The organism is Pseudomonas brassicacearum (genome assembly GCF_000585995.1).
GTDB classification, from domain to species: Bacteria; Pseudomonadota; Gammaproteobacteria; order Pseudomonadales; family Pseudomonadaceae; genus Aquipseudomonas; species Aquipseudomonas brassicacearum_A.
Window position 1 is genome coordinate 572,117 of the sequence record NZ_CP007410.1, and the last position, 222,884, is coordinate 795,000.

Annotated in this window: 184 protein-coding genes, 2 tRNA genes, 4 pseudogenes and 1 riboswitch (1 of these 191 cut by a window edge); of the genes and pseudogenes, 102 read left to right on the plus strand and 88 right to left on the minus strand. The window is 61.7% G+C overall.

What is annotated here, in order from left to right:
- The first annotated feature begins 83 nt into the window (after positions 1-83).
- The 7 genes from CD58_RS02425 to CD58_RS02455 are packed head-to-tail and all read left to right on the plus strand — an operon-like array spanning position 84 to position 8,258.
- On the plus strand, positions 84-1,841 hold the full coding sequence (locus CD58_RS02425; protein ID WP_025211497.1) for a carbamoyltransferase: 1,758 nt from the start codon (positions 84-86) through the stop codon (positions 1,839-1,841).
- A complete protein-coding gene (locus tag CD58_RS02430) occupies positions 1,825-2,955 on the plus strand; it encodes a glycosyltransferase (RefSeq protein WP_025211498.1) in 1,131 nt (376 codons plus the stop codon). The genes CD58_RS02425 and CD58_RS02430 overlap by 17 nt, the downstream gene beginning before the upstream one ends.
- The gene (locus CD58_RS02435; RefSeq protein WP_025211499.1) at positions 2,955-3,851 is read left to right on the plus strand and encodes an antimicrobial resistance protein Mig-14; all 897 of its coding nucleotides are present in this window, start codon (positions 2,955-2,957) and stop codon (positions 3,849-3,851) included. The genes CD58_RS02430 and CD58_RS02435 overlap by 1 nt, the downstream gene beginning before the upstream one ends.
- 8 nt (positions 3,852-3,859) lie before the next feature.
- Positions 3,860-5,293 (plus strand): PIG-L deacetylase family protein, encoded by a 1,434-nt coding sequence (locus tag CD58_RS02440; protein ID WP_025211500.1) that lies wholly within the window; start codon positions 3,860-3,862, stop codon positions 5,291-5,293.
- A gap of 48 nt (positions 5,294-5,341) precedes the next feature.
- Positions 5,342-6,226, plus strand: a complete 885-nt coding sequence (locus CD58_RS02445; protein WP_025211501.1) for a DUF6625 family protein — start codon at positions 5,342-5,344, stop codon at positions 6,224-6,226.
- A complete protein-coding gene (locus CD58_RS02450) occupies positions 6,223-7,377 on the plus strand; it encodes a glycosyltransferase (RefSeq protein WP_025211502.1) in 1,155 nt (384 codons plus the stop codon). Before CD58_RS02445 ends, CD58_RS02450 begins: the two co-directional genes overlap by 4 nt.
- Positions 7,374-8,258 (plus strand): glycosyltransferase, encoded by an 885-nt coding sequence (locus CD58_RS02455; RefSeq protein ID WP_025211503.1) that lies wholly within the window; start codon positions 7,374-7,376, stop codon positions 8,256-8,258. The genes CD58_RS02450 and CD58_RS02455 overlap by 4 nt, the downstream gene beginning before the upstream one ends.
- A gap of 71 nt (positions 8,259-8,329) precedes the next feature.
- On the opposite strand, the gene CD58_RS02460 is transcribed toward CD58_RS02455, so the two are convergent.
- Positions 8,330-10,186: a bifunctional O-antigen ligase/aminoglycoside phosphotransferase family protein gene (locus CD58_RS02460; protein WP_025211504.1), complete on the minus strand. Its 1,857-nt coding sequence runs from the start codon at positions 10,184-10,186 to the stop codon at positions 8,330-8,332.
- Positions 10,187-10,339: 153 nt separating this feature from the next.
- On the opposite strand from CD58_RS02460, the gene msbA reads away from it, so the two are divergent.
- The 7 genes from msbA to CD58_RS02495 all read left to right on the plus strand — a co-directional run bounded on the left by msbA (position 10,340) and on the right by CD58_RS02495 (position 17,826).
- The gene (gene msbA / locus CD58_RS02465; protein WP_025211505.1) at positions 10,340-12,142 is read left to right on the plus strand and encodes a lipid A export permease/ATP-binding protein MsbA; all 1,803 of its coding nucleotides are present in this window, start codon (positions 10,340-10,342) and stop codon (positions 12,140-12,142) included.
- A gap of 182 nt (positions 12,143-12,324) precedes the next feature.
- Entirely contained in the window at positions 12,325-13,029 is a 705-nt protein-coding gene (locus tag CD58_RS02470) for a sulfotransferase family 2 domain-containing protein (RefSeq protein ID WP_025211506.1), read from the plus strand.
- Between the two features lie 16 nt (positions 13,030-13,045).
- Complete coding sequence (gene cysC / locus CD58_RS02475) at positions 13,046-13,630, plus strand: adenylyl-sulfate kinase (protein WP_080712492.1); 585 nt, start codon at positions 13,046-13,048, stop codon at positions 13,628-13,630.
- A 99-nt stretch (positions 13,631-13,729) separates the two neighbouring features.
- Complete coding sequence (gene hldE, locus CD58_RS02480; RefSeq protein ID WP_025211508.1) at positions 13,730-15,151, plus strand: bifunctional D-glycero-beta-D-manno-heptose-7-phosphate kinase/D-glycero-beta-D-manno-heptose 1-phosphate adenylyltransferase HldE; 1,422 nt, start codon at positions 13,730-13,732, stop codon at positions 15,149-15,151.
- 108 nt (positions 15,152-15,259) lie between these two features.
- A complete protein-coding gene (locus CD58_RS02485) occupies positions 15,260-16,234 on the plus strand; it encodes a glycosyltransferase (RefSeq protein ID WP_025211509.1) in 975 nt (324 codons plus the stop codon).
- 5 nt (positions 16,235-16,239) lie between these two features.
- A complete protein-coding gene (locus CD58_RS02490; protein ID WP_025211510.1) occupies positions 16,240-16,944 on the plus strand; it encodes a hypothetical protein in 705 nt (234 codons plus the stop codon).
- Positions 16,945-17,019: 75 nt separating this feature from the next.
- Entirely contained in the window at positions 17,020-17,826 is an 807-nt protein-coding gene (locus CD58_RS02495; protein ID WP_025211511.1) for a hypothetical protein, read from the plus strand.
- 2 nt (positions 17,827-17,828) lie between these two features.
- Here CD58_RS02495 and CD58_RS02500 read toward each other — a convergent pair whose 3' ends face one another.
- The 4 genes from CD58_RS02500 to CD58_RS02515 all read right to left on the minus strand — a co-directional run bounded on the left by CD58_RS02500 (position 17,829) and on the right by CD58_RS02515 (position 21,232).
- A complete protein-coding gene (locus CD58_RS02500; protein WP_025211512.1) occupies positions 17,829-18,794 on the minus strand; it encodes a hypothetical protein in 966 nt (321 codons plus the stop codon).
- Between the two features lie 34 nt (positions 18,795-18,828).
- Complete coding sequence (locus CD58_RS02505) at positions 18,829-19,641, minus strand: aldo/keto reductase (RefSeq protein WP_025211513.1); 813 nt, start codon at positions 19,639-19,641, stop codon at positions 18,829-18,831.
- Positions 19,638-20,813: an NAD(P)/FAD-dependent oxidoreductase gene (locus tag CD58_RS02510; protein WP_025211514.1), complete on the minus strand. Its 1,176-nt coding sequence runs from the start codon at positions 20,811-20,813 to the stop codon at positions 19,638-19,640. The genes CD58_RS02505 and CD58_RS02510 overlap by 4 nt, the downstream gene beginning before the upstream one ends.
- Positions 20,814-20,899: 86 nt before the next feature.
- Positions 20,900-21,232: a DMT family transporter gene (locus CD58_RS02515; RefSeq protein WP_025211515.1), complete on the minus strand. Its 333-nt coding sequence runs from the start codon at positions 21,230-21,232 to the stop codon at positions 20,900-20,902.
- Positions 21,233-21,335: 103 nt separating this feature from the next.
- Between CD58_RS02515 and CD58_RS02520 the strand changes: the two genes are divergently transcribed.
- Positions 21,336-22,226, plus strand: a complete 891-nt coding sequence (locus tag CD58_RS02520) for a LysR family transcriptional regulator (protein WP_025211516.1) — start codon at positions 21,336-21,338, stop codon at positions 22,224-22,226.
- A 22-nt stretch (positions 22,227-22,248) separates the two neighbouring features.
- Positions 22,249-23,523: a lipid IV(A) 3-deoxy-D-manno-octulosonic acid transferase gene (waaA, locus tag CD58_RS02525; RefSeq protein ID WP_025211517.1), complete on the plus strand. Its 1,275-nt coding sequence runs from the start codon at positions 22,249-22,251 to the stop codon at positions 23,521-23,523.
- A 194-nt stretch (positions 23,524-23,717) separates the two neighbouring features.
- Here the strand turns inward: waaA and CD58_RS02530 are convergent, their stop codons facing one another.
- Positions 23,718-25,157 (minus strand): TolC family outer membrane protein, encoded by a 1,440-nt coding sequence (locus CD58_RS02530; protein WP_025211518.1) that lies wholly within the window; start codon positions 25,155-25,157, stop codon positions 23,718-23,720.
- A gap of 174 nt (positions 25,158-25,331) precedes the next feature.
- Positions 25,332-25,437: riboswitch (TPP riboswitch) on the plus strand.
- Positions 25,438-25,598: 161 nt separating this feature from the next.
- On the opposite strand from CD58_RS02530, the gene thiC reads away from it, so the two are divergent.
- Together thiC and cytX are read left to right on the plus strand one after the other, a co-directional pair.
- Positions 25,599-27,488 carry a phosphomethylpyrimidine synthase ThiC gene (gene thiC / locus CD58_RS02535; RefSeq protein ID WP_025211519.1) on the plus strand — a complete coding sequence of 630 codons (1,890 nt, stop codon included), beginning with the start codon at positions 25,599-25,601 and terminating at the stop codon, positions 27,486-27,488.
- A gap of 170 nt (positions 27,489-27,658) precedes the next feature.
- Complete coding sequence (gene cytX / locus CD58_RS02540) at positions 27,659-28,951, plus strand: putative hydroxymethylpyrimidine transporter CytX (RefSeq protein ID WP_025211520.1); 1,293 nt, start codon at positions 27,659-27,661, stop codon at positions 28,949-28,951.
- On the opposite strand, the gene CD58_RS02545 is transcribed toward cytX, so the two are convergent.
- Entirely contained in the window at positions 28,920-29,666 is a 747-nt protein-coding gene (locus CD58_RS02545; protein WP_025211521.1) for a DUF3298 domain-containing protein, read from the minus strand. The two genes, cytX and CD58_RS02545, sit on opposite strands and share 32 nt — an antisense overlap.
- 214 nt (positions 29,667-29,880) lie before the next feature.
- On the opposite strand from CD58_RS02545, the gene CD58_RS02550 reads away from it, so the two are divergent.
- The 10 genes and pseudogenes from CD58_RS02550 to CD58_RS02595 all read left to right on the plus strand — a co-directional run bounded on the left by CD58_RS02550 (position 29,881) and on the right by CD58_RS02595 (position 40,871).
- Positions 29,881-30,498 (plus strand): NUDIX domain-containing protein, encoded by a 618-nt coding sequence (locus tag CD58_RS02550; protein WP_025211522.1) that lies wholly within the window; start codon positions 29,881-29,883, stop codon positions 30,496-30,498.
- Positions 30,489-30,941, plus strand: coding sequence for a DUF1249 domain-containing protein (locus tag CD58_RS02555; protein ID WP_003186471.1), 453 nt, complete (start codon positions 30,489-30,491; stop codon positions 30,939-30,941). The genes CD58_RS02550 and CD58_RS02555 overlap by 10 nt, the downstream gene beginning before the upstream one ends.
- A gap of 123 nt (positions 30,942-31,064) precedes the next feature.
- Positions 31,065-31,879 (plus strand): annotated as a pseudogene (gene cpdA / locus CD58_RS02560) (3',5'-cyclic-AMP phosphodiesterase).
- Between the two features lie 896 nt (positions 31,880-32,775).
- Positions 32,776-33,135 (plus strand): DUF6124 family protein, encoded by a 360-nt coding sequence (locus tag CD58_RS02565; protein ID WP_025211523.1) that lies wholly within the window; start codon positions 32,776-32,778, stop codon positions 33,133-33,135.
- Between the two features lie 515 nt (positions 33,136-33,650).
- Complete coding sequence (locus tag CD58_RS02570; protein ID WP_025211524.1) at positions 33,651-34,259, plus strand: YqiA/YcfP family alpha/beta fold hydrolase; 609 nt, start codon at positions 33,651-33,653, stop codon at positions 34,257-34,259.
- A gap of 41 nt (positions 34,260-34,300) precedes the next feature.
- On the plus strand, positions 34,301-36,205 hold the full coding sequence (gene parE, locus CD58_RS02575; protein ID WP_025211525.1) for a DNA topoisomerase IV subunit B: 1,905 nt from the start codon (positions 34,301-34,303) through the stop codon (positions 36,203-36,205).
- Positions 36,205-37,191, plus strand: coding sequence for an esterase-like activity of phytase family protein (locus CD58_RS02580; protein ID WP_025211526.1), 987 nt, complete (start codon positions 36,205-36,207; stop codon positions 37,189-37,191). Before parE ends, CD58_RS02580 begins: the two co-directional genes overlap by 1 nt.
- Positions 37,188-37,709 (plus strand): retropepsin-like aspartic protease family protein, encoded by a 522-nt coding sequence (locus tag CD58_RS02585; RefSeq protein ID WP_025211527.1) that lies wholly within the window; start codon positions 37,188-37,190, stop codon positions 37,707-37,709. Before CD58_RS02580 ends, CD58_RS02585 begins: the two co-directional genes overlap by 4 nt.
- A 10-nt stretch (positions 37,710-37,719) precedes the next feature.
- Positions 37,720-39,984, plus strand: a complete 2,265-nt coding sequence (parC, locus tag CD58_RS02590; RefSeq protein WP_025211528.1) for a DNA topoisomerase IV subunit A — start codon at positions 37,720-37,722, stop codon at positions 39,982-39,984.
- Between the two features lie 179 nt (positions 39,985-40,163).
- Positions 40,164-40,871 (plus strand): PqiC family protein, encoded by a 708-nt coding sequence (locus CD58_RS02595; RefSeq protein WP_025211529.1) that lies wholly within the window; start codon positions 40,164-40,166, stop codon positions 40,869-40,871.
- Positions 40,872-41,247: 376 nt separating this feature from the next.
- Here CD58_RS02595 and CD58_RS02600 read toward each other — a convergent pair whose 3' ends face one another.
- A complete protein-coding gene (locus tag CD58_RS02600; protein WP_025211530.1) occupies positions 41,248-42,762 on the minus strand; it encodes an AhpA/YtjB family protein in 1,515 nt (504 codons plus the stop codon).
- Between the two features lie 133 nt (positions 42,763-42,895).
- Between CD58_RS02600 and serB the strand changes: the two genes are divergently transcribed.
- A complete protein-coding gene (gene serB, locus CD58_RS02605; RefSeq protein ID WP_025211531.1) occupies positions 42,896-44,110 on the plus strand; it encodes a phosphoserine phosphatase SerB in 1,215 nt (404 codons plus the stop codon).
- 170 nt (positions 44,111-44,280) lie between these two features.
- Here serB and CD58_RS02610 read toward each other — a convergent pair whose 3' ends face one another.
- The 4 genes from CD58_RS02610 to CD58_RS02625 all read right to left on the minus strand — a co-directional run bounded on the left by CD58_RS02610 (position 44,281) and on the right by CD58_RS02625 (position 49,513).
- Positions 44,281-46,041 carry a hypothetical protein gene (locus tag CD58_RS02610; RefSeq protein WP_025211532.1) on the minus strand — a complete coding sequence of 587 codons (1,761 nt, stop codon included), beginning with the start codon at positions 46,039-46,041 and terminating at the stop codon, positions 44,281-44,283.
- Between the two features lie 195 nt (positions 46,042-46,236).
- The gene (gene asd / locus CD58_RS02615; RefSeq protein WP_025211533.1) at positions 46,237-47,097 is read right to left on the minus strand and encodes an archaetidylserine decarboxylase; all 861 of its coding nucleotides are present in this window, start codon (positions 47,095-47,097) and stop codon (positions 46,237-46,239) included.
- A gap of 19 nt (positions 47,098-47,116) precedes the next feature.
- A complete protein-coding gene (locus CD58_RS02620; protein WP_025211534.1) occupies positions 47,117-47,932 on the minus strand; it encodes a rhodanese-like domain-containing protein in 816 nt (271 codons plus the stop codon).
- A gap of 42 nt (positions 47,933-47,974) precedes the next feature.
- Positions 47,975-49,513, minus strand: coding sequence for an HDOD domain-containing protein (locus tag CD58_RS02625; RefSeq protein WP_025211535.1), 1,539 nt, complete (start codon positions 49,511-49,513; stop codon positions 47,975-47,977).
- 167 nt (positions 49,514-49,680) lie between these two features.
- On the opposite strand from CD58_RS02625, the gene motA reads away from it, so the two are divergent.
- Positions 49,681-50,532 carry a flagellar motor stator protein MotA gene (motA, locus tag CD58_RS02630; RefSeq protein ID WP_025211536.1) on the plus strand — a complete coding sequence of 284 codons (852 nt, stop codon included), beginning with the start codon at positions 49,681-49,683 and terminating at the stop codon, positions 50,530-50,532.
- A 3-nt stretch (positions 50,533-50,535) separates the two neighbouring features.
- A complete protein-coding gene (motB, locus tag CD58_RS02635) occupies positions 50,536-51,573 on the plus strand; it encodes a flagellar motor protein MotB (RefSeq protein WP_025211537.1) in 1,038 nt (345 codons plus the stop codon).
- Between the two features lie 87 nt (positions 51,574-51,660).
- On the opposite strand, the gene rsgA is transcribed toward motB, so the two are convergent.
- Positions 51,661-52,692, minus strand: coding sequence for a small ribosomal subunit biogenesis GTPase RsgA (gene rsgA / locus CD58_RS02640; protein WP_014336294.1), 1,032 nt, complete (start codon positions 52,690-52,692; stop codon positions 51,661-51,663).
- Between the two features lie 109 nt (positions 52,693-52,801).
- Here rsgA and orn point away from each other — a divergent pair, with 109 nt between their 5' ends.
- Positions 52,802-53,344, plus strand: a complete 543-nt coding sequence (gene orn, locus CD58_RS02645; RefSeq protein ID WP_024780809.1) for an oligoribonuclease — start codon at positions 52,802-52,804, stop codon at positions 53,342-53,344.
- Positions 53,345-53,572: 228 nt separating this feature from the next.
- Positions 53,573-54,184, plus strand: a complete 612-nt coding sequence (locus CD58_RS02650; RefSeq protein ID WP_003186433.1) for a trimeric intracellular cation channel family protein — start codon at positions 53,573-53,575, stop codon at positions 54,182-54,184.
- On the opposite strand, the gene queG is transcribed toward CD58_RS02650, so the two are convergent.
- Complete coding sequence (gene queG / locus CD58_RS02655; RefSeq protein ID WP_025211538.1) at positions 54,166-55,245, minus strand: tRNA epoxyqueuosine(34) reductase QueG; 1,080 nt, start codon at positions 55,243-55,245, stop codon at positions 54,166-54,168. The two genes, CD58_RS02650 and queG, sit on opposite strands and share 19 nt — an antisense overlap.
- A gap of 63 nt (positions 55,246-55,308) precedes the next feature.
- Here queG and CD58_RS02660 point away from each other — a divergent pair, with 63 nt between their 5' ends.
- The 12 genes from CD58_RS02660 to CD58_RS02715 all read left to right on the plus strand — a co-directional run bounded on the left by CD58_RS02660 (position 55,309) and on the right by CD58_RS02715 (position 70,303).
- Complete coding sequence (locus CD58_RS02660; protein WP_025211539.1) at positions 55,309-56,808, plus strand: bifunctional ADP-dependent NAD(P)H-hydrate dehydratase/NAD(P)H-hydrate epimerase; 1,500 nt, start codon at positions 55,309-55,311, stop codon at positions 56,806-56,808.
- Positions 56,796-57,266: a tRNA (adenosine(37)-N6)-threonylcarbamoyltransferase complex ATPase subunit type 1 TsaE gene (gene tsaE, locus CD58_RS02665; protein ID WP_025211540.1), complete on the plus strand. Its 471-nt coding sequence runs from the start codon at positions 56,796-56,798 to the stop codon at positions 57,264-57,266. The genes CD58_RS02660 and tsaE overlap by 13 nt, the downstream gene beginning before the upstream one ends.
- The gene (locus CD58_RS02670; protein WP_025211541.1) at positions 57,266-58,696 is read left to right on the plus strand and encodes an N-acetylmuramoyl-L-alanine amidase; all 1,431 of its coding nucleotides are present in this window, start codon (positions 57,266-57,268) and stop codon (positions 58,694-58,696) included. The genes tsaE and CD58_RS02670 overlap by 1 nt, the downstream gene beginning before the upstream one ends.
- Positions 58,693-60,606 (plus strand): DNA mismatch repair endonuclease MutL, encoded by a 1,914-nt coding sequence (gene mutL, locus CD58_RS02675; protein WP_025211542.1) that lies wholly within the window; start codon positions 58,693-58,695, stop codon positions 60,604-60,606. The genes CD58_RS02670 and mutL overlap by 4 nt, the downstream gene beginning before the upstream one ends.
- Positions 60,606-61,577 (plus strand): tRNA (adenosine(37)-N6)-dimethylallyltransferase MiaA, encoded by a 972-nt coding sequence (gene miaA / locus CD58_RS02680; protein WP_025211543.1) that lies wholly within the window; start codon positions 60,606-60,608, stop codon positions 61,575-61,577. The genes mutL and miaA overlap by 1 nt, the downstream gene beginning before the upstream one ends.
- A gap of 91 nt (positions 61,578-61,668) precedes the next feature.
- Entirely contained in the window at positions 61,669-61,929 is a 261-nt protein-coding gene (hfq, locus tag CD58_RS02685) for an RNA chaperone Hfq (protein ID WP_025211544.1), read from the plus strand.
- A gap of 12 nt (positions 61,930-61,941) precedes the next feature.
- On the plus strand, positions 61,942-63,243 hold the full coding sequence (hflX, locus tag CD58_RS02690; RefSeq protein ID WP_025211545.1) for a ribosome rescue GTPase HflX: 1,302 nt from the start codon (positions 61,942-61,944) through the stop codon (positions 63,241-63,243).
- A gap of 85 nt (positions 63,244-63,328) precedes the next feature.
- On the plus strand, positions 63,329-64,501 hold the full coding sequence (gene hflK, locus CD58_RS02695; protein WP_025211546.1) for an FtsH protease activity modulator HflK: 1,173 nt from the start codon (positions 63,329-63,331) through the stop codon (positions 64,499-64,501).
- A complete protein-coding gene (gene hflC, locus CD58_RS02700) occupies positions 64,501-65,370 on the plus strand; it encodes a protease modulator HflC (RefSeq protein ID WP_025211547.1) in 870 nt (289 codons plus the stop codon). Before hflK ends, hflC begins: the two co-directional genes overlap by 1 nt.
- 313 nt (positions 65,371-65,683) lie before the next feature.
- The gene (locus tag CD58_RS02705; protein ID WP_025211548.1) at positions 65,684-66,871 is read left to right on the plus strand and encodes an ATP phosphoribosyltransferase regulatory subunit; all 1,188 of its coding nucleotides are present in this window, start codon (positions 65,684-65,686) and stop codon (positions 66,869-66,871) included.
- Positions 66,872-66,925: 54 nt separating this feature from the next.
- Complete coding sequence (locus CD58_RS02710; protein ID WP_003186407.1) at positions 66,926-68,218, plus strand: adenylosuccinate synthase; 1,293 nt, start codon at positions 66,926-66,928, stop codon at positions 68,216-68,218.
- 150 nt (positions 68,219-68,368) lie between these two features.
- Entirely contained in the window at positions 68,369-70,303 is a 1,935-nt protein-coding gene (locus CD58_RS02715) for a methyl-accepting chemotaxis protein (RefSeq protein WP_025211549.1), read from the plus strand.
- A gap of 526 nt (positions 70,304-70,829) precedes the next feature.
- Here CD58_RS02715 and CD58_RS02720 read toward each other — a convergent pair.
- The 4 genes from CD58_RS02720 to CD58_RS02735 form a co-directional block, all read right to left on the minus strand.
- Positions 70,830-72,395, minus strand: a complete 1,566-nt coding sequence (locus CD58_RS02720) for an ABC transporter permease (RefSeq protein WP_025211550.1) — start codon at positions 72,393-72,395, stop codon at positions 70,830-70,832.
- The gene (locus tag CD58_RS02725; RefSeq protein WP_025211551.1) at positions 72,395-73,405 is read right to left on the minus strand and encodes an extracellular solute-binding protein; all 1,011 of its coding nucleotides are present in this window, start codon (positions 73,403-73,405) and stop codon (positions 72,395-72,397) included. Before CD58_RS02725 ends, CD58_RS02720 begins: the two co-directional genes overlap by 1 nt.
- Positions 73,406-73,580: 175 nt before the next feature.
- Positions 73,581-73,667, minus strand: a tRNA-Leu gene (locus CD58_RS02730).
- 175 nt (positions 73,668-73,842) lie between these two features.
- A tRNA-Leu gene (locus CD58_RS02735) sits at positions 73,843-73,929 on the minus strand.
- Between the two features lie 227 nt (positions 73,930-74,156).
- Here CD58_RS02735 and rnr point away from each other — a divergent pair.
- From rnr to CD58_RS02805, 14 genes and pseudogenes are all read left to right on the plus strand, one after another.
- Positions 74,157-76,775: a ribonuclease R gene (gene rnr, locus CD58_RS02740; RefSeq protein WP_025211552.1), complete on the plus strand. Its 2,619-nt coding sequence runs from the start codon at positions 74,157-74,159 to the stop codon at positions 76,773-76,775.
- Positions 76,772-77,533: a 23S rRNA (guanosine(2251)-2'-O)-methyltransferase RlmB gene (rlmB, locus tag CD58_RS02745; RefSeq protein ID WP_025211553.1), complete on the plus strand. Its 762-nt coding sequence runs from the start codon at positions 76,772-76,774 to the stop codon at positions 77,531-77,533. Before rnr ends, rlmB begins: the two co-directional genes overlap by 4 nt.
- 306 nt (positions 77,534-77,839) lie before the next feature.
- The gene (rpsF, locus tag CD58_RS02750; RefSeq protein ID WP_025211554.1) at positions 77,840-78,268 is read left to right on the plus strand and encodes a 30S ribosomal protein S6; all 429 of its coding nucleotides are present in this window, start codon (positions 77,840-77,842) and stop codon (positions 78,266-78,268) included.
- Between the two features lie 28 nt (positions 78,269-78,296).
- Positions 78,297-78,527: a 30S ribosomal protein S18 gene (rpsR, locus tag CD58_RS02755; protein WP_002551829.1), complete on the plus strand. Its 231-nt coding sequence runs from the start codon at positions 78,297-78,299 to the stop codon at positions 78,525-78,527.
- Between the two features lie 36 nt (positions 78,528-78,563).
- Positions 78,564-79,457, plus strand: a complete 894-nt coding sequence (locus CD58_RS02760; protein ID WP_025211555.1) for a hypothetical protein — start codon at positions 78,564-78,566, stop codon at positions 79,455-79,457.
- An 18-nt stretch (positions 79,458-79,475) separates the two neighbouring features.
- Entirely contained in the window at positions 79,476-79,922 is a 447-nt protein-coding gene (gene rplI, locus CD58_RS02765) for a 50S ribosomal protein L9 (RefSeq protein ID WP_003186385.1), read from the plus strand.
- A gap of 137 nt (positions 79,923-80,059) precedes the next feature.
- Positions 80,060-81,457 (plus strand): replicative DNA helicase, encoded by a 1,398-nt coding sequence (dnaB, locus tag CD58_RS02770; RefSeq protein ID WP_003186384.1) that lies wholly within the window; start codon positions 80,060-80,062, stop codon positions 81,455-81,457.
- Positions 81,458-81,707: 250 nt separating this feature from the next.
- Complete coding sequence (locus CD58_RS02775; protein WP_025211556.1) at positions 81,708-84,008, plus strand: YgiQ family radical SAM protein; 2,301 nt, start codon at positions 81,708-81,710, stop codon at positions 84,006-84,008.
- Positions 84,009-84,326: 318 nt separating this feature from the next.
- Positions 84,327-85,247 carry a hypothetical protein gene (locus CD58_RS02780; RefSeq protein ID WP_025211557.1) on the plus strand — a complete coding sequence of 307 codons (921 nt, stop codon included), beginning with the start codon at positions 84,327-84,329 and terminating at the stop codon, positions 85,245-85,247.
- Positions 85,247-85,705, plus strand: a complete 459-nt coding sequence (locus CD58_RS02785) for a DUF1614 domain-containing protein (protein ID WP_025211558.1) — start codon at positions 85,247-85,249, stop codon at positions 85,703-85,705. The genes CD58_RS02780 and CD58_RS02785 overlap by 1 nt, the downstream gene beginning before the upstream one ends.
- A 174-nt stretch (positions 85,706-85,879) precedes the next feature.
- Positions 85,880-89,173 (plus strand): DUF2126 domain-containing protein, encoded by a 3,294-nt coding sequence (locus CD58_RS02790; RefSeq protein WP_025211559.1) that lies wholly within the window; start codon positions 85,880-85,882, stop codon positions 89,171-89,173.
- A 226-nt stretch (positions 89,174-89,399) separates the two neighbouring features.
- A pseudogene (locus tag CD58_RS02795) lies at positions 89,400-91,885 on the plus strand (circularly permuted type 2 ATP-grasp protein).
- On the plus strand, positions 91,885-92,778 hold the full coding sequence (locus CD58_RS02800) for a transglutaminase family protein (RefSeq protein ID WP_025211560.1): 894 nt from the start codon (positions 91,885-91,887) through the stop codon (positions 92,776-92,778). Before CD58_RS02795 ends, CD58_RS02800 begins: the two are co-directional and overlap by 1 nt.
- Before the next feature lie 142 nt (positions 92,779-92,920).
- The gene (locus CD58_RS02805; RefSeq protein WP_025211561.1) at positions 92,921-93,298 is read left to right on the plus strand and encodes an NUDIX hydrolase; all 378 of its coding nucleotides are present in this window, start codon (positions 92,921-92,923) and stop codon (positions 93,296-93,298) included.
- 72 nt (positions 93,299-93,370) lie between these two features.
- On the opposite strand, the gene CD58_RS02810 is transcribed toward CD58_RS02805, so the two are convergent.
- The gene (locus CD58_RS02810) at positions 93,371-93,562 is read right to left on the minus strand and encodes a hypothetical protein (RefSeq protein ID WP_025211562.1); all 192 of its coding nucleotides are present in this window, start codon (positions 93,560-93,562) and stop codon (positions 93,371-93,373) included.
- A 68-nt stretch (positions 93,563-93,630) separates the two neighbouring features.
- Complete coding sequence (locus tag CD58_RS02815) at positions 93,631-94,218, minus strand: TIGR00730 family Rossman fold protein (RefSeq protein ID WP_025211563.1); 588 nt, start codon at positions 94,216-94,218, stop codon at positions 93,631-93,633.
- A 341-nt stretch (positions 94,219-94,559) separates the two neighbouring features.
- On the opposite strand from CD58_RS02815, the gene azu reads away from it, so the two are divergent.
- Positions 94,560-95,006, plus strand: a complete 447-nt coding sequence (gene azu / locus CD58_RS02820) for an azurin (protein WP_025211564.1) — start codon at positions 94,560-94,562, stop codon at positions 95,004-95,006.
- A gap of 166 nt (positions 95,007-95,172) precedes the next feature.
- On the opposite strand, the gene nadE is transcribed toward azu, so the two are convergent.
- The 3 genes from nadE to CD58_RS02835 all read right to left on the minus strand — a co-directional run bounded on the left by nadE (position 95,173) and on the right by CD58_RS02835 (position 98,373).
- Positions 95,173-96,000, minus strand: a complete 828-nt coding sequence (nadE, locus tag CD58_RS02825) for an ammonia-dependent NAD(+) synthetase (protein WP_025211565.1) — start codon at positions 95,998-96,000, stop codon at positions 95,173-95,175.
- 4 nt (positions 96,001-96,004) lie between these two features.
- Positions 96,005-97,231 carry a nicotinate phosphoribosyltransferase gene (gene pncB / locus CD58_RS02830; protein WP_025211566.1) on the minus strand — a complete coding sequence of 409 codons (1,227 nt, stop codon included), beginning with the start codon at positions 97,229-97,231 and terminating at the stop codon, positions 96,005-96,007.
- A gap of 233 nt (positions 97,232-97,464) precedes the next feature.
- Entirely contained in the window at positions 97,465-98,373 is a 909-nt protein-coding gene (locus CD58_RS02835) for a LysR family transcriptional regulator (protein WP_025211567.1), read from the minus strand.
- A gap of 178 nt (positions 98,374-98,551) precedes the next feature.
- On the opposite strand from CD58_RS02835, the gene CD58_RS02840 reads away from it, so the two are divergent.
- From CD58_RS02840 to CD58_RS02875, 8 genes are all read left to right on the plus strand, one after another.
- Positions 98,552-100,042 (plus strand): aldehyde dehydrogenase family protein, encoded by a 1,491-nt coding sequence (locus CD58_RS02840; protein WP_025211568.1) that lies wholly within the window; start codon positions 98,552-98,554, stop codon positions 100,040-100,042.
- Between the two features lie 156 nt (positions 100,043-100,198).
- Positions 100,199-101,482, plus strand: a complete 1,284-nt coding sequence (locus CD58_RS02845) for an NAD(P)/FAD-dependent oxidoreductase (protein ID WP_025211569.1) — start codon at positions 100,199-100,201, stop codon at positions 101,480-101,482.
- Between the two features lie 371 nt (positions 101,483-101,853).
- A complete protein-coding gene (locus CD58_RS02850; RefSeq protein WP_025211570.1) occupies positions 101,854-102,987 on the plus strand; it encodes a branched-chain amino acid ABC transporter substrate-binding protein in 1,134 nt (377 codons plus the stop codon).
- A 225-nt stretch (positions 102,988-103,212) separates the two neighbouring features.
- On the plus strand, positions 103,213-104,127 hold the full coding sequence (locus tag CD58_RS02855) for an ABC transporter permease subunit (RefSeq protein WP_025211571.1): 915 nt from the start codon (positions 103,213-103,215) through the stop codon (positions 104,125-104,127).
- Between the two features lie 3 nt (positions 104,128-104,130).
- Positions 104,131-105,414: a high-affinity branched-chain amino acid ABC transporter permease LivM gene (gene livM, locus CD58_RS02860; protein WP_025211572.1), complete on the plus strand. Its 1,284-nt coding sequence runs from the start codon at positions 104,131-104,133 to the stop codon at positions 105,412-105,414.
- A complete protein-coding gene (locus CD58_RS02865; protein WP_025211573.1) occupies positions 105,411-106,283 on the plus strand; it encodes an ABC transporter ATP-binding protein in 873 nt (290 codons plus the stop codon). Before livM ends, CD58_RS02865 begins: the two co-directional genes overlap by 4 nt.
- Positions 106,280-106,996 (plus strand): ABC transporter ATP-binding protein, encoded by a 717-nt coding sequence (locus CD58_RS02870; protein ID WP_025211574.1) that lies wholly within the window; start codon positions 106,280-106,282, stop codon positions 106,994-106,996. Before CD58_RS02865 ends, CD58_RS02870 begins: the two co-directional genes overlap by 4 nt.
- Before the next feature lie 857 nt (positions 106,997-107,853).
- Positions 107,854-108,618 carry an SDR family oxidoreductase gene (locus CD58_RS02875; protein WP_025211575.1) on the plus strand — a complete coding sequence of 255 codons (765 nt, stop codon included), beginning with the start codon at positions 107,854-107,856 and terminating at the stop codon, positions 108,616-108,618.
- A 121-nt stretch (positions 108,619-108,739) separates the two neighbouring features.
- Here CD58_RS02875 and CD58_RS02880 read toward each other — a convergent pair whose 3' ends face one another.
- From CD58_RS02880 to CD58_RS02910, 7 genes are all read right to left on the minus strand, one after another.
- Positions 108,740-109,873: an AGE family epimerase/isomerase gene (locus CD58_RS02880; RefSeq protein WP_025211576.1), complete on the minus strand. Its 1,134-nt coding sequence runs from the start codon at positions 109,871-109,873 to the stop codon at positions 108,740-108,742.
- A gap of 180 nt (positions 109,874-110,053) precedes the next feature.
- Positions 110,054-110,626 (minus strand): HupE/UreJ family protein, encoded by a 573-nt coding sequence (locus CD58_RS02885; RefSeq protein ID WP_025211577.1) that lies wholly within the window; start codon positions 110,624-110,626, stop codon positions 110,054-110,056.
- A 31-nt stretch (positions 110,627-110,657) separates the two neighbouring features.
- Positions 110,658-111,272, minus strand: coding sequence for an urease accessory protein UreG (gene ureG, locus CD58_RS02890; RefSeq protein WP_025211578.1), 615 nt, complete (start codon positions 111,270-111,272; stop codon positions 110,658-110,660).
- A 9-nt stretch (positions 111,273-111,281) separates the two neighbouring features.
- Positions 111,282-111,956 carry an urease accessory protein UreF gene (locus CD58_RS02895; RefSeq protein WP_025211579.1) on the minus strand — a complete coding sequence of 225 codons (675 nt, stop codon included), beginning with the start codon at positions 111,954-111,956 and terminating at the stop codon, positions 111,282-111,284.
- Positions 111,953-112,453, minus strand: coding sequence for an urease accessory protein UreE (gene ureE / locus CD58_RS02900; RefSeq protein WP_025211580.1), 501 nt, complete (start codon positions 112,451-112,453; stop codon positions 111,953-111,955). The genes CD58_RS02895 and ureE overlap by 4 nt, the downstream gene beginning before the upstream one ends.
- 280 nt (positions 112,454-112,733) lie before the next feature.
- On the minus strand, positions 112,734-113,366 hold the full coding sequence (locus CD58_RS02905) for a TetR family transcriptional regulator (RefSeq protein WP_025211581.1): 633 nt from the start codon (positions 113,364-113,366) through the stop codon (positions 112,734-112,736).
- A 156-nt stretch (positions 113,367-113,522) separates the two neighbouring features.
- Positions 113,523-113,990 (minus strand): hypothetical protein, encoded by a 468-nt coding sequence (locus CD58_RS02910; RefSeq protein WP_025211582.1) that lies wholly within the window; start codon positions 113,988-113,990, stop codon positions 113,523-113,525.
- A 387-nt stretch (positions 113,991-114,377) separates the two neighbouring features.
- Between CD58_RS02910 and CD58_RS02915 the strand changes: the two genes are divergently transcribed.
- The gene (locus CD58_RS02915) at positions 114,378-116,453 is read left to right on the plus strand and encodes an AsmA family protein (RefSeq protein WP_025211583.1); all 2,076 of its coding nucleotides are present in this window, start codon (positions 114,378-114,380) and stop codon (positions 116,451-116,453) included.
- A 129-nt stretch (positions 116,454-116,582) separates the two neighbouring features.
- Here CD58_RS02915 and CD58_RS02920 read toward each other — a convergent pair whose 3' ends face one another.
- Positions 116,583-117,113: a ferritin-like domain-containing protein gene (locus tag CD58_RS02920; protein ID WP_025211584.1), complete on the minus strand. Its 531-nt coding sequence runs from the start codon at positions 117,111-117,113 to the stop codon at positions 116,583-116,585.
- Positions 117,114-117,307: 194 nt separating this feature from the next.
- On the opposite strand from CD58_RS02920, the gene CD58_RS02925 reads away from it, so the two are divergent.
- From CD58_RS02925 to CD58_RS02935, 3 genes are all read left to right on the plus strand, one after another.
- Positions 117,308-118,198, plus strand: a complete 891-nt coding sequence (locus tag CD58_RS02925; protein ID WP_025211585.1) for an esterase/lipase family protein — start codon at positions 117,308-117,310, stop codon at positions 118,196-118,198.
- Positions 118,199-118,407: 209 nt separating this feature from the next.
- On the plus strand, positions 118,408-118,689 hold the full coding sequence (locus CD58_RS02930) for a PsiF family protein (RefSeq protein ID WP_025211586.1): 282 nt from the start codon (positions 118,408-118,410) through the stop codon (positions 118,687-118,689).
- Positions 118,690-118,921: 232 nt separating this feature from the next.
- Complete coding sequence (locus CD58_RS02935) at positions 118,922-119,935, plus strand: AI-2E family transporter (RefSeq protein WP_003197331.1); 1,014 nt, start codon at positions 118,922-118,924, stop codon at positions 119,933-119,935.
- Between the two features lie 133 nt (positions 119,936-120,068).
- On the opposite strand, the gene CD58_RS02940 is transcribed toward CD58_RS02935, so the two are convergent.
- Positions 120,069-121,343, minus strand: coding sequence for an Hsp70 family protein (locus tag CD58_RS02940; RefSeq protein WP_025211587.1), 1,275 nt, complete (start codon positions 121,341-121,343; stop codon positions 120,069-120,071).
- Between the two features lie 297 nt (positions 121,344-121,640).
- Between CD58_RS02940 and CD58_RS02945 the strand changes: the two genes are divergently transcribed.
- Together CD58_RS02945 and CD58_RS02950 are read left to right on the plus strand one after the other, a co-directional pair.
- Positions 121,641-122,582, plus strand: a complete 942-nt coding sequence (locus CD58_RS02945) for a DnaJ C-terminal domain-containing protein (protein ID WP_025211588.1) — start codon at positions 121,641-121,643, stop codon at positions 122,580-122,582.
- A 60-nt stretch (positions 122,583-122,642) separates the two neighbouring features.
- Positions 122,643-122,942 (plus strand): chaperone modulator CbpM, encoded by a 300-nt coding sequence (locus CD58_RS02950; RefSeq protein WP_025211589.1) that lies wholly within the window; start codon positions 122,643-122,645, stop codon positions 122,940-122,942.
- 177 nt (positions 122,943-123,119) lie between these two features.
- On the opposite strand, the gene ureC is transcribed toward CD58_RS02950, so the two are convergent.
- From ureC to CD58_RS03050, 20 genes and pseudogenes are all read right to left on the minus strand, one after another.
- Positions 123,120-124,820 (minus strand): urease subunit alpha, encoded by a 1,701-nt coding sequence (ureC, locus tag CD58_RS02955; protein WP_025211590.1) that lies wholly within the window; start codon positions 124,818-124,820, stop codon positions 123,120-123,122.
- 142 nt (positions 124,821-124,962) lie between these two features.
- Positions 124,963-125,271, minus strand: a complete 309-nt coding sequence (locus CD58_RS02960; RefSeq protein WP_025211591.1) for an urease subunit beta — start codon at positions 125,269-125,271, stop codon at positions 124,963-124,965.
- On the minus strand, positions 125,268-125,801 hold the full coding sequence (locus tag CD58_RS02965; protein ID WP_025211592.1) for a GNAT family N-acetyltransferase: 534 nt from the start codon (positions 125,799-125,801) through the stop codon (positions 125,268-125,270). The genes CD58_RS02960 and CD58_RS02965 overlap by 4 nt, the downstream gene beginning before the upstream one ends.
- A gap of 5 nt (positions 125,802-125,806) precedes the next feature.
- Positions 125,807-126,340 carry a GNAT family N-acetyltransferase gene (locus CD58_RS02970; protein WP_025211593.1) on the minus strand — a complete coding sequence of 178 codons (534 nt, stop codon included), beginning with the start codon at positions 126,338-126,340 and terminating at the stop codon, positions 125,807-125,809.
- 9 nt (positions 126,341-126,349) lie between these two features.
- Entirely contained in the window at positions 126,350-126,652 is a 303-nt protein-coding gene (ureA, locus tag CD58_RS02975) for an urease subunit gamma (RefSeq protein ID WP_007937143.1), read from the minus strand.
- Between the two features lie 151 nt (positions 126,653-126,803).
- A complete protein-coding gene (locus CD58_RS02980; RefSeq protein ID WP_025211594.1) occupies positions 126,804-127,655 on the minus strand; it encodes an urease accessory protein UreD in 852 nt (283 codons plus the stop codon).
- A 30-nt stretch (positions 127,656-127,685) separates the two neighbouring features.
- Positions 127,686-128,384, minus strand: coding sequence for an urea ABC transporter ATP-binding subunit UrtE (gene urtE / locus CD58_RS02985; protein ID WP_025211595.1), 699 nt, complete (start codon positions 128,382-128,384; stop codon positions 127,686-127,688).
- 132 nt (positions 128,385-128,516) lie between these two features.
- Complete coding sequence (gene urtD, locus CD58_RS02990; protein ID WP_025211596.1) at positions 128,517-129,386, minus strand: urea ABC transporter ATP-binding protein UrtD; 870 nt, start codon at positions 129,384-129,386, stop codon at positions 128,517-128,519.
- On the minus strand, positions 129,383-130,462 hold the full coding sequence (gene urtC, locus CD58_RS02995) for an urea ABC transporter permease subunit UrtC (RefSeq protein WP_025211597.1): 1,080 nt from the start codon (positions 130,460-130,462) through the stop codon (positions 129,383-129,385). The genes urtD and urtC overlap by 4 nt, the downstream gene beginning before the upstream one ends.
- Entirely contained in the window at positions 130,462-131,964 is a 1,503-nt protein-coding gene (gene urtB / locus CD58_RS03000; protein WP_025211598.1) for an urea ABC transporter permease subunit UrtB, read from the minus strand. The genes urtC and urtB overlap by 1 nt, the downstream gene beginning before the upstream one ends.
- Positions 131,965-132,122: 158 nt before the next feature.
- Positions 132,123-133,388 (minus strand): urea ABC transporter substrate-binding protein, encoded by a 1,266-nt coding sequence (gene urtA, locus CD58_RS03005; protein ID WP_025211599.1) that lies wholly within the window; start codon positions 133,386-133,388, stop codon positions 132,123-132,125.
- 381 nt (positions 133,389-133,769) lie between these two features.
- On the minus strand, positions 133,770-135,149 hold the full coding sequence (locus tag CD58_RS03010; protein WP_025211600.1) for a PepSY-associated TM helix domain-containing protein: 1,380 nt from the start codon (positions 135,147-135,149) through the stop codon (positions 133,770-133,772).
- Positions 135,150-135,353: 204 nt separating this feature from the next.
- The gene (locus tag CD58_RS03015) at positions 135,354-137,480 is read right to left on the minus strand and encodes a TonB-dependent copper receptor (protein ID WP_025211601.1); all 2,127 of its coding nucleotides are present in this window, start codon (positions 137,478-137,480) and stop codon (positions 135,354-135,356) included.
- Between the two features lie 83 nt (positions 137,481-137,563).
- A complete protein-coding gene (locus CD58_RS03020) occupies positions 137,564-137,980 on the minus strand; it encodes a DUF2946 domain-containing protein (RefSeq protein WP_200868902.1) in 417 nt (138 codons plus the stop codon).
- A gap of 39 nt (positions 137,981-138,019) precedes the next feature.
- On the minus strand, positions 138,020-138,499 hold the full coding sequence (locus CD58_RS03025; protein WP_025211603.1) for a copper chaperone PCu(A)C: 480 nt from the start codon (positions 138,497-138,499) through the stop codon (positions 138,020-138,022).
- Between the two features lie 46 nt (positions 138,500-138,545).
- A complete protein-coding gene (locus CD58_RS03030) occupies positions 138,546-138,950 on the minus strand; it encodes a DUF2946 domain-containing protein (protein WP_025211604.1) in 405 nt (134 codons plus the stop codon).
- Positions 138,951-139,269: 319 nt separating this feature from the next.
- A pseudogene (locus tag CD58_RS31635) lies at positions 139,270-139,506 on the minus strand (DNA-binding protein); the annotation flags it as partial.
- A 499-nt stretch (positions 139,507-140,005) separates the two neighbouring features.
- Positions 140,006-140,728 (minus strand): cobalt-precorrin-6A reductase, encoded by a 723-nt coding sequence (locus tag CD58_RS03040; RefSeq protein WP_025211605.1) that lies wholly within the window; start codon positions 140,726-140,728, stop codon positions 140,006-140,008.
- Positions 140,729-140,739: 11 nt separating this feature from the next.
- Positions 140,740-141,837: a cobalt-precorrin-5B (C(1))-methyltransferase gene (locus CD58_RS03045; RefSeq protein ID WP_025211606.1), complete on the minus strand. Its 1,098-nt coding sequence runs from the start codon at positions 141,835-141,837 to the stop codon at positions 140,740-140,742.
- Complete coding sequence (locus CD58_RS03050) at positions 141,830-143,041, minus strand: bifunctional cobalt-precorrin-7 (C(5))-methyltransferase/cobalt-precorrin-6B (C(15))-methyltransferase (protein WP_025211607.1); 1,212 nt, start codon at positions 143,039-143,041, stop codon at positions 141,830-141,832. The genes CD58_RS03045 and CD58_RS03050 overlap by 8 nt, the downstream gene beginning before the upstream one ends.
- A 365-nt stretch (positions 143,042-143,406) precedes the next feature.
- Here CD58_RS03050 and cobG point away from each other — a divergent pair, with 365 nt between their 5' ends.
- The 5 genes and pseudogenes from cobG to CD58_RS03075 all read left to right on the plus strand — a co-directional run bounded on the left by cobG (position 143,407) and on the right by CD58_RS03075 (position 155,263).
- A complete protein-coding gene (cobG, locus tag CD58_RS03055) occupies positions 143,407-144,726 on the plus strand; it encodes a precorrin-3B synthase (protein ID WP_025211608.1) in 1,320 nt (439 codons plus the stop codon).
- Positions 144,719-145,345, plus strand: coding sequence for a precorrin-8X methylmutase (locus CD58_RS03060; RefSeq protein WP_025211609.1), 627 nt, complete (start codon positions 144,719-144,721; stop codon positions 145,343-145,345). The genes cobG and CD58_RS03060 overlap by 8 nt, the downstream gene beginning before the upstream one ends.
- On the plus strand, positions 145,345-146,076 hold the full coding sequence (locus CD58_RS03065; RefSeq protein WP_025211610.1) for a precorrin-2 C(20)-methyltransferase: 732 nt from the start codon (positions 145,345-145,347) through the stop codon (positions 146,074-146,076). The genes CD58_RS03060 and CD58_RS03065 overlap by 1 nt, the downstream gene beginning before the upstream one ends.
- Complete coding sequence (cobJ, locus tag CD58_RS03070; RefSeq protein ID WP_025211611.1) at positions 146,073-147,764, plus strand: precorrin-3B C(17)-methyltransferase; 1,692 nt, start codon at positions 146,073-146,075, stop codon at positions 147,762-147,764. Before CD58_RS03065 ends, cobJ begins: the two co-directional genes overlap by 4 nt.
- Positions 147,765-148,190: 426 nt before the next feature.
- A pseudogene (locus CD58_RS03075) lies at positions 148,191-155,263 on the plus strand (TcdA/TcdB pore-forming domain-containing protein).
- 129 nt (positions 155,264-155,392) lie between these two features.
- Here CD58_RS03075 and CD58_RS03080 read toward each other — a convergent pair.
- On the minus strand, positions 155,393-156,052 hold the full coding sequence (locus tag CD58_RS03080; protein WP_025211612.1) for a hypothetical protein: 660 nt from the start codon (positions 156,050-156,052) through the stop codon (positions 155,393-155,395).
- 220 nt (positions 156,053-156,272) lie between these two features.
- Between CD58_RS03080 and CD58_RS03085 the strand changes: the two genes are divergently transcribed.
- Positions 156,273-157,094: a hypothetical protein gene (locus tag CD58_RS03085; RefSeq protein WP_025211613.1), complete on the plus strand. Its 822-nt coding sequence runs from the start codon at positions 156,273-156,275 to the stop codon at positions 157,092-157,094.
- Between the two features lie 20 nt (positions 157,095-157,114).
- On the opposite strand, the gene CD58_RS03090 is transcribed toward CD58_RS03085, so the two are convergent.
- The 8 genes from CD58_RS03090 to prmA all read right to left on the minus strand — a co-directional run bounded on the left by CD58_RS03090 (position 157,115) and on the right by prmA (position 167,448).
- Positions 157,115-157,711 carry a MarC family protein gene (locus tag CD58_RS03090; RefSeq protein ID WP_003186248.1) on the minus strand — a complete coding sequence of 199 codons (597 nt, stop codon included), beginning with the start codon at positions 157,709-157,711 and terminating at the stop codon, positions 157,115-157,117.
- Positions 157,712-157,772: 61 nt separating this feature from the next.
- The gene (locus CD58_RS03095; protein WP_025211614.1) at positions 157,773-160,547 is read right to left on the minus strand and encodes a hybrid sensor histidine kinase/response regulator; all 2,775 of its coding nucleotides are present in this window, start codon (positions 160,545-160,547) and stop codon (positions 157,773-157,775) included.
- Between the two features lie 99 nt (positions 160,548-160,646).
- Complete coding sequence (gene purD, locus CD58_RS03100) at positions 160,647-161,942, minus strand: phosphoribosylamine--glycine ligase (RefSeq protein WP_025211615.1); 1,296 nt, start codon at positions 161,940-161,942, stop codon at positions 160,647-160,649.
- A 158-nt stretch (positions 161,943-162,100) separates the two neighbouring features.
- Positions 162,101-163,708, minus strand: a complete 1,608-nt coding sequence (purH, locus tag CD58_RS03105; protein ID WP_025211616.1) for a bifunctional phosphoribosylaminoimidazolecarboxamide formyltransferase/IMP cyclohydrolase — start codon at positions 163,706-163,708, stop codon at positions 162,101-162,103.
- A gap of 83 nt (positions 163,709-163,791) precedes the next feature.
- Positions 163,792-164,112: a DNA-binding transcriptional regulator Fis gene (gene fis / locus CD58_RS03110; RefSeq protein ID WP_025211617.1), complete on the minus strand. Its 321-nt coding sequence runs from the start codon at positions 164,110-164,112 to the stop codon at positions 163,792-163,794.
- Positions 164,109-165,116, minus strand: coding sequence for a tRNA dihydrouridine synthase DusB (dusB, locus tag CD58_RS03115; protein ID WP_025211618.1), 1,008 nt, complete (start codon positions 165,114-165,116; stop codon positions 164,109-164,111). The genes fis and dusB overlap by 4 nt, the downstream gene beginning before the upstream one ends.
- Positions 165,117-165,300: 184 nt before the next feature.
- A complete protein-coding gene (locus tag CD58_RS03120; protein ID WP_025211619.1) occupies positions 165,301-166,539 on the minus strand; it encodes a DUF3426 domain-containing protein in 1,239 nt (412 codons plus the stop codon).
- Positions 166,540-166,569: 30 nt separating this feature from the next.
- Complete coding sequence (gene prmA, locus CD58_RS03125) at positions 166,570-167,448, minus strand: 50S ribosomal protein L11 methyltransferase (RefSeq protein ID WP_025211620.1); 879 nt, start codon at positions 167,446-167,448, stop codon at positions 166,570-166,572.
- A gap of 190 nt (positions 167,449-167,638) precedes the next feature.
- Between prmA and CD58_RS03130 the strand changes: the two genes are divergently transcribed.
- Positions 167,639-171,604, plus strand: a complete 3,966-nt coding sequence (locus CD58_RS03130; protein WP_025211621.1) for a dermonecrotic toxin domain-containing protein — start codon at positions 167,639-167,641, stop codon at positions 171,602-171,604.
- A gap of 82 nt (positions 171,605-171,686) precedes the next feature.
- Here CD58_RS03130 and accC read toward each other — a convergent pair whose 3' ends face one another.
- The 5 genes from accC to gcbA all read right to left on the minus strand — a co-directional run bounded on the left by accC (position 171,687) and on the right by gcbA (position 178,282).
- Positions 171,687-173,048 (minus strand): acetyl-CoA carboxylase biotin carboxylase subunit, encoded by a 1,362-nt coding sequence (gene accC, locus CD58_RS03135; RefSeq protein WP_025211622.1) that lies wholly within the window; start codon positions 173,046-173,048, stop codon positions 171,687-171,689.
- Between the two features lie 17 nt (positions 173,049-173,065).
- Complete coding sequence (accB, locus tag CD58_RS03140; RefSeq protein WP_025211623.1) at positions 173,066-173,530, minus strand: acetyl-CoA carboxylase biotin carboxyl carrier protein; 465 nt, start codon at positions 173,528-173,530, stop codon at positions 173,066-173,068.
- A 48-nt stretch (positions 173,531-173,578) separates the two neighbouring features.
- Positions 173,579-174,031, minus strand: a complete 453-nt coding sequence (aroQ, locus tag CD58_RS03145) for a type II 3-dehydroquinate dehydratase (RefSeq protein ID WP_003197425.1) — start codon at positions 174,029-174,031, stop codon at positions 173,579-173,581.
- Positions 174,032-174,612: 581 nt separating this feature from the next.
- Positions 174,613-176,559 carry a methyl-accepting chemotaxis protein gene (locus CD58_RS03150; protein WP_025211624.1) on the minus strand — a complete coding sequence of 649 codons (1,947 nt, stop codon included), beginning with the start codon at positions 176,557-176,559 and terminating at the stop codon, positions 174,613-174,615.
- Positions 176,560-176,611: 52 nt separating this feature from the next.
- The gene (gene gcbA, locus CD58_RS03155; RefSeq protein ID WP_025211625.1) at positions 176,612-178,282 is read right to left on the minus strand and encodes a diguanylate cyclase GcbA; all 1,671 of its coding nucleotides are present in this window, start codon (positions 178,280-178,282) and stop codon (positions 176,612-176,614) included.
- 286 nt (positions 178,283-178,568) lie between these two features.
- Here gcbA and CD58_RS03160 point away from each other — a divergent pair, with 286 nt between their 5' ends.
- The 6 genes from CD58_RS03160 (at position 178,569) to CD58_RS03185 (ending at position 185,250) form a co-directional block, all read left to right on the plus strand.
- Complete coding sequence (locus CD58_RS03160; RefSeq protein WP_025211626.1) at positions 178,569-179,636, plus strand: DUF2333 family protein; 1,068 nt, start codon at positions 178,569-178,571, stop codon at positions 179,634-179,636.
- Positions 179,637-179,639: 3 nt separating this feature from the next.
- Positions 179,640-180,197, plus strand: coding sequence for an NUDIX hydrolase (locus CD58_RS03165; protein ID WP_025211627.1), 558 nt, complete (start codon positions 179,640-179,642; stop codon positions 180,195-180,197).
- Between the two features lie 168 nt (positions 180,198-180,365).
- Positions 180,366-180,737, plus strand: a complete 372-nt coding sequence (locus tag CD58_RS03170; RefSeq protein WP_025211628.1) for a translation initiation factor Sui1 — start codon at positions 180,366-180,368, stop codon at positions 180,735-180,737.
- A gap of 211 nt (positions 180,738-180,948) precedes the next feature.
- A complete protein-coding gene (gene speA / locus CD58_RS03175; protein WP_025211629.1) occupies positions 180,949-182,862 on the plus strand; it encodes an arginine decarboxylase in 1,914 nt (637 codons plus the stop codon).
- A gap of 271 nt (positions 182,863-183,133) precedes the next feature.
- Positions 183,134-184,456 carry a type VI secretion system Vgr family protein gene (locus CD58_RS03180; protein ID WP_025211630.1) on the plus strand — a complete coding sequence of 441 codons (1,323 nt, stop codon included), beginning with the start codon at positions 183,134-183,136 and terminating at the stop codon, positions 184,454-184,456.
- Entirely contained in the window at positions 184,453-185,250 is a 798-nt protein-coding gene (locus CD58_RS03185; protein ID WP_025211631.1) for a DUF4123 domain-containing protein, read from the plus strand. The genes CD58_RS03180 and CD58_RS03185 overlap by 4 nt, the downstream gene beginning before the upstream one ends.
- Positions 185,251-185,254: 4 nt before the next feature.
- Here CD58_RS03185 and CD58_RS03190 read toward each other — a convergent pair whose 3' ends face one another.
- Together CD58_RS03190 and CD58_RS03195 are read right to left on the minus strand one after the other, a co-directional pair.
- Positions 185,255-186,604 (minus strand): MATE family efflux transporter, encoded by a 1,350-nt coding sequence (locus CD58_RS03190; protein WP_025211632.1) that lies wholly within the window; start codon positions 186,602-186,604, stop codon positions 185,255-185,257.
- Between the two features lie 235 nt (positions 186,605-186,839).
- On the minus strand, positions 186,840-187,133 hold the full coding sequence (locus CD58_RS03195) for a hypothetical protein (protein ID WP_025211633.1): 294 nt from the start codon (positions 187,131-187,133) through the stop codon (positions 186,840-186,842).
- 164 nt (positions 187,134-187,297) lie between these two features.
- Here CD58_RS03195 and CD58_RS03200 point away from each other — a divergent pair, with 164 nt between their 5' ends.
- From CD58_RS03200 to CD58_RS03215, 4 genes are read left to right on the plus strand one after another with little or no spacing between them, the layout of a single operon-like run.
- On the plus strand, positions 187,298-187,603 hold the full coding sequence (locus tag CD58_RS03200) for a MazG-like family protein (protein ID WP_003186192.1): 306 nt from the start codon (positions 187,298-187,300) through the stop codon (positions 187,601-187,603).
- A complete protein-coding gene (locus CD58_RS03205; RefSeq protein WP_025211634.1) occupies positions 187,600-188,349 on the plus strand; it encodes a methyltransferase in 750 nt (249 codons plus the stop codon). The genes CD58_RS03200 and CD58_RS03205 overlap by 4 nt, the downstream gene beginning before the upstream one ends.
- A 12-nt stretch (positions 188,350-188,361) precedes the next feature.
- Positions 188,362-188,979, plus strand: a complete 618-nt coding sequence (locus tag CD58_RS03210; protein WP_025211635.1) for a DUF4136 domain-containing protein — start codon at positions 188,362-188,364, stop codon at positions 188,977-188,979.
- A gap of 20 nt (positions 188,980-188,999) precedes the next feature.
- Positions 189,000-189,557 (plus strand): DUF4136 domain-containing protein, encoded by a 558-nt coding sequence (locus CD58_RS03215; protein WP_025211636.1) that lies wholly within the window; start codon positions 189,000-189,002, stop codon positions 189,555-189,557.
- A 127-nt stretch (positions 189,558-189,684) separates the two neighbouring features.
- On the opposite strand, the gene CD58_RS03220 is transcribed toward CD58_RS03215, so the two are convergent.
- Positions 189,685-190,539 carry a MaoC family dehydratase gene (locus CD58_RS03220; RefSeq protein WP_025211637.1) on the minus strand — a complete coding sequence of 285 codons (855 nt, stop codon included), beginning with the start codon at positions 190,537-190,539 and terminating at the stop codon, positions 189,685-189,687.
- A gap of 2 nt (positions 190,540-190,541) precedes the next feature.
- The gene (locus CD58_RS03225; protein WP_025211638.1) at positions 190,542-191,894 is read right to left on the minus strand and encodes a 3-oxoacyl-ACP reductase; all 1,353 of its coding nucleotides are present in this window, start codon (positions 191,892-191,894) and stop codon (positions 190,542-190,544) included.
- Between the two features lie 143 nt (positions 191,895-192,037).
- Here CD58_RS03225 and CD58_RS03230 point away from each other — a divergent pair, with 143 nt between their 5' ends.
- Complete coding sequence (locus tag CD58_RS03230; RefSeq protein WP_025211639.1) at positions 192,038-193,315, plus strand: acetyl-CoA C-acetyltransferase; 1,278 nt, start codon at positions 192,038-192,040, stop codon at positions 193,313-193,315.
- Here CD58_RS03230 and CD58_RS03235 read toward each other — a convergent pair.
- Positions 193,302-194,330, minus strand: a complete 1,029-nt coding sequence (locus CD58_RS03235) for a bile acid:sodium symporter family protein (RefSeq protein ID WP_025211640.1) — start codon at positions 194,328-194,330, stop codon at positions 193,302-193,304. The two genes, CD58_RS03230 and CD58_RS03235, sit on opposite strands and share 14 nt — an antisense overlap.
- Positions 194,331-194,409: 79 nt before the next feature.
- On the opposite strand from CD58_RS03235, the gene CD58_RS03240 reads away from it, so the two are divergent.
- Both CD58_RS03240 and CD58_RS03245 read left to right on the plus strand, forming a co-directional pair.
- Complete coding sequence (locus CD58_RS03240; protein ID WP_025211641.1) at positions 194,410-195,201, plus strand: AraC family transcriptional regulator; 792 nt, start codon at positions 194,410-194,412, stop codon at positions 195,199-195,201.
- Positions 195,202-195,426: 225 nt separating this feature from the next.
- Positions 195,427-196,320: a PA4780 family RIO1-like protein kinase gene (locus CD58_RS03245; RefSeq protein WP_025211642.1), complete on the plus strand. Its 894-nt coding sequence runs from the start codon at positions 195,427-195,429 to the stop codon at positions 196,318-196,320.
- An 820-nt stretch (positions 196,321-197,140) separates the two neighbouring features.
- On the opposite strand, the gene cueR is transcribed toward CD58_RS03245, so the two are convergent.
- From cueR to CD58_RS03260, 3 genes are all read right to left on the minus strand, one after another.
- Positions 197,141-197,554: a Cu(I)-responsive transcriptional regulator gene (gene cueR, locus CD58_RS03250; protein WP_025211643.1), complete on the minus strand. Its 414-nt coding sequence runs from the start codon at positions 197,552-197,554 to the stop codon at positions 197,141-197,143.
- Complete coding sequence (locus tag CD58_RS03255; protein WP_025211644.1) at positions 197,551-199,944, minus strand: heavy metal translocating P-type ATPase; 2,394 nt, start codon at positions 199,942-199,944, stop codon at positions 197,551-197,553. Before CD58_RS03255 ends, cueR begins: the two co-directional genes overlap by 4 nt.
- A 109-nt stretch (positions 199,945-200,053) precedes the next feature.
- Positions 200,054-200,437 (minus strand): hypothetical protein, encoded by a 384-nt coding sequence (locus tag CD58_RS03260; protein ID WP_025211645.1) that lies wholly within the window; start codon positions 200,435-200,437, stop codon positions 200,054-200,056.
- Positions 200,438-200,585: 148 nt separating this feature from the next.
- Between CD58_RS03260 and CD58_RS03265 the strand changes: the two genes are divergently transcribed.
- Entirely contained in the window at positions 200,586-200,783 is a 198-nt protein-coding gene (locus CD58_RS03265) for a heavy-metal-associated domain-containing protein (RefSeq protein WP_025211646.1), read from the plus strand.
- A gap of 95 nt (positions 200,784-200,878) precedes the next feature.
- Positions 200,879-202,081 carry a multidrug effflux MFS transporter gene (locus CD58_RS03270; RefSeq protein WP_025211647.1) on the plus strand — a complete coding sequence of 401 codons (1,203 nt, stop codon included), beginning with the start codon at positions 200,879-200,881 and terminating at the stop codon, positions 202,079-202,081.
- A 1-nt stretch (position 202,082) separates the two neighbouring features.
- Here the strand turns inward: CD58_RS03270 and CD58_RS31180 are convergent, their stop codons facing one another.
- Both CD58_RS31180 and CD58_RS03275 read right to left on the minus strand, forming a co-directional pair.
- Positions 202,083-202,253 carry a hypothetical protein gene (locus CD58_RS31180; protein WP_200868903.1) on the minus strand — a complete coding sequence of 57 codons (171 nt, stop codon included), beginning with the start codon at positions 202,251-202,253 and terminating at the stop codon, positions 202,083-202,085.
- A gap of 253 nt (positions 202,254-202,506) precedes the next feature.
- Positions 202,507-203,520, minus strand: coding sequence for a zinc-binding alcohol dehydrogenase family protein (locus CD58_RS03275; RefSeq protein ID WP_025211648.1), 1,014 nt, complete (start codon positions 203,518-203,520; stop codon positions 202,507-202,509).
- Between the two features lie 113 nt (positions 203,521-203,633).
- On the opposite strand from CD58_RS03275, the gene CD58_RS03280 reads away from it, so the two are divergent.
- From CD58_RS03280 to CD58_RS03290, 3 genes are all read left to right on the plus strand, one after another.
- A complete protein-coding gene (locus tag CD58_RS03280) occupies positions 203,634-204,563 on the plus strand; it encodes a LysR family transcriptional regulator (protein WP_025211649.1) in 930 nt (309 codons plus the stop codon).
- Positions 204,564-204,785: 222 nt separating this feature from the next.
- Entirely contained in the window at positions 204,786-205,517 is a 732-nt protein-coding gene (locus tag CD58_RS03285; protein WP_025211650.1) for an ArsR/SmtB family transcription factor, read from the plus strand.
- Between the two features lie 97 nt (positions 205,518-205,614).
- Positions 205,615-206,997, plus strand: a complete 1,383-nt coding sequence (locus CD58_RS03290) for an MFS transporter (protein WP_025211651.1) — start codon at positions 205,615-205,617, stop codon at positions 206,995-206,997.
- 118 nt (positions 206,998-207,115) lie between these two features.
- Here the strand turns inward: CD58_RS03290 and CD58_RS03295 are convergent, their stop codons facing one another.
- From CD58_RS03295 to CD58_RS03305, 3 genes are all read right to left on the minus strand, one after another.
- Complete coding sequence (locus tag CD58_RS03295) at positions 207,116-208,069, minus strand: adenosine deaminase (protein ID WP_025211652.1); 954 nt, start codon at positions 208,067-208,069, stop codon at positions 207,116-207,118.
- Between the two features lie 83 nt (positions 208,070-208,152).
- Positions 208,153-209,118 (minus strand): 2-oxoglutarate and iron-dependent oxygenase domain-containing protein, encoded by a 966-nt coding sequence (locus tag CD58_RS03300; RefSeq protein ID WP_025211653.1) that lies wholly within the window; start codon positions 209,116-209,118, stop codon positions 208,153-208,155.
- A 146-nt stretch (positions 209,119-209,264) separates the two neighbouring features.
- The gene (locus tag CD58_RS03305) at positions 209,265-210,347 is read right to left on the minus strand and encodes a BMP family ABC transporter substrate-binding protein (RefSeq protein WP_025211654.1); all 1,083 of its coding nucleotides are present in this window, start codon (positions 210,345-210,347) and stop codon (positions 209,265-209,267) included.
- Positions 210,348-210,639: 292 nt separating this feature from the next.
- Here CD58_RS03305 and CD58_RS03310 point away from each other — a divergent pair, with 292 nt between their 5' ends.
- A complete protein-coding gene (locus CD58_RS03310) occupies positions 210,640-211,731 on the plus strand; it encodes a calcium:proton antiporter (protein ID WP_025211655.1) in 1,092 nt (363 codons plus the stop codon).
- Positions 211,732-211,856: 125 nt separating this feature from the next.
- Here CD58_RS03310 and CD58_RS03315 read toward each other — a convergent pair whose 3' ends face one another.
- The 3 genes from CD58_RS03315 to CD58_RS03325 form a co-directional block, all read right to left on the minus strand.
- Positions 211,857-213,215, minus strand: a complete 1,359-nt coding sequence (locus tag CD58_RS03315; protein ID WP_025211656.1) for an 8-oxoguanine deaminase — start codon at positions 213,213-213,215, stop codon at positions 211,857-211,859.
- 249 nt (positions 213,216-213,464) lie between these two features.
- Positions 213,465-214,151, minus strand: a complete 687-nt coding sequence (locus tag CD58_RS03320; protein ID WP_025211657.1) for an SDR family oxidoreductase — start codon at positions 214,149-214,151, stop codon at positions 213,465-213,467.
- Positions 214,152-214,175: 24 nt separating this feature from the next.
- Positions 214,176-214,526 (minus strand): MerR family transcriptional regulator, encoded by a 351-nt coding sequence (locus CD58_RS03325; RefSeq protein ID WP_025211658.1) that lies wholly within the window; start codon positions 214,524-214,526, stop codon positions 214,176-214,178.
- A gap of 80 nt (positions 214,527-214,606) precedes the next feature.
- Between CD58_RS03325 and CD58_RS03330 the strand changes: the two genes are divergently transcribed.
- A complete protein-coding gene (locus CD58_RS03330) occupies positions 214,607-215,044 on the plus strand; it encodes a hypothetical protein (RefSeq protein WP_025211659.1) in 438 nt (145 codons plus the stop codon).
- Positions 215,045-215,096: 52 nt separating this feature from the next.
- Here CD58_RS03330 and CD58_RS03335 read toward each other — a convergent pair whose 3' ends face one another.
- From CD58_RS03335 to CD58_RS03360, 6 genes are all read right to left on the minus strand, one after another.
- Positions 215,097-216,023, minus strand: coding sequence for an ABC transporter permease (locus CD58_RS03335; protein WP_025211660.1), 927 nt, complete (start codon positions 216,021-216,023; stop codon positions 215,097-215,099).
- Complete coding sequence (locus CD58_RS03340; RefSeq protein WP_025211661.1) at positions 216,023-217,129, minus strand: ABC transporter permease; 1,107 nt, start codon at positions 217,127-217,129, stop codon at positions 216,023-216,025. The genes CD58_RS03335 and CD58_RS03340 overlap by 1 nt, the downstream gene beginning before the upstream one ends.
- A gap of 12 nt (positions 217,130-217,141) precedes the next feature.
- Positions 217,142-218,695, minus strand: a complete 1,554-nt coding sequence (locus CD58_RS03345; RefSeq protein ID WP_025211662.1) for an ABC transporter ATP-binding protein — start codon at positions 218,693-218,695, stop codon at positions 217,142-217,144.
- Positions 218,696-219,229: 534 nt separating this feature from the next.
- The gene (locus CD58_RS03350; protein WP_025211663.1) at positions 219,230-219,811 is read right to left on the minus strand and encodes an IMPACT family protein; all 582 of its coding nucleotides are present in this window, start codon (positions 219,809-219,811) and stop codon (positions 219,230-219,232) included.
- Positions 219,812-219,818: 7 nt separating this feature from the next.
- Complete coding sequence (locus tag CD58_RS03355; RefSeq protein WP_025211664.1) at positions 219,819-220,469, minus strand: TetR/AcrR family transcriptional regulator; 651 nt, start codon at positions 220,467-220,469, stop codon at positions 219,819-219,821.
- A 127-nt stretch (positions 220,470-220,596) separates the two neighbouring features.
- Entirely contained in the window at positions 220,597-221,517 is a 921-nt protein-coding gene (locus tag CD58_RS03360) for a LysR family transcriptional regulator (RefSeq protein ID WP_025211665.1), read from the minus strand.
- A 186-nt stretch (positions 221,518-221,703) separates the two neighbouring features.
- On the opposite strand from CD58_RS03360, the gene CD58_RS03365 reads away from it, so the two are divergent.
- Positions 221,704-222,884: the 5' portion of an aspartate aminotransferase family protein gene (locus CD58_RS03365; protein ID WP_025211666.1), read on the plus strand. Its footprint extends 106 nt past the window's final position; the window shows 1,181 of its 1,287 coding nt (coding positions 1-1,181); it begins with the start codon at positions 221,704-221,706; the stop codon falls past the right edge of the window.

The window sequence follows — 222,884 nt, forward strand, 5'->3', positions numbered from 1 at the left end:
CTGCCCAGCGCCCCCGGCGAGTGGCACATCAATTTTTCGAGGCGCCTTGTCGCCCGTATGCAGACATAAGAGGCTAGACCCCTGTGGCATTGACGATTCTTGGCCTGTCCGGCGCCCTTAGCCATGATCCTTCCGCAGCGCTGTACATAGACGGCAAGCTGATCGCGGCGGCGGAGGAAGAGCGCTTCGTACGCGATAAACATGCAAAGAACCGCATGCCCTATGAGTCGGCGAAGTTCTGCCTGGAGCAGGCCGGCATCAAGCCGTCCGACGTCGACGTGGTGGCGATCCCGTTCGCCCCGATCAGCCTGTTCGGTGAAGCGCGCTGGCATTACGCCAAACGTTACTGGTACGCCCCGGACCGCGCTCTTGACGCGATCCTGATGGGCAACCGTCGCTACAAGCGCTATCGCCGCAAGATCGTCTGGTGCCTGGAGCAACTGGGCTTCGATCCGAAGAAAATCAAGATCGAGCCGGTCGAGCACCACCTGGCTCACGCCTCCAGTGCCTACCACTGCTCGGGCTTCCAGGAGAAAACCGCGATCCTGGGCATCGACGGCAAGGGCGAATACGCCACGACCTTCTTTGGCTATGGCGAAAACGGCAAGATCCACAAGATCAAGGAGTTCTTCGATCCGGACTCCCTGGGTGGCCTGTACGGCGCGATCACCGAGTTCCTGGGCTTTGAAATGCTCGACGGCGAGTTCAAGGTCATGGGCATGGCGCCCTACGGCGATGCCACCAAGTACGATTTCTCACGCCTGGCCTCGTTCGAAAACGGCGAGCTGGTGATCAATACCGACTACGCCAACGTGATCGGCCTGCGTCGCTATAAAGAGAAGGGCAAGGGCTTCTACTTCTCGCCGAAGCTGATCGAATGGCTCGGCCCGAAACGCGAAGGCGACATCGCCGACGAGCCGTACATCCACTACGCGGCCAGCATGCAGGCGCTGTTCGAGAAGCTCGCGCTGCAAATGATCGACCACTACCTGGGCGACGTGCTCAAGGAAACCGGCAAGCTGGCCTTCGCCGGCGGCTGCGCCTTGAACGTCAAGCTGAACCAGAAAATCATTGCCCGTGATGACGTCAAGGAACTGTTCGTGCAACCGGCGTCCGGCGACGCCGGCACTGCGGTGGGCGCGGCGGCTTATGTGTCCCACGCCCGTGGCGTGCCAGTGGAGAAGATGGAACACGTCTACCTCGGCCCGGCCTACAGCAACGAAGACGTGATTGCAGCCTGCGCCCGTCATCCGAGCAAGCCGGCGTGGCGCAAGATCGAAAACACCCCCGAGCGCATTGCCAAGATCATGGTCGACGGCAACCCGGTGGCCTGGTTCCAGGGGCGCATGGAGTTTGGCCCGCGGGCCTTGGGTGGTCGCTCGATCATCGGTTGCCCGAGCGCCAGCGGCGTGGCCGATCGCATCAACGAACAGATCAAGTTCCGCGAGCGCTGGAGGCCTTTCTGCCCGTCCATGCTCGACACCGTTGCGCCGCAGATGATCAAGGTCGATCACCCGGCGCCGTTCATGACCTTCACCTTCGAAGTGGCTGAAGAGTGGAAGACCCGCGTGCCGGAAGTCGTCCATGAAGACGGTACTTCCCGGGCCCAGGTGCTCAAGCGTGAGTACAACCCGCGTTACTACGACATGATGAAGGCCCTGGAAGTCCTGACCGGCAACGGTGTGTCCTTGAACACCTCGCTCAACCGTCGTGGCGAACCGATGATCTGCTCGCCGACCGACGCGCTGAATATGTTTTTTGGTTCCGACCTGCAGTATTTGATCATGGAAGACATCCTGGTGGTCAAAGACGGCGTGGATGCTTATGACACGCTCGGCTGAGCGACATGTGCTGCAGTTCTGCCACGGTTATGACGGGCCGTTCCTGGACTGTGCCCGTCAATACGCCAGCCTGTTCGCGGGTACTGGCTACCGTGTGACCACGGTGTTTCTCACCGGGGTGGCGGATGCGCAAGTCGCAGCCAGTTGTGCCTCGGACGAGGTGCTGTTCATGGAATACAGCTCCAGTGCCATACGTGGCCTGAAGCTGGGCGCCATCAGTGATCTGCGCAAGATCGCCGCTTCGCGCAATTTCAGTTTTTGTATCGCCCACCGCTTCAAGCCGATCTATATCGCCTTGCTTGGCACTGGCCTGCCGGTGATCGGCGTGCATCATGCTTTTGATGACTACCAACGAAGCTCCCGTCGACTGTTCGTCCATGTGTTTCGCAAGCGCCTGAGCTTGCTCGGGGTTTCCGATGCGGTACGTGACGACATGCGTCGCTGCCTGCCGAAATGGCCAGTCACCCGGATACAGACCCTCTACAACCGTATCGACCTGGATGCCGTGCAGGCCAGCCTCGTCTCCCGGGACGTGGCGCGGCACACCCTGGGGTTGGATTCGGATGCCTGGATCGTCGGCAACGTCGGTCGCCTGCACCCGGACAAGGACCAGGCCACACTGTTGCGCGGGTTTGCCGAGGCGCTGGCGTATCTGCCGGCTAACAGCCAACTGGCGATTCTCGGCACGGGCCGTCTGGAACAGGACCTTCGAGAGCAGGCACTGGAGTTGGGCATTGCCGACCGCGTGTTGCTCCTCGGCCAAGTGCCCGATGCGCGCCGCTACTTTCGCGCCTTTGATGTGTTTGCCCTGAGTTCCGACCACGAGCCGTTCGGCATGGTCCTGCTTGAAGCCATGGCCGCCGGCGTACCGCTGCTGGCGACGGCCTGCGGTGGGGCGAAGGAAGTAGTCGAAGGCGTGGGCATCCTGTTTCCGCAGGGCGACGCCGAGCACATGGCACAGGCGCTACGTCACCTGGCGGCCATGGACGATTTGCAGCGTCGCCAATGCGCCGAGCTGATGCTCGACCGCCTGCGCGAACGCTTCTCGGATCGCGCCGTACGCGAGGCATTCTGGCGTTTGCCTCAAGTTATCGAACTGGCGCCGAGGGCCTGATGCTCAACCGATTCCAAGGCTGGCGTGAACGCGGCTGGACAGCCGTAGATGCGTCGATTTATGCCCAGGCCTGGCAGCGTTTTGGTGGCAGTGTCGCCACTCACCCGGCAGTGGTCGAGCGTCTGGCGGCCCTGGCCGGGATTCCCGTGCGGTACTTGGCATTTGAACAGGGGGGCGAGCTCAAGGCGGCGATCCCAACCTGGGGGCGCGACCTGGCGCTGTCCAAAGACGTGCTCAAGCGCAGTGGTAAAAAAGGCTTGTTCGACCTGGGCAATGCCGAACTGATTCTGCCGGCCGCGCCCGATGCACTGGCACCGTTGCGTCATCGCGGGCGTTACCTGTCGGCCCTCAACGAGGGACGTTTCAGTGGCTTGAAGTTGCAGCAGGAGCAACTGGCCATGGCCCGCACGCCGGAAGAACTGTCCAAGAAGTTTCGCTACAACCAGCGCCGTGAGCTACGGTTGCTGGAAGAGGCGGGCGGGCTGGTGCGACCGGTCGGCGAGTTTTCCAGCGCGGAACTGGCCTCGATCTACTGCGACCTGTTCCTGCGCCGTTGGGGCTTTGCGGCCACCGGTGCCGAGCGCATGGGCGAGGTGATCGAGCTGCTGCGCGAATGGCTGATCGGTTCGGTGATCTTTCTCAACGATGCGCCGATTGCCATTCAACTGGTGTATCGGGTCGAAGCGCCCGAGTGGATCAGCGTCGAGTACATCAACGGCGGCGTCGATCCGCAGACCCGCGAATTCAGCCCTGGTAGCGTATTGAGCTTTCTCAACACCCAAAGCGCCTGGGAGCAGGCCCGTGCCGCCGGCAAACCGTTGCGTTTTTCCTTCGGTCGGGCGGACCGGGAGTACAAGGACCGTTGGTGCAACCCCGTGCCGGTGTTTACCGTATGAATTCGCCCGTGAGTCGCAAGCAACAGTTGCTCAAGCGTCACCGTCGCAACAAGCGCATGGGGCTGTTGTTCGCCCTCGTTGTGCTGGTCATGCTGGGTGTCGCGGTGGCCTGGTGGCTGCCCCTGGTGCTTGCGGTCCTGGGCTGGGTCGCCCACGAGGCGTGGTTCGCCGATCATCTGTTCTATTCGCCCAAGGACGACTATCAATACAGCTTCCCGCCGTTCACTCAGCAACCCAAGGTGCATTTGCATGCCGGGCGACTGCGATTGGACGAAGGCGTGATGGTGGACGATGGCGCTACGCTGATCCTCGCGCTGCGGGTCAAAAGTACCTGGCTAGGGCGTTTCATCGATCCACTCGTCGAGTTGTCGGGCGGTGAACATCTGGATCGACAAACTTTCGAGCGTGGCGTCAACGGCCTGCGCTATCTCAATCTCAGCGAGCAGGGCGACGTGCTGTCCCGGGGTGACCTGCACCTGCGCGGGCGCTTCTGTCGCTTGCTGGGCGAGCCGATGCTTTGGTCGTTCGCGCCCGTGGAGGTGCAGCGTCAGCGGGTGATGGTCATCGCACCCCATGCCGACGATGCGGAGCTGGCCGCCTACGGGTTATACAGCCAGGCCGATGAAGCCTGGATCGTGACGTTGACGGCGGGTGAAATTGAAGCCGAGCATTATCGGCGGATGGGCCTGGACGGCGTCGAAGCCGCGCGGCTCAAGGGGCGTTTGCGAGCGTGGGACAGTATCGCCGTGCCACGCTGGGCTGGGGTACCTGAAGCCCATTGTGTTCAGCTGGGGTACTTCTGCCTGCAATTGGCTGCCATGCAAGCCGCGCCCAGCCAGCCACAGGGTTCTCGCGAGGCGGACCTGAGCGATACCCGGCTGTTTCGCCAGATGAATCCGTTTGCCCTGCCCGGTGACGTCGACGGTGCGCCGACCTGGAACAACCTGCTGGCAGACCTGCGCGAGCTGCTGCTCAAGGCGCGCCCCGAGGTGATTGTCCTGCCGCACCCGACGCTTGACCCGCACCCCGATCATGTCTGTGCACATCGCGCAGTCATGCAAGCTCTCGCGGGCCTGGAGTGGCAGCCCACCACGCTGCTGGGTTATGCCAATCACCTACACGACAATGACCGCTGGCCCATGGGCGATGCGGGAGAGGGTGTCGCGTTGCCACCGGTTTTCGATCCGGATCGGTCGATGCACCCTCTGAGCCTGCCACTGTCGTTGACGATCCAGCGGGACAAGGCCATGGCGCTGGGGATGATGCATGATCTGCAACCGCCTGCGCCATTGAAGCGGCGGTTGAGGCGATTGATACAGTGCCTTATGACCAGTAGAGTGAGGTCCGTCTACGGCGAGAACGATTTTTTCCGCAAGGCAGTCAGGCGGCACGAACTTCTCTGGCAATTGAAACCTTCTGAAGCACAAATAAAACATAAATGACGCATAACGGGCCCCAGCGTCCTCGTCCTTAGTGAATGTGAGCTTGTTGTGATCAATCCTTGCCCGCGTATTCTTTTTGTCATTCCCTATTTCGGACGTTGGCCTTTCTGGATGCCGTTGTTTCTCGAAAGCTGTCGGCGTAACGCCGATATCGATTGGCTGTTATTCAGTGATTGTGGCGTACCGGAAAATCTCCCGCCTAACGTGACTGTCGAAACCACGACGTTCGAAGCCTATTGCCAGCTGGTTTCCCAGCGGCTGGGCATCGATTTCAAGCCAACCCAGGCCTACAAGCTGTGTGATATCAAACCTGCCCTAGGGTACATTCATGCCGACCGTCTCGAAGGCTACGATTTTTGGGCCTTTGGCGATATTGACCTGGTGTATGGCGATCTTCGGCAATATTTCACCGCCGAACGCCTGGCCCGTTATGACTTGTTTTCAACCCACGAACGACGTGTCGCCGGGCATTTGTGCTTGATGCGCAACACCGCGCGCACGCGTGAAGTGTTCAAGCTGATCAAGAACTGGAAAGATCGATTTACCGACGATCAGCATCACGCCCTGGACGAAGGGGCGTTCAGCCGTATTTTCATGTGGCGCAAGAATTTTCCAGAACCGCTGTTTTCCCTGGTTGGAAAATTCAATCCGTGGCGTCGACGCAGCGAGTTCACCGAAGCGTTCAGCACGCCGGGCGGTTGCATAAAGTGGCATGACGGTTCGGAGAACTTCCCCCTTCGCTGGTACTGGCGCAATGGCTGCCTGACCAATGATCGGGATGGAGAGCGTGCTTTTCCGTATTTCCATTTTGTCTGTTGGAAGCGCAACGACTGGTCGGCATTGCCTGAGCCAGATCCTGCCTGGATACAACGGCTGGCGACGACGCCTGCCTGGATGATCGATGCGGCAGGTTTCCACCAAGGAGAGTTATGAGTCAGCGGTTGAAGGTGCTGCAGCTGCAGCCCGACTACAACGTCAAGCAGCATGATTTCGCCGATCTGGCGGAACAGATCGTCAAGGCGCTGCCCAGTGAACGCTACGAGGTGACGGCGGCTTTCTTGCGAGGCCGCCCGGGCCCTGGCGAGGCCGTAAGCCGGGCTGACCGTTCGGTATATTTCGAGTTTTCTGACAAGGCGCTCAAGGGGTTGCGTCTTCGCGCGATGTGGCGGTTATACCAGTTCTGCCGCGAAGAAAAATTCGATGTGGTCGTGTGCAATCGTTTCAAGCCCGTCAACATGATGCTGCAGCTCAATCGATGGCTGAAAATTCCGTTGTGCATCGGTATCTCACACGGGTTCGGAGAATATGACCGGTTCTATCGTCGCCGCCAGACGCAGCGACAGGTGGATCGTCACTGGCGATTCGTCGGTGTATCGCCGGCCGTCAAACAGTACCTGCTGGATTGCCGTTGCGGCTTTACCGAGTCCAATACTTACGCCATCACCAACGCCATCGACATCCAACAGGCCGAAGCCTTGCAGCACCCGCGCGAGCGCGCTCGTGAAATGCTGGGGATCAGCCCTTCGGTAAGGCTGATTGGCGCCCTGGGCCGATTGGTGCCGGTCAAGGGACATACGTACCTTTTGCAGGCTTTTGCCGCGCTCAAGGACAAATACCCCACGGCCCAACTGGCGATTATCGGTGCCGGGCGTGAAGAGTCCCGCTTGGCAGCGCAGATCAAGCAGTTGGGGTTGAGCGATCGTGCACATCTGCTGGGCTTCAAGGAAAACGCTTTGCAGTATGTGCGGGCATTCGATATCTGGACCATGCCTTCCCTGGCCGAAGGCCTGGGCCTGGCACTGCTGGAAGGCATGAGTGGACACCTGCCCGTGATCGCTACGGATGTACCGGCAATGCTGCCATTGATCCAAGGTGCCGGAGGCTTGGCGGTAACGCCTGCCGATGTACCGAGCCTGATAGCGGCACTTGACACCTACTTGGGGCTCTCGGACGCCGAGCTCAAGGCTTGTGGCGAGCGCGCCTATCGTTACCTGGTCGAGCAGCACGACATCGAAGTGTTCCGTCGGCAATACCTTGAGTTGATCGAGACCGGCCTGAGCGAAGCCCACAAGGAGCAGCCATGAGCGCCGCGCAACCTGTCGTCACCGTGATCATCGCATCCTATAACCACAGTCGTTATATTGAGGAATGCATCCTCAGTGTGCTGGGGCAGACCTACCCGAACATAGAGCTGCTGGTCATCGATGATGGTTCTACCGACGACAGCGTCGAACGTATCCAGCGCTTGCAGGCGGCGCACGGTTTCGACTTCCGGGTTCAGCAGAACCAGGGGCTGACCAATACGCTTAACGGAGCGATTGCCCGTGCCACCGGCAGCTTGATTGTGCCGTTTGGCTCCGACGACATTATGCTGCCCGAGCGGATTGCCGTGCAGGTGGCCTACATGGACGGCAAGCCTGAGGTCGGTATTTGCGCGGGTAATATCGAGCTGATCGATGCCGACGGGAATCTTTATCCCGAGAGTCGTCAGAATCGGGGTGTACCCTTTCGGCGCCTGGATTTCGAAGACATGTTCATGGAACGCAAACCCTACCCACCGGCGCCAACCCTGATGATTCGTCGCGAGGCGCTGGAGAAGGTGGGCGGATTCGATCCCCAGATTCGCCTGGAAGATCTGTTGATCGAGCTGAAAGTGACCCACGCCGGTTACTTTATCGACGGCCTGAGCGTATTGATGGCGCGCTATCGTAAGCACGCGACCAACTCCTACAAAAACCATCGGTTCATGACCGACAGCATTCTGCGTACCTATGCCTTGTTCAGCGATCATCCGCTCTATGATCAGGTGCGCTACAAGTTCCTCAATTCCATGTTCCTGAAAACGTCCAATCGCGACCATAAGTTCGCCCGTGAACTGTTGGCGCAGATCCCCTTCAGGGCGTGGAACAAGAAAACCTGGCGAGGCCTGGGTCGCCTGTTTTTTTGTCCGCTGGAAAAAAGCTGAGCCTCGACCAAGGGATCAGCCCACTCGTGACCGCTGCATTCAATGTTGAAGAGCGGTCGGCGAGCGGAGCGTCATGCCTGGGCTGGGTTGCTTCCCGACAAGATACGTTTGTGCAGGTTATCGACGGCCGGCTTCGAGGCAACCATGGCGTAACCGTTCAGCAGCGCATCAAGGTGCTGCTCGAAGAGCCAGCCTTGGTCTTCTGGATAGCGCTGCAGGTGGCGCAGGTTGCGTTGGCGAAGGGCGAGCCTGAGGGCCGATGGATAGAGGTACAGGTCGGCTATATCGATCAGGCCGAACTCGCCGTTATCCAGCACCAGCACATTACCCAGGTGCAGTGAGCGGAAGTAAACGCCTCGCTCATGCAATTGCGCCATGAACTTACCAAAACCCTCGACCAGGGCGTGGCGCTGCGCAGGCGTAGACGTGCTTTGCAGCGCCTGGCGCAGGGTCATCCCCGGCAGAGGAACGTAGTGCACCGCGCTGCTGCCGTCGTTCAGATAGTACAGGTTGAGAATCGTCGGGCTCGGTATGCCCAGGTTGCGTAGCTGCTGGCTGTTGACGGCAAAACGCTCGGAATAAGGATTGAACCCCCCCGAGGTGTACCAGCGACGTGCTCGAAACAGTTTGAGGAAATCACCCCCGGCCAGGCGCAGGACTTTTGGTCCGAGCCCGTCGGATTCAATCACCTGTGCGTCGCAGGTAAGGCCTTCCAAGGCTTGGGGTGACAGTTTTTGCACGGGAATGTTCAGCAAGCGCCTGGCGCGGTAATTGATGCTCAGGGCGGCGATCAGGGCCAGTGGAATCCACAACAGAAACCAATGCTCCTTCGGTCTGGACAGGATGCCGCCACCTTCTGTCAGCCCTGCTCCCATGCCGTATATCAGCCACGTGGAGGCCATGACCAGGAAGGGTTGGACGCGATACCGCCAGCTGCTCAGCAACCCCCAGGCCTGGAAAAAAAGCCACGGAAGAAAGCCGATAATGCCGACGTAATACAACACGCCGAGGGCAAAGTTATGGGGCTCAGCCAACATGAAGCCTATGCCTGGATCAACAGCCAGGTCTGCGCCATAGCCGTGCCCGAGCCAGGGGTGTTGGGCAATTTCGCGCAATACGATCTGCCAGATCTCGAAACGGTATGAGTTCCCACGGGCGAGAATCATCCCGCTGAACAATACGCCTACGGCGACCCCTCCACCGATCAGAAGTCCGAACAGGGCAATCGAGCGGCGATTCCAGCAAAGGATACCGATCCAGATGGCTGCGGCGGCCAATGCGACCAGGGGCGTCCTTGAGCCGGTGGCGACGACGGCTGTGAACATGACCAAGGCTGCGGGTACCGTCAGCCAAAGGATCTGGCGATTCTTCCAGAGCATGCTCAGGCTTAACCAGTAAACGCAGAAGAACCCGTACAGGTGGGAGCTGAGCAGCGGGTTATCGAGGGCCCCCGCGCCGATCAGGCGCATTCCCGGTTGGTAAACCTGGCCAAACCTATACAGGTTATAGAGCGAGGCGAGCAGGGCGACGCTCGCCGCGCCGAACAGCAGCGGGTGAAGAAGGTCGCTGCGATAGCGCACCAGCAGATAGCAGCCGGCAAACAAGAAAGTGGTATGCAGTACGACTTTGACCTGGCGCGCGATACTTTCGGTCTCGGGTGCCCACGACACGCTGATCAGGGCCCAGCCCGCGAACAGCGCAAAGGCGATGAAAATGGGCTCGCGGATCAGCTCCTTCAGCGTGCTCGGCCTCAGGCACAGAGCTATCAGGGTGGGTATGCTGAAGAGCCCGTAGAACAATTTATGGTGCTGGCTGCGCCCGGGCAGAAAGAACAAGGCGCACAGCAGCAGTACGAAGCCAAGCGGAAGAATCCACTGGCAGATGAAGTCGAAAACTCGATTGGGCGTGGCGAGGTGCTTGGATAGCATGCTTAGGAATTCATTCCTGGAATCGGTGGACCATTCATGGTGATGGTATTTCAGGGTTTTGCAGGCGCGTAACAATAACAGTCTTATAGGTTTGCCAGAACACCGAAGAAGCTGTGTTAAAGTCAGCGTCCTTTTTATCGACATTCGCGTGATATGGCCGACTCCAGTCTTCCTGCAAGCCCTTCGAGCTTGAAAGTCTATTTCCGCCTGCTTGGCTACGTGAAGCCCTACGTTGGCTTGTTCGCGCTGAGCATTGTCGGGTTCCTGATCTTCGCTTCTACCCAGCCGATGCTTGGCTACATCCTCAAGTACTTCGTCGACGGCCTCTCCAATCCAAACGCCGTGCTGTTTCCGTCGGTGCCTTACCTGCGCGACCTGCAGTTATTACAGGCCGTGCCGTTGCTGATCATTGTCATTGCTGCCTGGCAGGGGTTGGGATCGTATCTGGGCAATTATTTCCTGGCCAAGGTTTCGTTGGGGCTGGTACATGATTTGCGGGTGCAGTTGTTCAACAACCTGCTGACCCTGCCCAACCGCTATTTCGACAAACATAACTCGGGTCATCTGATTTCCCGTATCACTTTTAACGTGACTATGGTGACCGGGGCGGCAACGGATGCGATCAAGGTCGTTATCCGTGAAGGCATGACCGTGATCTTCCTGTTCGCCTCACTGCTATTCATGAATTGGCGCCTGACCCTGGTGATGGTGGCGATCCTGCCGCTGATCGCGCTCATGGTCCGCACCGCGAGCAAGAAATTTCGCAAGCAGAGCAAAAAAATCCAGGCTGCGATGGGGGATGTGACCCATGTTGCCTCCGAGACCATCCAGAGTTATCGCGTTGTGCGCAGTTTCGGCGGCGAGGTCTATGAGCAGAAGCGCTTTCTCGAGGCCAGCCAGGGGAATACCGACAAGCAGTTGCGCATGACACGCACCGGAGCGATCTACACGCCAGTGCTGCAACTGGTGATTTACAGCGCCATGGCCGTGCTGATGTTTCTTGTCCTGTTTCTGCGTGGCGATGCCTCGGCGGGCGACATGGTGGCCTACATTACCTTGGCCGGTTTGCTGCCCAAGCCGATCCGCCAGCTATCGGAAGTCAGTTCCACCATCCAGAAAGGCGTGGCGGGGGCGGAGAGTATCTTCGAGCAACTGGATGTCAAGCCGGAAACCGACAGCGGTACCGTCGAGCGTGATGCTGTCAGTGGGCGGCTGGACGTGCGCCATCTGAGCTTCACCTACCCGGACACGGAGCGGCAGGTGTTGAACGACATCAGTTTTTCGGTCGAGCCTGGGCAAATGGTTGCACTAGTGGGGCGTTCGGGTAGCGGCAAATCCACCCTGGCTAACCTGATACCGCGTTTCTATCACCACGACGATGGCGAGATTCTGCTCGATGGCGTTGAAATCGAACAGTACAAGCTATTGAACCTGCGCCGGCACATTGCCCAGGTGACTCAGCATGTAACGCTGTTCAGTGACACGGTTGCCAACAACATCGCTTACGGCGACCTGGCCGGTGCGCCGCGAGTCGATATCGAGAAGGCCGCTCAAGACGCCTATGCCATGGACTTCATCAGGCAGTTGCCTCAAGGCCTGGACACCCAGGTCGGTGAAAACGGCGTGCTGCTGTCCGGCGGCCAGCGCCAGCGTCTGGCCATTGCCAGGGCCCTGTTGAAAAACGCCCCGCTGTTGATTCTCGACGAGGCCACCTCGGCGCTGGACACCGAGTCGGAACGGCATATCCAGGCCGCGTTGGACCAGGTGATGAAAGGTCGTACGACTCTGGTTATCGCCCACCGTCTGTCGACGATCGAGAAAGCCGACCTGATTCTGGTCATGGACCAGGGGCGCATCGTCGAGCGCGGGACCCATGGCGAACTCCTGGCGCAGAACGGTTACTACGCGCGCCTGAATGCCATGGGCCTGGACGCTCCGGCCCAGGACATTGCCTGAATAGATGAAACCGGTGGCGCTGGGCACACTTGGCTTCCACCGGAATCTGTATCGAAACTGATACGTCTACTGACCAACCCACAATAAATCTGCGACCCACGCTTGGTAAGGTTCTGGCCACAGGACTTTCCTGAACGAACTTTAATGATCGAGGGGGCCATCCCCTTCGCGTGGGTACTGCAATGCTGCAACGTTATCTCTGGAAGCTGTTGCCCAAGTCGCAACGCGCTTTCCTGTTGGGACGCCTGTCGGTTGTCGATCGACAGGTCGTCAACAAATCGATGTCGGCCAACCGCCATTTCCCCGAAGCGTTCTCTCAGCTCGCCTGCCTGTTCATCCATGTGCCCAAATGCGCCGGTAGCAGCGTTTGCGTAGGCATGTTTGAAGGCTACAGCCCGGGGCATCTGCCGCTGTACTGGTACGAAGAGCAGTTTCCAGAGCAGTACGCCGCCAGTTTCAAATTTGCTTTTGTCCGCGACCCACTGGAACGTGCGTATTCGGCCTATGCTTTTCTGCGGGGCAACCAATTGGGGGCGCGCGACCAAGCGGCGCAGAAACTGGTGAGCTGTTACCGCGACTTCGATGATTTCATCCTCCGCTGGCTGCACCCTGAGAACATTACGCGGCAGATGCATTTTGCCGCCCAGACGGACTTCCTCACCGACTCCCTCGGCCACCTGGCGATGGACTTCATCGGTTACCAGGAGCATTTGGAGCGTGACTATCAGCGGATATGCCAACATCTGGGCCTGAGTGCGACGTTGCCCCATGTGAATTTATCCCAGCAACGCGCTTCGGCGCCTGTGCGGGAAATCTGCTCCGTGCGAACCCGTCGATTGGTGCGGCGGGTGTATCAACGTGACTACGAGATGCTCGGTTATGAATGAGACGTCAAAAATATCGATGCAGCAGGTACAAATTCGCCCTTGCGCGCCGGCTCTTACGCCCCAGGATCGGGCCGCCATCAAGGCCCAGCGACCGCGCTGTATCTGGTTGACCGGGTTGTCGGGAGCGGGCAAGTCGACGCTGGCCAATGCCTTGGAAGTGCAGCTCAACCAGCGAGGCTTGCATACGGCCCTGCTCGACGGTGACAACCTGCGCCAGGGGCTGTGCCGAGGCCTGGGAATGGATGCCGAAGCCCGTAAGGAAAATATCCGGCGCATTGCCGAGGTGGCGCGCTTGATGGTCGATGCCGGCCTGATCGTCATCGTTGCGGCCATCTCACCGTTTCGTGCCGACCGGGAAGCCGCCCGACAGTTATTTTCCCAGGGTACCTTCATCGAGGTTTATGTGAGCACGCCTTTCGACGTTTGCGCCCAGCGCGACCCCAAGGGCTTGTACCGCGAAGCCCGCGCCGGGCGGATCAAGCATTTCACCGGGCTCGACAGCCCCTACGAAGCGCCCCTGGCTCCGGACTGTGAGATCAATACCTGCGAAGTGGAGCTGGACCAGGCTTGTGAGCGACTATCCGCATTGCTGCAAAACTAATCGAGAACGCCCTCTAGCATCCCGTTACAGCCATGGACTAGCCTTCGCCAACCCTGTGCTAATATCCCCGCCCTGTTCATTTTGTATGTGGGATGCTCCATGAAGTTGTCCATGCCGCGATTCGATCAAGCCCCTGTATTGGTGGTCGGCGATGTCATGCTCGACCGCTATTGGCATGGCGGTACCTCACGGATTTCCCCTGAGGCGCCGGTTCCGGTGGTCAAGGTCGAGCACATCGAGGACCGCCCCGGTGGCGCCGCCAACGTTGCCCTGAACATCGCTGCCCTCGGCGCGCCGGCCTCTCTGGTGGGCGTGACCGGTGACGATGAAGCCGCCGACAGCCTGACCAACAGCCTCAAGGGCGCGGGCGTGCGAGCGATATTCCAGCGTATCGCGCACCAGCCGACCATCGTCAAGCTGCGGGTCATGAGTCGTCACCAGCAACTGCTGCGGATCGACTTCGAAGAACCTTTCGCCACCGATCCCCTGGCCCTCGGTGCCGAGGTTGATCGCCTGCTCGAAGGCATCAAGGTGTTGGTGTTGTCGGACTATGGCAAAGGTGCGTTGAAAAACCATCAAGAGCTGATCCAGGCCGCCCGCGCCCGTGGCATTCCGGTAGTGGCCGATCCCAAGGGCAAGGATTTTTCCATCTATCGTGGGGCGAGCCTGATCACGCCGAACCTCAGCGAGTTCGAAACCATCGTTGGTGGTTGTGTCGATGAGCACGACCTGGTGAGCAAAGGCGCGCAGTTGATGCATGACCTGGAGCTCGGTGCCTTGCTGGTGACGCGTGGCGAGCACGGCATGACCCTGTTGCGTCCCGATCACCCCGCGTTGCACCTGCCGGCGCGTGCCCGTGAAGTGTTCGACGTGACGGGTGCCGGCGACACGGTGATTTCCACCCTGGCCGCAGCGATTGCCGCGGGCGAGGAATTGCCCCATGCGGTGGCCCTGGCGAACCTTGCGGCGGGCATTGTCGTCGGCAAGCTCGGTACGGCGGCCATCAGCGCCCCGGAACTGCGGCGTGCCATCCAGCGCGAAGAAGGTTCCGAACGAGGCGTCCTGGGCCTGGAGCAATTGCTGCTGGCCGTTGACGATGCCCGTGCCCACAACGAGAGCATCGTCTTTACCAACGGTTGCTTCGACATTCTGCATGCTGGCCATGTGACCTACCTCGAGCAGGCCAGGGCCCAGGGCGATCGCCTGATCGTCGCGGTCAATGACGACGCCTCCGTGAGTCGTCTTAAAGGGCCGGGCCGCCCGATCAACAGCGTCGACCGGCGCATGGCGGTCCTGGCCGGCCTTGGCGCGGTGGACTGGGTGATCAGCTTCAGTGAAGGCACGCCGGAGAACCTGCTGCGCCAGGTCAAGCCGGATGTGCTGGTCAAGGGCGGCGACTACGGGATCGACCAGGTCGTGGGGGCGGACATCGTCGCGGCCTACGGCGGCACCGTGAAAGTATTGGGGTTAGTAGAGAACAGTTCTACGACAGCCATTGTCGAAAAGATCCGCAGCCGTTGATGGGCTCACTCCATATCCTGGGGAAGGTTTGCACCGCTAGCGTCTACCTTTTCCGGGCCGAACCCGTTCCTTGGCCCCGCTTTCTTTCGTTTCGTGGTTAATTAATTTATGAAAGTCATGCTCCTGGTGATGGATGAACAGCGTGTGATCCTTGATCGACTGTATGCAGTCGTGCAGGAGAACTGTGACGACTGCGCGATCTATCGCCTGAGCAAGCAGCAGCAGAAGAACCTCGGCCGGTTCCTGTCGTCGGTCAATTACGAAGATTTCGACCGGGTGGTGATTTTTACTCGGGTCAAGCGCCTGGTCCCGCAATTAAGCGTGTTGAAGTGCATTCCGGGGTTGGTCTTCCTTGAACACGACGCTTATCAGAACTACATGCGCGAAAGTAAGTACAAAGGTGTCTACTCGCGTTTATACCGCCGTCTTCCCAGTTGCCGCGCTTTGGTGTCGGGGGCCGTTGTGGCCCGTCGGATGCAAGCCGAGAACATCGATGCTGTGTTCGTTTCCAAGGGGTATGACGAACAGATGCTGCGCAACACCGACAGTGCCCGTGATATTCCCGTGGGTTTTCTCGGTAGCCTCAAGAGCACCGAATACGCTCAGCGCAAAGCGTTGCTTGAAGCCCTGGTTCGACGCACCGGCATGCTTGTGACGCGGACCCAATCGGGTAGCGAATACCTGGAAACACTTAATCGCATCAAAATCTTCGTCAGCGCCGACCTGGGCATGGGGGAGTTCATGATCAAGAACTTCGAGGCCATGGCCTGCGGATGCGTGCTGTTGGCCTGGAGTCAGGGCGAGGAAGATCAATTGCTGGGCTTTGCGGACATGGAAAACACCGTGTTCTATCGCTCTGAGGATGAGGCGGTGCAGAAGCTTGAGCTGCTGCAGCGTGACCCGGAGCTGGCCGCGCGGATCGCCCGTAACGGCCAGGCCTTCGCCGAGAGCCGGTATTCCTTTGCGCGTGTCGGACAGACCCTGGCCGAGGAAATCCAGCGGGAGATGCGGCCCTGGCAAGCACCTTCGGCGTTCACTCGTTGGTGGGTCAAGCTGCGCTACGGCATGAACGTGCCGGAATAGACGACATGAATGATCGCGTGCCTCAAGTCGGTGACGAAATGGCGCTGGATGAACTGCCTGGCGGTCATCAATCGCTATTCGGTGCGTTGCCCCAAGCCTTGAAGGACTGCTTGGAAAGGGCGTCGCGGGTGGTGCTGGTGGCGAACAATCCGGCGATCACGGCAGCCGACTTCCAGGCGCTCGATATCGGTAGCGATGATGTGGTCGTGACGTTCAACACCTGTGTGAAATCGGCGCTGCTCAGCCCGCAGAGCGTTAATGTGTTCGTGCACGGTTTCAATGCCCCCGATGCCTATTTCTTCGGCCTGCCTTGCAACCCCGAGGTGCAGCGATTGTTCGAGCTGCCCGGCGCGCGATGTTTCACCATGCTGGTGGGGTGCACCGGGGAAATGTCGCCGCTGCCGGGGGTGGTCCTGTATCGGGAACGCATGCCGTTGCCGCCCTTGTGGAACTATCCGGTCGATAGACCAGGTGGCAAGCGCTATGTCGGTCCCTCCACCGGTTTCAATGCGCTGGTGCTGTTCGATTGGCTGCGCGCTCATGCAGGTTATACCTATCAAATCATGACCCTGGGCTTTTCCAACGAGGCGGGCAAGTTCTGGAGTGGGCACGCCTGGGATTATGAGCGGCAGTGGCTGCTCAAGGCCGATGTGACCGTCGTACCGTTGCAGCGCAGGCGTTGGTGGCAAGGTTGGTTTCGTCGCCGTTGAGTCAGGTTGGCAAGGTCGGCTAGCCTGATACGATGCCGTCAGGGGCAAGTTCTTTTTACGACAGGGGCAGGATGCGTGTTGAAAGTTGCGGTGGCATTTTTTGGTATCCCGAGAAACTCGGAGATCTGCTTTCCCTCTATTCGAGAAAACGTCCTGGCGCAAATCCCGGCGGGCAGCGAGGTGCAGTGTTTTTACCACCTGTACAAAATCGACGAGATCCACAACACTCGCTCGGGTGAGGAAGGTGAGCTGAACGCGGACAACTATGCACCGTTCAGCACCATGACCGGTCGGCTCGATCCTACCAATGGGGTTCTGGAGCGTTGGGACTTCGAACGGGTCAAGGCCTTGGGCGATACCTGGGCAGATGAACACGCTTCGCTCAGAAACCTGATCTACCAGCTCAACTCCTTGCACATCGTGACGGCCATGATGGAACCGTTTGATCCGGATTTCGTCGTGTTTGTGCGTCCCGATAATTTCTACCACACAGCGCTTCCCGCTTATGTGTTTGCTCACTCTGATGCTCGCAGATTGAATGCCTACATTCCGGATTGGCAATGGTGGGGTGGTTTGAACGATCGTTTTGCGATCTGCGGACGGGGCGCCTACCGGGCCTATGGCAAGCGTATCGAACGTATTTTCGACTTTTGCGAGGCGACGGGCAGGAAACTGCATTCCGAGCGGCTGCTCAAATACGCTTTGCAGCAGGCGCGGGTCAGGGTTTGCACCCTGCCGACGACTGCGTCACGGGTACGGATCAATGGCGCTTTCGCAGAAGAGTCGTTCTCGCCCAAACGCGGCATGGGAAAGCGCGAGAACCGTTACTTCCATCTGTTCGCGCGGTGGCGCACCTACGTAGATAAACGACGTTCCAGCTGACGCTATTTGTGCAGCGTTCCGCGAACCATGCGCATCAGCCCCATGGCCTTTTTGTGCAAGCTGGTCAGGCCTTGGCGACGAGGCGGGTGCACGACCAGGCCCTGTTTCACGAGCCAATCCTTCCAGCGGATGCGTTCGTCGCGAACCACCCAGCCTTCTTGGCTGGCGAAGCTTTCAGCCAAATGCAGGCCTCGTGTGCTGGCCGGAACCAGCTGATCGCGTTTGAGCGTATACAGCTCACCTATCGGTTTGCCGTCTTCAAGCGGCATCAAGTACAAGTCCGGTCGTTTGCGGTCCAGGCGCGCCACCAGTTGATCGCCCTCCAGTCGTTCATCGACGTGAAACAGGCTCAGGGACTTGGCCTCCTTGGGCACATCCAGACGCAAATCGTAAATCAGCTGCAACGACGCCGTCGGCAGATGCACGTAGGCCCGTGGCCGTTCGATCAGCTGCAGGTTGGCGCTGCGCACCGGACGGGCCGAGCCCGACAGCGGCGTCAGGCGAAACGGCAAGGCTTCGCGGTAATGCAGGGCCGTGGCGTAGGGGGCGGGTAGCCAGGTGTCGTTGAAGCGCCCGCCGAGCCAGCCTTCCGGGGTTTCCAGCAGGCACTCTTCGGCAATCTCATTGATGGCGGTGAGCAGCGGCAGGTTCAGCTCGTGGGCCGGGACATAACCGGAAATCAGCTTGAGTACCACGTCGCCGCGATCCTGCCGCCGCTGGCGTACCAGCACCCAATAGTCGCGATTCTGCCAATGCAGGGTCAGGCGCACCGAGACGCCCAGGTTCGCCAGCTCCAGGGAAAAACGCTCGGCATCGTCCACCGTCACCGGGCGACGACGTTGCAAGGTCTGGGAGAAATTCAAAGGCATCCCGACGCTTTGGTACGTCAGGCCTTCGGGTGTCGCTTCGACGAGCAGGGGCAGGGTTTTGAAGTTGCTTGGGTTCTTTCTGATGAGCGTACGCGGCATGTCGGCTCCTTCCTTAATGCCGCGCGGAGCGGCGTCAATTTTTACGTAGGACCTTGGCGACGGTCGAGACGTTATGGGCGAGGTGCAGCGGATTGATGGTGCCGACAATAGCACTGGCGACCCCAGGATGCTCAAACAACAGTTCGAAGCTGGCACGGACCGGGTCCACACCCGGGCTCAGGCAGACGTGACCGCTGGCCAGGGCCTTCTTCACCAGGATCGCTTTGCCGTGCTCGGCTGCGTAGTCAATGACAGCCTTCTCGTTTCGTTCGTTCAGATTGTAGGTGACCATCGCACAATCGCCTTGCTCCAAGGCTTTCAAACCGCCGTCGACGGTCTTGCCGGAAAATCCGAAGCCGCCGATCTTGCCCTCGCGCTTGAGCGCCGCCAGCGTTGGATAGACCTCGCTGTCGTTGAGGATTGCCAGGTCATTGCCGTCGGAGTGCACCAGCACCAGGTCGATATAGTCCGTTTCCAGGCGCTTGAGGCTGCGTTCCACCGAGAGTCGGGTATGGGCGGCACTGAAGTCGTGGCGCGACTGGCCGTCGCTGAATTCTTCGCCGACCTTGCTGACGATCACCCAGTCGTGTCGCTGGCCGCGCAACAGCGGGCCGAGGCGTTCCTCGCTGCTGCCATAGGCCGGCGCGGTGTCGATCAGGTTGATGCCCAGGTCGCGCGCCAGCTTGAGCAGCCTGCGCGCTTCGTCGTCATCGGGAATCTGGAAGCCGTTGGGGTACTTGACGCCTTGGTCGCGACCGAGCTTGACCGTGCCCAGGCCTAGGGGGGAAACCATCGGGCCGGTCTGGCCCAGCGGGCGATAGAAATCGTGCAGGGTCGGTTGGCTCATGGCAGCAATTGCTCCCAGGCAGGCACGCCCATGGGCGGTTTTGGCAGGTCCGGCAGTGGGGCTGGGTGGCTTGGCTTCAGACCATCGCGTTGCAGCGCGCTGATCACCCGATCGGCGAAATCCGGGGCCAGGGCCAGTTTGGTCGGCCAACCCACCAGCAGGCGATCCTGCTCGGCGAGGAAGGCGTTGTCCGGACGGGTCAGGCCCGATTGCAGCGGTTCGGCGCGATCGACCCGCAACGCGGCCCATTGCGCGGTGCTGAGATCGACCCAGGGCAGCAACTGGCCGAGTTCTTTCTGGGCGACGGCGATCTGCGCGGCGGGCTCGCGGGCCACGGCGTCGCCTTCAGCGAGATCGCCACCCAGGTACCAGACCCATTGGCCGTCGGCGGCCGGGTGGGTGGTCACGGTGACCCGTGGTTTTGGTCCACCGCCCAGGCAGTGGGCGTAGAGAGGCTTGAGGCTTGGGCCCTTGACCAACACCATGTGCAGCGGCCGGCGCTGCATGGCCGGTTGATCCAGGCCGAGGGCCTTGAGCAGGTCGGCGGTACCGCCCCCGGCGCTGAGGACAATGCGCTGGGCGCGAATCTCGCGGCCATCCACCTTCAGGCCTACCAGCTCGTCACCGTCGCGCAGCGGTTCGATGTGTTGTCCGGCCAGCAAACTGTCGCCGGCCAGTTCCGCCAGGCGGGCGATCAGGCTGGGAACGTCCACCACCAGTTCGGCCAGGCGATAGACCTTGCCCTTGAAGCGCTTGTCTTGCAGGGCTGGCGGCAGCTGCTCGCCCTTGACCTGATCGACGCGACCGCGCACGGCCTTGCTGGCAAAGAAGCTGGTGAGATTGCCGGCCAGGGTGCCCGGGGACCAGAGGTAATGGGCCTCGGACAGCAGGCGCACGCCGGACAGGTCCAGTTCACCTTCGCCCTTCAGGGCTTCGCGCCAGCGCCGTGGCATGTCGGCGATGGCTTCCGAGGCGCCGGTCAGGGCTCCGTGCAAGGCGTACTTGGCACCGCCATGAATGATGCCCTGGGATTTGACGCTCTGCCCGCCGCCGAGGCTGGCGCTTTCCACCAACACGGTCGAAAAGCCCTGGCGGCGCAGGCGCGCATTCAGCCAGAGGCCGGCGACTCCGGCGCCGACAATCAGAACGTCGGTGGAAATAACGGATGGCATGCGGCGACCTCGGAGGAAATGAAGCGGCAAGTTTCAAGCTTCAAGCTGCAAGTTACAAGCGAGAGGGGGTGCCTTCTCTTGCAGCTTCAGTGTCCGGCAGTCTTGGAAAACAACTGGATCACCACCACCCCCAACACAATCAACGCCATCCCCAGTATCGCCGGCACATCCAGCTTCTGCCCGTAGATGAACAACGCCGCCACACTGACCATGACGATCCCCATTCCGGCCCAGACCGCATACGCCACGCCCACCGGGACGGTGCGAACGACAAGGGTGAGCATCCAGAACGCAATGCCGTACCCGGCGATGACCAGCAACAGAGGCAGGGGTGTGCTCAAGCCTTTGATCGCTTTCATCGAAACGGTGGCGATCACTTCGGCGCAGATCGCGATAGCCAGGTAGTAGTAAGCGTTCATGGGCGACTCCTTTTTGAAGGTTGCGTCTTTCGATGTCGTCATTTTAGAGCGGCGTCAGATGGGGTAAAGTCATTACCTATCTGTATGCGAGATAGGTTGAGCCATGAATGTTCAGTGGAATCTGGAGCAACTGCGGCTGTTCGTCGGCGTCGCCGACAAGCGTTCGTTTTCCGCCGTGGCCCGGGACCAGCGCAAGGCGCAGTCGGCCATCAGCAGCGCAATTGCCCTGCTGGAAGCCGACCTGGGGGTTTGCCTGTTCGAGCGCAGCAGTGGCCGCCAGCCGAAGCTCACCGACGCCGGCCAGGCGTTGCTGGAAGAGGCGCGGGAAGTGTTGCGCCAGTGCGAGCGTCTCAATGGTCGGGCCCTGGCCCTGATGCGAGGGCAGGAAGCGTCGCTGCGACTGGCCCAGGACGAAGCCATGCCCTATCAACCCGTCATCGACAGCCTGGCGGCGCTGGCCGAACGATTCCCGACCCTCGAAGTGCAACTGGCCAGCGCCGCCCAGGGCGATGTTGCGCGCAAACTGGTGGAGCGTCGCGCCGACCTCGGGTTGTTGTTCTACCACGACCAGATCCCCGAGGCGCTGGAGCGCCGGGTGCTGGGCAGCGTCGAGATGGTGACGGTGTGCGGCCGGCAGCATCCCCTGGCCAATCATGCGTACGTAACCTGCCTGGAAATGGCCCGGCATCGCCAGTTGTTGATGGCGACCCAGTCCAGCGTCTACCCCGGCAGCGAGCAGGCCAGCCCACAGGTCTGGCGGGCTGACAGCTTCTATGTGTTGGCCGAATGGCTCAGGTGCGGACTGGGCTGGGCTTGGCTGCCACGGCATGTGGTGCAGTATCCGGCGTACCTGGGGGATATGGTCGAACTCAAGAGCGAATGGACCCCGCCGGCCCTCGTGGTGGAATTGGTCTGGCGCCGCGACGAACCCCTGGGCCCGGCCGCACGCTGGCTGGCGGAACGTTTTGCCGTGCAGTTGCAGGCGATCGGCTGAAAAACCGATAAACTCCGCCGCCATGAACAGAACTCTCTATAGCGCGTTGTTTTATCTGGGGCTGCCACTGGTAGCGATTCGGCTGTGGCTGCGGGCCCGCAAGGCGCCGGCTTATGCCCGGCGCATCGGCGAGCGTTTCTCCTGGGGTCTGCCGGTCATGGTGCCGGGCGGCATCTGGGTCCACGCGGTGTCGGTGGGCGAAAGCATCGCCGCCGCGCCGATGATCCGGGCCTTGTTGCAACGTTATCCGCAGTTGCCGATCACGGTCACTTGCATGACGCCCACTGGTTCGGAGCGGATCCAGGCCATGTTCGCCAACGAGCCGCGCATCCAGCATTGCTATCTGCCCTACGACTTGCCCTGCGCCGCCAAGCGTTTTCTCGACCGGGTCCGGCCGTCGCTGGCGGTGATCATGGAAACCGAGCTGTGGCCCAACCACATTCACCAGTGCGCCAGGCGCGGCATTCCCGTGGCCCTGGCCAACGCGCGGTTGTCGGAGCGCTCGGCGCGCGGCTATGGGCGTTTCCCCAAGCTCACTCGGCCGATGCTCGCCGAGATGAGCCTGTTCGCCGTCCAGACCGACGCCGAAGCCGAGCGTTTCCGTCAGTTGGGCGCCCGGGCGGAAACCGTCGAGGTCACCGGCTCGATCAAGTTCGACCTGACCATCGACCCGCAACTGTTGGAAAGCGCCAGCGCCTTGCGCCGCCAGTGGCTAGCCACGGAGCGCCCGGTCTGGATCGCCGCCAGTACCCATGAAGGCGAGGATGAAGTGGTGCTGGCCGCCCACCGTCGGCTGCTCGACAGCTATCCCGATGCGTTGCTGATCCTGGTGCCGCGTCATCCCGAGCGTTTCGACGCCGTGCACCAGTTGTGCGAAAGCCAAGGCTTCGCCACGGTCCGGCGCTCCAGTGCACAACCGGTCACCGCCCAGACGTCAGTGTTGCTGGGCGACACCATGGGCGAACTGCTGTTTCTCTACGCGTTGGCCGACAGTGCGTTCGTCGGTGGCAGCCTGGTGCCCAACGGCGGGCACAACTTGCTGGAGCCGGCGGCGTTACAGAAGCCGGTACTCAGTGGCCCGCACCTGTTCAACTTCCTTGAAATCGCCGCGCAACTGCGTGCCGCCGGGGCGTTGCAGGAAGTCGACGATGCCCAGAGCCTGGCCTTGGCGGTACAGCGTCTGTTCGAGCTGCCCCGCGATGCCCAGCGCATGGCCGAGGCGGGGTTGAAGGTGATGCGCACCAATCAGGGCGCATTGCAGCGGTTGCTGGAGGGGTTGGGGCGGTTGATCGATTGATCGCGAGCAGACCACCTGTCTTGGACTGGGAGCGTGCCTTTGTGGCGAGGGGATTTATCCCCGTTGGGGTGCGAAGCGCCCCCACTCTCAAACAACTGACACACCGCGCTGTCAGGTTTTAGGGCTGCTGCGCACCCCAGCGGGGATAAATCCCCTCACCACAAAAGCTCATTGCCACACACTATATCTCTACGTTATTGCGCCGGCCGCGAGCGCAACTGCTGCGCCGCTGCCTGGGCCAGGTCCGGTGGCAGGAAGTCCCGGTCCGGGTTGTAGTCAGGCTTGAGATAACGTGACAGATCCTGCAGATCCGCCGGGCTCAACGTCCCGGCGGCCTGCTTGAGCCGCAGGTTGTCGAGGATGTAGTCGTAGCGGGCGTTGTTGTAGTTGCGCACCGAGGTGTACAGCTGGCGCTGGGCATCGAGCACATCGACGATGTTGCGAGTGCCCACCTGGTAGCCGATTTCCGTGGCTTCCACCGCGCTCTGGTTGGAGATGATCGACTGGCGCCTGGCCTGGACCTGTTCCACGTCGGTGTTCACCGCGCGGTGCAGGTTACGGGTGTTTTCCACCACCTGCCGGCGCAGGCCTTCGCGCTGCTGTTCGGTCTGGGTGAGCTGCGAGTAGGACTCGCGCACCTGGGAGCTGGTCAGGCCGCCGCTATAGATCGGGATACTCAACTGCAAACCGATGGTACGTTGCTCGGCATCACTGCCATAGCGCTGTCCGGTAGGGCTCGGGTTGGTGAAGCCGAGGCCGTCGTTGTCGCCTTTTTTGTACTGGGCGATCGCATCGAGGGTCGGCGCATGACCAGCCTTGCGTTGGCGCAGGGTGTCTTCGGCGGCATCAACGGCGTAGTTGCTGGCCAGCAGGTTCAGGTTCTGCTTGGCTGCCGTGTCGACCCAGGCCTTGGCGTCGTTCGGTGCCGGCGGCAGGATCGGCAGGGTGTGGACGATGCCCTGGAGCGAGTTGTACTGGCGGTTGGTCAGGGTGATCAAGGCTTCGAAGGCGTCATCGACCTGGCGCTGGGCGAGGATCCGGTTGGCCCGTGCCGTATCGTAGCTGGCCTGGGATTGCAGCACGTCGGTCTTGTCCGACAGGCCCACGTCGAAGCGCTCGTTGGACTGGTCGAGCTGGCGCTTGAGCGCCGCTTCCTCAGCCTTGGTCGAGGCCAGGTTGTCCTGGCTGCGCAGCACATTGAAATAGCTCTCGGCGCTTTGCAGGATCATGTTCTGTTCGGTGGCCGACAGTTGCAGCGAGGCTTGTTCGTTGACGGACTTTGCCGCCTGGAGTTGGAACCAGCGGTCGGCACGGAAAATCGGTTGGGACAGCGTGGCTTGGTAGACCGTGGCGCTGCGGGTGGCGGTCAGCGCCGGCTGGTCGAGCTCGGTACGGGTGTTGTTCAGGTCGGCCCCGGCCGAAAGGTTGGGCAACAACCCGGCGCGCGCCTGGGGTACCACTTCCTTCTGGGCGCCGTATTGAGCGCGGGCGGCGGCCAGGTCGGCGTTGTTGTCCACGGCCTCCTGGTACACGCTCACCAGATCGGTTTTGGTGGTCAGGGGCGCTTCGGCAGCCCAGGCCATTCCATTGAACGCACAAGACACGGCGAGGGCCAGTGAAAGTTTGCGCAGCATGAGGCAATCCCTGCTTTATAAAATGAGAGTTCACGAATGAGAGTGCGCATGTTGATGTGCGCGGCGTAGCGAGTGTAGTTGCGCGCACGCGCCGCAACAATCCTGTATATGCGCCATTCATCACGCCTTTTACCCGGGTGATGGCGTTCTCTCGTGGTTGTGTCTAGACTGGCCGGGTTCTTGTCGGGGTGCCTTGCTATGAGGCTGAGATCGAATAATTTCGGATCCCGTTGAACCTGATCAGGTTAGCGCCTGCGTAGGGAACAAGATTTCTCGTCACCCGGCGAGTCCTCTTGTGCTTCGTCCGGGATGTCGTTCGACCATTGAACGCACTCGAGCAGCAAGCACAGCGTCCGCACTTTCGTGCAGGGATGCGTCCATTCGTTACAGGTTCGCTCCGACAAAAATCCACTGCCTGGATGTGTGTCTGGAGAGCCCGTGATGACGACAAAAGCAAAAAACGCGACCAACCTCAGCGATTCGGCCAAGGTCGATGAGCAATCGGTCCAGCCCTTTACCCGCTCGCAAAAAATCTATGTCCAGGGCAGTCGCCCGGACATCCGCGTGCCCATGCGCGAAATCAGCCTCGACGTGACCCCCACCGACTTCGGCGGCGAAATCAACGCGCCAGTGGTGGTGTATGACACGTCGGGCCCGTACACCGACCCGAACGTGATCATCGACGTGCGCAAAGGCCTGGCCGATGTGCGTTCTTCGTGGATCGAAGCCCGTGGCGACACCGAACGCCTGGCGGGCCTGAGTTCCAACTTCGGTCAGGAACGCCTGGCCGATCCCGAACTGACCAAGCTGCGCTTCGCCCATGTGAATAACCCACGTCGTGCCAAGCCGGGCGCCAACGTCAGCCAGATGCACTACGCGCGCAAAGGCATCATCACCGCCGAGATGGAATACGTTGCCATCCGCGAAAACATGAAGCTGGAAGTGGCCCGCGCCGCCGGCCTGCTGGACCAGCAACACGCCGGCCACAGCTTCGGCGCCAGCGTGCCGAAAGTCATCACCCCGGAATTCGTACGCGATGAAATCGCCCGTGGCCGCGCGATCATCCCGGCCAACATCAACCACACCGAACTGGAACCGATGATCATCGGCCGTAACTTCCTGGTGAAGATCAACGGCAACATTGGCAACAGTGCCCTGGGTTCGTCCATCGAAGAAGAAGTGGCGAAATTGACCTGGGGCATCCGCTGGGGCTCGGACACGGTCATGGACCTGTCCACCGGCAAGCACATCCATGAAACCCGCGAATGGATCATCCGCAACTCGCCAGTGCCGATTGGCACCGTGCCGATCTACCAGGCCCTGGAAAAAGTCGGCGGCGCGGCCGAAGACCTGACCTGGGAGCTGTTCCGCGACACGCTGATCGAACAGGCCGAACAGGGCGTCGACTACTTCACCATCCACGCCGGCGTGCTGCTGCGCTACGTGCCGCTGACCGCCAAGCGCGTCACCGGTATCGTCAGCCGGGGTGGTTCGATCATGGCCAAGTGGTGCCTGGCGCACCATAAAGAAAACTTCCTCTACACTCACTTCGAAGACATCTGCGAAATCATGAAGGCCTACGACGTCAGCTTCTCGCTGGGCGATGGCCTGCGTCCCGGCTCGATTGCCGACGCCAACGACGAAGCGCAGTTCGGTGAGCTGGAAACCCTCGGCGAGTTGACCAAGATTGCCTGGAAGCACGACGTGCAATGCATGATCGAAGGCCCGGGCCACGTGCCGATGCAGTTGATCAAAGAGAACATGGACAAGCAGCTCGAGTGCTGCGACGAAGCGCCGTTCTACACCCTGGGCCCACTGACCACCGACATCGCGCCGGGCTACGACCACATCACCTCCGGTATCGGTGCGGCGATGATCGGCTGGTTCGGTTGCGCCATGCTCTGCTACGTGACCCCGAAAGAACACTTGGGGCTGCCGAACAAGGATGACGTCAAGACCGGGATCATCACCTACAAGATCGCCGCCCACGCGGCCGACTTGGCCAAAGGTCACCCCGGCGCGCAGATCCGCGACAACGCCTTGAGCAAGGCGCGCTTCGAGTTCCGCTGGGAAGACCAGTTCAACCTTGGCCTGGACCCGGACACCGCCCGTTCGTACCACGACGAAACCCTGCCGAAGGACTCGGCCAAGGTCGCGCATTTCTGCTCGATGTGCGGGCCGAAATTCTGCTCGATGAAAATCACCCAGGAAGTGCGCGAGTACGCGGCCAACCAGCGCATTGAAGCGGTGGATGTCGATGTCGCCCAGGGCTTGGCGGAGCAGGCTGAGCGGTTCAAGCAGGAAGGTAGTCAGCTTTACAAGAAAGTGTGATGTGAGCCCAAGGTGGCGGTGATTTCACCGCCGCCTTCGCGAGCAAGCCCGCTCCCACAGTAGATCGTTGGTGTACGCAGCTTTTGTGTTCACAGCAGATCCATTGTGGGAGCGGGCTTGCTCGCGAAGGCGATCATCAGAACAACAAATATTCCTCTGAGATAACACTCTTGAACATCCAACCCAGCACCTACTCCCCAGACACCGCCGTCCCCCTGGACAAACGCGTCTTCGGCGCCCGCGATCTGTTTTCCCTGTGGTTCTCCCTCGGCATCGGTTTGATGGTCTTGCAGGTCGGCGCCTTGCTCGCGCCGGGTCTGGGCCTGAGTGGTTCGTTGCTGGCAATTTTCCTCGGTACGCTGGTGGGCGTCCTGCTGCTGGCGGCGGTCGGCGTGATCGGCAGCGACACCGGCCTGTCGGCCATGGCCGCCCTCAAGCTCAGCCTCGGCGGCAAGGGCGCGAGCGTGCCAGCGGTACTGAACCTGTTGCAACTGATCGGCTGGGGCTCGTTCGAAATCATCGTCATGCGCGATGCGGCGAGCCTGCTCGGCGCGCGGGCCTTCAGTGAAGGCAGCCTGGGGGCGAATCCGTTGCTATGGACACTGTTCTTCGGTGCCCTGGCGACCCTGCTCGCGGTGAGCGGCCCACTGACTTTCGTGCGTAAAATCCTGCGTAAGTGGGGCATCTGGCTGCTGCTGGCGGCGTGTATCTGGTTGACCTGGAACCTGTTCGCCAAGGCTGACCTGGCGGCGTTGTGGGCCCAGGCGGGCGACGGTTCGATGCCGCTGGCGGTGGGATTCGATATTGCGATTGCCATGCCGTTGTCCTGGCTGCCGCTGATCGCCGACTACTCACGTTTCGGCCAGCGCGCCAAAAACGTCTTCGGCGGCACTGCCGTGGGTTTCTTTATCGGTAATTTCTGGCTGATGAGCCTGGGCGTGGCCTACACCCTGGCGTTCGCGCCGAGCGGTGAAGTCAACGCGTTGCTGCTGGCCCTGGCCGGTGCCGGGCTGGGCATTCCGTTACTGCTGATTCTGCTGGACGAGTCGGAAAACGCCTTTGCCGATATTCATTCGGCGGCGGTGTCCAGCGGCATGTTGTCGGGGCTGAAGGTCGAGCACCTGGCGTTGGCGATTGGCGTCATCTGTACCTTGATCGCCTGCTTCGCACCGTTGGCGCAGTACCAGAACTTCCTGTTGCTGATCGGCTCGGTGTTCGCGCCGCTGTTCGGCGTGGTGCTGGTGGACCACTTCATCCTGCGCAAGCGCAGCAGCCAGGTGGTGTCAGCCGCGTTGCGCTGGCCGGCCCTGTTGGCGTGGCTGGGTGGGGTGAGCACTTATCATTTGCTGGCCAACCTCTATCCGGATGTCGGTGCAACCCTGCCGTCACTGATTCTGGCAGGTTTGCTGCAACTGTTGCTGGGCCGAGCCTTCAGCTACGGCCGGGGAACAGCTCGGGCTTGAGGATGCCATTGAGGCGAGGATAGGCGATCTTCAGTTCGATATGACCCAAGGCGTATGGCGCGATGGTGCTCACTTCGTACTTGAGGATCACCCCGCCGTAGGTCAGTGCCACGTTCGGGGTTTTCTGGAACGACCACTGTTTCAGGAACTCCGGTTCCTGATCCAGTTTGGTGCTGATCAGCCAGCTGTTGTGCGCAACCTGGGCGGCTTTCCAGAAGGCCTCTTCCTGGCCTGGCAGCAGCATGTCCGACAACGTCAGTACCTTGTGCTGTGGGCGCGAATAGTTGATGAAACCGCGCCCCGGCGTACCGTGGGGTCCACCGGTGTCCAGGTAGCTGGACAGTTCGATGATCACCAAGCCGTCATGCTGCTCACGTACCTTGGCTTGTAAATAGCTGCTGTTGCCCGGTGCGGCGCTGCGCAAAAACTGTTCGCGATAGGCGGACAGCGTTGGCGCCACTGGGGCGCCCGGGGTGGAACGGGCCAATTCCAGCAGGCGTTTTTCGACAATGCCGTCCAGGGTCGGCTCGGCGGGAAAGCGCAGGGTGTCGATGTTCACTAAGGGGCAGTCGGCGCTGGCGCAGCCGGGTTGCAATTGCTCCGAGGCATCGCGGGTGGTTTCCAGCGGTGCGCGGTAGTTGGGTGCGAACAGACTTTGGCAGGCGCCCAGGGTCAGGGCAATGGCGGCCACGGAGGCAGTTTTGAAAAGCGACATGGGCGTCCTTCATGAAACAGGGAAAGGCGAAAAGTTACCCGCTTCGACTGTCAGCAGGACAATCAGTTCGCCACTAAGCTCATTAGAGTTCTTTCACCTTCTGCCGTCCATCTCGATGAGTGGAAAGGGGCTGCATCAAAGGGTATCGCCGCGTTAGGATGGCGCGAAGCCGAGGTTGGAACCTCGTATTGATCGACTGTAAACGAGGATTGTCATGACCGATTTCGCCAACGCCACACCGAGCACCGTGGACATCGTCAAGCGCGAGAGCTGCTACCAGGGCTTCTACAAGCTCGATCGCGTCCACTTGCGCCACGAGTTGTTCGCCGGTGGCATGAGCCGTGAAATCAGCCGGGAATTGTTCGTGCGTCATGACGCGGTGTGCGTGTTGCCCTACGATCCGCAACGCGATGAAGTGGTGTTGATCGAACAGTTTCGTGTCGGCGCCATTGGCAAGGCCACCAACCCTTGGCTGGTGGAGTTGGTGGCCGGCCTGATCGACAAGGACGAACAACCGGAAGAAGTTGCTCATCGCGAAGCGCAGGAGGAAGCTGGGCTTGTCTTCGCCGCCCTTTGGCCGATGACCAAGTATTTTCCATCGCCGGGCGGCAGCGATGAATTCGTACATTTGTATCTGGGGCGTTGCGACAGCACAGGGGCAGGCGGGCTGCATGGCCTGCTGGAGGAAGCCGAGGATATCCGCGTCAAGGTCTGGTCCTTCGAGGATGCCCTGCAAGCTGTGCGCGACGGAAAAATCTGCAATGCACCGAGCATCATCGCCCTGCAATGGCTGGCCTTGAATCGCGAGGAAGTGAGGGGGCTATGGTCCTGAACAAGCTGCGCGATCGCTATCGTGTCGATCTGGTGGGGTTGCAGGCGGCCTGCGAGGCCAACTACGCCCGCCTGATGCGCCTGTTGCCGGACATGCGCAACGACCCGGCACCACGGCGCATCGCCGTGACCCACGGCGACCAGATGCTCGGCGTGCTGGCCCTCGAAGTGCTGCAGACTTGCCCCTACACCACGACCTTGCAGGTGCGCCAAGAGCACAGCCTGCCCTGGTTGCCGGTGCCGCAGCTGGAGGTCCAGGTCTATCACGATGCGCGCATGGCCGAAGTCGTGAGCGCCGAACATGCACGACGCTTTCGCGGCATCTATCCTTATCCCAATGCGTCAATGCACCAGCCGGACGAAAAGGCCCAGTTGAATCTGTTCCTGGGTGAATGGCTGAGTCATTGCCTGGCGCTGGGCCACGAGTTCGAAGTCGTTCGGTAGTTGTCTTTCAAATACTGGACACTGGTTGTGAACCGGTTCCGGTTCGCGGGTTTCCCCTTTCGATCTTCCCCAGCATAATTGCGGCGTCATCCAACGGCGTGAGTGCGCCTGGGAGAGAGCGATTTGCCGAACGTATCCATCCTGACCACCGCCGATGCTGCGTTGCTGGTCCAGCTGTCCGACAGTCACCTGTTTGCCGAGGCCGAGGGTTCGTTGCTGGGCATGAATACCCGTGACAGCCTGCGGGCGGTCGTCGACCTGGTGCTCAAGCAGCAGCCGAAGATCGACCTGATGCTGGCTACGGGGATTTGTCCCAGGACGGAACGCTGGAGTCCTATGAGGCGTTTCGGCAGATGAGTGGGCGAATCGAAGCGCCGGCGCGCTGGATTCCAGGTAATCATGATGAGCCGCAGGTCATGCTGGAGGCGGCGGTCCAGAGTACGCTGCTCGATCCGGTGGTGGATGTTGGCAACTGGCGCATCACCCTGTTGGATTCCGCCGTGCCGGGGTCGGTGCCGGGGTTTTTGGCTGAGGAGCAATTGATTCTGTTGGCGAATGCCTTGAGTGAGGCGCCGGAGCGGCATCATCTGGTTTGTCTGCATCATCATCCGGTGTCGATTGGGTGTGAGTGGATGGAGCCTATTGGGTTGCGTAATCCGGAAGCTTTGTTTGCGGTGTTGGATCGGTTTCCTCAGGTGCGCGCTGTTCTGTGGGGGCATGTGCATCAGGAGGTTGACCGGGTGCGTGAGGGGGTTCGGTTGTTGGCTTCGCCTTCGACCTGCATTCAGTTTGAGCCGGGGAGTGAGGATTTTGCGGTGGGCTCGCAGGCGCCGGGGTATCGGTGGTTGCGGCTTTGGCCGGATGGGCGGTTGGAGACGGGGGTTGAGCGGGTGGTTGGGTTTGCTTTTACTCCGGACTATGAGTCCGACGGGTATTGAGTTCGGCCCAACTGTGGGAGCGAGCTTGCTCGCGATGGCGGTCTGATTGAGTACATATCCATTTCTGCGGTAACGGCTACTGGCGGTTCCGCTCTTACAGCGGCTCACTTTTGAGAAGCGCAAAAGTAAGCAAAACGCTTTTGCCCCACCACTCGGTGCCTCGCCTAGGCTCGGCATGCCCGAACGAAGGCATTGCTCCGTGGGCCCGCCGCGAAGGGCCATCCATGGCCCAGCGCAGCTATCCCGGCATCCATGCCGGGATGCCCACTGCGCAATACCTGCGTTCGGCCAGCGTGGTTAAAGGGGCGCCGAGATCAACGTCCACCGCGAGGCGGCCTTATAGCCGACCTGGCTCTTTTGTCGTACTCCGATCCAATTGTGGGAGCGGGCTTGCTCGCGAAGACGGCGGCACATGCAATGCTGATGCAAGCTGACCCACCGCTTTCGCGAGCAAGCCCGCTCCCACAGTGGATCGCAGGTGTACACAGATCTTGTGGCACAGCAGGTCCATTGTGGGAGCGAGCTTGCTCGCGATGGCGGCCTGACAGCCGACCAGGGTTTGTGGGAATGGTCGGACACACTTTCTGATTCAAGTAGATTTTTCCGACGAGTTCTGGCGGTTGCCGGGTGGGAAGGGCTGTCGCTAACCTTTTCCCGTCGCTGCCAATTCAGCGGCCGGGCCTGGAAACCCGATAAGTGAGCATGCAACAGCGCGCCACATGAGATACTGCATCGCTTTTTTGCGTGTGCAGTTCTGCGTTATGGCGGCTGTGCGCGGGAGACTTTCGAGTCTGCCGGGTTTGCTCCTTACTCCGGTTTTCCAGCCCGCGCATAGCTGCCACCTTCTCGCCTGGAAACGGGAAGTGGCGGCTCCATTACGCCAAAGGAGCTGCACTATGTTCAAAGCCACACCCAATCCCCCCGAAACCGATCCCACCTCAGCCCACGCCGGGCTCGATCCCCTAAAACTCGATGAAGCCGCCAAACGCGCCATCGACCACTATCTCGACCCCAAACCTCAAGCCAAAAAGAAACAGCCCCCAGGTCAACTGTTCACCGTCGTGGACGGCATCGACACCGAAAGCCTGCTGGCCAACCTCAGCGAAACCCTGGCCTCAGCCAATGCCATGGTCAGCGACCTTGCCTTCGACCTGGAAGGCTCGCGACGCCATGTTGCCCTTGGCATTCAGCAACTGATCGAGCTGGGCGCTTTATTGGCAAATCGGATGCTGGACAACGTCAATACACAACCCTGACCACACCGCGCGCAAAAGCGAGCAAGCTCGCTCCCACTGGAGAAACGCGATCACCCAAAACCAGGCCGGCTCTCAGGCCGCCTCGCGTCGGACGTTGATCTCGGCGCCCCATTAACCACGCTGGCCGAACGCAGGCATTGCGCAGTGGGCATCCCGGCATGGATGCCGGGATAGCTGCGCTGGGCCATGGATGGCCCTTCGCAGCGGGCCCACGGAGCAATGCCGGAGTGAGGGCACACCGAGCCTAGGCGAGGTGCCGAGTGGTGGGGCAAAAGCGCTTTGGTTACTTTCGCGCTTTTTCGAAAGTGACCCGCCGTCAGGGCGGAACCCTAAGTGGCCGTTACCGCAGAAATGGATATGTACCCAATCCAGCTGAAGGGGGCCGCTTCGCGCCCCAGCGGGGATAAATCCCCTCGCCACAGGGTTTTGTGTTGTCTTGGATGCACAGATCACCCCCAAACCCCCACAAACTCCCTGTAAACTCCGGCCTTTGCCCAACACCCAGGGAGTCGGCAATGTCGGGTTCTATCCTTTATATCCACGGCTTCAACAGCGCCCCAGCATCGACCAAAGCCAGTCAGCTGATCAAAGTAATGGCGCAATTGGGCCTGAGCGACCACCTACAAGTCCCAGCCCTGCACCACCACCCCCGCCAAGCCATCGGTCAGCTGGAACAGGCGATTGCACAACAGGGCCGGCCGCTGCTGGTCGGCAGCTCGCTCGGCGGCTACTATGCGACTCACTTGGCCGAACGCCACGGCCTCAAGGCGCTGTTGATCAACCCTGCCGTCAGCCCGCATCGGATGTTTGACGGTTACCTGGGCACGCAGAAGAATTTGTACACCGACGAAACCTGGGAATTGACCCACGACCACGTCACGGCCCTGGCCGAACTGGACGTGCCGGCGCCCCAGGATCCGCAGCGGTTTCAGGTGTGGTTGCAAACCGGTGACGAAACGCTGGATTATCGCCACGCCCAACAGTATTACCGCGCCTGTGCCTTGCGCATCCAGGCCGGCGGCGACCACAGTTTCCAAGGGTTTGCCCAGCAGTTGCCGGCGCTGTTGAGTTTTGCCGGCATTGGCGCCGATTTGTACCAGGCGATCGACTTCACGTCGCTGTGAGCCATCGCCCCTTTTTCATTGAACACTGACGACGAGACCCCATGGCCACTCCCAGCGCTAGCTCTTATAACGCAGACGCCATCGAAGTCCTCTCGGGCCTCGACCCGGTGCGCAAGCGCCCCGGCATGTACACCGACACCAGTCGGCCGAACCACCTTGCCCAGGAAGTCATCGACAACAGTGTCGACGAAGCCTTGGCCGGGCATGCGAAGTCGGTGCAGGTCATCCTGCACGCCGATCACTCGCTGGAAGTCAGCGATGACGGCCGCGGCATGCCGGTGGACATACACCCTGAAGAAGGCGTGTCGGGCGTCGAGCTGATCCTCACCAAGCTCCACGCGGGCGGCAAGTTTTCCAACAAGAACTACCAGTTCTCCGGCGGTTTGCATGGGGTGGGTATTTCCGTGGTCAACGCCTTGTCGAACCAGGTGCGGGTGCGGGTCAAGCGTGACGGCAACGAATACCAGATGACCTTTGCCGATGGCTACAAGGCCACCGAGCTGGAAGTGATCGGCACCGTCGGCAAGCGCAACACCGGCACCAGCGTGTATTTCGCGCCGGACCCGAAGTATTTCGATTCGCCGAAGTTTTCCGTCAGCCGCCTCAAGCACGTGCTCAAGGCCAAGGCCGTGTTGTGCCCGGGGTTGTTGGTCAGTTTCGAGGACAAGGCCACTGGCGAGAAAGTCGAGTGGCATTACGAAGACGGGCTGCGCTCTTACCTGGTGGACGCGGTCAGCGGTTTCGAACGCCTGCCCGACGAGCCGTTCTGCGGCAGTCTGGCCGGTAACAAGGAAGCGGTGGACTGGGCGCTGTTGTGGCTGCCCGAAGGGGGCGAAAGCGTCCAGGAAAGCTACGTCAACCTGATCCCTACGGCCCAGGGCGGTACCCACGTCAACGGCTTGCGCCAGGGCCTGCTCGATGCCATGCGTGAGTTCTGCGAATTCCGCAACCTGCTGCCTCGTGGCGTGAAGCTGGCGCCGGAAGACGTTTGGGAACGCATCGCCTTCGTGCTGTCGATGAAGATGCAGGAACCGCAATTCTCCGGCCAGACCAAGGAACGCCTGTCGTCCCGTGAGGCGGCGGCGTTTGTTTCCGGGGTGGTCAAGGACGCGTTCAGCCTGTGGCTCAACGCCAACCCGGAGACTGGCCTGGCCCTGGCGGAACTGGCGATCAACAACGCCGGCCGTCGTCTCAAGGCGAGCAAGAAGGTCGAGCGCAAGCGCATCACCCAGGGGCCGGCCTTGCCGGGCAAGCTCGCCGATTGCGCCGGGCAGGACCCGATGCGTTCCGAGCTGTTCCTGGTGGAGGGTGACTCCGCCGGTGGTTCGGCCAAGCAGGCGCGGGATAAAGAGTTCCAGGCGATCCTGCCGCTGCGGGGCAAGATCCTCAACACCTGGGAAGTGGACGGCAGCGAAGTGCTGGCCAGCCAGGAAGTGCATAACATCGCCGTGGCCATCGGGGTCGACCCGGGCGCCGCCGACATGAGCCAGTTGCGCTACGGCAAGATCTGCATCCTCGCCGACGCCGACTCCGACGGCCTGCACATCGCTACTTTGCTCTGCGCCTTGTTCGTCCAGCATTTCCGCCCGTTGGTGGACGCTGGTCACGTCTACGTCGCGATGCCGCCGCTGTACCGGATCGACTTGGGCAAAGAGATCTACTACGCCCTGGACGAAGCCGAGCGTGATGGCATCCTCGATCGTCTGGTGGCCGAGAAGAAACGCGGCAAGCCACAGGTCACCCGATTCAAGGGCCTGGGTGAAATGAACCCGCCGCAACTGCGCGAAACCACCATGGACCCGAACACCCGTCGCCTGGTGCAACTGACCCTGGATGATTTCGAAGCGACGTCGGAAATGATGGACATGCTGTTGGCGAAGAAACGTGCCGGCGATCGCAAGTCCTGGCTCGAATCCAAAGGGGACCTGGCCGAGGTGCTGGCCTGATGCGCAACGGTTTCGCCCTGGCGTTGTGGCTGTGGGCGGGGGTGGTTGTCGCCGGGCCGGCGCCGGAACTGAAGTTGCTGTCCGAACACGCCGTCGATGGCATGCGCGGTGGCAATCTGTCCGGGCTGGCCTTGTGCGGCAGCGAAATGTGGACGGTCTCTGATCGCGACGATGATCGGATCTACCGCCTCACGCCTTCTGATGCACGGGTCTGGCCGGCAGAAGCGGTGGATATCGACGTGCCTGAGGTGCCCGACAGCGGTTTGCCCTGGGGCTTGCGTTCCCGGACCTGGGCGATGTCGTTCCTGCGTGGCGGAGAACTGGATTTCGAAGGCATCAGTTGCGACAGCGCCGGCAACCGTTATGTGGTCAGTGAGTCCCATGCCGCGGTGTTGCAGGTGCCGCCGTCGGGCCCCGTGTCCTGGTTGAAAATCGCCCCGACCATGATCCGCCAGGCCCGGGGCAGCGGCATGTTGTTGCATTTCAATGCCTTGTTCGAAGGCCTGGCGATCAACCCGGCCGGCGATCAGCTGTGGCTGGCGGCGGAGCGCGAGCGTCGCGGTCTGTTGCAGATCAAGCGCCAGCAGACGGTGTGGGACTGCGATGGCAATTGTGTGTTGCTGAGCGAAGCCGGGCGGGAGATGCAGCCGGCGCAGTTCCCCAAGGCCAAGGCGGTTTCGCGGGATTTCGCTGACCTGTCATTGTTCAATGGCAAGCTGTTTACCCTGGAACGCAACGCCTATCAGATCTGCCGGCGTGACCTGCAGACTGCCCAGGTCGAGCGTTGCTGGTCGTTCGCCGCCGAGGCGTTGCAAGACAATCGGCGTTATTCACAGGACTATGGCCTGGCCGAGGCGTTGATCGTGAACGCCGAGGGCGCCTGGATCGGCCTGGACAACAACGACGGTGCGCGCGCCGACGGCGAACGGCGGCCGATCATTTGGCGCTTCGCCACGCCGGACGGTGGTTGGAGCGCCTCGCCATGAGCCAGTCGCCGCCGGGCAAGCGCGCCGGCCGGGTGCTGATGATCGTGGCCTGGTGCGCGGCGCTATTCCTGGCAACGCGGTTTTTTGCCCAATGGGAGCAGCGTCAGCAGAACCCCAACACCGAGGTGTATTCGCAAAGAGGCGAAGGGTTTATCGAGGTGAAGCTGGTCGACAATACACAGGGGCATTTCGTCGCCAGCGGCCAGATCAATGGCCAGCCGGTGGACTTCATGCTCGATACGGGCGCCACCGACGTGGCTATCCCGGTTGAGCTAGCCGAGCGCCTCAAGCTGGAAAAAGGTTTCGGCGTGACATTGAGTACCGCCAACGGTTTGAGCGAGGGCTATCGCACCCGCATCGACCGGCTGCAATTGGGCGATATCGTCTTGCGCGATGTGCGTGCCCTGGTGGCGCCAGGCCTGGGTGGCACGCAAGTGCTGCTGGGCATGAGCGCCCTGAACAAACTTGAATTTACCCAGCGCGACGGCACCATGCTGCTGCGCCAGACAACGAACTGATGAGGCCCGCATGAGCGACATTCTTGCAGACAGCTTAGACGGCGTAGAACGCCGATCGCTGGCTGACTTCACCGAAAATGCCTACCTCAATTACTCCATGTACGTGATCATGGACCGTGCCTTGCCGCACATTGGCGACGGTTTGAAGCCGGTCCAGCGACGGATCATCTATGCCATGAGTGAGCTGGGGCTGGACGCCGACTCCAAGCACAAGAAATCGGCGCGCACCGTCGGTGACGTGCTCGGTAAGTTCCACCCCCACGGCGACTCGGCCTGCTACGAAGCCATGGTGCTGATGGCCCAGCCCTTCAGCTACCGCTACACCCTGGTGGACGGGCAGGGGAACTGGGGTGCGCCGGACGATCCCAAGTCCTTTGCGGCCATGCGTTATACCGAGGCACGTCTGTCGCGCTATTCCGAAGTGCTGCTCAGCGAACTGGGCCAGGGCACCGCGGACTGGGGGCCGAACTTCGACGGCACTCTCGACGAACCCCTGGTGTTGCCGGCACGTTTGCCGAATATTCTCCTCAATGGCACCACCGGCATCGCCGTGGGCATGGCCACTGACGTGCCGCCTCACAACCTGCGGGAGGTGGCCACGGCGTGCGTGCGGCTGCTGGACGAGCCGAAAGCCACGGTGGAACAGCTCTGCGAACATATCCAGGGCCCGGACTACCCGACCGAAGCAGAAATCATCACGCCGCGCGCCGACCTGCTGAAAATCTACGAGACCGGCCGTGGTTCGGTGCGCATGCGCGCCGTGTATCACATCGAAGACGGCGACATCATCGTCACGGCGCTGCCGCACCAGGTGTCCGGAGCCAAGGTGATGGAACAAATTGCCGCGATGATGCAGGCAAAGCCGTCGAAAGCCCCGCAAGTTGCCGACTTGCGCGATGAATCCGATCACGAAAACCCGTGCCGCCTCGTGATCATCCCGGTCAACAGCCGGGTCGACCATGACGCGTTGATGCAGCACCTGTTCGCCAGCACCGACCTGGAGTCCAGCTACCGGGTCAACATCAATATCATCGGCCTGGACGGCAAGCCGCAGCTGAAAAACCTGCGGGCATTGCTGGTGGAATGGCTGGAGTTCCGAGTCAAAACAGTGCGCCGGCGCCTGCAGTTCCGCCTGGACAAGGTCGAGCGTCGCCTGCACCTGTTGGACGGCTTGCTGATTGCCTACCTCAACCTGGATGAAGTAATCCATATCATCCGGACCGAGGAACACCCCAAGGCCAGCCTGATCGCACGCTTTGCCCTGAGCGAAATCCAGGCCGACTACATCCTCGACACCCGCCTGCGACAGTTGGCGCGGTTGGAAGAGATGAAGCTGCGGGCCGAGCAGGATGAATTGCTTAAAGAGCAGGCCAAGCTGCAAGCCCTGCTGGGCAGCGAAGCCAAGCTCAAGAAGCTGGTGCGCACTGAATTGCTCAAGGACGCCGAAACCTACGGCGACGACCGTCGCTCGCCAATCGTCGAGCGCGCCGAAGCCAAGGCCCTGACTGAGCACGATCTGCTGCCGAACGAGAAAGTCACCGTCGTACTGTCGGAAAAAGGTTGGGTGCGCTCGGCCAAGGGTCATGATATTGACGCGACGGGGCTTTCCTACAAGGCCGGGGACGGCTTCAAGGCCCTGGCGGCTGGGCGTTCCAACCAGTTTGCGGTGTTCGTCGACTCCACCGGGCGCAGCTATTCGGTACCGGCCCACACCTTGCCATCGGCACGCGGCCAGGGCGAGCCGCTGACCGGTCGATTAACTCCGCCACCGGGTGCAACTTTTGAATGCGTGCTGATGCCTGATGATGATGGGCTGTACGTTATTGCATCGGATGCGGGTTACGGCTTCGTGGTCAAGGGTGAGGATCTGCAAGCCAAGAACAAGGCGGGCAAGGCGTTGTTGAGCCTGCCGAACAACGCCAAGGTCATTGCGCCGCGGCCGGTCAGTGATCGCGAGAGCAATTGGCTGGCGTCGGTAACCACCGAAGGCCGGTTGCTGGTCTTCAAGATCAGCGACTTGCCGCAGTTGGGTAAAGGCAAGGGCAACAAGATTATTGGTATTTCCGGCGAACGGGTGGCCAGTCGTGAGGAATATGTCACGGATATTGCAGTGATACCGGAAGGCGCCACGCTTGTGCTACAGGCAGGCAAGCGTACGCTTTCGTTGAAGGCAGACGATCTTGAACATTACAAAGGTGAACGCGGTCGGCGGGGTAATAAGCTTCCAAGGGGTTTTCAGCGGGTCGATGCACTGCTCGTCGAAAACTTGAATTAGGCGTGCTAGAGGGCTTGGTCTGCGATTAAAAGCCGCAGGCCGATGCTTTCGCGCTGGAGTCGCGGCGCATATTCACGGATGATAGGCCCTTTCAAGCGCCGGCGTGGCCGAGCGTTCTTCATAATGACCAAGTTTTTTTTCACTGTGGTAAGCCTTGTGGCCGCCACCTGGACGGGACGATGACTGCTCTGCGCCTTCCTATTTTGTGGCTCGCTGGCCTGCTTGGCCTGGCGGGCTGCAGCGTCAATCAGCCTGTGTCGCTGTATCAACTCGACAGCGGCACCCCGGCCCAGCCTGCGCAAAGCGCTGGCATGGCGGTTTTGCTGGGCCCGGTGTTGATCGCCGACTACCTGCAACGCGAAACTTTATTGCAACGCCAGCCGGACGGCAGCCTGCAGGCTGCTGCTGACGGCCGTTGGGCCGGCAGCCTGTCCTCGGACATCGACCAGTTGCTGCTGCGTCAGGTGGCGGGGCATCTGGACAGCCAGCGCGTCGTATTGGCGCCGGCCACCCAAGGCTTTACGCCGGATGTCCAGGTACTGCTGTCGATCACCCGGCTGGACTCGGGCAAATCGCAACCGGCGGTGCTCGATGCGCAATGGCGACTGATCGATCGCCGCGGCAAGGTGCGTGAGAACCGCATCGTGCACCTGCAAGAGCAGCATGCCGGCACTACTGCGGCGCAGGTCCAGGCCCAAGGCGTGCTGCTGCAACGCCTGGCCGAGCAGCTGTCCGTGTCGCTCAAACCACTCGCCAACCAGCCTCCAGTGGCCGAAGCTCCGCGTAAGGCGGCTCCGAGCCAGGCTAAGCCCGCTGAGCCGGAAAAGTCCCCGAAGATCCCGATGGCCTTGCCGATTCGTACGGATATGGAAGTGTTCAGGTTCTGACGGTTGGACTGCAAACAAGACAAAGCCCGCGCTGATGCGGGCTTTGTTGTTTCTGCCAGTTGGATCTCTGGTGCCTGGACCGGCCCTATCGCGAGCAAGCTCGCTCCCACATTCAATCTCCAGTGAACCCAGATATTCTGTAGACCATGAAGATCTCCTGTGGGAGCGAGCTTGCTCGCGATGAGGCCAGTGCAGGCAACAAAAAGCCCGCAGACAATCACTCATCTCCCACATTCAATCTCCAGTGAACCCAGATTCTGTAGACCATGAAGATCTCCTGTGGGAGCGAGCTTGCTCGCGATGAGGCCAGTGCAGGCAACAAAAAGCCCGCAGACAATCACTCATCTGCGGGCTTCGTTATTTCAGGCCCCGGGACTCAGGCCTGGCGCTCATGCATCCGGGCCAGTTGTCGTTCCAGCATCGACGGATAAGGCTCCATCAGGCGCTCCACGCAGCACGCACCTTCGGGGCTGGCGATGGGGCGGATGCGGGCGCGTTGGCGGATCAGCGCATTGTCGTTGATCTTGCGCTCCACCAGCAGCAGGTTGCGGCTGTGTTGCGACAGGGCCAGGGCGTCCTGGGCGGTTTCGGTCAGCAACAGGTCGATCTGGCTCAGGCCGAACAGCCCATCGCCCAGGGTCAGCCCCAGCTGCAATTGCAGGGTGATGCCGCTGTCGGCGACTTCGATCTGCAACTGATGGCCCAGGGCTCGCAGCAATTCACCGCAGCAAATGGCGTTGGTCAGGTAGTCGTCACCGCTGTCCTCGGTGTGGAACAACATCAGGGTGCTACCGTCATTCAGGGTGTGCAATTCGCCTTGATAAAGCGATGCGGCCTGGTCGAGGCAGTCGCGGTAGCGTTCGAGCAGTTCCTTCAGGCGCGCTTGAGGCAGGCGACGCAATTGCTCCTGGGCGCCCAATTGCACCGCCAGCACGGCGCTGTGCTGTGGCTGGTCAGAGGCGACGGGCCTGGCGATCGGTTGCGGCTCCCCGGCAATCGACTCGTCCCGCAGGTCGGCAAAGGCGTCGTCGTCTTCATCGTCTTCAGCCGTGCGCACCACGTGGCGAGGCGCCGGTTTGGAGGCGGGCATCGGCTGGCTTTCGTCGAAGCCCGGATCGCGCAGGTTGCGTACTTCGAAGCCTGGCTCGGCATCGTCGTCTGCGTAGTCGATGTCTTCAGGCTCCGGCACGGGCTCGGGTTCCGGCGCGAAGCTGGCGTGCAGTTGCCGGGCCAGATCGCCGATTTCGTCCTGGCGCTGGGTGGCCGGGGTGTGTTCGTCGATGTCCCGCAGCCAGACGCGCAGTTGCAACAGCGGCGTGGAGATGTGCCGGCCCAGGCGCAGGCTCAGGGCCAATGCCAGCGCCAGCAGGATCGCGCTGAGGATGCCCATGCTTTGCAGGCTGATGGTCATCGGTTGCTGGAACTGGTCCATGTCCAGGCTGATGCGCAGTTGCCCGGCGGTCACGTCCTGGAAGGTGATCTTGCTCTGGTACATGCCGCCGGACTCGCCCAGCAGGCCGGGCTTGGGACGCTGGCCGGCCTCGGCGAGGATGCGGTTGTCCACGCTGTAGATGGCGGCGTGGGCCACCAGCTTGTTCTTGGTCAGGTTGTTGAGCAGCACGTTGAGGCTGAGGATGTCGTTGGACACCAACAGCTCGGTGGCGGACGTGGCGGTCTGGGTGGTCAGGCTCTCACCCAGGGCATCGGCCTGCTCATGCATGGCCTGCTTGAACTGCAGGCCCATCACGCAGGCATAGATGACCAGGGCCAGTGCGACCAGGATCACGTTATGGCTGGCAATGCGCAATGCAATCGGCACACGACGGTGGCGCAGTGCACGGAAGATCAGCAGGAAGAAGTTGTCGGTTTTGACTGGCGTGGGCCGGTTCACTGAGCTCGGCTCTTTGTCCGTGAAATTGACGCGCAGTATAGCGACAGCCCCATGACCGGCAAAGCACTGGCGGTGCCCGATGGTCACTGAATGTGGGTAGAATGCGGTTTTTTTCCACCTGCGGGGGTGCGCCTTGCGCGAAATCGTCCTGATAAACATCACTGGCAGTGACCGTCCGGGTCTGACTGCGGCCATTACCGGCGTTCTGGCCCAGGGTGGTGTGAACATTCTCGACATCGGTCAGGCGGTGATCCACGACACGCTGTCGTTCGGCATCCTGGTCGAGATCCCGGACGCCGAACAAGGCAAGTCGGTGCTCAAGGACATCCTGTTCACGGCCTACAAGCTCGACCAGCAGGTGCGTTTCACCCCGGTGTCCGAAGCCGATTACCAGCAGTGGGTGGCCGGCCAAGGCAAGAAGCGTCATATCGTTACCCTGTTGACCCGCAAGGTCACCGCCGAGCAATTGCAGCGCGTCAGTTCGATCACCGCCAAATATGACCTGAACATCGATCACATCGATCGCTTGTCCGGGCGCATGCCGTTGGATACCCCGGATGACAAGGGCAAGGGCTGCATCGAGTTTTCCGTGCGTGGCGAGCCGGCGGATCCCCAGGCGTTGCGCGCCGAATTCCTGAGCGTGGCCCAGGAGCTGAACGTCGACATCGCGTTCCAGGAAGACTCGCTGTTCCGTCGCAACCGTCGACTGGCGGTGTTCGACATGGATTCGACGCTGATCGAAGCCGAAGTCATCGACGAACTGGCCAAGGCTGCTGGCGTCGGCGACAAGGTATCGGCCATCACTGAGCGAGCCATGGCCGGTGAACTGGACTTTCGCGCCAGCTTCAAGGAGCGCCTGGCGCTGCTCAAGGGGCTGGACGTCAGCGTGCTGGACTCGATCGGCGCCTCCCTGCGCCTGACCGAAGGCGCCGAGACGCTGTTCGCCGAACTCAAGCGCCTGGGTTACAAGACCGCCATCCTGTCTGGCGGCTTCACCTACTTCGCCAAGCAACTGCAGGCAAAGCTCGGCATCGACTACGTGTTCGCCAATGAACTGGAAGTGGTGGACGGCAAGGTGACCGGCGTGGCCGTCGAGCCGATCGTCGATGCCCAGCGCAAGGCCGACCTGCTGCGTGAACTGGCCGAGAAGGAAGGCTTGCGCCTGGAGCAGACCATTGCCGTGGGCGACGGTGCGAACGACTTGCCGATGCTGGCCATCGCCGGTTTGGGCGTGGCGTTCCGGGCCAAGCCGTTGGTCAAGCAGTCGGCCAGGCAGGCGATTTCAACCCTGGGGTTGGATGGGGTGTTGTATCTGTTGGGGTTCAGGGATCGGGACGGGCAGCTCTGAGCCCTCCATCGATTTGAAGTGAGCGCTCTTGTGGCGAGGGAGCTTGCTCCCGCTGGCCTGCGCAGCAGGCCCGATGCGGTCAGCCTGACACACCTGGGTGGCAGGTTTTAGGGCCGCTTCGCGGCCCAGCGGGAGCAAGCTCCCTCGCCACAAAGGTTGTATGTTGCTGTCTAGAGCGACTTCCACAACGAATCGAAATTCCCCTCTTGGTCGCCGCCATCCTCGGTGGTACCTGCATCCTCCGGGTGATAAGCGAACTGATTGAAGCTGTGGGTGCTGGTGACCCGCCGGTCCAGGCCTGCTCGCCGCTCCTGGCCGTTGGTATTGATCAACACACGCTGGCCCTCCTGGAAAGGCATGCGGGGGGCGATCATGGTGGCAGGCAGGTCAATGGCGCTGATCTCGGGAAGTAACAGCCCGCGCAAGTAGTGACCGGGCCCAGTCTCTTCCCGGACCAGTTGCAGCCCGCAAGGCTGGGCATGGGGGGCAACCAGTTCGATGCCCATTTGCATGGCGCCATTGCGCACTTGGCGGATCCAGCGCACCACGGCGATGCTCCACGCTTGATCGCTGGTGTCCCGAATGCCGACCATTTCCCCGGCTTGCAGCTGTTCCGGCACCTCTTTCGGCCAGCCGAGGCAGTAACCTCCCGGGCTGTGGTTGATGATCGGCAAATCGTAGGTGGGGAAGTGGTGTTGGTTGTCGGAACTGCTGCCGTCGTCATCGGCCGGGTTGACCGGATACTCGATTTCTTCATAGGGCAACAGATCGCTGTCGCCAGCCGGGGCAGCGTCGAAGGCCTGGCTCCAGGTGTCGCCGGCCTTGGTGGGCGAAGCTTCGAAGCGGGCCTTGCGCGTGGTGGGGTTTTTCAGGATCTCGCTGAAAGAGCGCTCGCCGCCGAGGTAGTAGTGCAGCGCGCTCATGCCCACGCACAGCGTCAGCGTGCCGTTGCCTTCGGTACGCTGGAAACTGCGTTCGGCCGCTTCGCCCCAGGCGGCTTGCAGGTGATGCAAGGTATCGGTGCTCATGCCACCCGGTACCGGCAGGGGGTTATCGGCCGGTTTTTCCAGGTGGGTGGCGATCGCCTGCACCAGCGGCTGCGGATCAAACCCTTGCAGGGTCGGCTGTTGCTCGGCCCTGAATTTTGAGCGATAGCGTGGCCCGACATCCAGTTCCGGCGCGACAGCGAACAGGCCGGTGGCGGTTGCGACCGGGTCCAGCTTGACCCACTGGCTCCAGGATTCCAGGACTTCGGCCAACCGGGCGATCTGGCCCTGGCGCAGTTGATTGCTACGAGAGGCGCCCAGCAGCAGGGCAACGACATAAGTCTGTTCAGCGTTCAACTGATGAACCTGGCTGGCCAGTTCATCGCTGACGCTTTGGTGCTGTAGCCGGTGTTGGCAGGCGATCCGGTACAGCTGATGCAAATCGAGCCACAGCCCTTCGGGGACAGGACTGTACAACTGGGTGACCCGCAGCAGCGTACCGTCGAGGGCATGCATTGCCCGTTGCAACGCGGTGCTCAGCAGTCGGGCCTGGTCCTTGGTGTATTTCGGCGCGATCCGCGCCACGATTTGTTTATAGCCCACGGCCAGATGGGTTTGCAGGGCCTGGCACAGGTTGACGATTTTGCGTGAGCGCTCATCCAGCACGATGGCCTGTTGCAGGAAGTGACGCTCCAGGTGCTTGCAGACGTAATACACCTCGGGTCGCAGCAGTTCGAGCAACTGCAGGCGGTTATCGCTGGGTGTGAGCAACTGGTTGAGTTCGCCAAGGGCCTGATACAGCAAGCGGGCGGTTTCGCCGATGTTGGCCTTGGGCAGGTTGGCGATCCAGCGCTTGAGGTCGCGTGGCGTCGCATCGCAGAACGACAGGCGTGACTGCGTCGGGGTCGGGACGCGCAGTAGCTGGAGAGGGCTGGTCTCATTCATGCCGTGGACGGGCTCCGGCCGAAAATGAAGGGGATGTTTCCAACTCTAGCAGTTGTAGCCGAAAAGAAGTGCCCTATCTATGCTGGATACCCTGTGGGAGCGAGCTTGCTCGCGATGACGCCAGGACAGTCGGTATTGCTGTGACTGTTACATCGCCATCGCGAGCAAGCTCGCTCCCACACGGATGATTTTTACTCAGGCCTTTGGCAGTGCCAGCCCCTGGCCCATCTGCACTGGCGAGCCGGCCACTAGCGTTTCGGCCCATTTCACCTGGTCCGGCCCAAACAGCACGATGGCGGTCGAGCCCAGCTTGAAGCGACCCAGTTCGGCACCTTTTTCCAGGTGGATCGGCGCACGGGCGGCTTCGTCGTAACGGAAGGTCTTGAGTTCACGTTTAGGGGGCGTCACCAGGCCGGCCCAGACGGTTTCGATGGACGCGACGATCATCGCGCCCACCAGCACCACGGCCATCGGCCCGCGCTCGGTGTCGAAAATGCACGCCACGCGCTCGTTACGGGCGAACAGCTCCGGAACGTTTTCAGCGGTGGTCTGGTTGACCGAGAAAATCCGCCCGGGAATATAGACCATTTCCCGCAGGGTGCCGGCCAGCGGCATGTGTACGCGGTGGTAGTCCTTGGGGGAGAGGTAGATGGTGGCGAAGTCACCGCCCATGAACGGCGCCGCGTTGGCCGCGTCACCACCCAGCAGTTCCAGCACGCTGAAGCTGTGGCCCTTGGCCTGGAATACCCGACCGTGCTCGATCGGGCCGAGCTGGCTGACGGCGCCGTCGGCGGGGCTGAGGATCGCGCCCGGGGTTTCGTCCAGCGGGCGGGCGCCGTCTTTCAAGGCCCGGGTGAAGAATGCGTTGAAGTGCTCGTAGGCTGTCAGGTCCTCCACCAGGGCCTGGGACATGTCTACTTGGTAGCGCTTGGCGAACCACTGGGTGAAGGCATTCTTGAACCAGCGCACGCGGCATTCGGCAATGCAGCCGGCCAGCCGCGACAGCAGGTGGTGGGGCAATAGGTACTGAGAGAGGATGAACAAACGGTTTTTCATTAACTGTCCTTAAGAACCTTCAGAGCTCGATAGGGGTGTCGGGGTGGTTGCCCCATTCGCCCCAGGAACCGGCATAGCCTTTGACCCGCGGATAACCGAGTGCCTTGGCCACCAGGTAGGTGAAGCCAGAGCGGTGGTGAGTCTGGCAGTGGGTGATGATTTCTTTGTCCGGCGTGATGCCCAGTTGTTCGAGGATCTGCGGCATATCTTTGCGGATGCGCAGGTTGCGCGCCTGGTCCATGCCGGCCGTCCATTCGAAATTGACCGCGCCGGGAATATGCCCGCCCCTGGCTGCGACCACTTTCTCGCCGGAATATTCCAACGGGCCGCGCGCGTCCCAGATCGCCAGGTCGGCAGCACCGAGACGGCTTTGCAGGTATTCGCGGGTGGCGGTGGGAGCTTCGTGCAACGTCAGGCTCACCGGGCCTGCGACGGGGGCCGGTACCTCAACGGACACCGGCAGGCCTTCGTCCAGCCACGACAGCAGGCCGCCGTCGAGGTAGTGATAGTTCGAGTGACCGATCACGTCCAGCAACCAGATAAAACGCCCGGCCCAGCCGCCGCCTTCATCGTCATAGACCACGTAGACCGCATCCCGGTGATGCCCGAGTTCGCCGAACAGTGCTTCCAGGTCGGCTTTGGCCGGCAACAGGCCCGGTGCCGGCGGCTGGCCGAGCTGGGTGCGCTTGGGGTCGACGAATCGTGCGCCAGGGATGTGCCCGGTGCTGTAGCGGGCGGCGCTGGTCAGGTCTACCAGGATCAGTTCGCGGGCGTCGAGACGCGGCAGCAGCTCGCTCGGCTCGATCACCAGTGGCAAGCCAGAGAAGTCAGGCATGTGAGGTCTCCAGGAGCACAAAGGGAAAGGATTGTACCAAGTTCAGCGGCCGCGGTTGGTAAAGGTATGCAGGGCCCTTTCGATGCATTGCACGGTTTTGCCGAACGCTTGCACGGTCACGTCCGAGAACGGTCCGCCGCCCTGGTCCACCACCACCAGCATGATCACTCGACCGTTGCAGGTCAGCGAGCGCAGCAGCAGGTGCTCGCCCCGGAACAGGCTGCGCAGGCCCGGCGGCAGCAACGCCGAGAATTGGGCATTGTTGTCCGGGTTCAGGCGAACCTGGGCCTGCTGGGCCAGCAGCCGCTGCAAGACCTTGCTCTGATTGATGGGAAAGCTGGTGGCTGCTGCCTCCTTGGGCAGGCCGGCGGTCTGGTGCACGCGCATGCTGGTCTGGCTGCGGTCAGCCATCAGGATCATTACCCGGCGCATCCCGCACGCCACCAGCGCATCCCGTGCCGAGGTGGTCAGGTGCATGGCATTGCTGAAGGGACTCGGTTCCACCAGCAGCGCAGAGCATTGCTTGCGCCACTGGGTCAGGTCTTCGGCACTCGGCGGGGCGGCGGGCAGCAGTCCGGGGTGGATGCGGCGGCTGCCCCAGGGCCAGATCAGCGCCACGGCCGGATGCCAGAGATCGGGCATGGCATCGTGGCGGGCACTGGTGACGGCTTGTTGGTGCAGTTGCTGTTGGACGTCATCCATCGACATCTGCAGATACAAACTGGTGAGATATTGCCAGCGGGCGCTGTTGGGGGAGTCCCAGGCTTGTTGCGCTGAAAGGGCCAGGCCGTTGGCCAGCAGCACGGTATTGGCGGGCTGATTGAGCCAGCGCCGCAGGGTCGGGTCATCGTCCAGGCGATTCTGCTGACGCAGCGGGTGCTCGCTGTCCCGGGCGATGCGGAGCACTTGCACCAGTTCGCGGCGTTCGTTGAGCAGCAGGCGGTAGCCTTGCATTATCCAGATTGGCAGGCGCCAGGTTTCCACCAGCGCCAGGCAGATTTTCAGCAGGCTGACGCCGAACAGTTCGCGCTCGACCTCGCTGGCTGACTGGCCTTTATGGATGACCCGCAGTTCCCACTCTCCCAGCAAGCGCGGGTGAGTCAGGGCCAGTGGCCAGAGCGGTGAGAGAAACAACAGGCTGCCCCAGTGGATGTCTTGCCAAAGCCGCGCCAGACGGCTGGCAAAAAAACCATTGGCCTGTTGCGTCGCGTGTTGGCTGATCAACTGCAGCTGGCGCAGGGCAATGGGTATTTCATGCCCCGGCAACGACGGCAGGCGGGCGAGCAGTTCTTCGGTGCGTTTAAGGCCGAGGCGGTTGATGGCCACTTCGAGATTTTCGGCCGGTTCCGCGAGGCTGCCATGGGTGTGATGGTTGGCTTCGCGAATGACGCTCAGGGCCAGGGCGGGGCTGTCCTGCATCAGTTCGGCGATGTCACGCAACGACCGGCGGCTGTCGGCAAGGGCCTTGCAGACCAGGTCATGACTGGCATGGGGCACAGGCAGGTGCACGCCGTCGAGCAGCTTGACCCAGCCTTCGAGCGTGGTCGGTCGTGGAGTTGGAACCTTCGTTTCGTTAGCCATGGTTGGACGTGATCATCGCAAAGGGTATCTACGCCCGGAACGGGGCAAAATTGGCTTTTCGCCGGAACTGACTATAGTCTGGCGCAGTTTTGCCGATAAGTAGAAGAAGAGATTTTTCAGCTTCCGAATATGACCTTGAACCCGACTTAAATAAGTACTTTCTATCTATGGCTAAAATTATCGGCATCATTGTCGTGTTCGCGAGCGTACTCGGCGGATACGTGCTCTCCCATGGCAAGATTGCCGCCCTGATCCAACCTTTCGAGGTATTGATCATCGGTGGCGCGGCCCTCGGCGCATTCTTGCAGGCCAACCCTGGCTATATGACCATGCACGTGCTCAAGAAATCCCTGGGCATGTTCAGTTCGCGCTTCAGCCACACCTTCTACCTCGAGGTGCTGGGGCTGATCTACGAGATCCTCAACAAGAGCCGCCGCGAAGGCATGATGGCGATCGAAGGCGATATCGAAGACGCCTCCGCCAGCCCGATTTTCGCCAAGTACCCTTCGGTGCTCAAAGACGCCCGCATGACGGCGTTCATCTGCGATTACCTGCGCATCATGTCGTCCGGCAACATGGCTCCCCATGAGCTTGAAGGCCTGTTCGACATGGAGCTGTACAGTCTCAAGGAAGACCTGGAGCACCCCTCCCATGCGGTCACCGGTATCGCCGACGCCATGCCTGGTTTCGGTATCGTCGCGGCGGTATTGGGCATCGTGGTGACCATGGCGTCCCTGGGCGACGGCGACCAGAAGTCCATCGGCCTGCACGTGGGTGCGGCCCTGGTGGGTACCTTCTTCGGTATCTTGGCCGCGTATGGTTTCTTCGGGCCGCTGGCCACCTCCCTGGCCCATGACGCCAAGGAAGAGCTCAATATCTACGAAGCCATCAAGGCTTCCCTGGTGGCCTCGGCCTCGGGCATGCCGCCATCGCTGGCGGTGGAGTTCGGCCGTAAGGTCCTGTACCCGGCGCACCGTCCAAGCTTCGCCGAGCTGGAACAAGCGGTTCGCGGTCGCTAATTTATGGAAAATAACCAGCCGATCATCATCAAGCGCGTCAAGCGCATAGCGGCAGGGCACCACGGGGGCGCCTGGAAAATCGCCTTCGCCGACTTCGCGACGGCGATGATGGCGTTCTTCCTGGTGCTGTGGCTGCTGTCTACCGCGACCCCGGAACAGAAGATCGCCATCGCCGGTTACTTCAAGGACCCGGTCGGTTTTACTGAAAGCGGCACGCCGTACATCATCGACCTGGGTGGTTCACCGACCCTGGCGCCGGACACGACCCTCAACCCTGAAGTCAAATCCGAGCCCCAGCCTGACAAGGTGACGGTGGACTCCGAGCAGGTCGAAGGGATGGCCGAGCAGGTCGAGCGCGAGCGTCTGGAATTGCTGCTGCAAGAGTTGCAGAACAAGGTCGAAGAGAACCCGCAACTGCAGAAATTCAAGGACCAGATCCTGTTCGAAATCACGCCGAACGGCTTGCGCATCCAGATCATGGACGCCGAGAACCGGCCGATGTTCGACTCGGGCAGCGCGCGCCTGAAACCTTATTTCGAAGACATTCTGCTGGCCATGGCCGACACCATCAAAGCGGTGCCGAACAAAATCAGCATCAGCGGTCATACCGATGCCAAGCCCTACGTCGGCAAAGGTGATTTCGGTAACTGGGAACTGTCCGCCAACCGCGCCAATGCGGCCCGTCGCGCCTTGGTGGCCGGCAGTTATCCGGATGAGCAGGTGGCGCGGGTGGTCGGTTATGCGTCCTCGGCGTTGTTCGACCGCAAGGACCCGTTCAATCCGGTCAACCGGCGTATCGATATCGTGGTGTTGACCAAGAAGGCCCAGCAAGCCATCGAAGGTTCGCAAACCGATGATCCGCCGCCGGATCCGGCCCAGGGGCAGGGCGCGCCGGGTGAGGTGCCTGAGACGCCTGGCGCTGCGGCAGATCCGAACGCCTTGCCGGCGGACCAGCAGCCCGTGCCGGCCCATGAGCTGCGCGAACGTCTGAACCTGTTCGATAACGCCGCGCCGAAGCCTCCCGGAACGCCGGCGCAGTGACCCACAAAAAAGCCGACATCATTGTCGGCTTTTTTGTGAGGCACTGTTCACCTGAGGCTTGCTTGTCTGTGTGGCTCACATTCCGGGTCAGTAACTGCTTTCCGGCAAGCTGGCGATGATCGAGCGGTAGCTGTTCATCCGTTGCTGATGCACGCGACCTTCTTCCAGCGCCTTGAGCAGCGCGCATCCAGGTTCGCGGTCGTGCTTGCAGTCGCGGAAGCGGCAGGTGCCGATCAGTTCGTTGAATTCGATGAACCCGGCTTCGACATCGGCCCGACTGACATGGCCCAGGCCGAATTCACGGATGCCCGGCGAGTCGATCAATTCACCGCCGCCGGGAAAATGGAACAACCGCGCGGTGGTGGTGGTATGGGTGCCCTGGCCGGACAACTCGGACAACGGCCCGACGCGAGTCTCGACTTCTGGCAGCAGGCTGTTGACCAGTGATGACTTGCCAACGCCGGACTGACCGACGAACACGCTGATGCGCCCATCCAACTGCTGTTGCAATTGCTCCATGCCGTTGCCGTGATGGGCCGAGACTTCCAGCACCGGGTAACCCAAATCCCGATAGACCGACAGCAAGGCGTTCAGCGCCGGGGCGTTGTGCTCGTCGATCAGGTCGAACTTGTTGAGCAGCAACAACGGGCGGATGCCGGCGTGCTCGGCTGCCACCAGGTAACGGTCGATCAGGTTGGCGTGGGGCTCGGGCAGGGGGGCGAACACAATGACGATCATGTCGACGTTGGCCGCTACCGGCTTGAGCTGGCCACGGCTGTCCGGACGGCACAGCTCGGTGTGGCGTGGCAATTGCGCCACGATCACGCCGATGCCCTGGTTGCCGGCACGCCAGACCACCTGGTCGCCAGTCACCAGCGCCGGCAGGTTGGCGCGCAAGTGACAACGGAACACTTGGCCGGCCAGTTCGCCTTCCCGGGCCTCGACCTCGACCTGCACACCGAAGTGGGCGATTACCAGGCCGGTCTGTTCCGGGCCCAGGTCGCCACCTTCCAAGGCTTCGACAGCACTGGATTCGCGTTTGGCGGCGCGGGCAGCGCGCTCGCCCTGGATCTTTTCGATGCGCCAGTTCTGGCGACGATTGAGTTGGCGTTTGGCCATGGGTGTTCCGTATGAAGAAATGCAGCGAATAGGGTAAAACGGCCGCGAGTTTAGCACGCCCAAGGGCCGGCCTAAGCTAAACTGCGTGGCTACGCCGAGGAGCTTCCCTATGCAAAACCCGCAGAACCTGATCTGGATCGACCTGGAAATGACCGGTCTGAACCCCGACACCGACGTCATCATCGAAATGGCCACCATCGTCACCGACAGCGACCTCAACACCCTGGCCGAAGGCCCGGTGATCGCGATCCATCACAGCGACGAGATCCTGGCCGGCATGGACGAATGGAACACCCGCCAGCACGGCGGCTCGGGCCTGACCCAGCGGGTGCGCGAGAGCAAGATCAGCATGGCCGAAGCCGAGGCCCAGACCATCGCGTTCCTGGAACAATGGGTGCCGAAGGGCAAGTCGCCGATCTGCGGCAACAGCATCTGCCAGGACCGTCGCTTCCTCTATACCCACATGAAATCCCTGGAAAGCTATTTCCACTACCGCAACCTGGACGTCTCCACCCTCAAGGAGCTGGCCGCCCGCTGGGCTCCAGAAGTGCGTGACAGCTTCCAAAAGGGTGGCAGCCACCTGGCCCTGGACGACATTCGCGAGTCCATTGCCGAGCTGCAGCATTACCGCAAGCATTTCATCAAGTTCTGAGTGAGGCGCGCGGAGCTCTTGTGGCGAGGAAGCTTGCTCCCGCTGGCCTGCGAAGCAGGCCCTGACAGTCCTTCAGGTAGACCACATTGTCCGGTTTGCGACTGCTGCGCAGCCGAGCGGGAGCAAGCTCCCTCGCCACGGGTCCTGTGTTGGACTTGTCGGAGCTGCCCTCTTTTGGTGCCTGCCCGAAATGGCTAGACTGCGCGCCTTCCTGCAAGGACCGCCACCATGTTGCTGATGCTTTATCTGATCGCCATCACCGCCGAAGCCATGACCGGCGCCTTGTCTGCCGGGCGTCGTGGCATGGACTGGTTCGGCGTGGTGCTGATCGCCTGTATCACGGCGCTGGGTGGCGGCTCGGTGCGCGACGTATTGCTTGGCCATTACCCGCTGACCTGGGTCAAGCACCCGGAATACCTGGTGCTGACCACTGCGGCGGCGATGCTGACGGTGTTCCTGGCGCGCTGGATGCGCCATCTGCGCTCGCTGTTCCTGGTGCTCGACGCCGTGGGGCTGGTGGCGTTCACGCTGATTGGCTGCATGACCGCCCTGGAAATGGGTCATGGCATGCTGGTGGCATCGGTCAGTGGGGTCATCACCGGGGTGTTCGGCGGCATCCTGCGGGACATCTTCTGCAACGATATTCCGCTGATCTTTCGCCGCGAACTCTATGCCAGCGTCTCATTTGCCGCGGCGTGGTGCTACCTGTTGTGCGTCTACCTGCAGTTGCCGAATGAACAGGCGATTCTCATCACCTTGTTCGGCGGTTTCCTGCTGCGGCTCCTGGCGATTCGCTTTCACTGGGAAATGCCGAAGTTCGTTTATAACGACGAGGTCTGACGCTCGGCGTGTTGGCGCAACGCCCACTCGACATGCTCGCGTACCAGTTCCGAAGGATAATCGCGTCGCGCCTCCAGCGCTTGCAGCACCGCAATGGTTGAGGGTGCATTGCCAAGGCCCACCGCCAGGTTGCGCAGCCAACGTTCGTAACCGGCGCGGCGCAGTGGCGAGCCTTCGGTGCTGCGCAGAAACGTGTCCTCGTCCCACATGAACAGCTCGGCCAGCCCGGCGTTGTCCAGGTTGTGTCGCGGCTTGAAGTCGCTTTCCCCGGACGGTCGGGCGAAGCGGTTCCACGGGCAGACGATCTGGCAGTCATCACACCCGAACACCCGATTGCCAATCAATGGCCGCAGTTCTTCGGGGATGGCACTTTTCAGTTCGATGGTCAGGTAGGAGATGCACCGACGGGCATCCAACACGTAGGGCCCGACGAAGGCATTCGTAGGACAGATGTCCAGGCACGCCGTGCATTTTCCACAATGTTCGCTGGCGTGGGGCGGGTCCACCGGCAGGGGCAAGTCGACGAACAGCTCGCTCAAAAAGAAATAACTGCCCGCCTTGCGGTTCAACACCAAGGTGTTTTTACCGATCCAGCCCAGGCCGGCCTGTTCCGCGATGGCCTTCTCCAGCACCGGCGCGCTGTCGACGAAGGCGCGATAGCCAAAGGGGCCGATGACCGCCTGGATTTTTTCTGCCAGTTGCTGCACACGTTTACGGATCAATTTGTGGTAATCGCGGCCCAATGCATAACGCGAGACGTAGGCCTTTTCCGGTTGGCCGAGCAATTGCGCCATTTGCGTGTCGCCCGGCAGGTAATCCATGCGCAGGGAAACCACCCGCAGCGTGCCCGGCACCAGCTCGTCGGGGTGCGAGCGTTTGCTGCCATGGGCCGCCATGTAATCCATCTCGCCGTGATAGCCCGCGTCGAGCCAGCGCTGCAAATGTTGCTCATGCTCGGCAAGGTCCAGGCCGCTGATGCCGACTTGCTGGAAACCCAGCTCACGGCCCCAGTCCTTGATGGATTGGGCGAGGGCGGGGAGGTCTGTGGGAATGACAGGCATGAGGCGAGAGAAACCGGAGCTGAGATGCGTATAATTCTGCCAGACATCGGAGCCCGAAGACGCATGCCGCACACTAAAGATGATTTTCCCGACGCGCTGTACAGTGCCGCGCAGGTTCGGGCCCTCGACGCACAATTGATCGCGGCGGGCACCGCCGGCTTCGAATTGATGCAGCGCGCGGCCCGCGCCATGTGGCGTGCGATCGTTCGGCACTGGCCTGACGCCAGCGAGCTGACCGTACTGGCTGGCCACGGCAACAACGCGGGCGATGGTTACCTGGTGGCAACCCTGGCCCGGCGCGCCGGTTGGTCGGTGCGGGTGCTGACGGTGGGCGAGCCCCGGCGTCTGCAGGGCGACGCCGCCAATGCCCACGCTGAGGCTGTGGCGGTGGGTGTCCCGGTGGAACCGTGGTCGGACGAATCCGAATTGCGTGGCGTGCTGCTGGACGCGTTGCTCGGCACCGGGTTGAGCGGCGATGTACGCGAGCCCTATGTGCGTGCTATCGACACGATCAATGTCAGTGGTCTGCCGGTCGCCGCGGTGGATATTCCCTCCGGGCTGTGTGCCGACACCGGTCGGGTTCTCGGTACGGCGGTGGTGGCCGACCTGACTGTGACGTTCATTGGCCTGAAGCTCGGCCTGTTCACGGGGGATGCGGCGGATCGGGTAGGCGAACTGGTGTTCAACGATCTACACGCCGACCCTGACATCGTTGAAGCGACACCGGCCAGTGCCCGACTGCTCTCACCGCATAATCTGCCGCGTCTGACGCCGCGCATGCCCACGTCCCACAAAGGCCGGTTTGGTCATGTGCTGTTGATTGGCGGCGACCGAGGTTTTGGCGGCGCCATCCAGATGAGCGCCGAAAGCGCCCTGCGTTGCGGCGCGGGCATGGTGTCCATGGCGACCCGCAGCGAGCATGTGTCCGCGGCGCTGACGCGTTTGCCCGAGGTCATGGTGCAGGGCACTCATTCGGCCAACCAATTGATGGGCTTGCTCAAGCAGGCCAGTGTGCTGGTGGTCGGGCCAGGGCTGGGCCAGGCCGCGTGGGGACGCAGCCTGTTGTCGGCGGCGGCCAATGCGCCGCTGCCGCAAGTGTGGGATGCCGATGCGCTGAACCTGCTGAGTAGCGGCGACGTCAGTCTGCCCGAGCACTGTGTCATCAGCCCGCATCCGGGCGAGGCGGCGCGGCTGCTGGACATCTCCACGGCTCAGGTGCAGGCCGATCGTCCGGCGGCGGCCCATGCATTGAGCAAAAAATACACCGCCACAGTGATTCTCAAGGGCGCCGGCAGCCTGATCGCCAGCCCGGACGGTCGTCTGGCCGTTTGCAGCCAGGGCCATCCGGCTATGGCCACGGCCGGCCTGGGGGACGTGTTGGCCGGCGTGGTCGGCGCTTTGTTGGCCCAGGGCATGGAAGATTTTGATGCGGCGTGCCTGGCGGTCTGGTTGCACGCCAATGCCGGTGCCCAAGCCGGTCGGTCGGGTCGGGGAGTGGCGGCGACCGATCTGATCCCGGCCATTCGTCAGTTGTTGGAGGAGCATTCACCGTGTCTGAAGTAACCCTGTTCATGGCGGACGAACACGCCATGACGGAATTCGGGGCGCGTATCGCGCGCACCACTGGGGGCCATGGCCTGATTTTTCTCGAAGGTGACCTTGGCGCGGGGAAAACCACCCTGTCCCGGGGCATCATTCGCGGCCTTGGGCACGTCGGCGCGGTAAAAAGCCCTACGTTCACGTTGGTCGAGCCCTACGAGATCGGTGATGTTCGCGCCTTCCATTTCGACCTGTATCGACTGGTGGATCCCGAGGAGCTGGAATTTCTCGGTATCCGCGATTATTTCGAAGATGATGCCTTGTGCCTGATCGAATGGCCCCAGAAGGGTGCAGGCTTTTTGCCAAAGCCGGACCTGACCATTACCATTGGCGCGCAGAACGGCGGGCGTTCGCTGAAACTGACGCCGCAAGGCTCGCGTGGCGAGTCGTGGTGTGCCGCTTTGGCATTGGAAATTAATTGATGATGGGGTTTGGTATGCGCTTTCGCGCGGTGGTTGCTGTCGTAGGACTGTTGCTTACGGCACTGGCCGTCGATGCTGTGGCCGAGACAAAGGTCAACAGCGTTCGCCTCTGGCGAGCGCCGGACAACACACGGCTGGTCTTCGACCTGACGGGCCCGGTGCAGCACAGCGTATTCACCCTGACGGCCCCGGATCGCCTGGTGATCGACATCAATGGCGCGTCCCTGGGGGCGCCGTTGAACGTGGCCACCGCCAACACCCCCATTACCTCGATGCGCTCGGCCCAACGGACGCCGACCGACCTGCGGGTGGTCATCGACCTGAAAAAAGCCGTGACCCCGAAAAGCTTCACCCTGGCGCCGAACGCCCAGTATGGCAACCGGTTGGTGGTGGACCTGTTCGACAACCCGGCCGATGCCGCGCCGCCACCACCGCCGCCCACCAATGTCGCAACGTTGCCGGCGGTACCGGTGACGCCGACCGAGCCGGCGATCAAGCTGCCACCGGCCCCGGCTGGCAAGCGCGACATCATCGTGGTGATCGACGCCGGCCACGGCGGTGAAGACCCGGGTGCCTCGGGTTCGCGCGGGCAGCGTGAAAAAGACGTGGTGCTGTCCATCGCCCGTGAGTTGCAGCGTCAGGTCAACGGCATGAAAGGCTTCCGTGCCGAACTGACCCGTACCGGCGACTACTTCATTCCTTTGCGCGGGCGTACCGAGATCGCCCGCAAGAAAGGCGCCGACCTGTTCGTTTCCATCCACGCCGACGCCGCGCCTTCGGCGGCAGCGTTCGGGGCTTCGGTGTTTGCCCTGTCTGACCGCGGTGCCACGTCCGAGACTGCTCGTTGGCTGGCCGACAGCGAAAACCGTTCCGACCTGATCGGCGGTGCCGGCAACGTCAGCCTCGACGACAAGGACCGCATGCTCGCCGGTGTGTTGCTCGATTTGTCGATGACCGCCTCGTTGACCTCCAGCCTGAACGTCGGCCAGAAAGTCCTGAGCAACATCGGTCGGGTCACGCCGCTGCACAAGCAGCGCGTCGAGCAGGCCGGATTCATGGTGCTCAAGTCGCCGGACATCCCCTCGATCCTGGTGGAGACCGGGTTCATCTCCAACGCCAACGAAGCGTCCAAGCTGTCGTCTGCCAATCACCAGCAGGCACTGGCCCGCTCCATCAGCAGCGGCGTGCGGCAGTTCTTCCAGCAGAACCCACCGCCAGGCACCTATATCGCCTGGCTGCGCGACTCCGGCAAGATCGCCCAAGGCCCGCGGGACCATCGGGTCAGCCCCGGCGAGACCCTGGCGATGATCGCCGTGCGCTATCAGGTGTCACCCGCCACCTTGCGCAGTGCCAACAATCTCAAGAGCGACGAGCTCAAGATTGGCCAGACCCTGACCATTCCCGGCAATGAAGTGGCGGTCCAGCAATGAGTGATGAAGTGATCGGCGGCAACGCTCGCATTGAACTGCTCAGCCCACGGCTGGCGAACCAGATCGCCGCCGGGGAAGTGGTCGAGCGTCCAGCGTCGGTCATCAAGGAGTTGCTGGAAAACAGCCTCGACTCCGGGGCTAAACGCATCGACGTGGATGTCGAACAGGGCGGCGTGAAGTTGCTGCGGGTGCGCGATGACGGTGGCGGTATTTCTGCCGATGACCTGCCGCTGGCCCTGGCGCGGCACGCCACCAGCAAGATTCGCGACCTGGAAGACCTCGAACGGGTCATGAGCCTGGGGTTTCGTGGCGAGGCGCTGGCGTCCATCAGTTCGGTGTCGCGCCTGACACTGACCTCCCGCACCCGTGATGCCGAGCAGGCCTGGCAGGTCGAGACCGAGGGTCGGGAGATGGCTTCTCGCGTCCAGCCCGCGGCCCACCCGGTGGGTACCTCGGTGGAAGTGCGCGACCTGTTCTTCAACACTCCGGCCCGGCGCAAGTTTCTCAAGGCCGAGAAGACCGAATTCGATCACTTGCAGGAAGTCATCAAGCGCCTGGCCCTGGCGCGTTTTGACGTGGCGTTCCATTTGCGCCACAACGGCAAGACCATCCTCAGCCTGCACGAAGCCCATGACGACGCGGCCCGTGCCCGCCGTGTGGGTGCCGTGTGCGGTGCCGGGTTCCTGGAGCAGGCCTTGCCCATCGAAGTGGAGCGCAATGGCCTGCACCTGTGGGGTTGGGTTGGGTTGCCGACCTTTTCCCGTAGCCAGGCAGACTTGCAATACTTTTACGTGAACGGCCGGGCGGTACGCGACAAGCTGGTGGCCCATGCGGTGCGCCAGGCTTATCGCGATGTGCTGTTCAACGGCCGGCATCCGACATTCGTGCTGTTTTTCGAAGTCGATCCGGCGGTGGTGGACGTCAACGTGCACCCGACCAAGCACGAAGTGCGTTTCCGTGACGGGCGCATGGTGCACGATTTCCTCTATGGCACCTTGCACCGCGCCCTGGGCGACGTGCGGCCGGAAGATCAACTGGCGGCCCCGGCCGCGGTGGCTGGCATGGTCCGGCCGACGGGGCTGGATGCCGGCGAATTCGGTCCCCAGGGCGAAATGCGCCTGGCGGCCAACGCACTGTTGGAACAACCCCAGCCTCAGCCGAGCTACAACACGGCGGGGACCGGTGCCGGCAGCGGCTATCAGTATCAATACACGCCACGCCCGCAATCGAACGTGCCGGCGGCCGAGGCCCAGGCGGCCTATCGCGAATTTTTCAAGCCCTTGCCTGAAGCCGGTGCGGCGGCGCTGCCCGACGGCCAGGGCGACATCCCGCCGCTGGGTTATGCACTGGCGCAACTCAAAGGCATTTATATCCTTTCGGAAAATGCCCAGGGCCTGGTCCTGGTGGACATGCACGCTGCCCACGAGCGGATCATGTACGAGCGGTTGAAAATCGCCATGGCCAGCGAAGGCCTCAGTGGCCAGCCGCTGTTGGTGCCCGAATCCCTGGCCGTCAGCCAGCGCGAAGCCGATTGCGCCGAGGAGCACGTGAGCTGGTTCCAGCGCCTGGGCTTCGAATTGCAGCGCCTGGGCCCGGAAACCCTGGCGATCCGTCAGATTCCGGCCTTGCTGAAGCAGGCCGAGGCCAATCGGCTGGTCAGCGACGTGCTGGCGGACCTGATGGAATATGGCACCAGCGACCGAATCCAGGCGCACCTGAACGAACTGCTCGGCACCATGGCTTGCCACGGCGCGATCCGCGCCAACCGACGCCTGGCGTTGCCGGAAATGAACGGCCTGCTGCGGGACATGGAAAACACCGAACGCAGCGGCCAATGCAACCATGGCCGGCCGACCTGGACCCAATTGGGCCTGGACGACCTGGACAAACTGTTCCTGCGCGGTCGTTGATGAGCCAGTTGCCCCCCGCGATTTTCCTGATGGGCCCGACCGCCGCCGGCAAGACCGACCTGGCCATCGAATTGACCAAAGTCCTGCCTTGCGAGCTGATCAGCGTCGATTCGGCGCTGGTCTACCGGGGCATGGACATCGGCACCGCCAAGCCATCGAAAGAGCTGCTGGCCGAATATCCGCACCGGCTGATCGACATCCTCGATCCGGCCGAGGCCTATTCGGCTGCGGATTTTCGTCGCGATGCCCTCCAGGCCATGGCCGATATCACCGCACGGGGCAAGATTCCACTGCTGGTGGGCGGAACGATGCTGTATTACAAGGCTTTGGTCGATGGGCTGGCGGACATGCCAGCGGCCGATCCCCAGGTGCGCGCGCAGATCGAAGAAGAGGCCGGGCGCCTTGGCTGGCAAGCCCTGCACGAGCAATTGGCGGTCATTGACCCGGAATCGGCGGCGCGAATCCACCCCAACGATCCGCAGCGGCTCAGCCGGGCCCTGGAGGTTTATCGGGTCAGCGGCCAGAGCATGACGGCCCTGCGCCAGCGACAATCTGCGCAAAGTACTGAAGCAGCCGCTTCGGGACTGCAACAATTGCCCTATACTGTCGCGAATCTGGCCATCGCTCCGGCGAACCGGCAAGTGCTGCATCGGCGAATTGAACAAAGATTCACATTAATGTTGGAACAGGGGTTCATAGACGAGGTCGTAGCCCTGCGTGAGCGAAGTGACCTGCATGCCGGGTTGCCGTCTATACGTGCGGTGGGTTATCGACAAGTCTGGGATTACCTGGACGGCAAGCTGACGTCAGCCGAGATGCAGGAGCGTGGGATCATTGCCACGCGCCAATTGGCGAAACGCCAGTTCACTTGGCTGCGCAGCTGGACTGACCTGCATTGGCTTGACAGTCTTGATTGCGACAATCTGCCACGCGCCTTGAAATACCTCGGGACCATCTCCATATTGAGCTGAGTCCTTGCAATTGCCGTCTATCCTTGGGGGTGTGACGGCCCAAGCCATCTGATTCCGATTTTTATTATTGATCCTTAAAGGAGTGCGGCACATGTCAAAAGGGCATTCGCTACAAGACCCTTACTTGAACACTTTACGTAAAGAGAAAGTTGGGGTGTCCATCTATCTGGTCAACGGGATCAAACTGCAAGGCACGATCGAGTCTTTCGACCAGTTCGTCATCCTTCTGAAAAACACCGTCAGCCAGATGGTCTACAAGCACGCGATCTCGACAGTCGTGCCAGTTCGTCCAATTCGTCTGCCTAGCGCAACCGAAACCGAAGGCGGTGACGCTGAGCCGGGTAACGCCTGATAGGAGTCTCCTTTGTTCTTTGAGCGCCACGGTGGTGGTGAACGGGCCATTCTCGTTCACTTGGATGGACAGGACCCTGAGGCGCGCGAAGATCCGCAGGAGTTTCAGGAATTGGCACTGTCGGCCGGCGCCGAGACCGTCGCGTTTTTCAACGTGCCGCGTCATCGGCCAACCGCCAAATTCCTGATCGGTAGTGGCAAGGTCGAGGAGTTGCGCGACCTGGTCAAGACCGAGCAGGTCGACCTGGTGATTTTCAATCACATCCTCACGCCGAGTCAGGAACGTAACCTCGAACGTGTTTTCGAGTGTCGCGTGATCGACCGGACGGGGCTGATTCTCGACATCTTCGCCCAACGCGCCCGCACCCATGAAGGCAAGCTCCAGGTCGAACTGGCACAGCTTGAGCACATGAGTACGCGGCTGGTTCGCGGCTGGACTCACCTTGAGCGGCAGAAGGGCGGTATCGGTCTGCGCGGTCCGGGTGAAACCCAACTGGAAACCGACCGGCGCCTGCTGCGGGTTCGCCTGCGCCAGATCAAGGGGCGCCTGGAAAAGGTCCGCAGCCAGCGCGAGCAGTCGCGGCGCGGCCGCAAGCGCGCGGACATCCCGACGGTTTCACTGGTGGGCTATACCAACGCCGGCAAATCGACCCTGTTCAATAATGTCACGCAATCGGACGTCTACGCCGCCGACCAGTTGTTCGCCACGCTCGATCCAACCCTGCGCCGGCTCGACCTGGACGACCTCGGGCCGATCGTGCTGGCCGACACCGTGGGCTTCATCCGCCACCTGCCGCATAAACTGGTCGAGGCTTTCCGGGCTACGCTCGAAGAGTCGAGTAACTCCGACCTGCTGCTGCACGTGATCGATGCCGCCGAGCCGGACCGAATGCTGCAGATCGAGCAAGTGATGGTGGTGCTCGGCGAGATCGGGGCCCAGGACTTGCCGATCCTCGAGGTATACAACAAACTCGATTTGCTCGAAGGTGTGGAGCCGCAGATCCAGCGCGATGCCGATGGCAAGCCGCAACGGGTCTGGTTATCGGCCCGTGACGGCACTGGCCTGGACCTGCTCAAGCAGGCCGTGGCGGAGCTGTTGGGCAATGATCTGTTTGTCGGCACGCTGAAGTTACCGCAACGTTTCGCCCGGCTGCGTGCCCAGTTCTTTGAATCGGGGGCGGTGCAAAAAGAAGAACACGACGAAGAAGGCGACTACCTGCTGGCTGTTCGCCTGCCTCGGTCGGAGCTTAACCGGCTGATCAGTCGCGAAGGGCTGCAACCGATGGAATTCATCGAGCAACACACTTTGCAATAAAAGCCTGAGAAAGCTGTGTCAGGCATTCTGTAGCATTGGTCGGCGCGCCGTGGGTGCGTCTTTGCTTTATCAGATGGAGAGCGCTATGGCTTGGAATGAGCCGGGTGGCAACTCGAATAATCAGGATCCTTGGGGTGGCAAGCGTCGTAACAACGGCGACCGCAAGGGGCCACCAGATCTCGACGAGGCCTTTCGAAAGCTGCAGGAAAGCCTGAACGGTTTGTTCGGTGGTGGTAAAAAACGCGGTGACGATGGCGGCGGTCGTCCGGGTAAGGGCGGCGGTTTCGGCCTGCTCGGCATCGGTCTTGTCGTGCTCGCGGCTATCTGGCTGTACAGCGCGGTTTATGTCGTGGACGAGCAGGAGCAGGCCGTGGTGCTGCGCTTCGGCAAGTACTACGAAACCGTCGGCCCGGGCTTGAACATCTATTTTCCGCCGATCGACCAGAAGTACATGGAAAACGTCACGCGTGAGCGTGCCTACACCAAGCAGGGCCAGATGCTGACCGAAGACGAAAACATCGTCGAAGTGCCGCTGACCGTGCAATACAAGATCACCAACCTGCAAGACTTCGTGCTGAACGTCGACCAGCCGGAAATCAGCCTGCAGCATGCGACCGAAAGTGCCTTGCGCCATGTGGTGGGTTCCACCGCCATGGACCAGGTGCTGACCGAAGGTCGTGAGCTGATGGCCAGCGAAATCAAGGAGCGCCTGCAACGGTTCCTCGATACCTATCGCACCGGTATCACCGTTACCCAGGTCAACGTCCAGAGCGCAGCGGCACCGCGTGAAGTCCAGGAAGCCTTCGATGACGTGATTCGCGCCCGTGAAGACGAACAGCGTTCGCGCAACCAGGCCGAGACCTACGCCAACGGCGTCGTGCCGGAAGCCCGTGGTCAGGCCCAGCGCATCATCGAAGATGCCAACGGTTATCGCGACGAAGTGGTCTCCCGTGCCAAGGGTGAGGCTGATCGCTTCACCAAGTTGGTGGCCGAGTATCGCAAGGCCCCTGAAGTCACCCGTGAGCGTCTGTACCTGGACACCATGCAGGAAGTCTTCAGCAACACCAGCAAGGTCCTTGTGACCGGCAACAAGAACGGCCAGAGCAATCTGCTGTACTTGCCGCTGGACAAGATGGTCGAGAGCGGCCGCAACACCAGCACGCCGTCGACCGGCGCGGCAGCCGCCAGCAATAATGAAGGCAACGCCCGTGCGGCGGAACTGCAGCAACAGCAAGCACGTACCAGGGAGAGTCGCTGATGAGCAATAAATCGCTGATCGCCCTTATTGTCGGTGTCGTCGTGGCGATCGCTGCCTGGAACTGCTTCTACATCGTGGCTCAGACCGAGCGTGCGGTGTTGCTGCAGTTTGGTCGCGTGGTCCAGGCTGATGTCCAGCCAGGGCTGCATGTGAAAGTGCCGTACGTCAACAAGGTGCGCAAGTTCGACGCCCGCCTGATGACGCTGGATGCGCCGACGCAACGCTTCCTGACGCTGGAAAAGAAAGCCGTAATGGTGGATGCCTACGCCAAGTGGCGGGTGAAGGATGCCGAGCGCTTCTACACCGCGACTTCCGGCCTCAAGCAGATCGCCGACGAGCGTCTGTCCCGTCGTCTGGAATCGGGCCTGCGTGACCAGTTCGGTAAGCGCACGTTGCATGAAGTCGTGTCTGGTGAGCGTGATGCGCTCATGTCCGACATCACCCGTTCGCTGAACACGATGGCGGAAAAAGAGCTGGGTATCGAAGTGGTCGATGTCCGGGTCAAGGCTATCGACCTGCCGAAGGAAGTGAACCGCAGCGTGTTCGAGCGCATGAGCACCGAGCGTGAGCGTGAAGCCCGCGAGCACCGCGCCAAGGGTAACGAGCTGGCCGAAGGCATCCGTGCCGACGCCGATCGCCAACGTCGCGTGCTGCTGGCCGAAGCCTATCGGGAATCGGAAGAGGTTCGGGGTGATGGTGATGCCCAGGCCGCTGCGATCTACTCCAAGGCCTATGGCCAGGATCAGGAGTTCTACGGGTTCTACCGTAGCCTGCGCGCTTACCGTGAAAGCTTTGCGAACAAATCCGACGTCATGGTCCTGGACCCAAGTAGCGACTTCTTCCGCTACCTGGAAAAGGCCAAGCCTTGATGCGACGTTGACCTGAGACACTCCGCCCGGCGGCTAAAGCGTCGGGCGGGGTGATCCTTTGGGAAAACGTGTGTATGATGCGGCAGCCGGGAAATTCCCGGCTTTTTTGCGTCTGCACGTTTGATTGTGGTTTTGGTTGCAGGCGTCGGGTTGAACGACTCGACAGGTTTTTCGAGGAAAGTGCTGGGCGAGGCCGCTTGCTGGCCGTTCGTCACGTCGCTCATGCGCGTGTTTTGCGCGTGGGCCAAGTATTTTCTGCTTCACTCAAGGCTTGCCCGAGGGCTGGCCGCCCGGACCATAGGGGAATGGCGTAATGGCAACGGTAGACCGCTGGCTGCTGCCAGATGGCATCGAAGAAGTACTGCCACCGGAAGCCGCGCGTATCGAAGTCGCGCGTCGGCAGGTGTTGGATCTGTTCCAGAGCTGGGGTTACGAGTTCGTCGTCACCCCGCATATCGAGTACCTGGAATCCCTGCTGACCGGCGCGGGCCAGGACCTGGATCTGCGCACCTTCAAGGTGATCGACCCGCAGTCGGGCCGGCAGATGGGCTTTCGCGCCGACATCACGCCACAAGTGGCGCGCATCGATGCCCACACCCTGCGCCGTGAAGGCCCGAGCCGCCTGTGCTACGCCGGCAGTGTGCTGCACGCCCAGCCACGTGCCTTGTCGTCTTCGCGCAGCCCGATCCAGCTAGGTGCCGAGCTGTATGGCGACGCCAGCCCGAGCAGCGACGTGGAAGTCATCAGCCTGATGTTGGCCATGCTGCAACTGGCTGACGTGCCGGATGTCCACATGGACCTGGGTCATGTCGGCATCTATCGCGGCCTGGCCCGTGCGGCCGGTCTGTCTGGTGAAGTGGAACAACAGTTGTTCGACGCCTTGCAACGCAAGGCCATCGACGAAGTCATCAGCCTGACCGAAGGCCTGCCGGCTGATCTGTCGGGCATGCTGCGGGCGCTGGTGGACCTGTGTGGTGGTCGTGAAGTGCTGACCGCCGCCCGCGAACGCCTGGCCCATGCACCAGCGCCTGTATTGGCGGCACTGGACGATTTGCTGGCGATTGCCGAGCGTCTGTCGGTGCGTTTCCCTGAGTTGCCGCTGTATTTCGACCTGGGCGAGTTGCGCGGGTATCACTACCACACGGGCGTCGTCTTCGCGGTGTTTGTGCCGGGCGTGGGCCAGTCCATCGCCCAGGGCGGTCGTTATGACGATATCGGAGCCGACTTCGGTCGTGCCCGTCCGGCGACTGGCTTTTCCACCGATCTGAAAACCCTGGTGACCCTGGGGCGTGCTGAAATCGAGCTACCGTCTGGCGGTATCTGGATGCCTGACAGTACGGATGCGGCACTCTGGCAGGCGGTCTGCCAGTTGCGCAGTGAGGGTCAGCGCGTTGTCCAGGCTTTGCCTGGGCAACCTTTGGCCGCCGCCCGTGAAGCGGACTGCGACCGGCAATTGATTCAGCAGAACGGGCTTTGGCAAGTATTGCCGCTGGCTTCTTGAGTTTTCCTGTCGGCTGCGGCCGGCACCAAGTTTGCGCGAATGAGGACAAGTGTTATGGGTAAGAATGTCGTAGTCCTGGGCACCCAATGGGGTGATGAGGGCAAAGGCAAGATCGTTGATCTGCTGACCGAACATGCTGCCGCCGTAGTGCGCTACCAGGGTGGCCACAACGCAGGTCACACGTTGGTGATCGACGGTGAAAAAACCGTTCTGCACCTGATTCCGTCGGGTGTGCTGCGCGAAGGTGTGCAGTGCCTGATCGGCAACGGTGTGGTGGTTGCACCCGACGCCCTGCTGCGGGAGATCATCAAGCTGGAAGAGAAAGGCGTGCCGGTGCGCGAGCGCCTGCGTATCAGCCCGTCTTGCCCGCTGATCCTGTCCTATCACGTTGCGCTGGACCAGGCCCGTGAAAAGGCCCGTGGCGAGCTGAAGATCGGCACCACCGGTCGCGGCATCGGCCCGGCCTACGAAGACAAAGTGGCCCGTCGTGGCCTGCGCATCGGTGACTTGTTCCACCGCGAGCGTTTCGCCGCCAAGCTGGGCGAGTTGCTGGACTACCACAACTTCGTGCTGGTCAATTACTACAAAGAACCGGCCATCGACTTCCAGAAGACCCTGGACGAGTGCATGGAGTACGCCGAGCTGCTCAAGCCGATGATGCTCGACGTCACCGCCGAGCTGCACGAGCTGCGCCGCGCCGGCAAGGACATCATGTTCGAAGGTGCCCAGGGTTCGCTGCTGGACATCGACCACGGCACCTACCCGTACGTCACCAGCTCCAACACCACCGCCGGCGGCATCGCCACGGGGTCGGGTTTTGGTCCGATGTACCTGGACTACATCCTGGGCATCACCAAGGCCTACACCACCCGCGTCGGTTCGGGTCCGTTCCCGACTGAGCTGTTCGACGACGTCGGTGCCTTCCTGGCCAAGCGCGGCCACGAGTTCGGTGCTACTACCGGCCGTGCCCGTCGTTGCGGCTGGTTCGATGCCGTCATCCTGCGTCGCGCCATCGACGTCAACAGCATCTCGGGCCTGTGCCTGACCAAGCTGGACGTGTTGGACGGCCTGGAAACCATCAACATCTGCGTGGGCTACAAGAACCAGGACGGCGCTGTCATCGACGCCCCGACCGACGCCGACAGCTACATTGGCCTGGAGCCGGTGTACGAGCAGATGCCAGGCTGGACCGAGTCGACCGTGGGTGCCAAGACCCTGGAAGAGCTGCCAGTGGCAGCCCGCAACTACATCAAGCGCGTTGAAGAGCTGGTCGGTGCGCCGATCGACATTATTTCGACGGGGCCTGACCGCAACGAAACCATCGTTCTGCGTCACCCATTTGCCTGATAAGTCGTTGATGTAAAAAACAAAGGCCCCTCGTTTGGGGCCTTTGTCGTTTCTGCCCGCCGAACGGCACGACCTTTGCTATGCACCCTTACAATCAGTACTTCTTTGAAGTGCCATCAATTTAATGGCGTTTAGTAGAGGGATTCCCCTGTGTCGGCCGTTCTCTCACTGTTACAAAGCCGTCTGTTGCGGCCCGTATTCGTTACCTTGGGTATCGCCCTTTTGGTGCAGGTGCTGGTGGCTGTCGCGCTGACACGAAGCACGGTCACCGCGCTGGAGGCCGATCTAGGCGCTCGGCTGGGGGGCGACAGTCAGAAATTGTCTGGCGAACTCGAGCAGGCCGGGCGCGAGGTCACCTCGAGCCTGGACAGTTTGTCTGTCAACACCCGCCAGCGTCTCACTGCCGGTTTGTCTGCGCGGCTGAAGGACGAACAGGCGCAATTGCGGACGACGCTGGAGAAAACGCTCAAGGATTCCGCCAATGATATGGCGCAACTCCTGGCCTCCGTCGCACCCCGCGCCATGTGGGACAACGACGTGCCCACGCTTTCCGAGTTTGCTCGTCGGGCCCAGCGCAATCCCAATGTGCTGTTCGTCATCTATGACGATGCCGCCGGAGAGCACCTGACCCGTTATCTGAACCGGGAAAACCCGATCAACAAGGCGTTGCTGGAAAAAGGCAAGGGCGAGCGGGCGCTGGACAAAGTGTTGGATGCGGCGAAGAGCGATCCGTCGGTGTATTACCTCGAAGCCTCGATCAACCCCAACGGCGTGGAGATCGGCAAAGTCTTGATGGGGGTTTCCACAGCCTCCGTTGACGCCGACCTGAAGGCACTGGACCAGCGTTTTTCGGCCCTGATCGCCAGCAGCGACCAGTTGGTCGGTGACAGCCTCAAGGGTGCGGCAGCCGACAGCGCCGCCGCCATGCGCGGTCGCCTGGAATCGGCTCAGGCCACGGCCACGCAAATGCAGACCAACACCGCCAGCACCGTGCAGGACGCGGCGGGCACCTTGCGTTGGCGCATCGGCATGGGCCTGTCGCTGGTGGGCTTCGGCGTATTGGTTCTGCTGGCCGTGGTACTGGGGCGTCGGGTGGTCAATCGCTTGAAGTTGTTGATCGCGGCCATGAACGACCTGGCGGCGGGCGATGGCGATCTGACCAAACGTGTGCAGATCAGCAGCAAGGATGAAATTGGCGAGATGGCTTCGGCGGTCAATCGCTTTGTGGATAAGTTGCAACCGATTGTGCGAGAGGCGGGCGACGTGGCCCAGCGCACCGGGCAGGAAATTGGCGCGATGACTCTGCGTAACTCCGGCGCTGACGCGGCGGCTGGCATGCAGCGTGATGAAGTGGCCGAGAGCCTGCGGGCGCTCTCGCAAATGGCTGATGAAGCGCAGTCGGAAAGCCACGCGATGCAGGCGGCCTTGCAGCAAGTGGTGGAGATTCGCAAGGCCACCGATGAAAACACCCGCACCTCGGCCAAGGTTGGTGGTTTGATCGAGGCGTTGGCCGGGCAGGTGGATACCGGGGCGAAGGTGATCGAACGCCTGGCGCAGCAGAGTGAGCAGATCGAAGTGGTGCTGACCGTGATTCATGGCATTGCCGAGCAGACCAATCTGCTGGCCTTGAACGCAGCCATCGAAGCGGCGCGGGCTGGGGAGACCGGGCGTGGGTTTGCGGTGGTGGCGGATGAGGTGCGGGCGTTGGCGAGCAAGACCCAGAGTTCGACTGGTGACATCCAGGCGCACATTGTGGCTTTGCAGCAGGGTGCTCGCGAGGCGGTGGCGGCTATCGGCCAGGCTGGGCGCCAGGCCAGTGAGGGCTTGCTGGTGTTGCGTGACAGTGCGCGTTTGCAGCAGTCGGTTCAGGCTTCTGTGGAGCAGGTGCATGCGGCTATTGGTCTGGCGACTCAGGCGGCGGCCCATCAGGCTCAGGGTGCGCAGGCGGTGCGTGGGCGGGTGGAGACCATTCATGCCCAGGCTGAGAAAGCCGCTCAGGCTGTGGTCGAGACTACGGCCAGTGGCAAGGTGTTGGATAGTTTGGCGGCGCAGTTGAAGGCGAGTTTGGGGCAGTTCAGGGCCTGATAGCTGGCCGGGGGTTTTTGACCGGGTACATATCCGTTGCTGCGGTAACGGCGGCTTATGGTTCCGCTCTTACAGCGGCTCACTTTTGAGAAGCGCAAAAGTAAGCAAAACGCTTTAGCCCCACCACTCGGTGCCTCGCCTAGGCTCGGCATGCCCGAACGCAGGCATTGCTCCGTGGGCCCGCCGCGAAGGGCCATCCATGGCCCAGCGCGGCTATCCCGGCATCCATGCCGGGATGCCCACTCCACAATACCTACGTTCGGCCAGCGTGGTTAACGGGGCGCCCGAGATCAACATCCACCCCGAGGCGGCCTAGTAGCCGACCTGGTTCTTGGTGGGACCGCGTTTCCCCTGTGGGAGCGGGCTTGCCCGCGAAGGCGGCCTAGTAGCCGGCCTGTCTCTTGCGGGTGTACCCCAATCCAACTGTGGGAGCGGGCTTGCTCGCGAAGGCGGCCTGGCAGCCGACCTGTTTCTCCCAGCTGTACTCCGATCAATTGTGGGAGCGAGCTTGCTCGCGATGGCGGTTTCAGCGGCTCAGGTACATCCGCGTCGTCAGCAAATAAACCGGCAACCCCGACACTACAATCAACAGCGCCGCATAAGGCGCCGCGGCTGCGAACTCCACATTGGATGTATGGGCCCAGACCGCCGTCGCCAACGTGTTGAGCCCGGTAGGGCTCAGTAATAGCGTGGCCGTCAGTTCCTTCATCGCATCCAGGAACACCAAGGCAAATGCCGCCCCAAGCGCCGGGAAGATGATCGGCAAGGTCACTCGGCAAAATGCACTGAACGACGAAGCCCCCAATGTGCGCGCGGCTTCTTCCAATTGCGGTGCTGCCTTGTTCAGCGCAGTACGCACCGGCGCCTGGGCCAGTGGCAGGAACAGCAGCGCGTAGGCGATCAGCAGCAGCCCTGACGTCTGATACAGCGCCGGCACGTAGTGCAGCGCGAAATACACCAGGCTCAGGGCAATCACCAGTCCTGGCAAGGCGTGGAGCAAGTACGGCAGGCGTTCGGCCCATAGCGCCAGGCGGCCCTTGTAACGCACCACCAACAGACCGACCGGCACCGCCAGCACCAGGCAGAGCGCGGCGCCTCCGAGAGAGAGCGCCAGGGACGACAGCAATGCCTCGCTGATTTCGCCCACCGGGAACGCGGCGGAGGTGCCCACTGCCAGCCAATACACCAGCATCCCCAGGGGAATGCCGCTGCCGATGATCGTCAGTGCCAGGCAATACACCTGCCCGAGAACAGCCCAAGGCCCCAGCCGGACTTGTTCGGCCTGTCGCGCCGCGCCCTGGCCGGTGCGCACATGCCGGCCCTTGCCGCGCACCCGCAGTTCCAGCCACAGCAGAATCAAACACAGCGCCAGTAGCACCGCCGACAGCATGGCGGCATTGGCGTTGCTGAATTCCAGCTCGAATTGTTGATAGATCGCGGTGGTAAAGGTTTGCAGGCCGATGATCGACAGCGCGCCGAATTCCACCAGCATGTGCAATGCGATCAGCAATGAGCCGGCCAGCAGCGAAGGCCAGAGCAGCGGTAACGTGACACGAAAGAACACCCCCCAACGATTTTGCCCCAGGGTGCGAGCTGACTCTTCGAGGGAGGGGTCCAGGTTGCGCAATGTCGCCGCCACCGGGAGAAAGATCAGTGGGTACTTGGACAGGGTCATCACCAGGATCGCGCCGCCCAGGCCTTCGAACTGGGCGCTGAGGGACACCCAGGTGAAGCTGCTGACAAACGCCGGCACCGCGAACGGCAGGCAGAGGATGACGCCCCATAGCCGGCGTCCCGGCAGGTTGCTGCGCTCCAGCAGCCAGGCCAGGGACAGGCCGATGATCCCGCAGGCCAGCGTGACGCCGACCATCAGTGCCAGGGTGTTGCGCAGCAGCCCGAATACATAGGGGCGCCACAACAGGTGCAACGCTTCGGCCCAGCCAGCTTGCCAGGCCTTCACGATGACGTAGAGCAGCGGCAGTGCGCTCAGGAACACCAACAGCAGCACCGGCAGCAACACTCCGAGCGGTGGGCGCTTGCGGCGCGGAACGTAGCTTGCTGTGGGGTGCGGGGCGCTTAGCGATGGGGTCATCAGTTCAGGCCGACTTCGCGTTCCAGTTCCAGAGCCTCTTCGGCGTTGCCGAGGTCGGCCGGGGTGACTTTCGGTGGCTCCAGCTCGCTGAAGGGCTTGAGGCCTCGATCCGAGGCCATGCCTTTGTGCAGCGGATACTCGGCGGACGTCTGGGTGATCACGCGTTGGCCTTCTTCGCTGGCCATGTAGGCGAGCAGTTGTTGGGCTTCTTTAGGATGTTTGCTGGATTTCAGCGCGGCGGCGCTGGACACGGTTACCAGGCCGCCGGCATCGCCACCGGTGAAGTAATGCAACTTGGAGTCGAGCTGGCCCTTCTCCCGTTGCAGGGCGAACCAGTAATAGTTGTTCACCAAGACGCTCGCGACTTCGCCGTTTTCCACAGCCTTGAGGGCAACCATATTGTTGCTGTAGACCTTGCCGAAGGCGCGCAGGCCGGTGAGCCATTCTTCGGCGGCGTCCATTCCGTGCAATTTGATAATGGCGACGGCTTGTTCCTGGAACGCACCACTGGTCGGTACGAAGCCGACCTTGCCTTGCCATTGTGGCTGGGCGAAATCGAGGACGGTTTTGGGCAAGTCTTTTTCGTCGATCAGCTTCGGGTTGTAGGCCACTACGCGCACGCGGGCGGTGACGCCCATCCAGGTGCCGTTGCCGGCGACGTAGTCCTTGGGCAGGACGTTGAGGGTCGCGTCGTCGATTTTTGCCAACAGGCCTTGTTCGCCGAGTTTGTTCAGGGGCGGCGATTCCTCGGTGTAGATCACATCGGCCGGCGAGCGGTCGCCTTCTTCGACCACCTGGCTGGCAAGCTGGTTGCTGCTGCCTTTGCGCACCTTGACGTGAATGCCGGTCTTGGCTTCGAAGGCCTTGGCCAATTCGTCGCCGACTTCCTTGTGCTGGCCGTTGTAGAGGGTGAGTTCCACCTTGTCGGCGGCGTGGGCGAGGGGCGTTGCGAGGGTCAGGCCGAGCAGGGTGCAGGTCAGGGCGCGGTAAAGGGTGGTTCGAAACATCATTCGCGGGGTTCCTCACTGTCGTGTAGCAAAAACTTGTAACAATGATAAACGATATTGTTTCTCATGTACGGATTGGAGGCGTGTGGCGAGAATTGGATTCTAAAAGCCAGAAACGCAAAAACCCGCTTTCGCGGGTTTCTGTGAGGATCAAGGTTGTAAACCTTGAAGCTGGAATTGGTGCCCAGAAGAAGACTCGAACTTCCACGACCTTGCGGTCACCAGCACCTGAAGCTGGCGTGTCTACCAATTTCACCATCTGGGCAGCATCTTCAGCGTTGCCGCTGTTGATGTGGCGCACTATACGGAGCGCATTTTGATCTGTAAACCCCTGTTTTTGTTTTGGTAATTGCCAAACGAAATTGCAGGGCCAGAAATGCAAAAACCCGCTTCCGCGGGTTTTTGTTGAGCTTGCAGACCGTTGATCTGTTGCTCGAAATTGGTGCCCAGAAGAAGACTCGAACTTCCACGACCTTGCGGTCACCAGCACCTGAAGCTGGCGTGTCTACCAATTTCACCATCTGGGCAGTATCGGCAACGTGTGTGCGTCGTCGATGGCGCGCACTATACGGAGCGTGTTTTTAACTGTAAACCCCTCTTAAGAAAAAAACCGGGAAATTTCACCAGCGGTGCAGTCCCGGGCTTCAACGGAGGGTCAAAAGGCTTTAGAAAAGGGCGTTCGCTGCTTGAAATTTCCCGTTTCATTACGCCTATGCCAAACTAACCCGTATATAGACAAGGTGAAAACTCTCTAATGGCCGATTGGCAGTCCCTCGATCCCGAGGCCGCTCGTGAAGCGGAAAAATATGAAAACCCTATTCCTAGCCGCGAACTGATCCTGGCGCATCTCGCCGATCGGGGTTCGCCTGCTAGCCGCGAGCAGTTGGTTGAAGAGTTCGGTCTGACCACCGAAGACCAGCTCGAAGCCCTGCGCCGCCGTCTGCGCGCCATGGAACGCGACGCTCAACTGATCTACACCCGGCGCGGCACTTATGCCCCTGTGGATAAACTCGACCTGATCCTGGGCCGCATCGCCGGTCACCGCGATGGCTTCGGCTTTCTGATTCCGGACGACGGCAGCGATGACTTGTTCATGAGCCCGGCGCAAATGCGCCTGGTGTTCGACGGTGACCGGGCGCTGGCCCGCGTGTCCGGCCTGGACCGCCGCGGTCGTCGTGAAGGCGTGATCGTCGAGGTGGTGTCCCGTGCCCACGAAAGCATCGTCGGCCGTTACTTCGAAGAAGGCGGCATCGGCTTCGTCGTCGCCGACAACCCGAAGATCCAGCAGGAAGTGCTGGTCACCCCAGGCCGTAACGCCAACGCCAAGGTCGGTCAGTTCGTCGAGGTGAAGATCACTCATTGGCCAACCCCGCGCTTTCAGCCTCAGGGCGATGTGGTCGAAGTGGTCGGCAACTATATGGCGCCGGGCATGGAGATCGATGTTGCCCTGCGCACCTACGACATCCCGCACGTCTGGCCGGAAGCGGTCCTCAAGGAAGCCGCCAAGCTCAAGCCGGAAGTCGAGGAGAAGGACAAAGAGAAGCGCATCGACCTGCGCCACTTGCCGTTCGTCACCATCGACGGTGAAGACGCCCGGGACTTCGACGATGCGGTCTACTGCGAAGCCAAGCCTGGCAAGTTGCGCCTGTTCTCCGGCGGCTGGAAGCTGTACGTCGCCATTGCCGACGTCTCCAGTTATGTGAAGCTCGGTTCGGCGCTGGATACCGAAGCCCAGGTGCGCGGTAACTCGGTGTACTTCCCCGAGCGCGTCGTGCCGATGCTGCCTGAGCAACTGTCCAACGGGTTGTGCTCGCTCAACCCGCAGGTCGATCGCCTGGCCATGGTCTGCGAAATGACCATCTCCAAATCCGGCGAAATGACCGATTACTGCTTCTATGAAGCGGTGATCCATTCTCATGCTCGCCTGACCTACAACAAGGTCAGCGCCATGCTGGAAACGCCAAAGCTGGCCGAGTCGCGCAAGCTTCGCGGTGAATACACCGACGTCGTGCCGCACCTCAAGGAGCTGTACTCGCTCTACAAAGTGCTGCTCGCGGCCCGTCATGTGCGCGGTGCGATCGATTTTGAAACCCAGGAAACCCGGATCATTTTCGGCTCCGAGCGCAAGATCGCCGAGATTCGTCCGACGGTGCGCAACGATGCTCACAAACTGATCGAGGAATGCATGCTGGCCGCCAACGTGGCCACTGCCGAATTCCTGAAGAAACACGAAATCCCTGCGCTGTACCGGGTCCACGACGGTCCGCCGCCGGAGCGTCTGGAAAAACTGCGGGCGTTCCTCGGTGAACTCGGCCTGTCCCTGCACAAGGGCAAGGACGGTCCGTCGCCCAAGGATTACCAGGCCTTGCTGGCCAGTATCAAGGACCGCCCGGACTTCCACCTGATCCAGACCGTCATGCTGCGCTCGTTGAGCCAGGCGGTGTACAGCGCCGATAACCAGGGCCACTTCGGCCTGAATTACGAAGCCTATACCCACTTCACTTCGCCGATCCGCCGCTACCCCGATCTGCTCACGCACCGGGCGATCCGCAGCGTCATCCATTCGAAGATGAACACCCCGCACGTCAAGCGTGCCGGTGCGATGAGCATTCCGAAGGCGCGCATCTATCCGTACGACGAAGCAGCCCTTGAGCAACTCGGCGAGCAGTGCTCGATGAGTGAGCGTCGTGCCGACGAAGCAACTCGCGACGTCGTGAACTGGCTCAAGTGTGAGTTCATGAAAGATCGCGTGGGTGAGTCGTTCCCGGGCGTGATCACTGCCGTGACCGGTTTTGGCCTGTTCGTCGAACTGACCGACATCTACGTCGAAGGTCTGGTGCACGTCACCGCGCTGCCGGGCGATTACTACCACTTCGACCCTGTGCACCACCGCTTGGCGGGCGAGCGCACCGGCCGCAGTTTCCGGCTTGGCGATACCGTCGAGGTGCGGGTGATGCGCGTCGACCTCGACGAACGCAAGATCGACTTCGAGATGGCCGAAAAAACCATCAGCGCGCCGATCGGCCGCAAGAAGCGCGGTAGCGAAACCGCCGCGCCTGCGGCCAAGACCGCCGCCGAACCTGCGTCGTCCAAGTCCGGGCGTCGCGGCCCGGCCAAGGAAAAAGCCGTCGAGGCCTATCGTCCGAGCGATGCGGCGGCGAAAAACGCCGAGCTGCGCAAAAGCCGTGAAATGAAGCAGGCGTTGCTTGCCGAAGCCAAAAGCGGTGGTAAAGCGGCGTCTGGGGGAAAGGCCGGACGGTCGGCCCCGGACAAGGCGACCAGCAAGCCGAGCAAGCACCGTAAAGGCCCGCCAAAAGCGGGCTCAGCCCCAGCCAAAAGCGGCGGGGCGCGTAAACCCAAGGCCAAGTCATGAGTCAGTTGGAAAAAATCTACGGCGTGCATGCCGTGGAGGCGTTGCTGCGTCATCACCCCAAGCGGGTCAAGCAGATCTGGTTGGCGGAAGGCCGCAGTGATCCGCGGGTCCAGACGCTGATCGAGTTGGCCAGCGAAAGTCGTGTGGCGGTCGGCCAGGCTGAGCGGCGCGAGATGGATGCCTGGGTCGAAGGCGTGCACCAAGGCGTTGTGGCCGAAGTCAGCCCCAGCCAGGTCTGGGGCGAGGCGATGCTCGACGAGCTGCTCGATCGCACCGAGGGTGCGCCATTGTTGCTGGTGCTGGACGGCGTGACCGATCCGCATAACCTCGGCGCTTGCCTGCGTTCGGCGGATGCGGCCGGTGCGTTGGCGGTCATTGTACCTAAAGACAAGTCGGCGACGTTGACACCGGTGGTGCGTAAAGTCGCCTGCGGCGCGGCGGAAGTGATTCCGCTGGTGGCCGTGACCAACCTGGCGCGTACCCTGGAGAAACTCCAGCAGCGCGGCCTGTGGGTGGTCGGTACGGCGGGCGAGGCAGAGGTCAGTATTTATGACCAGGACCTGACTGGTCCGACCATCCTGATCATGGGCGCCGAGGGCAAGGGCATGCGTCGCCTGACCCGTGAGCATTGCGATTACCTGGTCAAGCTGCCGATGGCGGGCAGCGTCAGCAGCCTCAACGTCTCAGTCGCGACCGGTGTGTGCCTGTTCGAGGCCCTGCGCCAGCGTAGCGTGAAGGCTGTCGCCAAGAAGCCTTAAGCCAGACGCAAGTCAAATGTGGGAGCGAGCTTGCTCGGGAAGGCGGCGTATCAGTGACATAAATGTTGCCTGGCGCGCCGCTTTCGCGAGCAAGCTCGCTCCCACAGTGTTTTGTGTTTGGGCAAAGATTGGTGGTTGTTCAAATAATCACCAATTGCCTTGCGCCTCCCTCGACCCTTCTCTACAATTGCGCCCCTTGCTGTGATGGCAGGCACTTATGTGTCTAGCGTCCACAAGTCCATAAGTGTCATTCACTCCTTGTCTGACCGTTTTTGAGCGGCAGGCTACAACCCGTAAGGAGCATTCATGCGTCATTACGAAATCATCTTTTTGGTCCACCCGGATCAAAGCGAGCAAGTCGGCGGCATGGTTGAGCGTTACACCAAGCTGATCGAAGAAGACGGCGGCAAAATCCACCGTCTGGAAGATTGGGGCCGTCGTCAACTGGCCTACGCAATCAACAATGTTCACAAGGCTCACTACGTGATGCTGAACGTTGAGTGCACCGGCAAGGCCCTGGCCGAGCTGGAAGACAACTTCCGCTACAACGATGCAGTGATCCGTAACCTGGTCATCCGTCGCGAAGAAGCCGTCACCGGCCAATCCGAGATGCTCAAGGCTGAAGAAAACCGCAGTGAGCGCCGTGAGCGTCGCGACCGTCCTGAGCACTCTGACAGCGCCGAAGGCGATGACAGCGATAGCGACAGCGACAACAGCGATAACGCTGACGAGTAATCCACGGACCTTTTAAGGAGCCAATCACATGGCACGTTTCTTCCGTCGTCGTAAATTCTGCCGCTTCACCGCTGAAGACGTGAAAGAGATCGATTACAAAGATCTCAACACTCTGAAAGCCTACGTATCCGAGACCGGCAAAATCGTTCCAAGCCGTATCACCGGTACCAAAGCTCGTTATCAGCGTCAGCTGGCCACCGCTATCAAGCGCGCCCGCTTCCTGGCCCTGCTGGCCTACACCGACAGCCACGGCCGCTGAGACCGGGCAGTCGACACGTAGCAAAGGATTGAATGCATGCGCGCCTTAGCTGAGTTCATCATGCGCGGTCGTATGCAGGCCACTCTGGTAGTGGCTGGATGCGCGGCATTGCCGTTGTTGTATTGGTTGGGTGCTGCCGCGGGAAGTCTTGTACTCCTGCGGCGCGGATTGAAGGACGCCCTTGGCGTTCTTGCTCTGGGACTGCTGCCAGCTTTGTTCTGGTGGTTGTATGCCGCTGACCCGCGGGCACTCATGGTGCTGCTGGGGTCTTCGACGCTGGCGTTGGTGTTGCGCGCAAGCGAATCCTGGAACCGCGTGCTGCTGGTCAGCATAGCGATGGGAGTGGTGTTTTCAGTGGTGCTCGGGGTGGCTTTCGAACCCCAGATCGAGATGCTGTCGCAGGCTTTGATAAAAATCCTGCCCGAGGCTCTTGGTGATCTCTACCAGCAGATGTCGGTAGAGGAGCAGGCGCGTTTCGCGTCCCTGATTGCACCGGTCCTGACCGGCCTGATTGCGGCCTTGTTGCAAATCGTCAGTGTGCTGAGCCTGATCATTGGGCGCTACTGGCAGGCGTTGTTGTACAACCCGGGTGGTTTTGGTCGCGAATTTCGCGCCATCCGATTCCCGCTTGGGCTGGCGATGTTGCTGCTGGCGGGCATGCTTCTGGGGCCGAACTTCGGTGCTCAGATGGCCATGCTCACGCCGTTGTGCAGCGTACCGCTGGTCTTTGCCGCCCTGGCCCTGATTCACGGGCTGGTGGCGCAAAAGCGACTGGCCAGGTTCTGGCTGGTGGGGTTGTACGTCACGTTGTTGCTGTTCATGCAGCTGATCTATCCGTTGCTGGTGGTCTTGGCCATCGTCGACAGCCTGATTGATTTTCGCGGTCGTATGGCGCCGAAAGACGCCGACAACGCGAACGGTGAAGGTTAAAAGTTAGAGGATTTTCACATGCAACTGATCCTTCTGGAAAAAATCGCCAACCTGGGCAACCTGGGCGACAAAGTAAACGTTAAGGCCGGTTACGGCCGTAACTACCTGCTGCCTTTCGGCAAAGCCACCGCTGCGACCGCTGCCAACCTGGCTGCGTTCGAAGAGCGTCGCGCTGAGCTGGAAAAAGCCGCCGCAGACCGTAAAGCATCGGCTGAAAGCCGTGCTGCCCAACTGGCCGAGCTGGAAGTGACCATCACTGCCACCGCTGGCGACGAAGGCAAGCTGTTCGGTTCGATCGGTACTCACGACATCGCTGACGCACTGACCGCCTCCGGCGTTGAAGTAGCGAAAAGCGAAGTTCGTCTGCCGAACGGCACCATCCGCAACGTAGGCGAATTCGACGTAGCCGTGCACCTGCACGCCGAAGTTGAAGCCACCGTACGCGTTGTCGTGGTAGCAGCTTAAGCAACACCTGTCGGCTGGCACCCTCGGGTGCTAGTCGGTAACATCGGGCACGATCCTGTTTACAGGTCGTGCCCTTTGTCTTTCTGTAGTTCCTGATTTTCTTAAACCCCCTGCGTTTCCCAAAGAATCAAGTGGCCATGAACGAAATCACCGCTCCTGAGCAATACGATCTGCAAACCGCTGCCCTGAAGGTGCCGCCGCATTCCATCGAGGCCGAACAGGCTGTGCTCGGTGGTCTGATGCTGGACAACAACGCCTGGGAACGCGTGCTCGATCAAGTCTCCGACGGCGATTTCTATCGACATGACCACCGCCTGATTTTCCGTGCGATCGCCAAGTTGGCCGATCAGAACATGCCGATCGACGTCGTCACCCTGTCCGAGCAGTTGGACAAGGAAGGCCAGACGTCCCAGGTCGGCGGCCTCGGCTACCTGGGTGAGCTGGCGAAGAACACGCCGTCGGTCGCCAACATCAAGGCCTATGCCCAGATCGTGCGCGAACGCGCCACCTTGCGCCAGTTGATCGGCATCAGCACCGAAATCGCCGACAGCGCCTTTAACCCGGAAGGCCGCACCGCCGCCGAAATCCTCGACGAAGCCGAACGGCAGATCTTCCAGATCGCCGAGGCCCGGCCGAAAACCGGTGGTCCGGTCAGCGTCAACGACCTGTTGACCAAGGCCATCGACCGCATCGACACCTTGTTCAATACCGACAACGCCATTACCGGCCTGTCCACCGGCTACACCGACCTCGACGAGAAGACCAGCGGCTTGCAGCCGTCCGACCTGATCATCGTCGCCGGCCGTCCGTCCATGGGTAAGACCACCTTTGCGATGAACCTGGTGGAAAACGCCGTGCTGCGCAGCGAAAAGGCTGTGCTGGTGTACTCCCTCGAGATGCCAGGTGAATCGCTGATCATGCGTATGCTCTCGTCCCTGGGGCGTATCGACCAGACCAAGGTCCGTTCCGGCCAACTGGAAGACGACGATTGGCCGCGCCTGACGTCGGCGGTCAACCTGCTCAACGATCGCAAGCTGTTCATCGACGATACGGCCGGTATCAGTCCGTCGGAAATGCGCGCCCGAACCCGTCGCCTGGTGCGCGAGCACGGTGAAGTCGGGCTGATCATGATCGACTACTTGCAGTTGATGCAGATCCCGGGCTCCAGCGGCGACAACCGGACCAACGAGATTTCCGAGATCTCTCGTTCCCTCAAGGCCCTGGCCAAGGAATTCAACTGCCCGGTGGTGGCGCTTTCCCAGTTGAACCGTTCCCTGGAACAGCGCCCCAACAAGCGCCCGGTGAACTCCGACTTGCGGGAATCCGGAGCGATCGAGCAGGACGCCGACGTCATCATGTTCGTGTACCGCGACGAGGTGTATCACCCCGAGACGGAACACAAGGGCATCGCCGAAATCATCATCGGCAAGCAGCGGAACGGCCCGATCGGCTTCATCCGCCTGGCCTTTATCGGCAAGTACACGCGCTTCGAAAACCTGGCGCCGGGTAGCTACAATTTTGATGATGATGAGTAAGGTGTCCCGCGCCTGGTGAGGCGCGCCCTTCTCCAGAGGTGTGCACGGCTACTGTGGGAGCGAGCTTGCTCGCGATAGCGGTGTAACAGTCAGCATGGATATTGAGTGTGCTGGCCCTTTCGCGAGCAAGCTCGCTCCCACATTTGATTTGCGGTGAGCCGCCGATTTCCGACCATAGCCGTCGGAATTGGTTGTTTTTTGTGCTATATTCCGCGCCCGCGATTTTTCATCTTTTATACCGGTCATCGACATGCAAGCAGCCAAGCCGTTATTTGACTATCCCAAGTACTGGGCCGAATGTTTCGGCCCGGCGCCGTTCCTGCCGATGAGCAGGGAGGAGATGGATCAGCTCGGCTGGGATTCGTGCGACATCATCATCGTGACCGGTGATGCCTACGTCGATCACCCGTCGTTCGGCATGGCGATCATCGGTCGACTGCTGGAAGCCCAGGGTTTTCGCGTCGGGATCATTGCCCAGCCGAACTGGCAGTCCAAAGACGACTTCATGAAGCTTGGCGAGCCCAATCTGTTCTTCGGTGTCGCGGCCGGCAACATGGACTCGATGATCAACCGCTACACCGCCGACAAGAAAATTCGCTCCGATGACGCCTACACCCCCGGTGGTCTGGCGGGCAAGCGGCCGGACCGTGCGAGCCTGGTCTACAGCCAGCGCTGCAAGGAAGCCTACAAGCATGTGCCGATCGTGCTTGGCGGTATCGAAGCGTCGCTGCGGCGCATCGCCCATTACGATTACTGGCAGGACCGGGTGCGCAACTCGATCCTGATCGACGCCTGCGCCGACATCCTGCTCTACGGCAACGCCGAGCGTGCGATTGTCGAAGTCGCCCAGCGTCTTTCCTACGGTCACAAGATCGAAGACATCACCGATGTGCGCGGCACGGCGTTCATTCGTCGCGACACGCCGCAAGGCTGGTACGAAGTCGACTCCACGCGCATCGACCGCCCGGGCAAGATCGACAAGATCATCAACCCGTACGTGAACACCCAGGACACTCAAGCCTGCGCGATCGAGCAGGAAAAAGGCCCGGTTGAAGACCCGAGCGAAGCCGAGGTCATACAGATCCTGGCGAGCCCGAAAATGACCCGCGACAAAACCGTGATTCGCCTGCCGTCGGTGGAAAAGGTGCGTGGCGATGCGGTGCTTTACGCTCACGCCAACCGCGTCCTTCACCTCGAAACCAACCCGGGCAACGCCCGTGCGTTGGTGCAGAAACATGGCGAAGTCGACGTCTGGTTCAACCCGCCGCCCATTCCGATGACCACCGAGGAAATGGACTACGTGTTTGGCATGCCTTACGCACGTGTTCCGCATCCGGTGTATGGCAAGGAAAAGATCCCGGCCTACGAGATGATCCGTTTCTCGGTGAACATCATGCGTGGCTGCTTTGGCGGCTGCACGTTCTGCTCGATCACCGAGCACGAAGGTCGGATCATCCAGAACCGCTCCGAAGAATCGATCATTCGCGAGATCGAAGAGATCCGCGACAAGGTCCCGGGTTTCACCGGCGTCATTTCCGACCTCGGCGGCCCGACCGCTAACATGTACCGCATCGCCTGCAAGAGCCCGGAAATCGAGTCCGCGTGCCGCAAGCCGTCCTGCGTGTTCCCTGGCATCTGCCCGAACCTGAACACCGACCATTCTTCGCTGATCCAGCTGTACCGCAGCGCCCGGGCATTGCCTGGAGTGAAGAAGATCCTGATTGCCTCCGGCCTGCGTTACGACCTGGCGGTCGAATCGCCGGAATACGTCAAGGAGCTGGTGACCCACCACGTCGGTGGCTACCTGAAGATCGCCCCGGAGCACACCGAGGAAGGTCCGCTCAACCAGATGATGAAACCGGGCATCGGCAGCTATGACAAATTCAAGCGGATGTTCGAGAAGTACACCAAGGAAGCCGGGAAAGAGCAGTACCTGATTCCATACTTCATCGCCGCTCACCCGGGCACCACCGACGAAGACATGATGAACCTGGCGCTGTGGCTCAAGGGCAACGGTTTCCGCGCCGACCAGGTGCAGGCGTTCTATCCATCGCCGATGGCGACGGCGACCGCCATGTACCACTCGGGCAAGAACCCGCTGCGCAAGGTCACCTACAAGAGCGACGCGGTGACCATCGTCAAGAGCGAGGAACAACGCCGGCTGCACAAGGCGTTCCTGCGTTATCACGACCCCAAGGGCTGGCCAATGCTACGTGAAGCGCTGACTCGCATGGGCCGCGCCGACTTGATCGGGCCGGGCAAGAACCAATTGATCCCGCTGCACCAGCCGGCCACCGACAGCTACCAGAGCGCCCGTCGCAAGAACTCGACGCCGGCCGGCAGCCACAAGGTGGCCAAGGAAACCACCAAGATCCTGACCCAACATACCGGCCTGCCACCGCGTGCCAGCGATGGCGGCAATCCGTGGGACAAGCGCGAGCGGGCCAAGGCCGCGGCATTCGCCCGCAACCAGCAGGCCGCCAAGGAACGCAAGGACGCCGCCAAGGGCAAAGGGCCGAAACCTGCGCGCAAGCCTGTCGTGCCGCGCTGATTGTAAGCTGCCAAGCAAAACGCCAGCCTCAGTGCTGGCGTTTTGCTTTCTAGCGACGGTGCTGCCCATTTGCTATCGTGGCCGCCGCCTATTTCAGCCAATTCAGTGCAATAAAGCCGGGTGCAGCCCTTGTGGCGAGGGAGCTTGCTCCCCCTCGGCGGCGAAGCCGTCGTAAACCGACTGATGTGGTCTGCCTGGAAGAATGCGTCGGATCGTGTGGGTCTGCTGCGCAGCCCAGCGGGAGCAAGCTCCCTCGCCACGGTATTTGTGTCCAGCAGCACAGCGATGAAGATCCCCCGATTCTCAAGGACGATTCATATGAGCAGCGCTTCAACAGGCATCGGCATGGACCTGAGCTTCTCCCAGGTCATGGCCCGCCAACGCATTGAAAGCCAAATCAACCTGCCACGTCTGTTCGCCGCCATCGATGCCGATCCAGGCATCGTCGGCGCAGGCGTGGTGTACATCGATGCTGAGTTCAATGTAGTGACCCTGCGTGAGTTCAAGCCGATTTGCAGCATCAAGCCCAAGCGGATCATCTTGCATGAGGCGCAGAAGTACATCGCGCCAGCGCAGTTTGCCCAGCAGGTGCAGGTCAATCCTCGGCAATCGCGCCTGGTGGGAGAGGCGATCAATACCTCCTTGTCCTGCGCTGGAGCGGTATTGGGTTGGATTGTCGTGCTCAGTGGGTCGATTGCGGTTCCCTTCAGTGCCGGGGCTAGCACTGTGGTAGTGGCTTTGGGTTATGCGGCTGCGACGGCGAGTTCGGTGCAATGTGGTATCGGTATTATCCGTACGACGGCAGAAGTGACTAATCCGCAGATCAATGACAAGTTGGACAGTGAAGAGTGGTACCAATACGCCTCGATCGGTCTGGATGCTGCCTCTTTGCTGGGCGTTGGGGCTTCTACCTTAACTACCATAAAACTTGTGAGGGTGGCCAAGGCCAGTACGGGTAAGAGTCTGCGTGAAGTCTTGCGTGGGCTGACTCGTCAGGAACGGTCGAAGTTGACCAAAGAGTTGTTGAGCATCAATGATCCCCGGCTGACGCCAAAGATGCTCAAGCTCAAGCAACTTGCCGGCGAGTTGCCAAAGCGCTTCACTCCGACCCAACTGCAACACGCTACGGTTACTCAGATCAAGGACGCCTTGGGGGCGGCGATAGGCCTGACGGGTAGTAGTTTGTCGGGCAATGTCAAAACTATTGCCGTTGGCTTGTACGAAGAGCTGGAGGAGTAATGGAAGATCTGAGTCTGCCCCGTTTTTTGGCGCGTTACTTTCCGACTTTCATGGGCGGCATTTTCGCGGCGCTGTTCTCTTTGGGCTGCGCTATTCCCTTGGTGACAGTGTCCTATTTCGCCGGGGCTTCAATCGACGAGCAAGCGACTTGGTCGGTTCTGGGGGGCGCGGCGGTCACCCTGGTGGTGGTGCACTGCAATTTCATGATGGTGCGCGGAAGGCCAGTGTGGGTGTGGGGAGTGGTCACCGTTCTGGTTTTATGCCTGCTGGTCGTATTACCCACCATAGGGAGCCATCCGCATAAGGTCATCTATGTTTTGGCTGTGATGTTTCCACTATTAGGTTTGCTGGTACTCAACAGCAAACGCCATCGCGAGATGCGTAGCAAACTGGTAGAAATCCGCCGCCAACGTGAACTCATCATCCAGGCCGCCAAGGCGTCACGCCCGCGACGCTGAGTCGATTCGCTACCTCCCCGCCACATTTATGTGCGCGCCGTTGCACACGAATGCGAGCATCGCGCGTTTTTAGTGCTCTACTGCCTTGAGTAGACAAAGAAAGTGTCCGACCTGCCTGCATGGCATAAGTCTTGCGCCGCTTTCACTAACGCCCAGGCTCGCAGGAGGCACGTCGTGTCGATCCATGTCGCATTGCACCACGTTACGCATTACCGCTACGACCGCGCCGTCGAACTCGGCCCGCAGATCGTTCGCCTGCGCCCGGCCGCCCACAGCCGCACGCGGATTCTTTCGTATGCGCTGAAGGTTTCCCCGGACCAGCACTTCATCAACTGGCAGCAGGATCCCCAGGGCAATTACCTGGCGCGATTGGTGTTTCCCGAGAAAACCCGCGAGCTGCGGATCGAAGTCGATCTGTTGGCGGAAATGGCGGTGTTCAATCCGTTCGATTTCTTCCTCGAGCCCTACGCTGAAAAAATTCCGTTCGCCTACGCGGCCGATGAGCGCAAGGAGCTGGCGCCGTACCTTGAAACCTTGCCGCTGACGCCGAGGTTCCAGGCCTACCTGGACGGTATCGACCGCACGCCGCTGCCGGCGGTGGATTTTTTGGTGGCGCTCAACCAACGCTTGAGCGAAGACATCAACTACCTTATCCGCATGGAGCCCGGCGTCCAGACCCCGGAGCACACCCTGGAGCACGCCTCCGGTTCCTGCCGCGACTCAGCCTGGCTGCTGGTGCAGTTGTTGCGCAACCTGGGCCTGGCCGCGCGGTTCGTCTCCGGTTACCTGATCCAGTTGACCGCCGATGTGAAAAGCCTCGATGGCCCGTCTGGTACCGACGTGGACTTCACCGACCTGCATGCCTGGTGTGAGGTCTACCTTCCCGGTGCCGGTTGGATCGGCCTGGATGCGACCTCCGGGCTGTTCGCCGGCGAAGGGCACATCCCATTGGCTTGTAGTCCTGATCCGTCCTCGGCAGCGCCGATCAGTGGCTTGGTGGAGCCTTGCGAGTGCGAATTCAGCCACGAAATGTCCGTGGAGCGGATCTGGGAAGCGCCGCGGGTCACCAAGCCCTACACCGAAGAACAATGGCTGGCGATCCAGGCGCTGGGGCGCCAGATCGATGCCGACCTGCTGGAGGGTGACGTGCGCCTGACCATGGGCGGCGAACCGACCTTCGTGTCTATCGATGACCCGGACGGCGCCGAGTGGAACACCGCTGCGCTTGGGCCGGACAAGCGCCGGCTCTCCGCCGAGCTGTTCCAGCGCATGCGCAATCACTATGCGTCCAAGGGGCTGGTGCATTTCGGCCAGGGCAAGTGGTACCCGGGTGAACAGTTGCCGCGCTGGTCGCTCAACTGCTATTGGCGGCGTGACGGGGTGCCGATCTGGCACAACAGTGCGTTGATCGCCGACGAGCAGCAAGACTACGGCGCCGACGGTGCATTGGCCGGACGGTTTCTGACCAGCGTCGCCGAGCGCTTGAATATTCCTGCGCGGTTCGTCTTCCCAGCCTACGAAGACAATTTCTATTACCTCTGGCGCGAAGGTGCGTTGCCTTCGAACGTCACGGCCCAGGACCCGCGCCTGGAAGACGCCTTGGAGCGGGCCCGGTTGCGCAAGGTCTTCAACCAAGGCCTGGACAAAGTGATCGGTCAGGTCCTGCCCCTGGCTCGCACCGCCAAGGGTGATCAATGGCAAAGCGGTCGCTGGTACCTGCGGGACAACCACTGCCGGCTGGTGCCGGGGGATTCGCCCCTGGGTTATCGCTTGCCACTGGCGTCCCAACCTTGGGTGACGGCGGCAGAGTACCCGTTTATCCACCCCACCGACCCGAACCAGGATTTGCCCGAGCTGCCCGACACTGAACAGCTGGCGCGGCACGGCGAGGCGGCGGCCGAGCAGGATCGTGCTCCAGAGATCGACAAGTCCGCCGACTGGCTGACCCGCACCGCGTTCTGTGCCGAGGCCCGTGAAGGCCGGTTGTACCTGTTCATGCCGCCGTTGGAGCGGGTCGAGGATTACCTGGAACTGGTCAGCGCCATCGAGGCAACGGCCGAGGAGCTGCAGTGTCCGGTGCTGTTGGAAGGCTATGAGCCGCCGAGCGATCCGCGCCTGAGCAATTTCCGCGTCACTCCCGATCCCGGTGTGATCGAGGTCAACGTGCAACCCTCGGCGACTTGGGATGAGTTGGTCGAGCGCACTGAGTTTCTTTACGAAGAGGCGCGACAAACCCGACTGACCACCGAAAAATTCATGATCGATGGCCGGCACACCGGTACCGGCGGCGGTAACCATTTCGTACTGGGTGGCGCGACACCGGCTGACTCACCGTTTCTGCGGCGTCCCGACCTGCTGCGCAGCCTGATCAGTTACTGGCATAACCATCCGTCGTTGTCTTACCTGTTTTCCGGACTGTTCATCGGCCCGACCTCCCAGGCGCCACGGGTGGACGAGGCGCGCAACGATGCGTTGTACGAGCTGGAGATCGCTTTCGCACAAATGCCGGAGCCGGGTGAGCAATGCCCGCCCTGGTTGGTCGATCGACTGTTGCGCAACTTGTTGATCGACGTGACCGGCAACACCCACCGCGCTGAATTTTGCATCGACAAGCTCTATTCACCGGACGGTGCCACCGGACGCCTCGGCCTGTTGGAATTGCGCGCTTTCGAGATGCCGCCCCACGCCCGCATGAGCCTGGCCCAGCAATTACTGCTGCGGGCACTGGTGGCGCGGTTCTGGCGTGAACCCTATGCACCGGCGAAGCTGGCGCGCTGGGGCACCGAGCTGCATGACCGCTTCCTGTTGCCACACTTCATCGAGCAGGATTTTGCCGACGTCATCCATGAGCTGAACGCCGCCGGCTACCCGGTGCAGGCCGAGTGGTTCGCCGCGCACCTGGAGTTCCGTTTCCCCAAGGTGGGCGACTACGCGGTCAACGGCATCGAGCTGCAACTGCGCCAGGCCCTCGAGCCCTGGCATGTGCTGGGGGAAGAGGGCGCGGTGGGCGGCACGGTGCGTTATGTGGACTCCTCCCTGGAGCGCTTGCAGGTCAAGCTCAGCGGCCTGGCGCCGCAACGCTATCTGCTGACGTGCAACGGCGTGCCCGTGCCTTTGCAACCCACCGGTCGGGTCGGCGAGTTCGTCGCCGGGGTGCGTTTCCGCGCCTGGCAACCGGCCAACTGCCTGCAACCGACCATCCCGGTGCATGCGCCGCTGGTCTTCGACTTGCTCGATACCTGGATGCAGCGTTCCGTGGGTGGTTGCCAGTATCACGTGGCCCATCCGGGCGGGCGCAACTACGACAGCCTGCCGGTGAATGCCAATGAGGCCGAGAGCCGGCGGATGGCGCGTTTCTTCCGTATCGGACACACGCCTGGGAAACTTCCGATACCCAGCCTGGCAATGGATGACGAGTTTCCCCTCACGCTCGATCTGCGCCGTTTTCAAGGGGCACCCAAGGTGTAGGTGAACCCAGTGGCGAGGGAGCTTACTCCCGCTGGGCTGCGAAGCGGCCCCAAGACAGCCGACTCCATTTGCCTGACACACCGGGTAGTCAGGTTTCAGGGCTGCTGCGCAGCCCAGCGGGAGCAAGCTCCCTCGCCACAGTCGTCATGTTCCGCTCCAAACTCAGCTATCCGGGCGTCACGCGCTGCGCTAGTCTCACCTTTTATTGCCGTCTGCCGAGCTTTCCATGCCTGACCTGCTTGACCGTTACCCGCTGACGACGGGCACCTATCACGAACTGCTGGATGACAGCGGCGCGGTGCGTCCGCACTGGCAGCGGTTGTTCGATCAGTTGCAGCGCAGTACGTCGGCCCATCTGATCCAGCGCCAGGCGCTGCTGGCCCGGCAGATCCAGGAAAACGGCGTCACCTATAACGTCTACGCGGATCCGAAGGGCGCGGATCGGCCGTGGGAGCTGGACCTGCTGCCCCATGTGATCGATGCGCAGGAATGGAAGCAACTGTCGGCCGGGATCGCTCAGCGCGCACGGCTGCTTAATGCAGTGCTGGCTGACCTGTATGGCCCGCAGCGGCTGATCAGCGAAGGGCTGTTGCCGGCGGAGCTGGTGTTCGGGCACAACAATTTCCTCTGGCCGTGCCAGGGCATCGCGCCGCCGGACGGCATCTTCCTGCACTTGTATGCCGTGGACCTGGCCCGTACACCCGATGGTCGCTGGTGGGTCACGGCGGATCGGACCCAGGCGCCTTCGGGGGCCGGTTATGCGCTGGAAAACCGCATGATCGTGTCCCGCGCCTTCCCCGACCTGTATCGCGACCTGAAGGTGCAGCACCTGTCCGGTTTCTTCCGCACCTTGCAGGAAACCCTCGCGCGGCAGGCCCCCAGCGAGGGTGAGCCGCCGCTGGTGGTGCTGCTGACGCCGGGGCGCTTCAACGAAAGCTATTTCGAACATCTTTACCTGGCGCGCCAGCTGGGTTATCCGCTGGTGGAAGGGGGCGACCTGACCGTTCGGGACGCCACGGTTTACCTCAAGACCCTCAGCGGACTGCGCCGGGTCCACGCCATCATGCGTCGGCTCGACGACGATTTCTGCGACCCGCTGGAACTGCGCACCGACTCGGCCTTGGGTGTGCCGGGATTGCTGGAGGCGGTGCGCCAGGGCCGGGTGCTGGTGGCCAATGCCTTGGGCAGCGGCGTGCTGGAATCCCCGGGGCTGCTGGGGTTCCTGCCGAAGATCAACCAGTATCTGTTCGGCGAGGAACTGATGCTGCCGTCTATCGCCACGTGGTGGTGTGGCGAGCCGCCGGTGCTGGCCCAGGCCCTGGAAAAACTGCCTCATTTGTTGATCAAGCCGGCGTTTCCTTCCCAAAGCTTCAGCCCAGTATTCGGTCGCGACCTGAACGAGGAGCAGCGCGGTCAATTGGCGGCGCGCATGCAGGCACGGCCCTATGCCTATGTCGCCCAGGAGTTGGCGCAACTGTCCCAGGCTCCGGTCTGGCAGGCCGAAGACGGTCAACTTCAACCCCGGGCCATTGGCATGCGCGTATATGCCGTGTCCGGGGAGGACGATTATCGGGTGCTGCCGGGGGCCTGACCCGCGTGGCCGCCGAGGCCGACGCCGAAGTGGTGTCGATGCAGCGCGGTGGCGCCAGCAAGGACACTTGGGTACTGGGGGAGCAGGCGCCCGGCGGTGAACAATGGAAGGCCCAGCGAACCGTAGGGGTCCATGACCTGGTGCGACGCGATCCGTACCTGCCTTCGCGGGTGGTGGAAAACCTGTTCTGGTTTGGCCGTTACTGCGAGCGCTGCGACGACAGCGCCCGGCTGCTGCGGATCATGCTGGCGCGTTATGTCGATGGCGACGATCCGCAGGCCTTGAAATCGGCGGTGTCCCTGGGCGAAAGCCTGATGTTGCTGCCTGAAGAGGGCGAACTTCCGGAGCGTCTGCAGGCGGCGTTGCTGGGGGATGACTGGTCGTTCAGCCTGCGCTCCAACCTGCAGCGCTTGCAGTGGGCGGCCTCGCAGGTTCGCGGAAAGCTCTCCCGGGAAAACTGGCAGGCGCTGGTGGAACTGCAACGCGAAGCCATGGAGCTGGAAACCGAGGAGCCGGATTTCGGTGAGCTGCTGGACTTCCTCAACCGATTGGTGATGTCCCTGGCGGCACTCTCCGGTTTCGCCCTGGACGACATGACCCGCGACGAAGGCTGGCGGTTCTTGATGATCGGCCGCCGTCTGGAGCGTTTGCAGTTTCTCAGCAGCAGCCTGGCCGCGTTCTTGCGGGGCGAGGCGGTGTTCGACCAGGCTGGACTGGAGTGGTTGCTGGAACTGGGCAACAGCAGCATCACCTACCGCTCGCGTTACCTGGCGGTGGCCCAATTGATCCCCGTGCTCGACCTGTTGCTGCTGGACGAACAAAACCCCCATGCCGTGCTCTTCCAGTTGAAGCTGGTCGCCCGCACCCTCAAGCGTCTGAACGACGATTTTGGCGCGCCCAGGGAAACGGCCTTGCCAGAACTGGTGGCGCGTCTGTCACGTTTTGACCTGCGCTGCCTGGAAAACCCACTGTTCGGCGAAGCCAGCCTGCGCGCCGCGCTCGATGGGTTGGCCGACCTGTTGCAGGAAGTGGCCGACGTCAGCGGCCAGGTTTCCGATCGCCTGGCCTTGCGTCATTTTGCCCACGTCGATGACGTCAGCCAGCGCACGGTGTCCGTCTGATGAACGCTCGTTACCAGATCCTCCACGACACCCATTATCACTACGACAGCCCGGTCTCCCTGGCCCAGCAGCTTGCCCACCTGTGGCCGCGACCCTGTGACTGGCAGCGCTGCACCGAACAACTGCTGTTGATCAACCCGGAGCCGACGACCCGTCGCGATGAGCAGGATGTGTTTGGCAACCCGCTGACCCGCCTGGCCTTCGAACGGCCCCATGACGAGTTGTTGGTCAACGCCCGCCTGAGCGTCGAGGTGTTGGCCCGTCCCGAGTTGGACTTCAACCTGTCCCCGGCCTGGGAGTCGACCTGTAATGCGCTGACCTACAGCGGCCGGCCGCTGGCTGCGTCGTTGCTGGACGCGTGCCGCTACCGTTTCGAGTCGCCTTATGTGCACCTCAAGCGCAGCTTCGTCGAGTTTTCCGAAAGTTGCTTCCCGCCGGGACGCCCGTTGATGCTCGGCGTTCGGGCGCTGATGGAGAAGATTTTCGAGGAGTTCACCTTCGATGCCGAAGCCACCCAGGTGGCGACGCCGCTGGTGGAGGTGCTGGAACGGCGACGGGGCGTGTGCCAGGACTTCGCCCACCTGATGCTGGCCTGCGTGCGTTCCCGAGGGCTGGCGGCGCGTTACGTCAGTGGCTACTTGCTAACGCAGCCGCCGCCCGGCCAGCCACGGCTGATCGGTGCCGATGCGTCCCACGCCTGGGTGTCGGTGTATTGCCCGGTGCTGGGGTGGGTGGACTTCGACCCGACCAACAACGTGCAACCGGCCCTGGAACACATCACCCTGGCCTGGGGGCGGGATTTTTCCGATGTGTCGCCGTTGCGCGGGGTGATCCTGGGGGGCGGTAGTCATGATCCCGAGGTGCGGGTGACGGTGATGCCGCTGGAGTCATGACCCAGCTCTGCAATGAAATACTTGTGGCGAGGGAGCTTGCTCCCGCTTGAGTGCGAAGCGCTCAAAAAAATGGGCCTGCTGCGCAGTCCAGCGGGAGCAAGCTCCCTCGCCACAGGGGCACTCATCAACCGCGAGATCCGTTATGTTCCCTGTATCTATCAAAGGCGTACTGCAATCCCCCGAAGGCCTGGTCGTGCTGATGCTCAACGAACGGGATGAATGGGAGTTGCCCGGTGGGCGGATCGAATTGGGCGAAACGGCGCCGCAATGCCTGGCGCGGGAGATCGACGAGGAACTGGCGGTTGAGGTGAGCGTGGGGGAGCCCCTGGATTCGTACTTGTTCGAGGTGATTCCCGGCAAGCACGTCTTCATCTCCACTTACCGCTGCCACTTGCTGGGCGGTTTCGTGCCGACGGTCAGCCATGAACACAAGGAGATCGGGCTGTTCGAGCCGGGGCGGTTGCCGGCGAATCTGCCAACAGGTTATCGCGAGTCGATTATCAAGGCGCTGGGGTTGTGAGGGCCGGCAGCTAGGCTGCCGGCCCTGGACACAAACCGTGGGGCCGGATTACATCATCGGGCCCGGAGGGGCTCAGGCGTCGGGTGCCTGATCTTTCGGTGCAGCAACATCATCTTCTGCCGCTACTTCGCCTTCGGTATCCGGGGTCAGTGCTGCGGCTTCCTCTTCAGCTGTCGCTTTCTTGCGCTGAAGCTTTTCCTCTTTCTTCTGCTCCTTGGCCAAGTCTCTCTGACGTTTGGCGAAGGAATAATTGGGTTTAGCCATGGGCGATCCTCTGGGGTCGAAGGTGAGGTTGAGCGGCGCGTATTCTGCCCTGTATCGGGGTCGAGCGGTTAGCTGGGTTTTTGTTCGGCCCACTTTGGCTGCACCGACGGTTGCCATTCGTCCAGCGCATCGAGCAGGTTGTGCGGTGATTCGCTCACCTGCAGCATGTCACGATGCGGCGCGCGGACGAAGCCTTCGCCGACGATATGATCGAGAAAACCGGTGAGTTTGCTGTAGAACCCGTTCACTTCCAGCAGCCCCAGCGGTTTACCGTGGTAGCCGAGCTGGCCCCAGGTCCAGACTTCAAACAGTTCCTCCAACGTGCCGAGGCCGCCGGGCAGGGCGATGAAGGCATCGCTCAGTTCGGCCATGCGCGCTTTACGGGCGTGCATGCCGTCCACCACTTCCAGGCGGGTCAGGCCGCTGTGGCCGATTTCCTTGTCTTTCAGGCTTTGCGGGATGATGCCAATGACTTCGCCGCCGGCCGCCAGGGCCGCATCGGCGACGATACCCATCAGGCCCACGGCGCCACCGCCGTAGACCAGGGTCAGCTTTCGTTCCGCCAACGCTCGTCCCAGGGCCTGCGCCGCTTCACGGTAGGCTGGGTTCGTGCCGGTGCTGGCGCCGCAAAATACACAAACAGACGCGATGGACATGCTTTACTCCGTGGTCAGTAACGGGTCCAGAGTAAAGCCTGGCCTGGGTTGCGCAAAGTACTTAAACCTCGCGCTGGGGTTTTTCGTAAGTGCCGCTGGCGCCGCAGGCATAGGCGGCGAGCAAGCTGCATAACAGGCTGTTGATGTTCATGAGGGCGCTCCAGAGAGGTGATGGGAGCGATCATAGAGCGGTGTCATACGTCTGGCTGGTTGATTGTGTCCATCAGGCTGATAGCCTTAAGTTGTATACAATCTTTGATTCAGGTCATAGGAACTTGTCTCAAAATCAGGCAGTCTTTCCCTTTGAAGGAATTTTGTTAACCATGCCTTGGAGATTCACGATGTTTGCCAAACTTGTTGCAGTATCCCTGTTGACGCTGGCCAGCAGCCAACTGATGGCAGCGGAGTGCAAGACCACCATCGACTCGACCGACCAGATGTCCTTTAACACCAAGGCCATCGAGATCGACAAGAGCTGCAAGACCTTCACCGTTGAGCTGACGCACTCGGGCAGCTTGCCGAAAAACGTTATGGGCCATAACTGGGTGCTGAGCAAGGAGGCTGACATGCAGCCGATTGCCACCGATGGCCTGCCCGCTGGTATCGACAAGAACTATCTGAAAGATGGGGATGCCCGCATCATTGCCCATACCAAGCTCATTGGTGCTGGCGAAAAAGACTCGGTCACCTTCGATGTCTCGAAACTCGACGCTGCCGAAAAATACGGTTTCTTCTGCTCGTTCCCAGGCCACATCTCGATGATGAAAGGCACTGTGACCCTGAAGTAATCCTACAGGCACAAAAAAAGCGCCCGTTTCAGGGCGCTTTTTTGTGTCCGGCCAATAACCGCACCTCCTGTGGGAGCGAGCTTGCTCGCGATGGCGTCGGATCAGCCAACGTTGACGCTGGCTGACACACCGTTATCGCGAGCGAGCTCCCACAGGGATTTGCCCATCACGGGGCGTAAGGCATCACTCGCTTGTGCTCGGTCTTGCGGTAGGTCTCGCAGATGATCCGGGCCGCTTCTTCGCGGATGGTCTTGCCATGCAGGAAGGCATCGATTTCGCCATAGGTCACGCCGTGGGCGGCTTCGTCGGGTTTGCCGGGGGACAGGTCTTCGAGGTCCGCGGTGGGGACTTTTTCCACCAGTGATTCCGGCGCGCCGAAGTCCCGGGCGATGGCCCGGACCTGGTTTTTCACCAGGCCGCTCAGCGGGGCCAGGTCGCAGGCGCCGTCACCGAATTTGGTGAAGAAACCCATCACGGCTTCGGCCGCGTGATCGGTGCCGATCACCAGGCCCTGCTCGGCGCCGGCGATGGTGTACTGCGCCACCATGCGCATCCGCGCCTTGGTATTGCCCACCACGAAATCCCGCATGCCCGGTGCCTTGCCTTCGAATGCCAGGACTTCGTTGGCCAAGGCCTTGACCGCCGGGCCGATGTTGACGGTATGGCGCTCGTCCGGTTCGATGAAGTCCACGCTGGCTTGTGCGTCATGTTCGTCGAACTGGGTTTCATACGGCAGGCGCACGGCGATGAACTTGTAGGCCGCGTTACCGCTTTTCTCCCGCAGTTCGCGCACGGCTCGCTGGGCCAGCAGGCCGGCGGTCAACGAGTCGACCCCGCCACTGATGCCCAGTACGAGGGTCTTGAGCCCGGAGTTGACCAGGCAATCCTGAATGAAGCTCACCCGGCGGGCGATTTCGGCCTTGAGGGCGGCGTCATCGGCGAACGGTGGCTGGACCTTGAGCTGTTCAGCAATCTCACGCTGTACGGCTTGCATGAATTCACTCCTTGCTTGATGTGTCTGAAAGGGCGGCAGGTACTTGGAAAACGTGTCGCATGTAGGCGACGAAATTCGGGTCCTTGCAGTGGGTCTTGCCGGGCTCGTCTGAAATCTTGGCCACGGGTTGCCCGTCACAGCTGATCATTTTAAGCACGATGCTCATGGGCTCTACACCCGGGATGTCACACGTCAGGTTGGTGCCAATACCGAAGCTGACATTAATGCGACCACGCAAGGCCCGAAAAATATCCAGGCATTTGGGCAAGGTCAGGCTATCGGAGAACACCAGGGTCTTGCTCATCGGGTCGATGCCGAGCTTGTGATAGTGGGCAATGGCCTTTTCGGCCCAGATGACCGGGTCGCCGGAGTCATGGCGCAAACCGTCGAACAGCTTGGCGAAGAACAGATCGAAGTCCTTCAGGAAGGCGTCCATGGTGATGCAATCGGTCAGCGCGATCCCCAGCAGGCCGCGGTATTCGCGCACCCAGCAATCGAGGGCGGCGATCTGGCTGTCGATCAGCCGCGGGCCCAATTGCTGGTGCGCCATGATCCATTCATGGGCCATGGTGCCCAGGGGCTTCATGTCCAGCTCCCGGGACAGGTGCACATTGCTGGTGCCGACAAACCGCCCGGGAAAATCGTGCTTGAGCACGTTCACCACTTCTTCCTGGACGCGGTAAGAAAACCGACGGCGGGTGCCGAAGTCCGCTACCTGCAGTTCGGACAATTCGTCGGCGCTGGCGTTGGCGCTCAACCAGTCGAACTTGCGATACAACTGCTCCCGTGCCTGCTCCAGGACAATTTCACGGTAGCGATAGCGATTGCGCACTTCGCTGACAATGGCCAGCAACGGTACTTCGAACAGAATCACGTGCAACCACGGCCCACGCAGGCGGATGAACAGCTCGCCGTTGTCGATGCCGGTGTGTACGTAGCGCAGGTTGAAGCGAAACAGGCCCAGGAAACGCAGGAAGTCCGGCTTCAGAAAGCTGATGCGCTCCAGGAAACCCAACTGGTCGGCGCTCAGGCTCAACTCGGCAAGGCGTTCGATCTGGAAACGGATCTCCGCCAGATACGGTCGCAGGTCCTCGCTGTTGCGGCAGCGAAACTCCCATTCGACTTCGACGTTGGGGTAATTGTGCAGCACCGCCTGCATCATCGTCAGTTTGTAGAAGTCGGTGTCGAGCAGGTTCTGCACGATACGATCGGCAAACACACTCTCGCTCATAACGGGAATCTCCAGGCAGGCCGCTGGGTGGGCAGCAGGGTGCAGCGGTTTGGGATGAGGGCGTTAGTGGCGCATAACCTGGGTGGGTATTGCCAGTGATTTTTGGTATCCGTTGGCTTTTGTGGCGAGGGAGCTTGCTCCCGCTCGGGTGCGCGGCGCCCGCATGGAAAGGGGCCGCTTCGCGCCCCAGCGGGAGCAAGCTCCCTCGCCACAGGGGTTGGTGCTGGCTGCTGCTATTGCGGCGTACCCGGGCTCTCGATCTGCCCCAGCATCCACTCCACGAAAAGTCGCACCTTGGGCACTTCCGCCGAGTGTTCGGGGTAGGCCAGGTAGTAAGCATCGGTGCTCGGCATCGCATGCTGCCAGGGGATGACCAGTTTGCCATCGGCCAGTTCTTCTTCCACCAGAAACCGTGGCAACAGGGCGACGCCGCAGCCGACCTGGGCGGCGCGGATGCACATGTAGAAAGTTTCGAAGCGCGGCCCGTGGTAGCTGTGTTCGGTGTGGTAGCCCTGGCTGGCGAACCAGTCGTGCCAGGCTTGCGGGCGCGACGCGTTTTGCAGCAACACCAGGTCGGCCAGTTGCGTCGGCTCGGTGAAGGGCTGCTCCGGCAGGCTGCCCGGGGCGCAGACCGGCACCAGCTCTTCGCCAAACAACTTCAGGGACTCAGTGCCGGCCCGCGAGCCCTGGCCGAAATAGAACGCCAGGTCGCTGCGCCCTTGCAGCAAGTCGTCGGCCTCCTGTTCACTGCACAGGTCCAGATGAATCGTCGGATGCCGCAGGCGCCAGCCCTTCAGCCGTGGGACCAGCCAGCGCGCACCGAAGGTCGGGGGCGTGGAGACTCGCAGGACCTCGGTATCGCCACCGTAGGAACGTAGGTAATGAGTGGACATTTCCACCTGGGTGAGGATTTTTCGGACCTCTCCCAAGTACAAATCCCCCGCCGGTGTCAGCTGCAAGCGTCGGCGCACGCGCCGGAACAGCAGATGCTGCAGCAACTCCTCCAATTGCGCGACTTGCTTGCTGACGGCGCTCTGGGTCAGGTTCAGCTCTTCGGCGGCGCGGGTGAAGCTCAGGTGACGGGTCACCGCTTCGAAGCACTGTAGCGCCGTGATCGACGGCAAATAGCGTTTATTGAGCATGATGAGGCCTTAGTTCTTGTCGCTCTGCTTAACCGGTCATGGGCAGCATGAATAAACGGAATGATATCTCGCTTAAAGGTCGTTTGTTGGCAAGACTCAGGCCAGCTACAACTACAGGTCTGATCAACCGTGATCGTCCGGTTGCCAATTCTTTGTCTTTCGCTTGAGGAAAATCCCCATGGTTGCTGCATTGCTTGATCGTCTGGGCGTCAGCCCGGCCCTGTACCAGAACGGCACCGAGCCGGTGCATTCACCCATTGATGGCAGCCGCATCGGCGCCGTGAACTGGGAAGGCGCCGCAGAGGTCGAGCAGCAGGTCAGCCGTGCCGAACATGCCTTCGACTTGTGGCGCAACGTACCGGCCCCGCGTCGCGGCGAGTTGGTGCGCCAGTTCGGCGATCTGTTGCGCGAGTACAAAGCCGATCTCGGCGAACTGGTGTCGTGGGAAGCCGGCAAGATCACCCAGGAAGGCCTGGGTGAAGTGCAAGAGATGATCGACATCTGCGATTTCGCCGTCGGCCTGTCCCGCCAGCTGTACGGCTTGACCATCGCCTCCGAGCGTCCGGGCCACCACATGCGTGAGTCCTGGCATCCGCTGGGCGTGGTCGGGGTGATCAGTGCCTTCAACTTCCCCGTGGCGGTCTGGGCCTGGAACACCACGCTGGCCCTGGTGTGCGGCAACGCGGTGATCTGGAAACCGTCGGAAAAAACCCCACTCACCGCCCTGGCTTGCCAGGCGCTGTTCGAACGCGTGCTGAAGAACTTCAGCGATGCGCCTGCGTACCTGAGCCAGGTGATCATCGGCGGTCGTGATGCCGGTGAAGCGTTGGTAGATGACCCGCGCGTAGCCTTGATCAGCGCCACCGGCAGCACCCGCATGGGCCGTGAAGTGGCGCCGAAAGTCGCCGCGCGCTTCGCCCGCAGCATCCTGGAACTGGGCGGCAACAACGCGATGATCCTGGCCCCTAGCGCCGATCTGGACATGGCCGTGCGCGCCATCCTGTTCAGCGCCGTCGGCACCGCCGGCCAGCGTTGCACCACCCTGCGCCGCCTGATCGCCCATGAATCGGTGAAAGAAGAAATCGTCACCCGTCTCAAGGCCGCTTATTCGAAAGTGCGCATTGGCCACCCGTTGGAAGGCAACCTGGTTGGGCCGCTGATCGACAAGCACAGCTTCGACAACATGCAGGATGCATTGGAGCAGGCCCTGAGTGAAGGCGGGCGGGTATTCGGCGGCAAGCGCCAGCTCGAAGACCAGTTCCCGAATGCCTATTACGTCTCGCCGGCCATCGTCGAGATGCCGGAGCAGAGCGACGTCGTGCGTCACGAAACCTTTGCGCCGATTCTCTACGTGGTTGGCTACAAGGATTTCAGCGAAGCCCTGCACCTGAACAACTCGGTACCTCAGGGCCTGTCGTCCTGCATCTTCACCACCGACGTGCGTGAAGCCGAGCAGTTCATGTCGGCAGTGGGCAGCGACTGCGGCATCGCCAACGTCAATATCGGCCCGAGCGGCGCGGAAATCGGCGGCGCGTTTGGCGGCGAGAAAGAAACCGGCGGTGGTCGCGAATCCGGCTCCGACGCCTGGCGCGGCTACATGCGCCGCCAGACCAACACCGTGAACTACTCGCTGGAGTTGCCGTTGGCGCAGGGGATTACCTTCGATTAAGACTTGAGCCAAGTGGTGACCCCATGTGGGAGCGGGCTTGCTCGCGAAAGCGGTGTATCAGTCGACATCAATGTTGGATGAGCGTCCGCTTTCGCGAGCAAGCCCGCTCCCACAATTGAATGTGTAGTGGTTGGGTTTCATTTCCGGAGTCTGGCAATGCCGTTACGCGAAGAATGTCTGTGGGAAAATCTGACGCCGCAAAGGCCTGAAAATACTGCGCTCACGGGGGAAGTCACGGTCGATGTCTGCGTGATCGGCGCAGGCTTCACCGGATTGTCGGCGGCGGTGCACTTGCTGGAACAAGGCAAGCGCGTTGCCGTGTTGGAAGCGCATCGGGCCGGGCACGGTGGCTCGGGACGCAACGTCGGCCTGGTCAACGCCGGCCTGTGGATCCCGCCGGACGACATCGAGGCCGGCTTCGGCGAGGCGGTGGGCAGCCAACTCAACCGCATGCTGGGCGCCGCGCCGGCCTTGGTGTTCAGCCTCGTCGACAAGTACAACATTGATTGTCAGTTGCGCCGCGAAGGCACCTTGCACATGGCCCATAACGCCAGGGGCGAGGCGGACCTGCGCAGTCGCGAAGCACAATGGAAACGCCGAGGCGCTCCGGTGGAGTTGCTCACCGGCCAGGCCTGTGTCGAGGCCACCGGCACCTCAAAAATAGCCGCGGCGTTGCTCGATCGACGTGCCGGTACGCTCAATCCAATGGCCTACACCAGCGGATTGGCCAAGGCTGCGCAGGATCTGGGGGGCCAGCTGTTCGACCATTCAGCCGTGACACGCCTGGAACGCCAAGGCCAGCGCTGGTCAGTGCAGACCGCCCAAGGTTCGGTATTGGCCGAGCAGGTGGTAATCGCCTCCAATGCTTACACCGAGGGCGACTGGACCGAGCTGCGACGCAACTTCTTTCCCGGCTACTACTATCAAGTCGCTTCCGCCCCGCTGACCGACGAGGCGGCCCGACGCATTTTGCCGGGCGGGCAAGGTTCGTGGGACACCCGCCAGGTGTTGAGCAGCATTCGTCGGGACAAGGACGGCCGTTTGTTGCTGGGTAGCCTGGGCAATGGCAACCGCAAGCCAACCTGGTTCCTCAAGGCTTGGGCCGACCGGGTGCAGCAGCACTATTTCCCCTACCTCAAGCCGGTGGAGTGGGAGTGCACCTGGACCGGTTGCATCGCCTTCACGCCTGATCACCTGATGCGCCTGTTCGAACCGGCGCCGGGTCTGGTGGCCGTGACGGGTTACAACGGCCGGGGCGTGACCACCGGTACGGTGGTGGGCAAGGCCTTCGCCGATTACCTGTGCCAGGGTGATGCCAAGGCGTTGCCGATCCCCTTCGCACCCATGCAACCACTGGTCGGGGCGGGGGTACGCAGTTGCTTGTATGAGGCGGGTTTTTCGCTGTATCACGCGGGCCAGTGCCTGCGGATCGTCATTTGAGTGTTGGAAAATGTTACCGGAACCAGCGTTTTCCGAGACAGCGTCTAGCCTGTTATGGTGCGGGTTGTAGCAGTCGCGCACCGGGAGTGTGCAGTTCGGTAGCGTAGGTTGTTACAGCATGGTTGCACGCCGTTTCGCGCGACGGTTGCAATGATGGCTCATGGAAGGTTGTACCTGTTTTGCAAAATGGTTGCACCTTGCGCGGTTTAGACGGTTGCACGCCCTGTGAAAAAGGGCCCGAAACAGTCGAAATAACAATAAAGCAGCGACTTTTTTCAGAATAAAAAACCGATGGCACGGCCCTTGCTCTTAGCTTCTGCGTGAAAGTGAAGTCGCAGTGCCAACTAAAAAAAACCTTGGAGCACCACCTCATGTCCCAGACGTTTTACAAGAAAGGCTTTCTGGCCCTCGCAGTGGCTGCTGCGTTGGGTGTTTCTGCGTTTGCTCAGGCCGACATCAAGATCGGCGTAGCGGGTCCCATGACAGGCGCCAACGCGGCATTTGGCGAACAGTACATGAAGGGTGCACAAGCCGCGGCAGACGAGATCAATGCCAAGGGCGGCGTGAACGGGGAAAAAATTCTGCTGGTCAAGGGCGACGACGCCTGCGAACCGAAACAGGCCGTTACGGTAGCCAAGGACCTGAGCAACCAGAAAGTGGCGGGCGTTGTCGGTCACTTCTGCTCCTCGTCGACCATCCCGGCCTCCGAGATCTACGACGAAGCAGGCATCATTGCGATCACTCCGGGTTCTACCAACCCTACTGTGACCGAGCGCGGCTTGAGTGCCATGTTCCGTATGTGCGGGCGTGACGACCAGCAAGGCATCGTTGCCGGCGACTACATCGTCGACGTGCTCAAAGGTAAAAAAGTCGTCGTGCTGCACGACAAGGATACCTACGGCCAGGGCCTGGCGGATGCAACCAAAGCCCAGCTCGAGAAGCGTGGCGTGAAGCCGGTACTGTACGAAGGCCTGACCCGTGGTGAAAAAGACTTCAGCACCATTGTCACCAAGATTCGTGGCGTTGGCGCCGATGTCGTCTATTTCGGTGGTCTGCACCCGGAAGCCGGTCCCCTGGTTCGTCAACTGCGTGAGCAAGGCCTGAAGGACGTCAAGTTCATGTCCGACGACGGCATCGTGACCGACGAGCTGGTCACCACCGCTGGCGGCCCGCAATTTGTCGACGGCGTGCTGATGACCTTCGGCGCCGACCCGCGCCTGCTGCCAGACAGCAAGGCTGTGGTGGATGCGTTCCGCGCCAAGGGCACTGAGCCGGAAGGCTACACCCTGTATGCCTACGCTTCGGTCCAGACCCTCGCGGCTGCGTTCAATGGCGCCAAGAAAAATGATGGCGAAGCAGCGGCCAAATGGCTGAAGGCCAACTCGGTCCAGACGGTGATGGGCAAGAAAGAGTGGGACGCCAAGGGCGACCTGAAGGTCTCCGACTACGTGGTCTACGAGTGGGACAAGGACGGCAAATACCACCAGTTGGAAAAACAGAAGTAAACGCGATCGGCTAGATCCCCCGATTCCATGTGCGAGCGAGCTTGCTCGCGATGGCGGACTGACAGGCGACATCTTTTGTTGAATGTCTGTGCGCTATCGCTGGCAGGCCAGCTTCCACAAGGGATGTAGTGTTCTGACTGACATTGCTCCGACGTAAATCTGTATTTTCCTTAGAAGAACCGCACACTCAAGAGTGTGCAGGTTCTCACTGCGTGAGATTGCGTTATGGATGGTATTTTCCTGCAGCAACTGGTCAACGGCCTGACCCTCGGGTCGGTCTATGGCCTGATCGCCATCGGCTACACAATGGTCTATGGCATCATCGGCATGATCAACTTCGCCCATGGCGAGGTTTACATGATCTCTGCGTACCTCGCGGCGATCAGTCTGGCTCTGCTGGCATACTTCGGTATTGAATCCTTCCCTCTGCTGATGCTTGGCACGCTGGTCTTCACGATCGTCGTCACGGCGGTGTATGGCTGGGTCATCGAGCGTGTCGCCTACAAACCCCTGCGTAACTCCACCCGACTGGCACCGCTGATCAGCGCCATCGGTATTTCGCTGATCCTGCAAAACTATGCACAGATCGCCCAGGGCGCGAAGCAACAAGGGGTTCCAACCTTGCTGACGGGAGCCTGGCGCGTCGACGTCGGCACCGGATTCGTGCAACTGACCTACACCAAGGTTTTCATCCTGGTCGCTGCATTTGCCGGGATGGCCCTGCTGACCTACGTCATCAAGTACACCAAGCTCGGCCGCATGTGCCGCGCGACCCAGCAAGACCGCAAGATGGCCTCGATCCTGGGGATCAACACCGACCGTGTGATTTCCTACGTATTCATCATTGGTGCAGCGATGGCGGCCCTGGCCGGCGTGCTGATCACCATGAACTACGGCACGTTCGACTTCTATGCCGGCTTCATCATCGGCATCAAGGCGTTCACCGCCGCGGTACTCGGCGGGATCGGCTCGCTGCCTGGCGCGATGCTCGGCGGGATCATTCTCGGGATTTCCGAGTCGCTGTTCTCCGGCCTGGTCAATTCGGACTACAAAGACGTCTTCAGCTTCTCGCTGCTCGTTCTCGTTCTGGTCTTTCGGCCCCAAGGCCTGCTTGGCCGTCCTCTTGTGTCGAAGGTGTAAGCGATGTCTTCAACCACTAAAAAAACCATTGATATCAAAAGAAGCCTGGTTGACGCGATTCTTGCCGGTCTGGTTGCCCTCATTGTGTTCGGTCCGATTGTTGGCGTGGTCCTCGACGGCTACGGTTTCAATCTGGAAACGACCCGAGTGGCGTGGATTGTCGCCATCGTCATGGCTGGTCGCTTTGCCCTGGGGCTGTTCCTGCAAACGCCCAAGGGCGTGAAAATCCTCGAGGGTTTCGAAAGCACCGGTTCCGGGGTGCACGTACTGCCGCCTGATTACAAGACCCGGCTGCGCTGGATCATCCCGCTGGTGATCGTCATTGCCGTGGTGTTCCCGTTTTTCTCCAACTCGTACCTGCTGGGCGTGGTCATCCTCGGGCTGATCTACGTGCTGCTGGGCCTGGGCTTGAACATCGTGGTCGGCCTGGCCGGCCTCCTCGACCTGGGCTACGTAGCGTTCTACGCCATCGGTGCCTATGGGCTGGCGCTCGGTTATCAATACCTGGGGCTGGGGTTCTGGACGGTGCTGCCATTGGCCGCGATCACGGCGGGGTTGGCCGGCTGCATCCTCGGCTTCCCGGTGCTGCGCCTGCACGGTGACTACCTGGCGATCGTGACCCTGGGTTTTGGTGAAATCATCCGGCTGGTCCTCAATAACTGGCTGTCCCTGACCGGCGGCCCGAATGGCATGGCGGCGCCGTTGCCCACCTTCTTCGGCCTCGAGTTCGGTAAAAGAGCGAAGGACGGCGGCATACCCTTCCACGAGTTTTTCGGCATCGCCTACAACCCGGACGTGAAGTACTACTTCATCTACACGGTGTTGTTCCTCGTCGTGCTGGCCGTGCTGTACATCAAGCATCGCCTGACCCGCATGCCGGTCGGTCGCGCCTGGGAAGCCTTGCGCGAAGATGAAATCGCCTGCCGCTCGATGGGCCTGAACCACGTATTGGTCAAGCTCTCGGCGTTCACCATCGGGGCCTCGACGGCCGGCCTGGCCGGTGTGTTCTTCGCCACTTACCAAGGCTTCGTCAATCCGACATCGTTCACCTTCTTCGAATCGGCCTTGATCCTCGCCATCGTCGTGCTGGGCGGCATGGGCTCGACCATCGGCGTGGTGATTGCGGCTTTCGTGCTGACCGTGGCGCCGGAATTGCTGCGCGGCTTCGCGGAATACCGGGTGCTGCTGTTCGGCATACTGATGGTGTTGATGATGATCTGGCGCCCTCGCGGCCTGATTCGCATCAGCCGTACCGGTGTGACGCCGCGTAAAGGAGTAGCGCCATGAGCGAAGTCGTACTCTCAGTCGAAAACCTGATGATGCAATTCGGTGGGATCAAGGCCCTCAGCGACGTCAGCCTACAGGTCAAGCGTAACTCGATCTTCGCCCTGATCGGCCCCAACGGTGCGGGCAAGACCACGGTGTTCAACTGCCTGACCGGGTTCTACAAGGCCACGGGCGGCAAGATCGAGCTCAACGTGCGCGGTGAGCGGACCAACGTCATCAAGCTGCTGGGTGAAGCGTTTCGCCCGACTGACTTTGTGTCACCGGCATCCTTCGCCAGCCGGATGTACTACAAGATGTTCGGCGGCACTCACCTGGTGAACCGTGCCGGCCTGGCGCGAACCTTCCAGAACATCCGCCTGTTCAAGGAAATGTCGGTACTGGAAAACCTGCTGGTGGCCCAGCATATGTGGGTTAACCGCAGCCTGCTGGCGGGCATCCTCAATACCAAGGGCTACCGCAAGGCCGAAAGCGATGCGCTGGACCATGCCTTCTACTGGCTGGAAGTGGTGGACCTGGTGGACTGCGCCAACCGCCTCGCCGGGGAGCTTTCCTACGGCCAGCAACGGCGCCTGGAAATTGCCCGGGCCATGTGCACCCGCCCGCAGATCATCTGCCTCGACGAACCGGCCGCTGGCCTCAACCCTCAGGAAACCGAAGCGCTGAGCGCGATGATCCGGCTGCTGCGCGATGAGCACGATCTGACCGTGGTGCTGATCGAACACGACATGGGCATGGTAATGAGCATTTCCGACCACATCGTGGTGCTGGACCACGGCAACGTGATCGCCGAGGGCGGTCCCGAGGCGATTCGCAACGATCCGAAAGTGATCGCGGCCTACCTGGGTGCCGATGAAGAGGAGCTGGTATGAGTGGACCTATCCTCGAGCTCAAGGAACTGGACGTGTTTTATGGGCCGATCCAGGCCCTGAAAAAAGTCTCGATGCACATTGGGGAAGGTGAAACCGTGAGCCTGATTGGCTCCAACGGTGCCGGCAAGTCCACGCTGCTGATGTCGATTTTCGGCCAGCCGCGTGCGGCGGGCGGGCAGATCATCTACCAAGGTGTGGACATTACCCAAAAGTCGTCTCACTACATCGCGTCCCACGGCATCGCGCAGTCGCCGGAAGGACGGCGGGTCTTCCCTGACATGACCGTCGAGGAAAACCTGCTGATGGGCACCATTCCCATCGGTGACAAGTACGCCAGTGAAGACATGCAGCGCATGTTCGAGCTGTTCCCACGGCTCAAGGAACGGCGTAACCAGCGGGCCATGACCATGTCCGGCGGCGAGCAGCAAATGCTCGCCATCGCCCGGGCGTTGATGAGCCGGCCGAAGTTGTTGCTGCTCGATGAACCGAGCCTGGGGCTGGCGCCGATCGTGGTGAAACAGATCTTCTCGACCCTGCGTGAACTGGCGTCCACCGGCATGACCATCTTCCTGGTGGAGCAAAACGCCAACCACGCCCTCAGGTTGTCGGACCGGGCCTATGTAATGGTCAACGGCGAAATCCGCCTGACCGGCACCGGCAAGGAGTTGCTCGCCAACGAAGAGGTGCGCAACGCGTATCTGGGCGGGCATTGAGGCTGCTGTTGCTGTGACAAGAACCGGCGAGTGATCGCCGGTTTTTTTATCCCTTGAATTCACCACTCATTCCCTGTGGGAGCGGGCTTGCTCGCGAATGCGGTGTGTCAATCAACACGATGCCGGCTGATCCACCGCATTCGCGAGCAAGCCCGCTCCCACAAGGGGACTTTGGTCGCTTGGGAGAATTGTGGACAACAAATCTGAGCCCTTACGAAACCGCGACATAAAGTCGCCGCAAATAGTTGTTTTGTCACAGTTTTGACTTGTCCCCGTTTGCTGTGGAACCGACTGTGGGTAACGTGGGAGTAGCTGGCTGAAGGCCTTTAAAACCGGGGGTTTCAGGCCGGTGATCGTTTTTTGATCAGGGGTTTTTGGTCAAGCTGGAGTGACGGTTGTCAACACTTTTATGAGCATTGGAAAGGGCCCGAGAATCGGTGGGCAAGCCTGTGGATAAGTCTGTGACTAAACTCTGGAAAGACCGCGCTGAGGGCCGTCGTTGCTGGCTTGGAGCCATCGTTCCATGAGCGGCGGCTTATAGCAGATAACTTGAACTGCACAACCTGCGTCATGGGGTCAAGGGAAAAAATTTTCCAAATACCTCGCAAAGCCTTACGCACAGCGGCTTGCAGAGTTTGCACTTGCCCCCGTTTACTGTGGATGTGCCTGTGGATAAGGTGCGGGCAATCGGCTGTGGGCCTTGTCTGACAAGGCCTGGCGGTAGTTGGTTATTTTATGGGCAGTCGCGGGATACAAAGCTTGTTTCTACAAGCCTTGCCCGTAGCGTGTCTGGCCGGGCATGCTGTTGGCCGATTTCCATTCAATGGCTGCCTTAAGCCCAGAGCAAGGAGAACATGATGTCCAACACCCTGTTTATCACCGGTGCGACGTCCGGTTTTGGTGAGGCCTGTGCCCGTCGTTTCGCCGAGGCTGGCTGGAAGTTGGTGCTCACCGGTCGTCGTGAAGAGCGCCTCGATGCCTTGTGTGCCGAGCTGTCGAAGCAGACCGAGGTCCATGGCCTGGTGCTGGACGTACGTGACCGCAAGGCCATGGAAGAGGCTATCGCCAACCTGCCGCCGTCGTTCGCCAAGTTGCGGGGGTTGATCAACAACGCCGGACTGGCCTTGGGCGTGGACCCGGCGCCCAAGTGTGACCTCGATGATTGGGACACGATGGTCGACACCAACGTCAAGGGCCTGCTCTACAGCACCCGCCTGCTGCTGCCGCGCCTGATCGCCCATGGCCGTGGCGCCGGGATCATCAACCTGGGCTCCATCGCCGGTAATTACCCGTACCCGGGCAGCCACGTGTATGGCGCGAGCAAGGCGTTCGTCAAACAATTCTCTCTCAACCTGCGTTGCGACCTGCAAGGTACCGGGGTGCGGGTGAGCAACATCGAGCCGGGCCTGTGCGAAAGCGAATTCTCCCTGGTGCGCTTCGGCGGCGACCAGGAGCGCTACAACGCGACCTACGCCGGGGCCGAGCCGATCCAGCCGCAGGACATTGCCGATACCATCTTCTGGGTGCTTAACGCGCCGGCCCACATCAACATCAACAGCCTGGAGCTGATGCCGGTGAGCCAGACCTGGGCCGGGTTTGCCATCGAGCGCAACAAGGTTTGACGGCTAACGTTATTGTGGACGCCTGTGGCGAGGGAGCTTGCTCCCGCTGGGTCGCGTAGCGGCCCCAAGCTAACGACTGCTTCGCAGCCGAACGGGAGCAAGCTCCCTCGCCACAGGGGCTTTAGGCCAGATAATCGGCCAGTCCGCGATAGCAGGTCAGCAGGTGGTACGGCGTGGTGGAAGGCATGTCCAGGCGGCTGACAGCGCCATTGGCGTCCAGGCATTCATTCCAGCCTCGGGCATGCAGGAAGTGTTGCTGCAGTGCCTGCAACTGGCGCAGCAAGGCTCCCTCGTTCCCCGGGCGTAAGGTCAGTGCCCGCAAATACTCTGCCTGGGCCCAGATGCGCTGGGTCGCGTCGCGCGCGACCGCGTGCGGCGCCAGGCCCAGCATGGCGCACACCGCGCCAGACTGCGGGTTCACGCCTTGCTGCTCGGTATAGCCGAAGCTGCGCTCCAGGGCCGCGTGCAACTTGCCGTCGCGCAGCAGGGGCGAGGAAGCCAGCAGGAAATACCATTCGAACTGGTGACCCGGCTCGAACCAGTTATCCACAGCCTTGAGCGGTTTCTCCATCATGACGCGCTGCTGGGGGTCGATGAAGCGCTTGAACATTCCATCGCACAGGCTCAGCAACGCTTGGCGGACATTGGCGTCTTCGCGAACCGAAAGGGTGGCGAGGAAGGCTTCGGCCAGGTGCATCAGCGGGTTTTGCAAGGGGCCGGATCCGCGCGTTGACCAATCGCGCTTGAGGCTGGCTTCGTAGAGGCCATCGGTGCTGGCAAAGCGCTGGGCGATGACTTCCAGGGCGGCGTTGAGTACCGATTCCACCAGCGGCTCGCGGACCTTGCCCCAGTAGTGGGCGCAGGCGAACAGGATAAAGGCGTGGGTGTAGAGATCCTTGCCGGTGTCCAGCGGCGCGCCTTGCGGGTCGATGCTGTAGAACCAGCCGCCATGTTCGGCGTCGTGGAAATGCCGTTGCAGCGAGCGAAACAGTGCCCCGGCCCGTTCCTCGGCCTGCGGCACCTCGCCGATCAGGCTGGCGAACACATACAACTGCCGCGCACAGGCCATGGCCCGATAGCGCTGGGGTGGCAGCGGCGAATGCCCGGCGTCCAGGGATTCATAAGGCAATGCCAAATCGGCATTCCAGCCCGGGCCTTGCCACATTGGCACGATCACGTCGTGAAAATGCTGACGCACCGTTGCGAACAGGGCGGTCAATTCAGGCTGGGGAGCGGGGCGGGAAGCATCAGGCATGGGTGGACGTCGTCACGGCTGGGGGCGATTGCGCGACATGGTAGCAGAGTGACCGACTTCAGAGCGCTGGCGCCTGTAAGTCCGTCATCGCGAGCAAGCTCGCTCCCACATGAGCGGCGTACACCCATAGAATGTGGGAGCGAGCTTGCTCGCGAAGGGGCCTTCGAAGGCGCTAGAAAATCAACCTGCCAACAACCAAACCCCAGTCGCCGCCGAAGCCGCCCCAGCCAGCCGCACCAACGGCGCGGCCGCTCGAGGCAATAAGCGAACCAGAGCGAAACCTGCGCCATGTAGCGCCGCTGTGGCCGCGACGAACCCGGCCGCATAGGCCCACGGACTCGACATGTCCGGCAATTCCAAGCCATGGGCCACGCCATGGAACAGCGCAAACACGGCGGTCGCGGCGACCGCCAGGCCCAGCGGTGGACGCACCGCCAGTGCCACGGCCAGGCCCAGGGCCAGTACCGAGGCGGCAATACCGCTTTCCAGCGCCGGCAGGTCCAGGCCTTCAAAGCCCAGCAAGCCGCCGAGCAGCATCGTCCCGACGAAGGTGCACGGCAGCGCCCAGCGCGCAGCGCCTTGCTGCTGCGCGGCCCACAAGCCGACCGCCAGCATCGCCAACAAATGATCGAGCCCACCAATGGGGTGGCCGAGGCCGGCGATCAGGCCGTTGTCGCCATGGCCGGGGTGGGCGAAGGCCATGGCCGGGGTCAGCAGCAGGGCGAGGGCACCGAGGATGCGTTTGAATGTCATGGATAAGCTTCCTTGTTGTAGTCAGAAAAAATCAGGCAGCGATCAGCAGGCCCTGGCGCTCGATGAACGCAATGATCGCGTCCAGGCCCTGGCCGGTTTTCTGGTTGCTGAACACGAAGGGCTTGTCGTTGCGCATCCGCCGGGTGTCGCTGTCCATCATTTCCAGGGACGCGCCCACCAGCGGTGCCAGGTCGATTTTGTTGATCACCAGCAGGTCGGATTTACAGATGCCGGGCCCGCCCTTGCGCGGCAGCTTGTCACCGGCCGAGACGTCGATGACATAGATTGTCAGGTCCGACAGTTCCGGGCTGAAGGTCGCCGAAAGGTTGTCGCCGCCCGATTCCACCAGGATCAGGTCCAGGCCCGGGAAGCGCCGGTTCAGTTGGTCCACCGCTTCGAGGTTGATCGAGGCGTCTTCGCGAATCGCCGTGTGCGGACAGCCGCCGGTTTCCACGCCGATGATCCGCTCGGGCGCCAGGGCTTCGTTGCGCACCAGGAAGTCGGCGTCTTCGCGGGTGTAGATGTCGTTGGTGACCACCGCCAGGTTGTAGCGATCACGCAGGGCCAGGCACAGGGCCAGCGTCAACGCGGTTTTGCCGGAGCCCACCGGGCCGCCAATACCGACGCGCAAAGGTTGTGTATTCATGTGTGTCTCCTAGGAACGGAACAGGCGGCTGTACTGGCGCTCATGGGCCATGCACGCCAGTGACAGGCCAAACGCGGCGCTGCCGTAATGATCGGGGTCGATGTTCGAAGCGTTGTGCTGGGCCTGCTGCAGCAACGGCAAGAGCTCGCTGGTCAGGCGTTGGGCGGCTTGCTGGCCCAGGGGCAGGGTTTTCATCAGCACCGCCAGTTGGTTTTCCAGCCAGCTCCATAGCCAGGCGGCGAGGGCGTCCTGGGGCGTGATCTGCCAGGCGCGGGCGGCCAGGGCCCAGCCCAGGGCCAGGTGCGGCTCGCTGCGTTGCTCGAGAAACCCGCGTGCGGCGGCGTCCAGTTCCGGCAGGCCACCCAGCAACTGCTGCAACGAGTAGCCCATCTGCCGGCTCTCCTGATACAGCTCGCGGGTCTCCCGGCTGGCGCGGTGCTCTTCACAATGTCGCAGCAGGGCGTCCCAATCGTCGGCGGCGGCTGCGGTGCAGTGGGCCAGCAGCAGGGGCGCTTCGAAGCGTGCCAGATTCAGCAGCAATTGATCGCTGATCCAGCGCCGCGCATCGTCGGGATTCTTGACCTGGCCGTTATCCACCGTCATCTCCAGCCCCTGTGAATAGCTGTAGCCGCCAATCGGCAGTTGCGGGCTGGCCAGGCGCAGCAGCGCCCAGGCCGGGTTCATGTGCGCACGCCGAACTGATGCAGGCGCGGCGCGTAGTTGAAATCTTCGTCACCGTGCCGCGAGTGATGATGGCCGCCGCCGTAGGCGCCATGTTCCGGTTGGAACGGGGCATCGATGGGCTCGGCGCTGGCGCCCAGTTGTTCGAGCATCGCCTTGAGCACGTAATCGTCCAGCAGGCGCAACCAGCCATCGCCCACTTGCAGGGCAACATGGCGATTGCCCAGGTGATAGGCGGCGCGGGTCAATTCGAACGCGTTGGCGCAGGTGACATGCAGCAATTGTTCGGGGCGGGCACAGACACGCACGATGCGCCCGTCTTCGGCCTGCAGGCATTCGCCGTCGTACAGCGGCGGCTGGCCTCGCTCCAGAAACAACCCCACGTCTTCACCCTCGGCACTGAAACAGCGCAGGCGGCTTTTGCTGCGGGCGTCGAAGGTCAGGTGCAGCTCGGCGTCCCAGCGGGGTTGAAGGTCGATTCTGCGGTGAATCACCAGCATCGGAGTGCTTCCAGCAATGAACAGTGCTGTGTTTAGAGCAAGGGGCTTGCCAATCGAAGGGGATGTAGGAAATAGGGGGTGCTGCTGGGGAAGGTGTTTGCTGGCGTCTCGCGTCACGCGCCATTTTGGTGCGCGCCGTAAAGCGGTGCACTGTTTTGCGGCTTGAGAAAAACTTGTGGGAGCGAGCTTGCTCGCGATAGCGGAGTGTCAGTCAGCATCAACTCCACTGATGAATCGCTATCGCGAGCAAGCTCGCTCCCACAATGGGTACATTCGGGGATTATTCGGTGCTACCCAGCCCTTGCCAATGCTTGAGGCCAATGAAGATAAACCGCAGCTGCTGGGTGATTTTCACTTGGGGAGTGAGGTGCTCGGGCAAGGCTTCGGCGGGTGGATCGATGATGTCCGGCAGGGTGGCGAACACGCTTTTGACGATGAGGTCGGCCATCACACTCAACCCGGCCAAGTCCAGGTGCTGCAGTTTCGGCATGAGTGCCAGGTCGGCGGCCAAGTCCGAGCTGATGCCTTCGCGCAGTCGTCCGATGGCTTGGCGCACCGGCAGTGAGCCGCCGTATTGTTCGCGGGCCAGGAACAGGAACTGCGAGCGGTTGGCTTGTACCACATCGAGGAAGATCCGCACCGACGCGTCGATGATGCCGCCCATGACGAATTCGTTGTGGCGCACCAGTCGAATGGTTTCGCGGAAGGTCTGGCCGACTTCGCTGACGAGTGCCAGGCCCAGTTGATCCATGTCGTCGAAGTGCCGATAGAACCCGGTGGGCACGATGCCCGCCGTCCTGGCGACTTCCCGCAGGCTCAGGCTGCCGAACCCCCGGCCACACTCCATCAAATGCCGGGCTGCATCCATCAGGGCGTTTCGGGTCTGTTGTTTCTGTTCGGCGCGGGGCAGCATCGCAAGGCTGACTTCTGATTCACGGGAGCGACGCACTCTAGCAAATCAGCTTTGCCGACGTCGAACGGTAGAGAGGGATCAGGCGGGAAAATGGGACGTTTGAAAAGTTAAAAGCCCGATTGGGGGAATCGGGCTTTTTTCCGAGATACCATGGGCTCAGCTCACTGTGCCGTTGCGTTCGATCACGCGGTCACCACCGCCTTCGGCAAGGATCTGGCCTTGTGGGGTGCGGTCGGAACCGTCAGCAGCCAAGGTCTGGCCTTGTGGGGTGCGGTCGGAACCGTCAGCAGCCAAGGTCTGGCCTTGTGGGGTGCGGTCGGAACCGTCAGCAGCCAAGGTCTGGCCTTGTGGGGTGCGGTCGGAACCGTCAGCAGCCAAGGTCTGGCCTTGTGGGGTGCGGTCGGAACCGTCTTCAGCCAAGGTCTGGCCTTGTGGAGTGCGCTCAGAACCGTCTTCAGCCAGGCCTTTTTCTTTCAGGCGATCATTTCCACCTTCGGCAACGGTCTGGCTGTAGACCGAATGGCTGTCCCTGACCTGAGGGGTGGCTTGTTCGGAGGCTGGCAGTGCGAAGGCAGTAGAGGCCAGCAGTGAAAGGGAAAGGCTCATCAGTAATTGGCGTTTCATGATCATTGCTCCTTGGGAGGGCGATAAAGTGGGTACGAGGGCAATGCTACTCTCGATAAGTCGATATAAAAGTTCATAAACGCAATGGTAATAATCAACGGAATTGATTGTTATGGGCGAGGGCTCTAGAACGGGCCTCTCCGGGGTGCTGTTTTGCACTGTGGTGGGTATTTTGTACCCAGCAGTGCTTCGCAAACGTGCGAGGGCGGTAACACATACTTGGCGTATCGGTCAGGATTTTTCGTTTTTTTGTGCCGGTCATTGCCGGTGGCGTTAAACCTGTTGGCCGTTGCGTCAGTCCTATTCTTCATAACGAGCCGATTACAGGCTTGTGTTTCTATAAGGCGTCGCGGTCCGGGCGCTGAATTGTCATCAGGAGCCTTGTGCATGACGCGCACCTCAAAAATCTTCGCCTGGAGCTTTGCCTGCCTTGTTGTTTTGCTGGCGGTGCTGGTGCTGATCATCGCCTTCTTCGATTGGAACCGGATCAAGCCGCCACTCAACGCCAAGGTTTCCGAGGAGTTGCACCGGCCGTTCGCGATCAACGGTAACCTGGCGGTGATCTGGCAACGTGAGCCAGCGGAGGGGGGCTGGCGAGCTTGGGTGCCGTGGCCCCATGTGGTCGCCGAAGACTTGAGCCTGGGTAACCCGGACTGGTCGAAAACCCCACAGATGGTCACGCTCAAGCGTGTTGAGTTGCGCATTTCACCCTTGGCCTTGTTGGTCCGGCGAGTGGCCATTCCCCGTATCGACCTGACCGAGCCCGACGCCAACCTGCAACGCTTGGCCGACGGACGCGCCAACTGGACGTTCCAGTTCGACCCGAAGGACCCGGACGCGGAGCCGTCCAGTTGGGTGGTGGACATCGGTGCCATCGGCTTCGACAAGGGTCACGTCACCCTTGACGACCAGACGCTGAAAACTCGCCTCGACCTGCTGATCGACCCGCTGGGCAAACCCATCCCGTTCAGCGATATCGTCGGTGACAAGGCCGCCAAGAAAGCCCAGGACCAGGGCGTGAGGCCCCAGGACTATGCGTTCGCCTTCAAGGTCAACGGGCAGTATCACGGGCAGAACCTCACCGGCTCCGGCAAGGTCGGCGGCTTGCTGGCGTTGCAGGACGCCTCACAACCCTTTCCGCTTCAGGCCCAGGCGAAGATCGGCGATACCCGCGTCGAACTGGCCGGCACCCTCACGGACCCGAGGAACCTCGGCGCTTTGGATCTGCGCTTGAAACTGGCCGGCACCAGCCTGGCCAATCTCTATCCCCTGACCGGCGTGACCCTGCCGGATTCGCCGCCCTATGCCACCGACGGCCACCTGATCGCCAAGCTTCACGAGCCGAGCGGGGCGTTGTTTCGCTATGAAGCGTTCAACGGCAAGATCGGCGACAGCGATATCCATGGCGACCTGGCCTATGTCGCCAGCCAGCCCCGGCCGAAACTCAGCGGCGCGCTGGTCTCCAATCAACTGCTGTTCAGCGACCTGGCGCCACTGATCGGTGCTGACTCCAACGCCGAACAAAAGGCCCGTGGCGGCGCGAGCAAACAGCCGACCGACAAGGTCTTGCCCGTGGAGGAGTTTCGTACCGAGCGCTGGAGCGTGATGGATGCCGATGTGGAATTCACTGGCAAACGCATCGTCCACAGCGCGCAGTTGCCGTTCACCGACCTCTACACGCACCTGGTGCTCAACGATGGTCAGCTAAGCCTCGAACCGCTGCGCTTCGGCGTGGCCGGTGGCCGCCTCGATGCGCAGATCCGCCTCAATGGGCACACCCAGCCCCTGGAAGGCCAGGCGAAGCTGACCGCGCGGGGCTTCAAGCTCAAGCAACTGTTCCCCGGCTTCGAGCCGATGAAAACCAGTTTTGGTGAACTGAATGGTGATGCCGATATTGCCGGACGCGGCAATTCGGTGGCGGCGTTGCTGGGTACCTCCAACGGCACCCTGAAAATGCTCATCAACGACGGCGCCATCAGTCGGGAGCTGATGGAGCTGGCGGGGCTGAATGTCGGCAACTACGTGGTGGGGAAAATCTTTGGTGACAAGGAAGTGAAGATCAACTGCGCGGCGGCGGACTTCGACATCAAGACCGGCCTGGCGACCATCCGCCTGTTCGTGTTCGACACCGAGAACGCGATCATCTACATCGACGGCACGGCGAACATGGCCACTGAGCAGTTGGACCTGACCATTACCCCCGAGTCCAAGGGCTGGCGCCTGATTTCCCTGCGCTCGCCGTTGTACGTGCGAGGCAAGTTCTCCAAGCCCGCCGCCGGCGTCAAGGCTGTACCGCTGATTCTGCGCGGTGCCGGGATGGTGGCGCTGGGTGTGATCGCTGCGCCAGCGGCCGGGTTGCTGGCGCTGGTCGCCCCCAGCGGCGGCGAGCCGAACCAGTGTGCGCCATTGCTGGAGCAGATGAAGGCTGGCAAGGCGCCGGTGACGGTCAAGCCTACCCGGTAGCCAGATTGTGCTGTGAGGCGGCTGGCCTCATCGCGAGCAAGCTCGCTCCCACAGGGGACCGCATTCTGTCTGAAAGAATGCGGTCCAAATGTGGGAGCGAGCTTGCTCGCGATGGGGCCCTAAAGGCTCTTACAAATCGGCCAGGATGTCGGCCATGTCATCGGCGTGTTCTTCTTCCTGGGCCAGGATGTCTTCGAAGATGCGCCGGGTGGTCGGGTCTTTTTCGCCGATGTACTGGATGATTTCCCGATAGCTGTCGATGGCGATCCGTTCCGCCACCAAGTCTTCGTAGACCATTTCCTTGAGCGTATTGCCGGCCACGTACTGGGCATGGGAATTGCGGGTCAACAGGTCGGGGTTGAACTCAGGTTCTCCGCCCAGTTGCACGATTCGTTCGGCGAGTTTGTCGGCGTGCTCGGCTTCCTGGTTCGCGTGCTCGAGGAACTCACTGGCGGCCACGCTGGCCTTGAGGCCGGTGGCCATGAAGTAGTGGCGCTTGTAGCGCAGCACGCACACCAGTTCGGTGGCCAGCGCTTCGTTGAGCAGGCGAACGACTTCCTGTCGATCGGCGCTGTAGCCCTCGGTCACGGCGCCGTTCTGCACGTTCTGCCGCGCACGTTCGCGCAGGGTGGTTACATCGGATAAGTGCATGTCGCTCATCTCGTTCTCCTGGAGGCTGATCCGGTTGAGGCGTCACGCTCTGCAGGCGCGATCACTCTAGGTCTGAGTGACGCGATCCTGAAAAAGTTTTACCGAATTTGTCCGCAGGCTGATCGGGCCGAAGTAACGCCGGTGTCATAGACTGGTCATCATCGGTACCGATGCTGGGCCCTCTCGATCACAAGGATGTCGCTATGTCGCAACGCTGCGCCACTCGCTACCCGCTGGTATTGGTCCCGGGCATGTTCGGGTTTATTCGCCTGGTGTTGTATCCCTACTGGTATGGGATCGTTTCGGCGTTGCGTCGGGGTGGGGCCGTGGTGGTGACGGTAAAGGTTTCGCCGCTGCATTCATCCGAGGTGCGCGGCGAGCAACTGCTGGCGCGGATCGAGGAGATCCTGCGGCAAACCGGTGCGCAGAAGGTCAACCTGATCGGCCACAGCCAGGGGAGCCTCACCGCCCGCTACGCAGCCGCCAAACGCCCGGACCGGGTGGCATCGGTCACGTCAGTGGCCGGCACCAACCACGGCTCCGAACTGGCCGATTACCTGCAAGCCCACTATCCGGCCGACAGTGCCAGGGGTCGCTTGCTCAGCGCCTTGCTGCGGCTGATCAACGCCTTGATGAGCCTGTTGGAAACCGGCTATCGCGGGCCGAAGTTGCCGGTGGATATCCATGCTTCCCATGCCTCTCTCACCACAGAAGGTGCGGCGCTGTTCAACCAGCGATATCCACAGGGCTTGCCCGAAACCTGGGGCGGGCAGGGGGCGGAAGTGGTCAACGGTGTGCGTTATTACTCCTGGTCCGGGACCTTGCAGCCGGGCAAGACCGATAAGGGCGGCAACCTGTTTGACGGTACTAACCGCAGCTGCCGCTTGTTCGCCCGCACCTTCGTGCGCGAAGCGGGGCAATGCGACGGCATGGTTGGCCGCTACAGCTCGCACTTGGGGACGGTAATTGGCGATGACTACCCGCTGGATCACTTCGACATCGTCAACCAATCGCTGGGGCTGGTGGGCAAGGGCGCCGAACCTGTGCGGTTGTTCGTCGAGCATGCCGAGCGGTTGAGGGCTGCCGGGGTGTAGCCAACTGGACCGCGTTATCGTTCATCGCGAGCAAGCTCGCTCCCACATTCGATCGGGTTTCGTCAGAAGGAATGCGGTCAACTGTGGGAGCGAGCTTGCCGCGATGGCGGTAGATCACGCATCGAAGATCGAGCAGATGAAGGTGTAACAGGCTTTGTCTACACTGCTCCTCATCGCCCCACTCCCGTGCGGCAACCAGGAGAAACACCATGAAGATGCTGCGTGTGCCTTTGTTGATGATCGGTTTGCTGCTGTGTGCCCAGGGCTTCGCCGCCACGGCGCAACAGACCAAGATGACCACCTGCAACGCCGACGCCACGGCCAAGGCCCTCAAGGGTGACGAGCGCAAAGCCTTCATGAGCACCTGCCTCAAGGCCGCTCCGACGACGCCGCAGGAACGCATGAAAACCTGCAACGCCGACGCCACCACCCAGGCGCTGAAGGGCGATGCCCGCAAGGCGTTCATGAGTGAGTGCCTGAAGAAAAAATAAGCGCTGGGTTTTTCTTCAACCTTTGAGGGCCCTATCGCGAGCAAGCTCGCTCCCACAGTGGATTTGTATTGCCCGGTCCATGGTGGGAGCGAGCTTGCTCGCGATGGGGGCGGCACAGCCACTGCAAAAAACACCTGAACCCTGGCCATGATCGGCCGATACAATGTCTAGTGCTGTTGGTGGATCGCTGGCAGACTGCCAATCCTTTCACGCCGTTTCGTTTTGAGGCTGTATGCCAACGTTTTCTCAGCGTCATGTGTTGTTGGTGATCAGTTGGGTGATCATTTTTGGTGGGTTGCTGCTGGTGCTGCCACTGCGCCTGCTGCCAAGCCTGTTGGCCGGGTTGCTGGTGTTCGAACTGGTCAACATGCTCACCCCGCAGCTGCAACGGTTGATCGAAGGCCGGCGTGCCCGCTGGCTGGCGGTGGCGTTGCTGGGCACGCTGGTGGTCAGTGTGCTGACGCTGATCTTCGCCGGAGCCTTCAGTTTCCTGCTCCATGAGGCGGAAAACCCCGGGGCCTCCCTGGACAAGTTCATGACGGTGGTCGACCGTGCCCGAGGGCAATTGCCGCCGTTCATCGACGCCTACCTGCCGGCCAGCGCCGCCGAGTTCCGGGTCGCGATCGGTGACTGGGTGAGCAAACACCTGAGCGACTTGCAACTGGTGGGCAAGGACGCGGCCCACATGTTCGTGACGTTGCTGATCGGTATGGTGCTGGGCGCTATCGTTGCCCTGCAGCGCATTCCCGACCTGACCAAGCGCAAGCCCCTGGCCGCGGCGTTGTTCGATCGCCTGAACCTGCTGGTCAAGGCGTTTCGCAACATCGTCTTCGCCCAGATCAAGATTTCCCTGCTCAACACCTTCTTCACCGGGATTTTCCTGGCGGTGGTGCTGCCGCTGTTCGGGATAAAACTGCCGCTGACCAAGACCCTGATTGTGATGACCTTCCTGCTGGGTCTGCTGCCGGTCATCGGCAACCTGATGTCCAACACGCTGATCACCATTGTCGGCCTGTCGCTGTCGATCTGGGTCGCCGTGGCGGCGCTGGGTTACCTGATCGTGATCCACAAGCTCGAATACTTCCTCAACGCCCGCATCGTCGGCGGGCAGATCAGCGCCAAGTCCTGGGAATTGCTCATGGCGATGCTGGTGTTCGAGGCGGCGTTCGGCCTGCCGGGGGTGGTGGCGGGGCCGATTTATTATGCCTATCTGAAGAGTGAGTTGAAGCAGGTGGGGATGGTTTGATCGGGGGTATGTGGCGTCTGGTCTGGCGCCATCGCGAGCAAGCTCGCTCCCACAGGTGACCGCATTCTTTCTGAAGAAACTCGGTTAACTGTGGGAGCGAGCTTGCTCGCGATTCAGGCGCCTCGGTCCTGGATCAGACCTGCGTGCCGTAACGCTTCATCGCCTCGATCGCCAACCCGCTGCCAATGCTGCCAAAGATGTTGCCTTCCACATGCCGTGCCTGGGGCAGCATCGCCGAGACGCTGTTGCGCAGCGCCGGGATGCCGCTGGAACCCCCGGTAAAGAACACTGTGTCCACCTGATCGACGCGTACATTGGCATCGCCCAGCAGTTGCGTGACGCTGGCCCGTACGCGCTCCAGCAATCCGCCGATGGCCGATTCAAACAGCGCCCGGCTCAGGTCCACGCTCAGGCCCGGCTCGATCCGGTCCAGTGGCACATGGCGTTGGTCGGTGTGGGTCAGCTGGATCTTGGTGTCTTCCACTTCCATCGCCAACCAGTGCCCGGCGCGCTGTTCGATCAGGTGGAACAACCGGTCGATGCCGCCGGTGTCTTCGATGTCGTAGCGCATGCTGCCCAGGGCCAGGGTGGACTTCTGCGAGTACACCGCGTTGATGGTGTGCCAGGTCGCCAGGTTCATGTGGTGGCTGGTGGGCATGTAGGCGCCGCTCTTCATGCGGCTGCCGTAGCCGAACAGCGGCATCACGCCTTGCAAGCTCAGTTGTTTGTCGAAATCGGTCCCGCCGATGTGCACGCCACCGGTGGCGAGGATGTCGGCGTGACGGTTGTCGTGGGTACGGCGCTCGGGGGATAGGCGCACCAGGGAGAAGTCCGACGTACCGCCGCCGATGTCGACGATCAGCACCAACTCTTCTTTTTCGATGGTCGATTCATAGTCGAACGCTGCGGCGATAGGCTCGTACTGGAATGAAACTTCCTTGAAGCCGATGGCGCGGGCGACGTCCACCAGGGTATTTTCCGCTTCCTGGTCGGCCATTTCATCGTCGTCGACGAAAAACACCGGACGACCCAGCACCACTTCTTCGAATTCCCGACCGGCGGTGGCTTCGGCGCGCTTCTTCAATTGGCCGATGTACAGCGCCAGCAAGTCCTTGAAGGGCATGGCCGTGCCCAACACGCTGGTGTCGTGCTTGATCAGCTTGGAGCCCAACAGGCTCTTGAGCGAGCGCATCAACCGGCCTTCGTAGCCTTCCAGGTATTCGTGCAGGGCCAGGCGGCCGTACACCGGGCGGCGCTCCTCGAAATTGAAAAAAACCACCGAGGGCAGGGTGATCTTGTCATCCTCCAGCGCGATCAGCGTTTCCATGCCGGGGCGTAGCCAGCCGACAGTGGAGTTGGACGTGCCGAAGTCGATGCCGCAGGCACGGGCCGGGGATGCGTTTTTCATGTCTTTCAGGTTCCAGTTGAAAAAACGGCCGCGCAGTGTATGTCAGTGCGGCTCGGATTCGAAGGCCGGTTATCTGCTAATTCGCAATCGCTGGCCTTGAAAGACGCCCTTATACCCCCAAACTTGCTGGCATGAGCCTGGTAGTCACAGGGCGGGCACAAGAACCGCCACCGACTGCCGATAAACTTCTGATGCACCGCCCGGTCACAAACCTTGAGGTCGATCAAACCCCAGGACTTGTATCACGAGCATGCTGCGGGTGGCGGTGCGATATCGATAACGGATGGTGATCCTTCAATGGACTTCAAAGACTATTACAAGATTCTGGGTGTGGAGCCGACGGCGGATGACGCCACGATCAAGGCTGCCTATCGCAAACTGGCGCGCAAATACCACCCGGACGTCAGTAAGGAAAAGGACGCCGAGACCAAGTTCAAGGACGTCTCCGAAGCTTATGAAGCGCTGAAAAGCGCCGAAAAACGCGCCGAGTACGACGACCTGCGCCGCTATGGCCAGCACGGCCAGCCGTTCCAGGGGCCGCCGGGTTGGCAAAGCCGTGGCGGTTTTGGCGGCGGCCAGGACACGGGCGATTTTTCGGACTTCTTCAGTTCTATTTTCGGTAATCGCGGACCGGGTTTCGGTGGCGGACAGTCGGGTCGCAGCGCCGGCCGTCGAGGGCAAGACGTGGAAATGGAATTACCGATCTTCCTGGAAGAAACCCTGTCGAGCGAGTCGAAGAAAGTCAGCTTCCAGGTGCCGCAGTACAACGCGGCCGGCCAGCACGTGAGCAACACCAGCAAAAGCCTGAACGTGAAGATTCCGCTGGGCGTGACCGATGGTGAACGCATCCGCCTCAAGGGCCAGGGTGCGCCCGGTATCGGTGGCGGTGCCAATGGTGATTTGTACTTGACGATTCGCTTCGCGCCGCACCCCAAGTTCGACGTTGAAGGCCAGGACCTGATCATCACCTTGCCCTTGGCACCGTGGGAATTGGCCTTGGGCACCGAAGTGGCGGTACCGACCCTGACCGGCAAGATCAACCTCAAGGTCCCGGCCGGCAGCCAGAACGGCCAGCGCATGCGCGCCAAGGGCCACGGCCTGCGCAACAAGGCCGGCGAGCGCGGTTATCTGTTCGTGCAGCTCAAGGCTGTGATGCCCAAGACCAGCGACGAGGCGGTCAAGGCACTGTGGGCGGAACTGGCGAAGAAAGCCGCGTTCGACCCGCGGGAGAATTTCTGACCCGCTGAAGGCAGCACCTGTGGCTAGACTCGACCGTTAAGGCATTGGGAGAAGCAGACCATGAACAATCCGATCATTGAACTGACCCTGACGGAATTCTGCGAGGCCGCCGCGTTGGCGGATGTCCATGTGATCGAGATCGTCGCCCATGGCATCCTCGAACCCCACGGCGCAGCCCCGACGGATTGGCGTTTCACAGACTATGAACTGGTCCTGGCCCGCCGTGCGGCCAAGCTGCGGCGCGAACTGGAGCTGGAATGGGAAGGCGTCGCCCTGGCGCTGGACTTGCTGGAGGAAGTGCAGCAGCTGCGCAGCGAAAACCGCATGCTCAAGCAGCGGTTGGGGCGGTTGGTGGAGTGATGCGAGGCAACAACCGACACCCTGCATGAGCCAGACACACTACCCGTGGCGAGGGAGCTTGCTCCCGCTCGGTTGCGCAGCAACCGCCAAAAAGCGAGGGCTGCTACGCAGCCCAGCGGGAGCAAGCTCCCTCGCCACAGGGTTAAGTGTTTGGCCAGGTATGCTTTTTGATTCACCTCAAAACAGAAAATACCGCTGCGCCATCGGCAGGATCTCAGCCGGTTCACACCACAGCAACACCCCATCGGCCTTGACCTGATAAGTCTGTGGATCAACGTCGATGCTCGGCAGGTAGTCGTTGTGGATCAAGTCGGTCTTCTGCACATCGCGGCAACCTTTGACCACGGCGATTCTCTTCTTCAAACCCAATTGCTCCGGTAACCCCGCCTCGGCGGCGGCCTGGCTGATGAAGGTCAGGCTGGTGGCGTGACGCGAGCCGCCAAAGCTTGCGAACATCGGTCGGTAGTGCACCGGTTGCGGCGTCGGGATCGAGGCGTTGGCGTCGCCCATCAGGCTGGCGGCGATGGCGCCGCCCTTGAGGATCAGCGTCGGCTTGACGCCAAAGAATGCCGGTCGCCACAGCACCAGGTCGGCCCACTTGCCCACTTCGATGGAGCCTACTTCATGGCTGATGCCATGGGTGATCGCCGGGTTGATGGTGTACTTGGCGATGTAGCGTTTGATGCGGAAGTTATCGTTGCCTTCGCCGTCGCCGGGCAGGGCGCCACGTTGCTTCTTCATCTTGTCGGCGGTCTGCCAGGTGCGCGTGATGACTTCGCCGACGCGGCCCATGGCCTGGCTGTCGGAGCTGATCATCGAAAACGCACCGAGGTCGTGGAGAATGTCTTCGGCGGCGATGGTCTCGCGACGGATGCGGCTCTCGGCGAACGCCACGTCTTCGGCGATGCTCGGATCCAGGTGATGACAGACCATCAGCATGTCCAGGTGTTCGTCGATGGTGTTGCGGGTGAACGGCCGGGTCGGGTTGGTCGAGCTGGGCAAGACGTTGGGGAAGCCGCAGGCCTTGATGATGTCCGGTGCGTGACCGCCGCCAGCGCCTTCGGTGTGGTAGGTGTGGATGGTGCGGCCCTTGAACGCGGCCAGGGTGGTTTCGACGAAACCGGACTCGTTGAGGGTGTCGGTGTGAATCGCCACCTGCACGTCGTACTGGTCGGCCACGCTCAGGCAATTGTCGATGGCCGCCGGCGTGGTGCCCCAGTCCTCGTGCAGTTTCAGGCCGATGGCCCCGGCCTTGACCTGTTCGATCAGCGGCTCCGGCAGGCTGGCGTTGCCCTTGCCGGTGAAGCCGATGTTCATCGGGAACGCATCGGCGGCCTGGAGCATGCGCGCCAGGTGCCACGGCCCGGAGGTGCAGGTGGTGGCATTGGTCCCGGTGGCCGGGCCCGTACCGCCGCCGATCATGGTGGTCACACCGCTCATCAACGCTTCTTCGATCTGTTGTGGGCAGATGAAGTGGATGTGGGTATCGATACCGCCGGCGGTGAGGATCATGCCTTCGCCAGCGATCACTTCGGTACTGGCGCCGATGGCGATGGTCACGTCAGGCTGGATGTCCGGGTTGCCGGCCTTGCCGATGGCCGCGATGCGCCCGTCCTTGAGGCCGACATCGGCCTTGACGATGCCCCAGTGGTCGATGATCAGCGCGTTGGTGATCAGCGTGTCCACGACCTCGGCGGCCAACAGCTGGCTCTGGCCCATGCCGTCGCGAATCACCTTGCCGCCACCGAATTTCACTTCTTCGCCATAGGTGGTGAAGTCTTTCTCCACCTCGATCCACAGCTCGGTGTCGGCCAAGCGGACCTTGTCACCGACAGTGGGGCCGAACATATCGGCGTAGGCTTGTCTCGAAATCTTCATGTGCTTGCCTTGGAATTCAAAATTCGAAATGTGCGGTTCATTGTGGCGAGGGAGCTTGCTCCCGCTGGGCTGCGCAGCAGACCCCAAAAACAGGGCCGCTACGCGCCCCAGCGGGAGCAAGCTCCCTCGCCACAAAGGCTTGTCAATCCAGGTCGCCCATCACCCGTCCGGCAAACCCGAACACCCGGCGATGCCCAGCCAGATCGACAAGCTCGACTTCCCGGCTCTGGCCCGGCTCGAAGCGCACGGCGGTGCCGGCCGGAATGTTCAGGCGCATGCCACGGCTGGCGGCACGGTCGAAGGCCAGGGCGTCGTTGGTTTCGAAAAAATGGTAGTGCGAGCCGACCTGGATCGGTCGGTCACCGCTGTTGGCGACGTTCAGCGTGAGGGTGCGACGGCCGACGTTGAGCTCGATGTCGCCGGGCTGGACCTGGTATTGGCCTGGAATCATTGCGGTTGCCCCAAAGTCTTGTAGTAGATGGTGGTCGGGGTATAGGTTCCGTCCGGGCTCTGGCAGTAGTCGGGCAGTTCACCGACGCGGGTATAGCCCATGGCGCGGTAGAACGCCTCGGCCTCGGAGCCGGCCTGGGTGTCGAGGTACAGCAGGCCGCGCTTGTGCTGGCGGGCGCCGAGTTCCAGGGCACTCATCAACTGCTGGCCCAGGCCACGGCGCCGGGCTTCGCCGCGTACCAGCAGCTTCTGCACTTCGGCCCGGTTGAGACCGTTGGGTTTCTGGCACAGGGCAAGCTGGACGCTGGCCTGCACTTGCTCATCCTTGACCACCACCCACAGCAGCAGATGGCCTTGCTCGAGGCTGGCCTGGACTTCGTCGAAATAGGCGCGGGCCTGGACGGCATCGAGGTCGGCCATGAACCCCACGCTGGCGCCATAGCCGACGGCGTCGAGCAACAGATCGATCAGGCCCTGGCGATAATGCGCAAAGCTTTCAGCGGGGACTCGACGCAACTGGGCGGGGTTCATAGGCATCACTCCTTGTCAAAGGCAGGCGGTTGCGCCCCGGGATCGAGGACCAACTGCATGAAAGTCAGGTCCAGCCAGCGGCCGAACTTGGTACCCACCTGGGGCATCTGCCCGGTGGTGGTGAAACCGGCTCGCTCGTGCAAGCGAATCGAGGCGCCGTTACCGCTTTCGATGGCGGCGACCATGACGTGTTTACCGCAGGCCCTGGCGCGCTCGATCAGTGCTGCCATCAGTCGTGGGCCGAGGCCGTTGCCGCGCTGATCGCTGCGTACGTACACCGAATGCTCCACGGTGTGCCGGAAACCGTCGAAAGGCCGCCAGTCGCCGAATGAAGCGTAGCCGAGCACGTTCTCCTCGGCGTTGACGACCACCAGCACCGGATAACCTTGGGCTTGCCGGGCGCTGAACCACGCCTGGCGATTGCCCAAGTCCACTGGCTGTTCGTTCCAGATCGCGGTGGTGTTCAGTACCGCGTCGTTGTAGATGTCACGGATCGCGGGCAGGTCTGCCGGTTGGGCGTCACGCACGATGTAGGTCATGGCGCGGCCTCAGGCGATCGGTTGGTGGACGGTGACCAGTTTGGTGCCGTCGGGAAACGTTGCCTCGACCTGGATCTCCGGGATCATTTCCGGGATGCCTTCCATCACCTGTTCGCGGCTCAGCAGCGTGGTGCCGTAGTGCATCAGTTCGGCCACGGTCTGGCCGTCACGGGCGCCTTCGAGCAGGGCCGCCGAAATATAGGCCATGGCCTCCGGGTAATTGAGTTTCACGCCACGAGCCAACCGCCGCTCGGCGACGAGGCCGGCGGTGAAGATCAGCAGCTTGTCTTTTTCGCGTGGGGTCAGGTCCATGTGCAATCCATAAGGGCAGATAAATAAATCGGGCTAAAAACATGTACCTCTGTGGGAGCGGGCTTGCTCGCGAATGCGGGCTCACATTCAACAGTTGAGTTGGCTGACACACCGCCTTCGCGAGCAAGCCCGCTCCCACAGAAAAGCAAATTCAAGTACTCCAGATTCTCGGGGGCATGGCCTCCCGACCGAGTAGCGCCGGGCGCAGAAGCCGCCACAACGCAATCAACCACCCCCGCGCCAGCAACGCCTCGCTCGCCAGGCACCGCGCCACGACCAGGCCGGGCAACTGGGTCAGGTCGCCGCGTACGGCATGGCCCAGGGAGCGGCATTGCTCCAGCAACGCGCTATCGATGTCCCCGGTCACCAACAACGTGGCAAACACCGGGTCACCGCCCAGGCCGATGGGTGAGTCGAGCAATCCATCACCGCCCACAATGCGCTGGCGCTCATGCCACAGCAACTGGCCGTCGCGGCGGATGTCCAGCCGCGACTGGAAATGCCCCAGATCGAAGCGCTCGCCGCTGGCCGGTCGGCCGAGGGCAACCATGTCCCAGTAGAACAGACGCCCGTCGCCTTGCAGGTCAATGGAGGTGCTGAGCTCGGCCTGGGCCGCGCTGAAGACGATGGTTTCCTGGGGCAGCCATTCCAGCGTCGCCCCGGCAGCCACGCTCAGGCTCAGTTGCTGGTACGCCGGGGCGGCGGCGCGGTACCACTTGGCGGCGCCGGGGCTGGTCAGTTGTGCCCAGGCAGCGGGCCCGACGTGGGCCGAGATGTCCAGTCGATCACCGCCGGCAATCCCACCAGGCGGGTGGACGATGATGTGCTGGCACACCTGCGGGCCTTCGGCGTACAAGTGCTTCTGCACCCGCAGCGGGCCTTTATGGCGGCGCTGTACCGGGCGTGTGCAGTCGCCGAACCGGGCGTAGCCCAGTTCCAGCTCGGCATGCCAGCTAGGGGTGAACACGCCCGAAGGCGCCAACGAAGAGACAGGTAGGTTCATGATTTCTAATGATCGTCAGGACGTTACAGACTAGATCGTAACCAGCCCGCGTACACCCTCGGCTTCCATATTTTCTCCGCGCCCTTGCTGCACGATCTCGCCCCGGGACATCACCAGGTATTGATCGGCCAGCTCGGCGGCGAAGTCGTAGAACTGCTCCACCAGCAGAATCGCCATGTCGCCCCGGGCCGCCAGTTTCTTGATGACCACGCCGATCTCCTTGATCACCGACGGCTGGATGCCTTCGGTGGGTTCATCGAGAATCAGCAGGCGCGGGCGGCTGGCCAGGGCCCGGCCAATGGCGAGCTGCTGTTGCTGGCCGCCGGACAGGTCACCGCCACGGCGTTGTTTCATCTGCAGCAGCACCGGGAACAATTCGTAGATAAACGCCGGCACCTCCTTGGCCTCGGCGCCAGGAAAACGCGACAGGCCCATCAGCAGGTTTTCTTCCACCGTCAGCCGGCCGAAAATCTCCCGGCCCTGGGGCACGTAGGCAATCCCGGCATGGACCCGCTGGTGGGGCTTGAAGGTGGTGATGGCCTTGCCTTCCCAATTCACCGCGCCTTCCTTGGCCGGCAACAGACCCATCAGGCATTTGAGCAGGGTGGTCTTACCCACGCCGTTGCGACCCAGCAGGCAGGTCACCTCGCCGACCTTGGCGTCGAACGACAGGCCTCGCAGGATGTGGCTACCGCCGTAGTACTGGTGCAGCTTGTCGACTTGCAGCATGGCTTAAATTCTCCTAATCCCTTGTGGGAGCGGGCTTGCTCGCGAAGAGGTCGGTACAGCCAACATCGTTGTTACCTGACACACCGCCTTCGCGAGCAAGCCCGCTCCCACAGGGGGAAAGTGTTTGCAGCTCTAGCGACCGAGATACACCTCGATCACCCGCTCATTGTCCTGTACCTGTTCCAGCGACCCTTCGGCCAGCACGCTGCCCTGGTGCAGCACGGTGACGTGGTCGGCAATCGCGCCGACGAAGCCCATGTCATGCTCCACCACCATCAGCGAATGCTTGCCCGCCAGGGACTTGAACAGCTCGGCGGTGAAGTCGGTTTCGGCGTCGGTCATGCCCGCCACCGGTTCGTCGAGCAACAGCAGTTGCGGGTCCTGCACCAGCAGCATGCCGATCTCCAGGAACTGCTTCTGCCCATGGGACAGCAAGCCCGCCGCGCGATTGACCGAGGGGGTGAGGCGGATGGTTTCCAGCACTTCGCTGATACGGTCGTGCTGCTCGCCGGTCAGTCTGGCCCGCAGGCTGGCCCACACCGATTTGTCGGTTTTCAACGCCAGCTCCAGGTTTTCGAACACGCTAAGGGCTTCGAACACGGTGGGCTTCTGGAACTTGCGCCCGATGCCGGCCTGGGCAATCTGCACTTCGCTCATGCCGGTCAGGTCCAGGGTCTCGCCGAACCAGGCCTTGCCATGGCTGGGCCGGGTCTTGCCGGTGATCACGTCCATCAGCGTGGTTTTGCCCGCGCCGTTGGGACCGATGATGCAGCGCAATTCGCCGACACCGATGTACAGGTTCAGATCGTTCAAGGCCTTGAAGCCGTCGAAACTGACGCTGATGTCTTCGAGGGTCAGGATGGTGCCGTGGCGGGTGTTCAGGCCCACGCCTGCCGCCTGGCCGAGGCCGATGGCGTCGCGGCTGCTGCCGGCGTCCTGGTTGGGTTCCGGCGGAAAGAAAGCAGGTTCGAGCATGAATTCGGCACTCGCTGTGATTCTCATTGTTCACCTCGTTTCTTCAGCAGCCCGATCACGCCCTTGGGCAAGTACAGGGTCACCACGATGAACAGCGCACCGAGGAAGAACAGCCAGTACTCAGGGAAGGCCACGGTGAACCAACTCTTCATGCCATTGACCACGCCGGCCCCCAGCAGCGGCCCGATCAGCGTGCCGCGTCCGCCGAGGGCGACCCACACGGCGGCTTCGATGGAGTTGGTCGGGGACATTTCGCTGGGGTTGATGATGCCCACCTGCGGCACATACAACGCCCCGGCCAGGCCGCACAGCACCGCGCTCAATACCCAGACGAACAGCTTGAAACCACGGGGATCGTAGCCGCAGAACATCAGGCGGTTTTCTGCATCGCGCAGGGCGGTCAACACCCGACCGAACTTGCTGCGAGCCAGGCGCAAGCCGATGAACAGGCTCGTCACCAGCAACAGCACGGTGGCCAGGAACAACACCGCCCGGGTGCCCGGCTCGGTGATGCCAAAGCCCAGGATCGAGCGAAAGTTGGTGAAGCCGTTGTTGCCACCGAAGCCGGTTTCGTTGCGGAAGAACAGCAGCATTCCGGCGAAGGTCAGGGCCTGGGTCATGATCGAGAAATACACGCCTTTGATCCGCGAACGGAAGGCGAAGAAGCCGAACACCAGCGCCAGCAGCCCCGGCGCCAGCACCACCAGGCACATCGCCCAGAGGAAACTGTCGGTGCCGGCCCAGTACCAGGGCAATTCGGTCCACGACAGGAACGTCATGAACGCCGGCAAGCCATCACCGGCGGCCTGGCGCATCAGGTACATGCCCATGGCATAGCCGCCGAGGGCGAAGAACAGGCCGTGACCCAGGGAGAGCAGCCCGGCGTAGCCCCAGACCAGGTCCAACGCCAGAGCGACGATGGCGTAGCAGAGGATCTTGCCCACCAGCGTCAGGGTATAAGCGGAGACGTGCAGCGGATTGTCCGCCGCCAACAGCGACAGCAGCGGCAGGCTCAGCAGCACCGCCAGGATCAGCGCGCCGATGGCGAGGGTGAGTTTGGGACCGGCCTTTTGCGTGGCCGTGAGCATCAGGGGCTGGTTCATCAGTCGATTACCCGTCCTTTGAGCGCGAAGAGGCCTTGCGGACGCTTCTGGATGAACAGAATGATCAACGCCAGGATCAGGATCTTGCCCAGCACGGCGCCGATCTGCGGTTCGAGGATCTTGTTGGCGATGCCCAGGCCGAACGCAGCGAACACGCTACCGGCCAACTGGCCGACGCCGCCGAGTACCACCACCAGGAACGAATCGATGATGTAGCTCTGGCCCAGGTCCGGGCCGACGTTGCCGATCTGGCTCAGGGCCACGCCTCCGAGCCCGGCGATGCCCGAGCCGAGGCCGAAGGCGAGCATGTCCACGCGGCCAGTGGGCACGCCGCAGCAGGCGGCCATGTTGCGGTTCTGGGTCACGGCGCGCACGTTCAGGCCCAGGCGGGTCTTGTTCAGCAGCAGCCAGGTCAGCACCACCACGAACAGTGCGAAGGCGATGATCACGATGCGGTTGTACGGCAGCACCAGGTTCGGCAACACCTGGATCCCGCCCGACAGCCAGGCCGGGTTGGCGACTTCGACGTTCTGCGCGCCGAACACCAGGCGCACCAGCTGGATCAGCATCAGGCTGATGCCCCAGGTGGCGAGCAGGGTTTCCAATGGGCGTCCGTAGAGGTGGCGGATCACCGTGCGCTCCAAGGCCATGCCGATGGCGGCGGTGATGAAGAAGGCCACCGGCAGGGCGATCAGCGGGTAGAACTCGATGGCGTTCGGGGCGAAGCGCTGGAACAGCAGCTGCACCACATACGTGGAATAGGCGCCCAGCATGAGCATCTCGCCGTGGGCCATGTTGATCACCCCCAGCAGGCCGAAGGTAATCGCCAGGCCGAGGGCGGCGAGCAGCAGGATCGAACCCAGGGACATGCCGCTGAAGGCTTGGCCCAGCAGCTCGCCCACCAGGAGTTTGCGTTTGACTTGGGCGAGGCTGGTTTCGGCGGCCGTGCGCACGTTGGCATCGGTTTCGACGCCGGGCTCGAGCAGGCCTTCGAGACGGGTGCGGGCCAGTGGGTCGCCGGTTTCACCCAGCAACCGGACAGCGGCTAGGCGCACGCTCGGGTTGGCGTCCACCAGTTGCAGGTTCGCCAGGGCCAGGCTCAGGGCGGCATGCACGTCTTCGTCCTGCTCGCCGGCCAGTTGCCGGTCGAGAAACGCCAGTTGGGCCGGACGGGCACTTTTTTGCAGCTGCTGCGCGGCGCCCAGGCGTACGCGGGCATCGACGGCCAGCAGTTGATGGCTGGCGAGGGCGGTTTCGATCAACCCGCGCAAGCGGTTATTCAGGCGCAGGGTCTTGGGCTGGCCGTCGACGGTCAACTGGCCTTGCTGCAAGGCGTTGATCAGTTCGACACGTTCCGGCTCAGGCTGCGCGGCCCAGGTCTCCAGCAGCTTGGCTTGCTGGGTCGGGTTGGCGGCGACGAAGTCTTCGGCGTCACCAGCGTGGGCCTCCAGTGGCAACAGCAGCACCAGGGCGAGGATGAGGCGGTAAAGGGCGGTGGGCATATGCTAGGCCTTGCACAGTGCTTTTTGTGGGAGCGAGCTTGCTCGCGATGGCGGTGTGTCAGTCACTGTTCTCCTGGCTGATCCACCGCCATCGCGAGCAAGCTCGCTCCCACAAGGGTTGTGTGTCGGCCCGGGGATTGGGGCCGACACCCATGGGCTCAGTTGCTCTTCACCGCATAGTCAGGCTTCTTGTCGTTGCCGGCGATGAACGGGCTCCACGGCTGGGCGCGGATCGGGCCTTCGGTCTGCCAGACCACGTTGAACTGACCGTCGGCCTGGATCTCGCCGATCATCACCGGCTTGTGCAGGTGGTGGTTGGTCTTGTCCATGGTCAGGGTGTAGCCCGACGGTGCGGCGAAGGTCTGGCCGGCCAGGGCTTCGCGGACTTTGTCGACGTCGGTGGACTTGGCTTTTTCCACCGCTTGCGCCCACATGTGGATGCCGACGTAAGTGGCCTCCATCGGGTCGTTGGTCACCGCTTTGTCGGCGCCCGGCAGGTTCTTGGCTTTGGCGTAGGCTTTCCAGGAATCGACGAATTTCTTGTTTGCCGGGTTATCCACGGACTCGAAGTAGTTCCACGCCGCCAGGTTGCCCACCAGCGGTTTGGTGTCGATGCCGCGCAGTTCTTCTTCGCCCACCGAGAAGGCCACGACCGGTACGTCGGTGGCTTTCAGGCCCTGGTTCGCCAGTTCTTTATAGAACGGCACGTTGGAGTCGCCGTTGACCGTGGAGATGACGGCGGTCTTGCCACCGGCCGAGAATTTCTTGATGTTGGCCACGATGGTCTGGTAATCGCTGTGGCCGAACGGGGTGTAGACCTCTTCGATGTCCTTGTCCGCCACGCCTTTGGAGTGCAGGAACGAGCGCAGGATTTTGTTGGTGGTGCGTGGGTAGACGTAGTCGGTGCCCAGCAGGAAATAGCGCTTGGCACTGCCGCCTTCTTCGCTCATCAGGTATTCCACCGCCGGAATCGCCTGTTGGTTCGGAGCCGCGCCGGTGTAGAAGACGTTCGGCGACATCTCTTCGCCTTCGTATTGCACCGGGTAGAACAGCAGGCCGTTGAGTTCTTCGAACACCGGCAACACGGATTTACGCGACACCGATGTCCAGCAGCCGAACACCACGGCGACCTTGTCCTGGGTCAGCAGCTGACGGCCCTTTTCGGCGAACAGCGGCCAGTTCGACGCGGGGTCGACGACCACGGCTTCGAGCTTCTTGCCGTTGACCCCGCCCTTGGCGTTGATCTCGTCGATGGTCATCAGCGCCATGTCCTTGAGGGACGTCTCGGAGATCGCCATGGTGCCGGACAGCGAATGCAGGATGCCGACCTTGATGGTCTCGGCGGCCTGGACGGTCCAGGCCATGCCCATCGCGGCAATGCTTGCCGAGAGTGTAAAAGCCTTGATCAAGCTACGACGCTTCATTGTGCGATCTCCGTGGACTTATGAGTTTTTTTCGAGGGCAGATGCAAACGCTGAAGGCGCTTTTGCAAGGGGTGTGCCCGGTCGGAAAAAAGCCCGGAAACAGGGAAGTGGCGAGGAGGGGAGGAAGGGCGGTGCACCATGAGTGATCGCGATTCGGGGGCTGGTGCGATGGGGTGCGCCGCATTGGGGCGCCGATGTCACGGTCGCCAACGATCAACTGTGGGAGCGAGCTTGCTCGCGATAGCTGTTTGTCTGCCACATCAATGCTGGATGGGCTGACGCCATCGCGAGCAAGCTCGCTCCCACAGGGGGCCGGGGTCTGCGCTTAGATGGCGGGCGCGATAGTAGAGCGTTCGCGCCGCCTTGCGTTAGTGCACTGTCTCAGCTTGAAGATGAGGCCACTTCAGGCTCGCGATTGAAGCGGATCAGCAGCCGATCCAACAACCACACCACCACCAGCGACGCCCCCACCAACGGAAACACCACCGCCAGGGCCAGCATGATGAACACCCCGGTTTTCCAGGTCGGCAAGTCGTGACGCAGCGGCGGTACGCCGAACTTGCCCTGGGGCCGGCGCTTCCACCAGATCACCAGGCCACTCACGGCGCTGAGCAGGATCATCAGGCAAATCAGCAGCACGATGATCTGGTTCAGCGGGCCGAACATCTTGCCTTCATGCAGCATCACGCCGGTTTCGGTGGCGCGGGCGACGAGGCTGTAATGCGCCCAGCGTACGTCGGCCAGGACTTTGCCGGTGTATTGGTCCACGTGCAGGGTCGCGTCGTTGCGCGGGTCATCGGCGAACACGGCGACGGTGAACACACCGGTGGACGTGGTTGGCAGGGTGATGCTGTAGCCGGGTGTGACCTGGCGTTCGGTGGCGATGTCCCGCACGGCTTGCAGGCTGACGGTCGGGGCGGCGGGGCCTTCGTGCATGCCACCTTGGCCCATGTGCTCGGCATGGTCGCCGGACATCGGCATCGGCGTATTTTCCACGGCCCAGGGCACGGTCTGGCGGTGGGCGTTGTTGAGGCTGCCGGCCTCGACGTCGGACTTGGGTACGTCGTTCCACATCGCCGCCGGGAAGCGGTTCCAGAGGTTGGCGTATTGCTTGCCCCAGAAGCCGGTCCAGGTCATGCCGCTGAGCAGCATCACCAGCAGCAATGCCGCACCCCAGAAGCCGACGACCACATGGAGATCGCGCCAGAACACACGACCGCGAGCACTCCAGCGTGGCCACAGCACCCCGGCCGACGATGGCCCGCGCGGCCACCACAGGAACAGCCCCGACACCACCAGCACCACGCCCCAACCGGCGACCATCTCCACCAGCCGGTCACCGACGGTGCCGATCAGCAGCTCGCCGTGTATGGCCCGAGCCATGGCTTGCAGGTTGTTCTTCGCGTCCTGTTCGCCGAGGACGTCGCCGTGGTACGGGTCGATGAACACGTTCAGTTCCCGACCTTTGTCGATGACCACGAACTGTGCACTGCGCTCGGCGTTGACCGGCGGCAGGTACTGTTTGACCTGGCCTTCGGGGTAGGCCTGGCGGACCTTATCGAGCAAGTCGTCCGCCGCCAGGGTGTGATGCCCGGCGGGCACGTTCAGCAGGCTGCCGTACATCAGTGGATCGAGCTGTGGCTTGAACAGGTAGATGATGCCGGTCAGGGCCAGCATCACCATGAACGGCGCCACGAACAGCCCGGCATAAAAATGCCAGCGCCAGGCCAGGTTGTAGAAGTTGGGTTTCGGTTGGCTCATCAGAAGCGCTCCGCAGGGCAAATGTGATCGTTATGTTTTTTGGCGGTTTCAGCAAAACCTTGATTGAACACAGACCCTGTGGCGAGGGAGCTTGCTCCCGCTGGGCTGCGCAGCAGACCTTCTTTTAATGCGGTCGCTACGCAACCGAGCGGGAGCAAGCTCCCTCGCCACGGGGTTGGGTGTCAGGCCTTGCCTGCGATGGTGTTAGAAACTCATATCCACCTTGGTCCAGAGCGTGCGCCCCGGTTCGTTGATGGCTTGCGGGTCGCTCGCCGGGTAGCCGAACCCGGCGTTGCCGGCCAGGTTCAGGTGCTCGGCGTAGGCTTTGCCAAACAGGTTGTCGACGCCGCTGCTGACCTTCCAGTGTTTGTTGATGCGGTAGGCGCCGTTGAGTGAGAACACTCCGAACCCCGAGCTTGTACCGTAGTCCTTGCCCACCACGTTGCCCTTGTTTTCATCGACGCGGTGTTGTGCCGCCACCACACGCCACAGGGCGCCGGCGCTCCAGCGGTCTTCGCTGTAGGTCAGGCCCAGGCGGGCGTCCAGTGGCGGCATTTGCGCCAGGGCGCTACCGTCGCTGCTGTTTTTGCCCCACGCATAGGCCAGGGTCGCATCGGCCTTCCAGTGTTCGGTCAGCTTGTAGGCCGCGCCCAGTTCACCGCCCATGATCCGCGCATCGATGTTCTCGGCCCGGGAAGTGGTGCCCATCATGCCGGGGGTGTAATCGAACAGGATGTAGTCGCGGACCTGCCCGACATAACCCGACGCCCAGGCTTCGAGGGCTTCGGTCTTGTACTGCAGGCCGAAGTCGAGCTGAGTGGTTTTCTCCGGCTTGATCGAGTCGAAGGCATTCAGCGAGCCGCTGGGGCCGGCGTTCGGCGAGAACAGCTCCCAGTAGTCCGGAAAACGCTGCGCGTGTCCCAAGCCTGCATACAACGTGGTGGGGCTGTCGGCCAGGTCGTGTTCGTAGCGGAGGAAACCGCTGGGCAGCGTGTCGGCGCGGGTCTCGCCGGCGGTGGGATTGGGGCGGGCCGACATGCCGGAACCGATGCTCTGGCGGTAGTCCTTGGCCGAGGCCCGGTCGAGCCGGGCGCCGGTAATCACTCTGTCGCGATCAGCGGCGTACCAGGTCAATTCGCTGAAGACGCCGTAATTGTGGAAGTCGGCGTCCTTGGTGTATGGCAGGTTCTTGTAGGTGTCGATCCCCATGCTGCTGCGTTGACGGTGTTCGTTGGTCTGGGCGTCCAGGCCGCTGATCAATTGCACATCGGCCCAGCGCCAGGTGGCCTTGAGGCGCGCGCCCAAGGTGCGGCGGTCGACGTTGGAGGCCATGGGTCCGGCCATCATCCCGGTGCCGGACGGCGTGCGCAGCGTGTAGTTGTCCATCACATGGTCGGCGTAATTGTAGTAAACCTGGGCCTCGACCTTATCCAACACCTCACCTATGTTCGACTGCTCGAAACGCAGCCCGAGGCTTTCACGCTTGAACTGCGAGCCGTCCATGCTGCGCCCGGCATAGCGCGCTTCACCGTCGCCCTTGCCGGCCGTCAGTTCCAGCAGGGTGTCGGCGTCCGGGGTCCAGCCGAGGGTCACGTCGCCGTTCCACTTGTCGTAGCGCGACGGCACGGTGTCGTTGTTGCCGTCGCGGTAATCGTCCGAGTGGGCGGTGTTGCCGATCACCCGTACATAGCCCAGCGACCCACCGGCGGCGGCATCCACCACTTTGTCGAAACGGCCGTTGGAACCAGCCAGCACACTGGCATTGACCCGGGTGCCCAGTTCACCGAACTGTTCCGGTTCGCGCTCGAACAGCACGGTTCCCGCCGATGCGCCGGGACCCCAGAGCACAGTTTGCGGGCCCTTGATGACGGTGAGCTTGTCGTAGGTTTCCGGCGAGATGTAGGACGTCGGTGCGTCCATCCGCCCCGGGCAGGCACCCAGCAGCATGCTGCCATTGGTGAGGATGTTCAGCCGCGAGCCGAACATGCCTCGCAGCACCGGATCGCCATTGGTACCGCCGTTGCGTACCAGGGCAAAGCCGGGAATGGTCTTGAGGTAGTCGCCGCCATCACTGGCGGGCACCGGTTGGCGCGGGTCCTTGGGGTTGGTGACAACGGTCAGGGGTGAACTGGGGGCGATGGCGGTGATGACCGTCGGGCTCAGTTCTTCGACTTGGTTCTCGTGATGCTCGTGCTCATCGGCGAGTGCGTAGGGTGTAAGCAGCAAACCGCACAGTGCGGCGACGGTGTGACGCAAACGAACCCGGGGCTCGCTCGGGGGGCAGCTAACCTGGGCAGTGCCCAAAGCGATGCCGGCAGAAAACCTGGACATGATGATTCCATCGAACAGACGTAAACGACACGGTCGGGCAGCCTGGGGCTGTCTTGTGCGACCGGGTGAGGTAAGTGTCGGGTTTACGCGGCGAAGGGCGGTGCGCGGGTGCGGGCACCCGGGAAGAACGCTGGCCGGGCATGGCCCAGGCGCGGGGAGGGGCTGGTGTAGGTGTTGGCGAGCGGTGTATCGAAGGCGGTGAAGCTATGGCCGCCCGTCAGTGCCGGACAGTTGAACAGCAGGCTGCAATAGCCGCATTTTTCCCACAGTGCGTGATGCTCGCTCTGGGGCGGGCAATGTTCGGCGGCTGGCGCCTCATGCGCGGCGTGGGCTCCCGCCGGCATGTCCATGCTCATGTCCATCGACATGTTCATGCTCACGGACATGCGCTGATCCATCGGCATCGACTGAGAAATCAGTGGGCCGATAAAGATCATCAACATGGCGAACAGGCTGAGCCAACTGCCGCCTGCCAGGCTCAGGGGCTGGCGGCGGGGCATGGCGGACCTGTTGCGAGGAAGACCCATGGGAAGGCGCTATCAGTGCATGTGCATTTGGGTTTTGCTGCCGTCGGGGGCTTTTTTCTGCACCGCAACGTCGACGGTGACATCCCCGGCTTTTTCAAAATGCAGCGTCATGGAGAAGCGTTTGCCGTCGCTCAGCAGGCTGCGGTCCTTCAGCTCCAGCAGCATCACGTGATACGCCATCGGCGCGAACGTGACGGTTGCACCAGGGGCGATATCCACGACGGGCACCGGTTGCATTTTCATCAGGTCGTTTTGCATCACATGCTCGTGGAGCTCGGCCTTGCCGGCAATCGGTGTGTCGACGCTGAGCAATTTATCGGCGGTGCTGCCGCCGTTATGAATCACGAAATATGCGGCCACGGTCGGCGCGTTGGGCGGTAACTCTTGAGACCACGGATGGGCAATCTCAAGCTCGCCCACCTTGTATTGGTGCGCTTGGGCGAAGCCGACGGGAAGCAGAAGGGCAGCCAGCAGGATGAGTCTGTTCAACATGGGTGATTCTCCAGAACGATTCAGGCGCAGATGTGTGCGGAACGAATCAAACCAGAGGCGAGGCGCGGGGGTTGAGGCTTGGCCATTGCTGGCGGGGCGTGGGGCTGTCGAGCTTCGAATGGGCAATGCCGCGATGGCTGGGCCGAGCATCCAGGTACAACTGCGGGGCATGGCCGGTGAGTGCCACCAGCGATGCGGCGCCTGAACAGCACCAGCAATGCTGCATCGTCGAGTGAGTGTCCTTCTGCGACGTGCCCTGTTCGAGCTTGCCCAGGGAAATCGCGACCATTTTCGTGCCGCTGGACGAGCAGAAACTGCCCCACAACAGCTGCTCTGATGGCGCCTGGGCATTCGCCATCGCGCCAACGCTGCCGGAAAGCGGCATGGCAAGCATGTTGAACAGCACTGCGAAGCAGGCGATCCAGGCAAATGCAAGCCGTTGTCGGGACATGGGCGAATCCGCTCGGTTGGGCAATCAGGTGGCGGTATTTAGCCTGATCGGGGTTGAGAAGTAAAAAGGCCGCGTGCGGTATAGGGTCGCAGGCTTTGCATTAACAGTAGCAACAGTTTTGTAGGTGGATGCTGTTGTGGCGAGGGAGCTTGCTCCCGCTGGGGCGCGAAGCGGCCCTGAATCGTGCATCGCGGTGTATCAGGAAAATTGTGTCCGCCTTCTTGGGGCTGCTGCGCAGCCCAGCGGGAGCAAGCTCCCTCGCCACGGAGAATGTTGTTGATCAGTCGATATTCGATTGTTCCCAATCTGCATCGTAGTCCATCTGTGTCATATCTCTTGCCCGAGCGATATCGTTAAGGGATGCTCGAATCAGTCCCCCGTCCCCCGTGTCTTCTTCGAGACAAGCATCTAGATAAGCTGCCATTTCCTCATGCGTTTTGAGATGGCTAGCAGCGTCGAAACGCGTAATGGCTTCATCCCGTAGAATCCGGGCGAACTCAGGATCACGCTTGGCACGTTCCGCAATCGTATGTTTGTAGCTTCGTGTAAGGGCCATTTGTTACTTTAAATCTAATGGCATGCGTAGTTTTTGTGGTGAGGGGATTTATCCCCGCTGGGCTGCGAAGCAGCCCCAAAAGCTGGCACCTCGCAGCATCAGCCTAACCCCGTATTGTCGTTCAGGGGGCTGCTACGCAGCCCAACGGGGATAAATCCCCTCGCCACAGGGCGGCGGCTGTACGCAGGTTAGTCGACCGGGGAGTCCAGCATTACCGGCGCGCCCGAAGGCGCCCTGCGCACAACCACCATCTAGTGCAGGAGTGGATACCTGACTGGATGAAGCTTGTGAACCTGCTGAAAACCACCGGGCGACTAAACCCGATCACTGAAGGGCAGTGACGGGAATCAAGTTACCGACGGCCTCCAAGGCGCACAAGCCGGCGGATTCTGGCGCAGTTGTAGGCAGTGGCGCAAGGTGATGTAGCCTACTGTCGTAGTTCCGACGAGGCAGGGTTGTAGGGCGGTGTAGGTTCCCAGCACAGCACAAAAAAAGACTATTAAGCCAGGTGCTGCAGCCCCCGTAATAACTCCTCCACCGCCCCAAACTCCCGATCCACCCCCGCCAACACCGGCCGCCGCAAAATCAACACCGGCACCCCCCGCTCCCGAGCCACCTCCAGCTTCGGCTCAGTGGCCGTGCTGCCGCTGTTCTTGCTGACCAGCACATCGATCTGCCGTCGTTCAAACAGCTCGCGTTCACCCTCAATGTGGAACGGCCCGCGGGCACCGATGACTTCGCAGCGCTCATTGCCGGGATAAACGTCCAAAGCGCGCAGGGTCCAGAATTGCTCTGGCGGAATTTCGTGCAGATGTTGCAGCGGTTCGCGACCGAGGGTGAACAGTGGGCGGCGGAAGGGTTTCAGGGCTTGGATCAGTTCGGCCCAATCGGCCACTTCGCGCCAGTCATCCCCGGTCTGGGGTTGCCATGCCGGACGCCGCAAGGCCCAACACGCAATGCCGCAGGTGCGGGCCGCGTGGGCGGCGTTGTGGCTGATTTGTGCGGCGTAGGGGTGGGTGGCGTCCAGCAGCAGGTCGATGCCCTGCTCGCGAATGAATTGCGCCAGGCCGTCGGCGCCGCCGTAGCCGCCGACACGCACCTGGCAGGTCAGGTCCGTGGGGACGCGACCGATGCCTGCCAGGCTGTAGATGTGCTGGGGGCCGAGGGTGCGGGCGATGGCCAGGGCTTCGGTGACGCCGCCGAGCAACAGGATGCGTTTCATTTCAAGGCTCTTCATGACAAGGCTCCGGCGTGACCGACAATCCCGCCCTGGCGATCGATGGCGAAGACTTCGACCTGGACCTGGGCCGGCACCACACTGCGGGCGAAGGCCAGGGCGTGTTCGCACACCGCATCGCCGAGGGCGATACCGGCGGCGCTGGCCATCGCCAGGGCTTGCTGGCTGGTGTTGGCCGCGCGGATGCCTTGCTGCAGGGTTTCATCAGCGCCGATTGCAGCTGCCCATTTGGCCAGTTGTGGCAGGTCGATGCTCGAGTGACGGCTGTGCAGGTCCATGTGGCCGGCGGCGAGTTTGCTGATCTTGCCAAAGCCGCCACAGAGGCTGAGTTTTTCCACCGGCACCTTGCGCACATGCTTGAGCACGGCGCCGACGAAGTCACCCATTTCGATCAGGGCGATTTCCGGCAGGTTATAGACCCGGCGCATGGTGTCTTCGCTGGCATTGCCGGTGCAGGCGGCGACATGCTGGTAACCGTTGGTCGTCGCCACATCGATGCCCTGGTGGATTGAGGCGATGTAGGCCGCGCAGGAAAACGGCCGGACGATGCCGCTGGTGCCAAGGATCGACAGGCCGCCAAGAATCCCCAGTCGTGGGTTCATGGTTTTCAGCGCCAAGGCTTCACCGCCCTCGACATTGACCGTGACCTCGAAGCCACCGGCATAACCGCTGTCTTCGGCCAGACGGCCCAGGTGTTCGTTGATCATTTTGCGCGGCACCGGGTTGATCGCCGGCTCACCGACTTCCAACACCAGGCCAGGGCGCGTCACCGTCCCTACGCCGCGCCCGGCGATGAAACGCACCCCCGGTTCGTCGATCAAGCGCACGTGGGAAAACAGCAGGGCGCCGTGGGTCACGTCCGGGTCGTCGCCAGCGTCCTTGATCGTCCCGGCCTCGGCGCCTTGTTCGGTCCGTCGGCAGAACTCCAGGCGCATTTGCACGTGCTTGCCCTTGGGTAGCACGATCTCCACGGCATCGGCGTGGGCGCCGCCCAGCAGCAACCGGGCCGCCGCCAGGCTGGTGGCGGTGGCGCAGCTACCGGTGGTCAGGCCGCTGCGCAGGGGCGCGGGTTGTTCGGCGGTTTCGTCACGCATCGAGAGGCTTCGTCAGGTCCAGCAAGGTAATCGGCAAGGCCTGGCGCCAGGTGTCGAACTCACCCAAGGGTTGGGCCTGGGCGATGTGAATCCGGGTCAGTTCGCCGCCGTGGCGTGCGCGCCAGTCCATGAGCGTCATCTCGCTCTGCAGGGTCACGGCGTTGGCCACGAGCCGGCCGCCCGGCTTGAGTTGGGCCCAGCAGGCGTCCAGCACACCTTCACGGGTGACGCCGCCACCGATGAACACCGCGTCCGGACGCTCCAGGCCTTCCAGCGCTTGTGGGGCTTTCCCGCGAATCAGTTGCAAACCGGGCACACCGAGGCTGTCGCGGTTACGTTCGATCAAGGCCTGGCGACCTTCGTCGGCTTCGATGGCCAGGGCCCGGCAACTGGGGTGGGTGCGCATCCATTCGATGCCGATGGAGCCGCTGCCGGCGCCGACATCCCAGAGCAGCTCGCCAGGGGTTGGTGCAAGGCGGGCGAGGGTGATGGCGCGCACGTCGCGTTTGGTCAACTGGCCGTCATGTTCAAACGCGCTGTCCGGCAAACCGGCCAGGCGTGAAAGGCGCAGCGCCGAGGGTTCGCTGCGGCATTCGATAGCGATCAAGTTCAGGTCCGCAACGGCTGGGTCGGCCCATTGCGTCGCAGTGCCTTCGATCCGTCGTTCCGCCGCGCCGCCCAAGTGTTCCAGGACGATCATGGCGCTGGGCCCGAACCCTCGCTCGCGCAGCATCGTGGCCACGGCGGCGGGACTGTGGCGGTCATTGCTCAGCAGCAACAGCCGGACGCCTGTGGATAAATGCACATTGAGCGCCGCCAGGGGGCGTGCCACCAGCGACAGCGTGACCACGTCCTGCAGCGGCCAGCCCAGGCGAGCCGCCGCCAGCGAACAGGACGATGGTGCCGGGATGACCAGCATTTGATCGCCAGGCACCTGTTTCGCCAGGCTCGCGCCCACGCCATAGAACATCGGATCGCCGCTGGCCAGCACACACACCGACTCGCCCCGTCGCGCCAGCAACGGCTCCAGGGAAAACGGGCTGGGCCACAGTTCCCGTTCGCCGCGGATGCACACCGGCAACAGCGCCAGTTGTCGATCGCTGCCGACAATGCGCGACGCCCGCAGCAAGGCATGGCGAGCCATTCGGCCCAGGCCCTTGAAGCCATCTTCACCGATGCCCACTACGGTCAGCCAGGGGGTCATCTTTGTTCCTCGAATGGATGTGTTTTATCGGCGGGCTGTTGCGCCCACGAACCGGGCCGCCATCATACCGCGCCCCTTCTGTCAGGCGTGAACCTGTGGAAGCGGGGTTATTCACAGGTTTTGGGTCCGGCCCTAATTCCCCTGTGGGAGCGGGCTTGCTCGCGAAGGCGTCGATCCATTCAACCTCACCTTCTCAGGCTGACCGCTTTCGCGAGCAAGCCCACTCCCACAGTTTGAATGGGGTTGTGCACACGCTTTGTGCTTGGCCCGAATAATCCGACCGGCAAGCTTTTCATGACCCCCGGCAAAGCAGGCATAATGGCGCTCCTTCGCCATCGTGGCGTGCCTTGTCTACCGGTTATCCCTTGAACGAACGCCCATCAACCAACGTCATACGCCCCTCGGGTTGTCCGGGTTTGTTGCGTGTCGTCCAGGCGTTGGACGGTGGGATCTGCCGAATCAAGCTCGATGGCGGTTCCATCCGGGCGGATCAGGTCGAAGCCGTGGCATCGGCGGCCGAGCGGTTTGCCGGTGGCGTGATCGAGGCGACCAACCGCGGCAACCTGCAAATCCGCGGGATTGGGTCCGCGCACGGCGCGCTGATCGAGTCACTGCTGGCCGCCGGACTGGGGCCAAGAACCCCCGCCGGTGATGACGTGCGCAACCTGATGCTCAGCCCGTCGGCCGGGATCGACCGGCAGATGCTGGTCGATACTCGCCCGTTGGCCGTGCAGATCCTTGCCACCCTGCAAACCCATGAGCGCTTCCATGAACTGTCGGCCAAATTCGCCGTGCAGCTGGACGGCGGGGAAGCGCTGGCGATGCTCGAGCATCATCATGACCTGTGGTTGTCGGCCCTTGTCCGCAATGGCGAGCCCTGGTTGGCCTTCGGCCTGGCCGGCTCGCCGCTGGACGCGCCGGCGGGCAGGGTCCCGATGGCGCAGGGGCATGCTCTGGTGGTGACGGTGCTGGAGCTGTTTCTCGACCTGGCCCGCCCGGACCAGACACGCATGCGCCACCTGCTGAGTGAAATTCCTCCGGATGAGTTCATGACCCGGTTGGCCCGGCACGTGCCGCTGCAAGCGTGCCGCGATTGGCAGCGGGACGCGTCTGCCGACGGGCTGCACATCGGTGTCCATGCCCAGCACGACGACCGTGTCTATGTGGGGGCCGCGGCGCCCCTGGGCCGGCTCGACCCCATCATGTTGCGAGGAGCGGCGCAATTGGCGCGGGAGAAGGGCGATGCCAGCCTTCGTTTCACGCCGTGGCAAAGCCTGCTGCTGCCCAACGTGCGCCGTGAGGATGCGGACGAGGTCTTGACGCGGCTGGAGGGCCTGGGCCTGCTGTGCTCGCTCGATCAACCCTTGGCGCAATTCATCGCCTGCACCGGCTCCAGCGGCTGTGGCAAAGCCCTGGCCGACACCAAGGCCGATGCCCGGCAACTGGCCGAGCTGCTGCAACGCCAGGGCCAAACCCTGAAGGTCCACCTGTCGGGCTGCCCGCGTTCCTGCGCGGCGGCCCATATCGCGCCTGTCACCTTGCTTGCGGTCGCCCCCGGTCGTTACGACCTGTATTTTCGCGATGCCACGCTGCCGGGTTTCGGCGCGTTGCAGGCGCACAATCTAACTATTGAAGCGCTCGGCCACTGGCTCGACGCTCACCCCCGGAGCCCCCTTGATGCTTGATTACATCCGCGACGGTCAGGAGATCTACCGCAACTCCTTCGCGATCATCCGCGCCGAAGCCAACCTGGCGCGCATCCCGGCCGACCTGGAAAAACTCGCGGTACGCGTGATCCACGCCTGCGGCATGGTCGAGGCCATCGACGGCCTGCAGTTTTCCGAAGGCGCGGGCACGGCCGGACGCCAGGCGCTGGCCGCTGGTGCGTCGATCCTCTGCGATGCGCGGATGGTTTCCGAGGGGGTGACCCGGGCTCGCCTGCCGGCCAACAATCCGGTGATCTGCACCCTGCGCGACGAGAGCGTGCCGGCGTTGGCCCTTGAGCTGGGCAACACCCGTTCGGCCGCCGCCCTGGAGCTGTGGCGCCCGCACTTGGAAGGCAGTGTCGTGGTGATCGGCAACGCCCCGACCGCACTGTTCTACTTGCTGGAAATGCTCGATGCCGGCGCGCCGAAACCGGCCCTGATCCTCGGCTTTCCGGTGGGCTTCGTCGGGGCTGCCGAGTCCAAGGCCATGCTGGCGGCCAACAGCCGGGGTGTGCCGTTCGTGATCATGCAAGGCCGTCTCGGCGGCAGCGCCATGGCCGCCGCGGCCGTCAATGCCCTCGCTACGGAGATTGAATGATGCAGCAGCCTGGACGTCTGATCGGCCTCGGCGTGGGCCCCGGTGACCCGGAACTGATTACGGTCAAAGCCCTGCGCCTGCTGCGCGAATCGCCGGTGGTGGCGTACTTCGTTGCCAAGGGCAAGAAAGGCAACGCCTTTGGCATTATCGAAGCCCATTTGCAGGCTGAGCAGACCTTGCTGCCGCTGGTCTACCCGGTCACCACCGAAGCGCTGCCGGCGCCGCTGTCCTATGAGCAAGTGATCGCCGATTTCTACGACACGGCCGCCGAACAGCTGGCCGTGCACCTGGATGCCGGGCGCGACGTGGCGGTGATCTGCGAGGGCGATCCGTTCTTCTACGGCTCCTACATGTACCTGCATGACCGCCTGGCCGAGCGCTATGACGCCGAGGTCATTCCCGGCGTGTGCTCGATGCTTGGGGGCGCCTCGGTGCTCGGTGCGCCGTTGGTCTATCGCAACCAGAGCCTGTCGGTGCTCTCCGGCGTGCTGCCTCACGATGATCTCAAGCGCCGCCTGGCCGATGCCGATGCGGCAGTGATCATGAAGCTGGGGCGCAACTTTCCCAAGGTTCGCCAGGTGCTTCAGGAGCTGGGCCTGGACGGGCGGGCACTCTACGTCGAGCGGGCGACCATGGCCAACCAGAAAATCGTGCCATTGGATGAAGTCGAGCCGATGTCTTCGCCGTACTTCTCGTTGATCATTGTGCCGGGCGAACGGTGGCAGGGATGACGTCCAACGCTCCGGCAATCGTCATCCTCGGTCCGGGCAGCCTCGCGACGGCCCGGCGGATCCAACAGCGCTACCCCGACGCCTTGATTCACGGCCTGGCCGGTCGGGTCGAAGGCGCGGATCGTCAATACTCGGAGTTCGGCGTCACCTTGCGTGAGCTCTATCAGCACGACACGCCGATCATCGCCCTGTGCGCGGCCGGCATCGTCATCCGCACCCTGGCGCCGCTGCTGCTGGAAAAGGGCGTCGAGCCGCCAGTGCTGGCGGTGGCCGAAGATGGCAGCGCCGTGGTGCCGCTGCTGGGCGGCCTGGGTGGGGTCAATGTCATGGCCCGCGACATCGCGCAAACGCTGCAAATCGCGCCGGCCATCACCACCAGCGGCGAATTGCGTTTCGGCACTTGCCTGCTCAATCCGCCGAGCGGCTACCGCCTCGGCGACCTGGAGCAGGGCAAGCGTTTCGTGTCCGATCTGCTGGCTGGCGAATCGGTGCGCATTGAAGGTGTCGCGCCGTGGCTGGACCAGGCGCAGTTGCCCGAGGATGAACAGGCGCGGCTGGCGATCCGCATCGACAGCGCCGCGGGCATGCCGGCGGTGGATGAGCTGCGTATCTATCCGCGCAATGTCGTCGTGGCGATCAGCGCGGGGGCGTCGCCGGCCGTTGGCGAGACTTTGCGTGAGGCCGGCCTCGCCGTGCAATCGCTGGCGTGCCTGTTGGCGGTGGACAGCGACATGGCCCGGCCAGAATTGCATGCAGCCGCAGCGGCCTTGAACGTGCCGCTGCGCTTCGCGTCGGCTGCTGGCGATGTCGGCCAATGGCTGAACGAAACCCTTGATCAACCTGCGTCTATTTGCGCGTTGGGCGAGCATGCCGTGGCTGTGACCGAGCAGCCCCTCGACCCCCGACAGGTCGGCCGCCCGCGCGGGCGTCTGGCGGTGATCGGCCTAGGCCCCGGCGCTGCCGAGCTGATGGTCCCGGCGGTGCGCGCCGAACTCGACCGCGCCACCGATGTGCTGGGCTACGAAACCTACGTGCGCATGGCCGGGCCGTTCCGGGCCGATCAGGTGCAGCACTGCACTGACAACCGCGAAGAAATGCAGCGCGCCCGCCACGCCTTCGAACTGGCAGCCCAAGGCCGCTCCGTGGTGGTGGTGTCCTCCGGTGACCCAGGCGTGTTCGCCATGGCCGCTGCGGTGCTCGAAGCGTTACACGAGTCAACGGATGCCCATTGGCACAGCGTCGACCTGCAGATACTTCCCGGTGTCTCGGCCTCCCTGGCCACGGCCGCCCAGGCTGGGGCGCCGCTGGGCCATGACTTTTGCGTGATGTCGCTGTCGGACAATCTCAAGCCGTGGTCGATCATCGAAAAACGCCTGGACCTGGCCGCCGAGGCGGATCTGGCCCTGGCGTTCTACAACCCGATTTCCCGTTCCCGACCCTGGCAATTGGGACGGGCGCTGGAAATCGTTGCGCACCACCGTGCGGCGCAGACGCCGGTGGTACTGGGACGCGACATCGGTCGCCCGGGCCAGACACTGCGTGTCACGACGCTGGGGCAGTTGACCCCGGATCAGGTGGACATGCGCACCATGGTGCTGATCGGTTCCTCCACGACCTGCGTCTTCCCTCGCGCCGAAGGCGGTGACTGGGTGTACACGCCGCGCTGGTACGGCAGCAAGCCGCTCTGATGAAATCCGGTGGTCCGTTCGGGCCACCGCCACCTGAGTCCTGCCACCGCCTCGGTGCCGGGCATCGGTCTACTTGCTTGTATCCAGTTTTCTCAGAATGTAATAAGCCCTGACTTTAGTTAGCTGCTTTATAGATAATCGGTCGACAGTTCTTATGTACTGACTACCAAGTTGTGAACAAATAAGATAGTCGTGTGTTGTTGGACATTTATTGAATTCGTTGTGGGTTGAGTGGTGTCTTGATGAGGGTTATGTTGGCTTTCACTTCGTGGGTTATAACCGTCATTTGAGTGACAGTGGGTTGTTTGGCCAGGCAACCGATTCTGTGGGTTATCCGCGCATGGATGCGTGTCGTTCAACTTGTCGATGCCTGGGCGCCTGAGGGCGATCCTGGCTATTTACATACAATAAATGGAAGTATTGTTTATGAGTGAATCTAAAACTTCATCGACGGACAGTTACGTCGATTTTGTGGGTTTGTTGAGGCTCAAGGATCTTGAACAGGCCTTAATAGCGCACAAGGGTTCTGATGAATATGAGGCGGTGCTCCGGTATTACTTCGGTTGTATTGCCTTGCTCGATTCTCCCCGCATGTTGGAGCCCTTAGGGCTTCTCAAACAAGCCGTGGGCGCTTTGCGGGGAAACAGCAGGCGTCGCCGTACACCTGAGTTGCCGGAGGGCGCCGAGGCTGCGGATCTGGCGCACGCCTATAACAAGATAGAGGGTTTCGAAACGCGTCTACGCAATAGCGTCGAGCAATTGAAAGTGCCCGCCACCGAGGTGCCGAAAAACCTGCATTTTGTTTGGCTGGGGGGCGGTATCGGGCCGATTCAGCGTGATTACATCAATGTCTGGAAACAGGTGTTGGGCCCGGAGGGTTATCGCCTCAGTCTCTGGTATGACAGCGATGCGCTGCTGGCCTATGAAACCAACCGGATCATTGTCGAAGCGGCCAAGGCTGACGCCATGCTCAATGGCGCAGAAAACAGTGTCGATGCCTTCATGTTGGGCGACCGTTATGAAGAACGCGCCATCGTCCTGAAGCAGCAGATGTACGCCCACATCACCGAGGCGGTGAAAAACGGCGGCAGCGCCGATGACGCGAGAATCGATCTGCTGGTCCGGGCTTACGGCCAGGATGAGACGCGGTTGTCGGCCCTGAAGAGCAATAACCGGCTCAGCCTCGAGGCGTTGACCGAGGGGAGCCTGGCACTGCGCGATCTTGCCAGCGGTGAATTGCCACTGCATCTGCAGGATGTCTACGAACGCGAGATCAATCTGCGTGGCATGTTTGCCGGGGGCTCCGATATTGTGCGTGTCGAAGCCTTGTTCGCCGAGGGCGGCAGCTACGCCGATGTCGATGGCCTGCCGCCCTTGGCGCAAAAGCTGGGCGAGGTGGACATCCGGGCGTTCCAGACGGACGCGCGGCTGGGTGTGCTGCAGTTACTGCTGGATCGAAACCCCGAATGGATGCCAGGCCGTCAGCGCAGTAAGTACACGGACTACTTCAGCGAGATTCCAGCCGAGCATCGCGAAGCGCTTGAGCGTTTCGCTAAAAGCGGGCCGGCGTTGAACCGCGTCTTTCGCCCTCCGGTGGAGCGTCTGGCCCGCCCGGACGAATTGCGCGCTGTCGTCGAACAACACTCGTTGAGCAACGCTTTCCTGATGGCCCACCCCGGGGCGGCGATGCTCAAGAGCGTGATCGAGCGTTTGCGACTCAACCATGAAATCGTCGACGCCACAGCGCACCTGGCCGATGAGCAAAACGTCAGCCTGATCGACATCGAGGCCATGAGCGTTCTGGCGCGCCAGGCCGCAACGCAGGTGTTCGGTGCGTTCCATGAGCTGCCGCCGGAAATTGAACTGGCCGCGTCTTTTCTGGTAGAGGCGGCCGCCGCCTACTACAGCGATGGCATCCGCCCCCAGAGCGAAGGCACGATCTATCTCACCGGTCCCGCCGCCATGCGCCAGGGGATGGCGGACTACCAACGCACACATTTCACCCCTCAAATCGCCGAACAGTGGCAGGCGGAGGCGGCGATCACGGCCGTCGCCACGGTCAACCGGGCGACGGAGGAGGAGCTGGATCACTCCTGGAAAGAGAACGCGCGTGACACCGCGCAATGGCTGATCGACGAAAAAAAACGCTGGCAAGAGGGCCTGTTCAAGGCCCGTTATGCGGGTGATATGGCAGAGCTGCTCAAATACCGCACCGTCCAGTTCGATGAAGGCTGGCCAGTGATCGAGGGACGACATGTGTTGTCCACCGAGTTGTTGCAGCATTTGGCCGATGAACTGGGCGAGTCGTTCATGCAGGCGATGAGCCAAAGCCATAACGGGGAGGTGACCTTCGATAAACCCATCCCCCTGAGTTTTGATGAGCGTCAGTCGATCCGCGATCAAAGCGCCTATGCGTTACCGCCCGCATCGTTGAGCGATCCGCAGACGCGGCAACTGTCTATCGCTGAGCTCCTCGATCGCCTCGCCAGCGACCGTTTCGAAGTCGCTCAACTGAGTCCCTTGCAGCGCCTGCTACTGGGAGGCCTGAGTGGTGCGAAGGCGTTGGATAACCGCAGCTTCGACGCGGCCCGCCCGGCGTTGGATAACCTGGTCAACAACCTCGCCACGCGCGGGACCGCTGGCCGTTATGCGGCGATCGAACAAGCGTTGTTCCAGCGTCAGGCGCCGGCCTTCCTGGCCGGGCTCGCCAGCGCCACCGATGCGCCACCGAGGCATGACGAAACCGCCTTGGGCTTGAAGAAAACCGCGTTGGAGCAGCCGTTGACGTTGCGCCAATGGGGCCAGCACGTTGCCCGGATCCGTCAGGTGGCGAAGCTTGAATACCGCGTCCGGATTGTCGAACGCCTCGGTGCTGTCCTGAACGGTTTCGAGGCCGCCACGAACAAACTTGTACCGCAGGATCTACTGCTCCAGGGCGAGGGTGACAGGGTGGGCGGACGTTGCTATCCCCTGGCCCTCGCCATGGCGGCGGCCTTGTCGCAAGGCAAGGTCGCGGTCAACACCTTGCGCGAGCGTTTCTACCTCGCGGTGCTCGAGCCCGGGGCCAGCGATTCGGTGACCTTCCTCAACAGCGTGGAGTCGTTGCGCGATGTACAGCTCGGCGACGTGGGCAGTGCGCTGGCGCGCTCGGACCTGAATGAGGTCGTGGACGTCCTGCAAGCCAGGACTACCACCAGCACGCTGATGCTCAACTCCGATAACCACGCCATGCTGGTGGCCAAGACCATTGAGGGGGAGCGCAGCACCTATCACTTCTACGATCCGAACTTCGGTGTGTTTGAATTCGAGCATCCGACCCAGTTCAGACAGGCGCTGGAACGGTTCTTTCTTCAACAGGACATGGCCAGCCACTACGCGGCGTATGGCGATGCGGCGCGGCCGACTTTCGACCTGATCGAACTGGAAGGTGCACGTGTGTCGAGGCTGGTATTGCCAGGTGCCATTGAGGTTTCGAAACTGCTGCAACCCGACGCCTTGCCCGGGCAGCCGCAACGCCCTATGAGGCAGCGGTTGGCCAGCGCCCGTGGCCAATCGTTGCAGAACAACCCTCGACTGGGCAACTGTCTGCTGGCGCTGGATGGCCATTGGTGGAGCCAGCAGATCGAGCAAGCGACAAGCCGCCTCCGGCAGGAAAACCAGCTGGCGGCTCATCTTGTGCCGCTGTTCGACACGTTGGAGGTCACGCCGGACGGGTCGTACCGGGTGAGCCTGATCGATCCGGTCAATCCTGAGCAACTGGTACGGGTCGTCACGGATGACCATCGGCTCCTGCGTATAAAAAGCTACCTCTCGGAACAGTTTTCGGCATTGGCCAACAAACCCTCCGTGCCAAGCGATCCCACCGAGGTAGGGAGTGTCCACACGCTGAACGCCGGTTTCGCCATACAAGCGCTGATGAACGCGTTGCGCGGACAGGAAGGATCGAGTCGGCCCCTGACCCTGGCGGTCCGCTTGCACGCCTATGTCAACTACGCGCAGTTGGTGCATGGCGTCGTGGCGGATATCGCGGGCCTGGTCGGCCTGGTTCGGCAGGCACTGGCCGAAGAGAAACTGATTGCCCGCACCGTCGCGCCAGTGGTCAAGGCGGCAGTGGGCTCCAGCGTGAGCGAAGCGACCGGGGGATTGTTGCAGTTGGCCAATGTCGGGTTCGACATCTACCAATTGTCGACGGCCCACAACGATGTCGAACGCGCTCAGTTCGGCACCCAATTGGCTTTCGACTCCGCCAGCCTGGTGTTGTCGGTGAGCTCCTACGCGGTTGGCGCCACGACTGCCGGCGCAATGCTGGGCGGCGCCGCTTTGATCCTGGGTGGATTGGCGGTGGGGGTGGCGGCCCTGGCCCAGGGTTTCGCCACTATTGCCGAAGAAGCCAAAGAGGTCGGGTTGTTATTCGATGAAATCGCCATGGCTCATCTGCAGGCGTACCGGTGTGATGCCAGGCAGGGTGCATGGCTACCGCGTTCCTCGTTGATCGTCCAGGCGCTGGATCTGACTCGGGGCGCATTGATGCTGGGCAGCCCCAAGCTCTATCCGCAACGCGATCATTTTGGGGTGCCAACGATAGAGCTCGATTACGATCGGGCCATTAACATTCGTCGAGATCTAGGTCTGCCGGGCCAAGTTGCATTCAAGCCACCTGCCGGCCAAGTCATCGTACTGCCCTGCACACCGCAAACCTGTTACCGCTACGAGTACATTGCCCTGCCATTCGCGACATCGCGTCATGACACCGGGTTCGACACGGCACGGCGCCTGGAGAAAAGAAAAGCGGACGGCAGCTGGCAATTTCAGTTTTCCTTTTATTCTTTTCCCAGTGAATACATCGTCCGTCGCATGGTGCCCGATTATCGGCCAACGGTGATCGACGTGTTGCTCGACAGTGCTGACCGTTCACTGGTGGTGCCTCTTATTCCGCCGATTTGGCACAACATGATCGCTTATAAAATCCAGGGGGCCGGTAAACGATGCGCATTGGTCGTTCATCCCGGCGTGAAACTGAGCCTGGAGTCGACGAGCCTGCAGGTGTCTACTTGGTTTATGGATGCCTCTTGGGCCTCGGAGAAAGAGATAAGGATTGAGAGTCACGATAAGTTCTTCATCGACGACGTTCAGGTAACGATCGTTGGAGGGTGGCGCCACGAAATTTCACTCCGGCTTGCCGACAATCAAGTATTCAAGGTTGATGTGGCCAACCGCACGCTCGTGCTTTTGGAACTGGACGCACCGCCCGACATGGATCAGCAAACGTTGCAGGATCATTTCAAGGCCCTGGCTCGAGACCACCGTCTAGCGATGGCGTACACCCCGATTCGCCACCACCTCATTCCATTTGAGGACCCGGGCGAGCCTCGCCGGACCACTGCCTGGTATGACGCGAAGGAGGACCGTTTCCTCTATATTCGCGATGATCTGCCAGGTGCCGATGAGACGATACTGGCGGCGGTAGTGGGCAGTGCCTGCTATTTCTACAATCCGCAGGACCTGATCATCTGGCAAGCCGATGCGGTCACCGGGTTGTTGAGCCATCGTTATTGGTTGCGCAGCACCAGCAACCTGACAACCACCATCAAGAGCATCGAGGCGGACGCGCAGGGGGTGATTCATGTCGTCCAGCAAATCACTCGCGAGGATCAGACCGTCGATGTGCTGGTGTATGTGATCCATGATGGGCAACTGCTGCTCGGTTCGATCACGCGAGAGCTGGATCTGGCCCTGGAGCCGGTCTTGAGTGCCAGTGAGACACTGGCCGACTGGCCGACTGGTCGCAGGTGCTGGGCGACAGTCCACCCCTGACGCCGAATACCCACCCGCAGGACACTTTTTTCACCGTCAATTGGCAGCCGGCACCCTTCGTTTCGATCTGTTGGAAGTTCGACGCACAGTGGCGGGACATGGCCTGGGTGCGCCGCAGCGACCGCTTGATCATTCGTCCCACGCCGAGACGAAACCAGCCACGTGGATGGCCCGATTCAATCAAGAACATGACGGATCTGACGCTGCTCGCACCGCCGGACGACAGCGATGTGTTTGTCATCTACGACAGGCTCAAACAGGAACTGTGCAGCAGGCGGCGTACTTTGGTGGAGGGCAAGGGGCATTGGGCCAACCGGTGGGCGCGTGCCCCTAGCCTGGAAAATGTCATCGCCGTTGACGGTGGCTACGTGGCGCTGACCTCGGGAGGCACGTTCTACAACCTGAGTGGCCAAGGCGACCTGGCGCTGGGCGGCGTGAGGGAGCAGTGGTTCAAGGACCGGGCACAGTGGTGGTCCGAACTGGACGCGTTGGCCCAGCGGCACGGGAGCAAAAGTCTTGCCCTTATCGGTTTGAGCAACTTCAGCGGTAACGAGCGGTTGTGCGCCTGGTACGTTGGCAATCGGTTGCTGCTGGCTGACCTGGGTAGCACAACGGAGCTGCGGCTGCTGGGCGCAACCCCGGATGGCGAGGCCGCCTGGTTGCTCGATGTGGCGAGCGGCGAAGTCTATCGCCAGGCCTTTATCGATCCGCAGAAACTGGACGCTGCCTTTGGCCAGGGTTCGCAACTGTTGGAGGCTGACGTGCTGCCCCACCCGCAGCGTGAATGGTCGCCCTGGCAGTTTGTCGAGCTGACGGCCGATGGGGTGGGGCTGCGTGGCGTGACATACGAAGGTGTGGTGGTTGCGCTGCGGGATCAGGAGCCGGCGTTGATTACCGGTGTCACTCAGGAATGGGTCGTCATGCAAGGGGGCCGGGAGATCGAGGGGCTCAGGCAATTGGCGAGCCAGCCGTTTCACAGCCCGCTCTTGTCGGTGGAGGAACCCGGTAGCCTGACGTGGTTCGTGGCCGAGAGCGCGCGTGTGATCCGGGTGCCCAAGGCCGCCATTCCGGAGTCTTTCGAAGTCTTGGGAACCCAGCAGCAGACTAATATCCTGTTGCATGAAAGCCAGAATGGAAAGCTGCTGACCTTGCCCAGCATGGGCCATGGTGGGCCGCTCAGCTATGTCCAGCGTGAAGGCGAGGTAATGGTCGTCGAGGGCCATGAAGCGAAGATCGATGATCTCCTGCCGCTGATGCCTGACGACGTCAAGATCCTGATCCTGCGCATGGGCCAAGGCGCGGTGAGTTACCGGCTGTCAAAAGCGGCCTGGTTGAGGATCAAGTCGGTGGTCCTCGATTGCCGACATCCGCTGGGCAGTGTGGTGACTGTCCCCGGCAAGTTGATCTGGGAGCTGGAAGAGCCGGATCAGTTGCTGCTGAGCAAGGTTCATGAGCACCTGGTGATCATCGATCCGGACAGCGGTCACAGCGTGATTTTTCGTGAGGTGTATGCGGCCGATGTCAATTTGCGAGGCGACGTGTTGCTCAGTTTCGGTGGGCATCGACACTATGCCGTTTCCACACTGGTGCAGCGCCTGGACGCTTTGCAGGACGCCCAGAACGGCGTCACGCTGGAAGCGTTGTCGAATGAAACGTCTACGGAGGAGACCAATGCGGTGGGTTGAACCAAGGCCGTCGTCCACGATTAGGCGTTAAGTAAAAAAAGGTTGCCGGTGTTATCACGGGCAACCCTTTTTTATTGAAACGTGTCATCCCGCAAAAGAGGTTGCGCTGTCACGCCAGGCTTTGAAGTGTCAATAATTCACGAGGCGCGTCTTTCTTAAGACAAAGCGTCCCATCAAGTGCTCATTTAATAATTGGTTGATCAGCGTTCTTCTGCTGTCGAGTTTGCTTCTGTCCAGCTTCAGGAAAGCGCTGCGTTGGATAATCCTGGCTGAACGCCTTTCCCAGTTCCAGAACAGAAAGTTGCGTTGTTTTATTTCGACACTCAGTTCGAGTTTGAACAGGGCGATATGAAGGTTGCCTTGTGAGTCGTAGCGAGCCGGGACAATTTGGAAGGTTTCGCCTTCCTGGGATTCGCTGGCAAAGGACAGGATGGCCGGGTGATCGGTTTTTAGCGTGTCGAGGGTATCGATCATCGCGTTGGCCTGCCGCGCATCCTTCATGGCGTGGGCGCTCTCCACCAGGAAATCGGCCACGGAGCCTGTGAGCAGATGTTGTGTGCGCGTATGGATGGAGTCGTCATACAGCGACCAGCCGAGGAAATTCAAGGTGCGGGCATACTCTTCGAACCAGCCCTTGGGGTTTGCATAACGGTGATGGGCGAGATCGGCCGAGCGGGTGGCGATGTTGTTGCAGTCGGCGATGTCATTGTGGTCTTGCAGGGACAGTGTCCCGATATAGGAAAACAGATTGGGGCCGCTGACCAGTCCGGTTAATAGTTCATTGCTCACGAGTGTTCTCCGTTAAAGTTAGTGGGGTTATTTGGCTCTTGGGAGATGCAATGATGAACGTTGGTTTTAAGTGGGTGGGTGGTTAATTTAAGTCTGAATATTTTAAGGCGGGGTGGAGTTACATATGCTGCAATCAGTCTGGGTTGTTATTCTTGGGCGGAATAAACTAGATTGAAGTGGGTCCGCAGGAGCGGGCTTATATATAACCAAGGAAGTTTATATGGAACAGTTCGAAAGTGTAGTCAGTGTGGCGCAAAGTGTTGAGTTGCTCAGTGCGCGTATCAACAGGCGCAAGGCGTTGGCCACTGCGGGTCGACGTGTACGCAGGTCAGTCGTGCAGGTGCATGACAATCCTAACAAGGACCTGGATGCGCTCATGTTGGGGGATGCGCTCGTGGGCTATGGCAACAACATGTCGCTCAACAACATGGCGATCATGGAAAACCTGATGACCATGGCGATCATGGAAGCCAACTATGAGGTGCCCGGCGGCAAAAATACCCGGGCGTGGTACGACGCCTTTATCCAATGCCTGCGAGACCTCGGATGCTTCATCGCCGAGGACGGCTATACCCGTTATTCCGAGAGTTCCCGGCGTGTAGACATGGATTTCGTGATCAGCGATATCGTCAAGGGGATCATCGATGGCGTTAAGGCCGGCGTTCCGGGAGCGGCGGTGCTCGGTGCCGTGGTGAACACCACGATTGATGGTTTGAAGCGGGATGAGGAAACCATGCGTCTGTTCAATAGCCAGGTCAAGGTGGCCGAAGGCGCGCGTTTATCGGTCATTCCCTGCGAACAGATGTCCGACGGTACCCTGGTCGCATCGTCCGCCTCGATAAGACAGTCCGGGACTTCGAGTAACGGTGGGGTTCTGTTCGTGAACTGGCAATCCTCAGCGCGAGATATTTTCCGCGGTAAATCGTTCGTGACCTTCAACCCTGCCCGCTATGAAGCGTTCAGGCTAGACATCGAAGAGTATCTGGGCGAACACCGCAGGGAGGTACTGAGTAAAAGATTCAGCCGTCGCAAGCGTGCCTGAGTTTCCAGGCACTGTGATGGCTATGGCACCAGATACCCTTTCACGCCGGTAAAGATGATCTGCGCCGCCAGCGCACAGACAAACAGGCCCATCAGCCGGCTGACGATCTGCAAGCCCTGGTCACCCAGGATCCGCTCGATGCGACTGGACAGGTAAAGCACGACACCGACGGTGAAGCTGGCCAGGGCGATGCTGATGATGGCCATGAGTTTGTCGTCCCAGTGCGGCTGGCTCACGCCCATCACCAGCAGGGCGCCGATGGTGCCGGGGCCGACGGTCAAGGGAATGGTCAGCGGGACGATGGTCACGTCCTGCTGGACGTTGTCGGTCTGTACGGCCGACTTGCCTTGGGCCATGCCCAGCGCCGAAATGAACAGCACGCTGCCGGCACCGATACGGAACGCATCCACGGTGATGCCGAACACGCTGAAAATCACCCGCCCGAACAAGTACAGCAATACGCTGGACACCAGCGTCGCGGTCGCGACCTTCCAGGCCAGGCGTCGCTGTTCCTTGCGCGAGTAGCCGCGAGTCAGGCCGATAAAACACGACAACACGAAGAAGGGGCTGTAGAGCACCAGCATCTTCAGGTAAACACTGAACAGCACATGGAGCATGGTCGAAGCTCAAGGCGAAGGAGACGACGGGAGTCTATCAGGCGTTTTGCCGTCTGTCGGCTCAGGACGTTTGCACCGTACGGTTCTGCTGGTCACGCTGGGCCACCCAGTGCTCGATCAGCTCGCGCAGTTGCGACAGCTCAACCGGCTTGGCCATGTGTCCGTCCATTCCGGCCTGGCGGGCGCGCTCCTTGTGTTCGGCCAGGATGTGCGCCGTGAGCGCGACCACCGGAGTGCGAGTCCGCTGGTTACCGACTTCCCAGGCGCGCAGTTGCTGGGTGGCGGAGAACCCGTCGAGGATCGGCATTTCGCAGTCCATCAAGACCAGGTCGTAGCGCTGCTCCTTCATGGCCTTGAGGGCTTCTTCGCCATTGCTGGCGGTGTCGGGCTGCAGGTTGAGCTTGCCGAGCATGCCCCGGATGACCTTGGTGGAAATGCTGTTGTCCTCGGCCACCAGGATGCGGAAATCGCTGGGCACTTTCACCGGCGTGATCGGGCCCGCATTCACCGGTACGTTCGGCGCCTGGCCTTTGTTGCGCTGGTTCAGTTCGTCCGCCAGGGTGGTCTTGAGGGTATAACCGGCCACCGGTTTAGCGAGGATGCGCTTGACCCCGCTGTTGCGCGCGACGATCTTGCTTGGCGCGTTGCTGATGCCGGTGAGCATGATCAACAGGATGTCGTGGTTCAGGCTCGGGTCTTCCTTGATCTTGGCCGCCAATTGCATGCCGGTCATGCCAGGCATGTTCTGGTCCAGCAGTACCACGTCGAAATAGTCCCGCAGGTGCGCCTTGGTACGCAGCAGCGCCAGGGCTTCCTTGCCCGACGGCACCGCGCTGACATTCAAGCCCCAGGCACTGCACTGTTGCACCAGCACCTTGCGACAGGTGTCGTTGTCGTCGACGATCAACACCCGTGCCCCTTGCAGCGGGGCATCGAGGTCGGAAGTCGGATGTTCGAGGCGATCCGGGTCCAGCGGCAAGGTCAGCCACAGGGTGCTGCCCTGGCTGCTGCCGCTTTTTATGCCGAACTCCCCGTGCATCAGGATGATCAGCTGGCGGGCGATGACCAGGCCCAGGTTGCCGCCCAGGCGCGTGGCCGAGAGGAAATTCTTGCTGTGCAATTCGGCATGCATCAGCGTGTCGCGTTCTTCGGCGTCCATCGGTGAGCCGCTGTCCTGCACTGCGATGCGCAGGCGAGGCTGATTGCTGCGCTCGTCGAGAGCCACGACGATCAACACCTCGCCCTCGTCGGTCTTTTTCAAGGCGTTTTCCAGCAGGCTCAGCAGCGCCTGGCGCAGCCGCGTCGGATCGCCGCTGATCACCCGCGGCACCTGGGGCTGGATGAAGCTGATCAGCTCGACATTTTGCTGCTCGGCCTTGGCGCGGAAGATGCTCAGGCAATCCTCGATCAAGGCGTTGAGGTCGAACTGCACATCGTCCAGTTCGATCTGCCCGGATTCGAGCCGGGAAATGTCGAGTATCTCGTTGATCAGGGTCAGCAGTTCATTGCCGGCGCTGTGGATCGTCTGCACGTAGTCGCGCTGCTTGACCGACAGGGGGGTACCCAACAGCAGTTCGGTCATGCCCAGTACGCCGTTCATCGGAGTACGGATCTCGTGGCTGATCTTGGCCAGGAACTCGGCCTTGGCATTGATCTCGGCATTGCTCGCCGCCAGGTCGCGGCTGATGCTGAAACGGCTTTCATTGATCGAGCGCTGGCGCTCGCCCAGGGCGACACTCATCAACAGGCCGCTGATGCAGATGAAGACCAGAAGCGTCACGATCAAACCTTGCGGAGGGACCTCCGTGAGCCCTTGCAGCGCCGGAAGGATGATCAACGTGCCCAGGTTGAAGACCACCATGGCCGCGACAAACAGCCGTGCCGGGCGGTAGCCCTTTTGCCAGTGCCAGGCGCTGACGAAGAGCATGCTCAGGCCGGCCAGGGCCACGAGGGCATAGGTCATGATATTGAGCGGCAGTGTGTTGACGAACAACAGCAACAGGCTGCACAGCATGACGACCACAATGTCCCCCAGCAGCAGCCGATTCAGCGGATGCGGCCCCAGGGGGGCGAAAAAGCGATAGGCGAACATCAAGCCACAGGGCGCGGTCAGCAGCAGGGCGAGGTAGGCCCCCGGCGTCTGGATCGTGGGCCAGTCGGGCAGCCAGGGGCCTGCCAGGTTCAGCAACAGCACCAGGCTCAGCATCAGCAGCCCTTCGCAGGCCGCCAGCCATAGGCAACTGCGTGAGCGGGTATAGGCGTAGCGGGTGAGGTTGTGCAGGATCAGCATGGCGATGCAGCCGAACAGCAACCCATAGATCAGTGTCTGGTTCTGATTGGCCGCCGCCAACACCGCCGGTTGCAGGGTGACGTAGGGGCGCAGTTCGTGTCGGGATGCCAATCGCAGGTAGACGTCCAGCGGTTTATCGCTGCGGGGCAGCGCCAGCATGAAATCGCTGGTGGGCAGGGGCAGTTCGGTACGCGGAAGGGTATCGCCGCTGACTTGTTGGTCAACCAGGGCATCGCCGTCCAGCACATAGAGATTCAGGCGGGACAGGTCGGGCGCGAAGATGCGCAGTATTTGTTCATGTTTGTCGGGGGCCAGGCGGAAACGCAGCCACAGGGCCCCGCCGGGTTCGGCCGCCTTGAGGCGGTCCAGGTCGATGGGGCTGAATTGATTGGTGTAGCGGGCAGAGCGGATGTCGCTCAGCTTCAGGTCGCCCTGTTCATCGAGCAATATCGCCCAGCCACTGCCTGGCGCGGCCTGTGCCGGGAGCATGCAGAGCAGCGTCAGCAGGGTGACGGTAAAGCCTATGGCAATCCTGAGCCAGCGCACGGCGAAATCCCTTCGTAGGTTGATGCCAGATTATAACTATGCGCGGCGCCCGAGTAGACAGGCAAGGGCCACCGACCCTTGCCTGGCTGAATGACCGGGTTATTCCAGATTTTCGCCGCGCTCGCGGGCAATGGCGCGGTAGCCAATGTCCTTGCGGTAGAAACAGCCTTCCCAATCAAGCTCGGCGGCAAGCTTGTAGGCTTGCTGCTGGGCGGCGTCGACACTGGCGCCCATGGCGGTGGCGCACAGCACGCGACCGCCGGCGGTCACCACTTGGCCATCCTTCAAGACGGTGCCTGCGTGGAAAACCTTGCCTTCCAGTCGGGCCGCGGCGTCCAGGCCCTGAATAACGCTACCTTTGGCGTAGTCGCCCGGGTAACCGCCTGCCGCCAATACCACGCCGACGCTTGGACGCGGATCCCATTGGGCTTCGACTTTGTCCAGCGCCTGGGCCAGGGCGGCTTCAACCAGCAGCACCAGGCTCGATTGCAGGCGCAGCATCACCGGCTGGGTCTCAGGATCGCCGAAACGGCAGTTGAATTCGATGACTTTTGGGTTACCAGCCTTGTCGATCATCAAGCCGGCGTACAGGAAGCCAGTGTAGACGTTGCCTTCTTCGGCCATGCCGCGCACGGTCGGCCAGATCACCTGGTCCATGACCCGCTGATGCACTTGGGCGGTGACCACCGGGGCCGGGGAATAGGCACCCATGCCGCCGGTGTTCGGGCCGCTGTCGCCGTCGCCGACACGTTTGTGGTCTTGGCTGGTGGCCATCGGCAAGACGTTCTTGCCATCGACCATGACAATGAAACTGGCTTCCTCGCCGTCGAGAAACTCTTCGATCACCACCCGGGAACCGGCGTCACCGAAGGCATTGCCGGCCAGCATGTCGCGCACGGCCTCTTCGGCCTCGGCCAGGGTCATGGCGACGATCACGCCTTTACCGGCGGCCAGGCCGTCGGCCTTGATCACGATCGGCGCGCCTTTCTCCCGCAGATAAGCCAGGGCGGGTTCGATTTCGGTGAAGTTCTGGTAATCGGCGGTCGGGATCTTGTGACGCGCCAGGAAATCCTTGGTGAACGCTTTCGAGCCTTCCAGCTGCGCGGCGCCGGCGGTCGGGCCGAAGCAGTCCAGGCCACGGGCGCGGAACAGGTCTACCACGCCGGCGACCAGCGGTACTTCCGGGCCGACGATGGTCAGTGCGACGTTCTTCTCGGCGAAATCAGCCAGTTGCTCCAGGGCCAGCACGTCGATGGCGACGTTTTCGCACTTGGCTTCGATGGCCGTGCCGGCATTGCCCGGCGCCACGAAAACCTTCTGCACGCGGGGATCCTGAGCCACTTTCCAGGCCAGGGCGTGTTCACGGCCACCGCTGCCAATGATCAAAACATTCATTTCAAAAACCTCGGATGACGCTAATTCTGTGGAGCACCGCAGAGATGCTTTTCTGTGGGAGCGGGCTTGCTCGCGAAAGCGGTGTGTCAGTCAACATCAACGTCACTGACAGATTGCATTCGCGAGCAAGCCCGCTCCCACATTTCGATCAGGGTGTATCAGTGACGGAAGTGGCGCATGCCAGTAAATACCATGGCGATGCCGGCTTCATCTGCCGCAGCGATCACTTCAGCGTCACGCATCGAGCCACCCGGCTGGATCACCGCGGTGATACCGACCTTGGCCGCGTTGTCGATGCCGTCGCGGAACGGGAAGAACGCGTCGGAGGCCATGACCGCGCCTTGTACCTGCAAGCCGGCGTGTTCAGCCTTAATCGCGGCGATACGGGCCGAGTTCACGCGGCTCATCTGGCCGGCACCGACGCCGATGGTCTGGCGGTTCTTGGCGTAGACGATGGCGTTGGACTTGACGTACTTGGCGACTTTCCAGGCGAAGATCAGGTCGTGGATTTCCTGCTCGCTCGGCGCGCGCTTAGTCACCACCTTGAGGTCTTCGCTGCCAATCATGCCGATGTCACGGCTCTGGACCAGCAGGCCGCCATTGACGCGCTTGTAGTCCCAGGCCGGCGCACGGTCGGCCGACCATTGGCCGCAGGCCAGCAGGCGCACGTTGGCTTTGGCGGCAACGATGGCGCGGGCTTCTTCGCTGACCGAAGGGGCGATGATCACTTCGACGAACTGACGCTCGACGATGGCCTTGGCGGTTTCGGCGTCCAGTTCACGGTTGAAGGCGATGATGCCGCCGAAAGCCGACTCGGTGTCGGTGGCGTAGGCCAGCTCGTAGGCCTGCCGGATGCCGCCCTCGGCGTCCGGGCTCACGGCCACGCCGCACGGGTTGGCGTGCTTGACGATCACGCAGGCTGGCTTGACGAAGCTCTTCACGCATTCCAGCGCGGCGTCGGTGTCGGCCACATTGTTGAACGACAGTTCCTTGCCTTGCAGCTGGGTCGCGGTGGCAATGCCGACTTCGGCAGGCTTGGCTTCCACGTAGAACGCCGCGCTCTGGTGCGGGTTCTCGCCGTAGCGCATTTCCTGGGCCTTGACGAACTGGGTGTTGAAGGTCCGCGGGAATTCGCTGCGGCCTTCGGTCGACAGAGTTTCAGCCGCCTGGTTCACGGTGCCCATGTAGTTGGCGATCATGCCGTCGTAGGCGGCGGTGTGTTCGAAGGCCTTGAGCATCAGGTCGAAACGCTGGGCGTAGGTCAGGCCGCCGGCCTTGAGGTTGTCCAGCACGCTGGCGTAGTCGCTGGCGTTGACCACGATGGCCACGTCTTTATGGTTCTTGGCCGCCGAGCGGACCATGGTCGGGCCACCGATGTCGATGTTCTCGATGGCGGTCGGCAGGTCGCAGCCAGGCTTGTTGATGGTGGCTTCGAACGGGTAGAGGTTGACGGCCACCAGGTCAATCGGCTTGATGCCGTGTTCGTTCATGATGGCGTCGTCGATGCCGCGACGGCCCAGGATGCCACCGTGGATCTTCGGGTGCAGGGTCTTGACTCGACCGTCCATCATTTCCGCAAAACCGGTGTAGTCCGCGACTTCCACTGCGGCGACGCCGTTGTCCTGCAGCAACTTGAAGGTCCCGCCGGTGGAGAGAATCTCGACGCCCAGCTGTTGCAGCTCGCGGGCGAATTCGAGGATCCCGGTCTTGTCGGAGACGCTGATCAAGGCGCGGCGGATCGGCAGGCGGGTGGTCTGGTCGGTCATTTCAATTTCCATCAAAAGCAAGGGAAGTCAGCAAAAAAGGCGACCGTTTTTTACGCGGGCGCCTTTCTGGTTTGATTGAATGCTTACAGCAGATCGTACTGCTTGAGTTTCTTGCGCAGAGTGCCGCGGTTCAGGCCCAGCAGCTCACTGGCCTTGGTCTGGTTGCCCTTGACGTAGTTCATCACGCTTTCGAGCAGCGGTGCCTCGACTTCGGAAAGCACCAGGTTGTACACATCCGTGACGGCAGCGCCCTCAAGGTGGGCGAAATAATTGTGCAGCGCCTTCTCGACACTCCCGCGAAGGGTCTGACCTTCTTCGCTGGGCGTGTTGAGGTGCTGTTTCAAATTCACGTTGTCGCTCACGGGTGTTATTCCACTCACTAAAGTCTCGGTCATCATCGTCATGCGGCCACCCCTTCGTCCCCTGTCAGGCTCTTGTAACGCTCAGCGAAGAACGCCTGAACGTCGGCGCATTGTGCTTGCGTACCATCCAAACGATTGAAACGGGCGCGAAACTCCCTGGCGCCCGGCAGGGTTGCGAGATACCAGCCCACATGCTTGCGAGCGATGCGTACACCCATGACTTCTCCGTAGAAGGCATGCAGCGCGGCCAGATGCTCTAGCAGAATACGTTCCACCTCGGACAGCTGCGGCGCAGCGAGCTTTTCGCCCGTGCGCAGAAAGTGTTCGATCTCACGAAAAATCCATGGCCGCCCCTGGGCAGCCCGGCCGATCAACAGTCCGTCGGCACCGGTCGCGTCCAGCACGTACCGGGCCTTCTCGGGTGAATCGACGTCGCCGTTGGCAAAGACCGGAATCGACACCGCCTGCTTGATCGCGGCGATGGTGTCGTACTCCGCTTCACCGGTATACAGGTCGGCACGGGTGCGGCCGTGGACCGCCAGCGCCGTGATCCCTGACTGTTCGGCGATCTTCGCCACCGTCAGGCCGTTCTTGTTCTCCCGGTCCCACCCGGTGCGGATCTTCAGGGTCACCGGCACATCGACTGCGGCGACAACCGCCCGCAGGATCTCGGTAACCAGGGCTTCATCTTTCAACAGTGCCGAGCCTGCGGCCTTGTTGCAGACCTTCTTCGCCGGGCAACCCATGTTGATGTCGATGATCTGCGCGCCCAACGCCACATTGGCCCGGGCCGCCTCCGCCAGCATCTGTGCGTCGCCACCGGCGATCTGTACCGAGCGGGGCTCAGGATCGCCTTCGTGGATCATGCGCAGACGCGATTTGCGGGTGTTCCACAAACTCATGTCGCTGGTGACCATTTCCGAAACCACTAAACCTGCGCCCAGTCGCTTGCACAGCTGACGAAAGGGCTGATCGGTGACGCCCGCCATAGGGGCGAGAACCAGGCCGTTCTGCAATGTATATGGGCCGATGCGTACCGCCGACATAGGACTTCCCTGAAGTGGGGCCGGATCATGAGACTTCGAAAAAGGGTTGGCATGATACCCGCTCTCGATGACTGGATAAAGGTCGAATTGGATAAAATCTGAACAGCTATTTTGTTATCGCCAGCGGTTTGGTCTGGGTGGGCTGAGTCAGAAAGCTGTCGTCAATCGACCGGCCCTGGCGGCTTCACTCGGGCGAATGGAAGCTCAGGCTGTAGTTCACCGCTTTAGGGCCAGGGTCGAGGATGTCCAGCGCGATGTGGATCGGGGTCTGCGGCGGCATTTCGCCGCGGCCTTCGAGATCGCCGCCCAGGTATTCCCCGGGCTTGAAGCGGCGACTGGCGATCAAGTGCCCGTTGAGGTCGGCGAAACGCAGTTCCAGCAGGGGAAAAGGCTGGGAGAAGGGCGCACGGTTGTAGATGATCGCGTCCACCACCAGGGCGCCGCTGAACTCCGGATGGCTGCGCACCACCAGGTTGCTGCTCTTGATCTTGGCGATGTCGACCTTGGACGGCACGTCGCAACCGATGGTCGGGCAGATTTGCAGGAACCAGGGACGGTATTGGTCCTGGCGGGCCAATTCCTCGAAATGGTAGGCAATGTACTGGCCGCCCAGGGCTGCGGCGGCGAGCAGGACCAACAGGCTCCACAGCAAGCGGCGGCCCCAGGGCGAACGGCGTTTGCGCCAGTCCAGTTGCAGGGGATCGTCGTCCAGGTCATGCAGGGCCTCGGCGCGCAGGCCGGGCTCATGGCGTTCGCGCGACTTGCGCAGCGGTGCCGATTGCACGGGCTCGTCGTCGTGGTCGTCGTGGTCGTCGGTGGCCGACAGGCGCTCAAGGTGTTCGTGGGGCTCGTCGTCCGGTTCCAGGCGGAGCAGGGTAACAGGCTCGTCCTCCGGCTCCAGCGGTTCAAGCGCCAGGGACAAGGATGGCTCGGTGCGCGGTGGCCGGGCGGGCTCATGGGGCTCGAATGGCTCCGCGGGGGGCTGGATGAGCGCTTCGGCGCGCTCGGCAGGAGATTCGCTGTACAGGCTATCGGACCAGGGCTCCTGCTCGTTCGAGAGGTGGTCGCGTTGCGCGCTCAGGTTGTCTTCATGGCGTCGGCCGAAGGTATCCGGTGCCCGCTTGTCGCGCCGTTCCAGGCGCGCCAGTTCCTTGTCCAGATCATCGAGGTCCAGCTCGGCGGCGGTCCATTGTTTCTGGCTGATCGCCCGGGGCGGTGCTTCGGCGGCAGGGCTCTTGATCGGCGGCGCCAGGGGCGTGACGGTTTCCTTGGCCGCACGTTGTTCCAGCAACTGCCGCGCGGCATTGAACACTTGCAGGCACGAGCCGCAACGAACCACCCCGCGGGCCACGCTCAATTGAGTATGGCTGACGCGAAAGCTGGTTTGGCAATGCGGGCACTGGGTGACGAAGCTGTCAGTCATGCGGCAATCCGGTCGATACAGGCGGCCATTCTAGCGCCGACGTCCGGTGATGCGCACCCAGCCATCGCGATTGGCGATTGGGTCGAGGTCAAAGTCCGCGGCATAAGCGGCGGCGACTTCTTCGCCCTGCTCGGCGAGGATGCCCGACAGCGCCAGGCGCCCGCCCGGCTTGACCAGGCTCGACAGTTGCGGGGCCAGGGACACCAGCGGGCCGGCGAGGATATTGGCCACGAGCACGTCGGCTTGGACCTGTGGCAAGTCTTGCGGCAGGTACAGCGGGAACAGTGCTTCGGCGATGTTGTTGCGCCCGGCGTTATCACGGGACGCTTCCAGGGCCTGGACGTCGATGTCGGTGCCGACCGCTTCCTTGGCGCCCAGCAGGAGCGCGGCGATGGCCAGGATCCCCGAGCCGCAGCCGAAATCGAGTACATCGCAGCCCTTGAGGTCCTGGCCGTCGAGCCATTCCAGGCAGAGGGCGGTGGTCGGGTGGGTGCCGGTGCCAAACGCCAGGCCCGGGTCCAGCAGCAGGTTCACGGCCTCAGGTTCGGGTGCGGCGTGCCAGCTCGGTACGATCCACAGGCGCTGGCCGAAGCGCATCGGCTGGAAGTTGTCCATCCAGCTGCGTTCCCAGTCCTGGTCTTCGATCACTTCGCTGTGATGCTCGGGCAACGGGCTACCGGTCAGCAGCTCGAGATGGGCCAGCACGCTGGCTGCCTCGGTGCCGCCTTCGAACAGGGCCAGCAGGTGGGTGTGGGACCACAGCGGTGTGGTATTGAGTTCCGGCTCGAAGATCGGCTGGTCTTCGGCGTCCATGAAGGTCACCGATACAGCGCCGACTTCAAGAAACGCGTCTTCGTAGGTTTCGGCTTGTTCCGGGCTGATGGCCAGACGTACTTGCAGCCAAGGCATGGCGGGCACCTTTGGAAAAATCTACAGGGGGCAGCGCAGGGCTGCAAAGGCGCGCAGTGTACGCCAGGTCGTCGTCAAAGTGGATAAGCGAGTCTTGCGCCGCCCTGTTGGTGTTTCGATATATATATGTATGACATGCGGGTGCTGGCGGGCGGATAAGGTGCGGGTCCACACAACAGGGAGGAATGTGATGGACAACACTGCCGAGCGGCAAACTAACGTGAACGGCACGGGGCCGGTATCTTCCCCGCAAGTGGCAACCGCACACACCATCTTGGAGAAATTGTCTCGGTGGCAGTCGGCTATCGACGCACGGCTGCGCAGCCAGATGACCTTGCTGGAGGTGCTGGAAGAGTATGTGTTGGTCGAGCTGCGCAACCACTATTACCACGGCAACATCAATCCGCATTTCATTGGCACCCTGCTCGACACGGTGCTGCAACGCATGATCGATCAGAAACCGCTGGCTAGCGATGAAGAACAGGATGCGCCCTACCGCTGGCCGGATGGGGCTGACCTGGGTTTTCCGGCTGAGCGCCAGGCGGTTATCGTCCAGGCGGTGGAGAGTGTCGCCTCGGGTTTTATTCATCACTACAAGGACTATCTGCGACGTCATTGGCGAATGGTGGAGCGCGACGCCTCGCTTGAAGCGCTGCTCAGGCACAAGCTCGATGAGCACATGACTGCAGTCGACCTGCTTTTCCAGCCTGGTCCGCTGGAGGGCCTGGGGGGCGATGAGTTCAGGGAGAAAATCGAAGCGCTCCAGCACCGCTGGCGGCAGATGAGTCAATTGACCGCATTGGCGACGACGCAGGAGCGCCAAAGCCTTGAGGCCATCGCACGTTTGCAATTGCCTGATTGGTTGCGAGGGCTAAGCGACGCTGATCGTAAAGAGCTGAAGGTTTTTCAGGACCAGACCTCCCAGGCCCAGGCGTTGCTGGACGGACTGCTCGATGGCCTGGGTTCGCGGCAGGCTTTTGCCCGGCACCTGGCCAAGGATTATGTCAGGCGTGCAGGGGACATGGACGTCGAGCCGGACAGCATTCGAGTGCAATTGCAGTGGCGAAGCGTGATGGGGCAGCCGGTGCAGACCCGTAGCCTGAGCGAGTTGCTGGCGGCCGGCCCCATAAGGCCGGACACCGTGTCGGTGTTCCTGGTGGAAAACGGCGCCATGCTGCGTAACCAGCCGCTTTTGCCAGGGTTCATTAGTCAAATGTTGGCGGATGTTGATGCCCCGGCCGGGTACTTGCAGGCACTGGTCGGCCTGTATGGCCGAGGGGATCTGAAAGACGCCATGCTTGATTGGTTCACGGCACGATTGCAGCAAAGTGCGTTCATTGCCCGTTGTGCGGGTCATTTGAAGGTGACCCACCATGAGGCTCTCAAGACTCTGTGGGAGGGCGAAGCTTCGCAGTCCGCCAGCGCTCTGCGGGTTAGCTGTCTGGTGCTTCCAAACACGTTGAAGTGTGCCGATTTGCTCTTGTTCTATCGCGAGGACCTGCAAGGCGACCTGCTGTTGTACGCCCCCGACAAACCGGATGGCCAGGAGTGGATCGAATTGCCCTCGCTTTGGGCCGTGAGCGTGGAGATAGGCGCCTGGACCCGTAGCGAAGCTGGTCGCGAGTACCTGCTGCAGCGGATCTCTCCAAGGGATCGAGGCGTGGCCCGGGAGTATTTTGCCCGCGTGGCAGACAAGCCGGCGACCTGGGATTCGAGCCAGGATCCCAGGGGCGCGGTAGCCGGTTTCAAGGCTTGCCTTGAAGACATCGTTGCAATGGGCCTGAACAACAACCTGGCACAGGTGGAGCTGGACGAATCGCCTCGATGGTACTCCGCCCTGCCGCTGGAGGCCCGGCGAACCATCAGCAGCTTGAGCCAGGAGCTTCTGGTCCATCAGCACGTGTTCAATAAGCAGCTGGAGGGCTACGAAGTCTTCGTGGATTTCGCCAAGCGTATCGTCACGCAAGCGATTGCCCCTTACATGCGCAGCAAGGGTGTGCTGGCGCCGGTCGATCCTGCAACGGTGCTCATCGACTACAACCCAGGGTTGGCGGACGGCAAGACGAAGGTCGCCAGCCTGCTGGATCTCGTCATCCATGGATATGACGACAACTCGGGTATCGACAATCCCAGAAAAGGTGTGCGCTCATCGGTGGGGCAGGACTTGGGACAGGTCCGCAGTGCGGAGCTTGCGTCCTATATCCGGCGGGCCTACGTGGGCGAGCAATATGCACGGGAGGTCCGTGCCAGGTTCCTGGATGCCAGTGCCCCTGAATACACCGCACGGCGCAATGCTTACCGCAGCCTGTTGCTGACCCGGATGGACCGTGACCTGCGTGTCGCAACGGGCAAATCCCAGTTGAGCGCGAACGAGTTCTGGTGGCTTACCCGCCAAGTCACCCTTCTGGGTGAGTCGGTGCCAGTGTCTGGTCCGGTGTATTTGGGGACCGTCGTGCAGCGCGAAGGCGTGATCAGGTTTTCCGTCGGTGGCCATATCGTGATGGGCGTCTACGTCTTCGCCTACTTCGATCCGAAGGGCGCTTATTGGCTGTACACACCGGACGCTCCGGACGGTGTCACGTTTCGCCGATACCAGGACTTTCCCGGGGCGGTCGCCACGCGCCTGCATGACTACGTGCTGCAGCGGGTCGCGCTCGGCGCCCGCGCGGCCGTCAGGCGTTCGTTGGCGGCGCTGGCGGCGGCGAGCATTGGCGTCGACACACTGCGTGAATTCAATCGGGTGAACGATATCCAGGCAGAATTCGACGCCTACATCGAGCGCGCTATCAGCGATGTGGAAGACGTCACCAAGAGTCGCGCCGAGGTGATCAGGCAGCAGGTCATCAAGGGGCTGCTGTTTGCGTCGGCTCCCGTATGCCTGGTTTATCCGCCCTTCGCCTTACTGCTGGATGTTGCCTTTGTTGTCGTCAGCGTCAAGCAGGCCGCCGAGGCACATGGGCAGGGCGACACGGAGGGGGCGTTGGGTCATTGGCTGATGGCCTCCTGGGGCCTATTGTTCGCTGCCTTAGGGGGCGGGACCCTTGCTCCGCTACTGGGGCGAGCGGCCAGAAGCTTGAAGCTTGTCGCGAAGCCCATGTCACTGTCCGAGCAGCGCTTGAGAAGTGTGACGCCGCTGATTGCCAAAGAGACCGGGCCGCTGATCCAGCCCATACGTTTCAAGCCGAAACAGGCGGTCGGCAAAGCGCCTGAGAATCTGGAGCTGGTAACCGGGGAGAGCATCTTCCAGGGCACCTATCGCAGCCCATCCAGCGCATCACAGCCGCACACTACTTATTACATCCGCAGTAAAGGCAAGTACTACCAGGTGAAGGAAGACCCTTACTTCGGTGGTTTGTGCCTGGTGGATGCCAGTCGTCCCGGTGCCTTGTACAACCTGCCCGTCCGCAGGGTGGGGAAGGGCAAGTGGGTACACAACGAGGTCGGGTTGAAAGGGGGCAATGATCAGATGCTTGTCCTCGGACGAGTGAATGATCTGCGGGAGGCGTTTCCCGGTCATGTCTTCCCGGATGTCTCAAGGGGTGCGTTGCAGGGCGAGGCCGTGGTGGCGAGGTTCAGCGAGGTCGCGGCGGATAACTATTTGTTCTCCCTGAACGCGCAGACCTGCGTGATCGCGTCGTTGTATAACCCGACCACCAAGGCAGGGGCCGTTATCCATTTCGATCACAATATCCGCGCACTGATCGAGCGCAGTCTGCGGGACGTGACGCGGCACCTGGGCGCTAACGCAAAGGATATTCGTGCAACCCTGGTGGGTGGCGACTGGCTGACGGGGGCTGACATTGGCGGGCGGGTCAGGTCGGCGATGCGGCGCCAGGGGCTGCGACCCACCTGGGATCATTGGTCGTATTCGTCCTGCTTCGGCAATACCTACGGTGTTTCACTGGATCTGCGCAGTGGCGTCACGACGGTATTCAAGACATCAGCCAGTCAGGTCGAACGCTACTACATACCGGTGCTGGCGCGGGCGAAACAGGGTTCTGATCCGGTGTCGGTGCGGGCTCGTGGGTTCATGACGCGCGTACGTAGCGAACCGCTGGTAGCCAATGCCAGTGGTGCTGTGCTCACCCCACAGGGGCGGCCAGCGACTGCGAAGCAGATCGAAGCCCACGCGTTCCCTACGGTGGCGCTGAGCTGATTCATTTGGCCGCTCTCTTGAAAAGCAGACAAAAAAAGACCCCGGCCAGTGGACCGGGGTCTTTTTTACATCACGTGAAACATCAGTGTTGGTTGCCCAACTTGTGTTCCAGGTAATGGATGTTGACGCCGCCTTTGCAGAAGCCTTCGTCACGGACCAGATCGCGGTGCAGCGGGATGTTGGTCTTGATCCCGTCCACGACGATTTCATCCAGCGCATTGCGCATGCGCGCCATGGCTTCCTCGCGGGTCGCCCCGTAGGTGATCAGCTTGCCGATCAACGAGTCGTAGTTCGGCGGAACCGCATAGCCGCTGTACAGGTGCGAATCGACGCGAACGCCATTGCCGCCCGGGGCATGGAAATGCTTGACCGTGCCTGGGCTTGGCATGAAGGTTTTCGGGTCTTCGGCGTTGATCCGGCATTCCAGCGAGTGACCGCGGATGACCACGTCTTCCTGGGTGAACGACAGCTTGTTGCCAGCGGCGATGCTGAGCATCTCCTTGACGATGTCGATCCCGGTGACCATTTCCGAAACCGGGTGCTCCACCTGAACACGGGTGTTCATTTCGATGAAGTAGAAACGACCGTTCTCGTACAGGAACTCGAAAGTGCCGGCGCCACGGTAGCCGATGTCGATGCAAGCCTTGACGCAGCGTGCCAGGACTTCCTCACGCGCTTTCTCGTCGATGCCCGGTGCCGGCGCTTCTTCGAGAACCTTCTGGTGACGACGTTGCAGCGAGCAATCGCGGTCGCCCAGGTGGATGGCCTGGCCCTGGCCGTCGGACAGCACCTGGACTTCGACGTGACGCGGGTTGGTCAGGAATTTTTCCAGGTAGACCATCGGGTTGCCGAACGCCGCGCCCGCTTCGGAGCGGGTCAGTTTCGCCGAGGAAATCAGGTCTTCTTCCTTGTGCACCACGCGCATGCCGCGACCACCGCCGCCGCCAGCGGCCTTGATGATCACCGGATAACCGACTTCACGACCAATGCGCAAAGCGGTTTCTTCGTCTTCGGGCAGCGGGCCGTCGGAACCCGGAACAGTAGGTACACCGGCGGCAATCATGGCGTGCTTGGCCGAAACCTTGTCGCCCATCAGGCGGATGGTGTCGGCTTTCGGACCAATGAAGGCAAAACCGGAGTTTTCGACCTGTTCGGCGAAGTCGGCGTTTTCCGCCAGGAAACCGTAGCCCGGGTGAATGGCGGTGGCGCCGGTCACTTCGGCAGCGGCGATGATCGCCGGGATGTGCAGGTAAGAGTGCGCAGCCGACGCCGGACCGATGCAGACGGATTCGTCTGCCAGGCCCAGGTGCATCAGTTCTTTGTCGGCCTTGGAGTAAACGGCGACGGTCTTGATGCCCATCTCTTTGCAGGCACGCAGAATCCGCAGGGCAATTTCACCGCGGTTGGCGATCAGTACTTTTTCCAACTTCGCAGGTTTCAACATCGAAAGCTCTCCGCGGTTCAAACGATGGTGAACAGCGGTTGGTCGTACTCAACCGGCTGGCCGTCTTCAACGAGGATGGACTCGATCACACCGCTGGTTTCAGCTTCGATGTGGTTCATCATCTTCATGGCTTCGACGATGCACAGGGTGTCGCCTTTCTTCACGGTCTGGCCGACTTCAACGAAGGACGGCGAGGATGGGGAAGACTTGCGATAGAACGTGCCCACCATTGGCGACCGGGCGACGGTGCCGTTGAGGGTTGGCGCGGCAGGTGCTGCTGGAGCCGCGGCGGCAACGGGCGCTGCTGCCGGAGCAGGTGCGGCGGCCGGAGCGTGCATCGGCGCCGGTGCGTAGAACTGCTGGGCCGGGGTCTTGCTGTGGCGGCTGATGCGTACGGACTCTTCGCCTTCCTTGATCTCGAGCTCGTCGATGCCGGACTCTTCCAGCAATTCGATCAGTTTCTTAACTTTACGGATATCCATGAATCATCAACTCCCAAGGGTCGGTCAGGGGCGTTTAACGCTTGTTGTTCAAGCTGTTGCCTGTTTTTCAAGCTGTTCCAGGGCGGCCTCCAGGGCCAGTCGGTAACCGCTGGCGCCAAGGCCGCAGATCACTCCCACCGCTACATCGGAGAAGTAAGAGTGATGGCGGAAAGGTTCGCGTTTGTGCACGTTGGACAAATGCACTTCGATGAATGGGATGCTCACCGCCAGCAGCGCGTCACGTAATGCGACACTTGTGTGCGTAAAAGCTGCGGGATTGATCAAAATGAAGTCCACGCCTTCGCCACGCGCGGCATGGATGCGGTCGATCAATTCATATTCGGCGTTGCTTTGCAGGTAGAGCAAATGATGGCCAGCGGTGCGGGCCCGTTGTTCCAGGTCCTGGTTGATCTGGGCCAGGGTCACGGCCCCGTAGACGCCCGGTTCACGGGTGCCCAGCAGGTTCAGGTTGGGTCCGTGCAGGACCAATAGGGTCGCCATCTGCTGTTCCTTGTTATCTGTGAGCAGGTGTCAGAACCCGGCGACTATGCCGCAAAGCCTTTATGACTGTCCAGTTCTCTGCAATAGCCAGCACGATGACCGATGTTTGCGCGAAATTTGTGACCCAGGTCTCTGATCCAGTCATACGGTTGGAAATCGCACCCTTGTGGGAGCATCAATTCCAGGGTCCCCCTCGAATCAATGTGGGAGCGAGCTTGCTCGCGATGACGCCGGCACGTCCGACATCGATGCAAGCTGACCCACCGCTATCGCGAGCAAGCTCGCTCCCACAGGGGATCTGAGGTGAGCATCAATTCCAGGGTTCCCTCGAATCAATGTGGGAGCGAGCTTGCTCGCGATGACGGCGGCACATCCAGCATCGATGCAAGCTGACCCACCGCTATCGCGAGCAAGCTCGCTCCCACAGGGGATCTGAGGTGAGCATCAATTCCAGGATTCCCTCGAATCAATGTGGGAGCGAGCTTGCTCGCGATGACGCCGGCACGTCCGACATCGATGCAAGCTGACCCGCCGCTATCGCGAGCAAGCTCGCTCCCACAGTGTTCATGCAGCCTGTGGCGCTAAACCCGAAATGCCTGCACGGCCGTGTGTAAACGTCCGCCCAGCACCAGGAGATTGTCGCCCTGTTCCCGCCCCTGTCCGATGCGCAGCAGGTTGTCCCCACCGAGTTGGTGAATCCGCTCGCTGTGATCGCGGATTTCGCTGACGGCGCCGCTTTGTTGGGCGGTGACATCGGCGATGCGCACTGCGGTGTCGGAGATGGTCTGGATGGCCCCGACGATTTTATCCAGCGCGCCGTCAGCCGCTTGCGCCTGGCTGGCGGTGGCTTCGGCGTGTTCGACCTGGGCGCGCATGCCGTCCACCGACTGGCGCGCGGCCAGTTGCAGGCGGGCGATCAGCGCCTGGATTTCGGCCGTGGCCCCTGCCGTGCGTTGGGCCAGTGACCGAACTTCCTCCGCCACCACCGCAAACCCCCGGCCCATCTCCCCGGCGCGGGCCGCTTCGATAGCGGCGTTGAGGGCCAGTAGGTTGGTCTGGTCGGCAATCGAGCGAATCACCGTCAGCACACCGCCGATGGTGGCCGATTCCTCGGCTAGCTGTTCGATCATTTGCGCGTTTCCCTGCACTTCGCCCACCAGCGCGTGCAGACCCGTGAGGCTCAGGCCGATGACTTTCTGCCCATGCTCCACGGCGTGCCCGGCGCTACGGCTGGCGTCTGCGGCCTGGCTGGCATCGCCGGCCACCTGCTGGATCGTCGCTTCCAGTTCACTGAGGGAATCACGGATCAGCGCCGTGTCACCGGCCTGATGCTCGGCGCCGCTGTGCAGTTCGCCACTCAGCTCGGCCAGGGCCCGGCTGCTGCCGGCGACCTGCTCGGCGTTCACGCGGATGGTGCCCACCAAGTCCACCAGATAAGCTCGCAGGCGATTGAGCGAGGCTTCGATGTCTTGCAGTTCGCGGTTGCTGGCACCCACGCGGATGTCACGGCTGAAGTCCCCTTCGGCCCAGGTCGACAGGGCCGGTGCCAGGTGCGTCAAGGTCCGCGCCAAGCGTCGCTGCAAGGTGTCGATGAGCAGGGCGATCAGCAGGATCAGGCCAATCATCACGCCCTGGATCAAGCGCACCTCTCCCTGGATCTGCCCATGTTGGGCGCGAACCGCAGGCTCCATGGCATCGATTGCCTGTTGCACCTCGGCGGTTTTCAGGTGCGTAGCATTGCTCAATTCAGTGCGTTTCTGGATCAGTTCGCGGGTCCGTCCCAGTTCCGCAGGGTAGCGACCGAGCAGGCTGTTGAGCTCACGCTTGAGGGCGATGCCAGCGTCTTCGGCGGCGGTTTTTTCCTCGGTTTGCAAACCCATCAGCGCGGCAAAGTCATCGCTGCCGGATTCGCTGTTGGCCGTGACACCGAGTAGCGGCAGGCCGTCCAGGCGTTCGGCTTGCGCACGGATACTGGCCACCTCTCGCTCGACATCGGCGGCCAATTCGCTGCGGCCACTGCTGACCAGTTTGTCCCGCGCAAGGGACAATCGACCCAGATGCTGCGATGCGGCGAACAACGGTGGCAGGTAGGCCGGGGCGCCATTGGCGTATTGGGCCAGTTGATCGAGGCTGGCGCTCAGTTCACGTTCGGCCTGCAACAGCAAGGCCTGTGGATCGCCCGCCAGTTTGCCGGCAGCCAGCAGATCGGTCTTGCTGAAGCCGTCGAGGTTCGACAGGCTCGGGCGCAGGGTTTTGGCCAGTTCCGGCGGGAACTGATCCAGATCTTTTTGCAGGGTTTCCAACGCCTGGGTGGCGGCGCTCAAGCGCAGGGCATCGCCGCTGGCCAGATAGTCTTCGATGTTGCGCGCCACGTCGCCCTGGAATTGTCGCGACAGGCCCAGGTAGCGCTCCATCAGCAGATAGGGGCGCTCCAGGGCGATTTGCGACCACCACAACGTGGCGCCGAGGCCAAGGCACACGGCAACTAAAAGAAGGGTATTGAGATTGGTCAGCAGCTTCAGGCGCATCAAGTGTCTACCGGGGGCAGAATCGTAAGTGCCTGAAGTTATTGCGTTTGAGTTACAGGTTTATGACCGAATCGGTCGATTCCGATGAAAAGGTGGCACTTTGCTTTGATTGCCGGGCGCCCTGCACCCGATTGCGTCCGGCGTGCTTGGCGCGGTACAGCGCTTCGTCCGCCTGACTGGCCATCATCAGGCTGTCGCAGTCATCGCTCATCTCCACCACGCCGGCGCTGAAGGTGCACCACAGATCATGGGGCTGGGCCGGGTAGTGAATCTCGGCAAAGCGTTGGCGGATTTCATCCAGCACCTTGTAGGCGGCATCGATGTCGGTATCGGGCATGACGATGGCGAACTCTTCACCGCCGTAGCGGCCGATGAAGTCGGTCTTGCGCAGGCGCTGCTTGAGAAACAGCGCGAGGCTCTTGATCACCCGGTCGCCCATGGGGTGGCCATGGCTGTCATTGACCCGCTTGAAATGGTCGATGTCGAGCATGGCAAAGCTCAGGGGCTTGCCTTCGCGGCGGGCGCGGAAGCTGCAATCTTCGAGCAGTTGCAGGATATGGGTGTGGTTATAGAGCCCAGTGAGACTGTCACGCACCATTCGCGCCTTGAGGTTGCGGGCCCGGGCGGCGCGGTTGCGCACCGTGGTGATCAGGTGCCGGGGCTTGATCGGTTTGGTCAGGAAGTCATCGCCGCCTTCGCTCATGGCGTCGAGTTGCTTGTCCAGGTCGTCTTCGGCGGACAGGTAAATGATCGGCACACTGACGTAGCGGTCATTGTGGCGGATCACCTTCGCCAGTTCCGTGCCGGTGCAGGCCGGCATGTACATGTCGAGGATGATCAGGTCGGGCTGGAAATCCGCCAGCTCGGCCATGGCCTGGATCGGCTCGATCAACGTGCGGGTGACGATGCCGGCGCTGTTGAGCAGGCGTTCGGTGTGCAAGGCCTGGGCGCGAGAGTCGTCGATGATCAGCACTTTGTAGGGTTCGTATTGGGCGACGCAGGTCAACACTTCGATCTTTTCCAGCAGGCTCGAGGCTTCGAGGGTGCCGGTGAGGAACTCCTGGCCACCGGCGCGCACGGCCGCCAGGCGTGTCGGGGTGTCGGTTTCCAGCAGGCTGAAGAACAGCAGCGGCAGCGGCTGCTCCAGGCCTTCCTGGGCTTCGGCTGCCAGCTTCAGGCCGATGCCGGGGCCGCTGAAGTCCACGTCCATGACAATCGCCGCCGGCAAGCGCTCGACCATCGAGGCGCGAAACGCCGCGACACTGTCCAGGGCCAGGGCGCTGAGGCCGAAGAACTCCAACTGTTTGGCCAGGCGCTCGGCGCGGTCATGGTCTTGCAGCATCACGTAGATGGGCTTGCGCAGCGGTGGCAGGAAGGTTTGTTCGAGTTGGTCGCCATGGCGCAGGCCGGTGCGGGACAGGCGCTGCATCAGGCGATTGATTTCGGTGATCAGGTGACTGCTCAGGCGCCCGCGATTGGCGTCTACCGCTTGCAGCGACTGGCTGATGCCCTGGGCAAGCTGGGAGTGCTCAGGCTGTTCGAAGCGCTCGGCAAAGCGCAGCAGGCGCAGATTGGCTTCGCTAAGCTCGGACAGATCGGTGCTCGACCATTCCGAGCGTTGCAGGCGCTGCCAGATCTCCAGGATCTGACGAGCCTGATGAATTACCCGCTGGGCAAAGTGGTGCTTGAGGCGCTCACGGCTGGGGTCTTCTGGCTCGGTCATATCCTGACTACTAGTTAGGGTGCATGCTGAGGTCGACTGGTGGCTCTATGCTAGCACCTCTTTCCCTCGGCCATATATGTCATACGTCAATATTATGTCTAGCTGCGAAATTCAGTTTGTGACCGGTTAGTCTCGTAGGCCGATGGCAACGCTTCCTTTATAGTGGCAGATCGATTGCCCTGTCGTGGCCGGCATGATTCGCGCCGCATTATCGCGTTTCAAATCAGGCACGATGGCGTAGGGTTGTGGTCGAACCGTGAACTCAAGTGATTGAAGGGACATCGCCATGCTGGACTGGAAAAACCGCGCGGGCAGCGCGCCTGAACGTGCCGCCGAACCGAAATCGGCCACCCGCAGCTACCTGGGTGGGCTGTTTTTCAGCCGGGCACTGGCCTCGCTGATCGGCCTGTACCTGCTGGTGGCCGTCGCCGTCGGCTGGTATTGGAGCCAGGAACCCGCCCTGTTCCCCGTGCAGCAAAATGCCCAGGCGGCAGCCGAGAAGGACGGTCGGCAAATGGTGGTGGGCTACACCACCGTCGAGACCCTCAAGACCGTGGCCGGGACGCTGCTGACCAAACCCGGCGGCTACATTTCCAATGATCGCTTCCCGCCAGGCCTGTGGATGGACAACATGCCGAGCTGGGAATACGGTGTGCTGGTGCAGGTCCGCGACCTGAGCCGCGCCTTGCGCAAGGACTTCGCCCGCTCCCAGTCCCAGTCCGCCGAGGACGCCGACCTGGCCAAGGCCGAGCCGCGTTTCAACTTTGATAACCGCAGTTGGGTGCTGCCCTCCAGTGAGTCGGAATACCAGGAAGGCATCAATTCCCTGAGCCGTTATCAGGCCCGGTTGTCCGACCCGACCCAGAAAAACGCCTTGTTCTACGCGCGCGCCGACAACCTGAACAACTGGTTGGGCGATGTCGGCACCCGCCTGGGTTCGCTGTCCCAGCGCCTGTCGGCCAGTGTCGGCCGGGTCAAGCTCAACACTTCGCTGAAAACCGAAGTCCCGGCCCCAGGCCAGGTGCCGCAGGTGGATGAAGAGGTGGTCGAGACCCCGTGGTTGCAGATCGACAACGTGTTCTATGAAGCCCGCGGCCAGGCCTGGGCACTGTCGCACTTGCTGCGCGCCATCGAGGTGGACTTCGCCGATGTGCTGGCGAAAAAGAACGCCACAGTCAGCGTGCGGCAGATCATTCGGGAGCTGGAAGCCTCCCAGGAGCCGGTCTGGAGCCCGATGATCCTCAATGGCAGCGGCTTCGGTGTATTGGCGAACCACTCGCTGGTGATGGCCAACTACATCTCCCGCGCCAACGCGGCGGTGATCGACTTGCGGCAATTGCTGAACCAGGGCTGATCCATGAGCGAAAGCCCACGGGAGGTCGCCCACCGGGTGGCCTCGGATGCCGAGCTGATCGCTTGGGTCGACGAGCACGACAACCTGCTCGGCAGCCTGGTGCGTGCCGATCTGCGTGAGCGTGGCCTGATCGGACGCGGCACCTACATCATGCTGTTCAACTCCGCCGGTGAGCTGTGCGTGCATCGGCGTACCCTGAGCAAGGCGATCTACCCGGGGTTCTGGGACGTGGCGGCGGGCGGCATGGTGCAGGCGGACGAGACCTACGCCGAATCCGCCGCCCGTGAGCTGGCCGAGGAACTGGGTGTGAGCGGCGTCGAACTGACGGCCCACGACCATTTTTATTTCGAAGACCCCGGCAGTCGCCTGTGGTGCTCGGCCTTTTCGGCCGTGTGGGACGGCCCGCTGATCCTGCAACCCGAAGAAGTCCTCGAGGCGCGTTTCCTGCCGGTCGAACAGGTGCTCGATGAAATCCAGCGCAAGCCTTACTGCCCGGACTCTCTGGCGGCGCTTGAGCGCTATTTGCGCAGCCATGGCGATGGCGTCGCAAAGAAGCTATAAATTGGCGCCGATTGGCCCTTAGCAAGTTGGCTTTTTGCCGTTACACTGCGCGACTTTTCAAGCTGAACCGGCGTCTGCGGTCCAGTAGCGCTGCCCCTGCCTGAGTGGGGCTTCGCGGTCGGGGCCTGTGCTCCTCGACCAGTCTTCGTCCTCCCAAGAGGATTGCCGGTGGCCAAAAAAGCCGCATCCTTCGCCGCCCTGGGCGGCCTGGTATTTTCTACCGACGCCGGTCGTCATTGCCCTGATTGCCGTCAACCGGTGGATGCCTGCATCTGCAAACAGACCGCCATCCCCGAAGGTGACGGCATCGCTCGCGTGCGCCGTGAAAGCAAAGGCCGTGGCGGCAAGACGGTGACCACGATCACCGGCGTGCCGTTGGCCGAAGACGCGCTCAAGGAACTGGCCACCACGTTGAAGAAACGCTGTGGCACGGGTGGTGCGTTGAAAGACGGCATCATCGAGATCCAGGGCGATCACGTCGAGCTGTTGCTGGCGGAACTGACCAAACACGGTTTCAAGGCAAAGAAATCCGGCGGCTAGCAGCCTCTGTGAAAACCACCCTCGGCTTGATCCGAACCCAGCGTTCGAGGTCGCCCACATGGTTTTCACAGAGCCTGTTCTGAACGGGTTTCTAAACTCAGCGCTGCGAGCAGGGTCTACCCTGCTGACAGACAATTCGTCATTTTCACTCTTTAGACTGCGCCAGCCTCCGACCGGATGGTGCATTTTGACTTCTTTATAGGGGACTTCGATGTCCGTACGACGCACACGCAAAGACGATGGCAGCCAATGGACAGTTGCGGACAGCCGCAGTGTTTACGGGATTCGCCATTGGGGGGCCGGGTATTTCGCGATCAATGACGCCGGTCGCGTCGAAGTTCGTCCGAACGGCCCCGACAGCTCGCCCATCGACCTGTTCGAGCAAGTCGACCAGTTGCGCCAGAGCGGCCTGTCGCTGCCCCTGTTGGTGCGCTTCCCCGACATCCTGCAAGACCGTGTGCGTCAGCTCACTGGCGCGTTCGACAGCAACATCGCGCGCCTGGAATACCAGAGCCAGTACACCGCGCTCTATCCGATCAAGGTTAACCAGCAGGAAGCGGTGATCGAAAACATCATCGCCACCCAGAACGTCTCCATCGGCCTGGAAGCCGGTTCCAAACCTGAACTGTTGGCCGTGTTGGCCCTGGCGCCGAAGGGCGGGACCATCGTCTGCAACGGTTACAAGGACCGCGAGTTCATCCGTCTGGCGCTGATGGGCCAGAAGCTGGGTCACAACGTGTTCATCGTGATCGAGAAAGAGTCCGAAGTCGGCCTGGTGATCGAAGAGGCCGCCGCCCTGAAGGTCAAGCCACAGGTGGGCCTGCGGGTGCGCCTGTCGTCCCTGGCCTCGAGCAAGTGGGCCGATACCGGTGGCGAGAAGTCCAAGTTCGGTTTGTCGGCCGCTCAGCTGCTGTCGGTGGTCGAGCGTTTCCGCGCCGCCGGCCTGGACCAGGGCATCCGCCTGCTGCACTTCCACATGGGCTCGCAGATCGCCAACCTGGCGGACTACCAGCACGGCTTCAAGGAGGCGATCCGTTACTACGGTGAACTGCGCAACCTCGGCCTGCCGGTGGATCACATCGACGTCGGTGGTGGCCTGGGTGTGGACTACGACGGTACGCACTCGCGCAATGCCAGTTCGATCAACTACGACATGGACGATTACGCCGGTGTCGTGGTCGGCATGCTCAAGGAGTTCTGCGACGCCCAGAGCCTGCCACATCCGCACATCTTCTCCGAAAGCGGCCGCTCCCTGACCGCCCACCACGCGATGCTGGTGGTGCAGGTGACCGACGTCGAGAAACACCACGACGACGTGCCGGTGATCGACAACAAGCAGGAACTGCCGGAAACCGTGCAATGGCTGGTTGACCTGCTGGGCCCGACCGATATCGAGATGGTCACCGAGACCTACTGGCGCGCCACGCACTACATGAGCGACGTGGCCTCCCAGTATGCCGATGGCAAGCTGACCCTGGCGGAGAAAGCCTTGGCCGAGCAGTGCTATTTCGCCGTGTGCCGGCGCCTGCACAACTCGTTGAAGGCCCGCCAGCGTTCCCATCGCCAGGTGCTCGATGAGCTCAACGACAAGCTCGCCGATAAGTACATCTGCAACTTCTCGGTATTCCAGAGCCTGCCGGACACCTGGGCCATCGGCCAGGTGCTGCCGATCCTCCCGTTGCATCGCCTGGACGAAGAGCCGCTGCGCCGTGCCGTGCTGCAAGACCTGACCTGTGACTCCGACGGCAAGATCAAGCAATACGTCGATGAGCAGAGCATCGAGACCAGCCTGCCGGTCCATTCCCTCAATCCAGGCGAAGACTACCTACTGGGCATCTTCCTGGTGGGCGCCTACCAGGAAATCCTCGGCGACATGCACAACCTGTTCGGCGACACCGACTCGGTGAACATCTACCAGAACGCCGACGGCAGCGTGTACCACGCCGGTATCGAAACCCACGACACCATCGAAGACATGCTGCGCTACGTGCACCTGTCGCCGGAGGAGTTGATGACGCATTACCGCGACAAGTGCGCCAGCGCCCGCATCAGCGCCGCCGAGCGTACCCAGTTCCTGGATGCGTTGCGCCTGGGGCTGACTCGCTCGTCCTACCTGTCTTCCTGAGGGAAAGACCCACAAGATTACAGCCTCAGCCTTTTCGGCTGATTAACACCGCCCTCCAGGGCTGTCAGAAACTACACCGCATGTTGCGGGATTTTTCGGACAGTTCTGGAGGGCGTTTTTATTTGTGCCGCCGTTATTTCCGAACCTTGGTGCATTTAACCGGCGATGTCCTTATTTCGTGTAGTCCCTTTCCTAACTTGTACTTGGGCCCTCTACTCGGCCATGGCTCTCAGCGAGAATCCCCGGCCGCCCCTCCTGTAGAGAAACGCCGATGTCCGATCCAGCCTGCGAGCCAGTCTTTCATCTGGAGATAGCCGGTCTGCCCGAACCCTTTGTCGTCGTGGCCTTCACGGGTAGCGAAGCCATCAGCGAGCCCTTCGTTTATGAAGTGGAGCTGTTGAACAGCGACCCGACCCTGGACTTGGCGGGCCTGCTGTACCGCAGCGTCTGGTTGAGTTTCGGGGCGCCGGGCCGGGGCGTGCATGGGCAGCTTCATGAGCTGGTCCAGCACCGTCATGGCGGCGGTTGTCGGGTGCGTATCGGGCCGACGCTGGCTTGCCTGGCACAGCGGTTCAATCAACGGGTATTCAGTGCCCGTTCGGTGCCACAGATTCTCCGCCAGGTGCTCAAGGCCCATGGCATCAGCGGGCGCGGCCTGTGCCTGGACTTGAGCGGTGATTATCCGCTGCGGGATTTCTGCACCCAATATCGGGAGTCGGACCTGCAGTTTCTTCAGCGCGTGTGCGCCGAGGCGGGTATTCATTTCCATTTCGAGCACGCCCGGGATGGGCATTGCCTGGTGTTCGCGGACAGTGCGGGCAGTTTTCCCTCCATTGGCGAGGCGATTCATGCGGGCGACAGGCAGGCCACTGCGGTGCGGACCTTCAGCGTGCAGACCGATGTGTTGGGGGAGCAGATTGCCCAGGGCCGCAGCCATCTGATGCACTTGCATTCTGGTCGGGTGCTATCGCTGACGGCCCATCCTTTTGAAGGCTGGAATCAGCGCTGGCTGTTGACGAAGGTCGAGCATCGCGCGCAGGCGGGCGGGTATGACAATCATTTCAAGGCCATCCCCTGGGGCGTTCCGTTCACGGCGTCCCGGGTTCCCGCCAAGCCGCGCATGGTCAGCCGGCAACGCGGCTGGGTGGTGGAAGTGGATGAGCCGACGGTGCAAAGGGCGGGTCGAGTGGCGGTGCAGTTCGACTGGGTTTATCAGGGGGAGGGGGCCAGCCCCAGTCATTGTTGGTTGCCATTGGCGCCGGAGCTGGCCGTCGATGGGGCGGGGGGTGGCTTGCGTGACGGTACCGAGGTGTTGGTGAGTTTTATCGAAGGAGACCCGGATCGGCCGTTGATCAGTGCATTCCTCGACGGGCCCGCCGCCTCGGACTTGATGGATGAGCCCTGCGCAAGCGCGAGCGCGCACGACGCGCTCTGGTCGTCCACACCTGACCCGGTCCTGATGTCGGCGATCCTGAATGCCGAGCCGCTGGTGTTGTTGTGCCTGCTGCCCGGTGGCGGGAGCTTCAGCCCCTGCGCTCAGCCGGTGTGCACTTGCCGCCTGCTCACGCGGCGTGGCCTGGGCGTTGCTCCATGAGCGCTGCCGCCCTGTCTGGGCCATCGTCGCATTGGCTGCTGCTCGACGTACCGGGCGCACCCGAGGCGACGCGGCTTGTGCAAGAGCAATTCACCGAGGTCCGGCGGTTTGTCTTGTTCGAAGACACCGAATTGCACGGGCTTCGGGAGCACAGTCCGCTGCTGATGGACCTGCGGCAATCGCCCGCGCTGGCCAGCCTCTGTCATCTGGATGCGCGTTCCTGGCCGGGGTTGTTAGTGGTCAGCCCGGCGCCAGCCGCGCAACTGCTGGCGCATCTGCGTCGCATGCTCACCGTAACGTTGGGCCTGCACCACAAGGCCTTGCTGAGCTATTACAACCCGCACACCGCCAGCTATTTCTTCGACGGCTGCGACCCTCAGGAACTCAGTTGCTGGCTGGGTCCGATCAGCCTGTTGCGCTGGTTCGGAGGCACTTGGGCCGACCGGGCGATCGGCAGCCAGGGTTGGCAACAACTGGCCAATCCCGGCTTGCCGGTGACGGCGCTGGAGAAAGAGCACGGCCTCAGCGACCGGCAACAAAGCCAGTTGCAGCGGTGCGTGCTGGAGCATCATGCCTGGCAATGGTCTCGTTCCATCGGGCGGGATTACCGCTTGCTCTGGGCCGACTTGCAGCAGGGGCTGGCGCTGGGGTTTACCGAGCGACCGGTGCTCGACGACTGGTTGTGGTTGCGCCTGCAATACCCCAACGCCCGGCCAGTATCGGGGCTGATGGGCGATTCGCAGCGTGAGCGGCTCGATCATCTGCGCAAGCTGTGGCAAGACCACCCGGATTGAAACGTTATAGGGCGTGGGCGCCGAGCCAGCCGTCGCGTCGCTGCAAGTGCCAGGCGATAGCACCGAGGGTCAGGCTGCGCAAGGCCATGAACAGCAAAAACGTGATCCACAACCCGTGGTTACCCAACCCTTGCAGCGACCAGGCGACAGGCAACGTCAACACCAGGGTCAGCAACATGCCGTTGCGCATTTCCCGGGCGCGGGTGGCGCCAATGAACAGGCCATCGAGCAGATAGCTCCAGACCGCAATCAGCGGCAGGGTCGCCAGGTACGGCAGGTAGCGATAAGCCGTGTCGCGCACGTCGGGGATGTTGGTTTGCATCGCGATGAACCAGTGGCCGGCGAGCAGAAACAGCAGCGCAAAGCCGACGCTGGCGATCAGTGACCAACCACCGGCCACCACCAGCGAGCGGCGCAGGGCCAGCCGGTCGCGGGCGCCGATGGCATGACCACACAGCGCTTCGACGGCATGGGCCAAGCCATCCAGGGCGTGGGCGGTCAGCAGCAGGCCATTGAGCAGCAGGGCATTGGCGGCCACGGTCGCATCCCCCAGGCGTGCGCCCTGCACCGTGATCAGGAAAAATACCGCTTGCAGCACCAGGCTGCGGATGAAGATGTCACGGTTCACCGCCAGTAGCGGACGCCAGCTCTGCCACAACCCCAGGGCGGCCCAGGCAATCTGTCCCGGCCAGGCGCGGAGTGTCTGGCGAGTCAGGGCCAGGCCGACCAGCGCCCCCGTCCACTCGGCGATCACCGACGCCCGGGCCGAACCGGTCACGCCCCAGTCCAGGCCAATCACGAACCACAGGTTGAGGGCGATGTTGACCAGGTTGGTCACCAACAGGATTGCCAACGGCGCCCGGGCATTCTGGGCACCGAGGAACCAGCCCACCAGCGCATAACTGGCCAGCGCCGCCGGCAGGCCGAACAGCCGGGTGTGAAAGAAGTCCTGGGTCAACTGGTTGAGCTCGGCGGACGGCTGCATGAAGTGCAAAGCCACACCACTCAACGGCACGCCGACGGCACCCAGCAGCACCGCCAAGCCCATCGCCAGCAGCAAGCCTTGCAACAACACCTGGCGCAACGCCGCTCCATCTCCACGCCCGGCGGCTTGGGCCGCGAACCCGGTGGAACCCATGCGCAAGAAACCCATGGCCCACGCCAACACCGTATACAAACTCGCCCCGACCGCCACCGCGCCCAACTGATGGGCATGGGGCAAATGGCCGATGACGGTGCTGTCCACCAACGCCACCAGCGGCACGGAAATATTCGAAAGAATCATCGGCGCAGCCAACGCCCAGACCCGGCGATGGGTGAGGCGGTCGCGCCAGTCGGTGATCAGGTTGGACATGCGGGCTCCTTGATGGAGCGCGATTGTAGCGGGTTCTCACCTGATCGTTCCCTGCGGAACTTGGATTCATTGTGGCGAGGGGATTTATCCCCGCTGGGCTGCGCAGCAGCCCCTTGAAGGTTGGATTCAATGAATCTGACACACTGCAGTGTCTGGTTTTGGGGCTGCTTCGCAGCCCAGCGGGGATAAATCCCCTCGCCACAAGGTTGTGTTCGGCTTGGGATCGCTGGGTGCTTTAGTGAATGATCCAACTCAGCAACCACAACCCCAGCACCAACCAGATGATCCCCATGACGATCGATGCCCGCATGAACGCGCGGATCGCTGAGTACAGCAACATCAGCCCGAGGATCAACGCGAGGATGCTGATGATCGAGGCGTCCATGCCCAGGGTGCGCGACAGGCCATCGACGAAGTTGCCGCCGGCATTGGCCAGGGTGTTGAACAGGCCGCTGAGCAGGTCGACGATGAAACGGATCACCGAACCGAGTGCCTGGCCGAGCCATTCGAAAAAGCTTTCTACCTGCATATGTGCATCCTGATGGGAGGGAATCTACGTTGAGCCGTTGGCTCCTGATTGTAGGAGCTATGGCGGCCGAGATCGTTCGATTATGGGGCAAACCGCCGCTTCGTATCGAGACTCTTGCCTTCCCCCGTTATCCCCCGGAAGCTATGCGCATTCAGGAGAGCCCGATGAACCTTGTTGAACTGACCGAACGCCTGCACGCCATTCGTGACCGTAACGACTGGCGTCAATTCCACAGCCCGAAAAACCTCGCCATGGCCGCCAGTGTGGAGATGGCTGAGCTGGTGGAGATTTTCCAGTGGCTGACCGAGGACCAGTCGCGCCAGCTGCCGGCGGACAAATTGGCTCACGCCGGGCAGGAGGTCGGTGACATCGTCTTGTACCTGCTGCTGTTGTGCAGCGAGCTGGGGCTGGACATGGACGCTGTGGTGCGCAGCAAGTTGGCGGACAGTGAGCGGCGGTTCGGCCAATGAGCGACCGTCATTTCGATCAGCTCGCCACCCGGTTTGCCGAAAAAATCTACGGAGGGGCCAAGGGCGCGATCCGCCTGGCGGTGCTCCAGGCCGATCTGCTGGAAAGCTTGCCGCAGCGGCCATTACGCGTGCTAGATATCGGCGCCGGCCTGGGTCACATGTCGTTGTGGCTGGCCGAGCGCGGTCACCAGGTGACCTTGGCCGAGCCGGCCGAGCCCATGCTCGAAGGCGCCCGCCAGCGTTTCGCCGATGCCGGACAGAGCGCCACGTTCATCCAGGCGCCGTGGCAGGCGCTGCTCGGCCAGCTCACTGAACCGTACGACCTGGTGCTGTGTCACGCGGTGCTGGAATGGCTGGCCGAGCCCCATGCGATCCTGCCAGTGCTGCATCAACTCACGGTCCCCGGTGGCTGGTTGTCCCTGGCGTTCTACAATCGCGACGCGCTGGTCTATCGCAACCTGCTCAAGGGGCATTTCCGTAAGTTGCGCAAAAACGACATGGCCGGTGAAAAACAGAGCCTGACGCCGCAACAACCCCTTGATCCACGGGAATTGGCGGCGCAACTTGAAGGCGTGTGGCAGGTCGAAAGCCAAAGTGGCGTGCGGGTTTTCCATGACTACATGCCGGTGGAGTTCCAGGCTCGCGTAGAGCTTGCGCAGTTACTGGAAATGGAACTGGCCCACCGTCGCCATCCGGCGTTTGCCGGGTTGGGACGTTATCTGCACTGGATCTGCCGTCCAGTGTGACCGGAGAGCGAAATGAAAGGTCGTTCAGGGTTGTTGATGCTGTGCCTGGGACTGGCGGCTTGCCAGGGCAGCAACCCATATGTCGCCACTTCCAATCCGCTGCCACCGGCGCCACCCGAAGCCGCCACGGTGTTCGACCGTAGCGCCTACCCCGCACCGCCCCGTGACTACGGGCGCTATCGCAGTTGGGCCTGGCTCAACGGGCAACTGCCACCGGGCACTGCCTGGGCGGACTCGGCCCAGGTGGCCGAGGCGGTGAGCAACGCCTTGGATCAGCGTGGCCTGCGCCCGCTGCATGACAACCGGCCGGCCGACCTGTTCGTCAGCGCCGATTTACGCTTGGAGACCCGCGTGCGTCAGGTTCGCGATGACTACGATACGGGTTACTACGGCGGCTATAACCGTTATGACCGTTACGGGCCTGGCTATGGGGCGTATCACACGGTGCCGATGGTGCGCACGTATCAGGAGCAGGTCGTGGTGGTTCGGGTGAATTTGTTCGATGCGCGCAATGGTCAGCCGGTGTGGAGCGCCAGTGCCGAGACCGGCCAGCGTGGCAGTCAGAGCGAGCGCACCGACGCCATTCGCGAAGCGGTGGAAAAAGCCATGTCGGCTTATCCGCCAAGTTGATTACGCAACGGAGAAAAACCATGTTTCGCCGTCTTGCTCTACTGGCCTTTGCCCTGCTGCTCAGCGCCTGCGCCTCCACCCAGGTCAACCATGACTTCGACCCCAGCCGTGATTTTGCGGCGTATCGCAGTTGGAGCTGGAAAGAACCGGCGCTGCAATATCGCCCCGATGATCCGCGGATCAAGAGCGACCTGACGGAACAGCGGATCCGTCAGGCCGTCGCCGATCAACTCGACCAACGCGGCCTGCGCCAGGCGCCGGCGGGCGGGCGAGGGGATGTGCAGGTCCAGGCTTATTTGATCGTCGAGGATCGTCAACAACAGGTCACGACTAATTACGGTGGCGGTTGGGGCGGCCCTTGGAACGGCTATTGGGGCGGCCCGATGTACAACGAAACCCGCAATATCAGCTACAAAGTCGCCACGGTGCAGATCGACTTGCTCGATGGCAAGGACGGGAAGCTGGTGTGGCGTGGCAGTGACGAGCGAATGCTCAGCAACTCGCCCAATCCGACTGACCGTAGCATGGCCGTGCGTGAGACGGTGGGGCGGATCCTGACCAACTACCCGCCCCGCTAGCCCTAGCCGAGAACAAATGTGGGAGCGAGCTTGCTCGCGATGACGGCGATACATCCAACATCAATGCAAACTGACCCATCGCTTTCGCGAGCAAGCTCGCTCCCACAGGGATAAACCCTGTCATCGTTCAGGCCACCGGCCCCCAGCTCCCCACCATATGCTCCAGATCCCCGGCTCCCAACAACCGCAGCTCTCCACTGGACCCCGCCGCACTGGCCAGCAGGGTCACCTCACTGGGCAGGCGCACTGGCTTCTTGAAGGTCACCTCGATCTCGAGGTTGGCCTCGGGCAGATGGTCGTCCAGCGCCGCCAGGGTTCTGGCCTTGTTCCACAGGCCGTGGGCGATGGCGGTGGGGAAGCCGAATAATCGGGCGCTGATACCGCTCAGGTGAATCGGGTTGTAGTCGCCGGAAACCTTGGCGTATTGCCGACCGATGTCCGCCGGTGCTGTCCAATGTGCCACTTCAGTCAATGCCAGCGGGGTATGCGGCGGCTCCTCCACCAGCGTGCCGTCCAGCTGGACGCCTCTGCACAGCATCTGGCTCTCGGCCTCCCACAACGGCCCCAGTTGATCATCGATGCGGGTCACGAGATTGAACACCGCGCCCTTGGGGTGGGCTTGCAGGTTCTCGACATTGACGCCGGCCCGCACCTGGCTGACCCCGCCCATGGGCCGCAGCACGCGGATGCGGTTGCTCAAGTGGATCAGCCCCAGCAGCGGGAACGGAAAATCCCGAGCGGTGAGCAATTGCATTTGCAGGGCGAACGCCAGTACGTGGGGATAGGTCGGCGGTAGCAGCCCGTTTTCGCTGAAACCACAGACCTTGCAATAGGCCGCCAGGCGTTGCGGATCGACCTGTATCACCTGGCGCAATCCGTCCTCGGGCAAGGTCTTGCCGGTGACCTTGCGGCGTGTCGCGGCTTTCGCGTAGAGCCCGGACATGTTCGGCGCGGCGCTTACCTCGTGCCATTGGATCGTCATGGTCATGCTCCCAAAAGGCTTTGCCCACACACCCGCAGCGCCTGCCCGGTCACCGCGCCCGTGCCCGGCTGCGCCAGCCACGCCACGGCTTCGGCGACGTCCTGGGGCAGGCCACCCTGGCCCAGGGAACTCATGCGCCGTCCGGCTTCGCGCAGGGCGAAGGGGATGTCGGCGGTCATGCGGGTCTCAATGAAACCCGGCGCCACCGCGTTGATGCTGATGCCCCGTGGCTGCAGCGTCGGCGCCCAGGCCTGGGCCAGGCCGATCAACCCGGCCTTGCTCGCGGCGTAGTTGGTTTGCCCACGGTTGCCGGCAATGCCGCTGATGGACGCCAGCAGAATCACCCGGCCATTGTCCCGCAGGGTGCCGCTGTCGAGCAGAGCCTTGGTCAGCACTTGCGGTGCGTTGAGGTTGACCGCCAGCACGGCGTCCCAGAACTCCGGGGTCATGTTGGCGAGGGTCTTGTCCCGAGTGATGCCGGCGTTGTGCACCACGATGTCGACGCCATCGGGCAGCTGCTCGATCAACTGTGCGGCAGCGTCTTCGGCGCAGATGTCCAGGGTGACGCTGCGGCCACTCAAACGTGCCGCCAAGGCATCGAGATCGGCCTTGGCCGGCGGGACGTCCAGCAAGATCACATCGGCGCCGTCACGGGCCAGGGTTTCGGCGATGGAGGCACCAATCCCGCGGGCCGCGCCGGTGACCAGCGCCTTGAGCCCCGTGAGCGGGCGGGTCCAATCCTGGACCTGGGTGTCGCAGGCATTGAGGCGAATCACCTGCCCGGAAACGAAGGCGCTCTTGGGCGACAGGAAAAACCGCAGCGCGCCTTCCAGCTGTGTTTCGGCGCCGTCGCCGATATACAGCAGTTGCAGCGTCCCGCCATGGCGCAACTCCTTGGCCAGGGAACGGCTGAAACCCTCCAGCGCCCGTTGGGCACTGGCGGCAAAAGGATCGTCGAGGCTTTCCGGGGCCCGGCCGAGGATGACGACATGGGCGCTGTGGTCGAGGTTTTTCATCAGGGGCTGGAAAAATTCCCGCAACTGCTTGAGCTGATCGGCCTGCACCAAATGGCTGGCGTCGTACACCACGGCTTTGATTCTCGGGCCGTGGCCGGGAATCCACTCAGTGGCCAGGGTCGGTTCGCCGCCGTAGACGAAAATGGCATCGGTCAGACGCTTGGCGAACGTGCCAACCTGTTCGGTCAGCGGCCCACCGCCCAGCAGCAACGCCCCCTCGATTGGCCGCAACCGCCCGGCCTGCCAGCGTTCCAGGCGTACCGGCGAGGGCAGGCCCAAAGCCCCGACCAGACGCAGGCCGATGGCTGAATTGGCGAAGTCGATATAACGGTCAGACATGGAACACACTCCGGCTGATGAGGTTCCAAGTGTGGACCATGATTGGCAATCAGTCGTTCGATTGGCCAGATAAAGCCTAAGCTTGAGCGGGAGCGGAGTTCCCGCAGGACCATTAGCGCATCCGGACACACAGGGAGTTCTTCATGACACAGCTACGCCGCGTCGCGATTATCGGCGGTAACCGCATTCCCTTCGCTCGTTCCAACGGGCCCTATGCCACCGCCAGCAACCAAGCGATGCTGACGGCTGCCCTTGAAGGGCTGATCGAACGCTATAACCTGCACGGCCTGCACATCGGCGAAATGGCTGCCGGCGCGGTGCTCAAGCACTCCCGGGACATGAACATGACCCGTGAATGCGTGCTCGGTTCGCGGCTGTCCCCGATGACGCCGGCTTACGACGTACAACAGGCTTGCGGCACAGGGTTGGAGACGGTGCTGCTGGTCGCCAACAAGATCGCCCTTGGCCAGATCGACAGCGGCATTGCCGGTGGGGTTGATACCACCTCGGACGCACCGATTGCGGTCAATGAAGGGTTGCGCAGGATTCTGCTGCAAGCCAACCGCGCCAAGACCACCGCCGATAAGATCAAGACGTTCCTGCAACTGCGTCCCCAGCACCTGGTGCCCGACCTGCCGCGCATCAACGAGCCGCGCACCGGCCTGAACATGGGCCAGCACTGTGAGTTGATGGCCCAGACCTGGCAGGTCCCCCGGGAAGAACAGGATCAGTTGGCCCTGGAAAGTCATCAGAAAATGGCGGCGTCCTACGCCGAAGGCTGGCAGAACGACTTGATGACGCCTTTCCTCGGCCTGACCCGGGACAACAACTTGCGCCCAGACCTGACCCTGGAAAAACTCGCGTCCCTCAAACCTGCCTTCGAAAAAAGCGCCAAGGGCACGATGACGGCGGGCAATTCCACGCCACTGACCGATGGCGCCTCGTTGGTGTTGCTGGGCAGCGAAGAGTGGGCCAAGGCTCGTGGCCTGCCGATCCTGGCTTATCTGCGCGACGGTGAAACGGCGGCGGTGGACTTCGTCAATGGCGCCGAGGGGCTGCTGATGGCGCCGGTCTACGCCGTGCCGCGACTGCTGGCGCGCAACGGCCTGACCTTGCAGGACTTCGATTACTACGAGATCCACGAAGCGTTCGCCGCCCAGGTGTTATGCACGCTGAAAGCCTGGGAAGACCCTGACTACTGCAAGACCCGCCTGGGGCTCGACGCGCCGCTGGGCGCCATAGACCGCAGTCGGTTGAACGTGAAGGGCAGTTCCCTGGCTGCCGGGCACCCATTTGCCGCCACGGGCGGGCGCATTGTCGCCAACCTCGCCAAGTTGCTGGATGCCGCGGGACGAGGCCGGGGGCTGATCTCGATCTGTGCGGCCGCCGGCCAAGGCGTGACGGTGATTATCGAACGTTGAGGACCGCTTCGTTCTGTTGCGCGGCCAGGGCTCGATGGTGGCTGGAGTAACGCTCGGCCAGGATCGAGCAGACGATCAACTGCAGCGGGTGATAGATCATGATAGGCAGCAGAATCAGGCCCAGGCCGGGGTGATTGCCAAAAATCAACGCGGCCATTGGCACCCCGGCGGCGAGGGATTTCTTGCTGGCGCAGAACACCGCGGCGACCTCGTCGGCACTGCTGAATTGCAGGGCCCGAGCAACGCGGGTGGTTGTCCACAGGATGACGGCCAGCAGCACGGCACTGCCAATCACCGCGCTGAGCAGCACGCCGTGGCCTTGCTGCTGCCAGATCCCGGACACCATCGAGTTGCAGAACGCTGCGTAAACCAGCAGCAGGATCACCAGTTTGTCGATGATGCTGGTGTAGCGCTTGTACCGCCCGAAAAAACCCGCCAGCCAACGCCGCAGGAACTGCCCCAGCACCAGCGGCAGCAGCAACATCATGCACAGGTCGAGCAAGGTTGAACCCAGGTCGATGCCACCGGCGCCGCTGCCGACCACGAAGCTGACCAGCAGCGGTGTCAGGATCACCCCCAGCACACTCGACAGGCTCGCGTTGAGAATCGCCGCCGGCACGTTGCCGCCAGCGCTGCCGGTCAGGGCCACCGAGGAGGAAATGGTCGAGGGCAGAGCGCACAGGTAAAAGAATCCCAGCATCAGCAACGACGGCACATGGCTGCCCAGCAGCCAGTTGCAGAGCAACCAGATCAACGGAAACACGCCAAAGGTGAAGCCTTGCACCATCAGGTGCAGCCGAGTGTTTTTCAGGCCGTGGCGAATCTGCTCGCCGGACAGGTTGACCCCATGCAGGAAAAACACCACGAAGATGCCGATATTGACGACCCACTCGGCGTGCATGGCGCCGCCGCTGGCGCCAAAGGTCGGAAAGAAGTACGCCAGCAGCGTGGCGAGCAACATGCCGCAGAGAAACCAGTCAGTCACGATGCGTTTGAGGTGTCGGAAGATGTGCATAGGGCACCGCAAGTTGTAAGAAAAGTCGACTTAGCCTAACGTCGGTGCATACAACCGTCTTGCGACATAAGGCCAATCAATGCCGACTAACGGACACCAGCAGCTGGAAAGGCGCATTCCCGACCTGATGCAATTGCCGAGGCCGCTTTACGCCCGTGTCGAAAGCTTGAGCGCCGGATCCTGGACCCAAGCCCATCGCCATGACTGGGTGCAATTTTCCTACGCCATCAGCGGTGTTCTCGGCGTTCACACCGCCGAGGGCAGCTTCTTCGCCCCGCCCCAACGGGGTATCTGGATCCCGGCCGACCTGGAGCATCACGTGGTGACCTCCACCCGGGCGGAAATGCGCAGTCTTTATGTCCATCGCCAGGCCTGTCCATGGGCGGATGAGCGTTGCCGGGTGTTGGAAGTCACGCCGCTGGCGCGGGAGTTGATCAAGGTTTTCTGTCAGCTACCGGCCGAATATCCCCAGGGCGACAGTCAGGAAGAGCGATTGGTTCAGGTGCTGCTGGACCAGTTGGCAACCCTGCCGGAAGTGGGGTTCTCCCTGCCGTTGCCCCGGCATGCGCGTTTGCTGACGCTGTGCAACGAACTGATCGAACAGCCCGACCAGAACGTCACCCTGCAAGCCTGGGCTGAACGCTTGGGTACCTCGGAAAAAACCCTGATGCGCCTGTTCCAGCGCGAGACCGGCCTGAGCTTTCGCGCCTGGCGCCAGCGCGTGCGCCTGTTGTCGTCCCTGGGATCGTTGGAGCAGGGCGACAGTGTGACCAGCGCGGCGCTGTCCTGTGGGTATGATTCAACATCCGCGTTTATCGCGGCGTTCAAGGGAATGTTTGGGTACACCCCGGGGGAGTTGTTTAAATCCTAAGCATTGGCTGCGGATGTTGCTGTCAGCCCTTGTCGCAAATGTCTTCGCATTCAGTTGCCAACGCCACACCCGGTCTCGGCTATGATTCGGCGCGGTCGATTTAATCCGGCACATTGTGTGCATCGTAAGGTTCATAGGTCGGCAACCCCTCCCCGTGGAGGAAAGATTGCCGTATAACGACTGTCATTCGCGTGTTCGGTAATAAAGGACCCACAATAAAAGCTGATGAAGACTCCAAAACGCATTGAACCCCTGATCGAGGACGGTCTGGTCGACGAGGTGCTGCGCCCACTCATGAGTGGTAAAGAAGCAGCTGTTTATGTGGTGCGCTGCGGCAACGAGCTACGTTGCGCCAAGGTCTACAAGGAGGCGAATAAGCGAAGTTTTCGTCAGGCGGCCGAATACCAGGAAGGCCGCAAAGTTCGTAACAGCCGTCAGGCCCGGGCCATGGCCAAGGGCTCGAAGTTCGGGCGCAAGGAAACCGAAGACGCTTGGCAGAACGCCGAAGTGGCGGCGCTGTTCCGCCTGGCTGGCGCGGGTGTGCGCGTGCCCAAGCCGTACGACTTCCTTGAAGGCGTGCTGCTGATGGAACTGGTGGCCGACGAGTACGGCGATGCGGCGCCGCGCCTGAACGATGTGGTGCTGGAGCCGGATCAGGCCCGTGAGTATCACGCGTTCCTGATTTCCCAGATCGTGCTGATGCTGTGTACCGGTCTGGTGCACGGTGACCTGTCGGAGTTCAACGTACTGCTCACGCCGACAGGACCGGTGATCATCGATCTGCCGCAGGCCGTGGACGCTGCGGGTAACAACCACGCCTTCAGCATGCTGGAGCGGGATGTGGGCAACATGGCCTCCTACTTCGGCCGGTTTGCGCCGGAACTCAGACGCACCAAGTACGCCAAGGAGATGTGGGCGCTGTATGAAGCGGGCACCTTGCATCCGGCCAGTGTGCTGACGGGTGAGTTCGACGAGCCGGAAGAATTGGCGGATGTCGGGGGGATCATGCGTGAGATCGAGGCGGCTCGTTTGGATGAGGAGCGTCGTCAGGCTGTACGGGCTGCTGACGATGCTCCTCCTGGTAAAGCTGAGGAGCCGCCTCCGCCTTGGATGCAATGATTGGTGTGGGTTGGTGTGTATATCCGTTGCTGCGGTAACGGCCACTTAGGGTTCCGCCCTGACGGCGGGTCACTTTTGGAAGAGCCGGGAGCCGGACCAGCCAAAAGTAACCAAAAACGCTTTGCCCCACCACTCGGTGCCTCGCCTACGTTCGGCCAGCGTGGTTAACGGGGCGCCGAGATCAAGATCCAAAGCAAAGCAAAAGCGGGGCACCTCTAGCAACTATGTGGCTGAACCACCGCTTTCGCGAGCAAGCTCGCTCCCACATGGGATTGTGGGTGTCACAGCCTCTGCATACGACACAAAAACCTGTGGGAGCGAGCTTGCTCGCGAAGGTGTCGGCACATCCAATATCATCACAAACTGACCCTCCGCTTTCGCGAGCAAGCCCGCTCCCACATGGGATTGTGGGTGTCACAACCTCTGCATACGACACAAAAAACCTGTGGGAGCGAGCTTGCTCGCGAAGGCGTCGGCACATCCAACATCATCACAAACTGACCCTCCGCTTTCGCGAGCAAGCCCGCTCCCACAGGAGAAACGCGGTTCCACCTGAACCAGGTCGGCTATCAGGCCGCCTCGCCCGGCTTTTGATCTTAGGCGCCCCGTTAAACCACGCTGGCCGAACGCAGGCATTGCGCAGTGGGCATCCCGAGCCTAGGCGAGGCACCGAGTGGTGGGGTAAGAGCGTTTTGCTTACTTTTCGCCGGGCCGCGCAGGCTTCTCAAAAGTGAGCCGCTGTAAGAGCGGAACCGCCAGCAGCCGTTACCGCAGAAATGGATATACACACAAGCTACGGCCCCCAAAACCAGCCTCTCTGTCAGCCGAGTACAGCCTCCTTGCAACACCCCGAAGCCAATTCCTTGAGAATCGGACAATCCGGACGATGATCACCATGGCAGTGCTCCACCAGATCCTGAAGAGTGTCACGCAGTTCACCCAGTTCACGGATTTTCTGGTTCAGCTCATCAATGTGCTGCCGAGCCAGAGCCTTGACGTCAGCGCTGGCCCGTTGGCGATCCTGCCAAAGCGTCAGCAGCTTCCCAACTTCTTCCAATGAAAACCCAAGGTCCCTGGAGCGCTTGATGAAAGCCAGGGTATGCAGGTCCTCGGCACCATAGATCCGGTAGCCGCTGTCGGTGCGATGGGCTGCCTTGAGCAGGCCGATGGATTCGTAATAGCGAATCATCTTTGCGCTAAGGCCACTCTGGCGGGCCGCTTGGCCGATGTTCATCGCTTGTCCTCCAACCGCTTGGGTGTCCAGAATTTCAACAGTAGTGCATTACTCACCACGCTGACGCTCGACAGCGCCATGGCTGCGCCGGCCAGCACCGGGTTAAGGAAGCCGAACGCCGCCAACGGAATGCCGATCAGGTTATAGACGAATGCCCAAAACAGATTCTGGCGGATCTTGGCGTAGGTCTTGCGGCTGATGTCCAAGGCCGCCGGCACCAACCGTGGATCGCCACGCATGAGGGTGATCCCTGCGGCGTGCATCGCCACGTCGGTGCCACCGCCCATGGCGATGCCGATGTCGGCGGCGGCCAGGGCCGGGGCGTCGTTGATGCCATCGCCGACCATCGCCACCACCGAGTGCGTTTTCAACTGCTGGACGATGGCGGACTTATCCGCCGGCAGCACCTCGGCATGGACCTGGGTGATCCCCAGCGCTTCGGCCACCACCCGGGCGCTACCCCGGTTGTCGCCCGTGAGCAAGTGACTGGCGATGTGGCGTTCATTCAAGGCCTGTACGGCGGCGAGCGCGCCGGGCTTGAGGGTGTCACCGAAGGCGAACAGGCCCAACACCCGAGGCGTCGCGTCTTGATCGATCAGCCAGGACAGGGTTCGGCCTTCGGTTTCCCACGCCTGCGCCGATTCGGCCAGCGAGCCGGGGCCTAGGCCCAATTCGTCCAACAGGCGCCGATTACCCAAGGCCAGGCGGCGACCGTCGAGGCTGCCGGCAATGCCGCGTCCGGCCAGGGATTGGCTGTCGCTGATGTCCGGCACGACCAAACCGCGCTCGGCGCAGGCGTCCAGCACCGCTTTGGCGAGGGGATGTTCGCTGCCGCGTTGCAGCGCGCCGGCTATTTTCAGCAGCGTGTCTTCCTCACCCTCCAGAGCGCTCAAGTGGGCGATGCGCGGCGTACCGGAGGTCAGGGTGCCTGTTTTGTCGAACACCACCGTATCGACTTCATGGGCGCGCTCCAAGGCCTCGGCGTCCTTGATCAAAATCCCATGGCGCGCGGCCACACCCGTGCCGGCCATGATCGCCGTGGGCGTCGCCAGGCCAAGGGCGCAGGGGCAGGCGATCACTAGCACGGCAACGGCGTTGATCAGCGCGGTTTCCAGCGGTGCACCGTACAACCACCAGCCGATCAGCGTGGCCAAGGCCAGCACCAGCACCACCGGCACGAAGACCTGGCTGACTTTATCCACCAGTTTCTGAATCGGAGCCTTGGCCGCCTGGGCGTCTTCCACCAGGCGGATGATGCGCGCCAGGACGGTTTCGGTGCCCAAGGCTTGCGTGCGCACCAGCAGTCGGCCTTCGCCATTGATGGCGCCGCCGGTGACCTTGTCGCCGGGCTGCTTGGGCACCGGTAGGCTTTCGCCGCTGATCAGCGCCTCGTCGGCATGGCTCTGGCCTTCCAGTACTTCACCGTCCACCGGGAAACGTTCGCCAGGCTTGACCAGCACCAGGTCATTCAAGCGCAGGGCGCTGATGGCCACGTCCCGTTCCTGGCCATCGATCACCTGGATCGCCCGCTCCGGCCGCAAGGCTTCGAGGGCGCGGATGGCGCTGGCGGTCTGGCGCTTGGCGCGGCTTTCCAGATACTTGCCCAGCAGGACCAGGGCAATCACCACGGCTGAAGCTTCGAAGTACAGATGCGGCATGCTGCCGTGGTGGGCGCTGGCCCATTCATAAACGCTCAAGCCGTAGCCGGCGCTGGTGCCCAGGGCCACCAGCAGGTCCATATTCCCGGCCCCGGCACGCACGGCCTTGAAGGCGGCAACATAAAAGCGCGCGCCGAAGATGAACTGCACCGGTGTCGCCAGGGCGAACTGCACCCAGGCCGGCAACATCCAGTACACGCCCAATGGCTGCAACAGCATCGGCAACACCAAGGGTATGGCCAGCAAAATTGCCAGCACCAGGGCCAGGCGTTCACGGTTCAGACGGCTGGTTTGTGCGTCATGGGGCTGCTCGGCTTGCCAGACATTGGCGTCATAGCCGGCGCGCTTGACCGCATCGATCAGGGTTTGCGGATCGACCTGGCCGAGCAATTCAAGGTGGGCTCGCTCGTTGGCGAGATTGACGCTGACGCTGTTCACCCCGGCGACTTTGCCCAGGGCGCGTTCGACCCGACCGACGCAGGATGCGCAGGTCATGCCCTCGATGCTCAACTCCAGGGTTTGAGTGGGAACGCTATAGCCGGCCTGTTCGACAGCTTGCATCAAGGCCGGCAGGCTGCCCTCGGGCGCTTGGACCCGCGCCTGTTCGGTTGCCAGGTTGACGCTGACGGCGCGAGCCCCGGTGACTTTGCTCAAGGCCCGCTCGACCCGCCCGGCGCAGCTGGCACAGGTCATGCCGGTAATCGGCAGATCGAACGTGGTGGATTCGGACATCGCTCAAATTCCCTGTAGTGAATGACCACAGGATCAACCTTGCCATGCTGGCAAGGTCAAGCGCCAATCCAAAAGATTTGCCCTGGACCCCTTCATTCAATACAGGGGGTTAATAACCGAGCGCAGCCTGCTTGAGGTACATGCCTTGTTCGCTCATGGCGATGCGGAACTTCAGGATATCGCCGGCCTTGAGGATGATTTCCTGCGAACCCGGCGCAAGCATGCCCGGGTTGCACCCCGGCGCCTGGCCCGGCAGCAGCTTCAAGCGCAGAGAGATCGTGCCCGCCGGCAAGTTGAAGGAGGTGCTCTGCTCCTGGAACAATCGAGCCGAGAGCTGATCGTGGATATAAATGCCGATTTCGCAGGAAGTCGCCACTTCCAGGCGCTCGCGGGAAATGATCAACACGCCATAGTCTTCGCCGACGGCCGAGGCCTGGGGCGCCACCGCTGAAAAACCGAGCATGCAAAACAGGCTGAACGCTGACCAGCGCATGGCTGAACCTCCGGTATGAAATCCTTGATGTGTGCAGCTTGGCTGAGGGCGATGCCGATTGCCAGCCCGGCAGTTTTTGTCAGAACTTGACCTTGCCATGATGGCAAGCTTGAGACTGGCAGCAACCTCAATCCCAAGGAGTTATCCCATGCAAACCTTCAATGTTCAGGGCATGTCCTGCGGCCACTGTGTCAAGGCCATCACCCAGGCGCTCCAGGCCAAGGACCCGGCGGCCGAAGTGCAAATCGACCTGAGCGCCAAGACCGTTCAGGTCCAGAGCGCGCTGGCGGCCGATGCCGTGGTCGAGGTCATCAAGGAGGAGGGATATGAGGTGAGTCTCGCCTGAAATTTTTTAATCGTTAGCGACCTATCGGAATGTTCAAGGGCGCCCGGCAAGGCTAGACTGTCGGGCTGCCGACTGACGCCTGAGCTGGACGCCCGATGAACCTTCGTACCATTCTGATTCTTGGCGCCTTGAGCGCTTTCGGTCCCTTGGCGATCGACTTTTACTTGCCCGCCTTTCCGGCGATGGCAACCGCCTTCGGTACCGACGAGAAACACATCCAGTTGACCCTGGCGGCGTATTTTCTCGGGTTATCCATCGGGCAACTGGCCTATGGGCCGGTGGCGGATCGCTTCGGGCGGCGCATTCCGTTGCTGGTCGGCGTCGGCTTGTTCACCTTGGCGTCCGTGGCCTGTGCCTACGCACCGAATCTCGAATGGCTGATCTGTGCGCGTTTCGTCCAGGCCCTGGGTGGTTGCGCCGGGATGGTGATTTCCCGGGCGGTGGTCAGCGATAAATGCGACGCGGTGGGCTCGGCCAAGGTGTTCTCGCAATTGATGCTGGTGATGGGCCTGGCGCCGATCCTCGCGCCGATGCTCGGTGGGTTGCTGGTGAACCTGTACGGCTGGCAATCGATCTTCATTGGCCTGACCCTGTTCAGCGCATTGGCATCGACGGCCGTGGCCTTGTGGCTGCCGGAAAGCTTGCCGGATCATGTGCCTCGGCAACCGTTGTCAGGTGCGCTGCGCCAGTACGGTCGTCTATTGACCGACTCGATCTTCCTCGGTCATGCATTGACGGGGGGTATCGCTATCGCCGGGATGTTTGCCTACATCGCCGGTTCACCTTTCGTCTTCATCAAGCTCTACGGTGTGCCGGCCGAACACTTCGGCTGGCTGTTCGGTACCAACGCCGCAGGCTTCATTCTGGTGGCGCAGGTCAATGCGCGGTTGTTGGCCAAGCGTGGCCCGGCCTTTCTGCTGAGTCGCGCGGTATGGATCTATCTGTTCGCCGGGCTGGGCCTGTTGACCATCAGCGCCTTACGGCCGGAATCTTTGTGGCCGCTGCTGATTCCGCTGTTTATCTGCATTGCCAGCCTGGGTTGCATCCTTCCCAATGCATCGGCCTGCGCGATGAACGGACAAGGTGCCCGGGCCGGTAGCGCATCGGCGATGCTGGGTTGCCTGCAGTTTTCCGTGGCCGCCGGGGCCGCCGCGTTGGTGGCGGCCCTGCATGACGGCAGCGCTGTGCCGATGGCGCTGGTCATCAGCCTGTGCGGGCTGTTAGTGGTGGCTGCAGCGATGCTGACCCGCCGCCTGCAAAATGCTCGGGCACTGGCCGAGGCCAGTCGCCAGGGCTGATTCAGCTGGCCGCGCGCTGCTGCTGTTCGGGGAAATGATGGGGCGCGTGAAGTCGCGCTTGCAGGGTGGTGGCAAAGGCCTGGGCCTCGGCCTCGGTGCGGAAGGTCACGACGTGTTGGTCAAGGCGTACTTGCCATTGGGATTTTGCCACTTCTTTTATCAGGATCTTCATTGCTGACCTCCTCACGAAAAGATTACGTTGCAAAGGCCTCGAGTGTAGACCCGAATGCGATCGCAATTGTGACAAGGGTCAATTCTCGGACTGACGGTGCAGTCCCAAGGTGAGGCAACACGTGTGGCGAGGGAGCTTGCTCCCGCTGGACTGCGCAGCAGACCCAAAACAGGGCCGCTGCGCGCCCCAGCGGGAGCAAGCTCCCTCGCCACAGAGGGCTAACAAGCCAAGGGTTTTGGCTGCCACAAAATAGTCAGAAGCCTTCAAGCACAATCTTGCCCTTGGACTTGCCGCTTTCCAGCAAGCCATGAGCCCGGCGCAGGTTCTCGGCATTGATGGTGCCGAAGTGCTCGCCAACCGTCGTCTTCAGCGTGCCGGCGTCGATCAGCTCGGCCACGCGGTTGAGCAGGTTGTGCTGTTCAATCATGTCGGCAGTTTCGAACAGCGAGCGGGTGTACATGAATTCCCAATGCAGCGACAGGCTCTTGCGCTTGAGCTTGGTCACGTCCAACGCCTTGGGATCGTCGATCAGCGCCAGTTTGCCCTGGGGCGCCAGGGCCTCGACCAACTGATCCAGGTGCTGGTCGGTCTGGGTCAGACTGGCGACGTGGGTCACCTGAGGCTGGCCTGCTTCTTTCAATACTTCACTCAAAGGTCGGCTGTGGTCGATCACCAGGTCGGCGCCCAGCCCGCGTACCCAATCCTGTGTCTGCGCGCGGGAAGCGGTGCCAATGACCTTCAGCCCGGTGAGCTGGCGAGCCAGTTGCGTCAGGATCGAGCCCACGCCTCCCGCGGCACCGACGATCAACAAGCTCTGGCCTTGGTCGTCATGACCTTCCTGGATACCCAGCCGCTCGAACAGTAACTCCCACGCGGTAATGGCCGTCAACGGCAGCGCTGCCGCTTCGGCAAAACCGAGGGTCTTGGGCATGTGGCCGACGATGCGCTCATCCACCACATGCAACTCGCTGTTGCCACCGGCCCGGGCGATGGAGCCGGCGTAGAACACCTTGTCCCCGGCCTTGAACAGCGTGACTTCGTTGCCCACTGCCTTGACCACCCCAGCCACGTCCCAGCCCAGTACTTTGGCGGCGCCGCCTTCGGGCTGGACGTTCTGGCGAACCTTGGTGTCCACCGGGTTGACCGAGATGGCCTTGACCTCCACCAGCAAGTCCCGTGGGCCGGCGACCGGTTCTGGCAGCTCGACGTCTTGCAGCGATTGCGGGTCGGTAATGGGCAGCGAATGGTAGTAGGCGATGGCTTTCATGAAGCGGCTCCGTGAAGTGAGTTGAATGAAGCCAATGTTTAGTTATTTATCGGCGAGATAAAACCGGCTAAAACAACAGGCTCTTTCAATAATTTTTTGATAATGGGGCCGCCATGCTTCGATTCGATGACTTGCAGTTGTTTGTCCGGGCGGCGGATCTGGGCAGTCTTTCTGCCGCGGCCAGGGTCATGGATCTGTCGGCGGCGGTAGCCAGCGCCGCGTTGAAGCGGATCGAGCAACACCTGGGCGCCCGGTTATTGGCCCGCTCCACCCGCAGTTTGCGCCTGACGGCCGAGGGTGAAGGTTTTCTTGAATATGCCCGCGCTGCGCTGGGGAGTCTCGAGGAGGGGCGACGGTTGTTGACCAGCGGCCAGGATCAGGTCAGCGGCGTGTTGCAGTTGTCCGCCCCGTCGGACCTGGGGCGCAACCTGCTGCTGCCCTGGCTGGATGCATTCCAGTGCGAGCATCCTGGGCTGACGGTGCGGCTGCTGCTGGGCGATCGCATTGCCAACCTGTTCAAGCAGCCGGTGGACATCGCGTTGCGTTATGGCGAGCCAGAAGATTCGAGCCTGGTGGCCTTGCCTGTCGCGCCGGATAACTACCGGGTGCTGTGCGCGTCGCCGGATTACCTGGCGCGTCATGGTGAGCCCCATCAATTGGAGCAACTGGCCCAGCACAACTGCCTGCTGTATATGCTCGGCACCCGGGTTCATGACCGTTGGTGCTTTCATGACGGCAAGCGGGAAGTGAGCCTCACCGTCAGCGGTGACCGCTTCAGTGACGACGCCGATGTGGTGCGGCGCTGGGCGGTGGCAGGCGCCGGCATCGCTTATAAATCATGGTTGGATGTCTCCACCGATGTGCTGGCCGGGCGTCTGAAAATCCTTTTGCCGCACCTGCGCTGCGAACGCGCGCCGCTCAATCTGCTGTGTGCTCACCGGGCGCAATTGAGCAAACCTATCAACCTTTTGCGGGAGATGCTCCAGGCCCGTTGCGGTCAGTTGACGGCTCAATTTCCGCTCTCGACAGGCGCTGGCCATTAGTCGCGGGCAAATAGAGACTTTTCCCTCACGAACAATCGCCTCCAAAGGTTTCTGGAGGACAGGAAACCTTGATCGCCGCGCTTATACTAGCGGCCGCCTGAATCGGCGCGGCATCGAGCGCGGCGTCGCGCGATTTGCAGCGGTTGGGCCGCTTTGGGCGACCCCCTTGCGGGTCAATATGCGCCAGAGCAGTAGACGAATGATTCAACAGGGAGTGAATACATGGAACATGCACCTTGCATCAGCCAGATCGCCACGCTGCTGGCCGACCCCAAGCGTAGCGCAATGATGTGGGCCTTGATGGACGGTACGGCCCGGCAGGCTGAAGAGTTGGCGTTACTGGCCGGGTTGTCGCCGTCCTCGGCCAGTGCTCATCTGGGACGCCTGTCCGCCGGAGGCCTGTTGAAAGTCGAAGCCCGGGGCCGCAAACGGTTTTTCCGCCTGGCCGCGCCCGAGATCGGGGCCGCCGTCGAGGCACTGGCCAGCGCGACCCTGGTCAGCACGCCACGGCAGATTCCGGAGGTTTTCAAGCGCGGTATCCTGCCTACCAAGGCGCCGTCGGCCCCCGCCTCATTGATGCGGGCCAGGCTCTGCGATGACCACCTGGGCGGTACCCTGGCGGCTGATCTGTATCAGCGACTGCTGGATGCCGGGTGGATCGAACAGTTCGACCAGCGGGTGATCGTCACCCATAAAGGCGCTAACCAGTTGGCCGGACACGGTCTGTTCATCCAGGCGCTGGCCCATCGCAACGCCCGCATCGCCTGCGCCTGTCCGGACTGGAGCGAGCGTCGTCCACACATGGGCGGAGCGCTGGGGGCGGCGTTGCTGCAACTGTTCATGCAGTCCGGTTGGCTGAGCCTGCCCAACGACTCGCGAGCCTTGCAAGTAACGGTGCTCGGCCAGCAGGAAATCCATCGGTTCGCCGAGCAGGACGCTTTGGAGATGGCCTAGTCGTTCAGGGCTTTCGCCAGGTCGTATTCAGCAATAGCCACCTGCAAGGTTCGCGCACACTCGGCCGGGGAATTAATCGGATCGGGGGGGATGCGGCATGAACATTCAGGGCTACAGCGCGGCGGAACGTTTGGAGCGGCTGCCCATCAGCGGCTATCACCGGATCATTTTTATCATCATTGCCCTGGCGTTTTTCTTCGACTCCATGGACCTGGCAATGATGACGTTCCTGCTGGGGTCGATCAAAACCGAGTTTGGCCTGAGCACAGCCCAGGCCGGTTTGCTCGCCAGCTCCAGTTTCTTCGGCATGGTGGTGGGCGCGTCGCTGTCGGGCATGCTGGCTGATCGCTTCGGGCGCAAACCGGTGTTCCAGTGGAGCATCGTGTTGTGGGGCATCGCCAGTTACTTGTGCTCCACCGCCCAGGACGTCGAGACGTTGACGCTGTTTCGCATCCTGTTGGGTATTGGCATGGGCATGGAGTTTCCGATTGCCCAGTCGATGCTCTCGGAGCTGATCCCGGCCAAGCGCCGAGGTCGCTACATTGCGCTGATGGACGGCTTCTGGCCGCTGGGGTTCGTTGCGGCGGGCATATTGTCGTATTTCCTGCTGCCGGTGATTGGCTGGCGCGACATCTTTTTGGTGCTGGCGGTGCCGGCGGTGTTTGTCCTGGCGATTCGCTTCTTTATCCCCGAGTCGCCGCGCTGGCTGGAACAAGCCGGACGAGGTGACGAAGCGGATGCGGTGCTCACGCGAATCGAAGACAAGGTCCGGGCCTCGCTGGGGCGTCGAGACCTGCCGGAGCCGATCCGCCTGCCGAGGGTGGCGAGTACGCCGGGCAGCTTCTTTTCGGCCCTGGCGCAGATCTGGTCGCCGCTGTATCGCCAGCGCACGATGATGATCTGGAGTGTCTGGTTCTTTGCCTTGCTCGGGTTCTATGGCCTGACGTCCTGGCTCAGCGCGTTGTTGCAGCAGTCGGGGTTCGCCGTGACTCAGTCGGTGTATTACACCGTGCTGATTTCCTTGGGCGGAATTCCCGGTTTCCTGATGGCGGCCTGGTTGGTAGAACGTTGGGGGCGTAAGCCGGTGTGCATTATCACGCTGCTGGGCGGCGGGGTGATGGCGTTTCTTTATGGTCAGAGCGCGGTGTTTGGTGGCAACGTCAGCCTGCTGATTGGCAGCGGGTTGCTGATGCAGTTTTTCCTGTTCGGTATGTGGGCGGTGCTCTATACCTACACGCCGGAGCTGTACCCCACCTCGGCACGCGCCACGGGTTCGGGCTTTGCCTCGGCGGTCGGCCGCGTCGGTTCGCTGCTCGGGCCATTGGTGACCGGGCTGGTATTCCCCATCACCGGGCAGGGCGGCGTATTTGCCCTGGGCGCGCTGTGCTTCGCCGTGGCGGCGGGTGTGGTGTGGTTGTTCGGGATGGAAACCCGGGGCAAGACGCTGGAGGAGTTGAGCGAAGGCACGGTGGCCGATTAAACACCGATCTCCTGTGGGAGCGAGCTTGCTCGCGAAGGCGGAGTGTCAGTCGATCACAAGGTGACTGACACACCGCCTTCGCGAGCAAGCCCGCTCCCACAGGGGATGATCGTCAGGCTTAAGGTTTTACCAGCCGCGCATCCAGGCTGTTTTGCGCCAGACGCTTGGCCTGGTCCTGGGTCATGCCCAGGTGGGTGTACAGCGCGTGGAAGTTTTCGGTGACGTAGCCGCCGAAGTACGCCGGGTCGTCGGAGTTCACCGTCACCTTCACACCGCGTTCGAGCATGTCGAGGATGTTGTGCTGCGACATGTCGTCGAACACGCATAGCTTGGTGTTGGACAGCGGGCAAACGGTCAACGGAATCTGTTCGTCGATGATCCGCTGCATCAGCCGCTCGTCTTCGATGGCGCGGACGCCATGGTCGATGCGCTGGATCTTCAGCAGGTCCAGGGCTTCCCAGATGTACTCGGGTGGACCTTCTTCGCCGGCGTGGGCGACGGTCAGGAAGCCTTCGTTGCGCGCACGGTCGAACACTCGCTGGAACTTGCTCGGCGGATGCCCCATCTCCGAACTGTCCAGGCCCACGGCGACGAAGGCATCGCGAAACGGCAGTGCCTGGTCGAGGGTTTTCTCGGCCTGTTCTTCGCTCAGGTGGCGCAGGAAACTCAGGATCAGACCACTGGTGATACCCAGTTGCTGCTCACCGTCCTTGAGGGCGGCGGCGATGCCGTTGAGCACCACTTCGAAGGGGATACCACGGTCGGTGTGGGTCTGCGGATCGAAGAATGGCTCGGTATGGATCACGTTCTGCGCCTTGCAACGCAACAGGTAGGCCCAGGTCAGGTCGTAGAAATCCTGAGAGGTGCGCAGTACATCGGCGCCCTGGTAATACAGGTCGAGGAACTCCTGCAGATTATTGAAGGCATAGGCCTTGCGCAGGGTCTCCACATCGCTCCATGGCAGGGCGATCTTGTTGCGTTCGGCCAGGGCGAACAGCAGCTCGGGCTCCAGCGAACCCTCCAGGTGCAGGTGCAGTTCAGCCTTGGGCAGGGCGTTCAGCCAGTCGTACATGGTCTTTTCTCATCAGCGAATCGATGGTGGGCATTCTACAGGGGCTGGCCGCAATGTCGGCTAAAACCTGACCGGCTGATCCACTACAGCGCTTGCGGCTCCCGCCGGTAAGCATAGGTGTCGGCGAAGCGCGACAGCAGGAATTCGGCGCAGGTGGTGGTCGGGTACTTCGGCGGATGCAGGTCATCCTGGCAACCGGGCAGGCACTCGATCAGCGTGTCGGGGTGCGGCTCGGCAAAGAACGGCATCGAATAACGGTCCACCCCCAGCGGGCTGATCACTCGATGCGGCGTCGACAGGTAACGGTCGTTGCTCCAGCGCGCCATCATGTCGCCGAGGTTGACCACGAACGTGCCGTCGATGGGCGGCGCATCGATCCATTGGCCGTTGACGTTGCGCACTTGCAAACCACCGGCGGCGTCCTGGTAGAGCAGGGTGATGCAACCGTAATCAGTGTGGGCGCCAGCCCCTTGCTGCTCGGCGCTACTGGCGGTCTGGCGTGGCGGGTAGTGGATCAGGCGCAGCACGCTCACTGGCTCGTTGAAGCGCGTGTCGAAAAAGTCTGGTTCGATGCCAAGGGCCAACGTCATGGCGCGTAGCAGGGTTTGGGCAAGTGCCTGCATGTCGCGGTAATGCTGCTCCATCAAGGTTTCCCAGCCGCCCAGGTTCGGGTGCCGGTTGGGGCCGCGCAGCGGTTTTTCCGCGAGTACTTCGGGATGATGGGCCGGCAGGTGCAGGCCCATGTCGAAGGTTTCCTTCAGGTCGCTGGGCTTGGTCGGGTCCAGTTGTTCGGTGGCGACGGCGCCGTAGCCGCGGTGGTGGCGGGTTTGGGTGATGTCGATCTTGAGTTTCTCTTCGACGGGCAAGGCGAAGAAGCGTTGGGCGTAGTCCAGGACTTCGGCGATACGCGCGGTATTGATGGGATGACCTTTGATGTAGAAAAAGCCCCACTGGCGGCAGGCATGGTCGATCTGCCCGGCGACGGATTGCCAGGCGTTGGAATCCTCGGTGTAGAGGGGGCTGATGTCGATGACGGGCAGGCTGTTCATGCGGCTTTCCTGAAGTGGAATGGAGACCCCATTGTGGGAGCGGGCTTGCTCGCGAAGACGGCGGTACATTCAGCATCAATGTTGACTGACGCTCCGCCTTCGCGAGCAAGCCCGCTCCCACATGGGATTTACATTGGGCTTGAAGGTTATTTGGGAATCTCAGCCTTCATGCCTTCGACGTAGTAATTCATCGACGCCAGCTGCGCGTTGGTGGCGCTCGTGCCCGCCGGGATTTTCTCGATCCCGGCCTGGTCCTTGATCGGCCCGGTGAACGGATGGAACGCGCCGCTCTCGATGTCGGCGATGATCTGCTCGGCTTCGCCCTTGACTGCTGCCGGCACCAGGTCGCTGATCGGTAGCTTCACGGTGCCTTCCTTCAGGCCGCCCCAGTAATCCTGGGATTTCCAGTTGTGGTCGAGCACGCTTTGGGTCGCTTGGATGTAGTGCGGGCCCCAGTCATTGACGATTGACGTCAGCACGGCCTTGGGACCGAAGTGAGCCATGTCCGAAGCGTAGCCGACCGCGTAGACGCCGCGTCGCTCGGCGGCCTGGATCGGCGCCGGGCTGTCAGTGTGCTGGAACACCACATCCACGCCCTGGTCGATCAGGGCGTTGGCGGCGTCGGCTTCCTTGCCCGGGTCGAACCAGGAATTGACCCACACCACTTTGATCTCGGTGCCCGGGTTGTATTTGTTCAGGGCCAGCTGGATGGCGTTGATGTCGCGGATGACTTCGGGGATCGGGAAAGACGCGACGTAGCCGATTTTCTTAGTCTTGGTCATCTTGGCCGCAAGGAACCCCCCAACGTAGCGGCCCTCGTAAGTGCGAGCCAGGTAGGTGCCCAGGTTCTTGTCCTGTTTGTAGCCGGTGGCGTGTTCGAAAGTCACCTTGGGAAATTGCTTGGCGACCTTCAGTGTCGGGTTCATGTAGCCAAAGGAGGTGGTGAAAATCAGGTCGTAGTTGTCCTTGGCCATGTTGCGGATCACCCGCTCGGCGTCCGCCCCTTCCGGCACGTTTTCCACGTAGTTGGTGGTGATCCGGTCGCCGAGTTTCGCCGTCAGTTCCTTACGCCCTTGCTCGTGCTGATAGGTCCAGCCGTGGTCGCCGATCGGGCCGATGTAGACGAAGCCGACCTTCAGCGGGTCGGCGGCACTGGCATTCAGGCCGGCACCCAGGCCGACGGCTGCGACGACGGCGCAAAGCAACTTCTTCAAGGGGCGTTTGTGCATGAACTCGAACTCCATTTTGTTGTGAGGTTGGCTGTACGGCACTAATGCAAAATGCTGACCAACAGGACAACAAAATCTGCGATCTTTTCGGGGCAGCCATCGCGAGCAAGCTCGCTCCCACAAAGGCAATGCACAACCTGTGGGAGCGAGCTTGCTCGCGATGAGGCCCTTGAGATCGATTAAGGTGCGCCTGCCACCCACTCGCCGCTGTCTGGTGCACCACACCGAACGAAACGTTCACCGTCCACTACAGTCTGTAGCTCATGACCCTATCCTCGCTGACAGGCCCGCGATGCTCACTTTGATCAAGCAAGAAAAACTGCTGTTGCTGGCGCTGATCGCCGCGTGTATCGCCTATCCGCTGGAACATTGGCTATTGGGCAACGGGCAACTGGTCGCGTTGATCAGCGGCCTGGTGCTAATCGGCTTCATTGTCGCGGCCTCCATGCGCGTGGCCCATCACGCTGAACTGCTCGCGGAAAAAGTCGGTGATCCTTACGGCACCATGATCCTGACCTTGTCGGCGGTGCTGGTAGAAGTGGTGATCCTGGCGATCATGATGAGCAACGAAGCGTCGTCGACATTGGTGCGGGACACGATCTACTCGGCGGTGATGCTCGACATCAACGGCATTCTCGGGCTCGCGGCGTTGATGGGCGGGATCAAGCATGGCGAGCAGGCCTACAACGATGATTCGGCGCGTACCTACAGCGTGATGATCCTCACCGCCATGGGCGTGTCGATGGTGGTGCCGGAGTTTATCCCCCAGCAGAACTGGAAAATGTATTCGGCCTTTACCATCGGCGCGATGATCGTGTTGTACACCTTATTCCTGCGCATGCAGGTGGGGCCTCACAGCTATTTTTTCAGCTACAGCTACCCGGAAAAACGCCGCAAGAAAGAGCCGGTGGAAAACGAGCCGAAACCCATCAGCCTGACGTTCTCCATCAGTGCGCTGGTGTTTGGCGTGGTGGTGATCGGTGCCCTGGCCGAGGTCATGTCCAAGGCCATCGACCTGGGCCTGGAAGGCTCGGGGGCGCCGCCGGTGGTCACGGCGATCCTGGTGGCTGCTATCTCTGCCGCACCGGAAATTCTCACCGCCCTGCGCGCCGCCCTGGCCAATCGCATGCAGTCGGTGGTGAACATCGCGCTGGGGGCTTCGCTATCGACCGTGATCCTGACGGTGCCCGTGATGGAAGCCATGGCCCTCTACACTGGCCAGCCGTTTCAGATGGCAATGACCCCAGTGCAGACGGTGATGATCTTCATCACCTTGATCGTCAGCGCCATCAACCTTAACGATGGCGAAACCAACGCCATCGAAGGCATGACCCACTTTGTGTTGTTTGCGACGTTTATTATGTTGTCGTTGTTGGGTCTTTAAGCCCTGCACAAAGCCAAACTGTGGGAGCGGGCTTGCTCGCGAAGGCGGTGTACCAGTCGACATCTATGTTGAATGGCACCCCGCCTTCGCGAGCAAGCCCGCTCCCACATGGGATTGATGTTAAGTTAGATGCCGGCGATCAACTCCCGCGCCGCCTGGCTGTGATCGGCAATCAGACCTTTCAAGTCCAACCCCTCGACCTGCCCGTCGATCACTCGCCATTGCCCGCCGATCATCACCCGATCCGCCCGGTCCGCCCCGCACAGCAGCAGGGCCGAGATCGGGTCGTGGCTGCCGGAGAAGCGCAGCTCATCGAGCTTGAACAGCGCCAGGTCAGCCTGCTTGCCCACCGCCAGTTCGCCGATGTCACTGCGCCCCAGCAACTGGGCCGAACCCCGGGTCGCCCAGCCCAGTACGCGCTCCGGCGTGATCGCTTGCGCGCCATAGCGCAGGCGCTGGAGGTACAACGCCTGACGGGTTTCGAGGATCATGTTCGAGGCGTCGTTGGAGGCCGAACCGTCCACGCCCAAGCCCAGCGGTGCGCCGGCGGCGGTCAGGTCCAGGGTCGGGCAGATGCCCGAGGCCAGGCGCATGTTGGAGCTGGGGCAATGGCAAATACCAGTGCCGGCGGCGCCGAGGCGGGCGATTTCATCCGGGTTGAAATGAATGCCGTGGGCCAGCCAGGTGCGCGGGCCGAGCCAGCCGACGCTGTCCAGGTAATCCACAGTGCGCAGGCCGAAGCGTTGCAGGCAAAAGTCCTCTTCATCGAGGGTCTCGGCCAGGTGCGTGTGCAAACGTACGTCGAGTTGTTCAGCCAGTTCGGCGCTGGCGCGCATGATCTCGGGCGTGACCGAAAACGGCGAGCAGGGCGCCAGGGCAATCTGGATCCGGGCGCCGTCACCGCGCTCATGGTATTGGCTGATCAACCGCTGGCTGTCGTCGAGAATCACTTGGCCCTGCTGCACGGTCTGCTGCGGCGGCAAGCCCCCGTCGGCTTCGCCCAGGCTCATGGAGCCGCGGGTCAGCATCGCGCGCATGCCTAGCTCACGAACACTGTGCACCTGCACGTCGATGGCATTTTCCAGGCCTTCGGGAAACAGGTAATGATGGTCGGCGGCCGTGGTGCAGCCCGACAGCAGCAACTCGGCCAAGGCCACTTTGCTCGCCAGGGCAAGTTTTTCCGGAGTCAGCCGCGCCCAAACCGGGTAGAGGGTTTTCAGCCACGGGAACAACGGCTGGTTCACCACCGGTGCCCAGGCCCGGGTCAGGGTTTGATAGAAGTGGTGATGGGTATTGATCAGCCCCGGCAGGACCACATGTTCACGCGCGTCGAAGATGTTGTTGCAAGGCTGGACGGGCTGCTGGCCGGGGCGCAGCAATTCGACGATCACGCCGTCCTGCAGGACGAGACCACCACGGGCATCGAGGTCGTTGGCGGTGAAAATGGCGAGGGGATTCTTTAACCAGGTACGGGTCGCAGGCATGGTGGCCGGCTCCTCTGAAAGTGGGTTCAGGTTAGCCAGCTCAGTGATGCCCTGTCTGCTGATCCAGGGTCGCCCGTTGGATAGGGCGAGGGGTGGAGTTTACTCAGGTTGTGTTGCAGATTTCCAGGGTCTGCCGAGATCCAAATGTGGGAGCGGGCTTGCTCGCGAAGGCGGACTGTCATTCAACATTGATGTCGACTGATATACCGCTTTCGCGAGCAAGCCCGCTCCCACAGGAGCAATGATGCTTTACCAGGGAATCGTTTCGCCCTTGTAGTTGACGAAGTGATGCCCGCCCTTGCCGGCGAAGGCGTTGACCTGGTCAATCAACCCACGGGTACTGGTTTCGACATCAATGTCCGCCCCTTCACCGCCCATGTCCGTCTTGACCCAGCCCGGGTGCAGCGACAGCACGGTCAACGTCTGTTCATCCAGTTGGCTGACGAAACTGTTGGTCATGGAGTTGAGCGCAGCCTTGCTTGCCTTGTACAGCGCCAGTTCCGGGGCGTCGGGCATGGTCACGCTGCCGAGCACCGAGCTCATGAACGCCAACACGCCGCTGCCGTCGCGGATCTGGCCGACGAAGCGCTGGGCCAGGTTGATCGGCGCGACGGCGTTGGTGAAGAACAACTGGCCGACCTCGGCCAGCGTCGCGCCCCCTGGGCTCTGGTTGTCGGGGCCTTTGACGCCGGCATTGACGAACAGCAGGTCGAAGGTTTCACCCTTGAGCTGTTGGCTCAGGGCGATGACGGCTTGCTGGTCGTCCATGTCGAGCTTTTCGATTCGCACCGGGCCCAGCGCTTTCAACGCCTCTGCGTTCTGCGGGTTGCGCACGGTGGCAATCACGTTCCAGCCGTCGCTGAGCAACGTCTTCACCAGACCGAGGCCCAAGCCGCGGGAGGCGCCGATGATCAATGCGTTTTTTGCCGAATTCATGAAGGCATCCTTGAGTGAAAAAGGTCACGGATTTAATGGACAACGCTGCCCGAGCCGTTGTTTCAGCTCGTGACGCAACGCGTCGAGTTCGCTCATGCGGGTTTCGATCAGGTTCAGTTTGTCTTGCAGCAGTTGCGTCACCGCGCAGTCGGGGTCGGGGGCGTTCCACAGGGCGGCGACGCTGGCGCCGATCTCGCCCAAGGTAAAGCCCAGGCGCTGGGCGGTCTTGATATAGAGCACCAGCTGGACCACGTCGGCGGGGTAATCGCGATAGCCATTGGCACTGCGCTGCGCCGCGATCAGGCCGCGCTGTTCGTAGAAGCGCAGCGTGTCACGGCTGACGGCGCAGGCTTGGGCTAATTCACCGATACGCATGGACGACTCCGGGGGGCTTGACCTTGGAGCATACCCCAGGCTTTAGCCTTTTCGCTCCCCAATTATCTGGAGCAACGTGTATGTGGACTTCGATGCAATATCGCCGGGTGGTGCGCGGCAGCGCCTGGTACGACCTTATCGTGTCGGCCGTGCTGGCCACGCCGTGGAGCTTTGCGGCGTTGCACGGTGTGTTGATGAGCCTGACTCAGCTATTTGACCTGCCTGGAGAGCTACCGCCGTTTGCGCCTGCACATCTGTTGATGGTGAATTTGCTGGGCTCGATTGTCTGCGTCTGGGCGGTGCTGCGGATTCGTGATCCGCAACCGCTATATGGGCGTTATGACGCGGTGGGGCGGTTTCTGTTTTCGACCTGGATGCTGTATGCGCTGCTTCATGGGGCCAGTGCGGTGTTGTGGGTTTTCCTGTTTCTGGAGGTGGTGTGGGGCGTCATGCAGACACTGCCCATCCGTGGCGAGGGAGCTTGCTCCCGCTCGACTGCGCAGCAGTCGCCTTCCTAGGAGGGACGCTGCGCGCCCCAGCGGGAGCAAGCTCCCTCGCCACGGGTGTACCTCAATGCCCCGCCTGCCAAGGCTGCCCCAGTGAAACCGGTGCATACAAGCGTGTGCGCACGGCATCCCGGGACAGCAGCACCAGCACCACGATGGTCGCGGCATACGGCAGCATCGCCAGCAAACTCGATGGAATCGCCAGCCCCAAGCCCTGGGCCACCAGGTGCAGGATGCTGGCGAGGCCAAACAGATAGGCGCCCAGCAGCAGGCGCCAGACCCGCCAACTGGCGAAGACCACCAGGGCCAGGGCGATCCAGCCGCGCCCGGCGCTCATGTTCTCGGCCCACATCGGCGTGTAGGCCAACGACAGGTAAGCACCGGCCAACCCCGCCATGGCGCCGCCGAACAGCACCGCCAGGGTTCGCACGCGCAACACCGGCAGGCCCATGGCACTGGCGGCGTCGGGGTTCTCGCCGACAGCCTGGATGATCAACCCGGCGCGGCTTTTCACGATCACCCACGCCACCAGGGCAAACAGCGTGAAGGACAGGTAAACCAGCAGGTCCTGGGCAAACAGCATCCGCCCGATCAGCGGGATGTCACTCAAATAGGGGATCGCCAGCGGCTCGAACCCCGCCAGCGGCTTGCCGACCCAGGCCGCCCCGACAAAGCTCGACAGGCCCACGCCGAAAATCGTCAGCGCCAACCCGGTGGCCACCTGATTGGCGTTGAACACCAGCGCCACCCATGCGAACAGCGCCGACAGCAGCATCCCGGCGGCCATTGCCAACAGCACCCCCAGCCACAGGTTGCCGCTGTTGAAGGCGACGATAAAACCGATCACCGCGCCGAACAGCATCATGCCTTCCTGGCCCAGGTTCAGGACGCCGCTTTTCTCGCAGACCAGTTCACCCAGGGCCACTAGCAGCAAGGGTGTGCCGCAGCGGACCATGGCGTAGAAAATGTTGCTCAACAGGTCGATATCCATTACAGCGCTCCTGCTTGTACGGCGGTGGTCCGGGTGCGCCGGGTCCAGCGCAGGTTCAGGCGTGGCCGGTACAGGATCAGTACGTCACAGGCCAGCAGGAAAAACAGCATCATCCCCTGGAACAGTTGGGTGATTGCCTGGGGCAGGTTGAGCGACATCTGCGCGCTCTCGCCGCCGATGTACAGCAACGCCATCAACAGGCTGGAAAACAGAATGCCGATGGGATTGAGGCGGCCCAGGAACGCCACGGTTATCGCCGCGTAGCCATAGCCCGGCGACACCTGCGGCACCAGTTGGCCGATCGGCCCGGTCACTTCACAGACACCGGCCAGCCCGGCCAGCGCCCCGCTGATCACCAGCGCCAGCCACACCAGCGGTTTCTGGCGAAACCCGGCGAAACCGGCGGCGCGTGCGTCGAGGCCCAGCACTTTGATTTGAAAGCCGACAAAACTTTTCTGCAGCAAGACCCACACCGCTACCAGCGCCAGCAAGGCGAAGTACAACCCGGCATGGACCCGCCCATCTTCCAGCAGCAACGGCAGGCGACTGGCCTCGCCGAACATCGCCGATTCCGGGAAGTTGAAACCCGCCGGGTCCTTCAACGGCCCATGAACGCAAAACAGCAGCAGGTTCAGGGCGATGTAGTTGAGCATGATGCTGGTGAGGATTTCATTGGCATTGAAGCGCGTGCGCAGCCACGCCGTGAGTCCGGCCCAGGCCGCACCGGCCAAGGTCCCGGTCAGTAGAATCAGCACCAGCGCCCAGCGGCTTTGCACACCGATGATGTTCACGGCGAGAGCGCTGCCGGCCAGGGCACCCAACAACAGTTGGCCTTCGGCGCCGATGTTCCAGATTCGCGCCTGATAGGCCACTGCCAGACCGAGGGCGCAGAGTAGGATCGGCAAGGTCTTGACCAGCCACTCGGACACCCCGTAGAGGTCGCTGATCGGCGCGATCAACAAGGTGTACAACGTTTGCAACGGGTCATGACCCAGGGCGATAAAGAGCAGCGAGCCACTGCCCAAGGTCAATACGGCCGCCAGTAGCGGTGAGCACCAGAGCATCAGGCGTGATTGCTGGCCGCGAGGTTCGAGAGAAAGCAGCATGAAAGAACTCCGTTAAACCGACGCGGGGGCAGGGGATGGGGACGTGTCGAACTGGCCGGCCATCCAGCCGCCGACGTCACTGAGTCGGGTCTCGACCGTGGGCTTCAAGACCGACAGTCGTCCAGCGCATAACGCTGCGAGGCGGTCGCTGATCTGGAACAGTTCGTCGAGGTCTTCGGAGATCACCAGGATCGCCGCGCCGGCATCGCGCAGGGCGATCAAGGCGCGATGAATGGTCGCCGCCGCACCGACATCCACGCCCCAGGTCGGGTGGGCAGCCACCAGCAGCTTCGGTTGCTGAAGGATCTCCCGGCCGAGAATGAATTTCTGCAGGTTCCCCCCCGAAAGGCTACGCGCCGGGGTTTGGGTGTCGGGTGTCTTCACGCCAAAGCGGCGGATGATCTCTTCGGCCAAGCGCTCGACCTTACGGCGTCGAATCAGTCCATGGCTGACCAGACCCTGCTGGAAGGCGCTGAGCAAGGCATTGTCTGCCAGGCTCAATTGCGGCACGGCGCCGTGACCCAGACGTTCGGCGGGAACGAAGGCCAGCCCGAGCCGGCGACGGGCATCGGGGCGCAGATGAGCCACGGGTTGCCCGTCGAATCGGATGGTTTCGCCTTGCTGGCGGGGAAGTTGCGTTTCTCCGCTGAGCAACGCCAGCCACTCGTCCTGGCCGTTACCCGCCACGCCGGCGACGCCGACGATTTCGCCGCTGCGCACCTCCAGGTCGATATCCCGCAGCGAGCAGCCGAACGGGTCCGGGTTGTGCCATGACAGTTTGTTGATCTCAAGGAACGCTTTGTCTGCGCTGACCTTGGGGTAGTCGGCGATCAGTCCGGCGCTCTCACCGACCATCAACTGCGCCAATTCACGGTCCGAGCATTGTGCCGGTGTGCAGTGCCCCGACACCCGCCCGCCACGCAGCACCGTGGCGCTGTGACACAACGCCCGAACCTCGGCCAACTTGTGGCTGATAAACAAAATACTGCAGCCTTCGCCTGCCAGGCGACGCAGGGTCACGAACAGGTCGTCGGCTTCCTGGGGAGTGAGCACCGAGGTGGGCTCATCAAGAATCAGCAGTCGAATGTCCTGCATCAGGCAGCGAATGATCTCGACTCGCTGCCGCTCGCCAATTGACAGGCTGTGGACCAGCCGCTGCGGCTCCAGCGCCATGCCGTAGCGGCGGGAAACTTCACGGATCCTGGGTTCCAGGTGAGCCGGCGTACCGGCCGCCGCTCCCATCGCCAGGGCAATGTTCTGCGCAACAGTGAGGGTTTCGAACAGCGAGAAATGCTGGAACACCATGCCGATCCCCAGGCTGCGGGCCTGGGCTGGATTGCGCAGGCTGATCCGCTGGCCTTGCCAGATCACTTCGCCCGAATCCGCCGGGGTGACGCCGTAGATAATTTTCATCAGGGTGCTTTTGCCCGCACCGTTTTCCCCGAGCAAGGCGTGGATCTCTCCGGGCTGGATGCTCAGGTCGATGGCGTCGTTCGCCAGGCAGCCGGGGTAGCGTTTGCTGATCTTGCGCAACTGCAGGCGTGGGACGGAATTGGTGTCGGACATGACAGGCTCGGGTCGATGAACAGGAATGCCGGTGGATAAAGCAATTTCCTGGCCACTAGGTCAGGATTTTGCGTAAACCCCGAATGTCAGGCCCTCAGCGTATAGCCTGGGCACTGTTACCTAGGACTCATCCTGCACCGGCTTGGGGCGCGCGCGGTCATCGAGGCCCTGGCTTGCCCTGAAATAGGTGGTTAAAAATTGAGCAAGCAGCTGCAAGCCATGCCCTTCTTGGGGCCGCGAGAGCCATGAACGGGTTATCCACAGATTGCTCCACAGTTATTGTGCGCAAGCCGAACACTCGGGCATAAGCACTGCGTGGCTTTCTTCTAAAGGTGATAAACCGCCCAAGCGATTGTTTTGTTGATGGATTTATCGGTTGGATGGGACGTTGGCTGAAAAGTGAGCAACCCTCTAAAACCCGCATGACAGAAGGGTTACAGAGGAATGTGCTCAGGTTATCCACAAGCAGGTGCACAGTGGATGTGGGCAAGTTGCACGTTTGCGTGGCGCCTTTAAAGGTTGCAGGCCTTCGACTCAGCGCGCTAACAGAATCCGTCCACGGCTCAGGTCGGCCAATTGCTTCTGCAGGGCTTCTATTTGCGCCTCACCCACGGCTATCTGCAAGTCCACTCCATTGGCTGTGAAGGTTTCGTCGTTCACCAGCCCGCCTCGTTCGGCAACCCGCAATTTCACCAGGGCCAGTTCCGCAAACCCGCAGGTACAGCGCAGCGCCACGCGGCTGATCAATTCAATTTTATCGGCGTTTTGCAGGCATTTGTTCGCGCCGCCACCATAGGCCCGGGCCAGCCCGCCGGTGCCCAGTTGAATGCCGCCGTACCAACGGATCACCAGTACCGCGACCTGATCGCAGGCTTGCGCTTCGATGGCTGCCAGGATCGGGCGTCCGGCGGTGCCACCCGGCTCGCCATCGTCGTTGCTGCGGTATTGATCGCCGAGTTTCCAGGCCCAGCAATTGTGCGAGGCGTTGAGGTCGCTGTGCTGTTCGATAAAAGCCTGGGCGTCGGCGGGGCTGGTGATGGGCGCGGCGAAGGTGATGAAGCGGCTTTTGCGAATTTCTTCACGGTATTCGCAAAAGCCGGCAAGGGTAAAGGGCATGGGAGTCTTATAAAGCAGGTGTCAGGCCGCAGCCCTTGAGGATGATGTGGGTCAGGTTGTCGCCGGCATCGATCATGTCCTGTTTGGTCAACTTGCTGCGACCGGTGACACGACAGATCTGGGTGGCGAAGTCGGCGTAATGCTGGGTACTGCCCCAGAGCAGGAAGATGAGATGCACCGGGTCGACCGGGTCCATCTTGCCCGCATCGATCCAGGCCTGGAACACGGCGGCACGGCCATTGAACCAGGCGCGATAGTCCTGGTTGAAGTACTCGGTCAGGCATTCGCCACCGCTGATCACCTCCATGGCGAACAGCCGCGACGCCTGGGGCTGGCGGCGGGAAAACTCCATCTTGGCGCGGATGTAGCGGGTCAGGGCTTCGGCTGGATCATCCTCGGCGGTAAGGGTATTGAAGGTGCTGTCCCACAATTCGATGATGTTGCTCAGTACTGCCACATACAACCCGAGCTTGTTGGTGAAGTAATAGTGCAGGTTTGCCTTGGGCAGCCCGGCCTTCAGGGCGATGGCATTCATGCTGGTGCCTTTGAACCCGTGACGGGCGAACTCATCTTCGGCGGCCTTGAGGATCGTCTCTTCGTTCTTTTGACGAATTCGACTGGTGGGCTTGCCACCGTGGGCTGGGACTTCAAAGGTCATGGACGTTTCCGGGGCTGGGTCTGTGGGGCAAGCAACTGCGTTGATAGCGCACCGGCATCAATCCGACAAGTGCCATCACACTAAAAAACCTCCGTCGATGACCAGGCCAACCTCGAGCAATGTGGGATCAGCGGGTGGCCGCCAGGCTCTCGAGAAAACTTTCCAGCACCAGATGAGGTCGACGGCCCTTGCGGGTGACCGAGGCCAGGCTCAGGTCATAGAAACGCACCGTGGGTTTCAAGGCGCGCAACCGACCCTGCTGGACCCAGAGACTGGCGTAGTGATCTGGCAGGTAACCAATGTAGCGCCCGGTGAGAATCAGGAACGCCATGCCTTCGCGGTCCGAGGCGCTGGCGGTGCAATTGAGTGCCTGGTAATGGGCCTGGATGTCGGCCGGCAGGCGAAAGGTTGGTGCGATCGCGTCCTGGCTATTGAGGCGCGCGTCGTCGAGTTGCTGGTCATCCACATAAAACAACGGATGCCCGACCGCGCAATACAGCAGCGACCGTTCGCTGTAGAGCGGCTGATATTCCAGTCCGGAAAGGGCACTGGCTTGAGGGACCACGCCGACATGCAGGCGGCCGTCGAGCACGCCTTGCTCGACTTCGTTAGGGGCGATCATGCGGATCTGAATCTGCACGTCGGGCCCGCGCTCTTTCAATTGAGCCAGTGCGTGGGTGATGCGCATGTGGGGCAGGGTGACCAGATTGTCGGTCAGGCCGATGGTCAATTCGCCGCGCAAATGCTGGTGCAGGCCGTTGACCTCGGTACGAAAGCTTTCCAGCGCACTCAATAACTGTAACGCCGACTGATAAACCTCACGACCTTCCTCGGTCAGGGAAAACCCCGCCCGTCCGCGCTGGCACAGACGCAGGCCGAGGCGCTGTTCGAGGTCGCTCATCTGCTGGCTGATGGCCGAGCGACCGATGCCGAGCACTGTTTCGGCGGCGGAGAATCCACCGCACTCCACCACGCTGCGGAAAATGCGCAGCAAGCGGATATCAAAGTCGCTGACCTGGGCCAGCGGATCGGGACGGCGAGCGCTCATAGTTTAGTGATCCGCTGACTAAAGGTTAGAAAAGTTGGATTTCATCGACTTTATCGCCGTGGCAACTTAGCTGCAAGAACGCCTTTCGATCCCTGTCGCTTATGTCCTGCGAGGTTTTGTCGATGAACATGCCCCGAACACGCTGCCGGTTCCCTGGCCAGTCAGCTCAAGCTTGATGCCCACTGGATGCCCTACACCGCCAACCGCAATTTCCAACGCGACCCGCGCCTGATCGTCGCCGCCGAAGGCAGCTGGCTGGTGGATGACAAGGGGCGCAAGGTATACGACTCGCTCTCGGGCTTGTGGACATGCGGCGCCGGGCACACCCGCAAGGAAATCCAGGAAGCGGTCGCCAAGCAGCTGGGCACCCTCGATTACTCGCCGGGTTTCCAGTACGGCCATCCGCTGTCGTTCCAACTGGCGGAAAAAATCACCAGCCTGACCCCGGGCAACCTCAACCATGTGTTCTTCACCGACTCTGGCTCCGAGTGCGCCGATACCGCGGTGAAAATGGTCCGCGCCTACTGGCGTCTCAAGGGCCAGGCGACCAAGACCAAGATGATCGGTCGTGCCCGTGGTTATCACGGGGTGAACATTGCCGGCACCAGCCTCGGCGGCGTCAACGGTAACCGTAAGCTGTTCGGCCAGGCCATGATGGACGTCGATCACTTGCCCCACACCTTGCTGGCCAGCAATGCCTATTCCCGTGGCATGCCGAAGGAGGGGGGCATTGCCTTGGCCGATGAGCTGCTGAAGCTAATCGAGTTGCACGATGCCTCCAACATCGCCGCCGTATTCGTCGAACCGATGGCCGGCTCGGCCGGTGTGCTGGTGCCGCCTGAGGGCTACCTCAAGCGCCTGCGGGAAATCTGTGACCAGCACAATATCCTGCTGGTGTTCGATGAAGTGATCACCGGTTTCGGCCGCACCGGTTCGATGTTCGGCGCCGATAGCTTTGGCGTGATCCCGGACCTGATGTGCATTGCCAAGCAAGTCACCAATGGTGCGATCCCTATGGGCGCGGTGATTGCCAGCTCCGAGATCTACCAGACCTTCATGAACCAACCGACACCCGAGTATGCAGTTGAGTTTCCCCATGGCTATACCTACTCGGCGCACCCGGTGGCGTGCGCGGCTGGTCTGGCGGCGCTGGACTTGCTGCAAAAGGAAAACCTGGTGCAGAGCGTGGCTGAGGTCGCGCCACATTTTGAGAATGCATTGCACGGTTTGAAGGGCTCGAAGAACGTCATCGACATTCGTAACTATGGCCTGGCCGGGGCGATCCAGATCGCTGGCCGTGATGGTGACGCCATCGTGCGCCCGTTCGAGGCCGGCATGGCGTTGTGGAAAGCCGGGTTCTATGTGCG

Bases quoted from the DNA above. Each gene is read 5' to 3' on its own strand.
- CD58_RS03315 (WP_025211656.1), bottom strand. From the start codon at position 213,215: ATGCCTGCGACCCGTACCTGGTTAAAGAATCCCCTCGCCATTTTCACC.
- CD58_RS02530 (WP_025211518.1), bottom strand. From the start codon at position 25,157: ATGCTGCGCAAACTTTCACTGGCCCTCGCCGTGTCTTGTGCGTTCAAT.
- CD58_RS02565 (WP_025211523.1), top strand. From the start codon at position 32,776: ATGTTCAAAGCCACACCCAATCCCCCCGAAACCGATCCCACCTCAGCC.
- CD58_RS02885 (WP_025211577.1), bottom strand. From the start codon at position 110,626: ATGACATTCAAACGCATCCTCGGTGCCCTCGCCCTGCTGCTGACCCCG.
- CD58_RS02945 (WP_025211588.1), top strand. From the start codon at position 121,641: ATGGACTTCAAAGACTATTACAAGATTCTGGGTGTGGAGCCGACGGCG.
- CD58_RS03235 (WP_025211640.1), bottom strand. From the start codon at position 194,330: ATGCACATCTTCCGACACCTCAAACGCATCGTGACTGACTGGTTTCTC.
- CD58_RS02650 (WP_003186433.1), top strand. From the start codon at position 53,573: ATGTTGCTGATGCTTTATCTGATCGCCATCACCGCCGAAGCCATGACC.
- CD58_RS03230 (WP_025211639.1), top strand. From the start codon at position 192,038: ATGACACAGCTACGCCGCGTCGCGATTATCGGCGGTAACCGCATTCCC.
- CD58_RS02915 (WP_025211583.1), top strand. From the start codon at position 114,378: ATGACGCGCACCTCAAAAATCTTCGCCTGGAGCTTTGCCTGCCTTGTT.
- CD58_RS03265 (WP_025211646.1), top strand. From the start codon at position 200,586: ATGCAAACCTTCAATGTTCAGGGCATGTCCTGCGGCCACTGTGTCAAG.
- motA (WP_025211536.1), top strand. From the start codon at position 49,681: ATGGCTAAAATTATCGGCATCATTGTCGTGTTCGCGAGCGTACTCGGC.
- urtA (WP_025211599.1), bottom strand. From the start codon at position 133,388: ATGAAGCGTCGTAGCTTGATCAAGGCTTTTACACTCTCGGCAAGCATT.
- CD58_RS02810 (WP_025211562.1), bottom strand. From the start codon at position 93,562: ATGGCTAAACCCAATTATTCCTTCGCCAAACGTCAGAGAGACTTGGCC.
- CD58_RS02865 (WP_025211573.1), top strand. From the start codon at position 105,411: ATGAGCGAAGTCGTACTCTCAGTCGAAAACCTGATGATGCAATTCGGT.
- CD58_RS02845 (WP_025211569.1), top strand. From the start codon at position 100,199: ATGCCGTTACGCGAAGAATGTCTGTGGGAAAATCTGACGCCGCAAAGG.
- CD58_RS02620 (WP_025211534.1), bottom strand. From the start codon at position 47,932: ATGCCTGACTTCTCTGGCTTGCCACTGGTGATCGAGCCGAGCGAGCTG.
- cueR (WP_025211643.1), bottom strand. From the start codon at position 197,554: ATGAACATCGGCCAAGCGGCCCGCCAGAGTGGCCTTAGCGCAAAGATG.
- miaA (WP_025211543.1), top strand. From the start codon at position 60,606: ATGAGCCAGTTGCCCCCCGCGATTTTCCTGATGGGCCCGACCGCCGCC.
- hldE (WP_025211508.1), top strand. From the start codon at position 13,730: ATGAAGTTGTCCATGCCGCGATTCGATCAAGCCCCTGTATTGGTGGTC.
- CD58_RS02515 (WP_025211515.1), bottom strand. From the start codon at position 21,232: ATGAACGCTTACTACTACCTGGCTATCGCGATCTGCGCCGAAGTGATC.
- CD58_RS02965 (WP_025211592.1), bottom strand. From the start codon at position 125,801: ATGAACCCCGCCCAGTTGCGTCGAGTCCCCGCTGAAAGCTTTGCGCAT.
- msbA (WP_025211505.1), top strand. From the start codon at position 10,340: ATGGCCGACTCCAGTCTTCCTGCAAGCCCTTCGAGCTTGAAAGTCTAT.
- CD58_RS03300 (WP_025211653.1), bottom strand. From the start codon at position 209,118: ATGAACAGCCTGCCCGTCATCGACATCAGCCCCCTCTACACCGAGGAT.
- CD58_RS03260 (WP_025211645.1), bottom strand. From the start codon at position 200,437: ATGCGCTGGTCAGCGTTCAGCCTGTTTTGCATGCTCGGTTTTTCAGCG.
- orn (WP_024780809.1), top strand. From the start codon at position 52,802: ATGCAAAACCCGCAGAACCTGATCTGGATCGACCTGGAAATGACCGGT.
- CD58_RS03190 (WP_025211632.1), bottom strand. From the start codon at position 186,604: ATGTCCAACCTGATCACCGACTGGCGCGACCGCCTCACCCATCGCCGG.
- CD58_RS03090 (WP_003186248.1), bottom strand. From the start codon at position 157,711: ATGCTCCATGTGCTGTTCAGTGTTTACCTGAAGATGCTGGTGCTCTAC.
- purH (WP_025211616.1), bottom strand. From the start codon at position 163,708: ATGACCGACCAGACCACCCGCCTGCCGATCCGCCGCGCCTTGATCAGC.
- pncB (WP_025211566.1), bottom strand. From the start codon at position 97,231: ATGAGCGAGAGTGTGTTTGCCGATCGTATCGTGCAGAACCTGCTCGAC.
- CD58_RS02940 (WP_025211587.1), bottom strand. From the start codon at position 121,343: ATGAAAAACGCATCCCCGGCCCGTGCCTGCGGCATCGACTTCGGCACG.
- CD58_RS02720 (WP_025211550.1), bottom strand. From the start codon at position 72,395: ATGACCCCATCGCTAAGCGCCCCGCACCCCACAGCAAGCTACGTTCCG.
- CD58_RS02660 (WP_025211539.1), top strand. From the start codon at position 55,309: ATGCCGCACACTAAAGATGATTTTCCCGACGCGCTGTACAGTGCCGCG.
- CD58_RS03335 (WP_025211660.1), bottom strand. From the start codon at position 216,023: ATGGATATCGACCTGTTGAGCAACATTTTCTACGCCATGGTCCGCTGC.
- CD58_RS02485 (WP_025211509.1), top strand. From the start codon at position 15,260: ATGAAAGTCATGCTCCTGGTGATGGATGAACAGCGTGTGATCCTTGAT.
- CD58_RS02570 (WP_025211524.1), top strand. From the start codon at position 33,651: ATGTCGGGTTCTATCCTTTATATCCACGGCTTCAACAGCGCCCCAGCA.
- CD58_RS02905 (WP_025211581.1), bottom strand. From the start codon at position 113,366: ATGCTGCCCCGCGCCGAACAGAAACAACAGACCCGAAACGCCCTGATG.
- CD58_RS02835 (WP_025211567.1), bottom strand. From the start codon at position 98,373: ATGCTCAATAAACGCTATTTGCCGTCGATCACGGCGCTACAGTGCTTC.
- CD58_RS02935 (WP_003197331.1), top strand. From the start codon at position 118,922: ATGCCAACGTTTTCTCAGCGTCATGTGTTGTTGGTGATCAGTTGGGTG.
- CD58_RS02670 (WP_025211541.1), top strand. From the start codon at position 57,266: ATGATGGGGTTTGGTATGCGCTTTCGCGCGGTGGTTGCTGTCGTAGGA.
- CD58_RS03305 (WP_025211654.1), bottom strand. From the start codon at position 210,347: ATGCACAAACGCCCCTTGAAGAAGTTGCTTTGCGCCGTCGTCGCAGCC.
- CD58_RS03215 (WP_025211636.1), top strand. From the start codon at position 189,000: ATGTTTCGCCGTCTTGCTCTACTGGCCTTTGCCCTGCTGCTCAGCGCC.
- CD58_RS02805 (WP_025211561.1), top strand. From the start codon at position 92,921: ATGTTCCCTGTATCTATCAAAGGCGTACTGCAATCCCCCGAAGGCCTG.
- urtE (WP_025211595.1), bottom strand. From the start codon at position 128,384: ATGCTGCAAGTCGACAAGCTGCACCAGTACTACGGCGGTAGCCACATC.
- hflK (WP_025211546.1), top strand. From the start codon at position 63,329: ATGGCTTGGAATGAGCCGGGTGGCAACTCGAATAATCAGGATCCTTGG.
- asd (WP_025211533.1), bottom strand. From the start codon at position 47,097: ATGAAAAACCGTTTGTTCATCCTCTCTCAGTACCTATTGCCCCACCAC.
- CD58_RS02500 (WP_025211512.1), bottom strand. From the start codon at position 18,794: ATGCCGCGTACGCTCATCAGAAAGAACCCAAGCAACTTCAAAACCCTG.
- cobJ (WP_025211611.1), top strand. From the start codon at position 146,073: ATGACGTCCAACGCTCCGGCAATCGTCATCCTCGGTCCGGGCAGCCTC.
- CD58_RS03010 (WP_025211600.1), bottom strand. From the start codon at position 135,149: ATGAGCCAACCGAAACCCAACTTCTACAACCTGGCCTGGCGCTGGCAT.
- CD58_RS03085 (WP_025211613.1), top strand. From the start codon at position 156,273: ATGGAACAGTTCGAAAGTGTAGTCAGTGTGGCGCAAAGTGTTGAGTTG.
- CD58_RS03345 (WP_025211662.1), bottom strand. From the start codon at position 218,695: ATGTCCGACACCAATTCCGTCCCACGCCTGCAGTTGCGCAAGATCAGC.
- CD58_RS02455 (WP_025211503.1), top strand. From the start codon at position 7,374: ATGAGCGCCGCGCAACCTGTCGTCACCGTGATCATCGCATCCTATAAC.
- CD58_RS02520 (WP_025211516.1), top strand. From the start codon at position 21,336: ATGAATGTTCAGTGGAATCTGGAGCAACTGCGGCTGTTCGTCGGCGTC.
- CD58_RS03240 (WP_025211641.1), top strand. From the start codon at position 194,410: ATGCCGACTAACGGACACCAGCAGCTGGAAAGGCGCATTCCCGACCTG.
- CD58_RS03350 (WP_025211663.1), bottom strand. From the start codon at position 219,811: ATGCCCTTTACCCTTGCCGGCTTTTGCGAATACCGTGAAGAAATTCGC.
- CD58_RS03285 (WP_025211650.1), top strand. From the start codon at position 204,786: ATGGAACATGCACCTTGCATCAGCCAGATCGCCACGCTGCTGGCCGAC.
- motB (WP_025211537.1), top strand. From the start codon at position 50,536: ATGGAAAATAACCAGCCGATCATCATCAAGCGCGTCAAGCGCATAGCG.
- CD58_RS02505 (WP_025211513.1), bottom strand. From the start codon at position 19,641: ATGAGCCAACCGACCCTGCACGATTTCTATCGCCCGCTGGGCCAGACC.
- urtD (WP_025211596.1), bottom strand. From the start codon at position 129,386: ATGAGAATCACAGCGAGTGCCGAATTCATGCTCGAACCTGCTTTCTTT.
- rplI (WP_003186385.1), top strand. From the start codon at position 79,476: ATGCAACTGATCCTTCTGGAAAAAATCGCCAACCTGGGCAACCTGGGC.
- fis (WP_025211617.1), bottom strand. From the start codon at position 164,112: ATGACGATGATGACCGAGACTTTAGTGAGTGGAATAACACCCGTGAGC.
- aroQ (WP_003197425.1), bottom strand. From the start codon at position 174,031: ATGGCGACCCTATTGGTCCTGCACGGACCCAACCTGAACCTGCTGGGC.
- speA (WP_025211629.1), top strand. From the start codon at position 180,949: ATGTCCGTACGACGCACACGCAAAGACGATGGCAGCCAATGGACAGTT.
- CD58_RS03290 (WP_025211651.1), top strand. From the start codon at position 205,615: ATGAACATTCAGGGCTACAGCGCGGCGGAACGTTTGGAGCGGCTGCCC.
- CD58_RS03020 (WP_200868902.1), bottom strand. From the start codon at position 137,980: ATGCCCCGCCGCCAGCCCCTGAGCCTGGCAGGCGGCAGTTGGCTCAGC.
- CD58_RS02430 (WP_025211498.1), top strand. From the start codon at position 1,825: ATGACACGCTCGGCTGAGCGACATGTGCTGCAGTTCTGCCACGGTTAT.
- cysC (WP_080712492.1), top strand. From the start codon at position 13,046: ATGCAGCAGGTACAAATTCGCCCTTGCGCGCCGGCTCTTACGCCCCAG.
- CD58_RS02710 (WP_003186407.1), top strand. From the start codon at position 66,926: ATGGGTAAGAATGTCGTAGTCCTGGGCACCCAATGGGGTGATGAGGGC.
- CD58_RS03065 (WP_025211610.1), top strand. From the start codon at position 145,345: ATGCAGCAGCCTGGACGTCTGATCGGCCTCGGCGTGGGCCCCGGTGAC.
- CD58_RS02925 (WP_025211585.1), top strand. From the start codon at position 117,308: ATGTCGCAACGCTGCGCCACTCGCTACCCGCTGGTATTGGTCCCGGGC.
- CD58_RS03310 (WP_025211655.1), top strand. From the start codon at position 210,640: ATGCTCACTTTGATCAAGCAAGAAAAACTGCTGTTGCTGGCGCTGATC.
- CD58_RS03050 (WP_025211607.1), bottom strand. From the start codon at position 143,041: ATGACCCCCTGGCTGACCGTAGTGGGCATCGGTGAAGATGGCTTCAAG.
- CD58_RS03165 (WP_025211627.1), top strand. From the start codon at position 179,640: ATGAGCGAAAGCCCACGGGAGGTCGCCCACCGGGTGGCCTCGGATGCC.
- CD58_RS02580 (WP_025211526.1), top strand. From the start codon at position 36,205: ATGCGCAACGGTTTCGCCCTGGCGTTGTGGCTGTGGGCGGGGGTGGTT.
- CD58_RS02960 (WP_025211591.1), bottom strand. From the start codon at position 125,271: ATGATTCCAGGCCAATACCAGGTCCAGCCCGGCGACATCGAGCTCAAC.
- CD58_RS02510 (WP_025211514.1), bottom strand. From the start codon at position 20,813: ATGCCATCCGTTATTTCCACCGACGTTCTGATTGTCGGCGCCGGAGTC.
- rsgA (WP_014336294.1), bottom strand. From the start codon at position 52,692: ATGGCCAAACGCCAACTCAATCGTCGCCAGAACTGGCGCATCGAAAAG.
- CD58_RS03330 (WP_025211659.1), top strand. From the start codon at position 214,607: ATGTGGACTTCGATGCAATATCGCCGGGTGGTGCGCGGCAGCGCCTGG.
- CD58_RS02880 (WP_025211576.1), bottom strand. From the start codon at position 109,873: ATGCCTGATGCTTCCCGCCCCGCTCCCCAGCCTGAATTGACCGCCCTG.
- ureC (WP_025211590.1), bottom strand. From the start codon at position 124,820: ATGAAGATTTCGAGACAAGCCTACGCCGATATGTTCGGCCCCACTGTC.
- CD58_RS03325 (WP_025211658.1), bottom strand. From the start codon at position 214,526: ATGCGTATCGGTGAATTAGCCCAAGCCTGCGCCGTCAGCCGTGACACG.
- dusB (WP_025211618.1), bottom strand. From the start codon at position 165,116: ATGTCGGCGGTACGCATCGGCCCATATACATTGCAGAACGGCCTGGTT.
- ureE (WP_025211580.1), bottom strand. From the start codon at position 112,453: ATGCTGGTGATTCACCGCAGAATCGACCTTCAACCCCGCTGGGACGCC.
- CD58_RS02910 (WP_025211582.1), bottom strand. From the start codon at position 113,990: ATGAAACGCCAATTACTGATGAGCCTTTCCCTTTCACTGCTGGCCTCT.
- CD58_RS03160 (WP_025211626.1), top strand. From the start codon at position 178,569: ATGCTGGACTGGAAAAACCGCGCGGGCAGCGCGCCTGAACGTGCCGCC.
- CD58_RS02555 (WP_003186471.1), top strand. From the start codon at position 30,489: ATGGTCCTGAACAAGCTGCGCGATCGCTATCGTGTCGATCTGGTGGGG.
- CD58_RS02780 (WP_025211557.1), top strand. From the start codon at position 84,327: ATGAGCAGCGCTTCAACAGGCATCGGCATGGACCTGAGCTTCTCCCAG.
- CD58_RS03130 (WP_025211621.1), top strand. From the start codon at position 167,639: ATGGACAACACTGCCGAGCGGCAAACTAACGTGAACGGCACGGGGCCG.
- CD58_RS03200 (WP_003186192.1), top strand. From the start codon at position 187,298: ATGAACCTTGTTGAACTGACCGAACGCCTGCACGCCATTCGTGACCGT.
- ureG (WP_025211578.1), bottom strand. From the start codon at position 111,272: ATGAATACACAACCTTTGCGCGTCGGTATTGGCGGCCCGGTGGGCTCC.
- CD58_RS03210 (WP_025211635.1), top strand. From the start codon at position 188,362: ATGAAAGGTCGTTCAGGGTTGTTGATGCTGTGCCTGGGACTGGCGGCT.
- CD58_RS03275 (WP_025211648.1), bottom strand. From the start codon at position 203,520: ATGAAAGCCATCGCCTACTACCATTCGCTGCCCATTACCGACCCGCAA.
- CD58_RS02705 (WP_025211548.1), top strand. From the start codon at position 65,684: ATGGCAACGGTAGACCGCTGGCTGCTGCCAGATGGCATCGAAGAAGTA.
- CD58_RS02980 (WP_025211594.1), bottom strand. From the start codon at position 127,655: ATGAACCTACCTGTCTCTTCGTTGGCGCCTTCGGGCGTGTTCACCCCT.
- CD58_RS02785 (WP_025211558.1), top strand. From the start codon at position 85,247: ATGGAAGATCTGAGTCTGCCCCGTTTTTTGGCGCGTTACTTTCCGACT.
- CD58_RS03205 (WP_025211634.1), top strand. From the start codon at position 187,600: ATGAGCGACCGTCATTTCGATCAGCTCGCCACCCGGTTTGCCGAAAAA.
- CD58_RS02490 (WP_025211510.1), top strand. From the start codon at position 16,240: ATGAATGATCGCGTGCCTCAAGTCGGTGACGAAATGGCGCTGGATGAA.
- prmA (WP_025211620.1), bottom strand. From the start codon at position 167,448: ATGCCTTGGCTGCAAGTACGTCTGGCCATCAGCCCGGAACAAGCCGAA.
- CD58_RS02895 (WP_025211579.1), bottom strand. From the start codon at position 111,956: ATGAACCCGGCCTGGGCGCTGCTGCGCCTGGCCAGCCCGCAACTGCCG.
- CD58_RS31180 (WP_200868903.1), bottom strand. From the start codon at position 202,253: ATGAAGATCCTGATAAAAGAAGTGGCAAAATCCCAATGGCAAGTACGC.
- rpsF (WP_025211554.1), top strand. From the start codon at position 77,840: ATGCGTCATTACGAAATCATCTTTTTGGTCCACCCGGATCAAAGCGAG.
- CD58_RS03225 (WP_025211638.1), bottom strand. From the start codon at position 191,894: ATGTCTGACCGTTATATCGACTTCGCCAATTCAGCCATCGGCCTGCGT.
- CD58_RS03270 (WP_025211647.1), top strand. From the start codon at position 200,879: ATGAACCTTCGTACCATTCTGATTCTTGGCGCCTTGAGCGCTTTCGGT.
- CD58_RS02435 (WP_025211499.1), top strand. From the start codon at position 2,955: ATGCTCAACCGATTCCAAGGCTGGCGTGAACGCGGCTGGACAGCCGTA.
- CD58_RS03040 (WP_025211605.1), bottom strand. From the start codon at position 140,728: ATGAAACGCATCCTGTTGCTCGGCGGCGTCACCGAAGCCCTGGCCATC.
- CD58_RS03220 (WP_025211637.1), bottom strand. From the start codon at position 190,539: ATGACGATCCAATGGCACGAGGTAAGCGCCGCGCCGAACATGTCCGGG.
- urtC (WP_025211597.1), bottom strand. From the start codon at position 130,462: ATGAACCAGCCCCTGATGCTCACGGCCACGCAAAAGGCCGGTCCCAAA.
- CD58_RS03030 (WP_025211604.1), bottom strand. From the start codon at position 138,950: ATGTCCCGACAACGGCTTGCATTTGCCTGGATCGCCTGCTTCGCAGTG.
- CD58_RS03185 (WP_025211631.1), top strand. From the start codon at position 184,453: ATGAGCGCTGCCGCCCTGTCTGGGCCATCGTCGCATTGGCTGCTGCTC.
- accC (WP_025211622.1), bottom strand. From the start codon at position 173,048: ATGTTGAAACCTGCGAAGTTGGAAAAAGTACTGATCGCCAACCGCGGT.
- rnr (WP_025211552.1), top strand. From the start codon at position 74,157: ATGGCCGATTGGCAGTCCCTCGATCCCGAGGCCGCTCGTGAAGCGGAA.
- CD58_RS02625 (WP_025211535.1), bottom strand. From the start codon at position 49,513: ATGGCTAACGAAACGAAGGTTCCAACTCCACGACCGACCACGCTCGAA.
- CD58_RS03150 (WP_025211624.1), bottom strand. From the start codon at position 176,559: ATGCGCCTGAAGCTGCTGACCAATCTCAATACCCTTCTTTTAGTTGCC.
- CD58_RS02470 (WP_025211506.1), top strand. From the start codon at position 12,325: ATGCTGCAACGTTATCTCTGGAAGCTGTTGCCCAAGTCGCAACGCGCT.
- CD58_RS03340 (WP_025211661.1), bottom strand. From the start codon at position 217,129: ATGCTGCTTTCTCTCGAACCTCGCGGCCAGCAATCACGCCTGATGCTC.
- CD58_RS03280 (WP_025211649.1), top strand. From the start codon at position 203,634: ATGCTTCGATTCGATGACTTGCAGTTGTTTGTCCGGGCGGCGGATCTG.
- waaA (WP_025211517.1), top strand. From the start codon at position 22,249: ATGAACAGAACTCTCTATAGCGCGTTGTTTTATCTGGGGCTGCCACTG.
- CD58_RS03015 (WP_025211601.1), bottom strand. From the start codon at position 137,480: ATGTCCAGGTTTTCTGCCGGCATCGCTTTGGGCACTGCCCAGGTTAGC.
- CD58_RS02610 (WP_025211532.1), bottom strand. From the start codon at position 46,041: ATGAATGAGACCAGCCCTCTCCAGCTACTGCGCGTCCCGACCCCGACG.
- azu (WP_025211564.1), top strand. From the start codon at position 94,560: ATGTTTGCCAAACTTGTTGCAGTATCCCTGTTGACGCTGGCCAGCAGC.
- CD58_RS02870 (WP_025211574.1), top strand. From the start codon at position 106,280: ATGAGTGGACCTATCCTCGAGCTCAAGGAACTGGACGTGTTTTATGGG.
- mutL (WP_025211542.1), top strand. From the start codon at position 58,693: ATGAGTGATGAAGTGATCGGCGGCAACGCTCGCATTGAACTGCTCAGC.
- CD58_RS02595 (WP_025211529.1), top strand. From the start codon at position 40,164: ATGACTGCTCTGCGCCTTCCTATTTTGTGGCTCGCTGGCCTGCTTGGC.
- hfq (WP_025211544.1), top strand. From the start codon at position 61,669: ATGTCAAAAGGGCATTCGCTACAAGACCCTTACTTGAACACTTTACGT.
- parE (WP_025211525.1), top strand. From the start codon at position 34,301: ATGGCCACTCCCAGCGCTAGCTCTTATAACGCAGACGCCATCGAAGTC.
- CD58_RS02725 (WP_025211551.1), bottom strand. From the start codon at position 73,405: ATGATGTTTCGAACCACCCTTTACCGCGCCCTGACCTGCACCCTGCTC.
- gcbA (WP_025211625.1), bottom strand. From the start codon at position 178,282: ATGACCGAGCCAGAAGACCCCAGCCGTGAGCGCCTCAAGCACCACTTT.
- accB (WP_025211623.1), bottom strand. From the start codon at position 173,530: ATGGATATCCGTAAAGTTAAGAAACTGATCGAATTGCTGGAAGAGTCC.
- CD58_RS02460 (WP_025211504.1), bottom strand. From the start codon at position 10,186: ATGCTATCCAAGCACCTCGCCACGCCCAATCGAGTTTTCGACTTCATC.
- CD58_RS03355 (WP_025211664.1), bottom strand. From the start codon at position 220,469: ATGACCTTTGAAGTCCCAGCCCACGGTGGCAAGCCCACCAGTCGAATT.
- CD58_RS03120 (WP_025211619.1), bottom strand. From the start codon at position 166,539: ATGACTGACAGCTTCGTCACCCAGTGCCCGCATTGCCAAACCAGCTTT.
- CD58_RS02875 (WP_025211575.1), top strand. From the start codon at position 107,854: ATGTCCAACACCCTGTTTATCACCGGTGCGACGTCCGGTTTTGGTGAG.
- livM (WP_025211572.1), top strand. From the start codon at position 104,131: ATGTCTTCAACCACTAAAAAAACCATTGATATCAAAAGAAGCCTGGTT.
- CD58_RS02550 (WP_025211522.1), top strand. From the start codon at position 29,881: ATGACCGATTTCGCCAACGCCACACCGAGCACCGTGGACATCGTCAAG.
- CD58_RS03255 (WP_025211644.1), bottom strand. From the start codon at position 199,944: ATGTCCGAATCCACCACGTTCGATCTGCCGATTACCGGCATGACCTGT.
- CD58_RS02970 (WP_025211593.1), bottom strand. From the start codon at position 126,340: ATGACCTACATCGTGCGTGACGCCCAACCGGCAGACCTGCCCGCGATC.
- CD58_RS02840 (WP_025211568.1), top strand. From the start codon at position 98,552: ATGGTTGCTGCATTGCTTGATCGTCTGGGCGTCAGCCCGGCCCTGTAC.
- CD58_RS02585 (WP_025211527.1), top strand. From the start codon at position 37,188: ATGAGCCAGTCGCCGCCGGGCAAGCGCGCCGGCCGGGTGCTGATGATC.
- CD58_RS03320 (WP_025211657.1), bottom strand. From the start codon at position 214,151: ATGAATTCGGCAAAAAACGCATTGATCATCGGCGCCTCCCGCGGCTTG.
- CD58_RS02800 (WP_025211560.1), top strand. From the start codon at position 91,885: ATGAACGCTCGTTACCAGATCCTCCACGACACCCATTATCACTACGAC.
- CD58_RS03295 (WP_025211652.1), bottom strand. From the start codon at position 208,069: ATGTACGACTGGCTGAACGCCCTGCCCAAGGCTGAACTGCACCTGCAC.
- CD58_RS02775 (WP_025211556.1), top strand. From the start codon at position 81,708: ATGCAAGCAGCCAAGCCGTTATTTGACTATCCCAAGTACTGGGCCGAA.
- CD58_RS02930 (WP_025211586.1), top strand. From the start codon at position 118,408: ATGAAGATGCTGCGTGTGCCTTTGTTGATGATCGGTTTGCTGCTGTGT.
- CD58_RS02850 (WP_025211570.1), top strand. From the start codon at position 101,854: ATGTCCCAGACGTTTTACAAGAAAGGCTTTCTGGCCCTCGCAGTGGCT.
- CD58_RS03195 (WP_025211633.1), bottom strand. From the start codon at position 187,133: ATGCAGGTAGAAAGCTTTTTCGAATGGCTCGGCCAGGCACTCGGTTCG.
- rlmB (WP_025211553.1), top strand. From the start codon at position 76,772: ATGAGTCAGTTGGAAAAAATCTACGGCGTGCATGCCGTGGAGGCGTTG.
- queG (WP_025211538.1), bottom strand. From the start codon at position 55,245: ATGCCTGTCATTCCCACAGACCTCCCCGCCCTCGCCCAATCCATCAAG.
- CD58_RS03245 (WP_025211642.1), top strand. From the start codon at position 195,427: ATGAAGACTCCAAAACGCATTGAACCCCTGATCGAGGACGGTCTGGTC.
- rpsR (WP_002551829.1), top strand. From the start codon at position 78,297: ATGGCACGTTTCTTCCGTCGTCGTAAATTCTGCCGCTTCACCGCTGAA.
- CD58_RS02545 (WP_025211521.1), bottom strand. From the start codon at position 29,666: ATGTCGCTTTTCAAAACTGCCTCCGTGGCCGCCATTGCCCTGACCCTG.
- nadE (WP_025211565.1), bottom strand. From the start codon at position 96,000: ATGCAAGCCGTACAGCGTGAGATTGCTGAACAGCTCAAGGTCCAGCCA.
- CD58_RS02450 (WP_025211502.1), top strand. From the start codon at position 6,223: ATGAGTCAGCGGTTGAAGGTGCTGCAGCTGCAGCCCGACTACAACGTC.
- CD58_RS02920 (WP_025211584.1), bottom strand. From the start codon at position 117,113: ATGAGCGACATGCACTTATCCGATGTAACCACCCTGCGCGAACGTGCG.
- CD58_RS03180 (WP_025211630.1), top strand. From the start codon at position 183,134: ATGTCCGATCCAGCCTGCGAGCCAGTCTTTCATCTGGAGATAGCCGGT.
- ureA (WP_007937143.1), bottom strand. From the start codon at position 126,652: ATGGACCTGACCCCACGCGAAAAAGACAAGCTGCTGATCTTCACCGCC.
- parC (WP_025211528.1), top strand. From the start codon at position 37,720: ATGAGCGACATTCTTGCAGACAGCTTAGACGGCGTAGAACGCCGATCG.
- CD58_RS03360 (WP_025211665.1), bottom strand. From the start codon at position 221,517: ATGAGCGCTCGCCGTCCCGATCCGCTGGCCCAGGTCAGCGACTTTGAT.
- CD58_RS03045 (WP_025211606.1), bottom strand. From the start codon at position 141,837: ATGCGTGACGAAACCGCCGAACAACCCGCGCCCCTGCGCAGCGGCCTG.
- dnaB (WP_003186384.1), top strand. From the start codon at position 80,060: ATGAACGAAATCACCGCTCCTGAGCAATACGATCTGCAAACCGCTGCC.
- urtB (WP_025211598.1), bottom strand. From the start codon at position 131,964: ATGCCCACCGCCCTTTACCGCCTCATCCTCGCCCTGGTGCTGCTGTTG.
- CD58_RS02815 (WP_025211563.1), bottom strand. From the start codon at position 94,218: ATGTCCATCGCGTCTGTTTGTGTATTTTGCGGCGCCAGCACCGGCACG.
- CD58_RS02760 (WP_025211555.1), top strand. From the start codon at position 78,564: ATGCGCGCCTTAGCTGAGTTCATCATGCGCGGTCGTATGCAGGCCACT.
- CD58_RS03025 (WP_025211603.1), bottom strand. From the start codon at position 138,499: ATGTTGAACAGACTCATCCTGCTGGCTGCCCTTCTGCTTCCCGTCGGC.
- CD58_RS03060 (WP_025211609.1), top strand. From the start codon at position 144,719: ATGCTTGATTACATCCGCGACGGTCAGGAGATCTACCGCAACTCCTTC.
- thiC (WP_025211519.1), top strand. From the start codon at position 25,599: ATGACGACAAAAGCAAAAAACGCGACCAACCTCAGCGATTCGGCCAAG.
- purD (WP_025211615.1), bottom strand. From the start codon at position 161,942: ATGAATGTTTTGATCATTGGCAGCGGTGGCCGTGAACACGCCCTGGCC.
- hflC (WP_025211547.1), top strand. From the start codon at position 64,501: ATGAGCAATAAATCGCTGATCGCCCTTATTGTCGGTGTCGTCGTGGCG.
- CD58_RS02950 (WP_025211589.1), top strand. From the start codon at position 122,643: ATGAACAATCCGATCATTGAACTGACCCTGACGGAATTCTGCGAGGCC.
- CD58_RS02855 (WP_025211571.1), top strand. From the start codon at position 103,213: ATGGATGGTATTTTCCTGCAGCAACTGGTCAACGGCCTGACCCTCGGG.